Source organism: Candidatus Contubernalis alkalaceticus (genome assembly GCF_022558445.1).
In the GTDB taxonomy this organism is placed as follows: Bacteria; Bacillota; Dethiobacteria; order SKNC01; family SKNC01; genus Contubernalis; species Contubernalis alkaliaceticus.
This window is the reverse complement of the sequence record NZ_CP054699.1, coordinates 2,018,501-2,242,500: the sequence shown is the minus strand read 5'-3', so window position 1 is coordinate 2,242,500 and position 224,000 is coordinate 2,018,501. Positions and strand designations below refer to the sequence as shown.

Here is a 224,000-nt window from a genome sequence, read left to right as displayed (position 1 = left end):
GGAACTGAAACATCTTAGTACCCGGAGGAAAAGAAAACAATAGTGATTCCCTTAGTAGCGGCGAGCGAAGGGGGAAGAGCCCAAACCTGTACCGTGTTAAATCCTGCCGGAGTTGCGGTATAGGGGTTGTGGGGATTGCTTTTTGACTGGCGGCAGCCATTCAGAGGAGTCAAAAACCTTGAGTTTAGTCGAATCTACTGGAAAGTAGAGCCACAGAAGGTGAAAGCCCTGTAGACGAAAAGCCCAAGGCTCCTCAAGCGATTACCCGAGTAGCGCGGGACACGTGTTACCCCGTGTGAATCAGGGAGGCCCACCTCCCAAGGCTAAATACTACCTGGCAACCGATAGCGGAGCAGTACCGTGAGGGAAAGGTGAAAAGCACCCCGGAAGGGGAGTGAAATAGAACCTGAAACCGTATGCTTACAAGCGGTCAGAGCCCTATTGGAGTTTACTCCAAGGGTGATGGCGTACTTTTTGTAGAACGGGCCGGTGAGTTACGATCAGCAGCAAGGTTAAGGCACTAAGTGCCGAAGCCGCAGCGAAAGCGAGTCTTAATAGGGCGACTATTAGTTGCTGGTCGTAGACCCGAAACCGAGTGATCTACCCATGGCCAGGGTGAAGCTCGTTTAAACGCGAGTGGAGGCCCGCACCCACCAATGTTGAAAAATTGGGGGATGAGCTGTGGGTAGTGGTGAAATGCTAATCGAACTCGGAAATAGCTGGTTCTCCCCGAAATAGCTTTAGGGCTAGCCTCAAGATAAAAGAATCGCGGAGGTAGAGCACTGATTGGGCTAGGGGCCCTACAAGGTTACCGATCTCAGTCAAACTCCGAATGCCGCAGATTTGTTTCTTGGGAGTCAGACTATGTGAGATAAGTTTCATAGTCAAGAGGGAAACAGCCCAGACCGTCAGCTAAGGTCCCTAAATTCAGGCTAAGTGGAAAAGGATGTGGAATTGCCCAGACAACCAGGATGTTGGCTTAGAAGCAGCCACCATTCAAAGAGTGCGTAATAGCTCACTGGTCAAGTGATTCTGCGCCGAAAATGTAACGGGGCTAAGCCTGATACCGAAGCTACGGCTTATTGGAGGTTAGAAGTTAGAGGTTGGAAATTGGAAAAAGATTAGAGGTATGAGTTGAGCAGTCAAATTAGACGTTCAGCCGTCAGTATCCCATTAAATATCGCCAAGAATACGATATATTGGGAAAGCAGCTAAAGTGAGCTGATACAAACCTGGCGAAAGATCTAACCTCCAACATCTAACTTCTAACCTCCAGTAGGGGTAGGGGAGCGTTCCATACGCATAGAAGCTATACCGTAAGGAGTAGTGGAGTATATGGAAGTGAGAATGCCGGTATGAGTAACGAAAAGGCGAGTGAGAATCTCGCCCGCCGCAAGCCTAAGGTTTCCTGAGGAAGGTTCGTCCGCTCAGGGTAAGCCGGGACCTAAGCCGAGGCCGAAAGGCGTAGGCGATGGACAACTGGTGGATATTCCAGTGCCACCTTTATCCGTTAATAGCGAAGGGGTGACGCAGGAGGGTAGGTACAGCGCACCGTTGGTTGAGTGCGTCTAAGCGTGTAGGTAGCAGGGATAGGCAAATCCGTCCCTGTGTTGATCCGAGGCGCGATGGGGAGCGAAATTTAAGTAGCGAACTGGCTGAACCCACACTGCCGAGAAAAGCCTCTAGTCAGGATAAAAGGTGCCCGTACCGCAAACCGACACAGGTAGGCGAGGAGAGGATCCTAAGGCGCGCGGGAGAACCCTTGTTAAGGAACTCGGCAAACTAACCCCGTAACTTAGGGAGAAGGGGTGCCCCATTAGGGTGAGAGGACTTGCTCCTTTAGCCTGAAGGGGTCGCAGAGAATAGGCCCAAGCGACTGTTTACCAAAAACACAGGTCTCTGCTAAGTCGTAAGACGAAGTATAGGGGCTGACGCCTGCCCGGTGCTGGAAGGTTAAGGGGAAGGGTTAGTGAGTTTTTCGGAACTTGCGAAGCTCTGAACTCAAGCCCCAGTAAACGGCGGCCGTAACTATAACGGTCCTAAGGTAGCGAAATTCCTTGTCGGGTAAGTTCCGACCCGCACGAAAGGCGTAACGACTTGGGCGCTGTCTCAACAAGGGACCCGGTGAAATTGTAATACCTGTGAAGATACAGGTTACCCACGACAAGACGGAAAGACCCCGTGGAGCTTTACTGCAACCTGATATTGGATTTTGGTACTGGATGTACAGGATAGGTGGGAGGCATCGATATGTGGGCGCCAGCCTGCATGGAGCCACTGTTGGGATACCACCCTTTCAGTATTGGAATTCTAACCTTTGGCCGTGAATCCGGTCTAGGGACAGTGTCAGGCGGGCAGTTTGACTGGGGCGGTCGCCTCCCAAAATGTAACGGAGGCGTCCAAAGGTTCCCTCAGCGCGGTTGGGAATCGCGCGTAGAGTATAAAGGCATAAGGGAGCTTAACTGTGAGACCGACGGGTCGAACAGGGACGAAAGTCGGGCTTAGTGATCCGGTGGTTCTTAGTGGTAGGGCCATCGCTCAACGGATAAAAGCTACCCCGGGGATAACAGGCTTATCTCCCCCAAGAGTCCACATCGACGGGGAGGTTTGGCACCTCGATGTCGGCTCATCGCATCCTGGGGCTGTAGTAGGTCCCAAGGGTTGGGCTGTTCGCCCATTAAAGCGGTACGTGAGCTGGGTTCAGAACGTCGTGAGACAGTTCGGTCCCTATCTGTCGTGGGCGTAGGAAACTTGAGGAGGTCTGTCCCTAGTACGAGAGGACCGGGATGGACGGACCGCTGGTGTATCAGTTGTTCTGCCAAGGGCATAGCTGAGTAGCCAAGTCCGGGAGGGATAAGCGCTGAAAGCATCTAAGCGCGAAGCCTTCTCCAAGATAAGGTTTCCCATCCGTAAAAGGAATAAGACCCCAGGAAGAAGACCTGGTTGATAGGCCGGAAGTGTAAGAGCAGTAATGCTTTCAGCGGACCGGTACTAATAGGTCGAGGACTTGACCCACAAAAAATTCGTTTCCGCTGTACAGTTTTGAGAGAACAAACCTTCTCTATAATTTTACGTTTGTAGAAAGAATCTTAAGAGAACAGTTTAAAAATAAGACGTGAGCATCACTTTCAAAGTCATATTGTTTAAGCTGCAAGTCTGCGGAAGAATCAAGTGAACAGTTCGATTTAAAAATCAGAAGTAAGTACAGATTCTTATAAGCTGCAAGTCAGTGGAATGAATCTGTGTGAACAGTTCGATTGAAAATCGTGTGAACACGGATTCATTCCACTGACGAGCTCTCTATAAAAGTAAAACCAGTTCCATTACAAAATCGTGTGAACACAGATTCATTCAAAGATAACCTTTTCTGGTGAAGATAGCGGAGGGGCCACACCCGTTCCCATCTCGAACACGGAAGTTAAGCCCTCCAGCGCCGATGGTACTTGGGACGCGAGTCCCCGGGAGAGTAGGTCTTCGCCGGAATTAATTTTAAAAAGAGACCCTTTTAATGTTAAAGGGGTCTCTTTTTGTGTTTGAAAATAACATAAAAACGTTGTAATTAAGGATAATAGGAAAAAAAATTATTGGAAAAATAAGAATAAGTGTTGAAGGTTGAGGAAATACGTGATACTATATTAGTAAATTCTAATATAGTAATAAAGGAAGAATAGTTGAAAAAATTTATTGATTTGTTGACCTTTATAATAGGTTGAATAATTTAAAGTAAAATAAAATTATTTTGGAGGAAAATAAGATGGCATTGGAAGAACAAGCGAAAAAAGCCAAATCCTTGGGATTATTCGAAAAATATTTAACCCTATGGGTACTGATATGCATGGCGGTGGGAACATTACTGGGATTTGTATTTCCTGGATTTGCAGCGGCCTTAGATCGGTTGCAGGTATATAATGTTTCTATTCCCATTGGTATATTATTATTTTTCATGATTTATCCCATTATGGTTCAGATTGATTTTCAGACTGTTGTAGAGGCGTTTAAAGCTCCTAAGCCGGTGATTATTACTCTAATTATAAATTGGGCTATTAAACCATTTACCATGGCCTTTATTGCCTGGTTTTTTATGCGAATTGTATGGGCGCCTTTTATTCCCACTGATGCTGCAGATATGTACATTGCCGGTATGATTCTCTTGGGGATTGCTCCCTGCACGGCTATGGTGTTGGTATGGAGTTACTTGGCCAAAGGTAACATGGGGCATACTCTGGTTATGGTGGCCATAAACTCATTAACTATGCTATTTTTATATGCGCCCCTGGGAAGCCTGCTTTTGAGTGTGGCTGATGTCCCTGTTCCGTTTCTTACTATTATTTTATCGATTGCTTTCTATGTAGGGCTGCCCCTGGTGGCCGGTTATATTACCAGAACCAGGTTAATACAAAGCAGAGGGTTAGAATGGTATGATAGTGTTTTCTTGCGATCCATGGGAAGGATTTCGATTTTTGCGCTTTTGGTTACCCTAATTGTGCTGTTTATCCTGCAGGGTGAGGTAATTGTAATGTTCCCGCTGGTTATTTTAATGATTGCCATACCACTAATCATTCAGACTTTTTTGATCTTTGGAATTGGCTTTTTCACTTGTAAATTTACCAAAGTTTCTTATGAGGATATGGCTCCTACATCAATGATCGGAGCCAGCAACCATTTTGAAGTAGCTATAGCTGTTGCAGTAATGCTCTTTGGTTTAGGTTCCGGGGCCGCGCTGGCTACAGTAGTGGGAGTGCTTATAGAAGTACCAATCATGCTGCTGCTGGTGAGGATTTGTTTAAGATATAAACACCTGTTTGCCTCCCGGGAAGAACTATTGCTAAAGGAAGAATAGGTGAAAGATACGAAAAAAAGGAGGGGATGGATCTAGGTAGTAGTTTTAGTTTTGGGAGTATTTAAGGGTTTACAGCAATATTCATTTATTTAAAATGTAATAGTTAAATTACCAGTTTTTAACCGGAGGTGGAGAAAATGTATATAGAGATATTGTTAAGTGGTCTTTACGCGCTGCAGTATTATCTTTCTGCGCATGTGCTTACTTGTTTAATTCCGGCCTTTTTTATAGCCGGAGGTATTGCCGTTTTTATATCCAGTACTTCAATATTGAAATATTTTGGACCGCAGACCAAAAAATATTTATCTTACAGTGTAGGTTCAGTTTCCGGTGTAGTGCTGGCTGTCTGCTCCTGCACCATCTTACCTCTATTTGCAGGGATTTACCGCAAGGGGGCGGGACTGGGTCCAGCCATAACCTTTCTTTATGCGGGGCCGGCCATCAATCTGCTGGCCATTGTACTGACTGCCCGGGTACTGGGATTTGAACTGGGAGCCGGCAGAGCCATTGGGGCAATAATATTCGCAGTTGTTATTGGGGTAATTATGTCTCTGGTGTTCGGGAAAGAGGAAAAGGAAAAGAAAGATAAGTTTGTTGAACTTCCCCAGGAAGAAGGAGGTAAAACCGGGGGGCAGATGCTGGTGTTTTTTGGACTCCTGGTGGCCATTCTGCTTTTTGGTACTGCAGGGATTTCTAACCTGAGTAAAGTTCTAATTTTATCGGTGCTGATTTTGGTTCTGGTCTTTGTCCTTAAAAAGTGGTATACCCGGGAGGAAGTTACGGAATGGTTCGGGGAAACATTCAACCTGGTTAAGTTAATTTTTCCTATTTTGCTGGTGGGAGTATTTGTGACCGGTATGTTGGAACAAATTATTCCTCCAGATTGGATTTCGGGTTATGTGGGGCAGAATACTCTGCAGGCTAATTTTTTGGCTTCCATATTCGGATCACTGATGTATTTCTCAACTCTAACGGAAGTTCCTATTTTAGAAACATTGAGGAATTTAGGGATGGGTAATGGTCCTTCGTTAACTTTACTTCTGGCCGGTCCGGCCTTGAGTTTGCCTAATATGCTGGCTATTAGAAATATAATGGGAACGAAAAAGACGGCTGTTTATGTTGTTTTAGTGGTAGTTATGGCTACTATAACCGGAATGATTTTCGGGAATATCTATCCTTAAATATTTATTCATAGGGCGATAAATGCATGAAAAATGTAATATATGGGAGGTAGTAATATGGAAATTAAAGTATTAGGTCCAGGCTGTAAAAAGTGTGAGGCCCTGCAGAAAGCGGTTAAAGAGGCTGCCGACGAACTGCAGACAGATATATCTATTACTAAAATTACTGATATGGAAGAAATACTGGACCATGATGTAATGATGACCCCTGGATTGGTCATCAATGGAAAAGTTAAAGCTTTTGGGAAGGTGTATAAAAAAGATCAAATTAAAAAGTGGATTCAAGAAGAAATGTAATCGGGGAGAAGGGGAAATTATTATAGTTTCCCCTTCTCTTATTTAATCTCGTAAGAACTTTAACCCCGACTAATAAATATTTTAGTATAAGAAAATTTTAAAAAATATAGTGAATATTTTGATATAATATAAATAAATAAATTGTATGTTCTTAAGTGGAGGGGAATTAAATGCAAAATGACATTCTCCAAAAAAAAGCAGAATATTTTAAAGCTTTATCACATCCTACACGGTTAAGAATTTTAGAACTGTTGACCAAAGGGGAATACTGTGTGTGTGAAGAAATATGTGTATGTGATCTGCTTAGAGAGTTGCGGTTGGAGCAGTCAAATGTTTCGCAGCATTTGGCTGTATTGAGGAAGCAGGGCATTGTTACGGCGCGGAAACAGGGGATGAAGGTTCTTTATTCTATAAAAAACCCCAAGGTGTATGAAGTTATAGATTATGTGTCTAAAATAATTAAACAGGAAATAATGGATGACGTGACCCTTGTTGAGCAGTTGAAAACTACTGTAAAAAAAAGTGTTTAAAATTAATTTGATTTTTTTCTTCTACAGGTTTATTATAAAAATAGATAGAATAATTAATTATTCGTTTTACACACACTGCCTCAAGGGGGTACCAGTATGATAGGAAGACTTGGATCTACGGAGCTATTAATTATTTTTGGCGTTGTGCTAGTTGTTTTTGGCCCCAGCAAATTACCTGAATTGGGAAGGTCCCTGGGTAGAGGCATCCGAGAATTCAGACAAGCAACCCACGGACTAAAGGAAAGTATTGAGGTGGAGGTAGAGGATCCAGACAAAGAAGAATTATAGATTGATGTTTCATAACAAAAAGGATACAATGCTTTACAGGTTGTATCTTTTTTGTTACATTGACAAGGATTTGGGGGACTTGTCAGGGGGACGGTTCTTCTGACAACCCTGGTATAACTTGTGAGGAGTTGGCATTTTAAATTGATGGAAAAATATATAGCAAAATTGGTAGATTGGATAGAAGAACAGGTAAAAGAGGCTAACGCTCAGGGAACTGTCTTTGGATTAAGCGGAGGAGTGGATTCATCGGTGGTGGCAGCCATCTGTAAGAGGGCGCATCCTAAACAATCATTGGGAGTAATTATGCCTTGTTACAGTGAACCAATGGATGAGGAACATGCTCTGCTGGTGGCGGACAGTTTATGTCTGCAGTTTAAAACTATTCTTTTGGATGATGTTTTTGACCTGATGCTGCAAAAGTTTGGGAATGACAGCGAAGTGGAGCATAATGATCTGTCTGTTGCCAATATAAAACCACGGCTTCGGATGACCTGTTTGTATTTTTATGCGGCCCGACATAATTATCTGGTGGTAGGAAGCAGCAATCGCAGTGAACTGGAAGTAGGTTATTTTACCAAGCACGGTGATGGAGCGGTTGATATCATGCCTCTGGCCGGTTTAACCAAGGGTCAGGTGACGGAAATGGCCCATGTGCTGGATATACCCAGAGAAATATTAGAAAAGCCTCCCTCCGGTGGGCTTTGGCCGGGACAGACTGACGAGGCTGAGATGGGAGTAACCTATAAACAGCTGGATAAATTTCTTTTGACCGGGCAGGGTGAAGCAAAGGTTCGGGAGACAGTAAAAAAGATGAATAAGAAGAGCCAACATAAGAGAAAAATTCCCCCGGTTCCCCGCTTTACCTTTGAATAAAATAATAGTATATGCTAAAATGACTATTGTATTAATATTTGGTTATTTTTAAAGGAGCTGAACTTATGGCGGGTCATTCAAAGTGGGCAAACATTAAACATAGGAAGGCCAGGGTGGACGAACAGAAGGGTAAAATATTTACTAAACTATCCAAGGAGTTGATGGTGGCTGCCCGTGAAGGTGGAGGGGACATTGATACAAATTTTCGTTTACGCTTAGCGGTTCAAAAAGCTCGGGAAGAGAATATCCCCAATGATAATATAAATCGTGCTATCAAAAAAGCCCTGGGAGATAATGAAGGTATTAAATTGGAGGAAATTACTTACGAAGGATATGGACCCTCCGGTGTAGCCGTAATGCTGGATATAGTGACAGATAACCGCAATCGCACCGCCGGGGAAATTAGAAACATTTTATCCAGAAATGGTGGAAATTTAGGTGAGACCGGGTGTGTTGCCTGGATGTTTTCACGGCAGGGGTACATTTCAATAGAAAAGGGCCAAATCTCCATGGATGAGGATGAAATTATGCTGCTGGCTCTGGAGGCGGGGGCAGAGGATTTTAGGGTTGAAGAGGACATTTATGAAGTTATAACAGTACCTGAAAATATGGAAAAGGTAAAGGAAATCCTAACAGGTGAAGGGATTGAAATGAAAATATCTGAGCTCACTATGGTTCCACAGAGTGTAGTTGAAATTAATGACCAGGATGAGGCAGCTCAAATAATCAGCCTTATGGAAACCCTGGAGGACCATGATGATGTTCAAAATGTATATGCCAATTTTGAGATACCGGAGGAATTGATGAATTCTTTGTAAACATGGAGGTAACCTGTATAATTTCCTTTCGAATAGGGTAAATTGATAAAAAAAGAACCTTTTTCGGGGGTGGAGTTATATGGAAAATAGTAAAAATCAGACATATAAGCTGTATGGGATAGTCCTGGTAGTCATACTTTTGTTGTCCTTTGTTTTTTTAGTCGTTTTTTTAACCGGATCTTCACAAGAAAATGATCCAAACCAAAATGAAACGGTCCTGGAGCACAATGAGAATGAAGACCGGGAAGGAGTGGAGGAAGATTTTGTCGGAATTTATAATGATAAAATTGCTATTTTTCGAGGTGTTAGGCCAGAGGGTACATTAAAGGAAATAACTGATTATGAGGTAAAAGAAGTGTACCGAAGCGACCTGGAAAAGGGTATACCTTTTGAAGATGAGGAAGAAAAAATAAGGATACTGGAGAGTTATACCAGCTGACAGCATCACTTTATGGTGATGTTTTTCTTTTTGGTGCTTTTTTGGTGAAAACAGATGCGAATAAGTGTTTGCAATTATTAATGCAGATGATATAATGAGGATGACTAAATTAAAAAAAGGGCAGGTGAACTGTTTTGCTGTCCATGGGAATAGACCCCGGGATTGCCCTCACCGGGTACGGAATTGTGAAGGAACAAAAAGGAAATCTTATTTTAGTTACCTATGGTTGTATACGAACCACTAAGGATGAAGATACCTGCCGGCGGTTGGTTAAAATCTATCAAAATCTAAGAGAATTGATGGAGGAGTATTCGCCGGATTCCATTGCAGTGGAGGAGCTTTTTTTTAATAAAAACGTACGCTCCGCCTTTCGGGTGGGGGAAGCCAGGGGAGTTGCCCTGTTAGCAGCGGCCCATTTCGGCGTGGAGGCCTTTGAATATACCCCTTTACAGGTTAAACAGAGTGTTGTGGGATATGGACGAGCTGCTAAAAGCCAGATTCAGGAAATGGTTAAAATCATGTTAAAGATAAAAACCCCTGTAAAACCCGATGATGCAGCAGACGCTTTGGCTCTGGCCATCTGTCACTGTCATTCCCGGGTTTTAAAAATTAAGGGTATTCTCTAGGGAGGTAGGAAATACTTGCTGTCATATATATGCGGGAAACTCGTCCAGGCCGGAACTGATTATATTGTGGTGGAAAATAATAAATTGGGTTACAAAATACATATTGCTCCCGGAGGACATTCTCTTCTGCCGCAGAAGAATGATGAGGTTAAAATCTATACACATCTTTACTTAAAAGAGGATCAGATTATATTATACGGTTTTTTACAGCCTGATGATGTTGCCCTTTTTCAACTGCTCTTGACCGTCTCGGGGGTTGGGCCTAAACTGGCGGTGGCGGTAACCGGCACTATGTCTGCGGCTGCATTTTATCTGGCAGTAATCAATGAAGATGTGAATACTCTGACTGGGATTCCCGGGGTTGGCAAAAAATCATCGAAGCGTCTTATCTTAGAACTAAAAGAGAAAATAACTGCCCTGACCAAAGAATCGGGAATATTACTTCAGGAGCAGGCTGGAAGTGATAATTTCCAGGAACTGTTGGAGGCGTTATCCTCCCTGGGTTATGGTCAAAAGGAATCCCTGGAAGCCATTAGATATGTTCAGGGACAGGAAAATGCTGATAAATCCCTGGAGGAAATACTAAGGTTATCACTTAAATATTTGGCCGGTTAATAAGGAGAGGATACCGTGGAAGAAAGGTTGGTTTCTGCTGGAGCAGGAGAAGAGGAACAAAAAATAGACCGGGCCCTGCGTCCTGTAAATTTTAATAATTTTATAGGGCAGCAAAAGATTAAAAGCAACCTGAAGGTTTTTATCCAGGCAGCCCAGGAAAGAGAAGAATCCCTGGACCATGTTCTTTTATATGGACCTCCGGGGTTGGGGAAAACTACTTTGGCCTATATCATTGCCCGGCAGATGGGGGTGAACATTCGGGTTACCTCCGGCCCGGCCATAGAGAGGCCCGGAGACCTGGCGGCCATTGTAACCAATTTGGGGCAGGGGGATGTTTTGTTTATTGATGAGATTCACCGCCTTCACAGAAGCGTGGAGGAAATCCTTTATCCCGCTATGGAGGATTTTGCCCTGGATTTTATTATCGGCAAAGGTCCCAGCGCTCGATCCCTGAGACTGGACTTGGCCCCCTTCACATTGATTGGAGCTACCACCCGGGCAGGTCTTTTATCCTCACCCTTAAGGGATCGTTTTGGGGTGGTAAACCGTTTAGAGTATTATCAAAAGGAAGACTTGAAGAGAATTATCTTAAATTCTGCTGATTTCTTGAACATTTCAATATCTGCTGCCGGTGCTTTAAAAATAGCAGAGAGTTCCAGGGGTACCCCCCGGATTTCTAACAGACTGCTGAAAAGGGTTCGGGATTTTGCCCAGGTTCAAGGCAGCGGTGAGATTGATGAAGAAATTGCCGTTCGTGCTTTAGGCCTTCTAGAAGTGGACCACCTGGGGTTAGATCATACTGACCGTAAGATGCTTACGGTGATGATTGAAAAGTTCTCCGGTGGACCTGTGGGTCTGGATACCCTGGCCGCGGCCATCAGTGAGGAATCAGAGACTATAGAAGATGTTTATGAGCCTTATCTCATTCAAATAGGATTTATCAGCCGGACCCCCCGGGGCAGGGTAGTTACTCCTCAGGTATACCGGCACCTTAATATAGAAAGTAAAAATTATGTCCAAAAAAGTCTATTGGATTAATCCTTATTTGTGCCTGGGGATACTGTCATCAGATGCCCAATGTGCCCGGCACTATTAATAGTTGATAGAGTAGTATAGTTTTTTCGGGCGAAAAGCCCAAAATAATATGACCAGCAATTCAGGAGGGTAGAGGCTGTATCCTGGATAATAGAGGATATGGGCCAAAATAATATGAAAATGCTTGTGCATATGTGCTGTGCTCCTTGCAGTACTGCTTCTATTGCAAAATTTAAGGATTTAGGATATAGGGTGAAGGGCTTTTTTTATAATCCCAACATTCACCCCTATAGAGAGTTTAAAACAAGGTTGGAAACTCTGAAACAATACTGCCGGGAAGAAGATATCCCTATTATTGTAGAGGACCGATATCTGCTGGATTTGTTTCTAAGGGAGACGGTTTTCCATGAGGAGGCACGCTGTTCATACTGTTACCGTATGCGTCTCTTAGCGACAGCTAGAAAAGCCGAGGAGGAGGGTATTAACTATATCTCCTCTACACTGCTGATCAGCCCTTATCAGGATCACGAACAATTAATGAAGATTGGGTCAGAATCGGCCCAAAAATATGGGCGGACTTTTATTTATGAGGACTTAAGGCCTTTGTTTAAAGACAGTATTGCTCTTTCCCGGGAAAGGGGCATTTATCGTCAATCTTATTGCGGTTGCATTTACAGTGAAAAGGAACGATATTATAAGCATAAAAATTCTTTTTTTTAACATCGATAATAGTGTTTTTTTAAAAGCCATTAGTTAATAATAGTATTAAAAAGATTTGAGAAAGGACAGGGCAGAAATGTTTAATCTGGAGAGTTTGGGAAGAATTATTCTATCCATTGGGGGACTTCTGATTCTGATTGGACTGGTTGTAACACTGATGGGAAGGTTTACAGGGCTGGGCAGACTCCCTGGAGACATTTTTATTCAGAGGGATAATTTTACTTTTTATTTCCCTCTGGCAACCACTATCATTATTAGTATTGTTTTAACACTACTCTTAAATTTTTTCAGAAGGTTTTAATTTTTTTCATTATCTTGTTTTTCAGAGCAGGAAGATTAGGACTTTGGTAGAATAAAGCTTATTTAATTGGTATTTATAAACTCAGGAATTATAATATGATTTAGAAAATACCGGCGGGAATCCTTGGGGTCTATTGAGTGCGGCAGCCAACAGCAGATGCCACCAAACAAAGGATTAAAATATAAGAGAAAATTTTTTAATAGGGATAAAAAATGGATGTTTCAGAGTTTGAATATCTCCTTCCTTCTGAGCTAATTGCCCAACAACCCCTTCCATGCCGAGGGGATTCTCGGATGCTTTGCTTAGATCGGGCTGGGAAAAAAATTGAACACAAGTATTTTCGGGAACTGGACTATTATTTAAAACCGGGGGACACTCTTGTGTTGAACGACACAAGGGTAATTCCTGCTCGTTTAATTGGACATAGAAGCGGCACCGGTGGGAAAGTTGAAGTGTTTTTGGTAAAAAAAATAGAGCAAAAAAAGAGTCAATGTACCTGGGATGTACTGGTTAAACCAGGAAAAAGGGTCCGCCCGGGGAACCAGCTGGTTTTCGGTGAAGGGCAGTTGAGGGCAGAGGTTTTGAAGTGCACTGAAGGAGGGGGACGAGTCCTTACTTTTTACTATGATGGGATTTTCGAAGAGGTTTTGGCAAAATTAGGAATTTTACCCTTACCTCCTTATATCAAAAAACAACTGAAGGACTCAGAGCGCTACCAGACGGTTTATTCCCGTTTTGAAGGGTCAGTGGCGGCACCCACGGCGGGGCTTCATTTTACCCCTGAAAAACTAAAGGCACTTAAATTCAAGGGAGTCAGGACGGTTTTTATTACCCTGCATGTGGGGCTGGGTACTTTTCGACCGGTAAAAACAGAGGAAGTAGAAAAACACAAAATGCATGAAGAATATTATTCGGTTTCTCCTGAAGCGGCATTATTATTAAATCAGGCCCTGGGTGAAAAGGCCAGGATTATAGCTGTAGGGACTACATCCTGCCGTGTACTGGAAACCATTAAAGGGGAAGATAGTTTTTCTCCGGGAAACGGGTGCACAGATATATTTATTTACCCCGGCTATAAGTTTAAAGCTATTGACGGTCTTTTAACCAATTTCCATCTTCCCCGGTCTACACTAATTATGCTGGTTAGTGCCTTTGGGGGGAAGAAATTGGTTATGAAGGCTTACCGGGAGGCGGTAAAAATGCGGTATAGATTTTACAGCTTCGGGGATGCTATGTTAATATTATAACAGGGTCTGGATAAAGGGGAACATTATGTCAATAAAATTTGAACTGATAAAAGAGTGTCCGGATACTTCCGCCAGGGTTGGGATTTTACATACTCCTCATGGAGATATTAATACTCCGGTATTTATGCCGGTGGGTACCCAGGCCACTGTAAAGGCCATGACTCCGGAGGAGCTGGAGGAAATTGGCTCTCAGATAATCTTGAGCAATACCTATCATTTGTATCTTCGTCCCGGACATCAGCTTATCCGGGAAGCCGGGGGTCTGCACAAATTTATGAATTGGCAGCGGCCAATACTTACCGATAGTGGAGGTTTTCAAATTTTCAGCCTGGGGAATTTGAGAAAGCTGACGGAACAAGGGGCTCTTTTCCGATCCCATATTGACGGTTCGGAGCATTTTTTGACCCCTGAGTTGGTAACAGAGATTCAGAATGACCTGGGCTCCGATATTATGATGGTGCTGGATGAGTGTCCCCCTTACCCTTGTGAATATGATTACCTGAAAAATTCCCTGCGCCGAAATAATCTCTGGGCAAAGAGATGTAAAAAGGCTCACAATAATCAAAATCAGGCTATTTTTGCAATTATCCAGGGTGGTGTTTATGAAGACCTGCGCAGGGAAAGCGCCCAGTCTCTGGTGGAGATGGATTTTCCCGGATATGCTGTAGGTGGCTTGAGTGTGGGAGAACCTAAGGAGTTAATGTATGAGGTATTAGAGCACACCGTTCCTCTGATGCCCATCCATAAACCCAGGTATCTTATGGGAGTGGGTTCTGCAGACGCGTTGTTGGAGGGTATTAAGAGAGGTATAGATATGTTTGACTGTGTCCTTCCCACCCGAATTGCCCGTAATGGGACAGTGATGACTGGAAAGGGATACTTGACGGTTAGAAATGCGGAATTTGCCAGGGACCATATCCCCTTGGAACAAGGGTGTTCATGTTATGCCTGCCGGAATTATTCTCGAGCTTATATTCGTCACCTGATAAAGACCAAGGAGATATTGGGGTTAAGGCTTACCACCATTCATAATCTGCATTTTTTAACCCGTCTTCTGGGGGACGCCCGCCAGGCTATCATGGAAAACCGTTTTTCTGGTTTTATAAAAGAATTTATTGCTCAATTTGAGCAATAAATAATAAACCGTGCTGTAAAGTACAATAAAAAGGAGGAAAAAGTGATGGAATTTGATCTTATTGGTTTGCTTCCCATAGCTGTATTTTTTGGAATAATGTATTTCATGCTGATTCGACCTCAGCAGAAACAGCAAAAAGTAAGGCAGGAGATGCTTTCCAGCCTTAACAAAGGGGACAAAATTATTACTATCGGCGGGATGTACGGGACCATCAAAGAAATAAAGGAAGATGACCTTACAGTAACATTTTCCGATAACGTGGTTATTAAAATGGCCCGTTATGGGGTAGAAAGAATAAGGGAATAATAAACTTTATCTTCAGGATATTTGAAACTTTACTTGAAAATTGGTCTTAAATAAAGAAAAGGCACATAATAGTAAAGGAGAAATGTTATGGAGGTGATGATGGTGAAGAATATGCCTGCCGTCGATTTAAAGTCCGGTATCTCTTCTCTGCCGATTATCGGCAAGGGAGTTTTACTGGCCTTGGGGTTTTCTACGGCCGTGTTTTTATTGGCCAGTTTGGTGTTGAGTTTTACTGTGGTTTCAGAAAATATAATTCCTTACCTTTCATTTATTACCAGCATAATCAGTATATTCATAGGTTCTTTTTTTGTAACCAGAAAATTGAGCTTTAAAGGCTGGCTCAATGGAGGGGTTACCGGACTTTTTTATGTGTTAATTATACTCATATTGGGATTGTTTATTGCCGGAGAATTTCCTATACTAACCAGTTTTGTAACTAAATCTTTTTTGGGGTTTGCCTTTGGAGCCATCAGCGGTATAATTGGGATGAACCTGTAGGAGACTCAAGTTTATAAAAAAATAAAAAGTATTAGTTTTGTAAGCTAAAAAAATATTGCCCATTTGCCCATGCTGTGACATACGATTTGAGAGTTAGACCTTTTTTGGTAAAGGATTTTACTTTATCTAATAATAGGTCTAGCTTTTTTTTCTCATACTTTAAAGAGGATGATAAAAGAGAAAAAAGGAAACCGATTATATTGAGTTCAATAAAAGGATTTATAGGATGAGTTCAGAAATAATATGAAGTATTAATACTTTAGGTGAATGGATCCGGAGGTTTAAAATGATTGAAATAAAAAACATAATAAAGAAATATAACCGGGTGAAGGTGCTGGATAATTTAACTTTTTCTATTAAGCAGGGGGAGATATTTGGACTTTTAGGTCCAAATGGCGCTGGCAAAACTACAACCCTGCGAATTATGTCCTCCCTTATTAAACCAGATCATGGAGAAGTAATTGTCGATAAGATTCCCTTATCAGATAGAAAAGGGAGTATACAAGGGTTGTTAGGGGTTTGCCCCCAGGAGATTGCCCTGTACCCGGAGCTTACTGTGCAGGATAACCTTTTGTTTTTTGGAATGATGGGAGGTTTGAGCAGAAAAAGTGCATATAGAAGAGCGGAAGAACTGATTCAGGAAATGGACCTGAAGGAGAAAACAAAAGAGAAAGTATCCCTTTTGTCAGGCGGAATGAAGAGGCGTCTAAATATAGCTGTTTCTATTATCCACAGGCCCCGGGTTCTATTTATGGATGAGCCCACCGTGGGAGTGGATCCTAGAACCAGGGCAGCCATATTTACTCTGCTTCGTAGTTTTAAAAAAAATGGTATGACTATTATTTATACGACTCACTATATGGAGGAAGCTGATCGCCTTTGCGACCGGGTAGCGGTGATGGATAAAGGAAAAATTATAGCCCTGGATACTCCTAAAAATTTAAAAGAATCTTTAGAACCTCTGGGTGAAATTTCCCTGGAGGAGGTTTATCTTCGTCTGACCGATTGAGGGGAGACATATGAATGAGAGTTCTGATCTTAGGTTTAAAAGATGTTAAGTCACTAACCGCAAATAAAAAAGAAATACTACTGCATATATTTCTACCGGTACTGATCGTGGCAATGATAGCGGCACTTTTTGCAGGAGAACCTGCCCTGTACGGTGAGGCCCTCCTGGTGAACCATGACGGGGAGGGAATGGCAGATATATTTATTGAACGGCTGGAGGAGGAGCGGGGCATAAGAGTCCTTATTACAGATTTGAAGGAGGCTCAAAGGAGGTTAACCAGGAGCGAAGTCCTCATGTTTACGGAAATACCCTCTGGCTTTACTGATACCCTTTCCCGAGGGGAACCGGCAGAAATCAGTGTTTACCGGAGGGGAGTAGGAGGCAGTACCGGCCAAATGCTCTTGACTTTAATTAAAACGGTTTTGTCTGAAATGTCTGGAGAAGTGCAGATTACTCATTTAGTGCAGGATATTGCCGCTGAACAGGGGGAAGGTATTTTCCAGGAAGAAGACGTAATTTCAACTTTTATGGAGTCTTTCCTGTACTCTGCCCGTCTTAATCCAACGGTAAAAGTAGAGGAGGTTTCCTTGGGAAAACAGCAGGATATGACTGGTTTTTTTATTCCCGGAGTAATTACGTTGTTTATTATTTTTTCTTCCACCTATTATGCTCAAAACTTTGTGGAGGAAAAGAATAATAAGATTATGGAGAGATATTTTTTTGCAGGACTTTCCCGGGGACAAATCCTTTGCGGCAAATTTTTAGGCATTTTTTTTCGAGGTTTATTGCAGCTTTTAATAATAATGTTGGCCGCGGTAATTTTCACAAAAATGTTTTGCGGTAATAATTTTTTTGGCATTTTATTGTTCTCATTGTTTTTTATTGCTGCGGTGAGTTCCGTCAGTATTTTAATTGGTTGTGTTTTTCCTAAGCCAGGACAGGCTTTATGGGCAGCTATCATATTCAGCATGGTAAACTCTGCCCTGGGAAATACCTTTGCCTTACCCAGGGCAGATATTGAGCTGGTCAGATATATTAACTATTTAACCGTAAGTTATTACGCTAATGACGGCTTGAGGCAATTAACTACAGGGAACGGTTTGTTTTTCTCCCTTTGGGGTGAAATATTGGTTCTCATTTTTATGACTGTGTTTTTTTTGGCAGTAAGTCTCTGCATTTTTTCCCCGGCTGAAAAATAGTGATTATTGTATTATGAGCTTTATGAGTCCTGTTTTCAAGGTGAAGGTATAAAACTTTAGGCGGAGGATTATTATGAATAGAATGGTTTGTTATATATGGAAAGATGTTAAATATTTTGTGGTAGACCCCAAGGCACTTTTTTTGTCTTTGATATTCCCTCTAATTTTGATCCTGCTGGTGGTTTACGTCTATCCACCCCAAGGGGAGGAGGAATCCAGGGATTTTAATTTTGCTCTTGTTTCCGCAGAAGATCCAGAGGGCCTTAGCTGGGAGCTTATTTCTTACTGGGAAGAGGGTTTAGAAGAACCTCCTTTGTTAAATTTATCTTATGAAGAAGCTCTTGTTAAATTAAATTCAGAGGAGATACAGGGTTTTTTGTGGATTCCTTCTGAATTCAGCAGCAGAGTTTATGAGGGAAAGGATACATATATGCAGGTTTATACCAATCCTGCTAATATTTTAGGCCGTCTGGCCGCCTTACGGCTCAGCCGCGGCCTGGCCAACCAGATTAGTTACCTGCAAAACTTGGTCAAGGCCATTCAATATCAGAGGGATATATCGGTAGAAAACTTGCTCAATCAGTTGAGAGAAAACTATAACCTGGAGGGAATCCCGGCAGTGGTTCGTCCAGCTGAAATTACCCTTCATAATGTTGGGCCGGTGATACCGGTAAACCGTATTAACTGGGCACTGCCTGCATTTTTTACTATGTTTTCCTTTTTGGCAGTAGTTTTAAATGCTGTAGATTTTGTTAAGGAGAGAGAAAGCCATATCCTGGAAAGGCTTTTGATTGACGGGAATAATCCGGGAGTCTTAATAAGCGCTAAATTTATAAGCAATTTTTTTAAAGGAATGCTGCAGGCTTTTATTTTGTGGGGAGTGGGAATTGTTTTCTTTAATCTATACCCCGGTCCCTCCCTTATGAATCTTGCTTGGGTGTCCGCTGCTTTTATTGCTGCTGCCTCAGGTTTTTCACTGCTGATTGCCACTAAAACAAAGGGTGTTTCCCAGGCTTTTACCTGGGGTGTTCTTATTTCCCTGGTAATGGCTCCCCTGGGGGGATGCTGGTGGCCCCAGTATTATATGCCGCCGTGGATGAGTGTTTTGGGAAGGCTTACACCCCATTACTGGGCAAATGAAGCCTTTTATAACTTGTTTTATTCCGCTGCGGATTTTAGAACCATTATGCCGGCGGTGCTGGTGCTTACTATCTATACTGTAGTCTTGATTATTTATTCTGTTAAAAAATGCAAATTTGTGTGAAATGAATAGAGATGTAGGAAAAATAAAAAGAAGAAGAGCTTATGAAAAAAAATGAGACCAGGGGGTGAAACCGGCAGTCATAAATGCCGTTAAAATATGGTACCTGAAAGTTGGATGGATAGAGTATTTTTATTGATATGTTTAATGGGAATATTTGTTTTTTTATATATAGTAATAAGAAGGGCTATTGCAGGAATTGTTTATCCCTTTATTTTCTTCGAAGGTAAAGTAGTCAGCCGAAGTTATAAGACTAAAGTTGTAGAGGATGAGGAGGATATTCAAGATATTGAGGAAGAATATACTCTTGAAGTAAAGATGCCCAATGGAAAAAATAAAAATTATTCTGTGAACAGCAGACTTTATAATTCGGTTAAGGAAGGAGACTATGTCCGAAAGGATAAGGGAAGTAGAACTTTAAAAAAGGGGAGGAAAAAGAGTAAAAAGAAAAAGAATAAGAAAAAATAAGTATACTTTTGGTTAGATAAAGGGGCAGGGGGCTCTTTTTTTTTGTAATTAATTTGAACCTATTTAATATTTTTTTATGTACGGGACACAATAAAAAAAAGAAAAGGAGGTTGATATTTTTGGAACGTTTTAGGACGGGAGTTTTGGCCGGAGTAACGGCGGGGATTATCATGGGAATTGTTTCCATGCTTTTTTACCTGGTAGGTGTTTTTGATTTAAATCCTTTAGCTGTTTTATCCAGGTTGTTTTTAACCGAAGCTGTGTCAGTTACCATGACTGGACTGTTAGTGGGTTTAATCATGCATCTTTTGGCATCTGCAGTTTTGGGTGTTGTCTTTGTTTATCTGTTGAAGGATAAGGAAAATGTTTTTTACTGGGGATTAACCTTTGGTGTGGTTTTGTATTTTATTAATCCCGGGCTATTGGCACCGGCGACGGGATTGCTTCCTCCCCTGTGGCAGTCAGACTTACTGAACAATATCGGGGCACTTCTGGTTCGTGTTATTTTTGGAGGTTCCCTGGGTTATCTGGTGGGAATATGGCTGCCGGATAATGCTTTTCACATGGTAGGCGGACAGGGACTGGGCGAAGGTCATCAAGGTGGAAACGGTGGAAACGCAGGAGAACACCACCAAGAACATGAAGGAGAGCATCATCATGAAGGTGGTCACCAAGGGGAAAACCAGGGTGACCATCAGTAGAAAATCCTTTAGACTCTTTTCTGAGGATTTTCCTTTTTGAAATTATTTCTAAAAGGGCCGGCCGGAACGCCGGGTAGATAATTAAAATTTTCCGAATATAAGTAAAAATCCAATTAATATAAAGGCTACGCCTGCTCCCCCCTGCAGTAAATGAGGGGAAATATATTTGGTCAGGACTGCACCAAATAAAACCCCTAAAAATGCGGATAAAACTAAAGCCCCGGCAGATCCTAAAAAAACGCTTGCAAGGCTTTTGCTTTGGGTAGCGATCAGCATGGTGGCCAGCTGTGTTTTATCTCCCAATTCTGCCAGGAATACCAGGCCAAAGGTGGTTAAAAATGTTTTCCATTCCATCAAATTCACCTCCACCTAATAATACAGTTAAGTCACTGCAGAAAAAAAGTAAAGTTAATTTACTGGTTAATATTATGCGAATTTTGACGCGAATATTCTTGATAAAAGACGTGAGACATTTGAACACTGGAACAGTTATCATGTCTTACTATGGATATACCTGAGCGATTCAATTATATTTCTCTAAAGTGATTGTTATAACGATTAAAGCCCCTGCTTAGATGATAAAAATAAAATTTAGGGGAATAATAACTTTTCAAAATTAATGAGAGAAGGAAAACATTTATGTTTAAACGTAATACACTGCTGTTGGGTTTTTTGGTGATAATCTTAGTGGGAATGCTTACCTATCTGCTGGCCTGGAATATTACTAACCTTGGGAGTCAAGATATGGACATTCAGAATCCCCATATGTCAGAAGATAGAGAATTTCCTCCAGGCAAAATGATTCTGGAAGTGGGAGAGGAGATTTTAGAGAATGAACAGGAGGTAAGCCTTTTATTATTGGAACTGCCTGGGGTGGAAAGGGTGTTTATCATGTCGGAACAAAAAAATATGGTAGTGTTTTATGACCCGGAATTGATTCGCCTTGAGGCAATCATGAAGCCGCTGGTGGAGAAAGGTTATGAAGTCACACCTTTAATATATTAATTCCAAAATATTTTCTATTTCTACTGGACACTCCTTAAAAAGGGATGTCCTTTTTTGTTTAAATTGATTTCTGTAGAATTTCGGCCAGGTGGGGATTTCCAGGCGTCACATTAAGAACTATTTTTAAACACTTTCAATGGGAGTATGATTATATGTTTATCAGATTAAACAATAATGTTATAATTAACCTGTTGTTAATACAGATAGATCAGCTAATATTGTAAAAATTCTAGTGGGAGGAAATTAAAATGGTAGAGTATAATATAAATTTTTTATTCCAATTGATAAATATTTTTATTTTACTGGCAGTTATAGGAGTCCCAATTTACATTCTGGTAAAAGTGGTTAAATCATTAGCAGATATTCAACAAAGCAATCAAAGGATTGAGAATATTCTAAAGGAGATTAATGAAAAACTTATGGGAAAAGAATAAGAAATTGCCCCAATAAAATACTTGACACTCATCTTTATTCATGTTACATTTATTTTCAAGTAAAATATGTTTTAAAAGCTGTGACCGGGAAGAGTAAGTATGTAAGAGTTTTTCCAGAGAGCCGGCGTAGGTGAGAATCCGGCATTACTGCTGCATATCGAATGGGCCCGTTAGCTGTAAACCGAAAACAGTTTTTTGTGAGTAGGCTTTACCGGAGAGTTCCACCGTTAAAAGGAACAGGGTATCGGATACAACGCTTGATTTTAGGGGCTTAATTTATCCCGTACCTGATGTGAGATAATTTATGTTTTGGCTATTTTCCTAAGGCAATTACATAAGTTAAATAAGGTGGCACCGCGAAACAACCTTTCGTCCTTTTTATGACGAAGGGTTTTTTTATTTTTAATTTTATAGGAGGAAGAAAAACTATGATAAATCCTCAGAAGGAAATATTTTTAGAAAAAGCAAGATTTGCAAACCTGATTCCCGTTTATAAAGAAATTATGGCGGATTTGGAAACACCCATTACTATTTTTCAAAAAGTATGTAAGTCCGGCCCCTCTTATCTCTTGGAAAGCGGAGAAGTCGGGGAAAACTTCGGCCGTTATTCCTTTATCGGTTGTAGGCCTTTTATGGATTTTAAAAGCATAGATGGACTTACTATGTTAAATCTGTCTGAGGGGTCAAAAGAATCATTTACTGGGAATCCCCTGGAGGCACTGAGGGAAGTAATGAAAAAATTTACCCCGGCAAAAGACAAGGGATTACCTGGGTTTTATGGGGGAGCTGTAGGATATGCAGGCTATGATATTGTCCAGCACCTGGAGGAAATCCCCCTGCCCCAGGATGACCTGGGTCTGCCTCTGGTCAGCTTCATGTTCGCCGGGTTGGTGCTGATATATGACCACTGGCATCATTCACTGAAGGTGGTTAAAAATGTATGGGTCAGGGATAACCCCGAGATTGAATACATGAGGGCCTGTGAAGATATTAACTGTGTTTTGGAGGCACTTAAAAAACCCCTTCCCCCCATGATGGAAAAGGATATTTCTTTTGAGGAAATTTTTTTTAAATCAAATGTTTCCAGAAAGGAATATCAGGATCAGGTAATCCAGGCCAAGGATTATATTACTAAGGGGGATATTTTTCAAGTGGTGCTGTCCCAGCGTTTTGAGGCGCCATTAACGGTGCATCCCTTCACTCTCTACCGGGTGCTGAGGACGGTTAATCCTTCTCCCTACATGTACTATTTGAATTATGAAGATTTTAAAGTTGTAGGGTCCTCTCCGGAGCCCCTGGTTCGGCTGGAGGATGGGGTAGTGGAAACCCGGCCCATTGCCGGCACCCGTCCCCGGGGAAAAACAGTGGAGGAGGATAAAAGATTGGCGGAGGATCTTAAAGGGGATCACAAGGAAAAGGCGGAACACATTATGCTGGTTGATTTAGCCCGAAATGACCTGGGAAAAATCTGTGAATACGGCAGCATAGAGGTTAACAACCTTTTTTCTGTAGAAAAGTATTCCCACGTGATGCACATGGTAACGGAGGTTAAAGGAAAGCTGATGGAAAACCGGGATGCCTTTGATGTCCTGATGGCCTGTTTCCCTGCCGGGACAGTTTCCGGAGCCCCTAAAATCAGGGCTATGGAAATCATCAGTCAGCTGGAATCATGCCGGAGAGGGCCTTACGCCGGTGCTGTAGGTTATTTTGGATTTTCCGGAAGTATGGACACCTGCCTTACCATCAGGACGATGGTGATTAAAGATGACAAGGTTTATGTCCAGGCCGGAGCTGGAATTGTAGCAGATTCTCAGCCGGAAATGGAATTTCTGGAGACCCGGCACAAGGCGGCAGCCCTGTTAAGGGCCATCAATATGGCAGAGGAGGGAAATTATGATTTTAGTCATCGATAATTACGATTCCTTCACTTATAATCTGGTCCAATACCTGGGAGAGATGGGGGCGGAGCTGACCGTGGCTAGGAATGACAAAATAACCCTGGAGGAGATAAATGTAATGTCACCGGAAAAAATCGTCATCTCCCCCGGTCCGGGAATACCCCAACAGGCAGGCTTGACCATTGATATCATCAGGGATTTTTATCAAAAGGTGCCCATCTTGGGAGTTTGCCTGGGGCATCAGGCCATCGGGGCGGCTTTCGGGGGAGAGGTGGTGGGAGCCGCAACCCTTATGCATGGTAAGACCTCCTTAATTTATCATCAGGGGGGAACCCTTTACCGGGGAATTCCCAGTCCCTTTGAGGCTACCCGGTATCATTCCCTGATTATTGAGGAAAACAGTATGCCTTCCTGCCTGGAAATAACCTCTCGCACAGAAGAGGGTACGGTGATGGGAGTCAGGCACAGAGATTATCCCCTGGAGGGAATTCAATTTCATCCGGAATCCATACTTACGGCCCAGGGGAAAAGATTGCTGTCAAATTTTTTAAAGGAGGATGTAAAGGTTGCTTAATCAGCCATTGATGTTAAACCAGGTTATCGACGGAGTAGTCAGGGGCCGGAGTTTGAATATTGATGAGTCTGTTAAGGCCATGGACATAATTATGTCGGGAGAAGCAACTGATGCTCAGATTGCCAGCCTTCTGACAGCCCTGCGCATGAAGGGGGAGACCATAGAGGAGATAACGGGATTCGCCCGGGTGATGCGGGAAAAGGTAACCCCGGTAAAAGTGAATCGGCCGGGATTGGTGGATACCTGTGGTACCGGTGGAGACCAGGCAGGGACCTTTAATATATCTACCACCGCTGCCTTTGTAGCCGCCGGGGCGGGCCTGCCGGTAGCCAAGCACGGGAACCGTTCGGTATCCAGCCGCTGCGGTAGTGCTGATGTATTGGAAGCCCTGGGGGTTAATCTGGAGCTGTCTTCGCAGCAGGTGGCTCAGGCCATAGAACAGGTGGGAATAGGATTTTTATTTGCCCCCAAACTGCATCTGGCCATGAAATACGCTATCGGGCCCCGCAGAGAGATCGGAATACGGACGGTGTTCAATCTTTTAGGGCCTCTCACCAATCCGGCGGGGGCCAAAAGACAGGTTATGGGGGTTTATGACCCGGCACTTACAGAGATGCTGGCCAGGGTGCTGTTAAACCTGGGGGCAGAACATGCCCTGGTGGTACATGGGCTGGAAGGCCTGGATGAAATTTCCATATGCGGGCCAACCAGGGTCAGTGAAGTAAAAGAGGGTAAAGTGGCAACCTATTCTATAGACCCTGTGGATTTGGGTTTTCCCAAGGCAGAGTTTGCACAGATGGGGGGGGGGACTCCAAGGGAAAATGCCGAGATAACCCTCTCTATACTGCGGGGAGAAAAGGGGCCCCGTAGGGATGTGGTGGTATTAAATGCAGCGGCGGTTTTGATGTCCGGTGGATTGGCGGGAGATTTTCCCTCAAGCATTGAACTGGCCCAAAAAGTTTTAGACAGCGGCAGTGCTTATGAAAAGCTGGAGGAGTTGAGGAAATTCTGCGAAAAAATCTAATGCACTTAGAGAAGATTGTAAACCGTAAAAAGATATCTCTAGAGTTCAGCCGTAGGAGTAAACCCCTGGAGAAACTGCAGGAGGAAGCTGCCGGATGTTCCTCTCTTCCTATTGATTTCAAGGCAGCTCTGGGGGAAAAAACCGGCAGGCCCGCTGTAATTGCAGAGATTAAACGGGCTTCTCCCTCCAAAGGGATGATTTATGATGAGCAGGATCCGGGATTCAGGGGGCGGCTTTATGAGGAGGGTGGTGCAGCGGCAGTATCGGTCTTGACGGAGGAATACTATTTCAGGGGGAGCCTGGAGGATTTGAGAGAGGTAAAGGATTCTGTCAGCATTCCGGTGCTGCGGAAAGACTTTATAATTGATTCATACCAGATTTATGAATCCCGACTGGTGGGAGCCGATGCGGTGTTACTCATAGTTTCAATTCTGGAAGAGAAGGAACTTAAGGAATTTATAGAAACAGCCAAAAATTTAAATCTGTCTTCCCTGGTGGAGGTTCATACCCGGGAGGAATTAAAAATAGCCCTGGACTGCGGCGCTGATGTGGTGGGGATTAATAACCGGGATTTAAAGACTTTCAAAACTGATATTGGGGTTACCATGGAGTTGTCTAAAGAGGTCCCCGACAACGTTATGCTGGTAAGTGAGAGCGGAATCAAAAGCCCCCAGGACATAGAGCGGCTTGAGCAGTGCGGTGTGACGGCTGTTTTAATCGGAGAAGCCCTGATGGCCCACCCAACTCCTGGGGAAAAAGTCAGAGAACTGCTGGGTTATTTGGAGGATACAAATGGTAAAAATTAAGATTTGCGGAATCAGAAGCTTGAAAGAAGCACTGTGGGCGGTAGACGCCGGGGCAGATGCTGTTGGGTTTGTGATGGCGGAAAGCCGGCGGCGGGTTACTCCCCGGCAGGTGGAAATAATTTGTCGGGGTATCCCTCCCTTTGTCAGTAAAATCGGGGTATTCGTAGATGAAAATCCTGGTATCATGAAAGAAATCGCTGACCGCTGCGGTCTGGATGTACTGCAGTTTCATGGACAGGAACCTCCCTCTCACCTGCAGGGTTTCAAACAGAAGGTAATCAAGGCATTTTCCCTGAAAGATGAGATGAGCCTTCAGGAAGTAGAACCCTACCGGTTGTTGGCGGATGCCTTCCTGTTGGATACCTGCCTTCCGGGGATGCCCGGAGGCACTGGAATTTCCTTTGATTGGTCCCTGGCGGAAAAATTGACGGGCAGAAAATCGGTGATACTGGCCGGGGGTCTTAATGCCGAGAATATTGTGGAAGCCTTAGAGCAGGTGAAGCCTTACGGGGTAGATGTCAGCAGCGGAGTGGAGACCCACGGTCATGAGGGGAAAGACCCGGTGAAGATAAAAGAATTTATTCAAAGAGTAAGGAGTTGGGAATATGTATCCGGATAAATTAGGACACTTTGAGGAGTTTGGAGGCAGGTATGTCCCCGAGGCCCTGATGCCTGCCTTAGAGGAATTGACTACAAAATATGATGAGTTGAGCCGGGAGGAAGGTTTTAAAAAGGAACTGAATCATTACCTCCAGGATTATGCCGGCAGGCCCACACCTTTATACTTTGCAGAAGCTCTGACGGAAATGGTGGGAGGCCCAAAGATATATTTGAAAAGGGAAGACCTTCTGCACACCGGAGCCCATAAGATTAACAATACACTGGGCCAGGCTATGCTGGCCCGGCACATGGGAAAAAAGAAGGTGATAGCTGAGACAGGAGCCGGGCAGCACGGGGTGGCCACTGCAACAGCTGCGGCCATGTTCGGGTTGGACTGTGAGGTATACATGGGGGAAGAGGACATGGAGAGACAGTCATTAAACGTTTTTCGCATGAAACTTTTGGGAGCCAGGGTGGTTCCCGTCACTTCTGGAAGTATGACCTTAAAAGATGCCACCAACGAAGCTATCCGCAGTTGGGTGACCCATGTGGAGGATACCTACTATATTATCGGTTCCGTAGTGGGCCCTGACCCCTATCCCCGGATGGTAAGGGATTTCCAGTCGGTCATCGGAAAGGAAGCCCGGGAACAGTTCTTGCAGGCCGAAGGGGCACTACCCCAATGCCTGGTGGCCTGCATTGGTGGGGGCAGTAATGCCATGGGGCTTTTCTCTCCCTTTATGAAGGACACCGGGGTGGAAATGGTGGGAGTGGAGGCCGCAGGACTGGGGTTAGATACGGAGATGCACGCCGCCACCATGACCAAAGGCCGTCCTGGGGTGCTCCACGGTTTCAAAAGTTATTTGCTGCAGGATTCATATGGACAGATTTCACCGGTTCATTCCATATCTGCCGGTTTGGATTACCCGGGGGTAGGGCCGGAACACGCTTTTCTGAAAACAAAGGGCAGGGCACAGTATGAGTCGGTCACCGACGGGGAAGCCCTGGAGGCCTTCCAGCTGCTTTCCCGGTTGGAGGGAATCATTCCGGCTTTGGAGAGTGCCCACGCCATAGCCTATGTCTTAAAAAACAAAGAAAGCTTGAAGAAATATAACTCTATGATTATCTGCCTGTCGGGCCGTGGGGATAAAGATGTGAATACAGCGGCCAAGGCCATGGAATCCTTGGAAAAATCCGCGGGAAATGTGGAGGTGTCAAAATGAGGTTAAAGGATACTTTTGAGCAGCTGAAAAGCGGGGGGGAGAAAGCCTTGATTACCTTTATTACTGCCGGGGACCCCGACATTGAAACCACAGAGAAGCTGGTTTTGGAGATGGAAAAAAGAGGTGCGGACATCATCGAGCTGGGACTGCCCTTTTCAGACCCCCTGGCCGATGGCCCGGTGATTCAACAATCTTCCCAGCGGTCCCTGGAGAGGGGCATGAATACCTCATTATTTCTGGAGATTGTATCCCGGCTGAGGCAGAAAACAAAAATACCTCTGGTAGTCTTAACCTATTATAATCCTGTACTCAGCTTCGGGGAAGAAAAGTTTGTTAAAGAGGCGGCCCGGGCAGGCCTGGACGGCATGATTATCCCGGATCTGCCCCTGGAGGAGAGCCGGTCATTACATCAACTGGCTCAAACCCAGGGAGTTGACCTGATATATTTATTAACTCCCACCAGTCCAGAGGAAAGAATCATTCTGACGGTGGAAAGAGCAGGGGGATTCATATACTGCGTTGCTTTAACCGGTGTTACCGGGGTAAGGGAAAACCTTTCAAAAAAAGCAGAGGATATGGTAAGCAGGATTCGGAAATTTACTTCATTACCCCTGGCTCTGGGGTTTGGAATATCCACTCCAGAGCAGGCAGAGCAGGCTGCTGCCTTTTGTGACGGGGTTATCGTGGGGAGCGGTATTGTTAAGATGGTGGAACAGATGGAAAAGTACCCGGAGGATTTGGTAAAAGAAGTAGGAGACTTTGTTAGCAGTTTGAAGGAAGGTACCCGGAGATAGTTTCCGGGAGCACAAGGGGACGGTTCTGTTGTGTCCTTGGCAGGTTTGTCCATAGAGGGAGGTTTAAATATATGGAAGCTATTTGTTTAAAAAGCCTGGGGATAAAGAACGACCTGAGATTGGCCGCAAGGAATTTTAACCCTGGGGGTACCATTATCCCCCTGGGAGGGGTGGAGATCGGGGGGAAGGAAAAGGTGATTATTGCCGGCCCCTGCGCCGTGGAATCCAGAGAACAGCTTTTGGAGACGGCTGGTGAGGTAAAGAAGGCCGGAGCTAAAATCTTAAGAGGCGGGGCTTTTAAGCCCCGATCCTCACCTTATAGTTTTCAAGGCCTGGGGATAGATGGACTGAAAATTCTTCAGGAGACAGGAAGTGAAACTGGACTTTTAACGGTAACGGAGGTAATTGATACCCGGGATGTGGAACTGGTGAGCCGCTATGTGGATATCCTGCAGCTGGGCTCCCGGAGCATGCAGAATTTTCAGCTGCTGCTGGAGGTGGGGAAGCTGGATAAGCCTGTTCTTTTGAAAAGGGGTATCTCCTCCACCATTGAAGAATGGCTTCTGGCCGCGGAATATATTATGAGTGCCGGAAACCATAAAGTTATTCTATGTGAAAGGGGCATTAGAACCTTTGAGCCCCTGACCCGGAACACCCTGGATTTAAACGCCATTCCCCTGATTAAAAAGCTCAGCCATCTGCCGGTCTTTGTAGATCCCAGCCACGGTACCGGAATCCGGGATTTGGTTCCGTCTATGGGTAAAGCAGCCCTGGTAGCCGGTGCCGACGGCCTTATGGTAGAGGTACACGGAGAACCCTCCTGTGCCCTATCCGACGGCCACCAGTCCCTTCTACCCGAAGAGTTTGCAGAGTTTATGGAACAGCTGGAGCGGTTTCAAGATATTTTTATGATGTAGGGACCGAGAAGGGGCGGACAGGTTCCTTGTCCCATTTTCTTTCCCTTATCCCTGTCTGTCCCCGATATGCTGTCAACTGGGACAAGGAATCTGTCCACTCATCTCTCCCATTCCCTTTAAATTGAAAACTCTGCAGTCAAATAGTAAGTATCATAATCCCCTGAACTTTTAAAATCCATTATATTTTTTACTATGCGGTATTCACCTGTGTCCAGGCTTCCATAGAGCCAGTCCCAATCTACTGCCCATTCCCCATTGTCTTCAGACCGCAGATCATAGCCAATATCATTAAATCCATAATCGCCTTCTATAGCGACGGGAACCTGGTACCATCTTTCATTTATTTTCTTTTCCAACCAAAAGTAATCGCCATAGATGCACTGACTGTTAGAGTTATTCTTAAATGTTACTGTCAATCCGGTAGAGGACGCTGTTCCTTTCTTTATAGTCATAGTAACGCCGTCAAAGTTTTTTACAGTTTCATATGGTGTAGGTTCCCATTCAGTCGTATCAGCAGATTGGCTGGAAGTATTTTCTGTTATGTTGTTTTCTGTTTCTACGTTATTTTCATAATTATCGCATCCTGCCAAGAGAGCCAAACCAATAATTATAAAAGCCAATAGACATAGATATTTTTTCATATAGAATCACCTCCTTTACTTATAGACGTCAAAATACATATAAAAGTTTGCCAAATTATATAAATAAGCAGAAAAAAGAGGACATCGTGTTAATTATAAATTAAGGCTATGTGGGATGCATTATGGGAATACAAAAGAAAAGAATGAGATTAATTTTAAAAATTAGGGTAAGCTTAAATCGTCTAAGGGGTATACCTTGACTATTATATGTAAAAAAGTTAGAATAGAGGAAATAATCTTAGGGGGTTTAATTACATATGGCTATTACCAAGGATATGACTATTGCTGAAGTTTTACAGGCAAATCCAAACACTGCCAAAGTTTTGTTTGAGATGGGAATGCAGTGTCTGGGGTGTCCCACTGCAGCAGGGGAATCTGTAGCAGAAGCGGCACGAGCCCACGGTGTTGACCCTGATGAACTGGTCAAGAAGTTGAATGCTGCAACAGCATAAAAACCGCATACTGCGGTTTTTATTTTTTTGCCATTAAAAATACAAAGTAGTATAATAAGATGAGTAATATTTTTAAAAAAGAGGTATTCAGTGGCATTTTAATAATGTGAACATGTAATTAACATGTTTTACACAGAAAATAATTAAACGTGAGGTGAGTATAAGAGTGAAATTACTGGTTTTAGTATTGAATAAAACTGATGAGTTAAATGAATTATTGGAGGGTTTTATAGATATTGGCATTCGGGGCGCAACAGTTATTGACTCTACAGGAATGGGCAGGATACTTTCCAATCACGTGCCTTTGTTCGGGGGACTTAGTCATCTCTTCAGTGGAGAGAGGCCTGCCAACAAGGTTATTTTTTCTATTATACATGAATGTCATCTTCAAGAAGCTATCAACTTGGTCAAAAGGGTTGTAGGAGAATTCAAGGAACCGGGCACCGGTATCATTTTTACTCTAGATGTGGATAACGTTTTTGGATTGGCTGATAATATTAAGGACTGTACTCAAAGCCCTATTGAATGAAAAATTATCATGTTTTATTAGTAGATTTAAAAATTCGGTTTTTAAATAATTCGTCGTAGAAGGTGAATTAGGGTGTATGATGAAATGGAGGTACTTCTGTGGGCAGGATTAGTTATTATAATTGGTTATATGGGTGGTCAAATAGCCAAAAGAATTAAAATGCCCGCAGTAGCTGGATATTGTATTGCTGGTTTTTTAGTAGGTCCTTCTGTTTTTCATATTGTTTCAGATAGTTTAAGTACAAGCTTTGATCCGATAAAAACATTAGGGCTGGGGCTTATTGCACTGATTATCGGGGGAGAGCTTAAATACTCAAAAATTAAAAAGATCGGCAAAAGCATTGTAGTGATTACTCTGTTTCAGGTTGTATTAACCTTTTTGGTGGTCATGGCGGGAATGAGGTTGTTTATGGGTCAATCTCTGGTGTCTTCATTGCTGCTGGCTTCTTTAGCTACTGCTACAGCCCCGGCTGCAACCGTTGCTGTAATCAGGGAGTACAAGGCTAAAGGGCCGGTGACCAGCACTTTAATGGGAGTTATTGCTTTAGACGATGCTTTATGTATTATCATTGTAGGAATATCCGTAGCCCTGGTTAAAATTTTTATGTTAGATCAAGGTATATTAGATTTAGCGGCTATGATGATACCTTTGAGAGAGATTTTTCTATCCATTCTGTTGGGCAGTATTATAGGGTTAATAATGTCATTTTTATTAAATAAAATACGGGATGGAAATGAGGTTCTGGTTTTACTGTTGGCAGCAGTTCTTTTTAACAGTGGAGCGGCTCATTTGTTGGAGATATCTCCGCTTTTGACCAATATGCTCTGTGGTTTTACAGCGGTAAACTTAATAGATAGGCCCTTTCTTAATCAACTGGAAAGTATTGAGGCACCGATATTTATTGTTTTCTTTACTCTGGCGGGGGCCAGCCTGCATCTGGATTATCTTTTGTCAAATTGGCTGGCGGCAACCGTATATATTATTACTAGGGCAGGGGGGAAGATATTGGGCTGTTACTGGGGGGGTAGAGTCACCTCTGCTGGGGAAAATGTCGAGAAATATTTAGGCCTGGCCATGCTTCCCAAAGCCGGGGTTAGTATTGGATTAATACTTTTTTTGCAGGGTCGATTTCCGGGAATGGAACTGATAGCAGCTATTACGGCGGTTGAACTGGCGGCGGTTACATTTTATGAGGTAACCGGACCTCTATTAACCAAGTATGCTCTGTTGAAATCCGGTGAGATTAGGGGGGCAGAGAGAACGGAGACAGTTAATATATAGCATATTTACCTGGTAAAACAGGGTAATAAAACCCGTAGGAGATGCTTGCGGTGAGTTTTTATCACTGCTATAATGATACATATATTAAATAAGTTTTAAAAAGGAATATAAGAAATTTTATTTTAAGGGGGAAATATATAATGAAGCATGTAAAAACCATAAATTTATCGGATTTGAAATCATCTTTTAAGGAAGGCGGATGTGGGGAATGCCAGACCTCCTGTCAGTCGGCCTGTAAGACTTCCTGCACTGTTGGGAATCAAGCCTGCCAGAGGGAAAATAAAGACAAAGAAAAGTAGTCGCTGACTACTTTTTTCTTATTAGGGGGATTACACTTGGTTAATGGAATGATACATAAATACTGTTATGATGATTTGAAAATTGTTCTGGATGTCAACAGTGGAGCTGTTCATTTGGTGGATCCGTCGGGGTGGGAAATTATCAGCCTTTTGGAGCAGGGTTTTGATTTGGACCAGATTGCCGCTCAATTGGAGGGGAAATACCATCACCAGGTGATTGCCGAAACCCTGGAGGAGATAGGAAAACTTATTGAGAACGGACTGCTTTTCTCACCGGATTTTTTGGAGGGCTATAAAAGGCCTTCGGAGTATATTATAAAAGCCATGTGTTTTCATATGGCCCACGATTGCAACATGGAATGCAGTTACTGTTTTGCCGGGAAGGGTTCCTTTGGGGGAAAGAAAAGCCTGATGTCCCGGGAGGTGGCTTTCCGGGGAGTAGATTTTATAATTAAAAATTCCGGTTCTCGTAAAAATTGTGAGGTTGACTTTTTTGGCGGAGAACCCCTTTTAAATTTTCAAGTTATTAAAGATACTGTGGATTACGCCCGGAAAAAGGGAAGGGAGTCGGGAAAAGAGTTTAAGTTTACATTGACCACCAACGGCCTTTTGCTGAACCAGGAGGTTCAAGATTATGTAATTGGGCAGGGATTCAGTGTGGTTTTGAGTTTGGACGGTAGGAAAGAAGTAAATGACCGGGTTAGGGTTCTCAAAAAAAACGGTTCCAGCAGTTACGACCGGTTGGTGCCCAAATACCTAAAATTTGTGGAGGAGAGAAATCACCAGGAGTATTATCTTCGGGGGACTTTTACGGCTTATAATCAGGATTTCAGTGAAGATTTAAAGCATTTGGCAAGCCTTGGGTTTAAAGAAATATCTTTGGAACCGGTGGTGGCCCCGGCGGCGGCTCCATATGCTCTGAAGGAGGAGCACCTGCCCCAGCTATACTGTCAGTATGAGCAGATTTCCCGTTTTTATTTGGAATCTCATGGGACTGAAAGCTCTTTTTCTTTTTTCCATTTTAACCTGGACCTCAGCCGCGGGCCCTGTATTAAAAAGAGATTGGCCGGCTGCGGAGCGGGCACGGAGTATTTGGCCCTGTCCCCGGAGGGCCACATTTACCCCTGCCATCAGTTTGTGGGGGAAAAGGAGTTTTTGATGGGGGATGTGACCCGAAGTATGGAATTTGACAGGATAATATATGAAGGTTTTTTAAAGGTTAACGTCAACAGCAAGGAGGAATGTGGTTCCTGCTGGGCTAAATTTTACTGCGGGGGCGGCTGTCATGCTAATGCTCACCATTTCAATGGAGACGTTTACAAGCCTTATGCCCTGGGTTGCAAGTTGGAAAAGAAAAGGTTGGAATGTGCTTTGGCGGTACAGGCAGAAATATTTCTTGCTCAAAATTCTTGATAGTTAAGTTTGAAGTTTGCAGAGGATAAAATTTCAAACAAACACTTGTTCCGAGTACCGAAAAATGGTATAATATGTTTAATTACTCAGTTATTAAAAAAGTAAGACCAGGGGATGGTCAGATCGCTGTCTTTAACAAAGCGCGGATTGAAGGGAAGGCCAAGGAACTGTCCACTGGTTTCCAGGGTACCAGACCCTGGTGAAGGCGGGTGTATTTTATGGATATTATTCAGTACAGTTGGGAACAGGAGCTGGCTCAAAAGTCTCCCCTGGCTTTAAAGATGAGGCCGGAGAATCTGGATGATTTTTTTGGTCAGGAGGATATTTTAGGGGAAGGAAAGTTATTGCGGCGCCTTATCCAGGCGGACCGTTTTTCTTCCGCGGTTTTCTACGGACCCCCGGGCACGGGGAAAACCACTGCTGCCCGTATTATCGCCCAAACCTCCAAAGCCCGTTTCTTTCAGCTAAATGCGGTAATGTCCGGGGTAAAGGATATAAAAGAGGTTATTAAAAAGGCCAAAGAACTGTTAGGGATGGAAGGGCAGAGAACCATCCTGTTCATCGATGAAATTCACCGTTTTAATAAAGCACAGCAGGATGCCCTGCTGCCTTCGGTGGAGGAGGGGACGGTTATCCTCATCGGAGCTACTACGGAAAACCCATATTTCACGGTGATTTCTCCCCTGCTCTCCCGTTCAACGGTATTTCCCTTTAAGCCTTTGGAAAATCAAGATATCGAAAAAATACTGGAAAGGGCCCTGAAGGATAAAAACAGGGGAATGGCCTCTTATAATCCTCATTTGGAACCGGAGGCTTTGAAGCATATAGTAGAAAGATCCAACGGGGATGCCCGAGTAGCCTTGAACGCCTTGGAGCTGGCGGTTTTGACCACGGAACCTGGGAAGGATGGTATCCGTCTCATTACTTTGAGTGCTGCAGAGGAGTCTATTCAGGGAAAGGCGGTCAGGTACGACCGCCAGGGAGATAACCACTTTGATGTTATTTCGGCTTTCATTAAATCCATACGGGGTTCTGACCCCGATGCAGCCCTATACTGGTTGGCTTTTATGATAAATGCTGGAGAGGATCCTAATTTTATCGCCCGCCGCCTGGTAATCAGCGCCTCTGAGGATGTAGGAAACGCGGATCCAAGAGCTCTTTCTGTAGCCGTGTCGGCAGCCCAGGCGCTTCAGATGATTGGTATGCCCGAGGGCAGGATTATATTGGCTCAAGCGGCCACCTACCTGGCATCAGCCCCCAAGAGCAATGCTTCTTACCTGGGAATTAATCAGGCCTTGGAGGAGGTTAAGGTAAAAAGCAGCGGGGGAGTCCCTCCTTATCTGAAGGATGCCAGCTATCCGGGAGCCCGGAAAATGGGTCACGGAAAGGGGTATAAGTATCCCCATGACTATGCCGGAAACTTTGTGCTGCAGCATTATCTTCCCCAAGGGATTAGGGAAAAAATTTACTACCGGCCTTCAGAGAACGGAGAAGAGAAGATGATTAAGTGGCGTTTGGAAAAGCTTTGGCCCAAAAGGAAAGGTAGATAAGCTGTGGACTATTATCTCACCATAAAAAAAGAAGCCCGAATTAAAATAGCTGTGGGGGCCTGTCGATTTATTGCCTCTGTAGGTTTCTGCGGTAGTGAAAAGCAGGCCAGGGATTTTATTCAACGGGTGAAGGAAGAGTTTTCCAATGCCACCCATAACGCCTTTGCCTATAGGATTGGAACCGGGGAGGATACAATAGTGCGTACCTCTGATGCCGATGAACCGGTGGGGACGGCAGGGCCGCCTATTTTATCCTCCATAGATAAGGTGGGGCTGACCAACGTGGTGGTGGTAGGCACTCGATATTTCGGCGGCGTAAAGCTGGGGATAGGGGGACTTATTAGAGCCTACCGTGCCTGTAGTGAAGCGGGATTAAAAGAGGCCGGGGTGGAAAAAAAGGTTATCACCCGAAACTATACCATAATTATACCCTATGACTATATTGGACAGGTCATAAATGAGATATCTGGTTTTCAAGGGGAAGTAACGGCGGTGCGTTACGATACATTGGTTGAAATTGACAATGTGATGCCTCCAAAGAATTATGAAAGTTTTACAAATAAATTGAATGATATTACCCGGGGTCAGGCAAAAATAAGGCTTAAAGGGTAAGTAAAATTATAATTAGAAGAGCAGGTGACCATATGATTGGAAAAGGTAGCGTAGCGGTGGCCATGAGCGGAGGGGTGGATAGTTCGGTAACGGCGGCAGTTTTAAAAGAAGCCGGTTATCCCATATTTGGTGTTACTATGACTATTTGTCCTTCCGCAGGATACCACGACCAAGAAGGAAATACCGCCGCCGGTAAAATTAATAATGCAGTGGAGGATGCCCGAAAGGTTTGTCAGCAGCTGGGCATTGCTCATCATGTCCTGGACCTGTCCGGAGATTTTAGAGAAAGGGTGGTTGATTACTTTTTGAAAGAATATGAGCGGGGGAGGACACCTAACCCCTGTGTAGTTTGTAATCTTCATATTAAATTTGACCGCTTAATGAAAGAAGCTTTTTCTTTGGGAGCAGATTACCTGGCCACCGGACACTATGCCCGCATTATTTACAATGACCAACGGCAAAAATATTTTCTGCAGAAAGCCCGGGATCCCGGCAAGGACCAGACTTATTTTTTATTCAGCCTTACCCAAGATAAGCTCAAGAAAATTCTTTTCCCTCTGGGCGGTTACCTTAAAGAGGAGGTCCGGGAAAAGGCCCGAAGTTTGAATCTGGAGGTTATGGAAAAGCCGGAGAGTCAGGAGATATGTTTTATAGAAGATAATGACTATAAAGGTTTTATAAAAAGAGAAGGAAAGGTTACCTTCAGTCCTGGCCCTTTTCTACTTACTTCAGGGGAAAGAATAGGAACCCATCAGGGACTTCCTTTTTACACCGTGGGGCAGCGGAAAGGATTGGGCCTGGCGGTAGGATATCCTATTTATGTGGTAGATATAGATTATTCCACAAATGCCGTAGTGGTGGGAAAAAGAGAAGAGCTCTTTGCAGCCGATCTCTATGCCGGGGAAGTAAGTTGTGTTTCCGGTGAACCTTTGGAGCAGCAGGACCTTACGGTAAAAATTCGTTATCGGTCTCCGGAGGTGGAGGCACAATTAACTCCATTGGCCCCCGGTAGGGTGATAATCAGTTTTAAAGAACCTCAAAGGGCAGTTACTCCAGGACAGGCGGTAGTTTTTTACCGGGGAGAACAGGTCCTGGGAGGGGGAATTATTGAAGAGAGGCTGGCTTTTTAGAGGAAGTAGTGCCTTTGAGAAATTTTAAGCGGATTGCTAATACCATTAAATTAAGTATTTTAATGTATTTTTTTGCTTATTCCGGGTAAAATAACGGTTAGCAGGTTTAATTGCAATTATTGTAAAAAAAATATACTGCTGATGTATCCATAACTTACAAGAAGACAATGATGCCTTTAAAACGGAAGCGAAGATTGCAAATCAGACAGTAGAACCGTCATTTGTCTTACTTAAAAACAGAATAGGAGTGGGTAATATGTACTGCCCCCTTTGCGGGAGTGTTGATACCGGAAAGGTTGCGACGGACCAGTATTACTGCTGGCACTGTCTTATCGAGTTCAACGTTAATAAAAAAAAGGAGATAAACATCTACTACGTAGAAGACGATGGCTCTTTGGTGGATATGGGAATTAACCCCCAGGAAAAAATCTACTTTCAACCTGAAAAAGCAACATAAGTTGCTTACTTTTTTTTTGAATCAGTTATTTGTAGATTTTACCCCGTATACATATATATTTAAGGGGAGGGGTTTTGATGGATAGGCGAAAGATAAAAGATATTTTTTGTTATGGAATGACGCTGGCTGGTGTGTTCCTTATTTTTATTTTTGCCTTGTTAATTTTATATGGCCTTTATTCCTTAAGGAACACTCTTATTTCAGTTTTATTCCCTTTTTTGGCCTCTTTTATTATAGCCTATCTTTTAAATCCTTTATTAGAGTTTGTCTGTCAGAAAAATATATCCCGTTCTGTAGGGATTTTTATCATATATCTTGCTTTTTTTCTAACTTTGGTTTTACTCTCTATTAATGTTATTCCCTCTCTTATGGGTGAGATGCAGAAACTGTTGGTGAAGGTACCAATGTATTCTTCACAAATTCAACAGTTTATCGTAGAAATGCAGCAGGATTATCACCGTTTTAATTTGCCGGACAGTATCAGAAGTGTTATTGATACCAATATTGATCAGTTTCAAGGCCTGATTCTTGACCTGCTGGAGGGTTTCACGGAAACGGTGATTAACCTGTTCAGCCATATTATTTTACTGGTTTTAATTCCCCTGCTGGTTTTTTATATTTTGAAGGATTTAGAAAATATTAAGAGGTTTATTTACAAAATGATTCCCCACAAATATCGGGGCAGGGTAAGGGCAGCAGCAGAGGACATTGATAAAACCCTGGGGGCTTATGTGCGGGGACAAATTTTTATCAGTATTTTTGTGGCCGGTATGGTTTACGTGGGTTTGTTGGTTTTGGGGGTGGAGTTTGCCCTTCTTTTGGCTATTATTAATGGTGTAACCAATGTTATTCCGTATTTTGGACCTATTATTGGGGCTGTACCGGCTTTTTTCATAGCTCTATTGGAGTCCCCCTTATTGGCTTTGAAAGTAATCCTGATGATTACTATTGTGCAGCAGGTAGAAAGCCATGTGTTGACCCCCACCGTTTTTGGAAAAAACTTAGGTCTTCATCCGGTGATTGTAATTCTGTCTCTTTTAGCGGGAGGAAGTTTTTTTGGGTTGTTGGGTTTAATATTTGCTGTTCCAGTGGTGGCAGTTATTAAAGTGTTGTTCAAACATCTCAGGAAAAATAAATTTATTTAGAAAAAAGTTACAGCTTCTACGAAATATCTGCTTTTGTTGACACAGTGAAGCACTCTTATATATAATTGTCATGTAACCAATTAAGGAGGGATCTGACATTATGAAAACCAAAGAAATACGGGAGAAATTTTTAAATTTCTTTAAAAATAAAGACCATCTGGTACTTCCCAGCTATTCATTAATCCCCCAGGATGACCCCACCCTGTTGTTAATCGGAGCTGGGATGGCGCCTTTGAAACCCTATTTTACAGGTGAAAAAAAGCCCCCTCATCCCCGGGTAACCACCTGTCAAAAATGTGTAAGGACACCGGATATTGAAAGGGTAGGTAAAACTGCCAGGCATGCTACTTTTTTTGAAATGTTAGGAAATTTTTCTTTTGGGGATTATTTTAAAGAGGAGGCCATTCAATGGGCCTGGGAGCTGGTTACCGAGGTGTATCATCTTCCGGAAAAGAAGCTTTATGTGAGCGTTTACCAGGAGGATGATGAGGCCTATGATATTTGGCATAAAATCATGGGTCTTCCGGAAAGCAAAATCTTTCGCCTGGGTAAAGAGGATAATTTTTGGGAAATTGGTCAGGGCCCTTGCGGACCCTGCTCAGAAATATATTATGATCTGGGTTTTGAGTTTGGCTGTGGTCGGCCGGACTGTCAGGTAGGCTGTGATTGTGACCGTTTTGTAGAAATATGGAACCTGGTTTTTACTCAGTTTAATTGTGATTCCGGTGGCAGCTACCTGCCTCTAAGTCAAAAGAATATCGACACCGGCGCTGGGCTGGAAAGGATGGCCATGGCTCTGCAGAATGTGCCTACCTTTTACGAAATTGACATTATTAAGCCCATTTTAGACTATTTTGTCCGTCTCACCGGAGTTCGTTACGGTGAAAACTCAAGGGAGGATATATCCCTGCGCATACTTACCGAACATCTCCGCAGTCTGACCTTTATGGTGGTGGATGGTATCCAGCCTTCCAATGAGGGAAGGGGTTATGTCTTGCGAAGGATGATTAGAAGGGCCGTAAGACACGGCCGCCTTCTGGGTCTAGAAGACCTGTTTTTGTTTGAGGCGGTGCCAATGATTTGTGAAGTTATGGGAGATGTTTATCAGGAACTGAAGGAAAGAGAGGACTATATTGTTAAAGTGGTACAGCTGGAGGAGGAACGTTTTCGGGAAACTCTGGAACAGGGATTGACTATGCTCAGCACTTACCTGATAGACCTGCAGAGGGATGGGGAGAAAGAGCTGCCCGGAGATGTGGCCTTTAAGCTGTATGACACCTTCGGTTTTCCATTGGATTTAACCCGGGAAATTCTGGAGGAGAAAGGGCTGGGGGTAGACGAAAAGGGCTTTAAGGTTCAGCTGGAGCTGCAGCGGGAACGGGCCCGTTCGGCCCGAGAAAAGATGGACGCTGGAGAAGCTAAGGCCAATCTTGAACCCTTTAAAGACCAGAGGGTAGAATTTATAGGTTTTGATACCCTGGAGACAAAATCTCGAATTGCAGCCATATATAATGGGGATGTAATTGTGGACAAGGCAGAAGAGGGTCAAGAGGTAACTCTGATTTTGGATAAGACTCCCTTTTACGCGGAGAGTGGTGGACAGGTAGGAGACCAGGGAACTATCACTACGGAAAGTGCATTGGTAGAAATTCAGGATACCAAACTGGGTACTTATGACCTGTTTTTGCATAGGGCACGAGTAATTCGGGGAGAAATATATACAGGGGAGAAAGTGAAAGCATTGGTGGACTCCAACAAAAGGGGTTTAATCTGTAGAAACCATACAGTGACCCACCTGCTGCACCGGGCTTTAAAGGAAGTGTTGGGGGAACATGTAAACCAGGCGGGTTCACTGGTGGCGCCCCAAAGACTTCGTTTTGACTTTACCCACTTTGCATCTCTTTCCCAGGATGAGGTGAAAAAGATTGAGGAAATTGTAAATAAACATATTTGGAAAAACCTTAAAGTAGATACCCAGGAGACCACCCTCCAGGCAGCTAGGGAAAGTGGGGCCATGGCTCTATTTGAAGGAAAATATGAAGATAAAGTCCGCATGGTAAGTATTGATAATTACAGCCTGGAGTTATGCGGTGGCACCCATGTAAAACATACAGGTGATATTGGCCTATTTAAGATATTGTCTGAAAGTGGAATTGGCACGGGTTTGAGAAGAATAGAAGCTCTTTCCGGGCCAGGGGCCTACCATTACCTATCAGAAAAAGAAGAAATTTTAACCCGAGGATCGGTGGCACTAAAAACAAAAGAGGAAAATTTTTTACCAAGACTGGAGACATTAATTCAATCCTATAATGAAATGGTAAAGGAGAACCAGAACCTTCGCAGTAAGCTGGCTTCCCAGAAAGTGGATGAACTGTTGGACAAAGCAGTACAGGTAAAAGGGGTTCCGGTGCTGGCTGCACAGGTGAATGTGACGGAAATGGAGCAGCTGCGCAGTATGGCCGATCAGCTTAAGGATAAGATGGGTTCCGGTGTGGTGGTTCTGGGTTCTGTCAAAGGAGAGAAAGTCCTCTTGGTGGCAGCGGTGACGGCAGATCTGGTGAAAAAGGGATTGCATGCAGGAAAAATTGTAGGGGAAGCCGCCAAACAAACCGGCGGTGGTGGCGGCGGAAGGCCGGATATGGCTCAGGCGGGGGGAAAAGAAAAAGATAAGCTTCCCTCGGCCTTAAAGCAAGCAGCAGTAATGGTTGAAAAACTGATGGTTTAATTTCTTGATTTTTTTAGAGGATTATATTTCCTCTTGGCGAATATGTATGTTAATTCTACAAACCTAATCCTTTCTTGTGAAGGGGGGACAGCATGAAAAATTCTTTTGAGCATACCATGAAATTTAATGTAAAAGCAGACGAAGAAATAATCCAAGTTAATGATGTTATGAAGCAGGTATACGAATCTTTAAAAGAGAAAGGGTATAATCCCATAAATCAAATCGTGGGCTACCTGCTCTCGGGCGATCCTGCTTATATTACCAGTTTTAACAATGCCCGAAGCCTTATTCGAAAAATTGAACGGGATGAACTCTTAGAAGAACTGGTGAAAAGTTACCTGGAAGGATTATAAAAGGAGTATTTGTGTGAATTATTGTGACCTGGGTAAAACAGGAATAACCGTATCGAGGCTCTGTTTTGGAACTCTAACCATCGGCCCTCTTCAGGCCCGATTGAGTATAGAGAAAGGGGCCTCTCTTCTTGTTGATGCCTTTGAAAACGGCATTAACTTTTTTGATACGGCGGAAATATATAAAAACTATGATTATCTCTGTTCTGCTTTTAAAAACATGAATCCAAAACCGGTGGTGGCTACTAAGTCCTATGCTTATACAAAAGAAAACATGGAAAAAAGTCTATCAAAAGCGTTAAGGGAAATGGGTCTTGAGGCAGTAGACATTTTCCTTCTGCATGAGCAGGAGTCGGAGAATACCATAAAGGGTCATTTTGAAGCTCTGGAGTATTTGCTCAGAGCCAAAGAAAAGGGTTATGTCAGGGCTGTGGGAATTTCCTGTCATACTACTGCCGCTGTAGAGGCTGCTCTGAAATATCCGGAAATTGAAATTATCCATCCATTGGTCAATTTCAGGGGAATCGGTATCAGGGACGGTACTGTAGAACAAATGCTGAGTTTACTAAAAAAAGCTGCAGAGAAAAATATCGGGATATATGCCATGAAACCCCTAGGTGGGGGGCATCTAATTAAGCAGGCGGAAAAGGCCTTTAATTTTGTACTCTCCCACAGTTTTATTCATTCTGTAGCGGTGGGAATGCAATCTGGTGAGGAACTCCTGTTCAATCAGGCGGTTTTTTCAGATACTTTAGTGCCTGAGGATTTAAGAAACCAATTAATGGCTAAACCAAGGCGGATTGTGGTGGAATCATGGTGCAAGGGATGTGGAGAATGCATCAGTCATTGTCCTCAGGGGGCTTTGACTATAAAGGACAATAAAGCTCAGGTAAGAAAAAGTGACTGTATTTTCTGTGGTTACTGCGGAGTATATTGTGAGGATATCTGTATAAAAATTTATTAAGTAAGGGAGAAACCATGAGGATAATGGCACTGGATCTGGGGGAAAAGACCATTGGGGTAGCCCTTGGCGATCCAACAGGTTTAATAGCCCGGGGATTAGAGGTTATAAGACGCCGAACAATGGAGGAGGATTTAAAACGCCTGCTGGCCCTGGTGATTGAATATGAAGTGGAGAAGATTGTGATGGGACTCCCCTTGAATATGAATAATACTGAGGGTCCTGGAGCTCAGAAGGCCAGGGCATTTGGTGAAAAGCTTACCTCCCGGACAAGTATTCCCGTAGTATTTTGGGATGAACGGCTTACCACGGTGGCGGCAGAGAAGCTTTTACTGGAGGCAGACCTGAGTCGAGCCAAAAGAAAAAAAGTTATTGATAAGATGGCTGCGGTTTTTATCCTGCAAAATTTTCTGGATAAAGAAAGAATGTAAACTTTAGGATATTATTTATTCATTTGGATATAATTAGGATGATTAACAGCTATAAGTTTATAATTACTTTTCGTATAAAAATTTGCTGTTAAACCCGTAATGGTTAACTTTAGTATTAGACTAATAAAAGGGAGTTGATTTGAAAATGGAAGAAAGAAACGAAGTCCTTACTTTAGTAGACGAAGAGGGTAAAGAACATTTGTTTTCCATAGTTGACCTGATTGTGGTGGAAGAAAAGGAATATGCTATTCTTTTACCTTTTGAGAAAGTTGAAGAACCCGATGGAGGAGCTGCAGATGAGGCCGTTATTTTTAGAGTGCTTCAGGATGAACAGGGTCAGGTTCTAATGGTGGTTGAAGATGATCAGGAATGGGAAAATGTGGCCACTGCCTGGGAAGAACGGGGCAGTGATGAAGAGGAAGACATGGATGTGGAAGAAATGGATATTGAAGATTAATCCAATTAGTGGTACAATCTTTATAAGCAGCTCTGCTGTTTAAGGTCATTTCATCATAATTTTAGGGGATTTGAGGTGGATTCTATTGTCAAGAGCATATGCCGGCTGGCACAAGTTATTAATTGTATTCTGCCTGGGTCTCCTTATTTTTTTTGTGTCCTCTGATATGTTGATGCAGCAGGTTCTTCCGGTATCAGGGGCAGAAAGTAATTTGGTTTTAGTTGAAATTCCACAGGGAGCCTCATCAGGGAATATCGCCGAGACCTTAAAGCAAGCAGGGGTGGTTCGCAATAACCTGGCCTTTAGGGTTTATGCTAAGTTCAAGGGTTATGACGGCAGGCTTAAGGCCGGGGAGTATGAGTTTTATACCGCAATGAATATGGACGAAATTTTAGAGAAACTTTATCAGGGAGATGTGATTCAGAGTTATACCCGTATAACTCTTCCGGAAGGTTTTCGGGTAGAACAAGTTGCAGCCCGGTTAGAAGCTCAGGGAGTGGTGGAAGAGGAAGTTTTTTTGGAACTTCTATTGGAAAAACAATTTGATTATTGGTTTTTAAAGGATATTACACAGTCCACTTATCCTGTTGAGGGTTATCTTTTCCCCGATACCTATTACCTGGAAGATGATGACGCAGAAGAGGAAATTATTCATCGGATGCTGCGGCAGTTTGAAGGGGTTTTTAACGATACTTATCAACAGCGGGCAGAGGAATTGGGGATGACCGTTCATGAAGTGGTAACTTTGGCTTCCATCATTGAAAGAGAGGCCAGATTAAAGGAGGAAAGACCTATAATTTCCGGTGTTTTTCACAATCGGCTTCAAAGGAATATGCTTTTGCAGTCTTGTGCCACCGTTCAATATGCTCTGGGGGAGATAAAACCTAAACTTTCAACCAGAGACACGGAGATTGATTCGCCTTATAATACATATTTACATACCGGCCTTCCTCCCGGGCCTATCGCCAGTCCTGGCAGGGATGCTATTCATGCAGCTCTTTATCCGGAGGAAACCGATAATCTTTATTTTGTTTTAAGGGGAGATAATTCCGGTGGTCATTATTTCAGCAGAACTTTACAGGAGCATTTGGAAAACCAGCGTAAGGCCGTAAGGGAAAGAGACTCATGAGATACTATAGATTAGCTAAAGCTGGTAAGATTATCGAGATAAAATAAGCAGTAAATACAGGTGATTAATAATATGACACTGCCCGAACTACTGGCACCCGCCGGGGATTTGGAAAAATTAAAAATTGCTTTGCATTACGGGGCTGACGCTGTATATATTGGAGGGAAAGAGTTCAGCCTACGGTCGTTTGCAGGGAATTTCTCTTCCGAAGAGATGAAAGAGGGAATTGAATTTGCTCACCAAAAAGGGAAAAAGGTTTACGTTGCCTTAAATATACTTCCTCATAATGAACACCTTCCCAAAATAAATAAATACTTAAAAGAAATGAGCCCGCTGGGGCCCGACGGGTTCATTATTTCTGATCCGTCGGTGCTGGAAATTTGCAGACAGGTGGTTCCAGAAATTCCCCTTCATTTGAGTACTCAGGCTTCGGTTACCAACTGGCAGACCATAAAATTTTGGGAAAAGCAGGGTTTTTCCAGGGCAGTATTAGCCAGGGAAGTATCCTTAAGGGAGATTAAAGATATTCGTTCCCGGGTATCGCTGGGGATTGAATGTTTTGTGCATGGGGCCATGTGTATCAGTTATTCTGGTCGATGTCTGCTGAGTAAATATATGGTTCACAGGGATGCTAACCTGGGGGAGTGCGCTCACCCCTGCCGATGGCGTTATCACCTGGTGGAGGAAAAGCGTCCTGGTGAATTTCATCCGGTCTTTGAGGATGAATATGGGACCTATATTATGAATTCCAGGGACCTGTGTATGATTGAGCACATCCCTGCCCTGATAAATGCAGGGGTGGACTGCTTTAAAATTGAAGGAAGGATGAAAAGTGTACATTACGTCGCTACCGTAACTAAGGTTTATCGAAAAGCTCTGGAGGCGTACAAGTTAAATCCTAACGATTATAAACCGGGTGAAAAATTGCTGGCGGAACTGGAAAAAGTAAGCCATCGCCCTTATACTACCGGTTTTTATTTGGATAATCCAAAGGTTCAGGACCAGATATATGAAGAAAGCTCTTACCTTCAAGGATATGATTTTATCGGCATGGTAAAAGAATATGACCCGGGAAAAGGAATGGCCCTGGTAGAACAGAGAAACCACTTTGCTGTGGGAGAAACTGTAGAAGTACTAAGCCCTCACGGAGATCCTTTTTTAAAGAAAATTGAAGGGATTTATTCCCTGGAGGGCGAACCAATGAACAGAGCACCACACCCTCAGCAGCTTCTGTATTTGCCCTGTGCCGAAAAGCTAAAACCCTATGATATTTTAAGAAGGGCTAGATATTAAAGAGTTTAATAAGAAAAGCCTCACCCAGATTATGGGTGGGGCTTTTTATTGCTCAATTTGTAACGGTAATTATGAATGATGAAAAATGTATTTAAATAAAGTACAGTTTTATTACAGACAATCCGACATTATGGAATGAAGATATTGGAAAAATTTTATTATTGATTAAAGGACTTAACTGCATCATCTTGGTTGGAACAAATAGGGAAGATAGCAGTAAAACCAGCAATATCAAAGACTTCAATGACGTGCTCTTTAAGGCATGATAGTACTATTTTACCCCCCACAGCCTTTGTTTTCTTAGCAGCCATGAGGAGGATCCTTAGCCCGGCACTTGAGATATAGTCCAACTGGTTAAAATCAAAAATAAAGCAGGTTTCCCCTTTGTTTAGTATCTCCATGAACTTTTTCTCTAAAATTACTGAAGTGCTTGCATCCAACCTTCCCTCTAATGTCAGAATAATTAAAGCTCCATTTTTACTTTCATGAATTTTCATTGTTGTCCTCCTTTTAGTATAACAAGTGAATTTACTTTTGACTTATGATTTAAGACTCAAGAATCCAATATTTTTTTCAATACCAGTACATTTTTGTCCTGGAGTCTTTCATATTTAATTTTTTGAACCATATTTTTCACAAAATGAATTCCAAGACCTCCTATAGTTCTTTCTTCAAGAGGCAGATTCAGCTCCGGGTCAGGAACCTCCAGAGGATTAAAAGGAACACCAGAATCTTCTATCTTTATAGTAAGTTCCTTTCCAACCTTAGATATGTGGATGTTTATAAAGTGTTCATTATCATCTTCAAATCCATAAGATACAATATTAGTAAATATTTCGTCCAGGGCTAAGTTAATATCCATTATTGCTTTTAATGGAAGGTGATTAACCTCTCCAAATTTTTCCAGTAAATTTGCCAGTCTTTCAAGTTCGGAAAGATGGTTCCTAAGTTGAACATGCATTTCTTCTTTTAAAGACAAAATTAATTCCTCCCAATGATATCACTCCTAAATTTAAAGAGTTAGTTAGTTTTCATGTTCTCAGGTTTCTCGGGTTCATCGGCAGATTCAGTGGCCAAACACTCTGGATTCACATATTTAAGAGCCATAATGGTAATATCATCGGACTGTTCAGCCTTGCCGGCATAAGCCCGGACTTCATTATTTAATTCCATGGTCATTTTTTTAACAGAAGTTTCAATATTCTTTTTAATAACCGCCTCCATTCTATTATCTCCGAACTGTTCATTTGCTGAGTTCATGGCTTCATTTATCCCGTCGGTATACAAAAGGAGGGTATCTCCCTTTTGTAGGGTAAAATCATAAGAATTAAAGGGGAAATCTTCAAATACCCCCAGTGCAATGCCTTCTATTTTCGGCAGTTTTTCTAAGGTGCCGTCTTTTTTAAGGATATAGGGTAGATTATGTCCTGCATTACTGCATGTTACGCGGCCTGAGGGAATATGTAAAAATCCCAGAAACACTGTTACAAACATACCTGAGTCATTATCTATACATAACTCTTTATTGACGATGTTCAATATTTGTGCGGGTGTCTGTTCTTCGTGTGCCCTTGTTTTTAACAAGGTTTTAGTTACCGCCATAAACAAAGATGCCGGAACCCCTTTACCGGAAACATCCCCTATTAGAAAACAAAGGGTATTATCGTTTAATAGGAAATAATCATATAAATCCCCTCCCACTTCTTTGGCGGGTTCAAGTATCGCGTGGATATCAAACTCTGAACGGTTGGGGAAAGCCGGAAAAATCTTTGGTACGATGCTCAGTTGAATTTCCCGGGCAACCCGCAGTTCTCCTTCCATTAATCTTTTATCGGCTTCTGTTGCCCGCTCTTTAATCAGGTTTAAAACAATAAAAATGAATATGCCCATACCCAGTGAATTGGCAAGAAGCATGGGGAGAGATATCTGTTTCACCAGGTCCAGGGCTGCATTGTAAGGACGGACTAACAGCAGCACCAAGCCCATGTGAAAAATCTCCATCAAAGCTGCAAAAATCGAGGCTAAGGCCACCCCGGGCAGTTGACCCCGACGAAGTAAGAATATGACTCCACCGGCTAAACCGGCAATAATGGTGGAGATGGCACAGGGCAGGGCGGTAAGCCCGCCCAGAGAATAGCGGTGAGCTGCCCCTATTAATCCGGACCCCAAACCGATAACAGGGCCTCCCATGAGACCAGCTATCATCGGACCCAGGTCTCTTATATTAGCGATACCGCCTAATATTTCTGTTCCACTGAGAGTGCCGTAAATTGAAAACAAACCGAATATAACTATCAGATACAACTTATTTTTTAGGTCCAGGTTTCCATCTAATATGGAGATAAAAATACGGCTCCGGGTTAATACATAAGCTAGAACAATAATGACCGACATATTCTTGATTAAGGTTACAAGAAGTTCCAAAATGTTTTCTATATTATTCCCTACTTTCCATATATTTTATCAAAATAAACTTGTAAACTAATCCTTTCAACAAAAAATAAGGCAAATCCTGCTTTTCTTGTTGTCAAATTTTTTGCCAGAATCTTTATATGTCCAGAGAAAGCAAATTAGATTTTAGAAATTTTAATACCTAGAGGTATAAAGATGTATAAATCTCTCAGAACAGGTTGAAAATAACCTAAAAACGGGAGAATTATTTTATGGGCAGATTATATCGTCAAAAGAGAATTGCCCTTCTTTTATTGATGTTTCTGATAAGCTGTATGCTTTTAATTCTAAAACTTTTCAGCATACAAATATGGCAAGCCCAAAATCTCACCACAGAAGCCATAAGCCAGAGAATGGCGTCGTATCAATTGGATGACGGTAGGGGGAATATTTTGGATAGAGAAGGAGTTCCCCTGACGGGCCATACCCGGGAGATACTGATTGCCTTTCCCTTTTTAATTCAAGATACAAGTGAGGTCAAAGAGGCATTGGGCGGTATATTTAATAGTAGTGAATTAATTGAAATAGAAAATATTATTAAATCTACTTCGGATAAAAAGGCAGTTTGTGCTGCCCCCGGCAAAGGCATTCAATTAACCAGGGAGCAGGCAAGGAAAATTAAAGAATTAAATATTCCCGGGATTGTTTTAGCTCAGGAGAAGGAACGCTATGGTAAAGAGCCTCTGGCTGTTCATTTGATAGGCCAGCTGAGAAGTGAAGTAGGGGTAAGCGGAATAGAAGGAATTTTTGAAAATGAGCTGAAGGCCAGGAGCCCTGAAATGATAAGTGTGTTTTTGGATGGAAGGGACAGAATCTTACAGGGATTGGGTTACAGGTATATCCCTTCAGAAAAGAATCTAGCTCCCTTAGATGTGAAGCTGACCTTAGATTATTCAATCCAAAAATTAGTGGAAGAGAAAATGGACAAATATATCAATCGGGGAGCAGTTGTGGTAATGGACCCGAGGAATGGAGATATATTGGCCATGGCCAGCCGTCCTCAGCCGGACAGTAACATAGATGGAAGTTATTTGAATCATAACCTAGAGAATTATCATCCTGCTTCCGTTTTCAAATTAGTTGTTGCCGCGGCCGCCCTGGAAAAGGGATATTATCAAATTAATGATAAGTTTACCTGCGGCGGGCAGATTGAAGCCGGCGCCCATACTTTTAACTGTTTTCACGGACCCCATGGTGAGGTTAGCATGAGCCAAGCTTTGGCTCATTCCTGCAATTCAGCTTTTATAGAAATGGGTTTGGAGATAGGGGGAGACAGCATTATTGAATATGCCGTTAAAATGGGATTGGGGGAAAGGACGGGGTTGTATCCCTCACCCCATGAAAATTGGGAAAGCAATTATGGAAGTATGCCATCTTATGAAGAATTATTAAGTCCCGCAGGAATTGCTAATGCGGTATTAGGCCATTATCAAGTTAAAGCTACGCCCCTGCAGGTTGCGCAGTTATTAGCCATTATTGCCAATGACGGAAAATTAGTATCTCCCCGGGTAGTTATGGAGTTGACTACCTCCAAAGGGGTAACAGTGCAGAGATTTAATTGGGACAAGGGAAGGACTGTTTTACTTCCCTCTACGGTTAAACAAATAAAACTAATGATGGCTGGGGTGACCCGATTCGGAACCGGTCAGGCGGCTGCAGTAGAAGGATACGCTACTGCAGGCAAGACCGGGACGGTCCAGGCCGGGGGATCTTGGTTTGCCGGGTTTACACCGGTAGAGTTCCCCACGGCAGTAATAGTGGTTTTTATTGATGAGAGCAAGGGTCATGGTTACAATGCCGCCTATGTATACGGCAAAATTATGGGAGAAATATTAGGTAGGGGATAGGAAGAAAAAAGATGGAATGTCGTTTTAATTGTTGTTGGAAAAAGGCACCAAATAATCAATAAAGACAACTAAATAGTCAAACAATATTGACAAAATTTTCTTTTGAAGGTATTTTAAGTATGGTGACCAAAATATGAAGAGATTAACAGGAAAGATAACATCAAGTATATTTAAAGAATTGGACTTTAATTCTGTTGAGCAGGATAAAATTAATTATGCAATGGAGGTGGTCTTAACAGACTTAAGCAAAGCAGCTATATTACTGATTTTCTTTGCTTTTTTCGGGTTAGTTATTGATTTTTTATTTGTTTTAGCATACTCAGTTCCACTTCGATTTAATGTAGGCGGCTTTCACATGAACAAGTACTACAGCTGTTTGCTATTTACTTTAATGTACTGCAGTCTAACGATAATGCTTCAGAGGATGGTTTTAACTGATAATGGGTTGTTGTTTAGTGTGGCTGCTGTTTGCTGTTTTTTAATTTATTTCATATCTCCTGTTATACCGGCTAAAAAATTAAATGCTGTTCTGGTGAGAAAGTTAAAAATGAGAGGAGTAACTTTATCTTTATTATACCTGCTAATTTTTCCGCTATCAAACAGCTCCTATGTGCGATATGGTTTATGGGTTATTATCTTACAGGCTTTATTAATATTAATTGCCAAAGGAGTGAAAGAAAATGAAAAGCGAAAAAACAAAAACTATGCTGCAGGTAGTGTGTAGGTTATTGTTATTGACTGCCCCCCTAATCCTATCGGGCACGGCATGCCTTGGATTCTGGGGAGAGCCGGAGATTCCTGAGTCACTCAAGTAAATGCTGCCGATGACTTTTTTTCCGTGGTCAACTTTTTGTCTTTACGAGATTTAATTTATTGGTCAACCTATTGGTGTTGAATAGTAAATATTAGTTCCATCTTCATGGTATCATAATAGACGGTTATGGTACCATTTCTTTTTTTTAATAATTTCTGAATTTTAGAAAGTCCAATACCATGCTTAGAAGCATTATCTTTCGATGTGTAGTGGCGCTCAAACATATTCTTAATCTCCTCTGATGAAACAAAAGGGTGCTTGTTGCGGGATTGAAATATATTCATTTCGTTGTTGGAATCAATGATTATTACTATCTCTTTGATTGTTTCCTTTTCAGCCGCTTCCAAAGCATTATCTATCAATATACCGTACATTTCAACCAGTTCATAATCTTTATAGCTTGTTTTAATAAAACAGTTTTTTATTTTGAATTTTATTTCTATTCCTTTTTTTATAGCCAGGTTATACTTGCTGTATAAAAAAGCTACAAGAATTTTATTGTTTAGTGTTATTAATTTAGACCAAATATTTTCTTTCAAAAGGTCGTCCATATAATCTCGATAAGCTTTATTCTTTTCTATTTGGAGCAATTTCATCACTTGTATGTGATTGTGGTAATCATGTTGTTTAATTCTAATTTCCTCAATAAGCTGGTCGATAACCGGCAAGTAAGTTTCATAAATTTTCATCTGTTCTTCTCTGGATTGATTCTGCAGACCGTTTTTTAGAATAAGCCAGTTAATAATTAGTGTGACCGAAACAAGAATTAAAAAGCCCAGTGTTGTTTCTAAAAAGCCGCTTAAATTTGTATGCCACATCATTATAACCACATAATAAATAGTAAAGATGTTGATGATTATGGCCTGAAAGATAATATTACCATCAGTTATAAACAGGTAAATACTTTTAATTGGCGTAAAGACAACTACAGCTATAACTGCTAATGTTGTAACTATTTGAGATATTAAACCATATACAAAATGAAAGGTAAAATTTTCTATCAACAAGCTTAGAAAAACAATAGATGAAAGTTGAAGGCTATAAATAATTATTAGGGAAAAGATGTATATTAAAAGTATGTTTTTCAGCGGCAATTTGGTTAACAGCCTGATAAGTAAAAAGGTCATTAAAATGTTTAAGGTTATTAATAACGGTTCTGACGAAACAAGGTATCCTAAAGAACCGGTAATCACAGTACCCAGGAAAATAAATGCCAAAGAATTTTTGATAGAGTTGTTTTGTTCCGGTAATTGAAAAGATAAAATAATAAGTAATAGCATTAAAATATCAAAAAAAGACAAAATGAAAGATTCAAATATGCTCATTTAAATATTCACCTAACCTTTTTAAATAACTTCGGCCAATGGGTATATGCTTGTTTGCTGCTTTTAATTTAATTTGCTGGTTTTTCAATGAAATAGACTCAATATAGTTTTTATTAACAATAATTGATTGATGTACCTGCATAAATTGATTGGACAGGTTTTTTTTAAAGGTTTTTAATGGAATATGGATATATTTAATGTTTTGGTATAGGGTATAAATTACGATTTTTCTTTCTAAATATTCTATATATATTATTTCAGCTTCATCTATGAGTTGGGTATGATCCTTAAAAGTTAATGATAATTTTGGCTTGTCTACTTTAAAATCGTGAGAACAATAGTCAATTAAAATTTTTTTAAAAACTTCCTCCAGTTTTTTCTGTCCAAAGGGCTTGATAATAAAATCATAACAGTGAACATTTTTAAAAGCTTCCAATTCTTTGGTTACCATAGCGGTGATAAATACTATGGGGGTGAAATAATATCTTCTGATTTGTCTTAACTGTTTCGCTAATTCAATTCCGTTATAATCAATGAGCTTGATATCAATGAAAAAAGCTGATATTTGTTTTTTTTTGGCAATAGTTAATGCTTCTTCTGCAGAGCCGGTACTGATTATATCTATTTCTGGGTTAATCTTTTTTGCCCTGGATATTAAATGGGCTCTTGTAGTGTCTTCATCTTCTACAATCATTACTATATGCATTTAAACTAACCTCTTTTTTTAAGTTTTTTAAAAAAAGATATTATTAGTTAAATTATCTTATTGATTATCATTGTACCATTAATTCACATTTTACTCAATTTAACTTTTATCGAAATTATTGAGTTTGAAAGAAAAACATAACATTTATAAAACGTGTCGAAACATGCACCTTCCATCATCTTTATTCATATACATATAAAGGTGACTTTATTTTTGGAGGTGGATGAATGCTTCCTGTGATAGGTGCATTAAGTCTTGCCATTCGGGAGTTTATATTTTTAGTCTCCTATATTACTAATAATTCTTTCCCTAAACCCTTGTCTAAAGAGGATGAAAAGAAGTATCTTCAACTTATGGAAAAAGGGGATGAGTATGCCCGGCGTAAACTGATAGAACATAATTTGAGGTTAGTTGCCCACATTATTAAAAAGTTTGACTGTAAGGAAGAGAACGAAGACTTAATATCTATAGGGACCATTGGTTTAATAAAGGCCATTAATACTTTTAATCAGGGGAAGGGAACCCGGTTGGCTACTTATGCAGCCCGGTGTATCGAAAACGAAATATTGATGCATTTGAGGAGCACAAAAAAGAATAAAACCGAAGTTTCCCTTCAGGAGCCCATTGGGATAGATAAGGAGGGAAACGAAATCACGCTGCTTGATATTTTAGGTTCCGATTCAGACGTGGTTTTGGAAACCGTGGAATTTAAAATCGCCCAAAAGAAGCTTTATGAGATCATTAAGACTTTAAAAGCCCGAGAACAACAAGTATTAAAAATGAGATTTGGGCTGCCCACGGGAGAAAGAAAAACCCAAAAGGAGATTGCTAAAAAATTGGGAATTTCCCGTTCCTATGTATCCAGGATTGAAAAGAAAGTGATCCGAAAACTCTCTAAAGAGTTTGAAGCGGAGGAGTGTCCAAAATGCGGCATATAAAAGGGTTATTAAATGTGATATACTGAATATACTAGTACTGGTACTGGTAATAATACATTGATTTTGAGGTGGCCTATATGCTGCGTTTGTTATGTCCTGATATTTACCTGGACTCCATTTATGAACTGGATCTGAACAAGTTAAAAATAAAGGGAATTAAAGGTATTATCACTGATTTAGATAATACCCTAATCCCCTGGGGTGAGAGCACCGTAATGCCTGAGCTTGAGGAGTGGTTTCGTTATTTAAAGGAAAATGATTTTAAAGTCTGTATAGTTTCTAACAATTCTTTGGGAAGGGTAAAGGTTTTTGCAGACACCTTAGATATTCCGGCGATTCCCAAAGCTGTGAAGCCCAGGAGAGGGGCCTTTCGCCTGGCTCTGAGCAAAATGGGGATTACCCTTGATGAGGCTGCCGTGCTGGGAGATCAGATTTTTACTGATGTACTGGGTGGTAACCGCCTGGGATTGTTTACGGTTTTAGTAATTCCTGTCAGTGAACGGGAGTTTATCGGAACCCAGGTGGTCAGAAAAGTGGAGCGTTATATCTTAAAACGACTAAAGTGTAAGGGTATGCTTCGTTATTAACAGAATATATTTAACTTGTAAATAGCTGCTTAAATATTTACTCCTTGAAATATTTCAAGGAGTATTCTTTGTGTTTAAATTTTAATTATTAAGTATATATGGTATATTTGTCATATGGAGGTGGAAAAGATGGTGAGTGGTAAAACCAGTATATTTGGATTGATTGGGGATCCTATCCAGCATTCCCTTTCACCGAAGATGCATAACACTGCTTTTCAACATCTTAAGTTGGACAGTATTTATGTGGCGTTCAGGGTAAAAGCTGAGGATTTATCAGATGCGGTTCGAGGGTTGAGAGCTTTGAACGTAAAAGGTTTTAATGTTACGGCACCTCATAAGGAATCAGTAATTCCTCTGTTGGATCAACTGTCTGAAGAATCGGCAGTTATAGGTGCCGTAAATACGGTCAAAAATGAAGATGGCATTTTAACCGGATACAATACGGACGGAGGGGGTTTTACCCGATTTATAAAAGAGCAGCTGAAGGTGAGGCTTCAAGGAAAAAAAGTTGTAATGGTCGGCCTGGGGGGAGCTGCAAAGTCTATTGCTTATTATTTGTGTAAAGAAAACATAAAAAGTCTGATTATTTCTAATCGTAACCAAGATAAAGCCCAAAAATACTCAGAGCTTTTGAAAAAGAAATTTAATATAGCTGTTACAGGTATCCCTCTAGAGGGCCAGATTTTAAACGCTTTCATGAAAAAGTGTGACCTGTTAATTTACGGTCTTCCCATGGACGTGGTTTCCGGAGGAGAATTGATTATTGACCCCGATGTATTTCCATCAAATATGTTGTTGTTTGATTTGAGATATCATCCCAAAGAGACTCAAGTGATGAAATTAGCCAGGGAAAAGGGCCTTTCAAGTTATAACGGAGAAGGTATGTTATTGTACCAAGGGGTTCAGGCATTTCAGGTATTTACAGGTTTAGACCCTTCGGAAAAATTAATGAAAGCTTCCTTGGAAACATAGCTAGACATCCTCTCATGTTTTGCTAAACATGTTTATGACTGCAGGAATTTAACTATTTTTGTAGAAATAAGCATAAGCTTTCCCTCCAATGGATTTCTTTGACATAAATTCCGGTTTAGTCTTTAGAAATGGAAAAATGAAAATCTTAAGTTGGGAAGCTTTAAACTCTATTATTATAAGTAAAGCATAAATTTTCACAGCGATTATAAGGAGGCAAAAGTATTTGGAAGATTACAAATTACTTAAATTGATTAAGATGGCAGTAAATGAAGAAGCATCAGACCTTCATTTAACTGTAAATTTCCCACCCAGTTTAAGATTAGATGGAAAATTAGTGACTACTTCACTACCGCCCCTTCGTCCCCAGGAAACAGAAAGTATCGCCAGGGAAATAATCCCTCCCAGTCATCTGGATAACTTTATTAAATACGGCGAGTGTGATTTCTCATATAGTCTTCACGGCCTTGGAAGGTTCAGGGTGAATGTTTTTAGACAAAGAGGAACGGTAGCCCTGGTTATGAGAATTATAAAGCCGGGAATTCCACAACTAGAGAACCTGGGCCTTCCAGACGCAGTTAAAGATTTTACTCGTAAAAATAAGGGGTTGGTGCTGCTTTCAGGTCCCTCAGGAAGCGGTAAATCTACAACTACCGCTGCCTTACTGAACTTGATTAACGAGACCCGTACCGGACATATTTTAACCTTAGAGGATCCCATTGAATTTTTATTTATTCATAAAAAATGTATTGTAAATCAGAGAGAAATGGGTCAGGACAGCGAGTCCTATAACCGGGCACTAAAGGAATCTATCAGACAGGATCCAGATATAGTGTTTGTGGGAGAAGTTCGGGATGCCGAAACTGTTGATGTAATAATTTCGGCTGCAGAGGCAGGACGGCTGGTTTTCGCTTCCCTGCACACGTTAGATGCTATTACTACCATTGAAAGGTTTATAGATATTTTCCCCTATAACCTACAGCATCAAGTAAGATTTAGATTAGCCGGGGTATTGGAAGGAATTATATCTCAGCGGCTGCTTCTTCGGAAGAATGAAAAAGGTAGGGTTGCTGCAGCGGAAGTGCTGAGCGTAACACCGAAGGTGCGAAAATATATAAGAGAAGGTTGTATTGACAAAATTTATGAGGAAATAGCCGCAGGTGGACCAGGAATGCAGACAATGGATAGTCATATAAAAGCTCTTTATGAAAATGGCATTATCTCCAAAGAGGACATGCTGGCCAATGTGTTAGAGGAAGAATAATTTTACTGATTTTATTAACACAGCAAAAATATAAAAAAAATTTTAATTTCTAAAAGTTAAAAAAAGGTGAGAGGGTATACCCTCTCACCTTTTTTTTGTAAAGAGCTATTTTTTTCAAAAATTTTAAAAAGGAAAGTGTTTAGAGAAGTAGGTATTTCTAGAAGTGCAAATATAAAGAATTTAATACAAATTATGTATAAAATATCATAAAAAAAGAGGAAAAATATAGAAGAGGAGAGAATGCTAACCAAATATGGATGTTAAATAAGCTTATATTATAAAAAATAATGAAAAATCAATAAGAGAGTATTAAGATTATTGGGTGTGATGTTATGCACAAGAAGGAATTTTTTTCAATTAAAAATAATTCCAATCCCAATTTGGAAGAATCTGTTTTCACTTATATGAAGGAAAAAAACCAAGTCAATCTTTCAAGGGTGATGGAAGAGGGTAAAAGACTGGTGTATTATTTTGCCGGTCATTATTGTGTGAGTGTTTCCAGGGAGGATCTTATTCAGGCAGGCTATGAAGGTCTTCTTAAAGCTGTAAAACGGTTTAATCCTGAAATGGGAGTTTCTTTTTCTACTTATGCCTGTCATTATATCAAAGGAGAAATAAGGCATTATATTAGAAAAGAATCCTTATTTTACCGTCCAGGATTTATTGTTGAGTCTTTCAAACTTCCTGTAGAAGATAAATTATTGCTATCAGAGGCTTTTGGCAGTCTCAGTAGAATTCAAAAAGAAATTATATATCTCCTTTTTTTTGAGGAGTATACCCAAAAGCAGGTGGGGGAAAAATTGGGCATCAATCAGCGGAAAGTGTCAAGAATTCTCCATAAAGGGTTAAAACAATTGTGGATTTCCCTGACCGAATGAAAAAAGTGTTAATGAAAATAATAGAAAATTCTGTTTATAAGTGTCTAAATTTGCTTATTGCTGGTATAACTTAGTATGAGGAAAAGATATAAAGATTAGTAATTATTTTTAAAAAGAACAATAATCTGGAATTACAATTTTTCATAAGGTCTATTAATATCAATAATTTTTGAGGGAGGGTTAAAAAATGTTTAAAATAATCAACAGAGCAAGGGGTGAAAAAGGTTTCACGTTGGTGGAGTTGATGGTGGTTGTGGTTATTATTGGAGTTTTAGTCGCTATTGCCATACCGGTTTATTCTGCGGTGACTGAAAAAGCAGAAAAGGGAGCTTGTGAAGCTAATATAAGGATGTTAGATGGAGCAATTCAACAGTATTATATGTTTCATGATAACTGGCCAGTGGATATGGGTAGTATAAACGACTATTTCTCAGATCCCCCAACTTGCCCCAGCGGTGGAGATTATTCAATTAGTGGTGCTGAAACAAGCTCCCATCATGTTGTGTGTAGTCACAATCATTAATGTCTTGAGAAAAAAATTAACAATAATTTATCTTAAAAAGGGATAGTTGAGTGGGGACAATTTGAAAATTTGTTACAGAAAGGTTAATCATAACTAATATCGATAATACATAATACAACATGTAATAATAAAATGAGAAAAATGAGTTGATATCAATGGTGTTGTACAATAAAAAAAAGCTGGGAAATGTGCTTTTGGAAGCCGGGGTAGTTACTCAAGAACAGCTGGAATATGCTTTATCATTACAGAAAATTTCCCGAGATAAATTAGGAAAAATTCTTATTCAGTGTGGTTTCTTGTCTGAGCATGAGTTTATGGAGCTGATGGAAAAGCAGTTGGATATCCCTTACGTGAACCTCAATGAAATTGAGGTTATTCCGGAGGTTGCCACCTCGATACCCTTTGACCTGGCCCGGCGTCATCAAGTAATTCCTATTAAAAAAGAGGGGTCCCGGTTAATTTTGGCAATGGTGGACCCTCTAAATGTAGTTGCCCTGGACAGTGTTACCATGGTAACTGGTTTGGAAGTTCAGGCGGTGATTGCCGGGGAATCTGACATTTCCAACTTAATTGACCAGTTTTATGGGTTAAAGGAATCTATAGAAAAAGCTGTGGACCGGGAAAAGGTTTACAAGCATTTAAAAAAGGATGAGATGATCCTTAAAGAACGGGGAAAAGAAGAAGAGCCCATAATACGGGTGGTTGATTCGTTTATTAACAGGGCTCTTAAAGAGGGGGCCAGTGACATACATATTGAGCCCCAGGATGATGGTATGATTATCAGGCTTCGTGTGGATGGTTTACTTCACAATTTAATATCACCCCCTAAAATTTTACAGCATCAACTGATTTCCCGCATAAAAATCATGGCCAATTTAGATATTTCAGAAAAAAGGCTTCCCCAGGATGGCAGATTACTTTTTCAAAAGGGAGATAAAGTTCTGAACATAAGGGTATCCAGCCTTCCTACCATTTTTGGAGAAAAGCTGGTACTGAGGCTTCTAGATAGGGATAAAATTATTATTCCCTTGGACATGCTTGGATTCAGTGCAAAAAACTATTCCCTTTTTAAGAGATTTATTACATCTGCCAGGGGAATGATTTTGGTGACTGGCCCCACGGGATGCGGCAAAAGCACTACGCTGTATTCTACGTTAAACCAATTGAATGTCAAGGAGAAGAATATCATAACCGTAGAAGAACCTGTTGAATATAACATTAAGGGTATAAACCAGGTACAGGTTAATGGGAAAATAGGCCTTACCTTTGCCCGGGCTCTAAGGACTATACTGCGACAGGACCCAAACATTATTATGGTGGGGGAAATTCGTGACCTGGAAACTGCTCAGATTGCCACACGAGCAGCCTTAACCGGTCACCTGGTATTTTCTACCCTGCATACTAATGATGCTGTGGGTGCAGTAGTTCGCCTTTTGGATATGGGGGTAGAGGGCTTTTTAATTACTTCTTCTCTGGTGGGAGTGATAGCTCAGAGGCTGATTCGAAAGCTGTGTCCGTATTGTCAGATAGAATATAGGCCTTCCCTGGAAGAATGGGAACTTTTCTATAGTTTCTATGGAGAAACAGGAGAAGTAAAATTTTTTGAAGGTAGGGGCTGCCGCCGATGCAATCAAACGGGTTACCGGGGAAGAACTGGCATTCATGAGATAATGCCTTTTACAGAAGAGGTTAAAAGATTAGTGCTGGATAATCCTTCTTCTGAGGCAATAAGGCAATGGTTCCAGTCCAGTGGTTACGTCACGCTGCAGGAAGATGGACTGAAAAGGGCAGTTGAGGGTGTTACCAGTTTAAAAGAGATTGTAAAGGTTGCCTTTGGTCAGTTTTAATTATATTAATTAAAAAGGGAGAGGAAATGTGCCTTCTTTTCGCTATAGGGGTAAAGATGAAGAAGGGAAAAATATAGTTGGGAGAATCCAAGCCGGTTCCAGACAGCAGGCTTTGTCTGAGCTGTGGGGACAAGGTTACGTGGTGCTCAGCTTTGATGAATGCAGGGCATGGGCAGGTAATTCTGAGTTGTTGAAGGTTTTATATGGAAAAAAAGTTTCAGCCCGGGATTTGATGTTTTTCTGTCGTAAAATGAGTGCACTGCTTTCTGCAGGGTTTCCCATGGCAAAGGCACTAGAGACTTTGAGACAGAGCGGTGACAGCTATATATTGGATAATACTTTGGAGTTGGTTCAAAGGGATATTGAAGGAGGCAGTTATCTTTTTCGGGCTATGGCAGAACATCCCGGGGTGTTTCCTCCGGTAATGGTTCATATGGTGGAAGCGGGAGAGGCTGGTGGTTTTTTAGAAAAGGTTTTTATAAGATTGGCGGAGCATTTTGAAAAAGAATATGATTTGTGGGAAAAGGTACGATCCGCTACAGCATATCCTTGTGTTATTTTGGTAGTTGCCATTTTTGTAGTGAGTTTTCTGCTCATAAAAGTTCTTCCCACCTTTACAAATATTTTTGAGAATATGAATGTGGATTTACCGTTATTAACCCGTGCAGTCACTGGTATCGGAGTTTTTTTGGCCAGGTATTGGCTTTATATTATAGTATGTAGTTTGCTTGCGGGTATTATATTACGTTTCTTTGTAAGAAAGAATATGAGATATTTTGATTTGATGAAAATTCAACTACCTGTTTTGGGTCCGGTCTATCAAAAGGTCTTATTGGCCCGTTTTACCAGGAATATGGAAATGCTTTTGGAGAGCGGAGTGGGGATTATCACCTCCCTTGAACTGTTAAAAAATATCGTAAATAACGCTTGTTATGAGGATATGCTGCTGCAGTCTCAGGAGGAGATAAGGCAGGGGCAGAGTTTGGCGGCAGTATTAGAGGAAAGTGGACTATTCCCTGTAATGGTGGTCAAAATGATTAGTGTGGGAGAGGAAAGTAGTTCTTTGGATTTTATGTTAGGCAAAACGGCAGAAATTTTAGAATCTGATATTAAATATGCCCTAGAACGATTGAATAGTCTTATCGAGCCGTTGATAATCGTTTTAATGGCTTTCCTGGTAGGAATTATCGTATTGTCGGTATTGATTCCTATGTTTCAGGTTTTTCAGCATATTGGTTGAAGTTGGTAGGGGAAATAAAAGATGAGAGAGATAATTTCTTTTATCCGGGTTTTTAATTATTAGCAGAGGAGATTTATCAACTGTGGCTGTTTCTGCTGCTTTATTTGGTTTGATGATAGGTTCCTTTTTAAACGTATGCATATTTCGCTTACCCATACGTGAGTCAATAATTATTAATTCATCCCACTGTGCTCACTGTGATAGAGTTTTGGCCCCTGAGGATCTGGTGCCGGTATTAAGCTATTTTTTTCTAAAAGGGAAATGCCGTTATTGTAAAAATTATATCGGTTCCCGCTATCCTTTAGTAGAACTGCTGACGGCAATAGTTTTTTATATTACAGTTTTCAAAATTGGTTATGACTTATTTTTGGTAAAGTACTTGTTTTTATTTTCCCTTTTAATTGTTGTTTTTTTTATCGATTTGGATCATCAAATTATTCCTAACCGATTGGTAATGATATTGTTGTTATGGGGCTTGGGCTGGCAGGTTATAATTCCGGAAATTCTATGGTTACACGCACTATTTGGGTCTTTGCTGGGGGGCGGTTTTTTATTTATTTTAGCTATCGTGTATAACGGTGGCATGGGAGGCGGAGATATTAAGATGATGTTTGCCGCTGGTTTTTTTATGGGCCCACAGTTAACTGGTTTTGCTCTATATTTAGGGTTTTTGTGTGGAGCTGCTGTAGGCTTGATGCTATTATTGTTAAAAATTAAAAAGAGAAAAGACCCTATTCCCTTTGGACCCTTTTTGGCTTTTGGCATTTTTGTTTCAATTTTATGGGGTAACGATATTATCAATACATACTTAAGTTTTATGGGTTTATTATGATAGAAGAGTAGGTGATGCTTTTGAATATAGCCGGTAAATTTTCTTGTTTGGGTATTGATATAGGGGTAGATATGATTAAAGTTGTTCAGCTAAAGAAAAGGAAAGGTAATATTATATTAAGTCGGTATGATTGTGTAAAAACTCCGGGAGGAGCAGTCGGAGATGGAAAAGTGATAGACACCAGAAAAATTTCTATCTGTTTGAAGGGTATCAAGAAAAAGTATTTTCCAGTGAAAAAAGCCGTTATATCTCTTGGAAGCGAAAATGTCATGTTTAGTTTGTTGGCCCTTCCTCCCATGGGGAAAGGTGAACTCTTAAAGTGCATGAAATTTGAGGCTGAAAAACATATTTCCCTTCCTATAAAACAAGTGGTCTATGATTATTGTCTTCTACGATATTTACCTGAAGGACATCTGGAAATCTTGTTGGCAGCAGCGCCAAAGGAGGTGGTCAATGGATACATGGAAGCCCTTCAGGGGGCAGGGCTGTATCCAACTGCTTTGGAAGTAGAGCCTTTAGCAATGCTTCGTCTGTTTAATTACCTTATTGGGAGAAAAGCAGCTCAAAATAATAGAGAGGGTAAATACTGTCTTTTACTGGATTTGGGGGTAGAGACTTCTAAAGTTATTTTAGTAAAAGGAAGATATTATAAGTTTTTCCGCTGCTTACCGTTAGGTAAAAAGGTTTTAGAAGGGCATGGGAAAGTAAATACTGCAGCAGGTGAGCTGGTTAAGGTGCTGCAGCAGACAATCGGGTATTTTGTCTACCGAACTTCTCTGGAAGATTTAAAAATTGAAAAGCTCTATTTAACAGGCGGATTGTCGGAAATAGCTGGATTGCAAAATTATCTGGTAGATAATTTAAAGATTCAAACAGAACCACTGGAACTCCTGGGTTTTTTGCATCATGATTATCCTGGAAGTTCTTTTTATAAAATTAGAGAGGATAAAAAGTTAATGTATACTGCTGCAGGATTGGCTTTAAGGGGGTGGAGCCATGGGTGATATTGATCTGAGGCCCAGAGAATTTATCTTTAAAAATGAATTTTACTTTCCTCGGGTGATGATGGTTACTTTATTTGTTATATTTGTTTTTATCCTGATCGCTGCCGGGTTGTTTTTAGAACTTTTTATCCAAGAGGAAATATTGAAATCAAAGGAACTGAAGGAAGAATATCAAAGACTTAAACAGCAGATGATGCAGGAGCAGGAAGTCCAGGATTCGATACAGACAATGCAGGAAAGGATAGATCAATTGGAGATGCATATAGATATTGGAAAAGGCTGGTATCCTTATCTATATCTAATCTTAAATACTTGCGGTAATAATATTATAATACAGGATTTTCAAATGGATAAAGAAGGGAATGTAAATTTTACTGCTGGTTCAGAAAATTTAAAGGAATTGGTGCGATTTCTTTCGGAACTTAAGAAAAGTCAAATGATTTATACATATGCCTATGAACAAGTGGAGATGGAAGGCTCCTATGGGTTTTATTTCCAAGGAAAATTTATATGGATGGGATTTGATGAAAGTGTGGGATAAAAAAGAAAAGCTGGTAACTGTATTAAACCTAAAAATTTACTTGACTGTATTTATAATTATACTGCCTGTTTTCGCCTGGTTGTTCTATTATTATCCCTCATACAAAAGTTTGAAAAACGTAAAAGTAGAAAACCAACGGCTGAAGGAGGATATAATTCAATATAAGCAGTATCTGAATACTGTTAAGGGGAAAGAGAAACTGGTAGATTTGGAGGAGTCTTTCAACGAACTGGAGTACCTTACCTTTTGTGGCAGTCAGCTGGAGGAAGTATTTACAATGATGGAGGAAGCATTATTATTTTTAAATTTTAAACACCAGGAGATAGAACTTGGGGGTGTTGTGTTCCCCCAAGAGTCTAGTTACGGTTTCATGATACTGGATATAACTTTTGAAGGTACCCAAGAGGATTTATTGAGTTATATCAATAATATTGAAGCAAATTTTCCGGGATTGATGGTAGAAAAACTTAGTTTTCAAAAAGGAACCCCAATGTTATATTGTAACCTCAGGGTGAAGGGGACGCTGCGTTTTTAATATCACTGGCTTTGGTGTCTGGATTTTTTAGGATCATTTTCCAGATTATGAGCAGTAGAGGGAGAAGGTAAAGGTTTTAAACATAGAAAGGAAGATAAACTTTGATGGTGAGGCTAAAAAATAAAAACCGGGGATTTACCCTGATCGAAGTTCTTTTATCTGTAGCCGTATTGGCTGTTGTGTCAGGGCCCTTTTTGTCGCTTTTTTTGCAGGGTTTCCTTATTACTCAGTCTGCCGGTATGAAGACAATAGCAGTGTCCTATTCTCGAGAGGGTATGGAATTAATAAAGGCTCAAGGTTTTGATAAGTTGGTGGAGACTATAGAGGGTCAACATTCTCTGTATCCCAAGAGAGAAAGTTGGGTAGAAGAAGGTTACAACTGTTTCTATGAAGTTCAGCATGTTTTTAGGGAAGTGCAGAATGGGTTTAGCACCGAATCTGTTGAAGTATTGGAAATAACTGTATACGTTAATTATTTTGATAGAACTGATCAGGAAGTAGTGCTTACTTCCTTCCTGTCTGGTAGGTAATGGGATGCGTCTACACAGGCAGAATGGTTTTATTCTATTAGAATTAATTATCTGTATAGGGCTTTTAGGTATGGTGCTGGTCTCTGCCTATGGGTTTTATTACATGGGGGTAAATTCCTACTCCCGAGGTTCTCACCGCTGGGATCTACAGCAGAATGGCCGGGCAGCCATAGCACGAATGGATAAAGAATTAATAAAGGCAGAGGATTACCTTGTGTATTCCCAGGGAAACCAGATACATTTTAATCTTCCAGGAGATTCCAGGTTATACTTTTTTCGGGTAAGGAACCGGGATTTGGAATTATTGATTGGACCAGGGGTAACCAAGGTTGCAAGTTATGTAAAGAGCCTGGATATTTTCCAAGGGGAGGACGGCGTAATTCATTATCGTGTTACCGTAGAAAAAGAGGGACAGGAATACTCGTTGTCTTCAGCAGTAAAACCCAGAAATGTCGGGGGGTAGGAGGGTGTGGTTATAACAAATAGGCGGGGCGCTGTTCTAGTGGTAGTAATGATTTCGGTATCCGTATTACTGCTTTTGGGAGGTGTTTTTTTACATTGTGCCCTCATTGAGTTTACCATCGCTTCTAACCATCAAGAAAATACCATGGCGTATTATGCTGCTGAAGCAGGGGTTGAATTGGCATATGCCTTGTTATATAAAGACCCTTCTTTCCCTTCGGGAAATCTGGAATTGATCTTCTTGGAAGACGGTTTCATAGAAATTGTACTGGGGGAAATAGAGGGCAGTGGAAGAGTTATCGTTTCCAGCGGATACGTAGGGAAAGCAAAAGAAACGCTTACAGTTGTAATCCCCATAGATTTTACCAAGAATGGTTCAGAAGTCGATTTAAATCTAGATAATCTTGATTTAAGTTTTTAAAGTTAATGTGTTCATGAAAGATTCAATTTTTTTTAGGGAAGGATAAGGACATATGTTTTCTCCGCTTGAAAGGTTGTTTAATAACCAACAGAAAGGGTTTTCTCTGATTGAAGTATTGTTGGTTCTAACGATTTTAGGAATCCTGACGGCAGTGGTTATTCCTGTCTTAGATATGGTCCTAGATTACCATTCTTTAGATACCACTGCCGGTAAAATGGCAGCTAATATGCGTCTAGCCCAAAGTCATGCCATCACCACTAACCAGTTTACCCGTCTGGTATTTCACAGATTTTCAAACTTATATATGGTTGAACTGTCTTTGGTGAAGGAATGGATAGATATCCCTCAGGGGATAAGTATTTGTGCTATTAATTTTCCAAAGTCCGGAGGAAGGGAAACCTTAACTTTTAATAGCTTGGGAACACCTAACCAGGGAGGACATGTGGGCCTGGAAAACCGCCGGGGGGACAAGTTGTACGTTATTATTACACCCGTTACCGGAAGGGTTAGAATTAGCAAAAACCCTCCCTAGGCCTGGATGCGTCTTCGGGGTTTACTCGTTCTGTTTTTTCCTTTATCTCTTTTTTTTAAGGTATAAGACTCCTACCTCTATGCGTTAGCTTAGGGTGGGGCTTCTAATCAGGTGGAGACTCTACTCCACCTGATTTTCCATGTTTCAGCTTGCTGAAACCAGTTCACTTGGTGTAAAATAACTTTATCAGGTTTTTGGCTGATAACAGAGGTTAATAAGCAAATATTTAAGCTGACAGGCTTCTTTAAGGGGGGCATTTTTGTTATGAGAAATATTATAATTTCAGGTTTTATGGGAACAGGAAAGACGGTAACTGGAATTAAACTGTCTCAGTATTTGAAATGTCCCTTTATAGATATTGATGCAGTGGTAGAAGAGATGGAGATGAAAAGTATTTCTAATATTTTTAAAGAAAAAGGGGAAGATTATTTTCGTAAGTTGGAGACTCAGGCGATTAAAAGAGTTCTAAAGAGAGAGGGACAGGTCATATCTACCGGAGGAGGTTCCTTGTTAAAGCAGGAAAACAGGAAACTATTGAAGGACGGTGGGCTCTTATTCTGTCTTTCTGCCTCCCCTGAAGAAATTTATCGGAGGGTAGGTGGGGCTGGAGGCAGACCGCTTTTGGAGGGTAAGGATCCATTAAATAAAATTCGAATGATTCTATCAGAAAGACAATCAATTTATAATGAAGTTTCCCATTCTATTGAGACTGATGGTAAAAGTCCGGAGGAAGTGGCGAAAAGAATTTTTAAAATAGTTAAAGAATTAGAGGGAAAATAGGGTTGTTAGGGGAAAAATACTAAGGTTACTTAAAAGTTGCTAACATTTCTAATAAGTGGTTTATTTAAGGTAGACATTAAAACATAAATCCTATAAAATGAGATAAGTTCATATTTATACTAGATTACTATACATAGAGGGGGAAGGCCTTTTGAAACTAGCGCCTTTGAGACTAGGTGAAAAAATTGTTAAGCTGCCAATATTTCAAGGGGGCATGGCTGTTAGGGTTTCTCTGGCTCCACTGGCTGCTGCTGTGGCTAATTGTGGGGGTGTTGGTACCATCGCTGGATCTGGCATGCAGCCTGGGGAATTAGCAGTTGAAATAAAAAAAGCCAGGAGTCTTACATCAGGAATACTGGGGGTAAATGTGCTTTTTGCCGTCAGTAATTTTGCCGAACTAGTAAGAGCGGCAATTCATGAAAAAATTGATTTTATCGTCTCAGGAGCTGGGTTTTCTCGGGATATGTTCAGCTGGGGGAAAGAAGCTGATGTTCCCATTATTCCTATTGTATCTTCTGCTAAGCTTGCCAAGATATCTGAAAAAATGGGCGCAGCGGCAGTAGTAGTAGAGGGTAAGGAAGCGGGCGGACACCTGGGGACAGATCGTCCCTTAAAGGAGATTTTGCAAGAGGTTCGCAGTGTTGTTAAAATACCGGTGGTTGCCGCTGGGGGTATCGTAGATGCTAAAGGCATTGCGGAGGTTTTAAAGCTTGGGGCTGATGGAGTTCAAATGGCTACACGGTTTGTATTAAGTAAAGAATGTACAGTACACAATAATTTTAAAAATCACTATCTTCAGGCTAATAAGGAGGACGTAGTCCTGGTAAAAAGTCCGGTGGGTTTTCCGGGCAGGGCTATAAGAAACCCATTAACTGAGCAGCTTTTGAAAGAAGAGGTTGAGATTGATAGTTGTGATGGGTGCCTTAAGGTGTGCAGCCAGGAGTTTTGTATAATGGATGCTCTGGGAAGAGCAGAAAAAGGTGATACTAAAAAGGGATTGATTTTTTCCGGAGAAAACGTATTTAAAATCAAGGAGATTCTTTCGGTACCGGAAATCTTTAATCAGCTTATATCCGGATTGAATAAAATCAAATGATAAACTGCCCTTTTAGGGTTAGTTCATTTGATTAAAAAGAAATACTGCATAGTGAAGGGTATGAGGGGTGTTAGGAATGCAGGTATTGGTCATTCACGGTCCAAATTTGAATATGTTAGGTAACAGGGAGCCGGAAATTTATGGAGCATCAACCCTTGAAGATATTAATTTCTGGTTGAATGAACAGGCTGCAAAACACGGGATAGAATTAATCATTAAACAATCCAACCATGAGGGTAAGATTGTTGATTATCTCCAGGAATACGGAGTAGAGGTTTCTGGGGTTATTATCAATCCTGCAGCATATACTCATTACAGCATAGCCATCAGGGATGCTTTATCAGTACTTACTGTGCCTATCGTAGAAGTGCATCTTTCAAACATTTATGCAAGAGAAGAATTCCGCCATAACTCTGTGACTGCTCCTGTCTGTAAGGGACAAATTTCTGGATTTGGCTCTCTTAGCTATTTATTGGCATTGGAAGCTCTTATAGCGATTCTTTGCAAAAGGAAATCAGTAAATGAATGAAGATTATTTTATAAAGAGATTGAGTAAACTTAGGGAAAAGCTGATGGGGAAAAATCTGGAAGCTTTTATCATTGCCAACCCTGTTAATTGTAGATATCTAAGCGGTTTTTCCGGAAGCACTGTAACCCTTTTGATTGGCCTCAAGGAAGCTTTTTTAATAACTGATTTTCGTTATGCGCAGCAGGCTCAAGAAGAAGCACCGCTGTTTACATTAATAACCAGTGGGCCTACACGATCATCATTGGAGAAATTGTGTAAAGATTATTCTTTTAAAAATATTGCTTTTGAACAGAACTATTTGACTGTTTACGGATTGGAGTTATTGAAGGGAAGTCTCTCGGACGTTAATTTGATACCTTTATATCGAACTGTGGAGGAATTAAGGGTAATTAAGGATCCCCTGGAAATATCTTTAATCCGCAAAGCTGCACAAATCACGGAAGAAAGTTTTGAAAAGATTTTACCCTTTATTAAGGCAGGTAGGAAAGAAAGGGAAATATCCATAGAGTTGGAGTATTTATTGAAGAAAGAAGGAGGGGAGAAAACGGCTTTTGACTTTATTGCAGCATCGGGGAAAAGGTCATCCATGCCTCATGGTACTGCTTCCTCTAAGATAATAGAACCAGGTGACTTGCTAACTCTTGATTTTGGTATAAAGTACCAGGGCTATTGTTCTGATATGACCCGAACAGTAGCAGTTGGTTTTGTTGGTGAACGGGAAAAGGATCTTTATCAGCTTGTGCTCAAGGCCCAATTGGAAGCTCTTAAACACATTGGTCCCGGTATAACTGGGGAAACAGCTGATGATTTTGCCAGGAAGTTGATTGCTGGCAGAGGGTTGGGCAGTAATTTTGGTCACGGTTTGGGGCATGGCCTAGGATTGGAAGTCCATGAGGAACCCAGGCTGGCTCCTGGTATAAAAACTATTCTAAAGCCTAATGCTGTGGTAACCGTTGAGCCTGGAGTTTATCTGCCGGGCTTTGGGGGTGTCAGAATCGAAGATATGGTTTTAATCACTGATGAGGGTTTAGAAATGCTTACTCAAAAGCATAAGGAAGAGCTGTTGATATTATAGTTTTTTTGTAGGAGGGAATGTATATGATATCTACCAACGATTTTCGTACAGGTTTGACCATTGAGTTGGAAGGACAGGTATATACAGTGGTTGAATTCCAGCATGTAAAACCGGGGAAGGGAGCTGCTTTCGTCCGTACCAAATTAAAAAATTTACAAACAGGAGCTGTTACTGAAAAAACATTTCGAGCCGGTGAAAAGGTATCTAAAGCACATATAGAACGTAAAACAATGCAGTATCTATATAACACCGGAGAAGATTTTATATTTATGGACCTGGAATCCTACGAGCAGTTGACTGTAGATTCAGAGAAGTTGGGAGACACCGCATACTATTTAAAAGAAAATATGGAAGCAGATTTCATGATGTATCAGGGCCTAATTATGGGGGTAGAAGTGCCAAATTTTGTGGAATTAACAGTTACTGAAACAGATCCTGGTTACAAGGGAGACACTGCCTCCGGGGGTTCTAAACCGGCAACATTGGAAACCGGTCTTATTGTTCAAGTTCCCTTTTTTATTAACATAGGGGATGTGCTTAAGGTAAATACTAAAAACGGTGAGTATATGGAAAGAGTATAGTGTTATAATAAAAATTGCATGATACTAAAGGAGGTTTATTATGGAAGACTTACGAGGAAAATTAGCTTACTTAAAGGGGCTTTCTGAGGGACTGGATTTGGATAGTAATTCAAAGGAGGGAAAACTGTTTTCACAGATTATCTTTCTTTTGGAAGGGATTACTGATGTGGTAGATAATCTTCAAGCTGACTATGATGAAATGTTTGAATATGTTGAAGCTATTGATCAAGATTTAACAGATTTAGAAGACGACGTTTACGAGGAGCCATTTGATGACGAGGAAGAGGACGACTTAGAAGAATTTTCTTTGGAGTGTCCTGATTGCAATGAAATTGTATACATCGATGGTGATACCTTGGATGAAGCTGATATAGAAGTGCTCTGTCCTAACTGTCACAGAGTTGTGTTTGTTCAAGGGGAGTTGTGGGAGGAAGAAGATTTGGATGACGAAGTGGAAGTTCAGGAGTAATATTTAAGTAAAACTATAAACAATAGAAAATACTTATTTTTAATTTTTTAAAACTACCGGCAATTTTGCCGGTAGTTTTTTGGTTTAACACGCATAAATGAACTTTTCTACCATATATTTCATTTATAAAGCATAATGTTCTCCTGGTTTAAATAATTATTTAGTGAAGGGAGCATGACATGTCTACAAAAATCATTATGAAACAAATCACGCCTTTGTTGCCCCCTATTATTAAAAAAATTATTACAAGATGCTCCCCCTTATTGTTGGATAAAGTTCAGGAGATCCGCTTGCGGGAAGAAAGGCCGCTGATGTTGGTTTGGTCCCAGGGAGATGTAATGCTGAATATTCGGGGAGAAGCCGTAAAAAGAAAAGAGGATGCTTACAGGTTAAAAAAAGAGGAATTACAACAGCTGCTGCAGACTATCAGCAATCATTCTCTTTATGCTTTTGAAGAGGAGTTAAGAAACGGGTATTTAACCGTTCCCGGGGGACATCGCATCGGACTGGTGGGTAAAGCGGTAATGGTAGATGGCAGGATAAAGCTTCAGAAATATATTTCTGGAGTCAATATTAGAATATCCCGGGAGGTAATCGGTGCAGGGGAGAAAGTGGTTCACTACTTACTGGGAAAAAATAGTTATGTTTACAGTACTTTGATTGTTTCTCCACCTCAGTGTGGAAAAACTACTTTACTGAGAGATTTGGTCAGGCTTTTGAGCGGCGGCGTTGATTCTTATGGTTTTTCTGGAGTTAAAGTAGGACTGGTTGATGAGCGTTCTGAGATTGCTGCCTGCTATGAAGGGGTTCCACAGAATGATATTGGAATCAGGACAGATGTTATTGACGGCTGCCCCAAAGTTCAGGGAATGATGATTTTAATACGGTCTATGTCTCCTCAGGTTTTGGTCACCGATGAGATTGGTAAAATTGAAGATGCTGCAGCCGTGGAAGAAGCTCTGAATGCCGGAGTTTCTGTAATAACCACAGCTCACGGCAGTAGCATGAAAGATTATAGAGAAAGGCCCGGGCTAAAAAGGTTGTTTGAAAGCAAAGTTTTTCAAAGAGTTATTATTTTGGGAATGTCCAAAGGAGTAGGTACAGTAGAAAGGATCTGGGATGAGGAAAAGTCTCGAAACCTTTTATTATAGTAATGAGATGGTGAAATTATGTTAATTAATTTTATTGGAGCAGTAATGATATTGATGGCCGCAACAATCCTGGGTTTTATGAAGGCTGGTAAATATCGAGAACGAATAAGGGAGTTAAGGTGTCTGCAAACAGCTTTTAATATGCTCAGCTCAGAGATTAGTTACACGGCTACACCGGTCCCTGCTGCTTTTAAAAAAATCGGGAGCAGAATAGATGAGCCCATATCTTGCTTTTTCTTAAAAAGTTCACAACTGTTAGATGACCCGTCTCAAGATGACTTTTCCACTATTTGGCGGAGGGTGGTGAAGGAATATTTTCACCAAACTGTTTTGTTGAAAAGTGATGAAGACCTGCTTTTGTCTATTAGTTCTTTTATAGGAGTATCGGATCAACAGCATCAGGAAAAGCAAATTAAGCTGATTCTTCATCAGTTGGAGCAGTCTGAAGAAGATGCTTTGGAGGCCATGCACAAAAACGAAAGAATGTGGCGTTACCTGGGCGTTATGGGTGGATTAATGCTGGTCATTCTGCTTTATTAGTAAAGGGGAGTTGTAGATGGATATCGTAAATGTAGACATCCTATTTAAAATCGCTGGAATCGGCATTTTCATATCCGTTTTAAATATGGTTTTAAAACAGGCCAATAAGGAAGAACAGGCGCAAATGCTTACCCTGGTGGGGGTGGTGATCGTACTGATGGTGGTAATACAGCTGATTAATGAGCTTTTTATCAGCATAAGGACGATTTTTAACATTTATTAACCGGAGGTTTTCCTTATTTATGACCATTATACAGGTTGTAGCTCTTGGCCTTTTAGCCGCCGTCTTTATATTAATCTTAAGGGAAAGTAAACCGGAGCTGGCTATATTTTTATCTATTGCCGTAGGGGTTATTATCTTTTTATCGATGATGAACTATATATCCAGTGTGCTGTATATATTAGAAGAATTGACCATTAGGGCAGACATTAACCTTTTGTATTTAAATACCCTTTTAAAAATAATCGGTATTGCATACATTGCAGAGTTTGGAGCCCAGGTCTGCCGAGATGCAGGGGAGGGGACCACGGCCAGCAAGATAGAATTTGCAGGGAAAATCATAATATTATTTTTGGCAATACCTTTGGTGGTAGTAGTCCTGGAAACCATTATTTCTTTAATTCCCTGAATGGGGGGTAGTTGGATAGTTGGATAGATGGATAGTTAGATAGATAACAGACAAAAGATGACAGTTGGACAGGACAGTGGACAGATAACAGTTGGATAGATGATAGTTGGACAAATAATAAAAAAAGATCGTTCCTAACTGACCCACTATCCCACTATCCCACTATCCAACTATCCCACTATCCAACTATCCAACTATCCAACTGACCAACCGACCAACCGACCAACCGACCAACCGACCAACTGTCAGCTAAATTATAAAAATACAGGTGAGAACATGGATAAATTAATAAAAAACAGTGAAGTGCGGTGGCAAGTTTTGGTAATACCAAAACCTGGGGAGGCCAGGGGACAGTTGACAGATAACAAAAATCAGTTCGTTCCTAACTGTCAAACTGATCCATTGTCCAACTGTCAGCCTAAAAAAAGAATCGTCTCCTTTACTACGGTGGTAATATTTTTAGTTTTGTTTTTAAAGTCTTCAGTTTTGTTTGCCATGCCTTTGGAAGAAGAGTTGTGGGAAGACCAAAAAGATGTGGTGGATTTAAAGATTATTGAGCAGTACTGGCAGGAGATTACCGGAGAAATGGATGATTATCTGCCTCACATGGAGTTTAATGATATTTTTGATTGGATAAGGGGAAGAGGAGAAAGCCCGCTGGACCTGATGGGAATATTTAAGGGTCTTTGCAGTTATTTGTTCAAGGAAGTAACGGCCAATTTGTATTTTATGGGACGTCTGGTAATCCTGGCGGTGATTGCAGTCCTTCTAAAAAACCTGCAGCAGGCATTCAGCAGTTCTAAGCTTAGCAGTTTAGCTCAGGGAATCATATTTATATTGCTGATGAGTATTGCTCTGCAGAGTTTTTCCCTGGCCATCAGTATTGGACAATCAGTAATTGAGAGGATGTCAGATTTTATTATGGCTCTCATTCCTCTGCTGCTAACTTTGTTAGCTACCCTGGGAAGCCTGGGTTCTGCTGCTATATTTCAGCCGGTGATTATTTTTTCTGCAAGTTTTATAGTGATTTTAGTTAAAAATTTGGTTTTTCCTTTAATTTTTTTAGCTACGGTGCTGCTTTTATTGGATAGTTTTTCAGAAAATTTTAAGATATCCAGGTTAGGACAGTTATTTAAAGACGCCGCCATTTTTATTATGGGTTTATCTCTAACTATTTTTGTGGGTATACTTTCCATTAGTGGAGTAGCGGGAGCGGTAAGCGACGGAGTGACTCTTCGCACCGCGAAGTTCGTTACAGGAGTTTTTATCCCCGTGGTAGGTGGGATGGTGGCCGAAGCTCTGGAAGCAGTAATCGGAGCATCTTTGCTGTTAACAAATGGATTGGTCCTGGCGGGAATTATAATCCTTTTTTTGTCCCTGGTTTTTCCCCTTTTGAAAATTATATCAATAGTATTTATTTATAAGTTTTCCTCTGCTCTTATACAACCTCTGGGGGATAGTTCATTATGTGACTGCCTTAACACCATGGGCAACAGCCTGCTTTTAATTTTTGCAGCAGTTGTAGCGGTAAGTATGATTTTTTTTATCATCCTGGTGATAATTATGGGGGCAGGAAATGCAGCTGTTATGTTACGGACATGAGGGGTGAAAATTCTTGCTCCACACCATAAGTCAAGTGGTAAAAAGTTTAGTAATTATTATTATTTTAGCTTCTTTTATGGAATTAATCCTTCCGGAGAATAAGTATCAGCCCTATATTAAGCTGATAGTTGGTTTGGTTATTATAGTCAGCATTTTAAATCCTATGCTGCAGCTTTTCAGGATCGTTCCGGACTTGGAAATGGAAATTCTGAAGTCTCAAATACATATCTATGAAGGACAAAGTTATGTGGATAATTATGCAGTGCAGCAGTCCCAGAGCTTGATTGCCAAGGAGTATAAACGCCGTATAACAGGCGAAATTAAGAAATTGGCGGAAAGTTACGGGGGGGTAGAAATAGTCAACGTTACTGTTGAAATTGTTGAGGATATAGAAAGGGAAGATTTTGGAAATATTTTGGCTATGAGTATTGCTTTAAAACCGCGGAGAGCTGAAAAACAGGAGGAGGGTATTTTTATAGATTCAGTGGTAATTCAAGTGGGGGGTGAAGGGGTGACGGAAGAGGAATTGGAGGAGCTTACACAGGAGCATCTTTTTAAGTTAGATAATATTGCTGAAGATGTTTCCAGCCATTTTTCTCTGGAAAAGGATTCAATAGATTTATTTTTTGTGAAGTAAGGTTACAGTGTTTGGGGGTGAGGGTAAGTTGTCTGCTTTTTGGGAAAAGCTTAAAAATAATTTTATATTTGTGCAGTTCTGTTCTCCAGATAAAAAGAATGAACAGAAAATGACTAAACAAAAAAAAGATTTAAGATGGATTTTAATATTATTGGCAGGGGCTTTATTGATGATGTTCAGTTCATTTTTTACGAATAACACTGACAAAAGTCCCTCAGAGACTGTAAATTGGACTGAGGAAGAAGCTCTTTCAGTTTTTGCTAATAAACAGGATAGTCAGGAAGAGAAAATGGAAAAGGATCTGGAAAACATTCTTGGCGAGATTGAGGGGGTATCAGATGTTTCAGTCATGATTAGTTTTTATGCTGGATCTAAATATATTTATGCTGCCAATTATGAGGAAAATATCCGGCAGACGGAGGAAAGGGACAAGGATGGTGGGTCTAGGGATATAATGGAAGAAAACCACAAGGATAATATAGTGTTGAGAAGGGGAGAAAACGGAGAGGAAATACCTTTAATCATAGAAGAGATACATCCCGAAGTTCAGGGGGTTTTGGTGGTAGCCCGGGGGGTGGAGCAGCCCATAAAGAAGTCTCAAATCGTAGAGGCAGTAAAAACGATTTTAGACCTTCCCTATCATAAAGTAGTGGTACTGCCCAGGGGCAGATAATGCCTTTTAGCGGGGGGCTTAAAAGATTATAAAATGGAGGGATCTATATGAACAATAAAACTATTTGGGCGGTTGTTTTGTTAACTCTTTTTTCTGGTTTTATATGGTGGTTCAACGTTGAAAAAGAGCTTCAAGAAGTAACTCTTATTCCCCAGGATGATGGAATTAGGGGGATGCTTGAGGATACTGTAAATCTGGGGGACGTTGAAGTAGATGGGAGCACTTATTTTGTGGAGTATCGAATGCAGAGGGATCGGGTAAGAGGACAGGAAATTGAGCTGCTAAAGGATATTGTCAATAATACCTCTTCCAGCAGTGAAGCCAAGCAGGAGGCGGAGAACAAATTAATCTCTTTAGTTTCTAAAATGGAGCAGGAGCTGATGCTGGAGAATATGATTAAAGCCAAAGGTTTTGAAGATGTAGTGTTCTTTTTTAAAGATGGCGCAGCCAATGTAGTGGTAAAGGCGGAGGAAATTACCGATGCTGAGTTTTTTCAAATCGCGGAAACTACAGCTAAAATAACTGAAGAAAAGCTGGAAAACATATTGGTGATCGCTAACAATTAATATATTTGTCAAATTAAAGCCTCGTAAATTGAATTTTTCGGTGATAATTGGTATAATATAAGAAATCAAGCAGAAAAATTCAGGAGGTGAAATTATTGGCCGAGAATAACCAAACCAGCGAACTTGGGGCAATAAAAATAGCCGATGAGGTTGTTGCCATTATTGCAGGCCTGGCCACTGCTGAAGTCCAAGGCGTAGCAGAGATGAGCGGTGGATTTGCCGGTGATATAGTGGATATATTGAAAAAGAAAAATTTATCCAAAGGGGTAAAGGTTGTAGTAGGAGAGACAGAAGCTTTCATTAATATATTTATCACTGTAAAGTATGGAATTCCCATTCCCTCCGTAGCCATGGAGGTGCAGGAGAAGGTAATCAAGGCTGTGGAATATATGACTGGTTTAAAGGTTTCTGAGATAAATATTCAAGTACAAGGAGTAAGTTTTCAGAAGACAGAGGAATAGATTTAAAATAATAAAACCCCCTGAACCTGATTTCAGGGGGTTTTAGCTAGAAAAGGGGTTATGTCGATGAAACTTACGGAGAAATTTTTTTTAGTTTTTATGGCTTTACTTCTGCTTTTTATATCTATAGGATTATTTTTTTTAGCCCTGCCTTTGGTATCTCTGGAATATGTAAGGACAGGCCTGGGCTTATATTATGGTAATCTGTGGTTAGTTGTCCCCTCTTTGGTTTTGCTCTCGATAGCACTACCCCTTTTGCTAAAAGGGCTTAAGGTTTCTCAAATTCAAAAATATGTTTCTTTAAAGGTGGCTCTGGGGGATATTAATATCTCTGTCCCGGCAGTAGAGAATCTGGTTCAGAATGCTGTGTCTCAAAAGGACAATTCTAAAGTAAACAAAATTAAAGTAAGAAATTTCAAGGAAGGTATAGGGGTAAGTATAAATATCAGCAGCCCCCCTCAAAAAAATATACCTCAATTAGTGGAAGAACTTCAGATGTCTGTGAAAGAACATTTGGAGTTAATGACAGGGATTTTAGTGGTTGAAGTGAAAGTAGTTCTGGATAATTTGACAGGATGAGCATCTACAGTTAATTAAAAAAATGAGAAGCGAGGTGCTTTGATGAAAAACGTCCGGTGGAATGAATTATTAATTGAAAATATGGGAAAAATTTTGGGTGCGGTGGCCGGACTCATCTTGGGATTTATTTTCTTAAGATTTGGTTTTTTAAAAGGCTCATTTATAATGGTCTGTATGGTTTTAGGAATTTACTTAGGTGCTGTCATGGAGAAAAGCCATAACTGGGAAAATTTTTTAGAAAATTTGTGGCCTCCAAACAAACATGATTGGTAATTTAGCCACCAAGTTGGTGGTTTTTCATTTGAGGAGGGTATGGTGTGAGTCGTAGAGGGGTCAGAGAGACAGTTTTTAAAGTGCTTTTTCAAATCGATGTGGGTAATAACCTGCCTGATTTTTTAGGAGAAAACTGGCTGGAGGAAGAAACGTTAACTGCCTCAGAAAAAATCCAGGTAAAAGAGATCATTGAGAAATGTTTAGAACATATGGGGGTTATTGACGGCTTTATTCAGAAATACCTGCGTGGATGGAATATTCTTCGTATTTCAGGGATTGACCGTAGCCTTTTACGATTGGCGGTATACGAGATCAAGTTTGAGGAGGATATCCCACCGGTGGTTTCAGTTAATGAAGCTATTGAACTGGCGAAGGTCTATAATGGGGATGACTCAGCTAAATTTATAAACGGTATTCTTGACAGTGTGTTAAAAGACAAGGATAGCAAAAGTTAAACCAGGGTGTATGTTCAAAAAACAGAAGAAGCAGGAGGACTATTCTATTATAAAGGCTGGTGATATGAATGTACTCTATGGGTTTTGATACCAGCGGATATACTACTTCCCTGGCGGTTGTGAATCATAACGGGGAGTTGTTAATTGATGAAAGAATACTGCTGGAGGTGAAACCTGGGGATAAGGGTTTAAGACAGTCAAAAGCTGTTTTTCAGCACATGAAGAATGTCCCTCTTTTATTGGAAACAGCTGGAAATAATTTTGATTTTAAAAAAACCTCCTGTATTTCGGTCAGTGTAAAACCCAGGCCGGCTGAGAATTCATATATGCCGGTATTTAAGGTGGGGGAATCTTATGCTTTAAGTTTTTCCCGTCTGCTGGGAGTCCCTCTTTATCCCACCACCCATCAGGAGGGGCATATCTGGGCAGGCTTATTTTCTGTCCAGGAGCATCCGGCGGATTTTTTAGTCCTTCATATTTCCGGGGGCACCACGGAATTAATGAAAGTTAATAAAGAAAGTCAAGCTCTAACCTTGGATATGATAGGAGGAAGTTCTGACCTGCCTTTAGGGCAGTTCATTGACAGGGTCGGAGTTAAACTAGGCCTGTCCTTTCCCTGTGGGCCGTCCCTAGAGAAGCTGGCGCGTGAGAGCAGGAACCCTATTCCTATACCTGTTTCAATAAAGGGCTGCTGGACCAGTTTTTCCGGTCCCCTTTCCCATGTGGAGAGGTTGATGAGCAGCAGCATCATAGAACCATGGGATTTGGCCAGAGGAATTGAAATATGTGCCATTAATTCTCTGGTGGCTGTTTTAAAGCAGGGGATACGGGAAACGGGAATAAAAGAGGTGATGATAGTAGGGGGAGTAGGTTCTAATGTTTTTATCAGACAGCAGTTAGAGATAAGACTGCCGGAGTGTCGGTTTTATTTCGCCGGTTCAAAATTATCTTCAGACAATGCTGTAGGAATCTCATATTATGGCTTGATAAGAAATGTATTATATAAGTTGCAGTAATTTAAAATTTTAAAAAAGTCTAAAAATAATTGTTTGAAAAAAGGATTTTATTATGGTAATGGAGAAATTAACTAATTGGTACCGTGATATTGCTTTCACAAGTTAAAAGGAATTTCACATACATAAAATTTGTTTTAGAAGGGAATTTTTAATGACAGCCGAACTAATCAGGGGACCGGTTGTTGAAAAAGCAATCAAAGATGAAATCATTAAAGAGGTCCATAAAATCAGGGAGCAGACAGGAAAACGCCCCGGTTTGTCCATTATATTGGTGGGGGATAATCCTGTATCCAGGGCCAGTGCTTTAGACAAAGAGAAGATGGCAGAGGAGTTGGGTTTTTTTTCTGTAGTGAAGAGCTTCCCGGCAACCATCAACCAAGAAGAATTAATTGCCGTAATTCATAGGTTCAATAGTAATAATAATATCCATGCCATTCGTGTGCAGCTTCCGCTACCCGATTATCTCGATGAACACAGAGTGATAGAGGCAGTTCAACCCCATAAGGAGGTTGACGGCCTTCATCCGGCTAATATGGGAAACTTGATTTTAGGGGAGGAAGAAACTCATATTCCCATTGCTCCCCTGGCCTGCTTAAAAATGCTTACGAGTATCAATTACGATTTGAAGGGAAAACATGCCGTTGTAGTGGGCCGAAGCAACATTATGGGAAAGCCTATGTCGGCGATTCTTCTTCAACAAGACGCTACAGTGACAACATGTCATTCCCGTACAGCTAATCTTCCTGAAGTCTGTTATATGGCCGATGTATTAGTAGTGGCTATCGGTCGTCCTCAGCTGGTAAAAAAGGAATGGGTGAAACCTGGTGCGGTGGTAATTGATGTAGGCATAAACCGGGTGGGAGACAGGGTTCTGGGAGATGTGGATTTCTTAAAAGTTTCACAGGTAGCTGGTTTTATCACCCCTCCTGGAGAAGTGGGAGCCATGACGGATACCATGTTTATGCTTAACACATTGCAGTCTTTTAAAAGTATTCATCATGCAACATTTGTTCAATAAGACCAGGATTTTAATTTAAATCCTGGTGTATTTAAGAAAGATATATTTATTAAAGTAAAGGGAGGAACGTATTAATGACAAAAATGGTAGATAGAACTTGTGTTGACTTTCTTGACGTATTGTCTTCTAAAGCCCCTGTGCCGGGCGGTGGTGGAGCAGCAGCTTTAGGCGGTGCCATTGGGATGGCTTTGTCTAACATGGTGGGCAACTTGACCGTTGGTAAGAAAAAATATGCTGATGTTGAGGATGAAGTTAAGGAACTATTGGCTCAAGGTTATAAGGTCCTTGAAGAATTAATAGTGCTGGTAGATAAAGACGCCGAAGTATTTGAGCCTCTGTCCAAGGCTTACGGTTTGCCCACAGAAACTGACGAGCAGAAGAAATTCAAAGCAGATACTATGGAAGAATGTTCCAAGTTAGCCTGTACAGTTCCCATGGATATCATGCGGAAGTCTTATGAAGGGATTAAGATTCATGAGAGAATGGGCCAGATTGGATCTAAGTTGGCTATCTCCGACGTGGGATGCGGGGTTGTATTTTTAAAAGCAGCTTTAGTTTCCGGTATGCAGAACGTATTGATCAATGTAAATTCCATTAAAGATGAGGAGTACGTGAAGAACACCTCAGAAGAGATGAAAAGGCTTTTGGAAGATGGCAACAGGGTTGCTGATGAAACTCTGCAGTTGGTTATTGATAAGCTTACAAAATAATTAAGGAGGTATTATATAATATGGCCGAAAGATTAAAAGGTAAAGCCGTTGCTGATGCAATGAAGGAAGAACTGACCAAAAGGGTTGAAGATTTAAAAGCTAAGGGGCTTACTCCTAAGCTGGGCATCGTAAGAGCCGGTGGTCGCCCCGATGATCTGTACTATGAGAAGGGTGCTACAAAGACCTTAGGTGCCATTGGCGTTGAAGTTGAAGTTTTTGCATACCCTGAGGATGTTGATCAAGCCACTTTTGAAAAAGGTATGACTGATGTTGCCAACAACAAAGAAATTAACGGCATTCTTATGTTCTCCCCTCTGCCCAAGCAGTTGGATGAGGCGAAAATCCGTTCTTTAATTCCCGTAGAAAAAGATGTTGACTGCATGACCCAGGCAGGCGCCGGCAAGGTATTCTCTGATGACGTTTCCGGATTTCCTCCTTGCACACCTACCGCCTGCATGGATCTGTTAAAGTTTTATAACGTTCCTTTAAGTGGTAAAAAAGCTGTTGTCCTTGGTCGTTCCATGGTTGTTGGAAAGCCTGTAGCAATGCTTTTGCTTCGGGAAAATGCTACCGTTACCATCTGTCATTCGAGAACTGACAATCTGCCCGCCGTTTGTGCTGATGCGGATATTTTGATTGCTGCTGTGGGAAGAGCCAAGATGGTTGATGAAAAATACGTAAAACCCGGCCAAATCGTGGTTGATGTGGGTATCAACGAAGATCCTGATAACCCCGGCAAATACTGTGGAGACGTTAACACTGCTGCCGTAGAAGGTATTGTAGAGCAGATTTCTCCGGTTCCCGGTGGAGTTGGTTCCGTAACCACTATCGTTCTTTGCAAACATACTATTATGGGCTGTGAAGCACAAAACGCGTAAGAAGTTTATAATGTAGTTATTAAAGGTCTCCTGTATTATATGGGGGGCCTTTCCCTTTACAGGGGACAGTTGGTCACGGGGACAGATACATATATCGGCAGATCGATGATGTTTGACTATTTACTGTCCACTGTCCCCTGTCAAACTGATTACCGGTAAGTATGGAGGTTTTTATGGAGATAGAACTATACCTGAAGCAAAGAAAAGAGTTGGTGGATGACGCGTTGGACAGGTTTCTACCTCCAAAGAAAACCTATCCTGATATTATTCATGACAGTATTAGATACAGTATTTTTGCGGGAGGTAAAAGGTTAAGGCCTATTTTAACTCTGGCGGTGGGAGATGTTTACCATCAGGATTTGTCTCTGTTTTTACCGGCGGCCTGTGCATTGGAGATGATACACTGCTATTCCCTAATCCATGATGATCTTCCGGCTATGGATGATGATGAATATCGCCGGGGTAAGCTTACCAATCATAAGGTTTATGGTGAAGCCATGGCAGTCCTGGCTGGAGATGCTCTGCTTACTATGGCTTTTGATGTCTTGTCTTGGGATTCTGTTATTGATCCTCAAGTAACTTTAAAGGTAATTCAAGAAATTGCTTTTGCCTCGGGAACCAGAGGTATGATTGGAGGACAGGTGGTTGACCTGAAATCCGAAGGTAGACCTGTTGGAGCTGAAACGCTGGATTACATTCACAGAAAAAAAACCGGAGCACTGATTAATGCATCAGTCAGGGTGGGTGGAATAATCGCAGGTGCAGCAGAGGCTGAGTTGGAGAGGCTTACACGGTATGGTGAATGCTTGGGACTGGCCTTTCAAATCATTGATGATATTTTAGATATCGAGGGAGAAGAGGAAAAGCTTGGGAAGAAGACCGGGATGGATACTTGGAAAGAAAAGGCTACTTATCCGGGGATACACGGATTAAGTGCAGCCAAGGAAAAAGTTAAGGAATTATATAATGAATCCCTGAGAGCCGTGGAGGTTTTTGAAGCTAGAGGAGAAGTGCTTAAAATCCTGGCCCATTTTTTAGTTAACAGGGATTATTAGAGGAAAAAAAGGTTCACTAAGGGGTGTAGTTCAAGTTGTTACAGCTTGAAAAATATGCTATACTTTAGGAGTTAAATAAGCGTAGGTGGTGCAGTATTCTAGTTAATACCCCTATCTTTGAAGGCGGGGCTAAAAATCCGCTGAGGGCACAACGATGAAGTTCTTGGTGCTGGCTCTTGACGCCCAGTCAGGGGTTGGTGCTGAGGGTTAAGGAATCGGGGCGATCTACAATGGCATGTAGGCGTTGACCCTGGTTCCGTGGAGACCCAATTTGGTGGTGAATTACCTAATAAGTAAATGATTACTGGTTGGGATAGAACCTGTATGCGGTCCAAAGCTGTGTACAGTGTAGCCTGCCTTGAGTGGTGATGGAGGGAGAGAATCATCCTTCTCGAAACCATCCCTGCAAAAGAGGCTAGAGGATAGGGTGAATTATTGAGGAAAACTCCTAGACTGTTCTCATCTAGAGAGGTCCAAAGGGGATTAAAGTGCGGACTAAGTGGCAATCCAGTCCTATCGGTGGCGACACGGTAGAAGTAATTTTAAAGGGTAACCGCCAATACGGCAACGATTTGGTAATTACTGGGGAAAACCTGCTGGACCTAAGCCGCAACGTTTACTCTTTGGACTACTGTCTACGCATAACTTTGTATAAGCTTAAGTCTATTTTTTTTGTTTAAAAGGGTGATCTTTTGTCAGATAATGATTATAATTTTTTGCGTCCCCGTCTAAAATGGGTTTTAGTCGTTTCTTTAGGGACTTTTATTTTAGCAGTACTTATAGGTATAGCTTCTGAGTTTTTGTTAGAAAATATACAATCACTAATAATTTCTTTTATAATTTTGTTGCTGGTTGTGATTATTGGGATTATATTTGATACCATTGGAATTGCTGCGACAGCAGCCGACGAGACTCCTTTTCATGCTAAGGCTGCAAAAAAAGTTTCTGGTGCCAAAAGGGCCATATATTTGGTAAGAAATGCAGATCAGGTAGCTAATTTCTGTAACGATGTAGTAGGTGATATTAGTGGAATTGTCAGTGGTGTAATTGGAGCTGCTCTGGTGGTTCGTTTTGTGTCAGAACAACCGGGTATTGACAGAGCGCTGTTCAGTGTGGTTATGACCGGCTTTATCGCTTCCTTGACGGTGGGAGGTAAGGCGGTGGGAAAAATAATTGCCCTGGAAAGAGCAAATTCTATAATTTTTATGATCAGCTTGATTCTAACTCGCCTGGATCAATTTATTCCGGGAATTATCCCTTGGAATAATAAATCAAACAAAAAGAGAAAGTGAGAGCGTTAAATGTCCGGAGTTATTGAGGAAATTAAAAGTCCCTTAGATTTAAAAAAATTAACATCTGAAAGTTTAAGTCAACTTTCTAAAGAAATTAGGGAAACTCTAACTACTACGGTTTCGTTAAATGGAGGACATTTAGCAGCCAACTTGGGAGTCGTAGAATTAACTATAGCTTTACACAGTGTTTTTGAAAGCCCCCGGGACAAAATCATTTGGGATGTAGGGCATCAGTCTTACGTACATAAGCTTCTTACCGGAAGAAAAGATTGTTTTTCAACACTTCGGTGTCACGGCGGCTTAAGTGGATTTCCTAAGTGCTCAGAGAGTCCACACGACGTATTTCAAACCGGTCACAGCAGCACCTCAGTTTCTGCAGCTTTGGGGATGGCTATGGCCAGGGATTTAAAGAAAGAGGAACATCATGTAATTGCTGTAATTGGAGATGGGGCTCTTACTGGAGGAATGGCTTTTGAAGCTCTAAATCATGCCTCTCATACCAAAACTAATTTATTAGTAGTTTTAAATGATAATGAAATGTCCATTTCAAAAAATGTAGGTGGTTTATCTGCTTACTTAAGCAGGATCAGGACAGACCCCACTTATTCTAGAATCAAAGAAGACGTAGAAGTTTTGACGCGAAAAATACCAGCCATAGGGGATGCGGTTTACAAGTCTTTAGGCAGAGTGAAAGATACTTTGAAATACCTGCTGGTTCCAGGTATGTTGTTTGAAGAACTGGGATTTACTTATCTTGGGCCCATAGATGGACATAATATAAATCATCTCAGGCAGGTGTTTATGAGTGCAAAAAAATTAAAAGGGCCCGTTCTTATCCATGCTTTAACTAAAAAGGGAAAAGGATTTAAAATCGCTGAAAAGAATCCTGATAAATTTCACGGGATAGGTCCTTTCAATATAAAAAATGGAGATACGGTAAAAAATTCTAAAATCCCTACGTATACAGAAGTTTTCAGCCAAACTTTGATTAAATTGGCCGAAAAAGATAAACGCATAATAGGAGTAACGGCAGCTATGCCCTCAGGTACCGGCCTGGACAAATTTGGATTTAAATATTCTGACCGGTTTTTTGATGTAGGGATTGCCGAACAGCACGCCCTTACTTTCAGTGCTGGAATGGCCAAGGAGGGTTTTAAGCCTGTGGTTGCTATTTATTCAACCTTTCTACAGAGGGGCTATGATCAGGTTGTCCACGATATTTGTTTGCAAAAACTACCGGTGATTTTGGCTGTGGATAGAGCAGGAATTGTGGGGGAAGATGGGGAAACCCATCAGGGCACCTTTGATCTATGCTTTTTGCGGCATATCCCTAATATGGTAGTCATGGCTCCTAAAGACGAAAGAGAACTTCAGAACATGTTATTTACAGCCATCCAGTATGATGGCCCTGTGGCTATAAGGTTCCCCCGGGGTCATGGGGTGGGAGTCCCTATAGGCTTTGATTTTGATATAATTGAAATGGGTAAATCAGAAATTTTGGAAAAGGGTTCAGACCTGGCAATTTTTGCTCTGGGGGCGATGGTTCCAATTGCCCGTAAAGCTGTTGAAGAATTGAAAACGTACGGTTTAAAAACAACTCTGGTCAACGCCAGGTTTGTAAAACCCATAGATGATCATCTTCTACTAAGTATAGCTCATAAATGTAAAAAAATAATTACTATGGAAGATAACACGCTGCAGGGTGGATTTGGCAGTGCTGTGCTTGAATTATTGGACTCATCAGATATGGCTCATTTAGAGGTGAAAAGATTAGGTATTTGTGACCATTTTGTGGAACAAGGTAAACGGGATTATCTACTGGAAAAATGTGGGTTAAGCGTCGAAAATGTAGTTCAACAGGCATTGGCTATGGTTAGAACTACAGATATTAAAAAAATTAAACCAGTAAGAGGATGATAATTCACTAATGAAAGAGCGACTGGATAATCTGATGGTTGCCAAGGGTTACTGTTCCAGCCGTTCCCGGGCTAAAGCATTAATTATGATGGGAAAAGTATTTGTTGACGGGAAGCGGGTGGACAAGGCAGGATGCCCGGTGGATCCTTCGTCAAGAATAGAGGTCCAGCAAGATATTCCCTATGTGAGCCGGGGAGGGTTAAAACTTGAGAAAGCGTTGAAAGAGTTTCAGGTCTCCCTAACTGGAAAGATTGTTATAGATGTGGGTGCTTCTACCGGAGGTTTTACTCACTGTGCGCTGAAAGATGGTGCTGAAAAAGTATATGCCGTAGACGTTGGGTATGGGCAGTTAGCCTGGTCTCTTAGAAATGACCCCCGGGTGGTAAATATTGAAAGGACAAATATCCGTTACTTAAATCCTGATACTATTCAGGATATACCGGAAATAGCCACAGTGGATGTGGCTTTTATATCTTTGAAACACATATTTCCCATACTGCGCCGGACCGGCACAAAAAAAATAATTGCTTTAATCAAACCTCAGTTTGAAGCAGGAAAAGATAAAGTGGGGAGAAAGGGAGTAGTTAAGGATCCTAAAGTGCATCGGGAAGTGATTGGTACTGTGTTGAACCAGGCAAAACAACAGGGCTATACTCTAACAGCACTGACCTTCTCTCCCATTAAAGGTCCCCAGGGCAATATTGAATACCTGGCTCTATTTGAGATTGAAAACCACCCTATGGACAACCCTGACCTAATTTCTTTAATTGAAACCACGGTGAGCAGGGCTGTAGAAGAATTATAAATAAGGAAATAATGAGGGAAGAGATAGGAGGTTTAACTAATGAAGGCTGTTGGTATAATAACAAATCTTCAAAAAGAAGAGACACTGGCAACAGCAGAAAGAATTCTAACTCTCTGCCGGGAACATGATCTGCAGGTATTTTTTACAGTAGAATGTGCAAGCCTTCTGGGCCTTCCTGAACTGGGTTATCCGGTTCACCGGATTCCTGAAATGGTAGATCTGCTGTTGGTGCTGGGGGGAGATGGAACCATTTTAGCGGCAGCCAGAAAAGTTGTTGGAACCAATATACCAATTTTGGGAATTAATCTTGGACATGTGGGATTTTTAGCTGAAGTGGAAGTATCAGACCTGGAGTCTTCCATGGAGAAAATTGTAAGTAATCAGTTTGTAGTTCAGGATAGAATGATGCTGTATGCGGAAGTAATTCGAAACAGTCAGGTGGAAGCTTCTTTTTATGCTCTAAATGATATAGTTATATCTAAAGGGCCTTTTTCCCGAACTATAAAATTGAAGACTTATATCAATAATCATCTTTTGGAGGCTTATCCGGGAGATGGGGTAATTATTGCCAGCCCTACCGGTTCAACCGGTTATTCACTATCTGCGGGGGGCCCTATTGTTAATCCGGCGCTAAACCTTTTGGTGGTGACTCCCATATGTCCACACATGATGCATCATCGTTCGGTGATTATAGCCGAGAATGAAAAGGTCCGTATCAAAGCTTATACCCAGCAGGCAGAAGTAGTTCTGACTGTTGATGGTCAGCAGGGGTTTCAATTAAAAAATGATGATGAAATAATAGTAAAAAAAGCAGATTACTATACAAAACTGGTTAAACTCACCGACGTAAATTTTTATGCTCTTCTACATCGGAAGCTTAGAGAGAGATAAATAATAAAGGGTGGTTTTATGCTTACGGAATTGTATATTAAAAATATTGCGTTGATCGATTCTCTCAAAATGACCTTATGTACCGGTTTAAATATTTTGACCGGTGAAACTGGTGCTGGAAAATCTATAATTATGGGTGCAATAAAGCTGTTAATAGGAGCTCGAGCCAGCAGTGAATCCATAAGAACAGGAACAGAAAATGCACTGGTAGAAGGGATATTCCAGTTTAAATCTCCACCGGTTAAAGAGAAAATTAATAAAATATTAAGTGATTACGGTCTGAACTTAGAAGAAGGGGATATTCTTTTTTTAGGCAGGGAACTATCTCTAGCCGGAAAAAATATATGTAGAGTCAATGGACGTATGGTGCCTCTGAATGCTTTTAAAGAAATCGGACAATATTTAATTGAGTTTCACGGCCAGGGTCAGCAGCAGTTGTTAAGCAGATCAATAAATCATCAGGATTTATTAGATAACCTGGGAGGAAAAGAGATCTCACAGCAGAAGGAACGGGTAAGGAAACTGTTTTTCCAGTGGAAAAAATGTCGTCAGGAAATTGAAAATCTTTATCTGGATGAGACAGAAAAGGAGAGAAAACTGGATCTCCTGCAGTACCAGTACGAAGAAATCACTCAAGCAAATCTTTCAGAAGAGGAGGAGAAAACTCTTCTAGAAGAGAAAATGAGGATAAACAATCGAGAAAAATTGATTTCCAGCCTGTCTATCATATATGAAAGACTGTATGAAGGTACCAATAACCAATCCGTGGTGGAAAGCATGGGATTAATACAGAAGGAATTGGAGTCTGTTATAAAATATGATGAATCTTTAATTGAAAAAATTCCCGGAATAGATGAATCTTTAGCAGTCCTTACGGAAATCAGCCTGGAGATAAAAGAATACCTGGAAGACCTGCACTATCAACCGGAGGAGATTCAAAAGGTTGAAGAAAGACTGGAAATAATCAACAATTTAAAAAGAAAGTATGGACCAGGTATTGCAGATATATTGAAATTTGGAAGAAACGTAAAGGAACAAATAGAATTACTCTTGGGAAGTGAAAGGAAACATCAAGAATTACAAAACATGAAAACACAGTTAGAAAAAAACTTACTGAAGGAGTCTGGTAAACTAAGGGAATTACGGATAAAGGTCTCTCATTTTTTAGAAAAACAAATTTCAGATTTGTTAACAGAATTGGAAATACCCCAGGGAATTTTTAAGGTTTCCTTAGAAAAAACCGAAATACTAACCTCCCGGGGTTTCGATCGGATAGAGTTCTTATTTTCTGCAAATCCCGGAGAAGAAACTAAGCCATTATCTAAAATTGCCTCAGGAGGGGAAATATCCAGGATTATGTTGGCTCTAAGGACGGTATTAGTCGAGGCCGATGAAGTTCCCTCTGTGGTATTTGATGAGATCGATGTGGGGTTGGGAGGGGCTTCTCTGCAGGCAGTAGCAGAAAAGTTAAATTTTATTTCCAGGCATCGCCAGGTTATCTGTGTTACCCATGCACCGCAGGTTGCCAGTATGGGTGACCGGCATTTTAGAATTTCTAAAAAGGTAGAAGAAGATAGGACTTTTACGGTAGTTGAACTATTAAACAAAGATATTAGAAAAAAAGAAGTAGCCCGGATGATAGATGGAGCCGATTTGTCAGAAATCACTTTAACCCATGCCCAGGAAATGTTGGACCGGGTTAACTTATTTAAATTAAAATAATTTTTAAAAAAAAGAACCATATAAGGGAAAAATAGCTTTTTGCTATTTTTTTTTGTTTTTCTTTTATTCATGCCAAATAAAAGCGGAACTATTATGTAAACTAGTAAGCATAAAAAAAATTTTTAAGGTTAACTTAAAATTACGAGAAAAATTCGAAAATTAACAAGGAGGCGGTTTTTCCAAAGATAATAAGCAGGGAGCGTGAAAAACCTTGAAATTTCCCAGGATACTTCCCAAAATACTGCTTGGATTCTTAATAATTCTGCTTTTACAGCCGGTTTTTATTTGGTATAATTACTCGCAAAATGTACGGCTGTTGGAGGGAGAAGAATATTATGTAAACATTATGTATCCTTTTCAAGCTGAGCTTGTTTGCGATCAGCATGATGTTTTAAAAATTAACGGGAGTCTTCTACAAAACGAAAGTACTAATGTAAATCTGAGAGATCCTTTAATGGTGCAGGCTGTAAACCTCGGTAAAGCTAATTTGAAAATTACGCTTTTTGGGAAGATACCCATCAGACATCTATCTGTAAGAGTTCTTCCTGAAATGAAATTATATCCGGGAGGCCAATCAATTGGAATAAAGTTGAGGTCAGAAGGGGTTTTAGTGGTAGGTTATAATGAAGTAGATGGAAGATATCCTGCCAGGGAAAGTGGAATAAAAAAGGGTGACTCGATTATTGCCATAAATGATGTTAAGGTAGAAGGAATTAATCAAGCTGCAGAATTAATTAGTGAAAATGGAGAAACTGGCAGCACCATGACATTTAAGTTGAAACGAGATGAAAAGACCTTTATCAAAGAGGTAAACCCTTATTTTTGCCCAAATACCAACAGCTACCGAATTGGCCTTTTTATTAGAGATACGGCAGCAGGGGTAGGTACCTTAACCTTTTATGATCCAACAACAAAAAAATATGGTGCCTTGGGTCATGTGATTGTTGATATTGATACCAATACACCCATTGATATAAGCCAGGGAGAAATTGTAAAAGCCAGTATAATTAATATAAAGGAAGGGCGAAGAGGCCATCCTGGAGAAAAAACCGGGGTATTTATAGAACAAAAGGATATTATAGGTTCAATTTATAAAAATACTGATTTTGGTATTTTTGGAACCTTAGAAAAAATTGAGAACAAAAATGATTTTAACAGCAGTCCCATTCCCATCGCTACAGCTAATCAAGTTGAAATTGGTCCGGCAAAAATTCTCACGGTATTAAAAGGCGACAAAATCGAAGAATATGATGTAGAAATTCAAAAGATTGTCAATAAAAATACTCCCAGCAATAAAGGTTTTATTTTGAATATCATTGATGAAGAGCTTATAGATGCCACTGGAGGCATAATACAAGGGATGAGCGGAAGTCCGGTCATTCAAAACGGCAAAATTGTAGGCGCAATCACGCATGTGTTTGTCAATGAACCAACAAAAGGTTACGGGATTTTTATTGAATGGATGCTGTTAGAATCAGGTATTCTGGAAGAAAGTGATATAAATAAGGCTTCTTAAAAGTGTAAGAAAAAATTTCTTACACTTTTTTCTAATTTTTTAATTTTTTTTAAAGGAATTTGCTTCCAAAATGTCGAATAATTATTAACAAGAAATCTAAAGCATTTATAAGAAAATTATGAAATTAAAGAGGAGGTAAAAAATGATTAAAGTTTTAATTGCAGATGATAACCGAGAATTTAATGAGTTATTGTCTGATTACCTCGATGAGCAGCCTGACATTGAAGTTGTAGGAAGAGCTTACAACGGTAAAGAAACCTTAAAAACGGTGGAAGAAACGCAGCCTGACATTTTATTATTAGACATAATAATGCCCTATCTAGATGGGCTGGGAGTACTGGAGAAATTAACAGAATATCCTGCGGATTGTCGTCCAAAGGTGATTATGCTGACTGCTTTTGGACATGAAAATATAACACAAAGAGCCGTAGAATTGGGTGCTACATATTATATTTTGAAACCTTTTAAAATGGAGATTATCAGTGACCGGATAAGACAGCTGAGCAATATTTCCGGAGGCAATAAAACAAATGCTTTACCCTTACATGTTCCTAAGTTGAAAAAGAAAATTGGAAGTGAAAACCTTGAAAGAGAAATTACCAGTATTATACATGAAATCGGAATTCCAGCTCATATAAAAGGCTATCAATATTTACGGGAAGCCATTATGATGGTCACCAAAGAAATTGAAATTTTAGGAGCAATAACTAAGGTTCTTTATCCAAGGATTGCAGAAAAATTCAATACAACTCCCAGCCGGGTAGAAAGGGCTATAAGACATGCTATAGAGGTAGCCTGGTCCCGGAATAATGTGGAAACTATTAAAAAGTTTTTTGGGTATACTATTAATACAGAACGAGGGAAACCAACTAACTCAGAGTTTATTGCTATGGTTGCAGATAAATTAAGATTAATGACTAAGGTTAGTTAATATAAACAAAGAGTCCTCGTAGAAATACAAATAATTAACTTAATAAAAATGATATGCAGTTTTTGCATATCATTTTTTTTGTGTTAATTAAAGAACTCTTTTTTTTAGGGTAGAAGACCCCCACCTCTAAGCGTTAGCGTAGGTGGGGCTTATAATCAAGTGGAGTAGAGTTTCCACCTGATTCCCCGATTGTTTCAGCTTGCTGAAACGAGTTCACTAAAAGAACTATTTTTTTGTGTTAGAAAAGTAACTAATTGAGAATAATAAAGACAGAAAAAAAGAAAGGTCATTTTACATGTCAGGGATAAAAAAAGAAAATTATTTTAAAGGTAAAGTAAAACTGGACAAAAGAACAAAAAATCTGTCAAAGAGAATTCAAGCGGGAGACATTGCTTTGATTGACCACGTGGACATTGATGAGATGGCCGGTTATTCCCTGGCTAGAAATAATATCAAAGCGGTACTAAACATTAACTCCTCCATCAGTGGCAAATATCCTAATCTGGGTCCAAAGATTTTGATTGACCATGGGATTTATGTTCTAGATGAGGTGGATAAGGAAATCTGGGAAATGGTGTCAGATGGGGTTGAGTTAGAAATACATGGAGATCAAGTTTTAATGAATGGTAAAACTATTGCGTCCGGCAGTGTTCTGACACGAGATAAAATAAAAGAAAAAATTGAAGAAGCCAGTTTAAATCTAGATCAGGAAATTGAAAATTTTGTACAGAATACCCTGGAAATTGCCCAAAAGGAAAAAGACTTAATTACCGGAGAAGTCAAAGTGCCGGAGGTAGGAACTACCATAAGAGGGCGGCACTCTCTGGTGGTAGTAAGGGGACATTGTTACCGAGAGGATCTGAAGACTATTCTTTCTTACGTCAAGGAAGTTAAACCGGTAATCATCGCTGTGGATGGAGGTGCCGATGCGGTAAGAGAGTTTGGATTGAAGCCCGATATCATCATAGGAGATATGGACAGTGTATCCGATGAAACCTTGATGATGGGAGCTGAGATTATTGTTCATGCTTATTCTAACGGCGATGCACCTGGGTTGGAAAGAATAGAAAAATTAGGGTTAAATGCAAAAGTGTTTCCTTCCCCGGGAACCAGTGAAGATATTGCTATGCTGTTGGCTTATGAAAAAGGTTCCGAGATTATTGTTGCCGTAGGCACACATTCTAATGTTATTGATTTTTTCGAAAAGGGTAGGAAGGGGATGGCCAGCACTTTATTAGTCCGGTTAAGGGTAGGAAACAGGTTAATCGATGCCCGGGGTGTCAGCCAGCTGTACAGGGGAAAAGTTAAAATCTCGTTGATGCTCAGTTTACTTGCTGCTGCGTTTATTCCTGTTTTTGTTCTAGCTAGTTATTCACCTAAAATACAGCATATTATTTATTTGATTTTTTTAAAAATACGATTGGTGACAGGTGGTGGGTAGATGAACCATAAAAGGGATTATTTAATTACAGTGATTTCTGTATTTCTGGCGCTGGGCATAGGAATTCTTATTGGTGCTTCTTTGAGCGATAATGTCATTGTAAAACAGCAGAAAGAAATAGTGGAGAGAATGGATGAAAGGTTAGGCAATTTAAATGAAAATATAACAGCCCTGCAGGAGGACAAAAACCGACTCAATGAAGAACTTTCAGCCTGGGTGATGTTTCAGGAAAAATTTTTAACGGAATATGTAGGAAGGCCACTGGAGGGTTTTAATATAGCGGTAATTTATGAGGTTGAAGATCATAAAGTTATCGCCCCTGTAATTAATTTTTTAGAGAATACCGGAATTCAAGTTAACGGACATGCAGCATTGAATGCTTTATTTATGACAAATTTGGAAACAGTTTCACTCCAAGGCAAATCATATCAACTTGGTCAGGAAAATCAAAGAAAGGATTATTTTGATAAATACTCTATCCTTATGACTGATTATTTAATAGGCAAAAGTTTAGAACCTCAGGTTTTCTATACTGATGAGTTCTTATCTGTAGAAATAGCCCAAACAGGTTTACCGGATAAAGTTTTATACTTTCCCGGGAACCTGGAAAAAAAATGTACAGAACTGCACAATTCTATTATTTCATCACTGAAAAGTAACAATGTTTCTTTTGTATCGGTTTATTTATCTCCTGAGGAAGCAAATCTTTCTCGGAACTATGAAGTAATTGCTCTGGAAAATATAGAAAATATTCTTGGCAGATTAGAACTTTTGCATATGTTAGAATCCAACCTGCAGGAGGTTATTAATCATGATTAGGAGCGTCAAAACATGACAGCTATTTCCGTTATCATACCGGCGTATAATGAGGAAGACAAAATAGGTGAAACCTTACGAGCAATTTTTAAAATACCCGAAATAAAAGAAGTGATTGTGGTTGACGATGGCTCTAACGATATGACTTCTGAAATTGCATCAAAACAAGGTGCCAGGGTAATTAATATGCATAAAAACACCGGGAAAAGCAATGCTGTATACCAGGGAATGCTTCAGGCTAAATATGACTTGATTGCTTTGGTAGATGCGGACCTGGAGGAATCTGCTTTTGAAGTGAGAAAACTTATTTATCCTCTTTTACGTAATGAAGCGGATATGACCGTGGCTCATTTTAAAGACAAACATGCCGGGGGAGGTTTTGGAATCGCCAAAAAAATTACCGCTTTTTTTTTGGTAAAGATGACCGGAAAAGCGGTACAGTCTCCCCTATCAGGGCAGAGAGTATTAAAGAAAACACTCTTAGAAGAAGTGAGTAATTTTTCTCGGGGTTTTGGACTGGAATTTGGGCTGACCGCCATAAGCCTGGGGAGAGGTTTGAGGGTGATAGAAATTGAAACAGATATGGTTCATAGAATACATGGAAAAAGTTTAAAAGGATTTATTCACCGGGGTCGGCAGATGATCGATATTTTCAAGGTATTATTCATCATTCTTATCTATAAAAAAGAGGTAGTAAAATGATTCTTGTTGTTTTCATAATTTCGCTGTTGGTCACTTACTTGATTTTACCACCCCTTTTAGCTTTGCTAAGGTCAAATTTTTTACGGCAAAATTTTAAAGGAAAGAAAATCCCTTCAGGACTAGGCCTGCTATTTATAGTGACTTATTTAATGCTTTTTCCTTTACTATTTTTTTATCCAAGGGTTGATCCTTTAATGATCTTATTAAAAGGGTTTTTACTGGGAGTGATTGCTTTAGTTGGGATAGCAGATGATTTTATGGGAGACATGAGCAGGGGATTTAAAGGCCATGTGAAAGTCTTTTTGAAGGAAAAAAGATTTACCTCCGGCGGGTTAAAGGCTGTAGTAGGGTTATTATCAGGGATTATATTGGGATTATATATCGGCAGCAGTGTAATAGAGTTGGCAATCAATGCACTAATCTTTGCTTTTTCAGTAAACCTGTTTAATTTAATGGATGTTCGTCCCGGCAGGTCTTTAAAACTTTATATCATATTTAGTTTGTTATTTATATGGGGAAGCGAGCAAATAGTTCTGCTTAGTGTTCCAATTTTAGGTGCCGCGGTTAGAATACTTCCCTTGGATTTGAATGAAGAGGGAATGTTAGGAGACATAGGTTCTAATTTATTGGGTGCTTCTGTTGGATTCTTTCTGGTTTTCTTAGGAGAACTGCCTATAAAGATTTTCCTTTTGAGTGCTTTAATTTTATTTCAGTGGGTTGGGGACCAGATTTCCTTTTCCAGAGTGATTGAAGGAAATAGAACTTTGAGATATTTAGATAATTTAGGTAGAAAACAAATATAGTTCAGTTAAAAATAAATTGTGCAAGGAAAGCTATAAAAAGTTAGCGAAGTAGACTATTTAAAAAAATAGGTAATATGGGTTTTAGTGGAAGATTTATTTTAAACAAGGGGGAAATATAAGGTGTTTCGTTTGCGTCCGGGAAATGTAAAAAAGATCATCAGGAACAGAAAGGGAATACAGGAGGCGTGGGTTGAGGTTGAGGGTAATGAAGAAAAAACCATAAATTACACGGATTTAACCGGTGTATTGAAAACGGGAGATGAGGTTATTGTTAATACTACAGCCCTTCATTTGAACCTGGGTACTGGCGGGAAAAATTTTGTGTTTCTTAATTCCCGTTACTCTTCCTTTGATATTTCCGATACAGGACATATCATGAAATTAAGGTATACTCCTTACCAAATAAAGGTTTTGAGTTGTGAAGAACAGGAAAGCCCGCATCGAAATAGTTTCAAAAGCTTTTCAAGCTTAAATGGCCTTCCGGTTTTAATGGGTGAACTTCATAGTATGCTGGCTCCTGCTGCTGCAGTCCTTAAATATAAAAGTCCCGGAGCCAGAATAGTATATATAATGACGGATGGGGCAGCGCTGCCAATAGAATTCAGCGACACGGTGAGCGCTTTAAAAGCCAAGCAGATCATAACAGGTAGCATTACTACAGGGCATGCCTTTGGTGGAGACCTGGAAGCGGTGAATGTTTATACTGCTTTGATCGCAGCCAGTGAGGTTTTTCAGGCCGATGTGGCTATTGTGACCATGGGTCCGGGAAACGTAGGGACCGATTCAGAATACGGTTTTTCAGGGATGGAACAGGGAGAAATAATAAATGCTGTAACTATACTGGGTGGGCAGCCGGTCTACATCTTGAGGGTTAGTTTTGCGGATCCCAGGGAACGTCATAAGGGAATTAGCCATCACTCCCTTAAAGTATTGAAAGATATAGCTATGACGCCGGCAGCGGTATGTCTTCCTGAGACCGATGATGCCACTTTTCTTTATATAACCAGGCAGTTGGAGTCTGCGGGCATATATAATAAGCATAGAGTTATAAACAGAAAAGGAGGAATCGCTGCTGAAGCCTTAAAAAGCTTTGGACTGAGAGTAAAGACTATGGGCCGGGCATTAGAACAGGACAGAATCTTTTTTGAGTCAGCAGGGGCATCTGCTGTTTTTACAACAGAGCTGATGGACAAGAGGAGTGCTATATTGGCTGTCGAGACTTTCAGCAGGGTCAAATAACAGATGCTAAAACGGCTGCCGGTAAATTGCTGGCAAAAGGCCGACGTAACGTAAAGAAAGAATAATGAGTTCTATCCCCGCATAAAAATAAACAGATGCCGATAGGTTTATTTGTGGGGGTAAAAAAATGTACTATAGACTAAAAGATTTATTTTATCAATACATAAAAGAAAACCTTGTTTATTATATTTTGGTTGTATTTTTGTTTTTTGTAGGAATAATTGTCGGGGCACTGGTGGTAAAAACAATTCCTTCGGCACAGATAGAGGAATTAAATCGGCACCTGTCTTATTATTTTGTTGGTTTTAACAAAGATAATTTTTTAGAAAATCAGTATATATTAAGAGAGTCTTTGGGTCAAAATTTCAAAAATTTATTAATGATTTGGCTTTTAGGATCCTCTATAGTGGGTTTTCCAATTATTTTTTTTCTTCTTTTTTTAAGAGGGTTTGTTTTAGGTTTTACGGTGGGGTTTTTAGTGGATCAGATTGCTGTAAAAGGAATGTTTTTTGCAGTGGTGGCCATACTTCCTCATAATATCTTTATCATTCCCGCCATGATTATTGCAGGTGTTACCAGTGTTTCTTTTGCTTTTAAGATTATAAAACTTCGCCTCGGCGGCAGAAAATTTAATTTTGGTCAATTATTTATGAGTTACAGTTTCACAATTTTACTGATGGGTTTTCTTATTATAACGGCAGGGTTAATTGAAGCATATATTACACCGGTTTTTATCCAATTTGTGATTCCCTTAATTAACATGTAAGGTTTCCAAAGACTTCCTAATTTGTGGTTCTAAAAAAAGTTATTTCTTAATATGTTTAAAAGAAAATACTAATTTATTATGGATGGAAATTAGGAGGTGTAAGGTAGAAATGAGAATGGTTTCATTTGTTAAGTTTAACCCAAGATATATTATGCTATTTAAAATTTTGGTTATATTATTAGTAATGACTTTAATTGTACCCAAAGTACTATTTATTGTGAAAGAAATTATATCTCCCGGGGCTGAGTTGGAGGGGCCTGCTGATACCCGTCAGGTTGACCAAAAAACCTTTCAGGAGGGATTTGCTTCTTTTTGGGATGTATTTTGGTATAATTTGCAAAATTTTTACCGGCAGGGTATAAATATTTAAATATTTTCCTACTTTAACAGGATTTTATTTTCCTTATGTTGAATAAATAAAACACATTTACCAAAATATTCGAGAATTACCAAAGTGACGTCGGGTAAACAGGTTTAATAAAGGGGATTATTGGATGAATGATAAGTGGTTTAAAGAATACCAGTATTTTTTAGAAGTGGAAAAGGGATTGGCAAAAAATACATTGGAATCTTATGGTAGAGACTTGAAAAGTTTTTTTTCTTTTTTAAATAGTAATAACTGCAGCAATCCTGTCAACGTATGCAGGAACGACATTGTGTCATATTTACTGCATCTCCAAAAAAAAGGCAGGGCGGTTTCTACCATTTCCAGAAATCTGGCTTCTATCCGTTCTTTTTATCATTTTTTGATTGAAGAGCAGGTGGTAAAACAAGATCCTTCTTCAAACCTGGAGTCACCCCGTCAAGAAAAAAAATTACCGGAAATTTTAAGTATCAGTGAAGTGGACCTGCTTTTGAGCCAGCCCAATCAACTGGAAGTTACAGGTATACGGGATAAGGCTATGTTGGAAGTAATTTATGCTACGGGAATCAGGGTTTCTGAGATGGTATCATTGAATAAGACGGACATAAATATTGATTCTGGCTATCTGAGGTGCATTGGGAAGGGAAATAAAGAAAGAATTGTTCCCCTGGGGAAAGTTGCTATAAAAAATATTTTTTATTATTTGGAAAAGTCCCGGCCAAAACTGGTTAAAACAGATGGTGAAGAGGCTTTTTTTGTGAATCATCACGGTAAGCGGCTGACTCGGCAGGGTTTTTGGAAGATTATTAAAAAATATGCCCAACTGGCAGATATAAAGAGAAAGATTACTCCTCATACCTTAAGACATTCCTTTGCTACTCATCTTTTGGAAAATGGTGCTGATTTACGCTCAGTGCAGGAGATGTTGGGACATGCAGATATTTCTACCACTCAGATTTATACACATATTACCCGCAAAAGGCTGCGAGGGGTGTATGAAAAGTCACATCCCAGGGCCTAAAACATGAAGCGGGATTTCAACATAAGATAAAGGAGTTAATAAACAAGATGATTAGCCGTGTGTTAGTTATTGTGTTGGATGGATTAGGCGTAGGGGAGCTTCCTGATGCCGGTGAATATGGAGATGAAGGAAGTTTTACTCTAGGCAATATTTCTAAAGCATTGAAGGGAATTGATCTTCCTAATTTGGAGGCTTTCGGATTAGGGAACATAGCACCTGTTCAAGGCATAAGGCTGATGGATAAACCTCTGGCCTGTTTTGGTAAAATGAATGAAAAGTCTGCGGGGAAAGATACTATTACCGGCCATTGGGAGATGGCTGGTTTAATTTTAAATCAGCCTTTTCCATTATTCTGCCAGGGTTTTCCTGAGGAAATAATTAATTCCTTTGAAAAAGCCATTGGCAGGAAAGTTATTGGAAACAAAGCGGCTTCCGGAACTATTGTGATTGAGGAATTGGGTGAAAAACACCTGGTTACCGGCAGGCCTATTGTGTATACTTCAGCGGACAGCGTGTTCCAGATTGCAGCTCATGAGGAAGTGGTCGGAGTGGAAATTCTGTACAAATGGTGTGAAAAAGCCCGGGAAATCTTAAAGGAGGATTATGCCGTAGGGAGAGTTATTGCCCGTCCCTTTAAAGGAGTTCCGGGAGCTTTTACCCGGACTACCGGGCGAAAGGATTATCCCCTTAAACCCTTTGAAAAAACCATCCTGGATTACATAAAAGAAAAAGGACATCAGGTAATTTCCATTGGGAAAATATATGATATATTTGCCGGTTTTGGTATTACTCAATCATTTCCCACCAAAGGAAATAAAGAAGGCCTGGAAGTAATTAAGAAGGTTTTGAAATCTTCTTCAGAGGGATTGGTATTTGCTAACCTGGTGGACTTTGATATGCTTTACGGACACCGCAATGACCCTGAAGGCTATTATATGGCTTTGAGGGAATTTGATGATGCCCTTCCTGATTTATGTAACCTTTTAAGTCCTACGGATATGATAATTATAACTGCAGACCACGGGTGTGATCCTACCATGGAGAGTACAGATCATACTCGGGAATATGTACCTTTATTAGTTTATGGAAAAAACATATTACAGGGGGTAAACTTGGGAGTTAGGGAAACCTTTGCCGATGTGGCGGCAACGTTATCTGAGATATTTAAAATTGAAGGAATAAAAAATGGTACTAGTTTTGCAAAGGAAGTTGTAGAAAAGGCGGGCAGCAGATGAATGCATACCAAATAATTTTAAAAAAAAGAGAAGGAAAAAAAATTAACAAGCAGGAGATAGAGTTTTTACTGGGGGGATATGTAAAAGGATGGATTGCCGATTACCAGATGGCAGCTTTCTTGATGGCTGTTTATTTTCAAGGCATGAGTGATGAAGAATTGACAGAATTCACTGAAGTGATGGCTCATTCTGGTGAAATTATTAATCTATCCTCCATTGCCGGTGTAAAGGTGGATAAACACAGTACCGGGGGAGTAGGGGATAAAACTACACTGGTTCTGGCTCCTCTGGCGGCTGCGGCAGGCATTCCTGTGGCCAAGATGTCCGGCAGGGGGTTAGGCCACACCGGGGGCACCATAGATAAGCTGAGGGCCTTGGAGGGTTTTGAGGTGCATCTTTCCCGGGAGGAGTTCATAGACAGAGTGCTGGATAATGGTTTATGTATTGTCGGTCAGACGGACAACCTGGTTCCTGCCGACAAACAGTTATATGCCCTGCGGGATGTAACGGCCACGGTGGACAGCATCCCTTTGATTGCCAGTTCCATCATGAGTAAAAAATATGCTTCCGGAACTGATGCCCTGGTGTTAGATGTAAAAATGGGTGCCGGAGCTTTTATGAAAACTTTATCTGAAGCTCAAGACCTGGCGGAAAGTATGGTAAGAATCGGAACCAGGCTGGGAGTGAAAACGGCAGCCTTTATTACGGATATGAACCAACCCTTGGGAAGAACCGTGGGAAATGCTCTGGAGATGAAAGAAGTGTTGCTGACTTTACGGGGAGAGGGGCCCTTGGATCTGACAAATTTATGTTTAAAATTAGGATCCTGTATGCTGGTGCTGGGCGGAAAAGAAGATCACCTGGAATTGGCGGAGGCAAGGTTGAAGGAGATTCTCTATTCAGGTAGAGCCCTGGAAAAGTTTATATCCTTTGTTAAAAAGCAGGGAGGAAGTATACAGGGAATAGAGGATGTGGAACTTTTGCCCAGGGCGGGTATGATTCAAGATTTTAAGGCTCAGACCGAGGGTTTTGTGCAGGAGGTTGATGCTTTTAAGGTAGGCATGGCGGCCATGACACTGGGGGCCGGCAGGGAAAAGAAAGAAGATAAGATAGATTTAGCTGTAGGGGTTGAACTGTTTAAAAAAATAGGGGAAAGAGTAAAAAAAGGGGAAACACTATTTAGAATTCATAGCAATTCTGAGAAGAAATTTGAGGCTGCTATAGAGTTACTGAAAGAGGCTTTGGTTATATCTGTAGATGAACCCTTAATTCCTCCTCTAATATATGATTATATAACTGGGGAGTAGTAGGGAAGGCGGACGAGATTGGTTTTAATACGAAAAAACGGGGTTATTCCCCGTTTTTTTCTTCCGTACAGAGTATTATATTTGCTTTGGCAATCACCGATTGCACCGAAGGGCCGCATCATTTTCCAGTGGGATTTTTAACCAGGCATTCATCACCGCTGTTGGCCCCGGTATGTTTTTTGATATCCCCCATGTCTTTGCAGCACTTGTGTTTTACAATGTGGGTTAGAATATCCTCATCGGTAACTTCTGTACAATAACAGACAGTCACCGGTGAACTCTCTTTAAACCATACCTTAACTTGTAAATCATGCTTTTTATATTGGACTTCTTCAGAATAATAAATGGTATCACAGTTAGGGTTCAAGCAAATATGGTAATCCTTACCTTTTACAATTAGTGTATTAAGGACTAAATTTTTCACTGTAACTGTTTCCACTGGTTGGCCGGTAGTTTTACATGTAGGACACTTTCCACCGGAAAGGTTTTCTTTTGAATTACCTCATAATTTTATCTGGTTCATCTTGCTGCCTCCCTGAATTATATATTTAAGATTTTAGCAGGTTATATTTTCTTTTTCAACATAGTTTGGCTATATTAAAACATTTTTTAGGGTGATTGTATTATTTTGTTATAGACGGATAAAATAATGCTTAAACAGGAGTGTTTAACTGTTATAAAAACTAACTGAACTCTTTAGGGGGATAAGATGATTAAAAGAAAACATTTATCTATGGTTCTGATTATGCTGTTACTGGTTGGATTTATTGGCCGGGTATCATCCCAGGAGGCGGATTTTGATTTTAAAGCAGAATCTGCATTGCTGGTGGATGCCACCACAGGAGAAGTTATATTTGAGAAGAATATGCATGAGATTGTATATCCGGCCAGCATAACCAAAATTATGACCCTGCTGCTTTGCATGGAGGCATTGGAAAGCGGTAAAATAAGTATGGAGGATGAGGTTGTCATAAGCGATCGGGCCGCTGCTATGGGAGGGTCCCAAATATTTTTAAGTCCGGGAAATGTGGTAACGGTGGAAGACCTTTTAATTGGCATTTCCGTAGGTTCTGGAAACGATGCTTCAGTAGCCATTGCTGAACATTTAGCGGGATCTTTAGAAGGATTTGTAGATATGATGAACCAAAGGGCTTCTCAATTAGGAATGAATAATACCTGGTTTGAAAATGCCTGTGGGCTTCATGTGGAGGGGCATCATTCCACAGCCTATGATATTATGCTCATGTCCAGGGCTTTGTTAGAATATCCTCAGGTGCATGAATGGTTTACTATCTGGATGGATGAGGAGTTTTTAAAGGGCAAAATAAGTGAAGAAGGGGTATTCTTAAGCAATACCAACCGTATGGTTCGCTATTATTCCGGTTGTGATGGTTTAAAAACAGGATATACCAGCCCGGCGGGTCATTGTGTATCAGCTACAGCCCAAAGGGATAATACAAGGTTTATCTCAATCATCATGAATGCTCCGGACAGCAAGACCCGTTTTGCTGAAGCACAAACACTATTAGATTATGCTTTTGCCAATTATAAAACAGTACACATAGCTGAAAAGAACGATGTCATGGCAAAAGTCCAACTGGAAAAAGGCACAGATACTCACGTTAACCTGGTGCTGGCGGAGAAAGTAGGAATACTGCTAAAAAAGACAGATGAACAGGACTTTAAAACGGAGATTAAAATAACCCATTCGCTGGAAGCTCCCATTGAGATAGGAGAAAAGCTGGGAAAGTTGGTTGTCTTAGGGAATGGAAAAGAAGCTGTCAAGGAAGACCTGCTGGCAGAAAAAGAAGTGCCTCGAGCTTCCATCTTTCAAATATATAAAAGAATTCTGTCAAAGTGGGTTCAGTTTGGACGATAAAAAAGAGAACCTTTTGCCCTGTTAGGGCATTTTTTTTTGCAGGTAAAATTACCTCCCATGTAGAATTTCCATAATAAGGATTACTTTGCCTTTGACAGGCATTGGGAGGGGAACGCATGAAAATTGAATTAAGAGCTTCAGGAGAGGTGCTGATAACCTCTTTACAGGGAGAATTGGACCATCATACTGCACAAATATTTAAGGACATGGTTAAGGAAGAATTACATAAAAGAAAGGTAAAATATTTGGTGGTAGATATGTCTGGTTTAACTTTTATGGACAGTTCAGGGATTGGAGCTTTACTGGGCCGATTAAATCAACTGAAAAATAAGGGTGGAAAGGTAGTGGTTTTTGGAATGCAGTCTCAGGTAAAAAAGGTATTTTATGCTGGAGGTATGGATAAGGTGATTCCTTGTTATGAAAGGGAAGAGGAAGCCATAGTAAATTTATTAAGGGGGTAGAGGAAATGAAAAATATTATGAAATTAGAAATTTTAAGCAAGTCTCAAAATGAATCCTTTGCCAGAATAGTGGTGGCTGCGTTTGCCTCTCAACTGGATCCTACCTTAGAAGAGATAAACGAAATAAAAACTGCCGTATCTGAAGCTGTCACCAATGCGGTGATTCATGCTTATCCGAATAAAACCGGCTTAATTGTCATTAAGGGAGTACTGTTTGAAGAGGGGTTAGAAGTGGAAATAACAGACAGTGGAATAGGTATAGAAAATGTGGAAAAAGCCCGTGAACCCCTGTATACTACCATCCCAGATCAGGAGCGTTCCGGGATGGGATTTACATTGATGGAAAAATTTATGGATGGATTAGAAGTGCTGTCAGAAAAAAACAAAGGCACTACTATTAAGATGACTAAGAGGATTTTAAATAAGATGAATAATTATTCCAATTAGATGGGTGTGATTATGGACTTTGAAAAGGAAGTTATGCATAACGAAGATTTATTTAGGAAAGCCCAAGGGGGAGATGTCCCCTCCCGGGAAAAAATAGTTGAAATGAATATGCCTTTGATTAAAAACCTGGTAAAAAGGTTTAATTTTTCTCGGGAAGAGTCGGAGGATCTTTTCCAGGTAGGTTGTATTGGACTGCTTAAAGCAGTAGACAGGTTTGATATTGGTAAAAAGGTTAAATTTTCAACCTATGCTGTTCCGGTAATTCTGGGGGAAATTAAGATGTACCTTCGGAAAAATAGTATGATTAAAGCCAGTAGAGCGCTGATTGTTTTATCTGAGCAGATTAAAATGAAAAAGGAAGAGTTTTTAAGAATATCAGGGAGGGAACCTTCTCTACGGGAACTTTCTGAAGAATTAAAGATATCCCGGGAAGACATTGTTATGGCCATGGAAGTTGGGTTGAAGCCTTTATCTTATGATTCTTGTTTAGTTAATGGCAGTACATATCAGAATGATAATTTGGCAGCCACAGAGATTAAGGAGGAATTGATGATTAATAGAATCACTTTAAAATCTCTCCTGGCTGGGTTACCTTCTGTTGAACGAAATATTATCTTTTTACGTTTTTTTGAAGAGAAAACTCAACAGGAGGCTGCTCAAAAATTAGGAATATCTCAAGAGCAGGTTTCCCGTTTGGAAAGGAAAATATTAAAAAAATTAAGAGAAGCTATGAATTCTTAAAAAAGGATTATATTATAATTATCATTTAAATAACGCATACTAATCTTAAAATTAATATCATTACAGTAAAACAAAAGTAAACCAGTTATGGATTTTTATTTAAATTTAGTAGGGGAAGCCCGGCTGTAATGTTAGGATTAGGTGGTTATATGTCAAAGATAATAAAGGAACAGTTGTTAACTGTGATATCATTAGTAGTGATGATTCTCCTGATTTTACTAATTTGGCAGTTTATTCTGCGTCCCTCGGATGATCAAGAACCCAGTCGTTCCAGAATGGTTTGGCAGGGCAATTCAATACACTATTATTATCCAACATATCCGTTGGAGTTAATTACTAATTATTATGCCTGATCAGACGATTTATCTTTATCTTTCTTCCATGGTTGAAATTTCAGCGGAAGAACAGGTGTTGTTAGGGACATTGGCGGAAATAGAAGGGAATCCATACTACAAAGATAAAATAAGTAAAATACCTGTAAAAATAGACTTTGATAAACAGGATGGTAAAAAGGTGCTGTCCTCTCTGTTTTTCATAAAGTTAATTCATATGTATTACCCTGAACTGAGCATACAGATTACAGGAAGTTCAGATTTAGTGATAAAAAAGGCGGAGAGATCTTTGTTTCCTTTTCATTATTTTAAATTGTTATATCTGCCTTTAGTATGTATTCTGCTATTTATTGGTTCAGGGATGGCCATAATTAATTTTCATGCGGATGTCAGTATGCCAACGGTACATCAACAGATTTTCAAAATGTTGACCGGTGAAGAAAATGCAAATCCATTAATTCTCCAAATTCCTTATTCCCTGGGTATAGGTCTGGGTATGACTTTGTTTTTTAATCATTTTTTAAAAAAGCGATTTAATCGGGAACCCAGTCCCCTGGAAATGGAAATCTTTCTTTATGAGGAAAACATAAATAAATACGTTAGGGCAAAAGAAAAAAATAAAAATTATCATATTGACCAAGACAAAAATAATGGGAAAGAATAAGGAAGTTAGATATGGACAGAATAATATTAATGATGATTATTGGCCTGGCGGAGGGAATCGTGGTGGGAACAGCATTGGTAGCTTTTCTTACAATTCTGGACATCGTTCCTCGGCTGGCCCAGTTGACGGGGACAGGAGATAGGTGCCTTTTTTTTGAGTATTCCATAACTTTGGGAGCAGTGCTTGGTACTCTTGCCACATTTTTAGAATGGAATATTGTTACACCCATTTTCTTGGTCGTGATTGTAGGCTTGTTAATGGGAGTTTTCGTGGGAATGTTGGCCGCAGCGTTAACAGAAGTTCTGAATGTTCTCCCTATACTATCTAAAAGATTGGGTCTTCAAGGAGAATTATCCAGGCTTGTGACCGCTATGGTATTCGGGAAAGTTATGGGCTCTTTGTTTTATTGGTTAGTCCCCGGGCTGTGGTAAGGAAATTAAAATGAAAACATAAAGGGGGTTACATTATGCGAGTAGCAAAAGTTATAGAATTGGTGGGAGAATCTAGTAACGGTTGGGAAGATGCCGTAAAGGACGCAGTAGAAAGGGCGTCCACTACTTTAGATGATATTACTGGAGTAGAAGTTTATAATTTGACGGCAGGTATTAAAGATGGAAAATTGGTGGATTATAAAGCTAACATTAAGTTGGCTTTCGGTTTACACGATCCAAAATAACATTTTGGGCCTCTCATGCTTTTTTATGGGAGGGCCCAAGTTAAAAATATTAATATTTAATAAAATATGCTGATTCTATAAAATAAATGGTATATAATTCTAAAAAGGAAAACTCATGAGCTTAAAATTAACAGAAGGTAAAAGAATAAGTAAAAAACTAGACGAAAATTTGGCTTTTATTACGGAAAAGCTGGGTGTTGGGGTAAGTTTTGACGTTCTCATTCGTCAGTTTAAGGTGGGCGGCAAGGATGTTGCTCTGGTTTTTGTTGATGGTTTTGGCAATGGAGAGCTGATCACTTTAATTATGCAGACATTGATCGCTACTCGACGGGAAGAATTATGTACCCGGCCTTATAAGAAACTATTTGAAGAACGAATTCCTTACATGGAACTAAGTGAAGTTCAGCAGTTAGATGATCTGGTAAAAGAAGTCCTGGCTGGACCTTCGGCGCTGTTGATAGACGGTGAGGACAGTGCCATTATTTTAGACACCCGGGAATATCCCGTTCGGCAGCCTGAGGAGCCGGACATTGAAAAACTGACCAGGGGTTCCCGAGATGGATTTGTGGAGACGCTTTTGTTCAATGTAACCCTGGTGAGGAGAAGGCTGAGGGACCCCGGCTTCAGGGCTGAGGTTATGCAGGTGGGGCAGAGGTCAAAGACTGATATTGCAATTCTTTATATTAACGATGTAGTGGACCCAGGCTTACTTAAAACGGTAAAAAGCCGCATTGAGAATATAAAAGTAGACGGGCTGCCCATGGCTGAAAAATCTGTAGAGGAATTTATTGTAGAAGGAAAGTATAATATTTTCCCTCAGGTGAGGTATACGGAAAGGCCGGATGTGGCAGCTATTCATATCTTGGAGGGACATGTGGTCATTATTGTGGATACTTCTCCCTCGGCCATGATTGCCCCGGCTACATTTTTTCACCATGTTCAGCATGCGGAAGAATATCGGCAGAGCATACCCAGTGGTGTCTATGTACGCTGGATCCGTTTTATGGGCCTGTTTCTATCTTTATTTATTAGTCCTATATGGCTTTTATTTTCTTTAGAACCCCAGCTTTTACCTCAAAGCCTTGCTTTCATAGGACCGGAGGATCCCGGGCTCATTCCATTAACCCTGCAGTTTATTATAGCTCACCTGGGGATAGATTTAATACGAATGGCCACAATCCATACCCCTTCACCAATTACTGTGGCTTTGGGATTTATTGGAGCCATACTGGTAGGAGATATCGCAGTTCAGGTGGGCATTTTTGCCCCTGAGATAATTTTGTATAGTGCCATAGTGGCTATTGGGATGTTCTCAACCCCCAGTTGGGAACTGAGTCTGGCCTTTAGGCTGATACATCTTTTTCTGCTTTTGTCTACCGGATTTTTAAAGCTTCCCGGCTTGATTGGGGGAACTCTAATCGTATTTGTTTTAATGGCCCTTACTAAATCTTTTAAAACTCCTTATATGTGGCCTTTAGTTCCCTTTAATGGCAGTGCTATGCTGGATATCCTCTTCAGAAGACCGGTTTCTCTTGCCGGGCTCAGGCCCGAGATTCTAAAGACTGGTGATTCCGATAGACTTCCGTCAGACTCTAAAGAGGATGAACCCAAATAATGACGTTAAATTATATACATTAATAAAGGAGGCAGTAAATGACAGTCATCGGAATACCGCGCTCTCTGCTCTATTACAATTATTATCCTGCTTGGAAATGTTTTTTTGAAGAACTGGGAGCAGAAATAATTCTCTCTGATAAAACCACAAAAAATATACTGGACTCAGGGGTCAAGGTTGCGGTAGATGAAACCTGTCTGCCGGTAAAGTTATTTTTCGGACATGTTCAGAACTTAAAAGAAAAAAAAATTGATTATATGTTTATTCCTAGGGTTGTTAGTGTAGAAAAGAAAAGGTATCTGTGTCCAAAATTTTTGGGATTACCTAATATGGTTACTAATTTAATCAAAGATCTTCCACCGATATTACATTTGGATATTGACCTTTCTAAAAAAAGTAAAGGTTATTACCGGGAGATTTATGATGTTGGGAAACTTTTTTCTTCTAATCCGGTAAAAATTGCTCTGGCTTATAAAAAGTCCATTAAGAAACTTCAGGAATATCAAAAACAGCTGCTTTTTGGTGTTACTCCCATGGAATGTCTTCAGTCCCTGGAGGAAATGGGAGAATATCCACAGGATGGAAAAATAGTTGAAGACGGGGAAAAATCAGGCTTCGGGAGAGTTACGAATACATTAAAAATAGCAGTTTTGGGACATTCTTATAATTTAAATGATTCATACATCAGCATGGATATCTTCAAAAAGCTTCAGGGCATGGGGGTTGAAATCCTTACCACTGAAATGCTGTCACATTCAGCCCAGTCCAGTGGAGCCAGTAAACTCAGGAAGGATATGTTTTGGACCTTCGGAAAAGAAATAATTGGCTCAGCTTATTATTTGTTAAATAAAGGAATTGTTGATGGGGTGGTGTTGGTGGTATCCTTTGGATGCGGGCCAGACTCTCTGGTAGGGGAACTAATTGAAAGGATTTATAAAAGAGAAAGAACGCTTCCTCTGCTTTTTTTGACCTTGGATGAACACAGCGGAGAAGCAGGAGTTCTTACCCGACTAGAAGCCTTTATAGATATGATTAGACTGAATAAAAAATCTGCGGTTGGATAAATGGATGGTGAATGCAAAAATGAAAATTACTTTTCCTCACATGGGTAATCTGTGGATACCTTTGAAAACATTATTTGAAGAACTTGGCACCGAAGTGGTGGTGCCGTCTCCTATTACAAAGAAAACAATTTCTTTGGGAGTTCGCCACTCTCCGGAATTTGCCTGTTTCCCTTTAAAAGTGAATGTAGGGAACTTTATTGAAGCTCTGGAAAGGGGAGCAGATACTATTATTATGGCGGGGGGTACAGGCCCCTGTCGTTTTGGTTATTACGCCGAAGTACAGAGAGAAATACTTAAGGATCTGGGTTATGATTTTGAAATTATAATACTTGAACCGCCTCAGGGAAGCCTGCTGGGTTTGGCCTCCAATATAAAAAGAATAGCAAATCATAAAACCTGGAACGAAATTTATCAGGTGGTAAAAATTGCCTGGCAGCAAATTCTTGCGCTGGATGTATTGCATGAAACTTCTTTAAAGGTTCGGCCCTTTGAAGAACACAAAGGTTCTACCTCCCGGGCTTATGAACGAGCGGTTTCCTTGATGGTTGAAGCTCGAACTGAAATCAGCATTGCAGATGCACTGTCATATGGGTTAAAGATGCTGAAATCGGTAAAACAAACTAGTTCCCTTAGAAAGCCTTTAAAAATAGGCATTGTAGGCGAAATATACATGGTCATAGAACCTTTTGCCAATATGGAAATTGAAAAAACCATGGGGGAGATGGGTGTTGAGGTTCACCGGAGTATTTACCTGGGTCATTGGATTAAAGAGCATCTTTTACCAAAGGTTTTTAGCCCCAGTGATGTAGAGGAAATAAAGAGAGCCGCTTCAAAATATCTTAATCATTTTGTAGGGGGACACGGTTTGGAATCTGTAGGAAGAACTATACTCTATGCCAGGGATAATTATGATGGGGTTATACATATTCTTCCCTTTACCTGCACCCCGGAGATTGTTGCCCAGAGCATTCTACCGGAGGTCAGTAAAGATTTTCAAATTCCACTGCTATCCTTCTCTATGGATGAACATTCAGGAAAGGCGGGAATTCAGACCCGCTTGGAGGCATTTTTAGACCTGCTGGAACAAAAGAGGGAGAAAGAAACATTGCAGGGAGCCGTATAAAAAATTTTTTTAGTTCTCAACAGGCTTTTTTTTAAAATTCCAAATAAAACAAGTTCAGGCGGAGATACACTGGTGGCTGGAGATACACTCAACCTGAACTTGTTTTAACTATATTTTTAATTTTGCATATATATGGTATAATGAAGGGTGTGAAAAACACAAGAAAAGAGGCGCTGGATTTGCGGGTAATTACTACCCACACCAACACAGACTTTGATGGGTTCGCCAGTATGGTGGCGGCCAGCAAACTATATCCCGGTTCCACCATGGTTTTCCCCGGCCGGGTTAATGATAATGTTAAGGAATTTACCTCACTTTATAAAGATGTTTTTGAAGTAAAAAAAATATCCAGGATAAACCTGGATAAAATTGATGAATTGATTATTGTAGATACGCAGCAGTCCTCCAGGTTGGGAGCTTTGGCTGCCTGCATTGAGAGGATTCCACGGATCATTATATTTGACCATCACTCGGTTTCTTCGGAGGAGGCAATCGAATCTTCAGAACAATTTGTTGACAGCACCGCTTCAACTGTAACTCTGTTGATGGAAATAATAATCAGGGGAGATATAGAGATTAATCCTTTTGAAGCGACTCTTTTTGCTTTAGGGTTATACGAGGATACCGGATGCTTTACTTTTTCAAGCACCAGTGTAAGGGAAATAAAGGTGTTAAAATACCTGGCTGAAAGGGGTCTGGATTTTAACGTTATTCGGGAATTTATTGGCAGGTCATTTTCTGAAAAACAAAAATATTTGTTGGAAATGCTGCTGAATAATACTGAAGTTTATGAGTTAAAAGGAATCCGGGCGGCTCTGTCTACCGGGGAAACTAAAGATGATATCCGTGGACTTTCTGTGGTTGTGTCCCAACTAATGGATATTCAAGATGCAGATTTAATGGTAGCAGCGGTGAAAATGGGGGATAAGTTTCATCTGGTAGCCAGAAATATTTCAGATCGAATCAATTTAAAAGAAATTTTGAAGGCATATGGCGGCAGGGGCCATGAAAACGCAGCCTCTGCAGTAATAAAAGAGTTTGATCTAAAAGGATTTAAGGGTAGGCTTTTAAAGGATATAAACAGGCTGATAAAGCCCTCAATAACTGCTATGGACATCATGTCTTTTCCAGTCCGCAGCGTATCACTTAAAGATACTGTGGATGATGCCTGGTGGATGCTGGTGAAATATGGACACAGCGGCCTTCCGGTAGTACAACAGGGAAGACTGGAAGGTATCATCTCCAGGAGGGATTTGGAAAAAGCAAAGCATCACGGATTGGGCCATGCCCCGGTAAAGGGATTTATGTCTAAAAAAGTACAAACAGTTAGGACGGACACCCCTTTTAAGGAAATTGAAGAGATTATGGTAGAATATGATATTGGCAGACTTCCGGTTGCAGACGATCGTGGTAAACTGCTGGGGATTGTTACCCGCACCGATGTATTAAAAACCCGTCATAATAAAAAGAATCATAGGGGGCAATTGGGAGGAGGACGGGGGAAACAATTGAAAAATTTTGATGATTTAAACAAACTAATTAACACCAGGCTTCCAAAAAAGATTCAGGGACTTCTTTTTTTATTAGGGCAAAAAGCGGACAGTCACGGATGCCGGTTATATGTTGTAGGTGGTTTTGTCCGGGATTTAATATTGGGTAAAAATAATTTTGACATTGACCTGGTGGTGGAACCCAATGCCATTGATTTTGCCCGGGAGCTAAACAGATTTTTAGACGGTCGAATTATTATTTACGAACAGTTTGGCACAGCTAAAATTATTTTAAAGGACGGGTTGAGGCTGGATTTTGCAGCAGCCAGGACGGAATTTTACCTACAGCCCGGAGCGGTACCTCAGGTTGAGTTGAGCAATATAAGACAGGATCTTTACCGCCGGGATTTTACAATAAATACGCTGGCTTTTCAGCTGAACATTGAACAATTTGGATTGCTGCTGGATTTTTTTGGCGGAGTTTCCGACCTGGAACAAAAAATCATAAGGGTGCTTTATAACTTGAGTTTTGTGGAAGACCCTTTGAGAATTATAAGGGCGGCTCGTTTTGAACAGAGGCTGGACTTTAACATTGAAGAGGAGACACTCTCCTTTATCGAAAATTCAATAAAAACTAAAGTTATAAATAAGGTGAGCCGAGATCGGTTGGCGGAGGAAATTAGTTTAATTTTTAAAGAAAAAGAACCCCACAGGGTAATAATGAGGCTTCAGGAATTTAAACTTATTCCCTATTTGTTTCCTAAACTAAATTTTGAGCCGAAACATTTTAGACTGTTGATGGTAGTTCAAAAAGTTTTGGAGTATTTTATAAATGAAATAAAAATAGTAAAAATTAATCGGTCTATTCCGTACCTTTGCGCCCTTTATTATTATAATGATAGTAAGGATTTGACTTCTATTTTATATCAGATGAAACTTAAGAAAGAAGTCAGGGAAAACGTACATTTTACCTTGGAGAAAACGCCTGAACTGTTAGAAATTCTTTCTAAGCCGAATATTAAGCCCAGCCGGGTGTATAAGCTGCTGGAACCGCTTCCCTTAGAAAGTATGATTTTTCTAAGTGCCTGTTCTGATAATATGAGGACCTGGGGATATATAAAAGCATATCTGGAAAAATTCAGCAGCGTTACTCCCTATATAACGGGAGAGGACTTAAAAGAACTGGGGTATTCTCCGGGCCCCCTGTTTAAAGAGGTGCTGGAAGAATTGAAAATGGCCAGGCTGGATGGCCTGGTAAAGAGTAGAGATGAAGAAGTTAGGTTGGTTATTCAATATATGGCCCGAGGGAAAGGGGGAGACTAATGTTTCAATTAGATATGGGAAGTATGCTGGTTAGAATTCCAGCACTTTTAATAGCTATTACTTTTCATGAGTATTGGCACGGCAGGATGGCGGATAATTTGGGTGATCCTACCCCACGATACCAGGGTAGGCTATCATTAAATCCCTTGGTACACTTAGACCCCATAGGAACCTTAATGCTCTTTTTTGTGGGATTTGGCTGGGCAAAACCGGTCAATGTCAATCCCAATAACTTCAGGGGTGATAAAAAAACAGCTATGCTGAAAGTGGCTGCGGCGGGACCAGGTGCAAATTTCTTTCTGGCTTTTGTAACTATGCTGGTGCAGGGGCTACTTTTTATTACCATAAGGAACCAACCATTTTTTATGGCTGCTAACCAATTCGCAAATTCCTTGGTTACCTATAATATCTTTCTGGGGGTCTTTAACCTTATTCCTATTCCACCCCTGGACGGGTCAAAGATACTGGCAGGGATTCTTCCATACCGTTACCAATATTATTATCGGTTATTGGAGCAGTACGGTTTCCTGATTTTAATGCTGTTAATTATTACCAGAACTTTGACAGCCATAGTCATACCCGTGGCATTTTATATCCAATATTTTATGGCATCCATCATTACTCCTGTTTTACAAATGTTTTTATAAATTAATAACTTAACTAAAACCCACAATTATTCTGAAATTTATGATACGGAGGAAATCAAATGCAAAAAAAAGGTGTTATATTAAGCGGAATGCGTCCGACCGGACGGCTTCAGTTGGGAAACCTGTTGGGGGCTCTGGATAACTGGGTAAAGCTTCAGGAGGAATATCAGTGTTATTTTTCCGTGGTGGACTGGCATGCTTTGACTACTGATTATGAAGACCCTAAAAGGATACGCAGTAATGTACAGGAGATGGTGGTGGACTGGCTCAGTGCAGGGCTGGATCCAGAAAAATGTATTATTTTTAAGCAGTCTGAAGTCAAAGAACACGCAGAGCTTCATCTTCTTCTTTCCATGCTTACCCCACTGTCCTGGCTGGAAAGGTGCCCTACGTATAAGGACCAGTTGATTCAGTTGAAAGAAAAAAATATTGCCACCTACGGTTTTTTAGGGTATCCGCTGCTGCAGGCGGCAGATATTTTAATATATAAGGCTAATGCAGTCCCTGTGGGGGAAGACCAGGCACCTCATATAGAATTGACCCGGGAAATAGCCAGGAGATTTAATCACTTGTACCAGGAGGTTTTTCCCGAACCCAAAACTCTGTTAAATGTGGTAAAGCTGCTTCCGGGAATTGATGGCCGTAAGATGAGTAAAAGTTATGGAAACACCATCCATATGTCTGCCAGCCCAGAAGAGATCAAGAATAAGGTAAAGCTTATGGTCACGGACCCCCAAAGAATTCGAAAAGATGACCCGGGAGATCCTGAAGTTTGTACTGTTTATGCTTTCCATAAGATATTTAACTTGGAAGAAATCGAAGATATCGGGGAAGTGTGTAGAAAAGGAGCTATTGGCTGTGTGCAGTGCAAAAAGATGCTGGCTGAGAAAAAGGCTGAACAACTGCTGCCTATCTATGAGAAACGACAGGAGCTTTTGAAAAAACCGGAGTATATACAGGAAATATTAGATCAGGGTCGGGTTAAAGCAGGACAAAAAGCCAAAGAGACCATGCAGGAAGTAAGAGAGGCCATGATGCTTTAAGGGAGGATTTCATGACTTACAGGGTAAAAACGTCTTTTTTTGAAGGTCCTTTTGATCTGCTTCTTCACCTGGTGAAAAAAGCGGAATTGGATATCTATGAAATATCCGTAAAAGAAATAGTCCAGCAGTACTTGGAATATGTAAAAAGAATACAGGAATTTAATACAGAACTAGCTGGAGATTTTCTGGTGATGGCGGCAACCCTGTTAAAATTAAAATCTCAAAAGATACTACCTGAGGCTGAAGAAGAGGATGAGCTGATGGATGAAGAAATATTGTATTCCTCAGAACAAGAACTATTCCAGAGGCTGGCAGAATATAGAGTCTTTAAAGAAAAAGCAGAACAGTTTAAAATATTGGAGGAACAGGAACAAAAGCATTATTCACGGTATCTAGAAGATTCACCTCAGGAAGAGTCATTTCAAGTTGAAGAGTTTGAAAATATGTTGAGTAAAGTAACCCTGGGGGATTTGAGAGATGTTCTGGAAGCTGTTTTGAACAAGATGGAAGAGGAAGACCCGGAAGTTATTTTGCCGCAAGAAATATCTTTAACAGAAAAGATGGCGGAAATACTAAATTATCTTTCCCTAAATCATGGGAAAGCAAAAATACAGGATCTCTTTGAAAGCCAAAGACGACGCCCGGCATTGATTGTTACCTTTTTAGCGGTTTTAGTTCTCATGAAACTTAGAAAAATCTCTGTGCATCAGCAGTATACTTTCGGTCCCATATTGTTGGAATATCGTGGTGAAGCAATTGATGGGGGAGAAGAAGAAAGGTGGGAGGAGAGTGGTTAGACAAAAAGCTCTTTTAGAAGCTCTTCTTTTTGCAGCGGGGAAGCCGCTGACCATAAAAAAAATAAAAAAAGTAACCGGGTGGAAGAATCAAGAAATCAGATATATATTTGAAGAGCTTCGGTCCGATTATGTAAAGAGGGAAAGCGGACTGGAGCTGAGAGAAGTGGCGGGTGCACTTTATATGAGTACCGGTGAATATTATGCACCCTTTATAAAGAAACTCTTTGCGGGACGGGAACGGCCGGGGCTATCTCAGGCGGCTTTGGAGAGCCTGGCTATAATCGCTTACAAGCAGCCCATAACCCGTTTGGAGATAGAGGCCATCCGGGGAGTTAAAGTGGAAAAAATCTTAGATAGGCTTCTGGGGAAGAACCTGATTCGAGAAGTGGGTAGAAAAGATTCTATTGGGAGGCCTATTCTTTATGGCACCACCCGGGAATTTTTACAGCATTTTGGTTTAAAAAGTATATCACAATTACATTCGATGCAGGAAAATAATTAAAACAGGGGATAGTTTTTTAAAAATATTAAAAAATATAATTAAATACAAGAAAAGGGAGGCCGGTAATATGATACTCTATTTTACTTTGTTCTCTCTTTTTTTATTTTCTTTATTATTTATTATCATGGCTCCAGTACGTATAAACATAAAATATCTGCGGGAAAATAATAAAGAAAAAATAAGGATAAAACTTATATTGTTTTGGGGATTGGTAAAGTTTAATTTACCTTCTTTAAGACGGCCAAAGGGCAGTCAAAAAAACAATAAAAAAACAAAAGCTCAGGCATTTTCTTTAAAAGCCCTTACAGATTTAATATTTTTGTTGAGGGAGATGAGAAATATAGTTATATGTGATAAATTTTATTGGACTACTGCCTTTGGCCTGCCTGATGCTGCACAGACCGGAGTCTTATCCGGTATAATTTGGGGCATAAAGGGCAATATATTGGCTGTAATAAAATGGTTTTTTATATTTGAAGACCGGGATCCGGAGATAGAAGTAAGACCTGATTTTAAAAACGCTCATCTTTTGGTAGAAATAAAAAGTTCATTTAGATTTTATCCTTACAGGCTGTTGAAAGCAGGAATAAAGATTGTATACCAAAAAGTAAGGGGAGGTGCATTTAATTGGAAGATCATCCAATCCAGGGTTTGATGAAGACAGCCATGGAAAGTTTAAAGGATATGGTTGAGGTAAATACTATTGTGGGAGATCCCGTTGAGACTCCCGATGGGAATGTAATAATACCCATTTCCAGGGTTTCATTTGGTTTTGCTGCCGGAGGCAGTGAATTTGAAAATACTGAACAAAATGATTCTGGGGGAGGAAATGGAAATAAAAATAAGCTTCCCTTTGGTGGGGGCAGCGGCGGAGGGGTAACGGTACAACCGGTAGCATTTTTAGTAGTTGGACAGGGGCAGATCCGTCTGCTTCCAGTGGATAACAATGTTCTTTTAGACCGATTGATAGATATGGCTCCTCAGCTTATGAGCCAGCTGCAGAACGTAATTCATAAAGATAACCAGAATCAAAATTATAAAATCTAAAATTATCATGTAGTGAATATAATAGGTTTTATAGGATTTAAAATGCCGGCCTTTTATCTAATAAAGGGCTTTTTTTTATTGTACAACATTCTTCATAAAATATGGGCTGCTTGAATAAGTATTACCCAAAAAGAATAAGGAGGTAGCTGTTTGTTTAAAAAGAAAGGGATTATAATATTTTTTTTAATTATCTGTATAAACCTTTCGGTTTGTCCTGCGCAGGCCTTGACCAATGATCAAGTAACGGCACAATCTGCTGTTTTGTTAGATCAATCTTCCGGCAGGGTTCTTTTTGCTAAAAATGAGGGGGAAAGGCTTCCCATGGCCAGTACAACCAAGGTCATGACTGCGCTTTTAGCTCTGGAAAAAGGTGATTTAAACAGTCGGGTGGTGGTAAGTAAGAGAGCGGCGGAGACTGAGGGTTCCTCCATATGGCTGGAGGAAAAAGAGGTAAAAACCCTGGAGGAACTGGTGTATGGCTTGATGCTCAGGTCAGGAAACGATGCTGCTGTGGCCATTGCAGAGCACCTGGCAGGCTCTGTGGAAGATTTTTCGGTAATGATGACCGAAAGAGCTCAGGAGCTTGGAGCTTACAATACACAGTTTAAAAATCCCCATGGTCTTGATGATGAGGAACATTTTACTACAGCTTACGATTTGGGGTTGATTACTTGCAGAGCTTTAGAAATACCAAAATTTAAAGAAATTCTTATCACCAAGGAGAAAAAGATAACCTGGCCCGGTCATGAATGGGACCGTTATTTAAGAAATCAAAATAAGCTTTTGGAATTGTATCCCGGGGCAGACGGTGTGAAAACCGGATGGACCACTCCTGCCGGTCCATGTTTTGTGGGCTCAGCCACCCGGGATAAATGGCAGCTGGTTGCAGTAGTTCTCAATTCCAATAATATCTGGGAGGATACCAAAAATCTGCTGGACTATGGGTTTGAAAACTGGTCTCCCAGTGAACTGATGGAATATCAGCAGTTTATTAAAACCGTGGAGGTAGAGGGGGGGGATCAGGATAAAGTAAGGTTGGTGACCGCTGCCAGTTTTACCCTCCCTTTGGAAGAAGAAGAGGAAGAGCTGGTTGAATACAGGGTACTGGTAGATAAATCTGCTTTAAAAGCCCCTATCAAAGAAGGGCAGGTTTTAGGTGAAATAACAGTGATCCTTCAGGGGGAAGAGCTTAAGAGTGTCAATTTGTTAGCGGGTGAATCCATTAATAAAAAAAATGTCTTCATTACTCTTTTTAATTCATTTAAAAAATGGCTGGTTCATGCTATTTAGATTGGAGTGTTTTGATTGATCAACCGCCTGTGGTTTTATTTAATGCTTATAGGTATTGTAACTGCCGGTTTTTTTGGAAGAATAAGCATCGTACCTGAAGTAATTTTTTCTGCAGCGGAGCAGGCTGTAAGCATATGCATTGGGTTAATCAGTATAATGGCATTTTGGCTGGGGATAATGCGAATTATTGAGGAATCCGGTCTAATCAATGTGATTATTAAAATCTTGAGGCCTGTGGCAGCCTTCTTGTTTCCGGGAATTCCCAAAAACCATCCGGCTATGAGCGCAATTTTAATGAATATGAGTGCTAACCTTTTGGGTATGGGTAATGCGGCTACTCCCTTTGGATTGAAAGCGATGGAAAAAATGCAGCAGCTGAACCCTAAAAAAGATACGGCTTCCTTAGATATGTGCACTTTTTTGGCCATCAATACCTCCAGCTTAACCCTGGTTCCGGCTACAGTGATTGCCCTGCGTTCTGCCACAGGTTCTATGAATCCTACGGAAATTATCGGCACTACTCTGATTGCCACAGCTACCTCCACTACCGTTGCCATATTATTTGACCGGGGTTATCGCTTTCTTGAAAGAAAGAAAGGTGGAATGTCTTAGATGTTGGGAAAAATGATAAGTATCATATCTGTATGGACGATCCCGGCAATTATATTGATAACCCTGGTATATGCCAATATTAAGGGGGTTAAAGTTTTTGACGTTTTTGTAGAGGGAGCTAAGGAGGGGTTTGATACCGCAGTAAAACTGATTCCCTTTTTGATTGCAATGCTGGTGGCTATTACTCTCTTGCGAGAGTCCGGTGCCATGGATGTTATCACCCATTTTTTAATGCCACTTTTTAATCTTTTAAGTATTCCATCTGATATTCTTCCCCTGGCTATTATGAGGCCTGTCTCCGGCAGCAGTGCCCTGGCTATTACTACAGAAATTTTGCAGAATAAAGGCCCCGATTCTTTAGTGGGAAGGATTGCTTCTACCATGATGGGCAGCACCGACACAACCTTTTTTGTATTAACAGTTTATTTTGGCAGCGTAGGCATAAAAAAAATCAGACATTCATTGACGGTGGGACTCTTGGCAGACATGGCCGGCTTTTTAGCGGCTGTATTAATATGCAATAAAGTTTTTGGGGGGTGATCTTACCTAACGCTACCTTAAAGATTTAAAGGATTTATACTAAATTTCGTGGTAAAATATATAAATAGGTTTAGATATGATGCTGGAATTGAATTTCAACATACTAATTGAGGATGTAACGGAGGGAGAAAGATTGAGGCTGCAAAAATACCTGGCCCTGGCGGGAGTCGCTTCCCGAAGAGCCAGTGAAGAGTTGATAAAGAAAGGGCAGGTGAAGGTAAATAATAGGGTGATCACAACTTTAGGGATAAAAATTAACCCTGAAGTGGATGTTGTTAAGGTTGATGACACCCCTGTTCTTTATAAGGAGAAAAAGGTTTACCTCTTATTGAATAAGCCTAAGGGGTATATTACTTCGGTAAATGACCCTCATAATCGGCCTACCGTCATGGATTTAATTCCAGGAATCAAAGAAAGGCTTTATCCTGTAGGCCGGTTGGATTTGGATACTGAAGGACTGCTTCTGTTAACAAATGACGGCCAGTTAGCTTATCGGATTACTCATCCCAAATACAAGATAGATAAGAAATATCTGGTAAAAACTGTGGGGATACCTTCTCCAGAAAAGATAAAAAGTCTTGAGAAAGGTGTTCTATTAACAGAGGGTAAGACTTCACCTGCCAGAGTTAGAATTATTAAGGTGGAATCTTCCAGAAGGTGGGCTTGGGTAGAGATTATAATACATGAAGGGAGAAAGAGGCAGGTCCGAAGAATGTTTGAGTTGGTGGGCAATCCGGTAACCAGGTTAGAAAGGATACAGCTTTCTTTTCTTACTTTAGAGGGCTTAAAAACCGGGCAATATCGTCACTTGACTTTGGAAGAAATCAGACTTTTAAAGAGAGAATTGGGGATTTTAGGGTAAAGAATAATGGGCGGGATTAACAACTAAACTACTAAGTGGCAAGTAAAGTGTTTGATATATTTTTTTGTTTTAGGGGTTGTTGTATTGGAAACTGACTGATATAATAAATTCAGTTGTTTAAAACTAAATAATAAAATAATCAGGTGCCTATAACGGATAAAAGGGAATCGAGTTCAATGCTCGAGCGGTCCCGCCACTGTAACCCGGAGCGACTTACCATAACCACTCTCTTGTGTTTGGGGAAGGGGTAAGGAGCGGTGAAAGGAAGCCAGGAAACCTGCCTGATTATGGAACGTACTGTTTGCTTTCGAGGGAAAAGGAGGTGCGTAAATAAGATTCTTTTATTTCTCGGCGCTGAAGGCTGAGTTTTTTTGTTTTATGGAAGGGTTTAGGTGTTTAATAATTAATTGAATATAAAATTTAAGGGGGTTTACTGTTTTGTTTAATAAATTATGGTTTAAAACTGCATTTGTCGTTATTCTGGGGATTTTTGTTTTAGGCAGCTGTTTTGGTTGTGCAGCTGAAGGTGAAGATCCTGTTACCGATGATAAGGATATTGTCACTGAGGAGAAGGAAAACCAAGAGGCCCTAACATTCCCTATAACTATAATAGATATGGCCGGCAATGAAGTTGTGATAGAAAAGGAACCCGAAACCATTGTTTCTCTCCGGCCCAGTGCAACGGAAACTCTTTTTGCCTTGGGGTTAGGTGATAAGGTCATCGGTGTAACAGAATTCTGTTATTATCCCGAGGAGGCTAAAGGGAAAGAAAAGGTGGGGGATTTCATAGTTAATGTAGAAAAGGTAGTCTCCTTAGACCCTGATATTATTTTTACCTTTGAACATTATGATGAAGCCGTAGATACTTTAAGAGAACAGGGATATGCTGTTATAGATTTAGATTCTAAGACCTTAGATGAGGTGCTGCATTCCTTTGAACTGGTGGGCAAAATTACCAACACATCTGATAAGGCAGAAGATTTGATTGCAGAAATTTCTGCCGACATTGATGAGATAAAAGAATTTACTTCAAATCTGGAAAATGATGCTAAGCCTAAAGTATTTGTTATGTTGGATACGGAATCCCTCTACTCTGTAGGCAGTGATACATATCTAAATAATTTAATTGAAACAGCTGGGGGCATCAACATAGCTGCAGATGTAGGTGCAGGCTGGCCGGTCTTGAGTGAAGAAAAAATATTTGAGGATGATCCAGATGTGATCATTTGCACTCATCCCATGAAGGAAATAGTTATGGCTCGGGATAATTGGCAGGATTTAAAAGCCGTGCAAAATGAACAAGTTTATGACGCAGATGGTGACCTGGTCTCCAGGCCTGGCCCAAGGGTTGCTTTAGGACTTAAGCATATTTTAGATATAATACATCCCAACAGATAACAGAAGAAAGGGTGCTAACACCTTGAACTTTCGTCCCTTAATAATTGTCTTTCTGGTAATCTTGGCCGTCTTTTCAATTGTGGTGACTACTACTATTGGGGTAGCGGAAATATCCTTTATGAATGTAGTCAGGATGGTCATAAATAAAATCACATACTTCGGTCAATTTATTCAGGAGGACTGGCCTTCAACCTGGGAAACTATTATATTTAATATGAGGCTTCCTCGGGTGGTACTGGGATTTATCGTTGGAGCCTCTCTTTCTATTGCTGGGGCAGCATTTCAGGGGTTGCTTCGCAACCCCCTGGCTGACCCTTACACCATTGGAGTTTCCAGCGGTGCAGCCCTGGGGGCTACTCTGGCCATGTTCATACAAAACAGTTATGGATTGAGTTTTTTTGGCGGGATACCTTTTTTTGCTTTTTTAGGAGCTTTAGTGGCTTTATTTTTTGTATACAACCTTTCCCGGGTGGGGAACAGCATACCTGTGGTGACCCTGCTTCTGGCCGGTGTAGTGGTCAGTTCCTTTCTTTCGGCGGTAATATCACTGCTGATGCTCTCCTCAGGGGAACAGATTCGGGGGATTTACTTTTGGCTGGTGGGGGGATTAAGCATGAAGACCTGGTCCCATGTGATTATGGTACTACCCTACGTGATTATTGGATCTTCAGTAATATTTTATTGGTCCCGGGACTTGAATGTAATTTTGCTGGGGGAAGAGGCAGCCTCAAATTTAGGGATTGAGGTGGACCGAGTTAAAAAAATAATTTTGGTAGCCGCTTCTTTAATTACCGGTGCGGTGGTTTCCGTCAGCGGAATGATTGGATTCGTGGGGCTGATTATTCCCCATGCGGTCAGGATGATTGTTGGCCCTGATCATCGAATATTAATACCTACATCAGCATTGGTGGGAGGCATCTATTTAATTTGGGTGGATTCCCTGGCCAGAACCATGATGGCGCCTATTGAAATGCCTGTGGGAATTATAACTGCTTTCTTAGGAGCTCCGTTCTTCATTTATTTACTTAGAAGTAAGCGGAAAGAATTTCGCTTTTAGTAGGAGGAAGACACATGTCTGTAAATTTAAAAGTGCATAATTTAACTTTTTCCTACCAGTCCTCCCCGGTTCTAGAAGGTATTAATACGGAGATAAAAAAGGGTGATTTTGTTGGAATTATCGGGCCAAATGGTTCGGGAAAGTCAACCTTGATTAAAAATGTCAATGCTTTGTTAAAACCGGTGGAGGGAGCCGTATTATTGGAGGATGAAGATATTTCAAAAATGTCCCGGCAGAGAGTTGCCCGGTCCATGGCGGTAGTTCCTCAGGACACTTCTGTAGGGTTTGATTTTTCGGCTTTTGAAATCGTGATGATGGGGAGGGTTCCTCACTTAAGTAGGTTTGAAAAGGAGGGCCCAAAGGACGAAAAAATTGTGCGGGAAGCAATGGAGGTTACTAACAGCTGGTCCTTAAAGGATCGTTCTATTACGGAGCTCAGTGGTGGGGAGCGTCAGAGGGTAATTATGGCCCGGGCCCTGGCCCAGGAACCCCAGATTATTTTACTGGATGAGCCTACAGCTTTTTTGGATATTTCCTATCAGACGGAAATTTTTGATTTAATGAGGGAGCTGAACCGGAAGAAAAACATGACGGTTATTGCTGTCCTGCATGATTTGAATCTGGCTTCTCAGTACTGTGATTATCTTATACTTTTAAAGGCAGGGAAAATATTTAACATTGGGACGCCTTCCAATGTTATGACTGTAGAAAATATTCAGGAAGTATACGGCACCAAAGTTATTATAAGTGAGCATCCTATAAATGGCACCCCTTATATTTCGCTGCTCCCAAAACGCAGCAGTGCAGATAATAATGTGCCTCCAAAAAAGATTCATATAATAGGGGGCGGGGGCAGTGCCAATCCTCTGACCAAACTTTTCTATTATCTGGGTCATCACATTTCTTTGGGGGTGTTAAATGGTAGGGATACGGACTGTGAGACCGCCAGAAATCTGGGGCTGAAAATAGTAGAGGAACTTCCATTCTCACCGGTGAGCCAAGAAAAACATCGGGAGAACCTGGAGGTAATCAAGGGAAGCGACCTGGTGATTTTGGCCAATGTTCCCTTTGGGAAGGGAAATGTAAGGAACCTGGAAGCCGCTTTGTTTGCCCTGGAGGAGGGAATTCCGGTGTTGATTTATGATGGAGTGGATATATCTCGTAGAGATTTTACCGGCGGTGAGGCTGCCCAAATTTTTCATCAGATGAAGGAAAAAGGCGCCAGGGAGATTAACCTTGAAAAAGAACTATTAGAACAATTGGAAAAAATCTAAATGATTTCTTTGAATACGGAGAAGCCCTTTGACAAAGGGTTCCTTTTTATCTACAGATTTAAGGCTAGATCATCTTTTTTGCCAGCTTCATCCTTCGAGGAAAAGGGTGTGCTTTATCACCTGTTTTTTTCCTGAGAACAGGTTTTTTGTTTTTAACAAAAGGAAAAGGAAATGAGGGGTTTTACTTGACAGGTGGAATTATGCTGCAGGGAACTGCGTCCAATGTGGGCAAAAGTGCGGTAGCTACAGCTCTATGCCGTATATTTAAACAGGATGGAATCAAGGTTGCTCCCTTTAAGGGCTGGAATATGGCTTTGAATTCATATGTAACCGCAAATGGTGGGGAAATTGGCAGGGCCCAGGGGGAACAGGCCATGGCCTGTGGGATTGAAGCCACAGTGGACATGAACCCGGTTTTGGTGAAGCCTAAGGGGAATGGAGAAGCCCAGGTAATAATCCGGGGGAAACCCTGGAGAGATAGAAAGGTCGGGGAAAAGGAAGAGGAATATCAACGGGTCTGTAAAGGAGCTATCGAAACTTCATTAAAGGAACTAAGAAGCCATTATGATTATTTGGTAATTGAGGGGGCCGGCAGCTCTGCGGAAATTAATTTACGTCAAAATGATCTTGCAAATATGCTGGTGGCCAGGATGGCGGATGTTCCGGTGATTTTAATAGCAGATATAGACCGGGGAGGTGCCCTGGCATCGGTAGTAGGGACCATGATGCTGCTTCTGCCTGAAGACAGGAAAAGGGTGGCCGGTTTTATTTTCAACATGTTCAGGGGGGATTTGAGCATTTTGGAACCAGGCCTTCGCATGGTAGAAGAGAGGACTGGAATCCCGGTAGTGGGGGTAATACCATATATGCGGGGGTTGAATCTGGCTGCTGAGGACGGTGTTTCCCTGGATGACACCAGGCATTCCCAGGGACTTGGCGGAGACAAGGATATTGAAATAACCGTTATCAATCTTCCCCGAATATCAAACTTTACCGACTTTGATGCATTAAAAGGAGAACCCGGGATTCACCTGAAGTTTATCAAGCCCGGGGAAGAGATTAGACAAACCGATGCGGTGATTATTCCCGGTTCAAAGAACAGTGTGGCAGACATGATTCATTTGACAAAAACCGGTTGTGCCGGTCAAATTGTAAACGCTTTTGATAGAGGTGTGCCCGTGGTAGGGATATGCGGCGGGTACCAGATGCTGGGGTTAGAACTTCGGGATCCTTTTAATACGGAATCTTCCTATGGTACGGTAACCGGGTTGGGACTTTTAAATACCATCACATCCTTTAACCCTGAAAAACAGACCTATCAGGTAAAGGCTGAAGTGAAGGCCTTAGCACAACTGCTGCCGGATCTGGAGGGGGAAGAACTTTCAGGATATGAGATACATATGGGCTCCACCCGGCTTTTTGAAGAAAACTGGTCAGCGCTGCTGATTAAAGAGCGTTCCGGCCGGGGAATTTCTATTAATGATGGAGCTGTAGGGAAAAAAGGCTTTGTTTTCGGCACCTATCTCCATGGAATTTTTGATAATGAAAACTTCCGTCATTCTTTTCTTAAACACTTGTATAAAAATAAGGGTTTAGTTTCTTCTGTTCAGGGGGGAATTTCTTTTTCCCAGCGGATCAATCAAACCTATGATTTTCTGGCTGATACCGTCAGGGAAAATATTGACCTGGACTATATAAAGAAATTAGCCGGAATTACTAATAAATAAGAAATGGGGATAAGGCATGAGGAAGGGTAGGGAATATTAAACATATCGTAAATTTATCAACAATGGAGGCATGTCATGACAGGCAGGGCATTGATGGTTCAAGGTACCGGATCTGACGTGGGGAAAAGTGTAATAACCGCAGCGCTGTGTAGAATATTTGTTAGAAAGGGATATCGGGTTGCCCCCTTTAAGGCACAAAATATGGCTTTAAATTCCTTTGTTACCCTGGAGGGGGGAGAAATAGGCCGGGCTCAGGCTGTTCAAGCGGCAGCAGCCCGGGTAGAGCCCTCAGTTCATATGAATCCGATACTGATGAAGCCCCGGGAGGATACCTCAGCTCAGATTATGGTACACGGTCATTCCATAGGAAACTACAGCGCTCAGGAATATATTGAATTAAAAAAAAGCCTGATACCAAAGGTGAGAGAATCCCTGGATTTTTTAAAACAAAATTACGACATAGTGGTTATTGAGGGTGCAGGAAGCCCGGCGGAAATTAACTTAAGAGAACATGACCTGGTAAATATGACCACAGCTATAGAAGCGGAGGCTTCGGTACTGCTGGTGGCAGATATTGACCGGGGTGGGGTTTTTGCCTCTATTGTAGGGACCTTTGCCCTTTTGGAAGAATATGAAAGGGATATGATCAAAGGTGTAATTATTAATCGGTTTAGGGGACAGGTTAAACGGCTTAAACCCGGATTGGATGAAATGGAAAGATTGATAAAAAAACCGGTAATAGGAGTTATCCCATACTATACAGATTTTCATATTCCTGAAGAGGACCGATATCTTCCCCGGGAGAAACAGAAGAATAAAAAGAAAGACATAGAAATAGCTGTTTTGCATCTAGCTCATATCTCTAACTTTACTGATTTTGATCCCCTGGAGGAAACGGAAGGTGTAATTGTAAGATACGTTACTAACCCCCATGAACTGGGAAGCCCGGATGCCATCATCATTCCCGGCAGCAAGAACACCATTGAAGACCTGGCCTCATTATGGGAGCAGTGTTGGGTGGAACGAATTATATCCTTTTCCCGGGAAGGGAAAATGGTGGTAGGGATTTGTGGAGGCTATCAGATGCTGGGACAGAGAATTACTGATCTCGGTTCTGCGGAATCTAAGATACAGACCATTAAAGGAATGGGGCTTTTAAATATTACCACTGATTTTTATGATGAAAAGATTACCTGTCAGGCCTGGGGTGAGGTAAAAGAAACTGGTGAGAAAGTGACCGGGTATGAAATCCATATGGGGAAAACCAGCTTGATGGAGGGGGTAGAACCTCTGCTGCTTGTGAGACGAAGGGGAAAGCAGGAAGTTATGGACTACGATGGTGCAGTGAGTGAAGATGGCAATGTATTTGGCACTTATCTTCACGGTCTTTTTGACCAGGTTTCCTTTCGTTTAAGATTTGTTAATAAACTACGCATAAAAAAAGGGCTTCATCCTTTGAAACTGGAAGGGGAACTGAACCAGTTTGAAGTATGGGAAAGAAGTTATGAAATGCTGGCAGATTTGGTCAGCAGCAGTCTTGATCTAAAATTTATTGAAGACTTGGTATTTTAACTCTAGAAAATATTAACTTGATATTACTTATTGTAATTTAATAAAAGCTGTGTTACAATTTGTCTTAATTAAATATGAAAACTGTTAGGTGCCAGAAAAGGTTAAAAGGGAATCAGGTGAAAAACCTGAACGGTCGCGCCACTGTAACCGGTTATAAGTTTTATCATAACCACTAAAGCTAAAAATGCTTTGGGAAGGGATAAAACTTAAAAGCCGTAAGTCAGGAAACCTGCCTGTCAGTTAAGTACTTGTTCATCCTTCGCGGATTGGGGGTGAGTACATCTATACTATTTTACTAGTAAACCCCTGGTTTCGATTTTTATAACCTGGGGTTTTTTAATCTCTTTTTCTAGGGTATATGACCCCCACCTCTAAGCGTTAGCGTAGGTGGGGCGTTTAATCAAATGGAGTAGAGTGTTTACCTGATTTCCCGATGTTTCAGCTGGCTGAAACGAGTTCACTATAAGTTGTCCAGTTGTATCGGAAAAAAAATAGTTTAAAATAGGGAGTGGGAAAGGGATGCCCTTCCTCTGAAAATTATGATTATCAAACTTTTCTTTTCTGTTCCCCTCCCTTTTTTATTTTTATTTCTCTAGTAATTGACTTATAAATTATTAGTATTATATAACTCGTGGCAAAGATTTTATAAAACTGTGCTCAGAAGGTTGTTTAATTTCAGAGTACATCTATCCACCGGTGCGTAGGGACAGTATAAATAATGAGATAGTGTTTTGGGAGAGGAGTTTTGCAGGGTGAAATCACTGGGGAGTTATCAGCTGCCTGATGGCAGACTGCTGAGAAGAGGATATACCACGGGGACATGTGCCGCAGCGGCAGCTAAGGCTGCTTTATGGATGCTGATGCATAATCAGCAGCTTAAGCAGGTTATGGTAAATACCCCTGCAGGAATTCCTTTAACCTTGGAGGTTTTAGATTCCAGGGTAACATCAACAGAGGCTTCTTGTGCGGTGAAAAAGGATTCCGGCGATGACCCTGATATCACCCATGGAGTTCTGGTCTATGCTGGTGTGGAATATGTGACCAAGCCGGGAATCATGCTAGAAGGGGGTGAGGGTATAGGAAAAGTTACTAAAAGAGGCTTGTCTCTGCCGGTAGGGGCAAGCGCTATTAACCCTGCACCCCGGGAGCAGATTAAATCTGCACTGCAGGAACTACTGCCTCCGGATCACGGAGTTAAAGTGGTAATCAGTATCCCGGGAGGGGAAGAGTTGGCTAAAAAAACCTTAAATTCTACCCTGGGCATCCTGGGGGGGCTCTCGATATTGGGAAGTTCCGGTATTGTAGAACCTATGTCTGAGGAATCCTTTAAGGAGTCCTTATCCTTGCAGATTCCTGTAGCTTTAGAGGAGGGAAGTCCTATTTTGGTGCTCACCCCGGGAAGAAGGGGCTGGCGGCAGGCGGTAGAAAACTTGGGGTTTCCCCGGGCTCAGGTGCTGCAGATGAGCAATTTTGTAGGATATATGCTGTTAACCTGTACCCGCTTTGAGGTTCAAGAGGTTTTGCTGTGTGGAAGTATAGGGAAACTGGTTAAGGTGGCCGGGGGGATTTTTGATACTCACAGTAAAACAGCCGACGGACGCAGAGAGATTATGGCCGCTTATGCCGCTCTGGAAGGAGCTTCCCAGGAAACCCTCACAGACATTATGGAAGGTGTGACGGCGGAGGGGGCAGCGGAAATATTGATTGATAAAGGAATGAAAAAGGTTTTTAACCGTCTGGCGGAAAAGGCCAGCAGCCGGAGTCAAGCTTACGTGAAGGATAAGCTTAAAGTTGGAACCATTTTAATGAACTATGAAGGAGAAATTCTGGGGATGGATCAAAATGCTTTAGAGATTGGAGGGAACCTGGGATGTCAACTTACATATCTGTCATAGGCATTGGCCCAGGGGGGATGGATTATGTTCTGCCCTTGGCTCTTAAGGAAATTAGAACATCAGATGTTTTAATCGGCGGTAAAAAGGCGCTGAACATGTTTGATTTTTTAAATAAGGAGAGCTTACAGATTACTGGAGATTTGAAGAGTGTGATATCTTATCTGGAGAATCTTTCTCCTGATAGGAAGGCAGCGGTGTTGGTTTCCGGTGACCCGGGTTTTTACAGCTTTTTAAATTATCTAAAAGAAAATCTTCCATCCAAAGATATCAGGGTAATACCGGGCATCAGTTCCTTTCAGGTGGCTTTTGCACATTTACAGGCCTCCTGGCATGATGCCTATTTGTTCAGCCTGCATGGCCGCCGCAGGAAGGATCTGGCCCTTTTTATAAAAGAAAAACTGAGGGAATTTTCAAAGGTGGCCTTCTTAACTGATTCTGAGATGACTCCCAATGAGGTGGCCAGGGTGCTGCTGCAGGAGGGATTTGAAGACCGTAAGGTGTTTGTGTTAAGTGATTTAACTTTACCCGCAGAACAAGTAAAGGATGTTACTTTGTCTTTGCTGGCTCAAAGCCGGGAAAGTGGAAACAGTGTGGTGGTGTTTGCAGATGAATAAAAATGAATGGCCCTATGTAACTCCAGGAATTCCCGATGATAATTTTATTCAGGGGAAAACTCCTCTGACCCGGGAAGAAGTAAGGGTGGTGATTTTAACTAAATCCCGTTTGAAGAGAAATCAAGTGATCTATGACATCGGGGCAGGGACCGGTACCATTAGTATAGAGGCTTCCCTTTTAGTAGCGGAAGGGACGGTTTATGCCGTGGAAAAGGATCCCGAGGCTTTGACTCTTTTACATAAGAATAAAGAGAAGTTTGGGGTAGATAACCTGATTATTGTTGAGGGCAATGCTGCCGAAGTCATGGAAGGCCTCCCGGCTGCAGATCGTATCATTATAGGGGGAAGTGGCGGTAAACTAAAAGAAATTTTGGAACTGTCCAAAGATAAATTAAAAAAAGGGGACTATGTTACGGTATCGGCTGTAACCCTGGATACCCTGGGGGAGTCCCAGATATTATTAGGACAGCAGCCATGGGAGTCCTTTCAAACGGTACAGATTTCCGTAACCAGGGTAGTAGAGATAGCTGAATATAAAATGTTAAGGGCTTTAAATCCTATATATGTAATGAGTGCGAAAAGGGGCGGTTAGATAATGAATGGCAAGCTTTGTGCAGTGGGAGTAGGGCCGGGAGAACCGGAATTATTGACATTAAAAGCCGTAAAAGCGTTAAATGAGGCGCAGGTAATTGCAGTTCCCAAGGGATATGCGGAAAAGGAAAGTGTGGCGCTGTTGATAATTAGCCCATTTATTCAGGGTAAGAAAATTCTAGAATTGGTATTTCCCATGACCGACGATAAAGAAGTGTTAACCAATTCCTGGCAGGAAGCTGCAGAGAAAATCAGCAGTTTACTGAAAAAAGGAGAAAATGTGGTTTTCGCCACCCTGGGGGACCCTTCCCTTTACAGCACCTTTAACTATCTTAAAGCAACATTAGAGCAGTATGATACCGAAGATTTTATCGTTGAGATAATTCCGGGTATAAACTCATTCTCAGCGGCGGCGTCTCTACTGCAGGAGCCCCTGGTGGAGGGCTCTGAAAACATGGCGGTAGTCTCAACCCCACAGAACACCTCCCGCCTAAAAGAAATAATAGAATTGTTTGATACTGTAGTGCTGTTAAAAGTTCACCGTTATTTTGAACAGGTGCTGGATTGTTTAAAGGAGTTAGGACTGGAAAATAACGGTTATTATGTCAGCCGCTGCGGCAGCAGCAAGGAATTTTTTTCTCAAGACCTGGAGACGTTAGCCGGAGAAAAATTAGATTATTTGTCAATGCTTATTATTAAAAAGTGAACTCGTTTCAGCCAGCTGAAACAATCGGGGAATCAGGTGGAGACTCTACTGAACCAGATTTTAAGCCCCCCTACGCTAACGCTTAGAGGTATGGGCCTTATACCCTAAAAAAAGAGATGAAGTGGGTGAAATTATATGAGCGTATTTTTTGTTGGTGCCGGTCCTGGGGATCCGGAATTGATTACTTTAAAAGGTAAAAGGCTTCTAGAAGAAGCAGATATTATTATTTATGCAGGGTCACTGGTAAACCCGAAAGTTTTGGGTTTCGCTAAAAGCAGTGCAGAAATTTTTGACAGTGCCTCCATGAACCTGGAGGAAATTATTTCTGTAATTGAGAAAGCAGCGGCTCAGGCTAAAAAGGTAGTAAGGCTGCATACTGGGGATCCCGGTATTTATGGCGCCATTCAAGAACAGATTAACCTGCTGGAACAAAAAAAGATTCCCTATGAAGTGATCCCCGGAGTCAGTTCAATGTCTGCTGCGGCGGCAGCACTAAAAAGGGAATTTACTCAGCCGGGAATAACCCAGAGTGTCATTGTTACCCGTATTGAAGGCAGGACTCCAGTACCATCGAAAGAAGACTTATCCCTTTTAGCCAAGCACAGGGGTAGCATGTGCATATTTTTAAGCGTGCAGAAGATGGAGGATGTGGTCAGCCGGCTGCTGGAGGGATATACCCCTGAAACTCCCGTGGCCGTAGTTTATAAGGCTTCCTGGCCTCAGGAGAAAATTATTCTGGGGAATCTTTCAAATATTACTCAGAAGGTAAAAGAAGAGGGCATTGAAAAAACTGCCATGATCCTGGTGGGAGATTTTATCAGCGGGGGTGGGGAACCCTCAAAGCTGTATGATTCCGGCTTTACCCATGGTTATCGGGAGGCCAAAAGTTGAAAATAGCAGTCCTTGCCCTTACCCGGGGGGGAGAGTTAACCGCTGTTAGAATTCAAAGGTCTTATACTGAAGGTGAGGTTGATTTATTTCTCCCGGAGAAATTAAAGTCTGAGAACAGTGGGACAAAAACTCAAAAGGGCAGGACTTATTATAAGGGTTCCTTCAAAGAAACATTTTGTTTTTTGTTTAAAAAATACCGGGCACTGGTATGTATTATGGCTGCAGGGATTGTAGTACGGACGTTGGCTTCACTTTTAAAGGATAAATATGAAGACCCGGCGGTGGTGGTACTGGATGAGCAAGGCGAATTTGCTGTTAGTCTGCTTTCGGGGCACTTGGGGGGAGCTAATGCCTTGGCCGGGGAAATAGCCCAAAAAATTGGGGCTCAGGCGGTCGTGACCACGGCCACTGATGTTTGTAACAAGCCGGCAGTAGAAATGCTGGCCCGGGATTGGAAGTTGGTGCTGGAGCCTAGAGAGAATATTAAAAGAATTAACTGGGCTCTGGCAGATGGCCTTCGGATAAAAGTTTTTGTTGATGGAGATATTCAGGTCCCTCCCATATTTACTGAGGATGATGAAACCTTTGAAGGTCCTTATCCCTATGAAGTTCCAGTTTGTCAAGGAGAAAAGGGAACCAGGGAGAAAGTTTCGGGTTCTCCCTGCCTGATTATCTCAAATACCTTATTTTTAGAACCTGTTACAGACAATAATACTATCCTGGCCCGGCCCCAAAATATTGTTTTAGGAGTGGGATGTAAAAGGGGCACCAGCCAAGAGGACCTGATCTCCTTTATCCAAAGGTGTTTTCAGGAGGAAGGCATCAGTCCTCTTTGTTTAAAGAAAATTGTTTCCATAGATATTAAAAACAATGAAGAGGGGCTGCTGGAAGCTGCCCGTAGATTGAAAGTTCATACAGAATTTTTGACTGAAGAACAGATAAAAAATGTAAAAGTCGAAGTCAGTCGGTCCAAATTTGTTGAAAAAATTACGGGTGTTGGTTGTGTCTGCGAGCCGGCGGCATTATTTGGAGCAGGAAGGGAGGAACTATTGTGGAAGAAGAAAAAAAATCAGGGCATGACCACAGCGGCGGCCCGGGTACTATACAGGTGGTGGGAATAGGACCGGGAGATTTGTCTCAGCTTACCTTTAAGGCTCACCAGGCCCTAACCGAAGCTCAAGTGATAATAGGCTACTCCACCTACTTGGAATTGATACCTGCCTATTTGGAGGGGAAAGAGGCCATTTCTTCGGGGATGATGAAAGAGGTGGATCGGTGCCAAAAGGCGGTAGAAATGGCCCTGCAGGGGAAAAAGGTAGTGGTGGTAAGCAGCGGTGACCCTGGTGTATATGGTATGGCGGGACTGGTATTAGAGCTTTCATCGCCCCATGGAATTCAGGTGGAGGTAGTCCCTGGAGTTACAGCGGCCAATGCTGCTGCGGCAGTCCTGGGGGCCCCCCTAATGCATGATTTTACCGTCATCAGTTTGAGCGACCTTTTGACCCCCTGGGAGGTTATAGAAAAGCGGTTGGAGGCTGCAGCGGCCGGGGACTTCATTGTAATTTTATATAATCCTGCCAGTAAAAAACGGAAAAAACAAATAATCAAAGCTAGAGAAATATTTCTTTTGCATAAAGACCCAAAAACACCGGTAGGCATTGTGAAAAATCTATATAGAGATGGCCAAGAGGTTACAATTAGCAATTTGGATAATATGTTGAAGCAGGACATTGACATGTTTACCACGGTGGTAGTAGGAAATTCTAAGACTTACCAACAGGGCAATCAGATGATTACCCCACGGGGTTACAACCTCCCATAACACATTGAGTTCATTTTAGATTATAACAGATTCTAACAGGCTGTATAAAAAGGAGGGGAGCCTACTAAATTGTTACTGTTAATAGCAGGGACTACTGAGGGAAGAGTGCTTTTTCACCGTTTGAAAGGGACCGGACTAAAACTGATTGCTACCTCTCTAACGGATTATGGAATAAATCTGTTAAATGGTGAGGGAGACTCAAACTTTGAAGCCGTAAAAGGCTCTTTGGACAAAACAGGGCTAAGCCAATTGATAGAGGAAAAATCCATAACCAAAATTATAGATGCAAGCCATCCCTTTGCGTTGGAAATTAGCAAACATGCTATGGATGCAGCCCGGGAACAGGGTGTGGTTTATTTAAGGTATGAACGTTCTCCTTTGATTCTTCCTGAAAATAATTTGATTAAAAGAACAGATGGTTTTCAGCAGGCAGCGGAGGAAGCGGTTGGTTTTGGCAGAGTAATCTTTTTAACCATTGGGGTTAGAAACCTTCAACCTTTTGTTTCTACAGCCGAAAAGCAAGAAAAGAATATTGTAGCCAGGGTTTTGCCTCTGGAATCATCTTTGAAAGCCTGTCGGGAAAATGGACTGCAGCCTTCACAGATTGTTGCGTTACAGGGAACCGGTAGTAAGGATTTGAATAAGGAGTTATTTAAATTTTACCAGGCCAGTGTATTGGTTACTAAAGACGGCGGCACCACCGGGGGAACATTAACTAAGATTGAAGCTGCTTTGGAATTAAATATTCCGGTTATTTTTATTCAGAGACCGAATCTGGATTACGGAAAAAATGTTTACCATCAAATGAATAAATTAATAGAGCAGATTATTAATAATGAAAAATAATTAGGAGGTTTAACTAAAATGAATTCAGGGATAATACTATTAGCACACGGCAGTCGAAAGAATGGTGCCAACGAAGTAATTGAACAGTTAATGGAAATGGTTAAGGGGGATTTCGGAACTGATAAAGTAAACTACGCTTTTTTACAGTTTAGTAATCCCACTCTTCAAGAGGCCATTAAGGAACAGGTGGAAGCAGGGGTTCAAGAGGTTACCATAGTTCCGGTATTCTTATTTAACGGCATACATATCAGTGAAGATATTCCTGAAATTATAGAGCAGGAAAAGAAAAACTATCCTTCTCTAAAATTACTTGCCGCTGAGGCTTTGGGGATGGATCGGAGAATCGCAGAAATCGTAAAAGAGCGTGTCCAAGAAGTTAGGAAAGGATAATGTGACTATGGACATCATTAATGAACCTTTAAAAATTGAAGAAAAAAGTATGGCTATTATTGAAGAGCACCTTCAGGGAATGAATATTCCCTTTGGAGAGAAGCAGGTGACAAAAAGGGTTATCCATGCTACCGGGGACCCCACCTATGCAGGAATTATGGCTTTTAGCCCTCAGGCAGTGAAAACAGCGGTGAACATCTTAAAAGAAGGAAAAAATATAATTACCGATGTGGAAATGGTCAGGGTAGGAATCAACAAGAAAATTACGGGCCGTCTGGGGGGATTGGTGGAATGTTTTATGCATCATCCGGAGGTTATAAAGGGTGCTGAAGAAGAAAAAATTACCAGGGCTTCTTTTTCTATGCATTGGGCTAAAGAAAAAATAAACGGGAATATTGTTGTCATAGGGAATGCTCCCACGGCTTTATTTACCCTGCTGGACATCATCGAAAAAAAGGAAGTAAAACCAGCTTTTATTATAGGCGTACCCGTGGGTTTTGTTGGTTCTGCTGAAGCAAAAGAAGCCCTGGAAATGCAGCAGGAAATCCCCTATATTACCCTGAAAGGGGTAAAAGGGGGAAGTCCGGTGGCTGTATCTATAACTAACGCTTTATTAAAGTTGGCTGACGGGTAGACATTGATAGGAGCAGCGGTGTGATGAGAAGCAGATGGCTTTAAGACATTTATTTTTAAATTGATGCTTATAAGGGGGTGCCTGCCAGATAAAGGCAGCACTTAACTAAGGAGGCTTTTTAAGCATGAGGTTTATTGTAGCCGGAACCCACAGTGGGGTCGGGAAAACAACCATTACAGCCGGTATTATAAAAGCTCTTAAAGTGAGAGGGTTAGAGGTTCAGCCCTTTAAGGTGGGGCCCGATTATATTGATCCGGGTTATCATACTCATGCCTCTGATAGGCAGACCCGAAATCTGGATGGCTGGATGCTGACCCCTGGGCAGGTACAGGAAGTATTATCCCGCAACATACCTCGGGGAGGAGTTGGCGTAATAGAAGGGGTCATGGGTCTTTACGATGGATATGCTGCTGATCGAGAGGAGGGAAGCACAGCCCATATCGCTAAGATTACTAATTCACCGGTCTTTTTAATCATAGATGGGGCAAAGATGGCCCGTAGTGCGGCGGCAGTGGCTTTGGGTTTTAAAACTTTGGACCAGAAGGTTCCCATAGCCGGTTTAATATTTAACCGTTTGGGTGGGAACAGGCATTATGATTTATTGAAAAAATCGGTGGAGCCTTTAAATATACCGGTTTTGGGTTATTTTCCCCGGGAATTGGAGATGCTTCTACCGGAAAGGCACCTGGGTTTAGTGCCAACGTCGGAGATGAGCTCATTAGACGAATTTTTAAATTACTGGGCAGCCATGGTAGAAAGATGTTTAAATCTCGAGGAAATAATTAAAATTTGCGACAGCTTCCCTAAAGCTCCCATTCCGCAAAATACCACTCTTCCCAAAACGTTTCAAAGTGCCCGCTGTAACTTGGCTGTGGCCAGGGACGATTCATTCACCTTTTATTATCCAGAGAATTTGGAATTGTTGGGATCCCAGGGAGCATCCATTATGGAAGTAAATCTATTGAAAGACAAAAAGCTTCCTCATAATTGTCACGGATTATATATTGGAGGAGGTTTCCCTGAAGTCTTTGCAAAGCAGCTTTCAGAAAATGAATCTATGGTTAAAAGTGTTAAGCAAGCTGCTCAGAGGGGAATGCCTGTTTATGGTGAATGCGGTGGTTTTATGTATTTAACCCGGGGAATAAAAGATTTTCAGGGCAGGTTCTATCCATTAACTGCAATATTTGACTGTGATGCAGTAATGACTGAAAAAAGGCAGGCCCTGGGATATGTGCTGGCAAAAACTCAGGTGGATAATTTTTTAACCCATCAAGGAGAAGAAACCCGGGGACATGAGTTTCACTGGTCTGATATCACCCGGGAGGGTTTGACGGATTATGTTTACAGTTTCCCTAACAAAGGGAACCGGAAAGATGGCCTCCTCTACAAAAACGTCCTGGGTTCTTATGCACATCTACATTTTTACAGCAATCCTCTAATTGCACAAAGGTTTGTTGAAGCCTGTACCGAATATTATAGGAATAAATATCATGTTAAGTAGTGAGGGTGAGCATGTGGTTTGTCAAGATTGCCCTTGACAGGCTTGACAGGCTCCAACTTTAAAGGGGTGTGGGAAAATGAAGGCTCAAAACAAATTGGTACTGGTTACCGGAGGTGCCAGAAGTGGAAAAAGCATATATGCAGAGAAACTGGCTAAAGAACTCAGTGAAAAGGTGGTTTATTTGGCTACTGCCGAGGCAAAAGACTTAGAAATGGTGGAAAGAATAAAGGATCACCAGGCGGCCAGGCCTGCTAGCTGGCAAACTTTGGAGGAGAGCAGAGAAGTTGCTGCTGCTTTAGACCGTATTCCCCAAGGAACTGAGGTAGTTCTCTTGGACTGTCTTACTTTTTGGACTACCAATCTTTTAATGGAAAGACTGGGAGAAGAAGAGCCTGGTGGAGAAGAGGTTAAGAGATTGGAGCGGGAACTACTTGAAGAAGCCAGGATTTTGGCTCTAAAACTGGAGCAAAAAAAACAGGAATTCAGTATTATCGTGGTATCCAATGAATTGGGCATGGGACTGGTTCCCGAATACCCCTTAGGGCGCATTTTCAGAGATGTGGTGGGAAAAGCAAATCAGATGGTAGCAGCAGCTGCAGATGAGGTTTACTTCCTGGTTAGTGGGATTTCTCAAAAAATTAAAGGAAATACTTAAAGCCCATCATAACCATACTAATGACGGCGGAGGATTTGCTAATATGGAACTGCTTATAATCGCATATTGTGTTGACCTGGTGGTTGGAGACCCCAGGTGGATTCCTCATCCGGTGGTAATTATAGGTAAATTTATTATTTTTCTTGAGAATAAACTTTATAATGAAAATTTATCTCCCCGAATATTATACTATCGGGGTTTTCTGCTGGCACTCGTAGTAATGATTTTTACCCTGGGAAGTATTGGAGTAATTTTGTGCACTTCTCGATTTATAGATCCTTATCTTTATTCTTTAGTATACATATGGTTTCTGGCTTCAACTTTAGCGGTGAAAGGATTGGGACAGGCAGGATTGGATATATTGAAGAGTTTGGAAAAAAACAGCATTCAAAATGCCCGAAAAAAAACCGGTGAGATTGTTGGTAGAGATACGGAAAACCTTTCTGAAATAGAAGTTGCCCGGGCGGCGGTGGAAACTGTTGCTGAAAATACTGTGGATGGGGTTACAGCGCCTTTATTTTATGCTCTTTTAGGCGGGCTGCCTTTGGCTTTGCTTTATAAAGCCATCAATACTATGGATTCTATGATAGGGTATAACAATCAACGGTATGCATATTTTGGAAGATTTGCGGCAAAATTAGATGACTTGGTGAATTATATACCGGCCAGGTTGACTGCGATGTTCATGCTTTTTTGCTCCCTGCTTTTAAGATATAATTGGAAAAGGGGATGGAAGGTTCTGCTGACGGATTCCCGGAATCATCCCAGTCCTAATAGCGGATATTCCGAGGCGGTTACCGCAGGAGTCCTGGGAATTCAGCTGGGAGGAACCAACTTTTATCTGGGGGTTCCCTCCAAAAGACCTGTTATAGGTATTAAGACCCGGGATATTGAACCCCGGGATATTCTTTATTCCGTAAGACTTATGTATCTCACTTCATTCATAACGTTGGCCGTAGGAATAATCATAAAAATATTAATTAATTAAAGACATGTGGAACCTTTTGGTCCTAAGCTTTACAGATAATATTTAAGTAATGTACTTGAAAAAGGAAAGAGGCGATTCCATGAAAGCATTTTTGATTGCTATGCAGTTTTTAACCCGTATACCAGTTACCGTGAAAGGCAGCATAGAGGAGGATGAACTTTTAAAATCTATTTATTTTTATCCTCTTATCGGGTTGATTATCGGTATAATTTTGTTTTTTATAAACCAACTGGTAAGCGGGGTAATGCCTTCAGGGGTTATACCCACAGTGATATTGGCCTCCCTGGTTTTTCTTACGGGAGGCCTGCACATGGATGGTTTTATGGATACTATGGATGCCCTGGGAAGTGGTGCGGAAAAGGAAAGAGCCCTGGAAATCATGAAGGACAGCAGGGTAGGTGCTTTTGGGGTTTTAGGTGCAATTATTTTATTAATTGTTAAGTTGAGTTTTTTACAAAATCTTAGTATACACGTTTTCCCAGATGTTTTACTGGTAATGCCTATTTTATCCCGGTTGGCTGTTGTAGTTTCTATGCCTATGGGGGATTATGCTCGGGAGGGCTACGGTCTGGGGAAGGTAATGATAGACGGAGTGGGTTGGAAACAAGTTTTAGTAACTACGGCTTTCAGCTTGCTTTTAGTGTTTCCAGTTATTGGGTTTAGGGTTTTTAGTATTTCTGCAGTTTTAATTCTCTTTCTTTTTTTATGGAATGGTTATCTTAAAAGAAAGATTGGGGGAATCACAGGGGATACTTTGGGAGCCACTATAGAAATGGCAGACGTGCTGGTTTTAACAGTTATGCTGCTTTTCTAAAAAATAACATTAAAGGATGAAGGGTATGACCAATAGAATTCATGGTGGAGACGTAGAAAAAATGGGGAAAAAGTTGGGCTTGAGTAAAGAGGAACTGATTGATTTTAGTGCGAACATTAATCCCCTGGGGCCTTCCTCTAAAGCAGTGGGGAAGATAAAAGAAAGTTTATGGCAAATAATCAATTATCCGGATCCGGAATGCTGGGAATTACGGGAGGCTTTAAAAAAATTTTACCCCCTTAATAATGAAAACCTCATTTTTGGAAATGGAGCCAGTGAACTCATTTTTATTTTAATGAAAGTACTCCAACCCTGTAATGTATTAATTCCGGCACCTACCTTTATTGAATACCAGTTTGCAGCCATGAGTGTGGGCAGTGAAGTGCATTTTTTGAAATTGAATAAAGAAGATGAGTTTTCCTTTCCCCTTGAGCAGTTGAAAAAGCAAGCTGTTAAAAACGATGTGCTTTTTTTATGTAATCCCAACAATCCTACTGGAACTTTGTGGGATAGGGAACAGGTAAGGGAGATTGTTGACATTGCTCAAAGGAATAACCTTTTTATGGTGCTGGATGAAGCTTTTATGGATTTCTTGAAGGATGAAAAGAAATATTCCTTTCTTTTTGAAAAGGAGTATTTAGATAACGTGTTTATATTACGGTCTATGACTAAATTTTTTGCTATACCGGGGCTGCGGTTGGGGTGGGGTGTGGGACCGGGAGAGATCATAAAAAAAATGCATTTGGCTAAAGACCCTTGGAATGTAAATAGCCTGGCACAGACAGCAGGAAAAGAAAGTTTGTTGGATGAAGAATATATTCAGAAAAGTCGGAAGTATGTAGACATAGAAAAGGAATATTTGTACCAAGAACTGAAGAAAATTAAGGGGCTAAAACCTTATTGCCCTTCGGTAAACTATATTTTTGTCCAGCTAACCCAAAAAAACCTTACTTCAGGAGGACTTAGGGAGACTCTAGCTCAAAAGGGGGTATTGATCCGGGACTGCTCAAATTATCCCAACTTAGATTCCCATTTTATACGGGTAGCCGTAAGAAAAAGGGAAGAGAATCGGAATTTAGTCAGGGCTCTGCAGGAGGTTATCAGTCAGGGATAGAAACAAATACCCCGAGGGAAAACTCTTGTGGGCGTTAATTCTTTCAAAGAGAGTGGTGGGATCAATGCTTAAGACTATTTATCTGCTGAGACATGGTCAAACCCTGTGGAATGACCAGTGGCGCCTTCAGGGGCAGAAAGACATAGATTTGAGCCCAAAGGGTATGCTGCAGGCCAAAAGGGCGGCGGAAAGTTTGATAAAGGTTGATTTTGATTCTATTTACTGCAGTGATTTAAGCCGGGCGGTGAAAACTGCAGAAATTGTTGCTGAAGGAAGGGAAAATGAAGTCATTAGGACTGAAAAACTTAGGGAGGTCAGCTTTGGCAGCTGGGAAGGAAAGAACTTGCAAGAAATCACCGGCCAGGAAAGGGAATATTATAAATCCTGGCTCCGGGATCCGGTAAATTATCCTGTTCCCGGGGGGGAATCTATGGTTGACGTAAAAAATAGAGTTATTAATTTTTTAGATACTGTCCTGGTAAAGAAAGATGAAAAAATTCTGCTGGTTTCCCATGGCGGCCCCATAAAAATCATTATTGCCAAGGCCCTACATATGAACCTTTCCCATCTATCCAGCCTGGTTATTTCTCCCGTCTCTTTGAGTATTCTCCAATACTACGAAAAACAGCCTTATGTTATTCTTTTTAACGATACATGTCACCTAAAAGGCCTGTAAAATATGAATAAGATATATGATTCGACATGTTTTGGGCAGGAGTTTTTAACTGCATTGACGAATTAACATATAAATAATAGGAAATAATAGGATTTATATTATTATTTTACTGTAACTACCTCTTTTAGGAGGACATAATATGGTTTGTGAAAAAAATGAAGAACTAATCATGAAAAAAAACATAAAATTCAAAGTTAGATTTGACTATATGGGCAGGCCTAAATCAGCTAAATTTTTTTTTGGACGGAAAAATTCAGAAAATATTGCAGAGGACATGCGAGAACAGCAGGTTGCTATGTGGAGGAATATCCCGATTCAGGGGGTAAAGGTGGAAAACATAGACCTGGGAGAAATATACAGGGTATATGATGAAGAACTGGAGGAGGAAATTGCTTATGCTCCTATGGAACTTCTGGTGATGGTATACAATGTCGAGGATATTGTAAGATTTATTGTGAAGGATGAATTTAGAAAAATTGAAATTCTGGAACCAAACAATATAGATTTGTCTAAACATCAGGTGGAAAGACTGTTGTTTAAGTTTAACGAAGAAATGAAGAATATGATTTTTTTAAAAGCGAAGAAGTATAAAGAATGATTTCCGCCATTGAGACATAATATAATGTAAGATTGTTATTATATTTAGTTTATAGGATGAGCGGGGGATTTTTATGAGTTTTGAAAGATGGTTTGCCCGGGTAACGGAAAAGTTTGAGTTTTATTTGTTTAGAGCGGCTCTCAGTTTATTAGTTCTGCTTATTGTAACTCAGGTAGTAATGAGCAATGAAAATGTTCGTTCATTTTTATCTTTGGTTGACCAGAGGGAGGGGATTCCCTTGGAAGACTATGAAGAAGATCAGCCGGTGGTTTCACCTTCTAATACTATTGGATCCGATGTAGAATATTTTATGCTGTTGGCAGCTGAGGCTGAGTCAGAGGCATCATTAGAAGACTTGAAAGTAATTATTAACAATGAAAAAGAATATAGTTTTCAGGACAACCAGGTTGAAATAAAAGTATATTCCGGGGATGTTATTGAAATAGATGGAAGCAGTTATAGTTTTCCCGTCAGAGTCATGGTAAGTGATGCTTCAGAGGATTTGACTTCTACCTTGTCACAGGCTTTTGTGATTACTTACGGAACCATTGAACTTCTGGGATGGGTGATAACAGAATAAAGGACTTGCCAATGTTACAAAAATATTGTATTATTTGTAAAAGAGGCGCAGTAATTAGGGGATGACATTGGTGAACAGATTAGTTAGAGGCATAAGAGGAGCAACATTTATCGAAAAGAATGAAGTTGAGTCTATTATTCGAGGGACAAAAGAATTATTAGTGGAAATGGTAGAAAGAAATAACATTTGTACTGAAGATATCTGCAGTGTTTTATTTACCAGCACCCTGGATTTGAACGCTGCTTTTCCAGCGTTGGCTGCCAGAAAACTGGGATGGAAGTATGTGCCCATGCTTTGTTCTGTGGAAATAGATGTTCCTGATTCATTACGTCAGTGTGTAAGGGTACTTATGCAGGTTAATACTTGTTTAGAACAGCATCAGATTAAGCATGTTTATCTAAAAGAAGCTAAAAAATTACGGGATGATCTGTAAACATCAACAACACTAACTGTGTTGTTTTTTGCGTTTTTTTAAATTTTAAGAGGAAATAGCTAATTTTTAGAGAATCAACATATGGTATGGATAGTTTTGGGGGTGAAAAATTGGTTCATGTAAATATAGCTATAGATGGACCAGCAGGAGCAGGGAAAAGTACTGCTGCTAAGGGTGTTGCTAAAAGGCTGGGGTTAAAGTATATAGATACCGGGGCCATGTACAGAGCAATCACCTGGAAAGGTATATTAAAAGGAATAGATTTTGAAAAATCCAGGGAAATAGAACTGCTAACTTCAAATACTGTAATTAACATTAAAAAAGGTTCCGATGATAGTAATAGAATTTACCTTGATGGTGTTGATGTTACCACGGAAATAAGAGACCCGTCCGTCAACCGGAAAGTCTCGCTGGTGGCCAAAAACCAACAGGTAAGAGACATGATGGTTGCCCAACAGCGGGAGATTGCTTCCGGCGGTGGAATAGTCATGGATGGAAGAGACATTGGCACCCATGTTTTACCCGGTGCACATTTTAAATTTTTTATCAATGCTACTTTGGAAGAAAGGGCCCATAGACGTTATCTTGAATTAACTAAACAGGGTCATGAAATAAGTGAAGAAGATGTTCAAAAAGAAATCAGTATGAGGGATAAGATTGATACAGAGAGAGAATTTTCTCCGTTAGTGGCAGCAAAGGACGCTATTTTTGTCGATACAACTAATCTTACTGCCAGGGAAGTTGAAGAAAAAATAGTAATACACGTAAAAGAATGTATCCAGGCTGGCACAGCCTGATAATGAGGTATTTATATGTTTTATATGATAGTCAGAGGATTATTCCGCATAATTTTTAAAATAATTTTTCCCTTAGAATTAACTGGGGTTGATAACATTCCTGCCAATGGCCCGGCGATTATTTGCTCCAATCATATCAGTTGGTGGGATCCACCACTGATGGCTGCAATGAATTTCAGACCCAGTACTTTCATGGCTAAAGAAGAATTGTTTAAAAATTATATATCAAGAAAAGTTATTTATGCTTTGGGAGGTTTTCCTGTAAAAAGGGGAGTGCCTGATAGAAAAGCCATTAAGACAGCGTTAGAAAATCTTAATCAGGGAAAGGTTCTTACTTTATTTCCCGAGGGAACCCGAAGCAAAACCGGTCAATTATTAAACCCCCTGCCCGGAGCAGGATACATAGCGTTAAAGAGCAAGGCTCCTATCATTCCAGTAGCTATTAAGGGTCCGTATAAGGTTTTTAGGAAAGTTCAAGTTAAAATAGGGCCTCCCATTTATGCAGATGATGTTAAAATCGAAGGAAAAGGAAAAGCTATAGAATATGTAAGCAGATTTCTAATGCAAAATATAAAAGATATGCTTTAAATAAGAACTAAATTCAATCAATTGTTGATAATTCCAGCAGGAGAGATGGCTTTTGAAAATAAAATTTGCTGAACATGCAGGTTTTTGTATTGGGGTAGAGAGAGCTCTTAAAATGGCTCTTGAAAAAGCAGATGAAGGTGATATAATTTTTACCTTGGGTCCGTTAGTACACAATCAGCAGGTGGTGGATTTTTTAAAACAGAGAAATATTAATTATGTAGATACGTTGGGGGAAATTGAAGAGGGGACAGTAATTTTTAGAAGTCATGGGGTTCCGCCGGAAGTTGTAAAGGAGGCGGAGGACAAGAGTTTAAGGATTATTGATGCTACTTGTCCCTTTGTTAAAAAAGTACAAGATAAAGTTTCACATTTGGCTGATCAGGGGTATCAAATCATCATTGTAGGGGATCCTGAGCATCCGGAGGTGAAAGGGCTGATTGGTTGGTCAAAAGGACAGGCAGTTGTAATAGACGACATAAATAAAGTAAAGGAACTCTCCCATAGAGAAAAAATTGCCGTAGTTTCTCAAACTACGCTGGGAGAGGAATATTTTAACCGGGTAGTGGAAGAAATAAAAAAATACAGCCCCGGATTACATATTTTTAAAACTATATGCAGAGCCACAGGTTTACGTCAAAAGGCTGCTGTGAAGTTGGCAGAGCAGGTGAACCTCATGATTGTGATTGGCGGGTACACCAGCTCAAATACCAGCAAACTGGCTGCCGCATGTAATATGACCGGTACACCGACCTATCATATCGAAAAAGCGATAGATTTACAAAAAGATTGGTTGGATAATATAAATGTTGTGGGTGTGACTGCCGGTGCTTCCACACCCATCTGTAGTCTAAAGGAGGTATACAGTAGAATGTCAGAATTTATGAAGGAAAACGATGAAAAAGAAGTTCAAGAGGAAGAAATCCTAAAGGAAGATAAGATAGAAGGAGAGGCAGAGGAAGCAGTGACTGAAGAAGAACAAGTAGTTGAAAATATCCAGATAGAACAGGATGAAACTGAGGTAAATGCAGCAGAAAAAGAAGATGTGTCTTTTAAGAAAGATGGGGAGGAATTGTCTGCTGATGATTATTCCAGCAGTATTCCTAAGAAGGGCAGTACTATTCAAGGAAAAGTAATTCAGGTGACTGAAAGTGAGGTTAATATTGACCTTAATTTAAAAAACGATGGTGTTATTCCGAGAAACGAGGTTAGTTTAAACGAGGGAGAGTCTTTACAGGAGTTATTTCAGGTGGGAGATGAGCTTGAGCTTTATGTGCTGAAAGTGCCTATGGCAGACGAAGATCGGGTGATACTATCCAAGAAGAGATTTGACCGGGAAAAGTTATGGAATGATTTGGAGAAGGCCCATGAAGAGGGAAATGATATGACCGCCCGGGTTTCTGAGGTTGTAAAAGGAGGATTAATCCTTGATTTAGGCATAAGAGCTTTTTTGCCAGCCTCATTGGTTGATTTAAGATATGTTCCTGACCTTCAGCAGTTCGTAGGGGAAGAAATGAAGGTAAGAGTCATTGAACTGAACCGGTCAAAAAATAAAGTTGTGGTTTCCCGTAAAAAGGTATTGGAACAGGAATTGGAAGAAACGAAAAAAGAAACACTGGGTCAAATTAGCCAGGGAGAAGTCATAAAAGGTGAAGTAAGAAGGCTGACAGACTTTGGTGCCTTTGTAGATGTTGGCGGTATTGACGGTTTGGTGCATATATCTGAGATATCTTGGCAAAGAATCGAGCATCCTTCAGTAGAACTAGAAGTTGGACAATTTGTGGATGTTAAGGTACTTTCTATTAATCCTGAGGAGGAAAGGATTTCCCTCAGTATTAAGCAGGCCAAGCCGGATCCCTGGACGGTAGTTAACAATAACTTTACAAAGGGAGAGTTGGTTACCGGACCCATAAAATGCGTTGTTGATTTTGGGGTATTTGTAGAGATCATGCCTGGGGTAGAGGGACTGGTTCACATTTCACAGTTGTCGGAAGAACATGTCACTCATCCCAATGAAGTGGTAAGTGAGGGCCAGGAACTCACGGTTAGAATATTAGATATTAATCCCAGTGATAAAAGAATTAGTTTGAGTCTCCGGGAAGCCAAGAAGGAAAAGGTACAAAAAGAAAAGCCCCGGGTAACCCAGCCAAAAGAAGAAGAAGATCCCAAAGGAACAGGTTTTACCATGGGTGAGGTTATGGATTTAGGAGACTTCTTTGACAATGCTAAAACAGAAGAAGAATAAATGGAGATAATAGAATGACCAGAATTTCTCGAAAGGACGACCATATTAATTTTAGTATGGAGCTTCCAACACATTCTGCAGATTTTAAAGATTGCGCTTTCGTACACATGAGTTTACCAGGCGTTGATTTTGATAATATTGATTTAAAAACAACTATTGCAGGCTTATCTTTAAGCCTGCCTATTTTTATTAACGCCATTACCGGAGGAACCCTTCTAAGCAAAGAAATCAATAGTAAGCTGGCCTCGGCAGCCAGGAAAGCCGGAATTGCTATGGCGGTGGGTTCACAGATGGCAGCTATAGAAAACAAAGAGATGGAGAGAACCTTCAAAGTCGTCCGGGAAATATATCCTGAGGGTATTGTTTTTGCCAATATTGGAGCCTATGCTAAACCGAAGGATGCGGAGAAAGCGGTGAAGATGCTAGAGGCTAGTGCTTTACAGCTGCATTTAAATGTCCCGCAGGAGTTGTTAATGTCGGAGGGGGATCGACATTTTAAAGGTTATCTGGATAATATAAAAAGAATTAAAGAAAACATAAGTGTTCCACTGATTGTAAAAGAAGTGGGCTTTGGTATGAGCCGGGAAACTGCACTTAAGTTGACAGGTATTGGAGTAAAAATACTGGACATAGGAGGGCGGGGAGGTACTAATTTCATGCAAATTGAAGCGAGTCGAAGGGGAATACAGCCGGATAAGGAACTGCTTAACTGGGGTATTCCTACCCTGACCAGTCTGCTGGAGGTAATGGACGTAGTTAAAAATAATGGAGATGTGATTGCCTCCGGGGGAATAAATAATGCAATGACAGCAGCCAAGTCCCTGTGCTTGGGTGCAAAAGCAGTTGGAATTGCTGGTTTGCCCATTAAGATTATACTAGAGCAGGGGGAAGATTTTTTTCTAAAATGGCTGGAAAACTTGATGTATAACTTAAAAATAATTATGGCTATGGTGGGAGCTGCTAATATAGAGGACTTTAGAAACAAGCCCTTGGTGATTACAGGTGAAACTGCTTGCTGGATGGATAAAAGGGGAGTAGATCTAAGCTGGCTGGCTCGCCGATAAGCAATAATTGATAAATTCAAGCCTCAGGTGACTATCCAAAACTTTTGATAAGTTTTGGATAGTTTTTTAATGCCTTAAAGCTGGAATAAAAAAATGGGTTTTGGTTACTATAACAAATAGTTCTTAAGAAAATTTGAAGGAAGTGAAAATTATGGCATCAGGTATGGTTCTTTTGGTAGTAATAGGAGTTTTAATTTATCTGGGATTTGCTCAAAGGATACTGGATAAGATGAGATTGACGGATCGACAGGCACTTCTATTTATCGGGGCCGTCTTAATAGGTACTTTTATTCCGGATATTCCAATCACTGATAACTTGGGCATAAATATTGGGGGAGGGGTTCTTCCTATTTTATTAATTGGCTATCTGCTGATGAAAGCAGATACAGTCAAAGAAAAGAGGAGGGCGGTTACTGCTTTAATCGTTGCCACAGTGGTTGTTTATGGGGCTGCTAAAATCATTCCGGTGGAACCAACCTATAATTTTTTTTTAGACCCCATGTATATTTTTGCATTACTGGCTGGTATTGTAGGTTATCTGGCCGGAAGATCCCGCAGGTCTGCTTTTATCGCAGGGTCTGGTGCAATGATTTTAACTGATGTGGTCTCCCGAATTGAAGTTGTATTGATCGGGGGAGAGGGTTCTTTAGTTATTGGGGGAGCGGGAATGTTTGATGGAATTATTATTGCCGGTTTAATCGCTGTATCTCTGGCGGAAATAGTTGGCGAAACCAGAGAACATATACAAAGACCTGCAACTTTTAGCAGGGAAAATGAACATCAAGAACATCATGAAAATCAAGGTGAACAGGAAGAAAATCAAAATCCCGACCATAATCCTGACCGCCAGGGGGGTGAATAGGGTGAAAAAATTACTTAGGAGAATAACCCTTGCTGTAGTTGTATCTTTAATCATTATAGTTTGTGTATTCCAGCTGTTGTCCTTAGATAGTACCTCAGAGATGGATACTGTAACTTCCCAAACCCAAACAGTTGAAAGCCAGGAATTTTTTGAACTTTTGAATCTGGACGAGGCCACTGAGGGAAATTATTATTCTATGGTTGATGAAAATGATCATAGGATTATGAGAACTGCAAGGCATATTCACGTAGGAGACCAATATATCTGTGGCAAAAATAAATTATATGAGGTGCACAGTGTAGTTGATTATACCGCCCATGCCAGAGAAATTGAAAGGACACAGGCCGGCAGCAGTTTCTTCAGTGATTTTATAAGTAGTGTTGGAGAAAGGTTAAATTTTAACATTCCAGTCCTATTACAGAGTCAAGAAGCTCAGCAGGAAAACCGATTATTGGGAGTATATCACAGCCATGGTGCCGAGGCATATGTGCCTGGTGACGGGGAGGAGAGCATAGACGAAGGTGGAGGAATACTTGATGTGGGGAGATCATTGGCTCAAGCTTTGGAGGATAAAGGAATAGAAGTTATTCATTCAGAAGAGACTCATGTTCCCCATGATTCCGGAGCCTATGTCCGCTCTCGCAGGACAGCAGAAGAAATGCTTCAAGAGGATCCTGATGCCTTGTTTGATGTTCACCGGGATGCAGTACCTCCCGATGAATACCTGGCGGAGGTGGAAGGGGAAGAAAGGGTTCAGATTCAATTAATAGTAGGACGTCAAAACCAGAATGCTTCCAACATCCAGCAGTTTGCCGAAGGTCTCAAGGAAAAAGGGGATGAGCTTTATCCCAACCTGGTGAAGGGTATTTTTATGGCCCAGGGAAACTATAATCAGGATATGTCCCCCAATGCCATGCTGTTGGAGGTGGGAGCCCATGAAAATGAAAAGGCCGGGGCCCAAGAGTCCGTTGTTCTATTTGCAGATGTAATAAGTAAATATTTGTATGGAACTGATGAAGGCGGGGAGCAGATTGGTTTGACTCAGGATTCCCCCGGCGGACCGGGAGGTACAGCCATTACCCAGGTCTTTAGTCTGTTGGCTTTAGTGGTTGCGGCTTTAGCTGCATATCTTTTAATCAGCACCGAAAACTTAGAGGAAGCAAAGGCAAAACTTAAACATTTTACCAGTAAGGAGTTTAGGGATATAGCAGGAGGCAAAATTAAACAAAAATTCAATAATCAAGAAAATACCGAATTTGCTGAAGAAATTAGTCCTGAAGATAGCAGCAGCTCTGAAGAGAATGACCCTGAAGAGGGAGAAAAAGATTCCCAAGAGTAAGAAGATAATTAACAATAAGATTTTCCAGAGGTGAATTGAATGCCTTTTAATATATTCCCTATTGCATTTGGGGTTCTGTTGGGTACTTTGACTAGATTTGCTATTTTAAAAACGGACTACCGTTTTTATCCCAGCTATCCTCATGGGGTGATGAATCATATTTCTTTAGGATTTATTGCAGCCGTTCTGGGTTCGGTAGCCATTCCGGCACTGATAGCTCAGGAGTTTACCGCGGTGAGCTTTTTGGCCCTGGCAGCTCAACAGTTCCGGGATGTAAGGGCTGCCGAAAGAGAAATGCTTTTGAACTTAGATAAGACTGAACTGGTACAGAGGGGCCCTGATTATATAGAAGGGATTGCTAAGGTTTTTGAGTCAAGGAATTATTTGGTGATCTTTACGGCATTAATCGTAAGCTCTGTGACGCTGTATTCACACTGGATCATAGGATTTGGGGCCGGGGCCCTGGTAGTTATGATGAGTATTCGGTTGATGTCCGGGAAGGTAATTGGCGATATTGCCCGGGTGAGGATAGGAGAAGTCAAATTTGAAGGGCCCAATGTATTCGTAGAAAATATTCATATTATGAATTTAGCCGGGGATGAAACGAAAGATATTGTTCTAACTAGGGGAATAGGGGTTATCATAGAACCCATTAATGACAATGAGCGGGAAACCCTGGCTAATACTGGTCAGCGTATGGCCATCGCCCATGACGCCGCATCCCAGCTGGGTATTTACAAGGATGTGGACACTCCGGAGTTTATGCCGTTGGTTAGAAGAGATTTAGATACCGGCAGAACCGCCATGTTAATTGTACCCATTGAGAAGGATCCGGAATTTTTAATTATGGCTGTAAAAGGGGTGCCTGTACTGGAGAGTGCCACAGGGAAACCTTTAAAATCCAGGGCTGGAAAGATGGCAGAGGATTAAATAATCTTACTTGTCAGTTATGCTTTATAGAAAGGTGAGTTTTACATGCAGGTTTCCATCAGTAAAATAATTCTGGCGGCTGTAACTTTGGAACCGGATAAGGTTGCCGGGAGTATCCCTACTTTTATTGTTAGTGAAAGAGAAGAACAACAAAAAATTTCACAATACTTGGGAAGAATTCTGGAGGGTGTGGTTCATGACCTGGAAAACGGAGTATTTATCATAGTTAAACATTAGGAGCGATAATAAATGCAGGTGATTTATCACAGCTGCGGGGGAAGTTTTACTCCGGCTCTGGCAGCAGGAATTCACTGCGGCATGCTTCCCCGAGAAAAATACCCAGGGAAAAAGGAGCTTTTGTCCTGCAGTCTATTTCATCGGGGGACACCAAAAAATCATGGGGTGATTCATTATGCAGGGTCTGATGGAAAGGGAAACGAGATTTATTTTATGGGCAGCAGGAAGGCTTTTCAGATCTTAGAAAATACATTACGGGGTGTACTGGAAATAGTGAGGGAAGATCCCCGAAAGCTTTACTTTGTAGACACTTTTCCCTTGACCAATCTGGAGATGAGAGCGGGAATGTTTCTGTACAGTCGAAAAGTAGTAACTCAAATGGCTTTTAGACTGCTCTTGAAAGGCTCCCAAAAGGCTTTTTCTGATTTTACCGAGCTTATTGAAAAAGTTGAAAAGGATTTATTATTAAAACAATTAAATTAGAAGGAAAAAAATGTACATTATATATCACTGCTATGGTTCCGCCCATTCATCAGTAATTGCTTCAGCCATTCATGTGGGTATGCTGCCGAAAAATCGTATTCCCAGTACCGAAGAGATTATTACCATTCCTCATTTTGACCAGACCCGGCGAGAAGAAATTGGCAACCCCTTTTATATCGGAAGAGATGAATACGGTATTGAAGTATACATTATAGGTATGGCTAACAATAAAGAGGTTTTGATCAGGTCCATTGACAGTCTCTTAAAAATATATAATATTCCAGAAAACCAGCTGGTTTTAGTAAACAGTCTCTCCCAAATTAATATGATAACCAGGGTGGGAGGTTATTTATCCAGGAGGTTAGGAATGGTGAAGGTAGGAAGGCCCTTAACCATCAAGGGGGTAAAAAAGGCGTATTATCAATTTGTTGATTTGGTTGATTCAGTTAAGGAAAGAATACGAGAATCTTTGGGACAAAACCCAGACTCCACTGAGTAACTCCTTGACAGAGGTGAGATGAATGTAGGATAATTAATGAAACGTTAGGATTTTTACCTCATCTGTTTAGAAAGGTGCTTGCTGAATGGAAAAACAGGGTTGGAAGATTAAAGATGTTAAAAAAGGTTCTATTGCGGATCAAATTGGGTTAGAAAAGGGTGACCGGGTAAGCTGTATCAATTGTGAGAAATTTAAGGATGTCCTGGATTATCGATATCTTTGTGCTGATGAGGAACTGGAGTTGGAGGCTTTTAAAGAGAATGGAGACCAATGGTTGATTGACATCGAGAAAGATTATGATGAGGATTTAGGTATTATGTTTGAAAGCCCTACCATCAGTCCAGAAAAAAGATGCAGCAACCGCTGTATTTTCTGTTTTATTGACCAGATGCCCAAAGGAATGCGCAGCAGCTTATATGTTAAAGATGATGATTATCGTCTTTCTTTTCTCCATGGAAATTTTATTACTCTTACTAACCTTACGGAAAGGGAAATAGAAAGGATAGAAAAACAGCACCTTTCTCCTCTGTATGTATCTGTTCATACAACTGACCCGGTTTTAAGAGAAAAAATGGTAAGATGTAATCAAGGAAGAAATATTTTAGAAACCTTAAAAAGGCTTGCATCAGTGGACATTGAAATGCATGGACAGGTGGTATTATGTCCTGGAATAAACGATGGAACAGTTTTGAATCAGACCATAAAGGATTTAGCTGAACTGTGGCCTTCATTCAAATCTTTAGCTGTTGTCCCGGTGGGTATTACCCGGTACCGGGAGAATCAATTCCCTTTGACTGCAGTAACATCCCAAGGAGCTCAGGATATTATTGAGAGTGTTGGCAGGTGGCAGGCAAAATTTTTAAAAGATTTAGGGACCAGGTTTGTTTTCCCCGCAGATGAATTCTTCCTTAAAGCAGGAATTGACATACCCCTGGATTACTCTTATGAAGAATATCCACAAACGGAAAATGGAGTAGGACTTATAAGAATCTTATTAAATAATTTAGAAAAGTGGACAAATACAGACCTTCCCCTGAAGTTATCTTCTCCCGTTACAGTCTCTTTGGTTACCGGTAATCTGGCCAAGCCATATATTGAAAAATTAGCCCATTTTTTTAATACAGTAGAAAACCTAAAGGTTAAGGTTTGGGATATAGAGAATATATTTTTTGGAAAGGAAGTGACTGTTTCCGGGTTAATCTGTGGAAAGGATATGATTGATTCCTTAAGTGACAAGGAATTAGGAGATCTGCTGATTATTCCCGATGTTATGGTTAGAGATGGCAAAGATTTATTTTTAGATGATTATACCCGGGAGGAGATTGAAGATATCCTTCAGGTAAAAACTAAGGTGATTAACAGTCTGCTGGAGGGTGTGACGCCCTTTGATCTGTTCAGTTTATAGGAGGGAAAAATAATTGGATCCTTTAGTAGCTATTGTAGGAAGACCAAACGTAGGAAAATCTACATTATTTAACCGCTTGGCGCAGACCCGCTCAGCTATCGTGGAAGAGCAATCCGGTGTGACCCGGGACAGGCTCTACAGCAGAGCATATTGGAACAGTCGAGAATTTGTTCTCATTGATACCGGTGGTATAGTGCCGGGTTCTTTAGATAAAATAGAGGAAAATATTAAGCTGCAGGCAGAAGCGGCTATTGACGAAGCAGATTTAATTCTTTTAGTAATGGATGTCAGGGCCGGGGTGAGCAATATCGATATGGAAATAGCACATCTTTTGCGCAAAACTAAAAAACCGGTAATCCTGGTGGCTAACAAAGCTGAAACCTTGGATTTACATATTCAGGCAGGAGAATTTTATCAGCTGGGGTTGGGTGAACCCATCGCCATTTCAGCGGCCCATGGTATGAATACGGGGGATTTGTTAGATGCAGTTATAGAGCAGCTGCCTCCTTTGGGAGAAGAGGAGGGACTGCTGGAGGATGAATTTTTGATAAAAGTTGCTTTTGCCGGCAGGCCAAATGTTGGGAAGTCTTCATTAATTAATTACCTGTTGGATCAAAAAAGAATGATTGTTACCGATATTCCCGGCACCACCCGGGATGCTGTGGATTCTTTTAGAACGATTGGAGAAGATAAGTTTGTTTTCATAGATACTGCGGGAATAAGAAGAAAGAGCAGGGTTTTTGAATCTGTAGAGTATTACAGTATCTTAAGGTCTTTCAGAGCTATAGAAAGGTCGGACGTTGTGGTAGTAGTCATAGATTCGAAGGAAGGGGTAACGGAACAGGACAAAAGAATCGCCGGTTATGCCCATGAAAAGGGAAAGGGAATGGTGATTGCTGTAAACAAGTGGGATTTGATTGAAAAAGATGACCATACCCATAAAATTTTTTTAGAAAATGTTCGTAAAGAATTATCCTTTTTAACTTATGTGCCGGTGATATTTGTTTCAGCGTTATCGGGACAAAGGGTCTTCGCCATTATAGACCGAGTAAAAGAAGTAAATGAAAACTGTAAAACAAAAATAACCACCGGTATTTTGAACAATTTAATCAGAGATGCGGTGGCGGTAAATCCGCCCCCCACCGCCAAGGGGAAATCGCTAAAACTATATTATGCTACTCAAGTGGGAGAAAAACCCCCTGCTTTTATCATATTTGTAAATGACCCTAAGCTGCTTCACTTTTCCTATAAAAGGTACCTGGAGAATCAATTAAGGGAAGCCTTTGATTTCACCGGGACACCCATCAGGATTTTTTTTAGAGAACGGGAACGATAATCTTTAATGTTCAGTAGAGTTTAGCCATCGGGTAATTTATCCCCGTTTAGCGAAATTAAAAACCCTAAAATCATCAAATATCCCTTTAAGTATTAAAAGTGCTAATATTATCAGATTAGAATAAAAGCAGATAATCATTTATCACTTAAAACATGTTATAATGTTTAAGTTGAGGGTAAACAGGAGGGGATGTATATGGGATTATTAATTATTGCTTTTTCATATCTTTTGGGTTCGATTTCCTTTGGATATCTTTTTGTTAAATATTTAAAGGGAGTAGATATCCGAGAACACGGCAGCGGTAGTACCGGAGCCACCAATATTATGCGGATTTTAGGGGTGGGTCCTGGGGTGACGGTATTTTTGTTGGATGCTTTGAAAGGGTTTTTTTCAGTATATGCAGCTAAAACTTTGACTGGAAACCCTTACATAGAAATTGCTTCAGCAGTAGCAGTGGTAGCAGGACATAACTGGCCGTTATTTTTTGGTTTCAAGGGGGGACGGGGGATTGCTACCAGCCTGGGGGCTTTAACCGGGCTTTTTCCCAAAGTAACACTTATCCTTGCTATTATCGGCTTTTCGGTGGTTGGTTTAAGTAAATTTGTATCCTTGGGTTCTGTGGTGGGTGCAGTATCTCTGCCCTTTTTAATCTGGTTTTTCGTAGAAGGCCATAATATTCCTTATCTGGTTTTTGGAACTTTCCTCAGCCTGCTGGCGGTAGCAAGACATATTCCTAATTTGAAAAGAATACGAGCAGGCACGGAAAGTAAAATCGGTCAGAGAATAAAGGTGGATTCACGTAAGTAAAAGATAGTAATATTTCTGATTATTAAATGGATAGGAGGGAAAGCTATGGAGGAAATATTTTCTGTAATAGGAGCCGGTGGATGGGGGACAACCCTTGCTTTGGTAATGTGCCGGAAAGGGTATAAGGTTAAACTGTGGACTAGAACTGAAAATCAATGTAAAGATATAAAAGAAAAAAAAATGAATGAAAAATATCTTCCCGGAGTTTATATCCCTCCAGAACTGGAAGTCTCCCATAATCTTCAGGAGGTCGTGAAATACAGTAGGTTGATAGTAATGGCAGTTCCCTCCCATGGATTTAGAACAATTATCAGCAGAGCAAAAGAATTTATATCCAAGGATACTATTCTGGTCAGTGCCACCAAGGGAATTGAAACGGATACCCTTCTTCGAATGTCTGAAGTATTGCAGGAGGAAATGGGTCCCGGCCATAATCCAAATATTGCAGTAATATCAGGGCCTAATCATGCTGAGGAGGTCAGCAGGGAGATCCCCTCTGCTACGGTAGTGGCATCTAAAAGGCGCAGTACCGCTGAATTTGTGCAGGAGACTTTTATGTGTCCGTATTTCAGGGTTTATACTAATCCTGATATGGTAGGGGTGGAACTGGGGGGAGCCTTAAAAAATATTATAGCTCTGGCTTCAGGTGCATCCGACGGACTGGGTTTTGGAGATAACACTAAGGCTGCTTTGATGACCCGGGGACTAACGGAAATAAGCCGATTGGGCATAGAAATGGGCGCCAATCCCTTAACCTTTGCCGGACTGGCCGGTGTGGGGGACCTGATTGTCACCTGCACCAGTAGACACAGCAGAAACAGAAAAGCGGGAATGCTGTTAGGAGAAGGTTACGGGTTGGAACAGGTCATGGAACAGATGCAGATGGCCGTGGAGGGAGTTAAAACCACGAAAGCTGCCTGTAAGTTGGCAGAAAAATACGGTATAGAGATGCCTATTACCCGCCAGCTATACGATGTGCTTTTTCAGGGGAAAAGTCCTCACCAGGGTGTTTCTGAACTTATGCTCAGGGGGAAAAAGCATGAAATGGAGGAAATTGCTAACCAGGGTGTCTCCGGTTGGTAGAATAGGATACATTTGATTATTTATTTTTAATTATTTTTTTAAATCTAACAGAAATATACCGCTTTCGTATATAAATAATTGTGAAAGCGGTATATTTTTTTTATTGCATATGTAATATTCACCAATTATTTTCATATATATATAACGTTAAAAGAACTAACTCCTGATCTCCTCGAAAAAACCTAAAGGAGGGAAGAAGATTGGAGAGAGAAAAAGTAAACATTTTTCAGGATATAATTGAAAGAACTGGCGGAGACATATACCTTGGGGTTGTTGGGCCTGTAAGGACCGGTAAATCGACTTTCATAAAAAAATTTATGGAAATAGTTGTCCTTCCCAACATCAGTGAGAAAAACAGGGAACGAGCAAAGGATGAGCTTCCCCAGAGCAGTGGTGGTAGGACTATTATGACTACTGAACCGAAATTTATTCCTGAAGAAGCTGTAGAGGTAACAATCAGAGAAAATATCAGCATGCGTGTTAGACTGGTGGATTGTGTGGGATATATGGTCCCTGGCGCAGTAGGTTACGAAGATGAGAATGGGCCTAGAATGGTTACCACTCCCTGGTTCGATTATGATATACCCTTTGAAGAGGCAGCCGAAGTTGGTACAAGAAAAGTAATCAGCGACCATTCTACCATAGGCCTGGTGGTCACCACAGATGGTACAATTACCGATATTGCCAGAGAGAGCTACCTGAACGCCGAAGAGAGGGTCATTGAAGAATTAAAAGCCATTGATAAACCCTTTGTCATTATTCTAAATTCTACACAACCGACTGCTGCTGAAACCCTTACTCTTCAGGGAGAGCTTGAGGAAAAATATAATGTCCCGGTAATTACTTTAAGCTGTCTGGACCTGGAAGAAATCGATATTGACACCATATTGCAAGAAGTACTTCTGGAGTTCCCTGTCAGGCAGGTGAGTATAAACCTGCCCAAGTGGGTAGAGGTATTGTCCGATGAACACTGGTTACGGGACAGTTTTAATCAGGCGATTAGGGAAAACGTAGCAGACATAAAACGTCTCAGGGAAGTAGAGGGCCTGGTAGAGAGATTAAAAGAATACGACTTTGTAGAAATTGCAAAACTAACGGATATGGAACTGGGAACCGGGCAGGCTTTTGTTGAAATAGAATCACCACAAGCCTTATATGACCAGATCTTATCAGAAACCTGTGGAGAAGAAATTAAGGATAAGGCTGATCTTTTGCGGGTTATGAGAGATTATTCCAAAGCAAAAAGAGAGTTTGATAAACTAGAGGAAGCTCTGGAAGATGTAAAAGAAATTGGTTACGGTATTGTTCCCCCTGTTCTAGAGGAAATGGAGTTAGAGGAGCCGGAAATTTTTAAACAGGGAAATCGTTTTGGAGTAAGACTTAAAGCCAGTGCACCTTCTTTACACATGATTAAAGTGGACGTTATTTCAGAGTTTGCTCCCATCGTGGGTAGTGAAAAGCAGAGTGAAGACCTGGTAAACTTTCTTATGGAGGAATATGAAGAAAATCCAGAAAAAATTTGGGAATCCAATATCTTTGGAAAATCCCTGCATGCTTTAGTAAAAGACGGCATTAGTTCCAAACTGTCCAATATGCCTCCCAATGCCCAGGAGAAATTGCAGCAGACCCTATCAAAAATCATAAATGAGGGCAGCGGTGGACTCATAGCTATCATACTGTAGGAACGTTAAAATGCGTGCTGAAAACACGCATTTTTTATTGTACAAAATTTTAAATTGCCCTTTATTAAGGGTTAATATACAATGAAATTAAGTCGATAGTAAATAAATTATAGCAAAAGTTCGGTTTTTAGAGAAAGGGTAATCAAACAACATGAAACTGGATACTTTCTTCTTTATAGCTCTAATCAGTTATTTGATCGGCTCTTTTCCCACTCAATTGTTTTTAAACCGGATTTGGAGAGGTTTTTTTAAGCAGAAAGACCTCAAGCTGCTGTATCCTTTTATTTACTTGTTTGATTTTTTTAAAGGGATAGCGGCGGTTTTTTTGGCGATGTATCTGATCGACACCCATATAGCTATGGCTATTGCCGCACTGGCGTTGACTCTCGGCCATTTCTGGTCTCTTTTTTATCGCTTCCGCAGAGGGCCAGGGCTTGCTCCTTTGTTGGGGGTTCTAGCTGCATTAACTCCTCATGTAATACTGCCCCTGGTTGTAATCTGGGTTTTATTTTTAATATTCACCCGTTATATGGCATATGCCACTATTGTTTCAACGTTGTTTTTACCCCTAATAATTTGGAAATTATATGGATACGACCTTTATATTGTGTTGGGGGTAATTACGGCAGCTGTGGTAGTTTATAACCAGATTACTGAATTAGAAAAGATTGCCTGGGGGTTGGAACCTAAATTATACGAAGAATCTCCCCGGGTTAGGTTTGCGGAATACCGGAAAAAAGTCCGGTCACCTGGCCGGATTGTCCGAAGACTGCTGTTTTTAATTACAGCTTTTATTGTGGTGAGCTTTCTTTTTTTAAATATGTATGTTTACCGAGGGTTTGAGCTGCAGACGGATATTGTGAGAGCCGGGAACCTAAAAAAGGATTATATTGCCATAACCTTTGATGATGGTCCCGACCCTGTTTATACTCCCCAGATATTAGATATATTAAAAGAACAGGACGTAAAAGCAACTTTTTTTATGGTGGGCAAACATGTAGAGATGTATCCGGAGGTTGCCCGAAGAATTGTGGAGGAAGGGCATGAAATAGGAAACCACACCTACTCCCATAAGAATCTGCTATTTCTATCAAAAGATAAGGCGGAATGCGAAATATTTAAATCCAACCGGGTTATTGAAGAGGTGACCGGTATAAAAACGGAATTATTTAGGCCTCCCCGGGGGTTATACAGCCATGCTGTTAGAGAAATCATAGATGAACATAATTATAAACTGGTGCTGTGGTCTTTGAGTTCCAGGGATTGGACGGAAATCAGCGCCAGGCAGATAAAGGAACAGATTGTTTTCAACGTTTCCGGAGGAGATATTATTCTTTTTCATGACAGCGGAAGCATCATCACTAGGAGCGGAGGTGACAGGAAAAATACGGTAAAGGCTCTGCCGCAAATTATTGGCATATTACAGGAGGAAGGTTATGAGTTTTTAACGGTTACTGAACTGATGACAGAAACTGATTGAACAGGGCCAGACAGGGGAGCCAGACAGAGGGACGGGGACTTGTTTGGTCTCCCTGCCGAATGCTCTTTTAGCCAAATAGCCCTGTCCCTCTGTCTATCCATGCTGATTGTAACGCTCTTATTCATTCATTCCAGTATAAATAAGGATTGCATCCCTTAAAAACACAGCTGTACCGGGCTGCTGCTGATCATAAAAGGCAGTAAATCTCTCATCATCCACATACATCTGAGCAAGGCCGGCATGGGCTTCTTTGTTGTAATGACCCCAGGCGCAGCTTAACCATTGGTGATGTAGATATGCAGTTTTTTGGGCAAGCTCCCCTGCGGGGTCCCCGGTTTTAAATGCCTCCTTAAGAGTGGACATAAGGCTGGAACTTAGTTTTTCCCACTCAGCATGTTGTTCTTTCGTCATCCCTTTGATTTTTTTATTTGATAGATTAATTGCTTCATCGCCGTATTTTTCTCTGATTTCACTGCCAAATTTTTTTTCATTGTCATCAATCATTTTTTTCTTAAAACCTTCGAACTTTTCTTTATCCGTCATCTTAACTCTCCCTTCTGTTAAAGCAATAGTCTTGTCGACATTATCTATTAACAAGTCTAATTGCTTTTTCTTATCAAGAAGCTTGTCACGATGTTCCTTCAGTGCTCTTAATCCATCAAAAGACGGCGCCGTCACAATATCCTTAATACATTCCAAACTTACTCCAAGCTCTCTATAAAAAAGAATTTGCTGTAACCTATTTACCTCAGTTTGACCATAGATACGATATCCTGACGAGTTAATTCTGGCCGGCTTAAGGATCCCAATCTCATCGTAATATCGAAGTGTTCTGGTGCTGACGCCTGCTATCTTAGCTAATTTATGCACGGTGTATTCCACGCACTTACCTCCTGACAGTATTAACTATACACCTTGACGTAACGTTAATGTCAATAGGGTTTGTAAAATATTTTAACGGTAGCCAAGGGGATAGCCAAGGGGACGCTTTGATTGCCACGTTAAAGGTGATGATAGGATAAAAATAATGATATATTAATATGGCTAGAATAGTAAGAGAAAAAAGTAAAATGGGCATATATGATATTATGCTTAGAGTAATAGATAAAAGAATTATATTTTTAAAGAAACAGACTACATTAATTTCGGATTATTGAGTATATAAAAAAATTAAAGCAAAAAAAGAATTTAATGTATTTGACATATTGTTTAATGAGGCTAGAAATGATACTTGGATAACTAGAAGCAATGCCTGCATCCATTTATACTCTATTAAACCTTCATCCGAGTATCTTTTTTAAATTTTTTCCTCGAAGGGTTTCCTTCAACTCGCCAAATTTGTTTTCGCTTCAAGTCATAAATAACTGACCAAACAGTATCTGCATTTTTCTTTCGGTCATATTGACACATGAATCCATACCTTCCGGCCAATATTGATTGGGCAAAATCAACTGAATAGTGTTCTTTACTGTTTTTTAGTGCCTTGTATGCTGTCTGGTAACGCTCATCAGAGCGCCAATCATCAATTTCCGGGTTGCGATATTGATGCATCTTGGCAGAATTAAAATTATTAGCTGTTGCAACAAACTGTTGCCTTTGTTCCGGCCTGATAACTACAACATTTTCCGGATTATTAGTAATATCTGAATTGTTGTGCTTATATCATTGTTTTTAACAATCGGCAGCCATACTTCTGAGCGGTAATCAGAGGACTGAGGTTTTCCCGTTAAACCGGACACTATTAAGTTAGCTATTCTCCTAAATTTAGTCAATTGCTAATTATTTCGAAAACCCCCTTCTTGTAGTCATGCCGCCAATGCCAAATTGCGGCATTGTCAGCCCTCTGATAGGGTGATAAAACGTCTTGGCTGTAAAGGGTCTCCGGCTGCGCCTCCGATGAACTCGCTGGAAAACGCTCGCCCTTGACAGCCTGAGTTAGTTTGAGTTTTTAAGCAGCTAATTTCTCTGTGAAAGATTCACTATATACGGCCGGTCTCATATAGTCCAACAGCAATCATACGCTAAACAACCTTTCATCTTATTTTGAGTTAAATGGAATGTATCGTACAACGAAAATTAGGCATAAGATTTTTGCACGGCTTGCCCGCTTCTTTATCATCTTAGCGAGAAGACCCCTTCCTCTAAGCAAAGGGAAAGGTAGGGGATAAATCGCTTTTCTCTACTCTTAGGCAGAAGTATTTCATCCTCTACAGGTGGGAAAAGGATGCCGAAAATACGGAAAAATTTTACGAACTAACTATTGTTCTCCTTTCTCCTTAATTGTGATATAATGGAAATTTATAAAAAGCAATTGCTGAAGATAGAATTTGTATTTTGTGGATGAAAGACTCGTGGTAAAAAAACAGGGATACAAAAAGGTGGACAAAAGCGGTATTAAGGTTCTTTTATGGAAACCTTTTATTGCTGATGCTGTCCCGCCCAATTGGGTCAGGCAAGTGAAAAAGCCTCCGGCAAGAGCGAATCCCGGGAAAATAACGGTTACCGCCTTTACTAACGGATACTGCCCTGTGCAAAATGTGGTGTTGGAAAGGGCAAAAAGGGCGGCGGCGGAGCTTGGCAACAAGGTGGTGTTTCAAGAGATCAATACGTTTGACAGAGATGTTTTTTTGAAGTGGGGAATTTTTGAAGGGTTCTATATCGAGGACAAGGAAATAGGTTCGGGACCTCCCCTTACATACGAGAAAATTTAAAAACTAATGGCTAATAAAAGAGTTAAAAGATTAAAGGGCAGTTAGCCGGACAGGAGAAACGTCTCCCGTTCTGATGTGACACAACTAGCATAGGGTCGCCATCGTTAGCGGAAACATATCAACTGGCTGAACTCCTAAAATATGGTACAGATTATCTTTAGTCATAGGGGGTCTTACCTTTTCGCAGAAACAAAATTACGCAGAATTCCTTTTCGTAAAGGTAAACCCCTATGTATGGAAAGGGTATAACAAAATTGGCAGAAGCAGACACTAATAGTGGCTGCCTTGTGTTGTGTTAGTATAGAAAGTTATTAACTAAAAATATCATAATGTCTTTTGTTTGATTTATTTATTTAAAAAAAAAGAAAATTAAAATACAAAAGATATAATAAGGAGATATGATGACAAAGGAAAAAGCAATAATAGAAACAGGATGGAACTTAGACAACAGTTATGCCCGGCTGCCAAAATCATTTTTTACCCGCCTCAACCCAACTCCTGTACGCTCACCGGAGTTGATTATTCTCAATTACCCACTGGCAGCATCCCTGGGGTTAAACGGCCAGGCGCTGCAAAGCAAAGATGGCGTAGCGGTGCTTGCTGGCAACCAGATTCCTGAAGGTGCTTTGCCTCTTGCTCAAGCTTACGCGGGGCATCAATTCGGGCATTTTACTATGTTAGGGGACGGCCGGGCTCATCTGCTGGGGGAGCAGATCACTCCCCTGGGTGAACGGGTTGATATTCAGCTCAAGGGTTCAGGTAAAACGCCATACTCCCGTCAGGGCGATGGTCGAGCGTCTCTTGGTCCGATGCTGCGGGAATACATTATCAGCGAAGCAATGCATGCTCTGGGTATTGCTACCACCCGCAGCCTGGCGGTGGTGACAACCGGTGAATCAGTAATCCGGGAAACCCACCTGCCTGGTGCGATTCTGACCCGCGTAGCTGCCAGTCATCTGCGGGTCGGCACCTTTCAATACGTTTCAAAATGGGGCACAGTTGAGGATCTCCAGACCCTGGCAGATTATACTTTGCAAAGACATTTTCCAGACATTAACACTGGAGAGAACCCCTATCTTTTCCTACTTCAAGAAGTAATCAAGCGTCAGGCCGTGCTGATATCCAAATGGCAGTTGGTTGGCTTTATTCACGGGGTGATGAACACCGACAACATGGCACTTAGAGGAGAAACCATTGATTATGGTCCCTGCGCTTTCATGGATACCTATGACCCGGCGACGGTATTCAGTTCCATTGACATTCATGGCCGCTATGCCTATGGCAATCAGCCGGATATTGCCGGGTGGGATCTAGCGCGATTTGCTGAAACCCTATTGCCACTTTTACATGACAATGAGGCTCAGGCTGTCAAACTAGCCCAGGATGCTATTTCAGAGTTTGCTGAGTTGTATCACTGTAATTGGCTGGCGGGAATGAGAGCAAAACTAGGAATATTTAACGAAGAACTACAGGATGAATCCCTTATTGAAGACCTCCTCAGTATGATGCAGAAGTATCGTGCAGACTATACCAATACTTTCCTGGCATTAACTTTTGATAAGCCGGAAGATACAGCCCTGTTTGGCACCACAGCGTTTGCTCAGTGGTATAAGCTGTGGCAGGCGAGAGTAGAAAGGCAGCAGGAACCCAAAGACTCCTGGCATCAGTTGATGAGAAACTCCAATCCTGCGCTAATCCCTCGCAATCACCGGGTAGAAGCCGCGCTAGAAGCCGCAGTGAAACAAGGAGACTACAGCGTGATGGAACGGCTTCTTGATGTTCTTTCAAACCCCTACGGGCACTCCCCCCAACAGGCTGATTACTCCACACTGCCTGAGCTTTCAACCCGTCCTTACCGAACCTTTTGCGGTACCTGATGCCTGGAGATTCAGGCCCTTGCCTTCGGCAATTTCCAGAATCTCCTGTTTGGGATGTATCCTCTTCTTACCTAAGCTTTTGCATCACAAAGTGGAAAAAAACGCATAAAAATACCAACTCCATGGCTCATTTTTATATTGAAACATTATCGAAAATATTTTGTTTTTTCTTATTATCCCTATTATTATTTACCTTTAGGAATAATACTGTTAAAACAAGTAAAGTAACGCCAATTATTAAAAAGCTCTTCTTGATACCAAAAATTATGGCAAAGGCGAATATGTAGGACTGACCAAACTGTGCTATACTGGTAACAATATTGCTAAATGCAAGGGTACTGCCTTGCCCGTATTTGATTGATTCAGGTAGTTGAGTGAGATAGATATTCCGCACTGCATCGAAAAAACTATCGACAAAAGCAAAAGCAACACTGGAAAGCACAAGCCCCAAAACCGATTGATTGAATCCATAAAATATTATTGTAGCAGATATAACGACAGAGTATTTTGCATAAATAATAATTAATCCAAATCCTAAGATAAGCAAGATAAGTCCACAAACCCAAGCGAAAATAATTCGAGCATGCTCCATGGTAGAAAATGTAATATCTGTGTTTATTGGGGTTAGTATTTCTGTGTCAACATTAAGCAGATAAGCATCATAACCCGTTGTTAGAGTCACTTCATTTTGGGAGGCGCTTGTAATAGAATAGTAAAGTGCAGGATCAGTGAAAAAGTCATGGCCTTTCTTCATTGTTACAATGTTCATAAAGCTTTGTCCATCATAAACATTTACAGTTCGTGAACCAATATCCGAAACAACAAGATTACCACCGACAAGCGTCATGGAAAATGGAATGTTAAAACCATCCTCTTTTGGATAAAAAAGCAGTTTAGCATCATTTTCAATAGTTGCTATTTCATAAATATTGCCCATAGCAGTAATAACATAAAAAATTTCTTTGTCATGATCATAGCAGTATTTTATCGCATGTTCTTTTTTGTTGTCCCAAGAAACTGAGGCTTTGAGCTGTAATTTATTGTTTTCGTTCAAATTTATTGAATATAGATGAAGTTTTTCATCTGTTCTTGTCACAAATGTAAGCATATCATCAACAAACTGCAAGTCCATTATTTGACTTGTTTTATCAAAAAGTTGTTTAACAGGGTAGGAAACAGAATAAATACTACCCAAGAATTTACCTGAATTAGAAAACTCATCAATTGAAATAGTGGAAATAACCGTATCATGAATATATCTATAATTTGTTACAAATATTCTGCCATTAGGAGCTTGTACAAGTTCTTTATAGCTTGTATCAGTATTAATATATGTCCATTTGCTTTTGCCTTCTTCATCTATAGCAATAATGCGTTGATTTCCTTGATCAATAAAGTACTGGTCTTTGTTATCTACAATTTTGTAAAACAAAGGCGAAGATAATTCCGGACCATTTGCAAATGGTTTATAAGAAAAACAATCCCTGTTAAAATAAACATTAACAAGAGCAAATGCAGCCAATAAAGCTATTATATAATTAAAGAATAATGTACTTTTTTAGAAAAATTAAGTTTCATATACCCTCACATAATTAATTAATAGTAAGTTTGCTGTTGTTTATGTTAATCTAAAAATGCACTCACCGGCAGTCAAAAATACAAAAAGCAATTTTTACTGCAACCCTTTATAATGCCCTATTAAGTGACTAATCTTATCTATCACCTTGAAAATTATGGCCTAGACGATCGTTAGATATATCACTACCAAATATTAACGCGTCGAGCCTTTTTAACATACATATCATCACCCTCTTTTATATCGTAAGCTTTATAAAATTCTTCGAAATTGCTAAGCACTCTGTTCACCCTTATTTTTTCATTCGAATGAACACCCACCTTGCTGTAATATTCTGTTGTTTCACGAGACGCAATTGACTTCCAGATCCGTGCATAGCTTTCAAAGAATTTTGTAAGGTCAGCATTTTCATCCTGCATACATACAGCAAGAGCACACTTCACACCGCCTAGATCTGCAATATTTTCACTGAGTGTAAGAGTCCCATTGCTAAAAATTCCCGGGATAATCTCAATGCCATCAAATTCAGTGATAACATTACGGCATAACTCTTCAAACTTAGCTGTATCCTCCTTTGTCCACCACTCGTTTGCATTACCGTATTTATCATATTTTGCACCGTTGTTATCAAAGGAGTGGGTAATTTCGTGGGCAATCACCATGCCAATTCCACCCAAATTTTCCTCTCTCGAGTGATTTATGTCGTAGAAATCACCCTGTAGAATGCCTGCAGGGAATACGATTTCATTGGCCATAGGATTGTAATATGCGTTTACCTCATAAACTGACATATACCATTTGTCTTCGTTCACAGGCTGATATAGTTCGCTTTTAGCTTTTCTGTTCTTAGCGTTGAAAACTGCGGCGCAGTTTTCAAAAACCTTATCTTCTATAACAACATCATCTAATGCTGTATCCCATTGATCAGGATAGCCAATTTTTACATTGATTGCTGCAAGTTTTTCTATTGCTTTTTCTTTAGTTTGCGAGGATAGCCAAGTGATTTCTTGAAGCATTGTTTGATACTGGGTGATAAACTCCTCTACCATGGTTTCTACATCAGCCTTCGCTTCTTTTGAAAAATAGTTCTCAACATACAGCTTGCCAATATAATCCGGAAAAAGCAACTTCTCTTTATCAATACCCTTTTGCTCAAGTGTTTTTTCACCCTCAATGCCGTATGCCTCTTGATTAAATTTTTCTATAAGCATAACTTGCTCTTCTCCAAGCACATGGCTAAATGCTTCGAATAGATTAACCTTTGACAAATCTTTAAGTACTGCTAAATTGTCTTGTGTCATAAGCTCTGCTGAACGCTTTACCGCACCATCATCATAGGCAATGACGGTACGCGATTGTTCAAAGCCGAACATCTTTAAAGCCTTTTCAAAATCAAACCCAGTAAAAAACTCTGCCAGGCTGGACGTTTTGTATGGATTATAATACTTATCAACATTGTAATAGTCCTGTGGTTCAAGGGACGCTGTGGCAATCTCTTTTTCTAGATCATATAGTGCCTGCGCATCATTACTATTACCCCCAAAAAAACCAAGAACAGTTGTTAAATATTCGAGATAAGCTTCTGTAAAACCATGGGCAGGCTCTAAATATTCGGGCTTTGCATTTTTATATGGAAGCCCAAAAAAGTAAAGTGAATTTTTCGTACTATCCATGCTATCGCTCATTATGTAAAAATAAAACAATGTTTCAACGCCGAGGTTATTGCTAAAATAGGCGTCTATACTAACTAATTCATCTACTGTATTAGCACCATTAATCATATCAACATATTTTTGAAGGGGCTCAATCCCTTTTCTGTTACGTTCCTCTACATTGATAAATGATTTATAAAAATCACCGAGTTTTTGAGATACCGTTCCGGTTTCAGATTGTGAATTTACAGCCGCAAAAATGATTTCCTTAATTTTCTCGTCGTTTTGCAGTTTAATTTCCGTAAAAGTATCAAAATAAAACTCTCCCGCTGGAATTTCAGCCGTCTCAAACCATTCTTTGTTTACAGCCGTATAAAAATCATCCTTTTTGTTTGTTCCTATATATGTATAAATCTTACTCAAAATTCGCTTTAGTTCTGTTGTAGTCATGGTATTTCTGTTAACCACTTCGTCAGCTGTAACAATACCCAAGTCACAAAATTGTTGTATATATTTATCCTCGTCTCTGGCAGCACTTAGCGAGGTTGCATCAAATATGCCAATTCGCCGATTGTTCCCTGTAGGTACATCGGATAAATCAAAGGCATGTGCCAACATAGCATAGCATTCGGGCTTGGTGGCGAACTCACTTTTGGCTGTTTCCTCTTGGACAAGAGTGTAAGCAGCTTCTATCTCTGCTTTTGTAATCGAATTACTATACTTTTTTGCAGCATTATAAATAATTTCAACTGCTTGAGTATGCTTGAGCGGAGTATCTGCATCGAAGACTGTTTTTGATGCACAACCGACGATAAGGGAAGATAGTAGTACCATTACTACTAACAATGCGGTAATCTTTTTCATAATATCTTCCTCCTTGTATACTATGAGCAGCAGACGATTTGGACGTAAATTTCCAGTTCGTATGGTGCTCATTTGTTCTTTGAAAACTTTATACAGAATCAAATTTATTGTTATCTAAAGTACTTATGATCTTTTTAAAAAGGATTAAAAAAATTAGTAGTAGGGGTTGTGAATATGTGGTCAACGCGAAGTGTTGTCCAAGCAGTTCGTGGGGTCTGTGGGTAACTCGAAGAGTTATCCATCAGAATCCACAACTGCGGCATATTCACAAGCCTATCAAACAATACGTTTCCGCTTATCATATCAAAATAATTTGAAAATAGGGTTTACAGTCCTGGGATGTCTTTGGGAAAATATAGCCATAGGTGTCTACCAAGGGAATGTTCAATCTCCTCCCGTTGCCCCGTTATCGGGTGTCTTCCTTTTTTAGAGTGTTCCCCTGGCCCCATGTTATAGACCAACACGCTGACTGTTTCCCGGTTGCCCCTCTCTCCTGCCAGCAGAGGGAGACCAGTGCACCGAGGGGAACCGGTGTATTCCAATAGCTCGCAAGGCTGTCGTTCATGGGTTTCCCAGGGACATCCCAGGACTGTAGACATCACATCCTTTTTCTAAGGAGGTGAAAACGACGATGACTATACCTTTGTTTGTCGGTATTGATGTAAGCAGCAAGGAAAATGTAGTATGCTGTTTAACCGATGAAGAAGAGAAACGAGCTTTATGCCGCTTTACTGTTCTAAATAACCGACCCGGTATCATGGAGCTGCAGAAACGGATTAATCAGCTGGTAGATAAGCATAGTTTTGATGAAATTCGTTTTGGACTGGAACATACCGGCTGCTACTCGACTCACGCCGCCATATACTTACATCGGCATTTAGATTTTGGGTGCTCTAATGTTAAAGTCTATATGTTTAACCCCAGTCTAATTAAGGAGTATAAAAAGTCTCATTTCCTTTCCGCCCCTAAAAATGACCGGTTGGATGCCTGGTATATTGCCGCCAAGGTTCGGTCCGGCCACTTACCTCATCCCTTCACCTGGAGTGAACCGATGATGGCACTGCAGCGGCTGACCCGGACCAGGTACCATCTCATGAAGGCACTGGTAAGAGAAAGTAATTTCCTTATGACCAACCTGTATTTAAAATGCAGCGATTACACGCTTGTTTTTGAAAACAAGCTGTCGGCAACTTCTTTGGCCGTCATGGAGGAGTTTGAATCCTCAGAAACTTTAGCAGAAATCTCTGTGGACCAGCTGGTGGAATTTTTAATCCAGCATGGTAAAAATCGATTTGATGATCCTCAATCTGTGGCTAAGGAATTACAGAAAGCAGCTCGTTCTTCTTACCGATTATCTAAGGCTATGGCTGATTCTGTTAACCTGGCTATGGCCTCCAGTATTCGGGTCATTCGGACAATTCAGGAACAGATTAAGTCTATAAAAAAGGCTATCGAAGACCATTTAAAAACGATTCCTCAAACTCTAGATTCTGTCCCGGGGATCGGTCCTATCTTTTCTTCTGGTATCTTGGCTGAAATTGGTGACATCCACCAGTTTGCCAGCCATAAGCAGTTGGCTAAGCATGCTGGCATTGCCTGGACTGAGAATCAATCGGGAAACTTTACGGCCAGCCAAACACGGCTAATTCACTCTGGTAACCGCTATTTGCGATATTACTTAATGGAGGCGGCTAACAGTGTTCGGGTGCACGACCCTGTTTTTGCAGAGTATTATGCCAAGAAAAAGGCAGAGCCGAAACAGTTCGCCCATAAACGGGCCCTTGCTCTTACAGCACGTAAACTGGTACGGTTGGTCTTTCATCTGCTAAAGACGAACCAACTCTACCAACCGAGAGGAGGAAACCAACAAGAAATATTATAAAGATTAGCTGCGATTCCATCCACCCATAATTTACCGTTAATGTAATTTTAGTACTGTTAATTTGGGTGGCTTAGTTAAGTGATGCCTTTTTTGAGCAAGCACCCCCTTAACAACAGTGAATTTCTTAAATAATTTCCAGTTAACTACTTGACATCACACCGCTGCTCTATTGCTGTCTGTTATTTGTATTAGTATTTCAACGCTGTAATTGTCTTACTTTTTCGACATTAAGACCAAGGTTTCCACGTGATAAGTGTGGGGAAACATGTCAATAGGCTGGACTTCAGCAATACGGTATATGTTTTTCTCAGTAAGGATTGCAAGATCACGGGCCAGGGTGGATGGGTTGCAAGAAACATAGATAATTTTTCTGGGCTCTGCTTCCAGGATTGACTGCAGTAAATCCCTGTGGCATCCCTTCCGAGGTGGATCAACCACAACTGTATCTGGAATAACCCCCTTTTTCATCAGTTTAGGCATATATTCCTCAGCTTTTCCCACAAAAAACTCAGAATTTTGTACCTGATTGAGCTGAGCATTTTCCTGGGCATCTTGTGCCGCCTGGGGAACCATTTCAATACCATAGACCCAGGCAGAGTTGGGCGCCAGATAAAGGGCTATGGATCCGGTACCACAGTAAAGGTCAAAGATCACTTCTATACCGGTTAAACCGGCATATTCAAGTACTGTATCGTATAACACTTTAGCCTGCTTAGGATTTACCTGAAAAAAGGAACCCGGGGAAATCTTAAATTTAAAGTTTCCAACTGACTCTATTATATGGTCTTTTCCAAAAATAACTTTTTCCTTTTTTCCTAAAATAATATTGTCTCGGCGGGTGTTAATGTTTTGTACTATAGATACCAGATTAGGGACTCGCTGTTTAAGCGCTTTTACCAGCTCCTTTTCTTGTGGGATGGTTTCACCGTTGGTCACCAGCACAACCATAACTTCTCCATTATAAAAGGATTCCCGGACCAGGACGTGACGAATAAGTCCCCGTCCGGTTTTTTCATTATAAGCAGAAATATTTTTTTGATTCATTATTCCTATTATGGTTTCCGTTATTATTTCAGTGGAATTGCATTGAATTTTACAGCGGTCAATTGCTATAAGATTGTGGCTTCTGGGGGCAAAAAATCCTGTAACCGCCATGCTTTTTTGTAATCTTACGGGATACTGGGCCTTATTGCGATAGTTCCAGGGGTTTTTCATACCTTTTGTTTCTTTGACAATATCGGGGTCTATGGAACCAATCCGAGATAAAGTTTCTTTTACCAATTGTGTTTTTAGTTTTAATTGTGCGGGGTAACTGATATGCTGCAGCTGACAGCCACCGCATTCCGGATAAAATGTGCAGGTAGGGTTAATCCTAAAGGGAGAGGAATTTATCACTGATTGCAAAAGGGCTCGGGCGTAATTTTTTTGTATGGATATTATTTCTACCAACAGGCGGTCTCCCGGAATTCCTCCAGGAATAAATAGGGTAAAGCCCTGGTATCGGCCCACTCCTTCTCCAAAATGATTTAAACCGGTAATATCTATTTCCAACTGTTGGGCAATGGTTACAGGTACACTTCGTTTCACTATTGTTTCCTCCAAGTTGGATAACTGTTTATATTAATCGAATGCTTGTTATTGCTGTTCTTATATATTATAACCTTTTTCCAGTGGAATTTGTTCAGTACTTTATTTCTTTTTCCTTTATTGGTAAAATTAACACAAAGCATTTATTTTTGTGATACAATATTTGGGTAGTTATGTAATTCTTTAAAACTGTAGGTGACATTTCTCTTTGTGATAATTAAACAAGATTTGTTGGAGAAATAATTAGTTTCTCTAATGTATAATTACATAGTTTGTCTGTATAAATCATACGGCATTTCAGGTAGTTTGAACGAAGGGTTGGATAAAATTGAAGCGAGAACAAGAAGAAAGGCATTATCCCAGTTTATTTTTAGATTATCGGGACGAAGCAGATGGAATCAAAGAGCTTTATTTAAGTCATTATAAACATTTTGATGACATTGAGGACAAGTATTCCTGGTTGACAGATAATTTTCCTGAGGAAAATCGGCAGGCACTGGTCCAGGATTTAATTAAATACAACATTTCTTTGGAAGCTTCCGCTGAGACTTTAGAAAACATTGAAAAACTCAAAGACCCCCAAACTGTAGTTGTAGCCACAGGACAGCAGGCCGGTATTTTTACCGGTCCTTTGTATACTGTTTATAAGGCAATTACAGCGGTAAAATTGGTGGAACGACTAAATGAAAAGGGCCTTTCTACGGTACCGGTTTTTTGGATTGCCTCTGAAGATCATGATTTTCGAGAAGTGAATCACATTCATCTACAGGGATTGGACGGAGGAGTTGAAGAAATAACTCTGCCCGGAGGGGAAAACGGATATCTTCCTGTTGAATATCTACCAATAGAATTTACCCGTTTTTTACAATTGATAGTTCAGTTGGAGGAACATATTTCTCCTACAGAATTCAGGGATTCAGTTTTAATGCTGCTTCAAAATAGCGCTCGAAAAAGCGATAGTCTTACCCGTTGGTTTGGTCGTCTTATGGCCTGGCTTTTTGCAAAACAGGGACTGATTCTTTTTAACCCACTGTTGAAAGGGATAAGAGATAGAACTGGTTCATTGCTTTCCTCTTTCTGCGTTCACAGGGGAAAAGTGGCAGATGTTTTAGATAAGCAGGAAAAGATAATTCAAGCATTGGGATATCATCTTCAGGTAAAAAGAGAAGGAAGTCAGATTAACCTTTTTGGTTTGAGAGAAAAAGGTAGAGTCGCTCTTTTTGAGAAGAACGGACGGGTGGTCACTCGACAGGGAGCAGATCTAGGCACGGTTCAAGAAACGACGGAAAGTATAATTAAGCATCCAGAGAAGTACAGTCCTAATGTAATTACGCGGCCGCTGCTTCAGGAAATGCTTCTGCCAACGGTAATGCAGGTTTGTGGTCCTGGGGAGATATCTTATTTTGGCCAGTTGATGCCCCTTTACTCGCTATTTAAATTAAAGCCTCCGGTTCTTTACCCAAGACCCTCAGTTACTCTGATAGAACCACGCATGGTGCGGTATCTAAAAAAGTACTCTTTAACAGAAAAGGAGCTTTTTAATATTAATAAGGCCCGGTTAAGCTATTTGGAAGAAAAAGAGGAGATAAGTATTTCTGGACTGTTTGAATCCCTGGAAAAAACAGTGGAAAGGGAGTACGAGACAATTAAAGAACAACTTAAGCATATAAACAGTCAACTTGGAAGCTTGACGGATACTAACCGGAATATTGTATTAAAAGATATTGCTTACCTTCGGGGAAAGGCTCAGGAGGAATTGAAGGAAAAGCATGAAGTTGCGCTGGGTCATTTCTATAAACTGGAGAATGCCTGTTATCCGGTAAACGAGCTTCAGGAAAGGATTTATAATATTTTTCCCTATATTATCAAATACGGTCCGGCTTTTTGGGATAAACTTGTAAAGGAATTTCCTTTAAAAGAAGGTCATCATTTCTATCGCTTAACTTAAAATATATTTTATGAGGTGAATATATGTTAGATATACTGGCTTTTGGAGCTCACCCTGATGATGTGGAAATTGGAATTGGGGGGACTATTGCCGTTCATACCGCAAAGGGTTTCCGCTGTGGAATTGTGGACCTTACTCAAGGGGAGAGAGCCAGTCATGGAACTCCGGAGGAGAGGGCTCGGGAGGGGAAAGAGGCAGCCCGGGTATTGGGAGCAGAGGTGAGAGAATGTGCAAATCTTCCCGATGCTTTTATAAAAAGCGATGATAAATCTAAAAAAATAGTGATTGAACTAATAAGAAAATTTAGGCCAAGAATCGTCCTATGTCCATATTATGAAGACAATCATCCTGATCATATAAATGGTTCTCTGCTGGTAAAAGAAGCCTGTCACCTTTCTGGCCTATTAAAATACCCGGCTGAGGGAAAGGCGTATCGTCCTTCTAAAATATTCTATTATTTTTTAGGTAAAACTGCAAATCCAACGCTGTTAATTGATATCAGCAGTCAGGTGGATAAAAAATGGCAGGCAATTGCCTGCCATTATAGTCAGTTTGCTCTTCCTTCAGAATTCAGGGTGGAAACTGAGGTTAATTCCCCGTTATTTATTCAATATCTAAAAAGCAGAGACCAGTTTTTTGGGTCTTTTATTAAAGCTCCTTATGCGGAAGGCCTGGTTCCTGAAGGCAAGGTATCTTTACCGGATTTATTTTTAGGGGAGGGAAAGTAAGTGAAAATAGGAATGCTCTGTTACCCCACCCACGGTGGAAGTGGTGTGGTGGCTACGGAACTTGGAAAATCTTTAGCAGAAAAGGGGCATGAAATTCATTTTATCAGTTACCAGAAACCCTTCCGACTTCAGGGATATCATCCCCAAATTTTTTTTCATGAAGTAGGAGCTTTAGATTATCCTCTTTTTCAGCACAACCCTTATGTCTTAGCCCTGGTTAACAAAATTGTGTCCATAAGCAGAGAGGTAGGTCTGGATATACTTCATGCCCATTATGCCATTCCTCACTCTCTATGTGCCTATCTGGCCCGCCAGATCGTAGCAAATATTACATTAAAGGTTGTAACTACCCTGCACGGCACAGATATTACCCTGGTGGGGAGCGATTCTTCTTTTCGAGAGATCACCGCCTTCAGCATTAATCAGAGCGATGCGGTGACTGCAGTTTCTCACAGCCTGAAAGAAGAAACTGTTAAATTTTTTCCAGAGTGTGGTGAACCACAGGTTATTTATAATTTTGTAGATACTGCTCTGTATAAACCAGGAGACAAAAACCGGTGCCTCTTACATTATCGAAAAGGGAAAGAAAAGATCCTTCTTCATATTTCCAACTTTCGATCTGTTAAAAGGGTTTTTGATGTCATTAAAATATTTTATAAGGTTCATCAGGAATTACCTGCCCGGTTGTTTATGGTAGGAGATGGCCCGGATCGGGATGAGGCTTCCATGTTGACAGAAGAGCTAGGGATAAAAGACAAGGTTCATTTCTTAGGAAATCACGATGAAATCTTGGAAGTACTTCAGGGAGCTGATGTTTTATTGATGCCGTCTGAAAAAGAAAGCTTCGGGTTGGCAATTCTGGAGGCCATGTCCTGCGGGGTGCCTGTGGTGGCTTCCCGGGTTGGAGGAATCCCTGAAGTGATTAATCACGGAGAAACAGGACTGCTTTATCCGGTTGGAGATGTTGAGGGAATGGCCGAGGGCTGTCTTGAAATTTTTACCCGGTCTGAAGTCTGCCATAGATTTTCATATCAGGCCAGAAAAAGAGCCGTAGCGATGTTTGATTCATCTGTAATAATTGAACAGTACGAAGAATTGTACAGAACAGTACTGTAAACTATGTTAAGAATGGAATACTTACTTTATGCTGCTGAATTTTCTTAACCTCTTAGGGAACTGGTTTTAGCAAGCTTTAAAATCGGGGAATCAGGTGAAGACTTTACTCCACCTGATTAAGATCCCCACTTACGTTAACGCTTAGAGGTGGGGGTCTTATACCCTAAAAAAAGAGAAAAAGCGAAAAAAAAATAATATTTTTGTATTCATTCTTTAAAATCAATTATTGTAAGGAGTAAAGCAGATGAGGGAAATTGACTTTGCTGTTCAAGAGCTTGAGAATGGAAACTACATAGAAGGAGAGAAAATTCTACTTTTTATTTTAGAAAATGACCCCGAGAATATAGAAGCATTATATAATTTAGGTATCTGTTATAGTGAAATGGGTAATTACAAAGAATCAATTTTGATACTTGAAAAATGTGTAGACTTAAATCCTTTTATAACAAATGCAGTTGTTGCATTAGGTTTTTCATATTATAAAAAGGACTTATATGAAAAAGCGATTAATGTTTTGCTTCAAGCCTTAGCATTAGAACCAGATAATTTTTTTGCTTTAAAAAATTTAGGCGCGGTTTATAGAAAAACAGGTGATAACAAGAGGGCAATATTTTATCTAGAACAGGCAAAGGCAATAACACCTGGATCACACCAAGTAATTTTGGCTCTGATGCAAGCATATGAGGATAGTTATTTATTTGAAGAAGCAAAACATATTTGCTTAGAAATAATAGAATCTTCCGCTGATGAGAGAGTGAAGAACTATGCATTAGCAGCTTTAACTAGAATAAGTCTAAAAGAAAAAAATGGATAAATACCTATATAAAATACCTTTTTGAAAGAGGTTGATTTTATAAGCTAAATATGTTATATTACCTATTGTAGCAAATATATCGGGGCGTGGCGCAGCTTGGTAGCGCGCTTGACTGGGGGTCAAGAGGTCGGAGGTTCAAATCCTCTCGCTCCGACCATAATATTATTGATTATTAAAGGGTTTCTGTTATATGCCAAGTATAACAGAAACCCTTTTGTTGGTGCTGCTTATTAGTTTGTCCTGCTATCATTTAATAATTAAGGTGGCAAAAATTTATATCTAAGCGAGAAGATCTCTTCATTGCATGAGTCCAAATATTTTACTTCAATCGGTAATTTAGGATAGATAAAATAGGTAATAACTGATATGATAATTTTGTGTAATAATTTATTAACAAAAATATATTTAGGGGGTTCATTTTATGAAAAGAACATTATGTACAGGCCTTATGTTGATGCTGTTACTCGTTTTGCTTGCAGGTTGTGGTGAGAAAGAAGTAATTACAGATCTTTCGCAATTGGAAAGTAAAATATTTGCGGTTCCAACAGGTACGGTAGCCGATGAATTGGTACTATCAAAATTTCCAAATGCTGAATTTCAGTATTATAACACCGTTCTTGATTGTGCTTTAGCCGTAAAATCGGAAAAAGCGGATGCAGCTGCTTACGATGAGCCTATTTTAAAAAATATAGCTGCAAAAAATTCTGGGCTTAAAGTTTTGCCAGATATGATTACATATGATAATTATGGTTTTGCAGTAGAGCTTACCAATGAAGAACTGAAAAAAGTGATTGATGAGGTTGTTTCAGAACTCAAAGCAGATGGGACTTATGATGATATGATGAGCCGCTGGCTGCCTGAAACAGGTGACCCTGCCCCTATGCCGGAAATTGAGTTGACCGGCACAAAAGGAACTTTAAAGTATGGAACAGCTGCCATAACCGAACCTTTTTCTTTTATTGACGGTTCACAAAAAGAAGTGGGTTTTGATATTGAGCTTGCCATGTATATTGCACAACGACTTGAAATGGATTTAGAAATTATGAATCTGGATTTTGGTGGTTTAATACCAGCACTTACGTCTGGAAAAGTTGATATGATTGGTGCTTGTATTACAATTACCGAAGAAAGAGCTAAAAGTGTATTGTTCAGCGAACCCTATTACGTCGGTGGTATTGCTGCATTAGTTAGGGAATAGGTAACTGATTTAATGAAAAAAATAATAATTCTCTTATTGACTATAATTTTATTCACGTTATTTTTTACTCCTAAAGTCTGGCATTCACCTGAACAATTGGCTTATGGGGATACAGCTATTGCAGTCAATAAAGGCAACGAACAATTACTTATGGCTATGGGTGAAATTATTCTTGAGCCGAAAATTTCATATCCTATGGTTACCCTTTTGTTTTTTTCAGGTATTAAAGACGGAATTTATAAAAATATTATTTTTGAGAACAGATATTTACTTATTATCAATGGTCTAAAAACTACGATTATCATTTCCGTCTTAGCATGTCTTTTTGGAACTCTCCTTGGTGGACTTATTTGTTTAATGCGCATGTCAAAGCAGAAGGTTCTTATTATTTTGGCCAGGATATACATATCCATTTTGCGAGGAATGCCGGTGCTGGTTCTTCTGATGTTGATATTTTATGTAGTATTTGCATCCGTAAATATTAGTGCTGTTTTGGTGTCAATTATCGCCTTTGGCATGAACTTTGCCGCTTACGTATCGGAAATGTTTAGAACGTCTATTGAAGGCATAGATAAAGGACAATATGAGGCAGGAATTGCCGGAGGGTTTAATAAGTTTCAGACTTTTTTATATATTATTATGCCCCAGGCGATTCAACAGGTGCTTCCCGTTTACAAAGGGGAGTTTATCTCCATGGTCAAAATGACCTCAGTTGTGGGTTATATTGCAGTGCAGGATTTAACCAAAGCAAGTGATATTATCCGCAGCCGGACCTATGATGCATTCTTTCCGCTGGTTATGGTAGCGATACTATACTTTGTAGTGTCTTGGTTATTAACTCTTTCGCTGGACTATATCTCCTTACAAACTGATCCAAAATCTAAAAGAAGGAAGGTGAGCAAAAGTGATAAAAGTTACCCATCTTTCAAAAAAGTTTGGAGAGCTTGAGGTCTTAAAGGATATAAATTGCGAAATAGAAAAGGGTGAGGTAATTTCCATAATCGGTCCATCAGGAACAGGTAAAAGCACACTTTTGCGCTGCCTTAACCTTTTAGAGGTACCTGATAGCGGCAGTATTGAAATTGATGGTGAAGATATTTTAGCAAAAGGTGCTAATGCGCCAAAATTACGTCAAAAAATGGGGATGGTATTCCAATCTTTTAATTTATTCGCTCATCTTTCAGTGCTGGAAAACTTGACCATCGGCCCTGTTAAGTTGCTTGGAAAAAGTAAGGAAGAAGCGGGTGAAAATGCTTGCGAACTTCTAAAAAAGGTAGGTCTCTCAGAAAAAGTAGATAGTTTTCCTGATGAGCTTTCCGGTGGACAAAAGCAGAGAGTGGCCATTGCCAGGGGTCTGGCAATGGATCCGGAAATAATGCTGTTTGATGAGCCTACATCAGCCCTTGACCCCACTATGGTAAGTGAAGTATTAGGGGTTGTCCGCCGTTTAGCTAAAGACGGAATGACAATGGCTATTGTAACACATGAGATGGAATTTGCCCGTAATGTTTCCAGCAGAATCTTCTATATGGATGAAGGTCTTATATATGAAGATGGACCATCACAGGAAATATTTAATAATCCCAAAAAAGAAAAAACAAAAATATTTATAAACAGAATTAGAAAATTCGAGTATGAGATTAAAAATAAGGATTTTGATTTTTATGGAATGAATGGGGAGATAAAACAATTTTGCGAGAAATATTTGCTTCCTAAAATTGTACACAATACTATGCTGCTTACGGAAGAGCTAATTTTTCTTTTTGAGCCCCCTTTAACCCTAATGCTTGATTATTCGGAGATATCAGATAAAATTATGCTTACACTAAGGAGCTCTGGCGAGTTAATAAATCCATTAACAGCTAGATCAAAAGCCGATGATATAAGCCGGGCAATTATTAATAACCTGGCAAAAAACATAGAAGAGCAAAGGTTAGCTGAACAAAACCTTTTAACTATGGAAGTAAAAATGATTCCACATAACTCAAGAACTTATCTTTAATAATGTAGGACAAACATAGTATCTGTTGGTAATCTTGAATTATGTCTAATAGAGGTTAAGAAAGAAGAATTACAATTGAGCAAAGTCTTAGTAATTTTCCATTAAAGCTTGACAATAAAATGTTACCGTGTTATTATAACTCTTGTCCGAAAAAAAGGACGTGTTCTTTGAAAACTAAACAGGACTCACTAGACTCTGGTTTTTTTATAAATCATGAGTCAAAAAGTTTTTAAGCCAAGAAGGCGATTTATTGATGAATCATTAATAAATCCCTTTCAATTCCTAATAACGACCGATTCAAAATTGGTAGGGATAAATAGTTCTTATCACGGACAAAAGGTCAGCGTTACGAAGCAAAGGCAGACGAACTGGTTAAAATCCTCTAAGACCTTCGGGTAAGAGGTTCAATAATAACTGGAGAGTTTGATCCTGGCTCAGGACGAACGCTGGCGGCGTGCCTAACACATGCAAGTCGAACGGGGTGCAGCATCTGGCTTGCCAGAAGCTGTTACCTAGTGGCGAACGGGTGAGTAACACGTGGGCAACCTGCCCAAGAGACTGGGATAACAGTTCGAAAGGACTGCTAATACCGGATACCCTATAAAGGAGGCATCTCCATTATAGGAAAGGATTTATCGCTCTTGGATGGGCCCGCGTCCCATTAGCTAGTTGGTGAGGTAACGGCTCACCAAGGCTCCGATGGGTAGCCGGCCTGAGAGGGTGTACGGCCACACTGGGACTGAGACACGGCCCAGACTCCTACGGGAGGCAGCAGTGGGGAATATTGCGCAATGGGGGCAACCCTGACGCAGCGACGCCGCGTGAGCGATGACGGCCTTCGGGTTGTAAAGCTCTGTCAAGGGGGAAGACCAAAAGACGGTACCCCTGGAGGAAGCCCCGGCTAACTACGTGCCAGCAGCCGCGGTAAAACGTAGGGGGCGAGCGTTGTCCGGAATTACTGGGCGTAAAGGGCGTGTAGGCGGTTAAGAAAGTCAGCTGTGAAAACCCAGGGCTTAACCCTGGACCTGCAGTTGAAACTTCTTAACTTGAGTGCAGGAGAGGAGAGTGGAATTCCCGGTGTAGCGGTGACATGCGTAGATATCGGGAGGAACACCAGTGGCGAAGGCGACTCTCTGGCCTGTAACTGACGCTGAGGCGCGAAAGCGTGGGGAGCAAACAGGATTAGATACCCTGGTAGTCCACGCCGTAAACGATGGGTACTAGGTGTAGGGGGTTTAGATACCTTCTGTGCCGCAGTTAACACATTAAGTACCCCGCCTGGGGAGTACGGCCGCAAGGTTGAAACTCAAAGGAATTGACGGGGGCCCGCACAAGCGGTGGAGCATGTGGTTTAATTCGAAGCAACGCGAAGAACCTTACCAGGACTTGACATATACCTGACGCAGCTAGGAAACTAATTGTTTCCCTTCGGGGACGGGTATACAGGTGGTGCATGGTTGTCGTCAGCTCGTGTCGTGAGATGTTGGGTTAAGTCCCGCAACGAGCGCAACCCTTGTCCTTAGTTGCCAGCATGTAAAGATGGGCACTCTAGGGAGACTGCCGGTGACAAACCGGAGGAAGGTGGGGATGACGTCAAATCATTATGCCCTTTATGTCCTGGGCTACACACGTGCTACAATGGCCTGTACAACGGGTTGCGAAGGGGTGACCTGGAGCTAATCCTATAAAGCAGGTCTCAGTTCGGATTGCAGGCTGCAATTCGCCTGCATGAAGTCGGAATCGCTAGTAATCGTGGATCAGCATGCCGCGGTGAATACGTTCCCGGGCCTTGTACACACCGCCCGTCACACCACGAAAGTCTGCAACACCCGAAGCCGGTGGAGCTAACCGTTTACGGAAGCAGCCGTCGAAGGTGGGGTAGGTGATTGGGGTGAAGTCGTAACAAGGTAGCCGTATCGGAAGGTGCGGCTGGATCACCTCCTTTCTAAGGATAATCAAACCCTGGCACAGCCAATAAACGGTTACACCGTTTATGATACTACCGTGAAAACGGGCCAGAGTTTAAAGAACTAAACCTGACAACGACGTTTAGGGTATAGTTAAAGGGAGATATGAGTAAAAACATTACTCTCTCTCCAAAATCCTTAGCGTTCCGGTAACCCCGGAATCAGCTAGGTGTGTGTAACAAAATAGTGAGTCCTGCTTAGTTTTCAGGGAACAACAGAACCCTGAAATGAAAAAGTTTTATAGTAAGTAAATAGCATTATTGTTCTTTGAAAACTGAACAGCGGAAACGAAGATTTAAGTAAAGTCAAGTTAGAAAGAGCGTACGGTGGATGCCTAGGTGCCAGGAGACGAAGAAGGGCGCAGCGAGCTGCGATAACCTTCGGGTAGCCGCAAGCAGGCGATAATCCGAAGGTTCCCGAATGGGGCAACCTAATGCGGTAAAGCCGCATTAAGCTGGGGCCAAAACCATTAACCCCAGCTGGTGAGACCCGGGGAACTGAAACATCTTAGTACCCGGAGGAAAAGAAAACAATAGTGATTCCCTTAGTAGCGGCGAGCGAAGGGGGAAGAGCCCAAACCTGTACCGTGTTAAATCCTGCCGGAGTTGCGGTATAGGGGTTGTGGGGATTGCTTTTTGACTGGCGGCAGCCATTCAGAGGAGTCAAAAACCTTGAGTTTAGTCGAATCTACTGGAAAGTAGAGCCACAGAAGGTGAAAGCCCTGTAGACGAAAAGCTCAAGGCTCCTCAAGCGATTACCCGAGTAGCGCGGGACACGTGTTACCCCGTGTGAATCAGGGAGGCCCACCTCCCAAGGCTAAATACTACCTGGCAACCGATAGCGGAGCAGTACCGTGAGGGAAAGGTGAAAAGCACCCCGGAAGGGGAGTGAAATAGAACCTGAAACCGTATGCTTACAAGCGGTCAGAGCCCTATTGGAGTTTACTCCAAGGGTGATGGCGTACTTTTTGTAGAACGGGCCGGTGAGTTACGATCAGCAGCAAGGTTAAGGCACTCAGTGCCGAAGCCGCAGCGAAAGCGAGTCTTAATAGGGCGACTATTAGTTGCTGGTCGTAGACCCGAAACCGAGTGATCTACCCATGGCCAGGGTGAAGCTCGTTTAAACGCGAGTGGAGGCCCGCACCCACCAATGTTGAAAAATTGGGGGATGAGCTGTGGGTAGTGGTGAAATGCTAATCGAACTCGGAAATAGCTGGTTCTCCCCGAAATAGCTTTAGGGCTAGCCTCAAGATAAAAGAATCGCGGAGGTAGAGCACTGATTGGGCTAGGGGCCCTACAAGGTTACCGATCTCAGTCAAACTCCGAATGCCGCAGATTTGTTTCTTGGGAGTCAGACTATGTGAGATAAGTTTCATAGTCAAGAGGGAAACAGCCCAGACCGTCAGCTAAGGTCCCTAAATTCAGGCTAAGTGGAAAAGGATGTGGAATTGCCCAGACAACCAGGATGTTGGCTTAGAAGCAGCCACCATTCAAAGAGTGCGTAATAGCTCACTGGTCAAGTGATTCTGCGCCGAAAATGTAACGGGGCTAAGCCTGATACCGAAGCTACGGCTTATTGGAGGTTAGAAGTTAGAGGTTGGAAATTGGAAAAAGATTAGAGGTATGAGTTGAGCAGTCAAATTAGACGTTCAGCCGTCAGTATCCCATTAAATATCGCCAAGAATACGATATATTGGGAAAGCAGCTAAAGTGAGCTGATACAAACCTGGCGAAAGATCTAACCTCCAACATCTAACTTCTAACCTCCAGTAGGGGTAGGGGAGCGTTCCATACGCATAGAAGCTATACCGTAAGGAGTAGTGGAGTATATGGAAGTGAGAATGCCGGTATGAGTAACGAAAAGGCGAGTGAGAATCTCGCCCGCCGCAAGCCTAAGGTTTCCTGAGGAAGGTTCGTCCGCTCAGGGTAAGCCGGGACCTAAGCCGAGGCCGAAAGGCGTAGGCGATGGACAACTGGTGGATATTCCAGTGCCACCTTTATCCGTTAATAGCGAAGGGGTGACGCAGGAGGGTAGGTACAGCGCACCGTTGGTTGAGTGCGTCTAAGCGTGTAGGTAGCAGGGATAGGCAAATCCGTCCCTGTGTTGATCCGAGGCGCGATGGGGAGCGAAATTTAAGTAGCGAACTGGCTGAACCCACACTGCCGAGAAAAGCCTCTAGTCAGGATAAAAGGTGCCCGTACCGCAAACCGACACAGGTAGGCGAGGAGAGGATCCTAAGGCGCGCGGGAGAACCCTTGTTAAGGAACTCGGCAAACTAACCCCGTAACTTAGGGAGAAGGGGTGCCCCATTAGGGTGAGAGGACTTGCTCCTTTAGCCTGAAGGGGTCGCAGAGAATAGGCCCAAGCGACTGTTTACCAAAAACACAGGTCTCTGCTAAGTCGTAAGACGAAGTATAGGGGCTGACGCCTGCCCGGTGCTGGAAGGTTAAGGGGAAGGGTTAGTGAGTTTTTCGGAACTTGCGAAGCTCTGAACTCAAGCCCCAGTAAACGGCGGCCGTAACTATAACGGTCCTAAGGTAGCGAAATTCCTTGTCGGGTAAGTTCCGACCCGCACGAAAGGCGTAACGACTTGGGCGCTGTCTCAACAAGGGACCCGGTGAAATTGTAATACCTGTGAAGATACAGGTTACCCACGACAAGACGGAAAGACCCCGTGGAGCTTTACTGCAACCTGATATTGGATTTTGGTACTGGATGTACAGGATAGGTGGGAGGCATCGATATGTGGGCGCCAGCCTGCATGGAGCCACTGTTGGGATACCACCCTTTCAGTATTGGAATTCTAACCTTTGGCCGTGAATCCGGTCTAGGGACAGTGTCAGGCGGGCAGTTTGACTGGGGCGGTCGCCTCCCAAAATGTAACGGAGGCGTCCAAAGGTTCCCTCAGCGCGGTTGGGAATCGCGCGTAGAGTATAAAGGCATAAGGGAGCTTAACTGTGAGACCGACGGGTCGAACAGGGACGAAAGTCGGGCTTAGTGATCCGGTGGTTCTTAGTGGTAGGGCCATCGCTCAACGGATAAAAGCTACCCCGGGGATAACAGGCTTATCTCCCCCAAGAGTCCACATCGACGGGGAGGTTTGGCACCTCGATGTCGGCTCATCGCATCCTGGGGCTGTAGTAGGTCCCAAGGGTTGGGCTGTTCGCCCATTAAAGCGGTACGTGAGCTGGGTTCAGAACGTCGTGAGACAGTTCGGTCCCTATCTGTCGTGGGCGTAGGAAACTTGAGGAGGTCTGTCCCTAGTACGAGAGGACCGGGATGGACGGACCGCTGGTGTATCAGTTGTTCTGCCAAGGGCATAGCTGAGTAGCCAAGTCCGGGAGGGATAAGCGCTGAAAGCATCTAAGCGCGAAGCCTTCTCCAAGATAAGGTTTCCCATCCGTAAAAGGAATAAGACCCCAGGAAGAAGACCTGGTTGATAGGCCGGAAGTGTAAGAGCAGTAATGCTTTCAGCGGACCGGTACTAATAGGTCGAGGACTTGACCTTTAAAAAATTTGTTTCCGCTGTACAGTTTTGAGAGAACAACTCTTTCAATATATTAAGTCTGCAGAATAAATTATCGTGAACAATTCGATTGAAAATCGTGTGAACGGAATTTATTCAAAGACAACCTTTTCTGGTGAAGATAGCGGAGGGGCCACACCCGTTCCCATCTCGAACACGGAAGTTAAGCCCTCCAGCGCCGATGGTACTTGGGACGCGAGTCCCCGGGAGAGTAGGTCTTCGCCGGAATTAATTTTAAAAAGAGGATCCTTACAATTACGTAAGGGTTCTTTTTTTATTTTCGCTGTTTACGTTTCAGCCAGAGCTCTTACTATAAAAACTTGTTTGCCTTATGGAAGGAATTCTGGGCTTTTCACTTCTGTAATCGTAAGCTGTCCCCGAAATTTCTCCGAAATTCCCAAATAATTAAGTAAACTGTCCCCGAAATTCAGTAATTAAGTAAACTGTCCCCGAAATTCAGACATGAGCATTACTATCAAAGTCATATTGTTTAAGCTGCAAGTCTGCGGAAGAATCAAGTGAACAGTTCGATTTAAAAATCAGAAGTAAGTACAGATTCCTTATAAGCTGCAAGTCAGTGGAATGAATCTGTGTGAACAGTTCGATTGAAAATCGTGTGAACACGGATTCATTCCACTGACGAGCTCTCTATAAGGTAAACATTAGTTCCATTACAAAATCGTGTGAACGAAATTTATTCAAAGACAACCTTTTCTGGTGAAGATAGCGGAGGGGCCACACCCGTTCCCATCTCGAACACGGAAGTTAAGCCCTCCAGCGCCGATGGTACTTGGGACGCGAGTCCCCGAGAGAGTAGGTCTTCGCCGGAATTAATTTTAATAAAGGACCCTTTACATAATGTAAAAAGGGTCCTTTATTTTTTTCTTTAGTTGACGTGCCTAAAAAGGAAAAATCCATAACCGCAAAGGTAAGGGGAACAAAAATTTGTTCCCCTTACTTATTGAGGATCGTACATTCCATTGTTTATCATGTAATTAGAAATACCCTCCCCATGCTGTTGTTCTTCCTTTTGAATATGATTAAGAGCCTGACGCATCTTGGTGTCTTGAAACTCAAAGATAGCAGTATTGTAAGTATCTGATACATATTTTTCGGTCATAAGTAAGTCGTTACAAAGGGCAGCATCTTTCTGTCTATCAGATTTGTTCATAGTGGGGTCTATTTGATGTTCTTGCGGCTGGTTTTGCTGCTGCCCTTCTATTTGGTTCTGCTGCTGATTCACGTCAGGAACCTGTCCCTTGAGCATTTGGTTTACTGTGTCTAAGTGCTGCTGTTCTTGCTGAGCATAAGAGTTAAATAGTTGTTTTAATTGAGGGTCTGAAGCCTGGTTGGCATAACTTTTATACTTTTGTATACATATTTCTTCGTGGGTTTTTTGGTCTTGTAAAAGTAGTTTCTCCTTTTGCGTAAGTTGTACTGTCAAAGTTAACACATCCTATCCCTTGTTATTTGCATTTAGTTTTTTCAGTAAGGGCAGTTTTATACAATAATGAAATAGGATTTGTGAAAAAAAAATATGAAATGTCGGTAGATACAAACCAATAGTTTTGCATTTTTTGTCGCTATTACTGTTTTGGGGGGAGTTTTGGGAGAAATTTGGGAGAACAATCTGATAAACTTTTGTTTTACAAACGATTGTTTTTATCCAGAGAGGGTAATTCTTAAAAGCTAAGTGGAGGTAAATAATTATTAGGTGGTGAAAGAAATGGCGCTTAAAATTATGGAAAAGATTAAAAACATTGGAAGAAATATTGGTGTTTTAGATGAAGTTAATATTTCGAACCCAATATCAATGGAATCAAAAGAGGAAGATGTAGTCTCGGTCTCATCCGATCAAGATCATGAGGAGGAAAATGAAAAGAAAGAAGACTCTCTTAACTGCTTTCCCTTAAATGATAATATGGATAAAGCAAATTTAGACCTGGTTAATGCCGTAAACCAAATATTACGTGCACGGCAGTTTACCCAGCAAAACTTAGAGGAAATCCAGGTTCGGCTTTCGCATTCTCAGAATCAAAATTTAGTAATTAATAAAGAAATCACCTTAGTTAAGGGAATTTTAGCACAAAAAGGCAAAGAGATTAACTTATTAGAATCAAAAATATCTGATAAAAATATTAAAATAGATAGTTTAATGGAAGAAATTAGAGAAAACCAATCAAATATGTCTAATGAAATCAAGGAACTACATAAAACTATTGATATTGAACAGCAAAAATATTTAAAGTACAAAGAACAATATGAAAAAGAAAGTTTAAATCTAATAATGAAACTGAAGAAACGAGATGAAACAATTATCCAACTTGAGTCGGAAAACAATAATCTGTCAAAAGCATTTGAAAATATTCGCAAAGAAAATAAATATTTGTTAAGTATGATAAATGATTTTACAGACCGAATGTCAATGTCCTTTGAGAAAATACCAGGTCAAAAAAGCAATTATGAAAACTGAACAGCTTTCAATAGAGGAAAATAAGTTTTTTTTTGAAAAACTGTTAGAGATACGGGCTTTAAGCAATAGTAGTTTTTCTTTGTCAATCATTGGATGTATAATCTTTCAACAAGATTGTTATCCTATTGAGCTCAGTATAGATGAGCAAACTTATACACAACTAAATGAGGTTGTTAAATTTCAGCAGAATTGTAGATATAGACTTTCTTTATACAGTAGATGGGATCCATTTCGGCAGCAGCATTTTATTACAATTACTAAGATAATGGGAGAAAAAAGAGAGTCCAATTATCTTAGATGTTCCCCTGAATTTCATGATATACTTTATAAACTCCAAGGAATACAAAATATTCAACAAATTGTTTCTATAAATGAAATCAAGATTCCAGAAAATGTACCTCAAGAAACTAAAGATGTTCCAGTCAATAACAACATATCTAAGGTAAAAAGAAATGGCACCAGTCACATTATGGTTTCCAAATCTCTTCAAATATTGATGCAGGCGGGAGTATTAGCAATTTTCTTTTTCATACACTCAGTTAATGCTAGTGATGGTTTACATTATTTTAACAGCTCCTCTGTCAGTGGAGAGGAAATCATTTCAACTGCGGAAAGAGTATCTGTGGACTATGAGTTAGAAGAGTACCAACCAGAAAATCCAAAAACAGATGTAGTTGGTGATAATAAGGCATCAACTAGAGAAAAAAAGAATGATTTCGTATATCTGGAAATGGAAAAGCGATTTGAATATTGTGTTCCGGAAGGATATGTTGCGCTAACCTTTGATGATGGGCCATCTAAGTACACACGAGATATTGTTGATATCCTGGTAGAACAGGGGGTAGGTGCAACATTTTTCTTTTTGGGAAAGAATTCTGCAATGTATCCTGAAAATGTTAAGTATGCTGTATCAAATGGTATGTCCGTGGGAAATCATTCCTGGAGCCATAGTAATCTTACAAGTTTATTGCCTGTTGATAAAATAAAAGAAATAGTTGAAACTAATACATTATTATCGAGTCTTACAGAAGTTCCTATAACACTTTTTAGGCCTCCATACGGATTGTTGGATGATATCTTATTGGAAGAGATTGCAAATCAACAAATGAAGGTAATGATGTGGAACCGTGACCCAAAAGACTGGAAATTAAACGGTAAGGATAATATGATTCAATATTTTCTAGAATCAGAACCTTCTGGGGGAGTTTATGTATTACACGAAAACAGTTTAATGGTACAATCACTACCAGATATTATAGAAATCCTGAAACAAAGTAACCTGGAATTTGCAGTATTAAAGTAATTTATTGGATTTTTTAATTATAATGTTAGTTTATACATCCTTTTTCAGCTTTGTTCACATAATGTGGAACAAAGTTTTTTATTTGATTTAATTTGAAGAAAAGAAAAGGATTATGTTAGAAATTGTAGAATATTTTATCAAAATTAAATAATTCATGAAGAGGAACATAAAGGAACATAAAAATTTTCAAAATGAGCATGGACATACAATATAGACCCCAAGACATAATTGTAAATAACTATATACCTTTGGAAAGTAGTAAAGAGGTGAATCAAAAAAACGTGATAAAAGTAATCTTAATATATGACGAAAAGCCTGCTCTGAGAAAGCTTGAATATTTGCTTCAGAAGTATCCTTTAATTGAAATAGTAGGTATTTATAAAAATTCGCCAAAAGTAATAAAAAATATACAATTATTGAAGCCGCAGGCGGTTTTTATGGATATCAATGTACCAATATGTAAAGTGGTTATTGCTTCAAAAATAGTTGAATTGTGTCCTTTGACGGATATTATTTTTGTTACTGCTTATGACCAGTATGCAGTAGAGGCTTTTGAGCTTCATGCCTTGGATTATATAATGAAGCCTTTTTCAAAAGAACGACTTGACAAAACCATACAAAGGATTATTCGTAAGAATTGCAGGGAAAAACTGCAGTGTACTGAAAAAAAATTTAAGATTATAACCTTTGGAAGGTTTGAGGCAGGATGGGAGGGACAGGAGCCAATAAAGTTTCGCTCACGAAAGACCAAAGAGCTTTTTGCTTTTCTGCTTCAACATGCAGACCTGGAAATAACAAAAGATGAGATTTTAGAGGCACTATGGACAGATATCGTTATTAACAGAGCTGTACATCAACTTCACAACTGTATTTATTATATCAGAAAAACACTCCAGGACTATGGAGTTGAAAGAAAACGCATTACTATTGAAGGAAAATATAAACTTAAATTAGGTGAAATAGAGATAGACAGAACGCAGTTCATTCAAAGCATACGGAATGAGAACAGGGATTTGGAAATGTTGGAGCAAACAGAAGCACTATATAGAGGTGATTATTTAGAGGGGGATTACTGGGGAGTATGGGTTGAGGCGGAGCGGGAAAGATTATCGAAGTATTATTTTAATATTGTTTTAGAGCTGGCAGAGATTTATATACGCAGCGAAAGATTTATTCCAGCGGAGGAGCTTTTATTAAAGGCATTTAAGAAAAACCCATACAATGAAAAAGTATCAAAATCACTCATTAACCTGTATATACTGACCAATAGAAGGGCCAGTGTATTGAAGCATTACCGGGAGTATGAAAGAATTCTGAGGAAGGATTTGGGCCTTAGGCCAGACGATCAATTAAAAAAAATAATGGAAAAAATATAAATTTAGGAGGAATAAAAAATGAAACCAAAACTTATTGCTATTTTTATATTTGTCTTATTGTTTATAATTGTTTTAGTACAGAACAACTACGTTACAATAATAAATCTGCTGTTCTGGAAGATAAGCATGCCTCAGGTAATAATAATCTTACTCTCCATGATGATTGGTTTTGCTGCAGGTTATCTTACTGTTGTTTTACCTCAGAAAATAAAAAGTAAATCGATTAAAAAATAACTTGTTTAAGGATTACTCCTTAGGGGATTAATTACCTTTCATTTTGTATAAGCTTTGGGTTTGTTTTTTCCAATAATTTCGGAAAAAAACCCCTCCTTGGTTTTTGTCTGGTTGATTGGAGGCAGAGCATAAAACTTTATCTATAAGCGCCTCTTCTTTTGTCAGGGCGAAATCCATAATTTTTAACAGCTGGTCTTCATTTATTTTGTTTAAGTCTAGGGAAACAATCATGGCATTTATATTATTTTCTAAAAGATCTCTTTCAGTTAAATAAGATAAAAGATTGGATACTCTGTTCTCAAGAACTGACCTGTGAAGCAGTTCTCTTTTTCTCCAGAAGTCTATGGCGGCTTCTTCTTCTTTTTCATTGAAAGAGAATATATCTTCCTGGATCATCCAGAAGGGTTTAAAGACAGCCAGGCAGGGAGTAGAGCTGCCGGTTATCAGATAGGTGCATAATTTTTCATTCAATGAAGCAATATAGCTGCCTGTGGTGTGGTCACCTATCAGGAAACCTCCATGCATGCAAATACTTTTCAGAGAGTGTTTTGAAAATTGTTTTCCTTCAGTCCCGGCATCGTGGGACCGAAGAATTTTTTTCATGGTGTCAGCATTTATGCTGCCTTTTTCTTTTTCAAGGATGTTTTTACTGGCACTTAACCTCTGCTTAGATCCACTAAAACGAGTAATTAAGGGATTTCCGTAACACGCAGCGAAGTGAAAATCTTTTTCATTCTTGCACCATCCTTTGTCCACCGCATGTTCTACCAGGTGGGGATGGCACCGGTCATATTCTCTACCGATGGTCAGGCAGTTGGAAATGCTTTTAACATTTTTAACTTTCTCTGCGGCCCAGTATTCCCCGGCGGTTTCCAGGACCCACGCGGAATTTATATCTGCTATCAGGAAAGAGTTATGATAGGTAAAATGCTTTTCATAGCCGCAGTTTCCCCCCTGGCCATACTTACTTAACAGATCAATGATCAGGGTTAGGGCTTCTTCACTGGTTCTGCATCTCTCCAGGGCGATACGCACCATATCCATACCCAAGAGACTATCCTTCCCATATTTTTCTTTGGTGAAGACTGCTTCATTTCCAATATTTAGGCCGAATTCGTTGCATCCCATCTCACAGCCCCACATCCATGAGGGTTTTAAAAGCATGACCTCATAGGTTTCTTCGGCTTGATCTATTTCAATATAAGTACACCGGACTTTTGCACCTTGATTATAATGTTTTCGAGGAATTCTTATCATTATTAAGGGTTCATTCGGTTGGCGGTCGCTGTTTTTTGCAAAGATGACGGACCCGTCTGTTGTAGAGTTTCCCAAAGCTACCATGGTATCACACATAAAAAATTCTCCTCAGTATTAAATTTACTGTTACTCATATAAGAATTCCACACGCTGTATAAAAAGTCCTTTACTGTCATCAAGAGGATTATGATCAGGCTCTGGTGACGAATTGATGAAGTTAACTAATTTCAGGTTTTACAGTATAAGGTTATATATAATTAGAGATAATAAGAGGAAATGATTGTTTTTTTAAGCTATTGCCCTTTAAACAATAGCTATTTTTATTTAATGAAATAAATATATTAAAATCATTGACATTTTATGTACATCTGTTAAAATTTAATTTGACGTTCAAAAGGAAACTGTTTGGAACAATAATAAACACAAAGGAGGCACGTAAATGAACGCTTTAGGCCGTCATGTTTTAGCGGAGTTGTATGGTTGTACCCCAGAGGTGTTAAACGACCTAAAAAAAATAGAAGATATTATGGTAGCCGCTGCGTTAGAAGCTGGAGCTGAAATAAGAGAAGTAGCCTTTCATAAATTTAGTCCTCAGGGGGTTAGTGGGGTTGTGGTGATATCAGAATCTCATTTGGCAATTCATACATGGCCGGAACTAGGTTATGCAGCAGTGGATATATTCACCTGCGGCGATACTGTCGACCCGTGGGTTTCATGCGACTACATTAAAGTTAAATTCTGCGCTCAGAATATGGCTGCCAATGAAGTTAAGCGTGGAATTTTTGATTTTGAAGTGTCTCATAAACAGGTGGTAAACCAGTAAAGGGAGGAGAGTTTATGACTGTACCAACCTGGAAATGGTTTATTGAATATACAACCGAGACCCAGGCTCATATGCATGGAATATCAAAATACATTTATAGTGGAAAAACCCGTTATCAAACAATTGAAATTGTCGAAACAGACTTTTTTGGCCGCTGTTTAATACTGGATGGTAAAATTCAATCTGCCCAAAAAGATGAATATATATACCACGAAACCTTAATACATCCCGCTATGGTTCTGCATTCAAACCCACAGAATGTAATGATTGTGGGCGGTGGAGAAGGAGCTGTTATAAGGGAAATTTTAAAGCATCCATCGGTAAAAAAAGTAATTATGGTAGATATTGACAAGGAAGTAGTAGTTCTTTGTGAGAAATATTTACCGGAATTGAATGACGGTTCTTTCCAAGATCCCAGGGTAAATCTTTTTTTCATGGATGCCCGAAAGTATTTGGAGGAGACCGAAGAAACATTTGATGTAATATTTAGTGATTTAACTGAACCTCTTGATGATGGGCCCTCTTACATGCTTTTTACACAGCAGTTTTATGAAATTATTAATAATAGGCTTGGTGAAGATGGAATAATGGCTTTACAGTCTGGTTCTTTTAACATAAATCTAATTGACTGTCACACTGCAATTTGTAACACAATGTCTTTGGTTTTTCCTTATGTTAGTTCTTATGCCGCTTTTATACCTTCTTATGATGCACAGTGGGGTTTCACCTTGGCTTCTAAAAAAATAAATCCTGACCATTTAACGGAGAAAAGAATTGATGAGATTTTACAGGAGAGAAATATTAAAGGTTTAAAATACTATGATGGTGAGACTCACAGGCATTTGTTTTCCATTACTAAAGATGTAAGGAGCAGAAAAGAGAGAGAGAAGCGAATTATTCAGGACGACAGCCCCCTGTTTACTTTCTAGTTGATTTAATCAAGGAGGTCGCGATAATGGAAAAAACTTTTGTAATGATTAAACCTGATGGTGTTCAAAGAAACCTGGTTGGAGAAGTAATTAAAAGGTTTGAGAAAAAAGGTCTCAAGCTGGTGGCCATGAAAATGCTGATTATATCCAGGTCTTTGGCAGAGGAGCATTACAAAGAACATGTTGAGAAGCCTTTTTTTGAAGAACTTGTTTCTTTTATTATTTCTGGTCCTGCGGTGGCTATGATCTGGGAAGGTCGGGAGGCCATAAATCTGGCGAGAAATATGTTGGGGAAAACTAACCCCTCAGAGGCGGCTCCCGGCACAATTAGAGGAGACTTTGGCATTTATACTGGCAATAATGTGATACATGGTTCTGATGCACTCCAGAGTGCGGAGAGAGAAATTAATCTTTTTTTTAAAACAGAAGAGATACTAAGTTACACAAAAGATCTGAATTGCTGGGTGTATGGTCAGTAGATTATCGAGAAAACAAAATATTACATAAGAATAAGCGGCAGATTTGCCGCTTATTTGTTTGCTATGATATTTTGAACTTAAGAATCAGGTTTTTTAAAAATCATGATATATTCATGCACTTTATTTACTCTGAAGACATATGGGAACCCCAAAGGCTTTAAATTGTTGTATTCTTTCTTTCTATCCCAGATAATAATATCATCCAGCAGGAAACCAAGTTCTGTCAATTTATGAGTGAGATCCATGTGTAGAGGAAAAAAAACACTTCTTTTTCGGATATCCATTACTACTACGATACAATAAGCTGCAGGCTTTAAGACTTCTTTAACACCACAAAAAATATCCGTAAGATTGTTTAAATACTGCTGATAATTTTCTATGTTTCCAAGGTCTTCTCCCAGTTCGCCATAATTTCTAATATTTTTTTTATCTGCGCTTCTTTTTTCCCTTAACACATTCCAGTAAGGAGGAGAAGTAACACATAGATCAACAGAGTTTAGGGCCAGGTGGGTTAAAAGGTTTCTGGCGTCCTCCTGGATGATTCTATAATGATCGGAATCAAAAGACTTTAGTCTTTTCTCAGCAATTTGTATAAATTCTTTAGAGATATCAAACCCAACTGATTTTCTATTGTTTTCTGCGGAAGCCACCAGGGTGCTTCCACTTCCCATAAAAGGGTCTATAACCGTATTACCCCTGCGGGAAAAAGTTTTTAGAAGCTTTTCCACCAGGGAAACAGGAAACATGGCAGGGTGTTTTAGCTTGCTCTCTTCTGAAGTTTTACTTATATCATCCCAAACGCTTATACTGTTACGAATCCAGGTTTTACCATCTAGTTCGTTACATCGGTTTTTTGTCAGTTTGATTTTATCTTTTCCCATAATATTAATAACCCTTTTTTTGATTTTATAATATATCGGTATTAATTTACATATTGTTTCATAAATTATAAAATATTGGAAGGGAAAAGTCAATTTGCACTAAATTCATTTTACATTAATTGGACTTAATTTGTCCCGTAACCAGAAGTCTTGGGTCCAGGAAAAACAACACTATGGTACAGCAGGGAAGAATACCTCTATAACAGTAGTATGTTTGAATAACTAATATTTAAGAAAAAAATAATATTATTGCATATTAATGTATCTTATGCTATGTTTTTCTTATTATGTCCATCAAAAAATTTTTTTAAAAAAAGAGGGAGGTTTTTTTTATGGGTAAAAAGGGTTTTGGTATTTCAGTTTTCATGATTTGTATGGTGTTGCTATTATTTCTTATTGGTTGTGAATTTAGTGCAAGCACTGCAAATTTCAAAAATATTCAGGTTGCGTCAGACATAAACAAAGAAACTAATGAACCGACGGTTGTTACAAATACTTTTTCAACAGATGCTCCTATGATTTATGTTTCAGGGGATGTAGTTAACGCTCCGGATGGAACAAAAATAAAATCAAGTTGGGTTTACCTTGAAATGGATCCTGTTTTTGTTATTGATGAGGTAGAAATGACTACAAAAGATATAGATACAGGATTTGTTTTTGGTTTATCTAAACCGGATAATGATTGGCCTGAAGGAAAATATGAGGTAGAACTCTACATAGATAACAATCATGAAGAAACTGTCAAATTTGAAGTGAAATAAAAGCTGCATTGGATGTGTTAACTAATAAAATACAACAGGATTTAGGAGAATCTTAAATGAAAAGGACATTAATAACTGTAATCATATTTTTATTGATTTGTTTTCTAACTGGATGCGGTCATATTGAGGACACAAATGGAGAAAGTACTGAACTAACAACAATTTCATTAGAAAAATTATCAGGAAAAACTATAAGCGCCAGAACCAGTGGAGTTAGTACAGCTACAACCCGGAATAATATTACAATAGTCACTCAGTTTGAGGATATTGATCTGGACAGCCTTGTTATGAAGGGTGGTTTAACATCTGGAGTTAGTAGTATAATGGCAACAGAAATAAAGCAAGGGAATAGATTGAGGATTGACAGTTTTACAAGTGTTGAATCAGGAAACTTAGGTTTACTTTTAATTTCTCCAAATAATGAAGTTTTATATAACTTTGCAATCGGGGAGGAAGATTCGTGTGAAATAACTGGCCAGGAAGCAGGTATATATATGGTTAGGATGGGAGCCGAGAGTTTCACCGGAGAAATTAATCTTGCTAGAACTATTAACTTCGAATAACAGTAGTAAGATAGATTAATTCGATAGCAAGTATTAATGTAACCATTAATAGGTATTAGACTATGAAAAAGAAAAATCTCCTTAATTATCAGAAGGAGAAAGTAAGTAATTTGTGTTAAATCAACCGGGAGTGGGGGCTCTCGGTTTTTATTTATAAGATTTAAATGTTTTTAACTAAAATATCTTTTTAAAAATAATGGTGCGAGAGGAGGGACTTGAACCCTCACACCCGTACGGGCACTAGACCCTGAACCTAGCGCGTCTGCCGTTCCGCCACTCTCGCATAAATGGTGAGCCATGAAGGGCTCGAACCTTCGACACCCTGATTAAAAGTCAGGTGCTCTGCCAACTGAGCTAATGGCTCTCCTAAAACATTATAACACATTTTATAAATAATTCAATGGCTGGGGTGGGAGGATTCGAACCTCCGCGTGCAGGATCCAAAGTCCCGTGCCTTACCGCTTGGCTACACCCCAAAACAACAATTTATAGTATAACTTATTTTTCTTAACACGTCAAATCAAAAATAAAAATAATTAAACAAATTTCTACAAATCCACTACAAATCCCTACACAGACTGGGTATAAAAGATTTCATATTTTAATTTACACCCATTTATGTTAAGGTATACATTCTATCATTTTTGCAAATAACAGTACAAAGAATTTTTTTATTTGGAGGGTAAACAATATGATTGACCAGTTTTTTGACAAAATATTTTCAAAACTTGAGGATATTGATAGACAGTTGTCATCAGTTCCCAGTGACCAGGAAACAGAAATTTTAACAGAACAACTTTTACAGCTTCGCAGACAGATGGATCAAATGGTGAATTATTGGCTTAAATTTGAGGAAAAAGTGAATAATATGCAGTTAAAATATAAATTAGATATACCGGAAGAACTATTTGATATTATACCCGATGGGTTATTGGAAAAATTAGATTTAATTGATGATGATTTAACTTTTGAAAATGAGGAGGATAAAATTAGTAATCCTGGCACCACAACCAGAAATGTCTTTCAAAATATGGATGAGAATGTTTTTATGAGTATAGATGATTTGGAAACTACACGTTTCTTTCGAAGGGGTATAGGCTATTTTGACTTATCTATGATGAATGAGGCAGTAGAAGAATTTAAAAATGTAATAATAAGAGAGCCAAATTTTATGGCCGGTCATTTTTATTTAGGCATGGCTTATAGTGAATTAGGCAATCATGAGGAAGCTTTAAAAGAATTTAACTTGATTTTGGCTTTGAATCAGAACCCTAAGTTTAAGGCAGTTACTCATAACTGCAGAGGAAACATTTATGCGGAACAGGGAAGATATGAAGAGGCTTTACAAGAATTTGAAAATACTCTAAAACTGGATAATAATTTTGTGGATGTCTACTTTAATTTGGGGGCCACCTGTTATAATATGAACAAATTTGAAGAAAGTATTGAGCATTTCAAAAATGCTTTGAAATATTTTGATGACGATTGGGAAATTTTTTATTACTTGGGAAAATCATATGGTAATTTAGGCTTTTTAAAAGAGGCTATTTACTATGTTGAAAAAGCCTCACAATTGAAGGGTGGCATAACTGCTATTCATTTGGAATTAGGAGTACTTTACGAATTAAGTGGAGAAAAAAATAAAGCAAAAAATCAATATTCAAAAATTAAAAACAAATAAAAAATGGCATATTTTCATAAATTGCTAAAATTATACTGCCTAAACAATAATTATTAGTTATAATAAGCTATGAGTCTTATTTTGCCAAACCTTATTAATTGCCGTTATTTAGTTAGGGAGAAAAGTAATTTAGGTTAATAATTAAGTTCAGGAAAGTTCAGGCAGGGCTTCCAGTGCTTTTAGGCTGACGCTTCATCTGGAAAAATAGTTTTTTAGGTATAAACAATATTAGAGGGAGGTAACTAATGGAAATAAGGGTAGGGGTAATTGGAGGAACAGGGGTTTATGATCCGAAAATATTAGAAGATTTAAGGGAGATAGATGTGGATACTCCTTATGGGAAAGCTTTAATATACCAGGGCTCTTTTCAGGGAAAAGAGGTTTGTTTCCTTCCACGGCATGGAATGACTCACGGGGTGCCGCCTCATAAAATAAATTACCGGGCTAATATTTGGGCATTGAAAAAGGTTGGAGTAAACCGTATCATTTCTACTGCTGCAGTGGGTTCCTTAAATGAGGAAATGCCACCTGGATCAGCCGTATTAATAGATCAGTTTATCGATTTTACCAAACAAAGGGCTTTAACTTTTTTTGAAGATGGTCAAGAGGGGGTTGTGCACACTGATTTTACCGAACCCTACTGTCCGGAGGTAAGAAAGCACTTGTTGGAAAATTCTGCCCCTTCAGGTTTGAAAGTATTGGATTATGGAACTTATGTGTGCACTGAAGGGCCCCGATTTGAAACACCTGCGGAAATAAAGATGTTTAGGTCCTGGGGTGGAGATGTAGTAGGAATGACCAACGTACCTGAGGTAGTTTTAGCCCGGGAAGTGGGCTTGTGTTATGCCACAGTTACACTGGTTACCAACTATGCAGCCGGAATATCCAAGAGTATTTTAACTCATGAGGAAGTTCTGCAGATGATGGCAGAAAATATTGATAAAGTAAAGCAATTAATAATGGGAACTATTGCTAAGATGCCCAAGGAAGTCCAATGTAATTGTGAGAAAACCCCCGGGAAAATGGTGGTATAAGGATTGGAAAAAATATGATTAGTCCCATGATTTGGCAGGGAAATAAATTAAAGATACTGGACCAGAGGAATATTCCTCTTTCTATGGATTATATTTTTTGTACAACCTGCCGTGAGGTAGAAGAACATATTTACAATTTGGCCATCCGTGGAGCTCCAGCTATTGGGGCTGCGGCTGCCTTTGGTATGGTTCTGGGGGCTCGGGAACTTCGGGATTTTTCCGGAAATAAATTTGAAACTTTATTTAGAAAAAAAGCATTGGCTATGCTCAAGGCAAGGCCAACAGCAGTAAATTTATCCTGGGCAGTAAGTCGTATGTTAAAAGAATTTGAAAGTTTAAAAGAGAAAAATACAGGGGATATAATTAAAGGTCTGGAGGAAGAAGCCCTTACTATTTACCATGAAGATATTGAAATTAACAAAAAAATTGGACAATTCGGTGCTTCCCTGGTTTCAAAAGGTGCTTTTATCTTAACCCATTGTAATGCCGGGGCTCTGGCCACAGCAGGATATGGAACCGCTCTGGGAATTGTGCGGAAGGCAGTGGAGCAGGAGAAAGAAATTCACGTCTATGTGGATGAGACCCGGCCTGTTTTACAAGGAGCCCGATTAACCGCCTGGGAATTGGAACAGGAAGAAATACCTTATACTCTGATTACAGATAATATGGCCGGAATGCTCATGCAAAAGGGTAATATTGATCTGGTGGTGGTAGGGGCAGACAGGATTGCTCTTAATGGAGACACAGCTAATAAAATCGGCACCTATAGTCTGGCGGTGTTGGCCAAATACCATGGGGTACCTTTTTATGTTGCTGCACCTTTCTCCACCTTTGATTTAAATATAAAAACAGGGGAAGAGATTCCTATAGAAGAGAGAGACTGCCGGGAGGTAACTCATATTTTTAATCAAAGGATTTCCCCTGATGGATGCCATGTTTTTAATCCCTCCTTTGATGTAACTCCAGCTGGTTTAATCAGTGCCATTATTACGGAAAAGGGGGTTATTGAAAATCCCCGGGAGAACAATATAAGTACTTTTTTTAATAAAATGAAAAGTTAGGAGTCGGGTTTAATGCTGGAAACGGAAAAAAATAAGGAACAAGTTGCCAGAATCGCAAAAAAAATGCTGGAAGAAAATCTGGTGGTAGAAACCTGGGGAAACGTCAGTGCCCGTTCTAAAGAAGGGATGGTCATAACTCCCAGCGGCCTGGATTATAAAAAGCTTAATTTCACGGATATGGTAGTAATGGACCTTCATGGAAATGTAAAGGAGGGTAAATGGAAGCCTTCTTCAGAACATCCCATGCACCGATTAATATACCAGCGGAGACATGATGTCAATGCGGTCATGCATACACACAGTATTTATGCTACTGCTTTTGCTGTAGCCAGAAAAGAAATCAATACCGTAGTAGAAGATTTTTCCCAGGTGTTGGGGGGTAGTGTGAAGGTTGCAGATTATGCTATGCCTGGTTCTGATGTATTGGCTTTAAATTGTGTTGACGCTTTAGAAGACAGGTCTGCAGTTTTGATAGCCAATCATGGTCTGGTGGCCGTGGGTAAAACCCTGGAAGAGGTGCTGTTAATCTGTAAAGTCATTGAGAAAACCGCACTTATCAGCCTTTATGCCAATATGTTAGGTGGACCGGTGGTAATTGATGAACAGCATGTCGTAAGACTGCACAAATATTTTAAGGAACAATATGGTCAAAAATAATAAAATATAATGAGACCCATTTTTCTACAAGCAGAGAAAAGCGTTGAGACCTAAGTCTTCTAAATGATGGTAAAATATTATTAATGAACCAGTGGGATTATTTTGCATGCATTTTTAAAAAAAGAGGTGGAAAATACTGTGGTTAAAATAAAAATCACCAATTGCCATATACATACTTTTAATGAGGAAAACCAAGTTATTGATTCTGGTGAGATTGTAATTGAAGGGGATGTTATTAGTTATGTTGGAGAGGTTCGGGATGGCGAAAATGACAAAAAGGATTTCAGCCGGGTGATTGATGCCCGGGGGAAGGTTTGTCTTCCGGGATTCATTAATTCCCATACCCATGCTCCTATGACTCTGTTTCGAGGATTTGCCGATGATCTGCCGCTGATGACTTGGCTTGAAGATAAAATTTGGCCGGCGGAGGATAAATTACAGGGTGAGGATGTATATTGGGGTACTCTTCTATCCTGTTTGGAAATGATTAAGTCCGGAACAACGACTTTTAATGACATGTATTTTTTCTTAGATGATATGGCAAAGGCTGTGGGCGAAAGCGGTATGCGGGCAGTGCTTTCCCGAGGGCTTATAGGATTGGAGGAAAGAAAAGCAGCCGTAGGATTGGAAGAAACAGAAAAACTGATTGGCTCCTGGCATAATGCCTTTGACGGACGAATAAAAATGATGCTGGGCCCTCATGCTCCCTACACCTGTCCCCCGGAATTTCTTATAAAAATTATAGAAAAAGCGGAACAGCACAAACTCCCCCTGCATATACATTTAGCCGAAACTAAATTTGAAGTGGAACAGTCAAAACAATTATATGGAATGACTCCCATAGAACATATGGAAAAATTAGGTTTATTTAACTATCCAGTGACAGCTGCTCACTGCGTGCATCTCAGTCCCGGTGATATAGAAATATTGTCCCGTAATAAAGTTACTGTAGTCCATAACCCGGGAAGCAATTTGAAGCTGGGAAGCGGGATAGCTCCTGTTATTCAGCTCCTGGAAGCCGGAGTGACTGTTTCCTTGGGTACCGACAGCGCAGCCAGCAATAATAACCTGGATATGCTGGAGGAGGTCAGGCTGGCAGCTTTGATTCATAAAGGAGTTACTGGTGACCCTACAGTATTACCGGCTTGTAAAGCTCTGGAAATGGCAACCCGAGAAGGAGCCAAAAGCATATTCTGTGAGGGTGAGATTGGAATGTTAAAAACCGGTTACAAGGCTGACTTAATTCTTTTAAACCTTGAAAAGCCTCATCTTTGTCCATTCCATGACCTTACAGCCCATATTGTTTATGCGGCACAAAGTTCAGATATTGAAACGGTAATTATTGATGGTAAAGTAGTGATGGAAAACAGAGAGATAAAAAATTTAGATCAAGAAAAAATTATGTACCATGCACAGAAAATGGCTTCTATATTGACTGGAGGGATTCCATGTGAGGGTGCTTCTAACTAATGATGACGGTATTTTTGCCGATGGAATACAAGAGTTAAGCAAAGCTATGCAAAAGATTGCTGCTGTATATATTGTTGCCCCGGACAGAGAGCGGAGTGCGGTGGGACACGCCATTACCATGCACAACCCTCTAAGGGCCGACAAGGTAAAGCTATACCATAACCCTAATCTTTCGGCCTGGGCAGTGAACGGTACTCCTTCAGATTGTGTTAAATTGGCAGTAGAGGCTATATTGCCGGAAAGACCGGATATAGTAATTTCCGGTGTAAACCGGGGCGCCAACCTGGGTACAGATGTATTATATTCAGGGACTGTTTCTGCAGCAGTGGAGGGAGTCATCAGTGGCCTGCCTTCTATTGCTGTATCTTTAACGGCGGTAGAAAATCCTGATTATACCCTGGCAGCGGAGTTTGCGGCCCAACTATCAAAAATAGTGCTAAAAAAAGCCCTGCCTAAGGGTACTCTTTTAAATGTAAACGTTCCAGGAATTCCCCGGGAGGAAATAGCCGGTGTTGTAGTTACCCGTCTGGGGGTAACCCGCTACCATAACGAGTTTGAAGAGAGAGTAGATCCCAGAGGACGCTCCTATTACTGGATGGCCGGGGAAGTGATTGAGGAAACCGAATGCAATGATACGGACCTGTCTGCCATAAGATGCAACAATATTTCTGTTTCTCCCATTCATTTTGATTTTACTAATTATGAAGTAATGGGTGCTTTGAAAGACTGGGATTTTAAATTATAGGTTGGTATTTTTCAAATACAAGAACAAAGTTAACTTCACCAGGGGTTTAAAGGGTAAAAAAAAGAGTTTTTTCTAAAAGGGGGATATTAGATGGATTTCAGAATAGCTTCATTTATTGACCATACCTTATTGAAACCCCAGGCCACCCAAGGAGATATCCTGACGCTCTGTGACCAGGCCGTAAAATATGGGTTTGCTGCTGTTTGTATAAACTCTAAACATGTGGAACTGGCTGTTAACCGGTTAAAGGGAACCCCGGTAAGGATAGCGGTGGTGGTTGGTTTTCCCCTGGGGGCTGGATTTTCGGAAGTAAAAGCGTTTGAGGCAAAAATGGCGGTAGAAAAAGGAGCACAGGAAATTGATATGGTGGCAGACATTGGAGCTCTTAAAGAGGGAAATTTCAGTCGGGTTGGAAAAGACATTGGAGAAGTAGTAATGGCTGCGTTTCCCGCCGAAGTAAAGGTAATTGTGGAAACAGCACTTCTAACTAAAAAAGAAAAAGAAAAGATATGCAGGATTGTCATGGACAGTGGGGCTGCTTACATAAAGACCTCAACTGGTTTTGTCCCAGAGGGGGGGGCTCTATTAGAAGATGTTCTAACTTTTAAAAAAATAGTTAAAGACAAAATTAAAATCAAAGCTTCAGGGGGAATAAAGAGCCTGGCTTTTGCGCAAAAGTTGTTGGATTCCGGAGCTGAAAGGCTGGGGACAAGTTCTTCTATAAGTATAATTGAGGAAGAAAATGAGAAAATTTCTAAATAATTGTCGATTTTTAGGAATATCATGGTAAATATATGTATTTCCTGGGAAATTTAATAACCACTTTAAAAGGTGGTTATATTTATTTACTTACTGGAATATACATAATTTGAAATAAAAAAAAGCTGATGGAGTAAAAAAATGAATTGGACAAGATTAAGAGTAAATGGAAACAGGGTTTTTTTAAAAAAGGAATTTGTTTTTTTAATTTTTTTATTTACGGTATTGACTCTGGTTACCGGTGGCCTGTTGTATGAAGTTTACTTAAATGATTCTTCTAAAGATACCCGAGGAATTTTTGCAGATACGGTATTAAATATGACCAATACATATAATTATACTTATATGATAAAAGAAGAAACCGATGAATACAACCTGGAGTTTGCTGGATTGGTGGTAAATCCTGATAAAATTATCGGAAACTTTAGGGAATATAACCTGGATGTGTATAAAGTTGCCGATAATTTATTTATCAAGAATCCGCTTCAAGGGGAATGGGAGATGGTTAATGAAATTGAATTGGAGGATTTAATAAATTTCATACAGAGTCCCTCAGATATATTAGAGCAGGTAATCATGGAGTGGACAGAACCGGCAAAGATCACCAGTAAAATAGTGAATGAGAAAGAATACCTGCTCATTATTTACAGCCCTTCACCACAAGAGAAAGAAGAGTTTATCCTAAATTATTATCCTCATTTGGCCTTATATGAGGAAGTTCTGTTAAACTGTAATGTTTGGGTTACAGCAGAAGAACCTTTTCTACATAAGATGGAATTTATAATTTCCCTGGAGGACTCTGATGGTAAGACAGAAATCATCCGCAGGGAACTGTTGATCAATCAAGAACAAGAGGAACAAGACACCTCCGAAATTCTCACCGAAGAAGTGTAATTTCTACTGCAGGATTTCACTTCTGGTCAAGGGGCCGCTTTTGGCTAGTTCTGGAGAAAGATCTTGAAAATGTCGGAAGTTTTTTATAAAGCTTCTGGCCAAATTTTCTGCCTGCTCATCGTAATCTTCTTTGTTATCCCAAGTATTTCGGGGGTTTAAAATTTCTGAAGGTATTCCAGGACAAGCTTCCGGCACCTGAAAATTAAATATAGGGTCAACTCGGAATTCCGACTGTTCAATGCTGCCATTTAGAACGGCCTTAATCAGAGCTCTAGTATCTTGAATGCTGATTCTGTGCCCTCTTCCATAGGGGCCTCCAATCCAACCGGTATTAACTAGATATACCTTGGACTTGTGCCTTTGAATTTTTTCTCCCAACAAGTCTGCATATATTTTTGGGGGAAGAGGTAAGAAAGGGGCAGCAAAGCAGGTAGAAAAGGTTGCCTGAGGTTCCTTAATGCCTCTCTCTGTGCCTGCCAGTTTACTGGTATAGCCTGAGAGGAAATGGTACATAGCTTGTTCAGCACTTAATTTGGCAGCGGGTGGAAGTACTCCAAAGGCATCCGCCGTTAAAAATATAATTACCTCTGGATGACGTCCAATCCCAGGGATAACTGCACCGGGAATAAAGTCAACAGGAAAGCCCCCCCGGGTATTTTCTGTCAGTTCATCGTTATCAAAGTCAACAGTTCGGTTTAAGGCGTTCACTACTACATTTTCTATAACACTTCCAAAGCGTATGGCTTCCCAGATTTGGGGTTCTGTTTCTTTGGAAAGATTTATACACTTGGCATAGCAGCCACCCTCAATGTTAAAGATTCCACCGTCATGCCATCCATGCTGATCATCTCCGATTAACTTTCTGTCAGGGTCTGCGGATAAGGTAGTTTTTCCAGTACCTGAAAGGCCAAAGAACAAAGCTGTATCGCCGTTTTTACCCATGTTAGCTGAACAGTGCATGGAAAGCACATTTTTTTGAGGGAGCATGTAGTTCATGACGGAAAAAATGGATTTTTTCATTTCACCAGCATAATGGGTCCCTCCAATAATTCCAATCTTTTTATTAAAGTTTAAAATGATGAAGGCTTCTGAATTTGTGCCATGTTTTTCAGGATCTGCTTGAAAACCTGGGGCCGAAAGAATAGTAAACTCAGGGGTTTGTTCCTTATGGCCGTCTTTTAAAAATAACTGCTGCACAAAGATGTTGTGCCAACTGTGCTCATTAATAAACCGTATTGGAGTGCTGTATTTTTCTTCAACACAGGCGGAGCCGTCAAAGACAAAAATTTCTTTATCTTTTAGATATTGAAGCATTTCTTTTAGAAGTATATCAAATTTTTCTTCAGAAATGGGTCGGTTTACCGGCCCCCACCATATTTTTTCCCGGGTATTGGGTTCTTCTACGGTAAATTTATCATGGGGTGACCTTCCAGTATATTTGCCGGTGGATACACTTAAGGCTCCTTTGGAGGTTAAAATTCCTTCCCCTCGACAGACAGATTCCTCCAACAGTTTAGGTATGGAAAGATTTTGGTGTACTGTGAGAGCGTCTATATGATTTAATTGGTCTGCTAGTTTATTTGACATATGATCCTCCTATCAATAGTTTATAAATATCTCTATTGTTTATTATGATAATAATTGGACTTTTACTTACTGTAAACATTTTGGAAACTGATACAATTATTAGATTACTATTTTTTAGAAATTTTTAAAAAATCGTGGACGAATGTGTTAAAAGAATAACACATTTTAAGAGAAGGAATTATTTTTACAGCCATCGAATACAGAAAGTAAACGTACTTTAATACATAATATAAAACCTTATATAACCATATCTAACCCTCTTAATATGCTGCTGTTAAATATGCTGCCCAAAACAAAGTATATTTTTTTATGAAAGGGGTGTGAAAATGAAAGGATTAATCGTGGTTGATGTAAAAAAATGTGTGGGATGCAGAAGCTGTGAGATTGGCTGTGCGGTAGAACATTCAAAAACAAAACAGCTTTTCTCCGCAATTTCTGAAAAACCTCTTCCCCAAAGCCGAATAATTGTTGAATCCTATGACGGTAGAAACCTTCCCCTGCAGTGTCGTCACTGCCAAGAGCCTCCCTGTTTAAATGTTTGTCCCACCAAAGCCATTACTAAAGCAGATGCAGATGAAGCAGTATTAATTGATTCTGAGTTATGTATTGGCTGTAAATCTTGTATTTTGGTTTGTCCTTTTGGAGCCGTTACCTTATCCTTAGACCATAAAGCCATTTTAAAATGCGATCTTTGTATGGAACGAACCTCCAAAGGACAGATTCCCGCCTGTGTTTACAGCTGTCCTACTTTTGCCTTGCAGTATACTTCGGTGGAACAGCTGACCAAAGAGAAAAGGAGGGAATTTATGGTAGAATTTTTAAAGGGCAGTTAACTTTAAAAATTTTACCATTGGCATTATGACGGTAGATTTGTTTGCAATTGATAAAATTATCAATAAATATAGGAAGGATCGGGAAGGATTAATTGCCCTTCTTCAGGATATCAGTACTGAATATAGATATTTATCGGAAGAAGCCTTAAAACGTGTATCGGAAGAAATGGAAGTTCCTTTGAGTAAACTTTTCAGTCTGGCTACTTTTTATAAGTCTTTTAGGCTGACACCCAGAGGAGAGCATGAAATTCAGGTCTGTATGGGAACTGCCTGCCATGTAAGGGGAGCCCCCAGAATGTTGGAAAATGTTACTCAAAAACTGAATATAAAACCCGGGGACACCACGGAGGATGGAAAATATACCGTAGAAACTGTAAACTGTTTGGGTACCTGTGCCCTGGGCCCACTTTTAGTTTATGATGGGAAGTATTTTGGCAAGCTCAACAGAAGAAAAATAGAAAAGCTGCTGGAGGGATCCAATGATGAAGTTGAATAGTCCAGCCGAACTAGAAAAATATAGAAGTTCTGTCCTGGAGAAAAACAACTCCGGGGAAACATCTGTTTCCGTCTGCTGCGGCACAGGGTGTTCAGCCTCTGGTGCATTGGATGTGGTTTCTGCCTTTCAAAGGCTTCTGGAGGAAAAAGGAATTCAGGCTGATGTAGGCACAAAGATTACGGGATGTCATGGTTTTTGTGAGCAGGGTCCGCTGGTGTTGGTGTCACCTGGAAATATACTATACTGCCAGGTGAGGACAGAAGATGTAGAAGAAATTGTCCAGGAGACTTTGACAGCAGGTCGGATTGTAGACAGGCTTTTATATGTGGATCCGATAACTGGAGAAAAAATTGAAAAAGAAGAACAGGTGCCTTTTTATAATAAGCAGCTGCGGCTGATATTTGAAAACAACGGCAAGATGGTGCCTACGGAAATTAATGATTATCTATCTCTGGGGGGTTATTGTGCCCTGGAGAAAGTTTTGAAGGGGATGGATCCTCGGGAGGTTATAGAGGAAATCAAAAATTCCCGGTTGAGAGGCCGGGGAGGGGGCGGTTTTCCAACCGGGCAGAAATGGGAATCCTGTTACACGGCCTCTGGAGATATTAAATACGTAATATGCAATGCCGACGAGGGAGACCCGGGATGTTTTCAGGATCGGAGTATCCTGGAGGGCAATCCTCACCTGGTGTTAGAGGGTATGCTTATTGGGGCTTTTGCTGTGGGTTCAACCCAAGGTTATATCTATGTGCGAAACGAGTATCCCCTGGCGGTAAAAAACTTTAGTATAGCTCTTAGACAGGCTCGGGAGCTAGGACTGTTGGGGGAGAATATCCTGGGAAGCGATTTTTCTTATGACCTAAAAGTAATCCGTGGGGGAGGCGCTTTTGTCTGTGGAGAATCCAGCGCTTTGATTTCATCTATTGAGGGGAAAATAGGAGAACCCCGTTACAAATTTGTCCATGCCACGGAAAAAGGACTGTGGGATCGACCCACAGTGTTAAACAATGTGAAGACCTGGGCCACTGTACCTTTGATTATTAACCGTGGGTCTGGGTGGTTCAATGAAATTGGAACCCAACAGAGCAAGGGGACCATGATCTTTTCCCTGACGGGAAAGGTAAATAATACCGGTCTGGTGGAGGTTCCCATGGGGATTTCCTTGAGAGAGCTTATTTTTGAAATAGGGGGAGGAATCCTGGGGGGCAAAAAGTTTAAGGCCGTTCAGACGGGAGGCCCCTCGGGAGGCTGTATCCCGGAGGAACTAATAGACCTGCCCCTGGACTATGAAAAACTAACTGAAGTGGGTTCCATGGTAGGCTCCGGGGGCATGATTGTGATGGACGATACAACTTGTATGGTTGACGTGGCCAAGTACTTTTTATCATTTACCCAGGAGGAATCCTGTGGAAAATGTGTCCCCTGTCGGGAGGGTGGGGAGCATATGCTCAAAATCCTGGAAGGTATTACCCGGGGGGAAGGGGAAGAGAGGGACCTGGATCTATTGAAGGAAATTGCCGATACTATGCAGTGTGCCTCCCTGTGTGCCCTGGGGAAATTGGCTCCCAACCCGGTACTGACCACACTTAAGTATTTTCCAGAGGAATATATGGCTCATATTAAGGATAAAAAGTGTCCTGCTGGTGTCTGTCGGGAATTAATTAAGTATTTGATTGATCCTGATTCCTGTACCGGATGCGGCCGTTGTATAAAGGCCTGTCCCACAGAGGCTATCACCGGAGAAAAGGAAGCACCTCATATCTTGAACCAGGATCAATGTATTAAGTGCGGAAACTGTATGGATATTTGCAGGTTTAATGCTATTACAGTGGAGTAGAGGTGAAAAAATGGTTTCTATAACAATTAACGGACGGGAATTAAAAACTGAAAAAGATATAACTCTGCTTCAGCTGGCCAAGAGTGAGGGAATCGGGATTCCTACTCTCTGTTCTCACAAGGCCTTAATTCCTTACGGGGCCTGCCGTCTTTGTGTGGTAGAAGTCAGCAAAGGCCAAAAGACTAAGATTGTAAATTCCTGTGCTTATCCCCTTAGAGAAGATGGTATTTCTGTTCAGACTAACACTCCCAGGTTAAAAAAGATTCGAAAGAATATCCTGGAGTTTCTTTTGGCTAGATGTCCGGAAGTAGAGATTATTAAGAAAATGGCCGGCGCAGTGGGAGTAAAGGAAAAACGACTCCCCAAAAAGAAAGTTTCCAATGGACAAAAAGAAGAATGTATCCTTTGCGGTTTGTGTGTCAGAGTTTGTAATGAGGTGATTGGAAAAGAGGCTATCAGCTTTGTGCATCGGGGAGCGGATAGAGAAGTAGCGGCTCCGTTTTACTCTCAATCAAAAGACTGTGTGGGATGTACAGCCTGTGCTTTTGTCTGTCCCACCGGCGCAATTAAGGTAAAGGAATCTGGGAATAAAAGAAATATAATCCCCTGGAATACAGAAATAACATTGGTTACCTGTGAGATGTGCGGTATTTCTTTTGCACCGGAAAATTCCGGTGAATATCTTAAGACTAAATTAAACCTGCCGGCAGAATGGCTGAAGCTTTGCCCCCAGTGCCGCCGAAAAGTGGCAGCAGAAACCATGGGTAAATATGATTTTGCCAGCAGGAAAGTATTTTTAAAAAGGTAGAAATTGAGAAAGGAGAGGTGAAATATGGATAAAGAAAAGCTTTCTCGGATGAGCGCAGACCCGGCCGTTCAGGCTATGATCCCTAAAGCCAAGGAAGAGGGGGTTGAAACCATCTGGGACCGTCTGGAAAAACAACAGCCAACCTGCGGCTTTGGTGATTTAGGAGTTTGCTGTCGGAACTGCATGCAGGGCCCCTGTCGGATTGACCCCTTTAAACAGGGAGCCCAAAGAGGGGTTTGTGGGGCGGATGCTGATACCATTGTAGCCCGAAACCTGATAAGGGCCATTGCCGGAGGAACTGCTGCCCACTCGGGACACGCCAAGCACCTGGCTCATATTCTTTATAAATCTGCCAAAGGTGAGCTGAAGGATTACCCTGTGAAGGATGTGGATAAGTTAAATGCCGTGGCTTCCCGCCTGGGAGTTGACTTGGAAGGAAAGAGTGTGCAGGAAATTGCTTTGGAGGTAGGAAGGTTGGCCCTGGAGGAATTTTCTGAAAAGGATGGACCCAATCTCTGGGCAGCCACCAATGTTACCCAGGGAAGAGTTGACACATACCTGAAGCTTGGGGTTGTTCCCGGGGGAATCGACAGTGCTATCTCAGATATTATGCACCGGACCCACTACGGTTGCGATGCTGACCCCATCAATCTGATGTTGGCCGGAGTAAAATGTGCCCTGGCTGATTTTGCCGGATGTCATATGGGAACTGACCTGTCGGATATTCTCTTTGGAACTCCCCAGCCAGTAGTCAGTGAAGCTAATATGGGCGTATTAAAAGAAAAAGCTGTAAATATTGCCCTGCACGGACATAATCCGGCTCTATCGGATATTATCGTTCAAGTCAGCAGGGAAATGCAGGAGGAAGCCAAAGCCGCCGGGGCTGAGAAAGGAATTAACCTGGTGGGAATCTGCTGTACTGGAAATGAAGTGCTGATGAGGCATGGAGTTCCTTCAGCAACCCATTCCATATCCCAGGAAATGGCCGTGCTTACAGGAGTTTTGGATGCCATTGTGGTGGACTATCAGTGTATTTTACCTAGTTTGGCTAACCTGCAGGAATGTTATCATACCCGTTTGATAACCACCATGCCCAACACAAAAATAAGCGGGGCGGAACATATGGAGATTTCCGAGGAAAATGCTAAAGATTGTGCCAAAGATATAATCAGGGCCGGCATTGAAGCCTATGGCAAGAGGAATCCCAATAAGATTAGTATTCCTGAAGAAAAGTCGGAGGTGGTAGCGGGCTTCTCCACAGAAGCTATCATAGGAGCTCTCAAAGCGGTGGACAGTGAGGATCCCTTAAAACCTTTGATTGATAACATTGTAAATGGCAATATCCAGGGGGTCTGCCTGTTTGCCGGCTGTAACAATGCCAGGGTGCCCCAGGATTTCAACTTTGTAACAGTGGCTAAGGAGCTGGCCAAGAATAATGTATTAATCCTGGCTACCGGATGCGGAGCCGGTTCTCTGGCCCGGCATGGACTGATGACATCCCAGGCCACCTTGGACTATGCCGGTGACGGCCTTAAGGCGGTGCTGACGGCTGTAGGTGAAGCTGCCGGATTAAAGGGTCCTCTGCCCCTGATTCTACACATGGGTTCTTGTGTGGACAATTCCAGGGCTGTGGATGTAGCTGTAGCCGTAGCCAATAAACTGGGAGTTGATCTGGATAAACTTCCGGTGGTGGCCAGTGCTCCGGAAGCTACTGCAGAAAAAGCCATCTCCATCGGTACATGGTCTGTAGCCGGCGGTCTCCCCACCCACGTGGGAGTGATTCCCCCGGTGATGGGCAGTGCATTGGTAGTGGATGTGCTCACCGATAAAATAAAAGGACTGTTGGGCGGATATTTTATTGTAGAAACTGATCCTTATAAAGCGGCAGAAAAACTGCTGGAGGCAATTAAAGAACGCCGAAAGGGATTAGGACTGTAATATCATTTTGAAGCATAGTTATACTTGAGCAGGTGCATATTATTTTGCACCTGCTTAAATTTGTATAAATATGAAATAAATAATTCTTGTTAAATGGCTTACAAATACTTTTATTATAATCTATAATAATAAAGTAATGAAAAGAATTGAAGCTTGGATATTCAGGAGGTGTAAGGATATTTGTGCGGCATATGTGGAATATTTAATAAATCCGGAGAACCGGTAAGCCATGAAAAGATAGAAAATATGAAAAAAGTAATAGTGCATCGGGGTCCGGATGAAGAGGGAAGTTACATAAATCATAATATAGGATTAGGTTTTCGCCGGTTAAAAATTATTGACCTTTTTACTGGAAATCAGCCTATGAAAAATGAAACGGGAGATATCGTTTTAATCTGCAACGGTGAAATTTACAATTACTTGACCCTTAGGGAAGAGTTAATAAAGAAGGGGCATAAATTTAGAAGCACTAATGATGTGGAGGTAATTGTTCATCTATACGAAGAAGAAGGAACCCAATGCGTTAAGAAATTAAGAGGGATGTACGGTTTTGTACTGTGGGACAAAAAAAAGCAAATTCTTTTTGGAGCCAGGGACCGTTTTGGAATAAAACCCTTATATTATTACGACAGCCCAGATCAATTTGTTTTGGCTTCTGAAATGAAGTCAATCCTTGCTTTAGATGAAATCAAGAGAGAGGTAAACCAGGAATCCCTGGTGCATTATTTAACTTTCCAGTATGTTCCCGAGCCCCAGACCATTTTAAAAGGGATAAAGAAACTGCCCCCGGCCAGCTTCTTTGTTTTAAAAAACAATGAATTAAAAATTCAAAAATACTGGGAATTAGAGTTTAATCCCCAAAATAAGCCTCTATCTCATTTTGTAGAGGGGATCCGGGAAACATTAAGGGAATCTGTTCATCTGCACACCCAGAGTGATGTGCCTTGGGGGGCATTTTTAAGCAGTGGCATTGATTCTTCATTAATCACAGCACTTTTGAGCGAAATCAAACAGATATCCACTTTTAGTGTAGGATATGAAGAAAAGGATTATAGTGAACTGGAGGATGCCAGGCAAACAGCTAAGATTTTAAATACAGTTCACCATGAATATAAAATTACGCCGGAGGATTTTATTGAAAATCTCCGTAAATTAATCTGGCATTTTGATGAACCTGTGGCTGACCCTTCGGCCATTTCCCTGTTCTTTGTGGCTAGAATGGCCAGTGAAAAAATTACGGTTACTCTGTCCGGAGAGGGAGCGGATGAAGTTTTCGGAGGCTATGGCATTTATCGAGGAGCTCAGTCTTTAGACTATTTTAGAAATCTCCCTGAAGCTGCACAAAAAATATTCAGCTTTTTTACCGAACTTCTCCCTGAGGGAACCCCCGGGCAGAATTATGTTCGGAGAGCCAGAACCAAACTAGAAGATCGTTACGTAGGGAACGCTTTTATTTTTGACGATCATTTGAAAAAGAAGGTATTACAAGAAGATATTCCCTTTCATTCTTATAAAGAGGTGACAAAACGCTACTTTAACCAGGTTTTAACCCAGGACGAAGTGGTACAGATGCAGTATGTTGACTTTCATACCTGGATGACCGGGGACATTCTTTCCAAAGCGGATAAAATGACCATGGCAAATTCTATTGAACTGAGGGTACCTTTTTTGGATCACAAAGTTTTTGAATTTGCCGCTACCATCCCTACAGAATTTAAGATTAAAGGAAAAATGACCAAACATGCTCTTCGGCAGTCCTTCAAAGATATTTTACCTCCGGAGATAACTAACCGTCCCAAAAGAGGATTTCCGGTACCTACACGAAAGTGGCTGTGTAACCAGCTGAAAGAACCGGTCATAAACATATTGAAGAATAGCTTTACTCCGGAATACTTTAATTACCCGGTAGTAGAGAAAATGTTTAAGGACCATCTAGAGGGAAAGGCAGATAACAGTCGAAAACTATGGACCATAATTATCTTCCTGCTGTGGCATGATATTTATATAAAAAGGAAGGGTTTTTAAGCAGTTACTTTTTTTAGAGGATGGTCAAATAAGTGGCAGTTCCCCCAGCCATTACTTGTAGAAGTAATGGCTATATTCATTTATGATAATACTTAAATTAAGTTAAATTTTCTTAATAAAGGGAGGAGCAAGCCATTATGAAAAGATATTTTCAATTATTGGTAATAATATTTTTATTTTCGCTGTTTCTTATGCCTCAAATATCTCATGCTAACCAGGTGCAGCAGTTACACCAGGTTGCACAGGACGAAAGTTTATACATAATAGCACAAAGGTATCAAGTTACTATGGAGGAAATCATCAATCTAAATAATTTACAAAATCCAGATATTATTTATGTTGGACAGGCTCTTACAATTCCTCAGGTGTCATTATCTCTCCAACCGCCGGACTACACCGTTTCTCAATTGGCCAGAATGTTTCAAGGGACATTTTATTTTAGAGGAGCATCCCATACCAATAGAATAGCTTTGACTTTTGATGACGGACCCGATGAAAAATATACTGCGCAGGTATTGGATGTGCTGGAGGATTTTCAGGTTCCTGCAACATTTTTCTTAATTGGAAACAGAGCAGAAAGATATCCTGAAGTCGTAGAGAGAATTATCGAAGAAGGACATGTGGTGGGGAACCACTCCTGGTCTCATCCTGATTTACGAAAGATATCTACAGAGCGTTTAATTACCGAAATTTTAAGGACAGAGGAAGTGCTTCATAAAATCACCGGTCTGAGAACGGCTTTAATCCGTCCTCCATACGGCTTGATAAGCTTACCTGTTTTAGAAGAGGTGAAAGAAATGAATTATAAGGTAATTAACTGGTCTGTTGACTCTGTGGATTGGCGGGACCGAAATGTAGAGCAAATATTAAAAAATACTCTGCCTGACGTTAGAGCTGAATCCATTCTACTTTTCCATTCTGCAGGAGGAGAAGGTCAAAGTATGGCTGCAACCGTTGAAGCTCTACCGGAGCTGATTGAAACTCTTAGAATGTTAGGATATTCTTTTGTTACTGTAGATGAACTATTGGGCGTTCCTGCCTATAAAAATTATTAGTTTTAGTAAAGCCAGAAAAATTAGGATCTATGGACTTTTTTTAGAAAATACCGGCGGGAATCCTTGGGGTCTATTGACCCCGAGATGAAAGCCGGAAAAGCTACTATATGTCGCAAAATGAATGGATACAACACTTGCATTTGCATCATGAGCATGCTATACTATTTGTAGGGAGAACATACGTTCCAGGACATGCGTTTACAACATCTGGTATCATATTGTTTGGTCAACTAAATACCGTAAAAAGATCTTAACCGGTAAATAGCCGATTACTGTCATCAGCTATTTTATGAAATCGCTGATGAGTTTGAGTTTCAAATAGCCAACATGGAAATATGCCGGATCATGTACATCTTTTTGTGACTGCACATCCCAAAAAAGCGCCTGGAGATATTGTAAAAAAACTAAAAGGAATTTCTGGCAGGAAGCTTTTCATACAGTTCCCTTGAGTTAAGGAAAGTATATTGGAAAAATCAAATATGGAACCCATCAACGTATTATGGAACTGCAGGATGTATTACACAGGAAACTATCCAAAGATATATTGAAAATCAAAAAAGCAGGTGAAATAGTGAGTGCCTTTTACCTATCTGACAAAATACGCATTACCCCGAACAAAAAAGCTATAGACAAACTTTGGGCGGTTTCTTATGCTTGCAAAGACGTCTGGAACCGATTGAACGGAGTGCGTTATGATAGGGATAAGAAAACCAACTACTATCATCAGAAAAAACAGCTTCCACTGCTAAAACAACAACACCCTGCATTGAAAGTGCCCTCTTCCCAGGTTTTACAGGAAGTAGTCAAATCCCTCAATGCCAGCTGGCAGATGTATTTCACCAAGCATAAAAAAGGTGATCCATGTGTTAAGCCTCCGAGGTTCAAATCATACAAATATTTCTTCACCCAGAAATACCCACAGCAGGGTGTTTCCTTTGAAATCCACTGCGGCATCTTGCGCCTGGCCTACGGTAAGAATAAATCCAGTTGGATCGAGATTAAATTACCACAACCGGAGTATGATTTCCAGGCGGTCAAGAATGTTGTTGTTTCTTATGACCAGCGGGACAAGAAATGGTACGTATCGCTGAATCGTCATGTCCAGCTGCCCGAAAAACGGGTCAATGCCCATACTATCTATTTTGACCCAGGTTGCAAGATGACATTGACCGGTATAAAGACAGATTATTCAGTTGTAGAGTATGACATCAACCCCTTAAGAGAGCTAAACTTAAAGCATTACCTGCTAATCGATCACCTAAAGTCTCTAAGAGATAAAAAACAGAAACACTCCGGGCGTTGGCGCAGGCTGAACAAGAAAATCAGCGGCTTGTACCGCAAAATACGCACCCAGACCAAACACTACCTGCACAAACTGGCTAACCAGATATTAAAAGACCACCCGGATACAAACTTTAAGATAGGTAACTGGAACAAAGGGCAGACCCTTGCTGCTACGGGCATCGTTATCGTAGACAAGCGCATCAACTGTCAGGTTTAAAATAACAACCCTGTCAAGAAACTCATCGGATACCTGTGTTACAAAGCCATTATGAACGCTCAGCAGGTCGAAGAATTCGATGAGAGGGGTACAACCAGGACCTGTTCCGGTTGCGGCAGCCAACAGCAGATGCCACCAAACAAAAGGGTTTACCTTTGTCCAAAGTGTGGCTTTAAGGTGGAACGTGATATTAACTCGGTGCTTAATTTTTTAAAAAACGATAATTATGCCATGTGGCATGGCCTGGGCGAAGTGCTCAGTATCGTCAGTTATCGTTTTAACCCTGTAACTGGCGCAAACCAAAGGATCGAAAGTCGATCTGTCATCCTGAACTACCAGGATGCACGGGGTCTATTGACCCCGTGAGGATGTCACTGAAGGTCTAAAAATAAGTGAAATAGAATATAATTAATATGGCCTGTTTTCATTGAATTCAGGCCTTTTTATTTAAGAAGAGTAAGCTAATTTCTACAAAAAACACAAAGGAAATGATTCATTCTTCAGAGAAGTTATAACTTATACCATCTGTGAGGAGCTAATTAATGGTGAAAAAAAAGTTTAAAAATGCTGCTGTTTTTGAGGGAAATCCCAAGTGGGAAAATTCTATAATCAGGAAAAATAAGCTGTATCATCGGGAAGATGATATTAGAAATGACTTTATCCGGGATTATAATAGAATCCTGCATTGTACTGCATACAGAAGGTTAAAACATAAGACTCAAGTTTTTTTTGCCACTGAAAATGACCATATTTGTACAAGAATTGAACATGTAAACCATGTAGCTTCAGTGAGTTATTCACTAGCCAACTATCTGGGCTTAAATTCACAGCTTACCAATGCTATTGCTCTGGGGCATGATTTGGGACACGCACCCTTTGGACATGCTGGGGAAGAAATAATAGATAAAATAGCAGAAGAAGAGATGAATGTAAAGTTCTGGCATGAGAAAAATAGCTTACGGTTTGTAGATTTGCTGGAAACGCTGCAGGATGATAGGGCCAGGGAATATAATTTAAACCTTACTTATGGGGTTCGAGATGGTATCATTCTTCATTGTGGAGAGGTAGACGATAACGTTATTTTTCCTCGGGAGGAAGTTTTAAATCTAGAAAGGCTGGAGGAACCCAGTCAGCTTCCCCCCTATACCTGGGAAGGATGTATCGTAAAAATTGCCGATAAAATTGCCTTTCTGGGGAGAGATATTGAAGATGCTTTGGAATTGAACATCTTAAATATTAATGAAATACGGGAATTAAAAAGCATTTTGAAGGAATCTCTAGATGTGCATATTAAATCTATTAATAATACTGTGCTGATGCATAACTTTATGATCAATTTATGCAGTTACAGCAATCCCCAAGAGGGTATCAGGTTTTCCCATGAATATTTAGAATTAATGAAGCATTTAAAACAATTTAGCTTTAAAAATATTTATTATCATCAAAGGCTCTCCTATTTTCGTGATTATGCCGAATTAATATTACAATCTATTTTTGAAGCTTTAAAGGGTTTTTATAATCAGAAAAAAACATTAACTATAATAGATGAATATCAGCTTATTTATCCAAGTTTGGTAAAAGAGTTTAAAAAATGGATTGTTAAATATTCACGGATTGAAGGTTGTCCCAGGCCAAGTAAATACCAAAATATTGTAATTTATGATTTGGGAGAGGAAAAAGATTACTTATTATGTATTATTGATTTTATTTCAGGAATGACCGATCACTTTGCAATAAAAATATTTAAAGAGCTTACCAGATTTTAGTTTACCTTCTGTAAATAATTAATCTTCCATAGAAGAAGATTGCTGTTCTGAGTTGAAAGGAGAGATTATGCAGGAAATATTAGAGGTACTTGAAATAAACCAATGGGTAGAAACGGTTTTTTCTACCCTCTCCCATCAGAGGTTTTGGTGGGATATGGGAAAATATGGAGGAACAGCCCTGCTGGTTTTCCTTTTATTTCTGCTGTTGCGAAAAACCTTTACTCTGTATGTGTTCCGGGGAATCACGAAATTATTACAAAGAAGAGGACTGGATCCCAAGGTAAACATCCTCAATTGTATTGAGCAGCCACTCAGAAATTGGTTTGTCGTATTAGGTTTGTATTTTGCTCTGCTGGTACTGCCCCTGGGCGAATTTTTTCAAGATTTAGTGACCCAAACCTTTCGAGCTTCCATTATTGTGCTCATTGCCTGGGGCCTTTACAATATTGCCGGCCCCTGCTTGTTTGAAGTTATTAACAGTAAAATAGATGATAAGATGGATGATATACTCATTCCTTTCATCAGCAAGATATTAAGATTCTTAATCATCTTCCTGGCTTTCAGCCTGGTGGCCAGTGAATGGGGTTATGACGTGACTGGAATTATTGCAGGCCTGGGGTTGGGAGGCCTGGCCTTTGCCCTGGCGGCTCAGGATACTGCCGCCAATATATTTGGAGGAATTGTTATTATAACCGACAAGCCCTTTGACATAGGGGACTGGATTCTCAGCCCCAGTGTGGAGGGAACGGTAGAAGATATTAGCTTTCGAAGTACTCGAATTCGAACTTTCGCCAACTCACTGGTTTCTGTTCCCAACTCTACTCTGGCTAAAGAACCCATAACTAACTGGTCAAAGATGGGAAAACGCAGGGTTTCCTTTAATTTGGGAGTTACATATGATACTTCTCGGGATCAGTTGAAAAAGTGTGTGGAGGAAATCAGGAAGATGTTGGAGAACCATCCTGATGTCCATAAGGAGGTTATATTTGTTAAGTTCGATTCGTTTAATGACAGCAGTCTGGATATATTCATTTATTATTTTACCATTACTATCCAGTGGGGAGCTCATATGAAGGTTAAAGAAGAAATAAACTTAAATATTATGAAAATATTGGAGGACCAACGAGTGTCTATAGCCTTTCCCAGCAGAAGCTTATACCTTGAGAACCTACCTGAGTATCATCAACAGGAAAAACAAGGACAGGGAGAATAGCTATAATTATAATGAAATTCAACAATTAATAAGAGACTTTCAGTGATTTTGTGTGCAGGTTAATTTTAAATCGTTAGGAGGAAGTATGGTAAAAATAAGCAGACGAAGGTTTATTGAAATTGGTTTTATTTCCACTGTAGGTTTTAGTTTTTTTGGATGTTCTCCTTTTTATGAATTTGTTCAGGAGGAAGAACAGAGGATGCCGGAAAAACCCTCGGTGGAGGGAACAGGGAATGATGTTATTTTAAGTACAGATCTGTATTATCCTAGGTACTGTACCCGCAGGCAGGCAATCAGCGGAGATTTTGACGATTTTTTTGATTTATTGTGTATGTTCGGACTGCATTGTAAGAATGAGATAACTTTGAGAATGGTTGTGCTGGATAGAACGGAAGAACAGGAACATAGACCGGGCAAAGTGTTAGTGGAACGTTTGAACCAGATTACCGGAGCCGGTGTTCCATCAGGCGTTAGCCATACTGCTCTTTTAGAGGGACTTTACAATTCCCCCGGTCCAGCTACTGTTGTTATGGTGGGCAGTTTAACAGATCTGTGGCAGGCATATTTGCAGGATCCGGAACTCTGCCGGTCTAAAATCAAAGAGGTTTGGGTATTTGCCGGGGATGCTCAGGAGAATCCTGAGAGAGGACACAGGGATGGCAGGGACTATCATCCTCAAGGGTTAGAATATAACGTTGCTATGGATCCATATGCTTTTGCCGGTATTATGGCCTCAGAACTTCCCATTGTTTGGATCCCTTGTTATGATGGAGGGCTGGTAGGAAGTCATTCAGATGGTAAGAACATGGTACACGGCAGTTATCATTTATCGCAATATGGGGAACTTCTCAGTGAGGCCAGCCAGCAGGTAGGGGAGTTGTTTGTGGAAGCAAAAAGTTCAGAGCTTTCAGATGGCAGCTTATATGATTGGAATACGCTTCAAAAAAATAAAAGGTCGTTGTTTGGAGTAGGAATTTTTCGGGCCATTCATCGGCCTCAGTTAGATTATCCCTTCCACTTTATTGATACCGGTATTACTGTCAATGATAATGGAACTATTACCATGGGTGGCAGTAAACAGGTTAAATTGTTTGAACGCTCCGATATGCCAGGATTCTACGAAAGAATGACGCAATTGTCAGCTGAGACCATAGGATTTTTCGGTGCAGTTCAATCAAATCCCATTGAATCTCCTGTTAACCGTCTGCCTTGAGCATTATTAATCCCTCAATTTATAGATTGAAAATGGTTCTTTAGTCATATTTAGGCAATATTCGGTAAAATTCTTGACAGTAGATTAAAATTATAGTTATAATAATTTAGTGATAAGGAGGGGAATAATGAAGAAGAAATGGTTAATGATAATCTGTGTTTTAATGGTTACTGTAGTATTGACGGGCTGTGGGGCCAATGATATCAATACTGATGAAGAATTTCACGCATCAGTGGATAAGGCTATTGAACAGTCTTGGAGGGGTGGAGACGTTGATGCTATTTTTGAGGAGCTTTATAATCAGTATTCCAGCCGTTACTCTGTAAATCAGATGGATGATTATTTACAGCAGAGGGTCGAAGAGATAGAAGAAGAATTATTTTCAAAGTTATATGAACTGGATAATAAATCTGAAGCCCTTAAGGTAGAAAGTGAAGATTTACTGGCTCAACTAGAAAATAAAGCTGATTATGATACATACATGACCATTTATGAAACGTTTGAGAAAAAAGCTGAGCGAATGAGTGTTCTTGATGATGAATACCAAAAAACTACAGACCTTTATCGCATGATAGAAATCTTGGAAGAAATAGTAGAACTTCTGCAGGAGATAGTAACCACATTAGAAGAAGCTCTTAAATAAAATCCAGTGGGACAATAACCTTGTCCCACTGGATTTTGATTTTTTATCTGCACCCTTTAGGTGACAGCAATAAATATTCTGTTAAAAAAATGATTTCGGCAAACAACTATCACCAATTTTTCTCAATTCTACTAATTTATAAAATTTTAGAAAAACAAAAAACCACGGAATCTCCGTGGTTACTTTAATCTTATGGCAGGGGTGACAGGGCTCGAACCTGCAACCAACGGTTTTGGAGTTAGATAAGAGGGTATTTGTTAATTATAGTAATGTGCTGAAAAGCCCGGAAGATAGGTCTTTTTTATTTTTAGTGTTGTAAATAATTAGGTTATTTTGTGCATTTTTTAGTTTCTTGTATCCCCAATTTATCCCCAATTATGTTGCCGCCTCTTTTGAGAAAAATACTTCCATTTTGTCAGCCGCTTCTTTATCTGTTCGTTTCAAAGCGTGGGTGTAAATATTAATTGTGGTTGACCTGTCAGAGTGTCCCAGGCGGCTACTTAATGCTACAATGTCCAGGCCTTGTCCAATTAAAAGGGTTGCAGCTGTATGTCTTAAACCGTGGAAATTTAGGTGGGGCAGGTTATGACGTTTTAAGAACTTTGGAAACCAATTTGAAAGGGTGTCGGGGTGCATAGCTTGTCCATTCCAGGTAGTAAAAAGCCTCTCTGAACCCTGCCATATGTCCCCAAGTTTCATTCTTTCTTCGTTTTGGTGGACCTTATATTTCTTCAAGAGGGCCATAACAGAAGCGGGAATTGATATAACTCGTTCAGAAGATTCATTTTTGGGGGACTTTGTAAAACTCCCTTGACCGGGTATATATTGTGCGGCTTGTTTTATGGTGATGGTATTTTCCTCAAAATTAACGTCCTGCCATTCAAGGCCCATTATTTCCCCTCTCCTGCAACCGGAAGCCAAGGCCAGTAATACGGCGCCCCGGTATTTAAAAGGTTCTTCCTCTAGGGTCTTTAATACTTTCGCAGTTGCTTCTTCGTCAAAGTGTCCGGCTTCTTTTTTCTTAACCCTGGGGGCCTTTACCCTTGCCGCAGGGTTTGTCATTACGATCTGCCATTGTACAGCAGTTGTAAGGATAGAGGATATTAAACGGTGATGATGAAGAATAGTTCTCTCTGATAACCCTCCGTTTTCACCTTTTGGCGCAAACAATTTATCTTTCTCCACCCCC

The 224,000-nt window shown here is 40.6% G+C and carries 229 protein-coding genes, 4 tRNA genes, 6 rRNA genes, 2 pseudogenes, 2 riboswitches and 1 other annotated feature (2 of these 244 running past the window's edge); of the genes and pseudogenes, 219 read left to right on the top strand and 22 right to left on the bottom strand.

All coding sequences use genetic code 11. The features are described 5' to 3' along the window. The 24 genes from HUE98_RS11275 to HUE98_RS11160 all read left to right on the top strand — a co-directional run. A 23S ribosomal RNA gene (locus HUE98_RS11275) occupies positions 1-3,015 on the top strand; it begins 190 nt to the left of the window's first position. Between the two features lie 351 nt (positions 3,016-3,366). Beyond that, a 5S ribosomal RNA gene (gene rrf / locus HUE98_RS11270) occupies positions 3,367-3,483 on the top strand. 271 nt (positions 3,484-3,754) lie between these two features. After that, a complete protein-coding gene (arsB, locus tag HUE98_RS11265) occupies positions 3,755-4,840 on the top strand; it encodes an ACR3 family arsenite efflux transporter (protein ID WP_241420747.1) in 1,086 nt (361 codons plus the stop codon). Positions 4,841-4,977: 137 nt separating this feature from the next. Further along, a complete protein-coding gene (locus tag HUE98_RS11260) occupies positions 4,978-6,021 on the top strand; it encodes a permease (protein WP_241420746.1) in 1,044 nt (347 codons plus the stop codon). Positions 6,022-6,078: 57 nt separating this feature from the next. Then, complete coding sequence (locus tag HUE98_RS11255) at positions 6,079-6,318, top strand: thioredoxin family protein (protein ID WP_241420745.1); 240 nt, start codon at positions 6,079-6,081, stop codon at positions 6,316-6,318. Between the two features lie 170 nt (positions 6,319-6,488). After that, a complete protein-coding gene (locus HUE98_RS11250; protein WP_241420744.1) occupies positions 6,489-6,848 on the top strand; it encodes an ArsR/SmtB family transcription factor in 360 nt (119 codons plus the stop codon). A gap of 96 nt (positions 6,849-6,944) precedes the next feature. After that, on the top strand, positions 6,945-7,136 hold the full coding sequence (locus tag HUE98_RS11245) for a twin-arginine translocase TatA/TatE family subunit (protein WP_241420743.1): 192 nt from the start codon (positions 6,945-6,947) through the stop codon (positions 7,134-7,136). A 144-nt stretch (positions 7,137-7,280) separates the two neighbouring features. After that, positions 7,281-8,009 carry an NAD(+) synthase gene (gene nadE / locus HUE98_RS11240; protein ID WP_241423544.1) on the top strand — a complete coding sequence of 243 codons (729 nt, stop codon included), beginning with the start codon at positions 7,281-7,283 and terminating at the stop codon, positions 8,007-8,009. Between the two features lie 65 nt (positions 8,010-8,074). Then, on the top strand, positions 8,075-8,827 hold the full coding sequence (locus HUE98_RS11235) for a YebC/PmpR family DNA-binding transcriptional regulator (RefSeq protein ID WP_241420742.1): 753 nt from the start codon (positions 8,075-8,077) through the stop codon (positions 8,825-8,827). Between the two features lie 79 nt (positions 8,828-8,906). After that, on the top strand, positions 8,907-9,266 hold the full coding sequence (locus HUE98_RS11230; RefSeq protein ID WP_241420741.1) for a hypothetical protein: 360 nt from the start codon (positions 8,907-8,909) through the stop codon (positions 9,264-9,266). Positions 9,267-9,400: 134 nt separating this feature from the next. After that, the gene (ruvC, locus tag HUE98_RS11225; RefSeq protein ID WP_241420740.1) at positions 9,401-9,892 is read left to right on the top strand and encodes a crossover junction endodeoxyribonuclease RuvC; all 492 of its coding nucleotides are present in this window, start codon (positions 9,401-9,403) and stop codon (positions 9,890-9,892) included. A 15-nt stretch (positions 9,893-9,907) separates the two neighbouring features. Next, on the top strand, positions 9,908-10,507 hold the full coding sequence (gene ruvA, locus HUE98_RS11220; protein WP_241420739.1) for a Holliday junction branch migration protein RuvA: 600 nt from the start codon (positions 9,908-9,910) through the stop codon (positions 10,505-10,507). A 15-nt stretch (positions 10,508-10,522) separates the two neighbouring features. After that, a complete protein-coding gene (gene ruvB / locus HUE98_RS11215) occupies positions 10,523-11,545 on the top strand; it encodes a Holliday junction branch migration DNA helicase RuvB (protein WP_241420738.1) in 1,023 nt (340 codons plus the stop codon). A gap of 171 nt (positions 11,546-11,716) precedes the next feature. Further along, the gene (locus HUE98_RS11210) at positions 11,717-12,262 is read left to right on the top strand and encodes an epoxyqueuosine reductase QueH (RefSeq protein ID WP_241420737.1); all 546 of its coding nucleotides are present in this window, start codon (positions 11,717-11,719) and stop codon (positions 12,260-12,262) included. A gap of 76 nt (positions 12,263-12,338) precedes the next feature. Then, complete coding sequence (locus tag HUE98_RS11205; protein ID WP_241420736.1) at positions 12,339-12,563, top strand: DUF2905 domain-containing protein; 225 nt, start codon at positions 12,339-12,341, stop codon at positions 12,561-12,563. A 212-nt stretch (positions 12,564-12,775) separates the two neighbouring features. Further along, entirely contained in the window at positions 12,776-13,810 is a 1,035-nt protein-coding gene (gene queA / locus HUE98_RS11200; protein ID WP_241420735.1) for a tRNA preQ1(34) S-adenosylmethionine ribosyltransferase-isomerase QueA, read from the top strand. Between the two features lie 25 nt (positions 13,811-13,835). After that, positions 13,836-14,945, top strand: a complete 1,110-nt coding sequence (tgt, locus tag HUE98_RS11195; protein ID WP_241420734.1) for a tRNA guanosine(34) transglycosylase Tgt — start codon at positions 13,836-13,838, stop codon at positions 14,943-14,945. Positions 14,946-14,990: 45 nt separating this feature from the next. Continuing rightward, positions 14,991-15,251, top strand: coding sequence for a preprotein translocase subunit YajC (gene yajC / locus HUE98_RS11190; protein ID WP_241420733.1), 261 nt, complete (start codon positions 14,991-14,993; stop codon positions 15,249-15,251). Positions 15,252-15,338: 87 nt separating this feature from the next. Next, complete coding sequence (locus HUE98_RS11185) at positions 15,339-15,749, top strand: TIGR04086 family membrane protein (protein WP_241420732.1); 411 nt, start codon at positions 15,339-15,341, stop codon at positions 15,747-15,749. Between the two features lie 286 nt (positions 15,750-16,035). After that, a complete protein-coding gene (locus HUE98_RS11180) occupies positions 16,036-16,758 on the top strand; it encodes an ABC transporter ATP-binding protein (RefSeq protein WP_241420731.1) in 723 nt (240 codons plus the stop codon). A 14-nt stretch (positions 16,759-16,772) separates the two neighbouring features. Further along, positions 16,773-17,957 carry an ABC transporter permease gene (locus tag HUE98_RS11175; protein WP_241420730.1) on the top strand — a complete coding sequence of 395 codons (1,185 nt, stop codon included), beginning with the start codon at positions 16,773-16,775 and terminating at the stop codon, positions 17,955-17,957. 73 nt (positions 17,958-18,030) lie between these two features. After that, positions 18,031-19,221: an ABC transporter permease gene (locus HUE98_RS11170; RefSeq protein WP_241420729.1), complete on the top strand. Its 1,191-nt coding sequence runs from the start codon at positions 18,031-18,033 to the stop codon at positions 19,219-19,221. Between the two features lie 114 nt (positions 19,222-19,335). Continuing rightward, the gene (locus HUE98_RS11165) at positions 19,336-19,686 is read left to right on the top strand and encodes a DUF7489 domain-containing protein (RefSeq protein WP_241420728.1); all 351 of its coding nucleotides are present in this window, start codon (positions 19,336-19,338) and stop codon (positions 19,684-19,686) included. A gap of 53 nt (positions 19,687-19,739) precedes the next feature. Then, the gene (locus HUE98_RS11160; RefSeq protein WP_407080261.1) at positions 19,740-20,387 is read left to right on the top strand and encodes a YqhR family membrane protein; all 648 of its coding nucleotides are present in this window, start codon (positions 19,740-19,742) and stop codon (positions 20,385-20,387) included. Positions 20,388-20,468: 81 nt separating this feature from the next. Here HUE98_RS11160 and HUE98_RS11155 read toward each other — a convergent pair whose 3' ends face one another. Further along, entirely contained in the window at positions 20,469-20,741 is a 273-nt protein-coding gene (locus HUE98_RS11155; RefSeq protein ID WP_241420726.1) for a TMEM165/GDT1 family protein, read from the bottom strand. 285 nt (positions 20,742-21,026) lie between these two features. On the opposite strand from HUE98_RS11155, the gene HUE98_RS11150 reads away from it, so the two are divergent. The 10 genes from HUE98_RS11150 to aroF all read left to right on the top strand — a co-directional run bounded on the left by HUE98_RS11150 (position 21,027) and on the right by aroF (position 29,662). After that, entirely contained in the window at positions 21,027-21,392 is a 366-nt protein-coding gene (locus HUE98_RS11150) for a hypothetical protein (RefSeq protein ID WP_241420725.1), read from the top strand. A gap of 248 nt (positions 21,393-21,640) precedes the next feature. Beyond that, complete coding sequence (locus HUE98_RS11145) at positions 21,641-21,826, top strand: hypothetical protein (RefSeq protein ID WP_241420724.1); 186 nt, start codon at positions 21,641-21,643, stop codon at positions 21,824-21,826. Positions 21,827-21,897: 71 nt separating this feature from the next. Next, positions 21,898-22,206, top strand: a binding site (T-box leader). 48 nt (positions 22,207-22,254) lie between these two features. After that, positions 22,255-23,739 carry an anthranilate synthase component I gene (gene trpE, locus HUE98_RS11140; RefSeq protein ID WP_241420723.1) on the top strand — a complete coding sequence of 495 codons (1,485 nt, stop codon included), beginning with the start codon at positions 22,255-22,257 and terminating at the stop codon, positions 23,737-23,739. Next, positions 23,720-24,298 carry an anthranilate synthase component II gene (locus tag HUE98_RS11135; RefSeq protein WP_241420722.1) on the top strand — a complete coding sequence of 193 codons (579 nt, stop codon included), beginning with the start codon at positions 23,720-23,722 and terminating at the stop codon, positions 24,296-24,298. Before trpE ends, HUE98_RS11135 begins: the two co-directional genes overlap by 20 nt. Continuing rightward, on the top strand, positions 24,291-25,322 hold the full coding sequence (gene trpD / locus HUE98_RS11130; RefSeq protein ID WP_320415604.1) for an anthranilate phosphoribosyltransferase: 1,032 nt from the start codon (positions 24,291-24,293) through the stop codon (positions 25,320-25,322). The genes HUE98_RS11135 and trpD overlap by 8 nt, the downstream gene beginning before the upstream one ends. After that, positions 25,322-26,128, top strand: a complete 807-nt coding sequence (trpC, locus tag HUE98_RS11125) for an indole-3-glycerol phosphate synthase TrpC (protein WP_241420721.1) — start codon at positions 25,322-25,324, stop codon at positions 26,126-26,128. The genes trpD and trpC overlap by 1 nt, the downstream gene beginning before the upstream one ends. Beyond that, positions 26,115-26,747 (top strand): phosphoribosylanthranilate isomerase, encoded by a 633-nt coding sequence (locus HUE98_RS11120; RefSeq protein WP_241420720.1) that lies wholly within the window; start codon positions 26,115-26,117, stop codon positions 26,745-26,747. The genes trpC and HUE98_RS11120 overlap by 14 nt, the downstream gene beginning before the upstream one ends. After that, a complete protein-coding gene (trpB, locus tag HUE98_RS11115; RefSeq protein WP_241420719.1) occupies positions 26,734-27,951 on the top strand; it encodes a tryptophan synthase subunit beta in 1,218 nt (405 codons plus the stop codon). Before HUE98_RS11120 ends, trpB begins: the two co-directional genes overlap by 14 nt. Continuing rightward, positions 27,948-28,745, top strand: coding sequence for a tryptophan synthase subunit alpha (gene trpA, locus HUE98_RS11110; protein WP_241420718.1), 798 nt, complete (start codon positions 27,948-27,950; stop codon positions 28,743-28,745). Before trpB ends, trpA begins: the two co-directional genes overlap by 4 nt. A gap of 71 nt (positions 28,746-28,816) precedes the next feature. Beyond that, positions 28,817-29,662 carry a 3-deoxy-7-phosphoheptulonate synthase gene (gene aroF / locus HUE98_RS11105; protein WP_241420717.1) on the top strand — a complete coding sequence of 282 codons (846 nt, stop codon included), beginning with the start codon at positions 28,817-28,819 and terminating at the stop codon, positions 29,660-29,662. 116 nt (positions 29,663-29,778) lie between these two features. On the opposite strand, the gene HUE98_RS11100 is transcribed toward aroF, so the two are convergent. After that, the gene (locus HUE98_RS11100; protein WP_241420716.1) at positions 29,779-30,303 is read right to left on the bottom strand and encodes an immunoglobulin-like domain-containing protein; all 525 of its coding nucleotides are present in this window, start codon (positions 30,301-30,303) and stop codon (positions 29,779-29,781) included. Positions 30,304-30,560: 257 nt separating this feature from the next. Here HUE98_RS11100 and HUE98_RS11095 point away from each other — a divergent pair, with 257 nt between their 5' ends. The 17 genes from HUE98_RS11095 to HUE98_RS11015 all read left to right on the top strand — a co-directional run bounded on the left by HUE98_RS11095 (position 30,561) and on the right by HUE98_RS11015 (position 46,517). Then, positions 30,561-30,755, top strand: coding sequence for a DUF1858 domain-containing protein (locus HUE98_RS11095; RefSeq protein ID WP_241420715.1), 195 nt, complete (start codon positions 30,561-30,563; stop codon positions 30,753-30,755). A gap of 166 nt (positions 30,756-30,921) precedes the next feature. Beyond that, positions 30,922-31,284 carry a P-II family nitrogen regulator gene (locus HUE98_RS11090; protein ID WP_241420714.1) on the top strand — a complete coding sequence of 121 codons (363 nt, stop codon included), beginning with the start codon at positions 30,922-30,924 and terminating at the stop codon, positions 31,282-31,284. A 72-nt stretch (positions 31,285-31,356) separates the two neighbouring features. Beyond that, positions 31,357-32,565 carry a cation:proton antiporter gene (locus tag HUE98_RS11085; protein WP_241420713.1) on the top strand — a complete coding sequence of 403 codons (1,209 nt, stop codon included), beginning with the start codon at positions 31,357-31,359 and terminating at the stop codon, positions 32,563-32,565. A gap of 140 nt (positions 32,566-32,705) precedes the next feature. Beyond that, positions 32,706-32,864, top strand: a complete 159-nt coding sequence (gene scfA / locus HUE98_RS11080) for a six-cysteine ranthipeptide SCIFF (RefSeq protein WP_241420712.1) — start codon at positions 32,706-32,708, stop codon at positions 32,862-32,864. Positions 32,865-32,900: 36 nt separating this feature from the next. Continuing rightward, positions 32,901-34,277, top strand: coding sequence for a thioether cross-link-forming SCIFF peptide maturase (gene scfB / locus HUE98_RS11075; protein ID WP_318036493.1), 1,377 nt, complete (start codon positions 32,901-32,903; stop codon positions 34,275-34,277). 218 nt (positions 34,278-34,495) lie between these two features. Beyond that, positions 34,496-35,827 carry a replication-associated recombination protein A gene (locus HUE98_RS11070; protein ID WP_241420711.1) on the top strand — a complete coding sequence of 444 codons (1,332 nt, stop codon included), beginning with the start codon at positions 34,496-34,498 and terminating at the stop codon, positions 35,825-35,827. Between the two features lie 3 nt (positions 35,828-35,830). Then, entirely contained in the window at positions 35,831-36,439 is a 609-nt protein-coding gene (locus HUE98_RS11065) for an IMPACT family protein (RefSeq protein ID WP_241420710.1), read from the top strand. A 32-nt stretch (positions 36,440-36,471) separates the two neighbouring features. Continuing rightward, positions 36,472-37,569 carry a tRNA 2-thiouridine(34) synthase MnmA gene (gene mnmA / locus HUE98_RS11060; RefSeq protein ID WP_241420709.1) on the top strand — a complete coding sequence of 366 codons (1,098 nt, stop codon included), beginning with the start codon at positions 36,472-36,474 and terminating at the stop codon, positions 37,567-37,569. 256 nt (positions 37,570-37,825) lie between these two features. Then, entirely contained in the window at positions 37,826-38,026 is a 201-nt protein-coding gene (locus HUE98_RS11055) for a hypothetical protein (RefSeq protein WP_241420708.1), read from the top strand. Between the two features lie 77 nt (positions 38,027-38,103). Then, positions 38,104-39,171, top strand: a complete 1,068-nt coding sequence (locus tag HUE98_RS11050) for an AI-2E family transporter (protein WP_241420707.1) — start codon at positions 38,104-38,106, stop codon at positions 39,169-39,171. A 100-nt stretch (positions 39,172-39,271) separates the two neighbouring features. Next, on the top strand, positions 39,272-41,896 hold the full coding sequence (alaS, locus tag HUE98_RS11045) for an alanine--tRNA ligase (protein ID WP_241420706.1): 2,625 nt from the start codon (positions 39,272-39,274) through the stop codon (positions 41,894-41,896). Between the two features lie 92 nt (positions 41,897-41,988). Continuing rightward, entirely contained in the window at positions 41,989-42,249 is a 261-nt protein-coding gene (locus HUE98_RS11040) for an IreB family regulatory phosphoprotein (RefSeq protein ID WP_241420705.1), read from the top strand. A gap of 13 nt (positions 42,250-42,262) precedes the next feature. Beyond that, positions 42,263-43,210, top strand: coding sequence for an aldo/keto reductase (locus tag HUE98_RS11035; RefSeq protein WP_241420704.1), 948 nt, complete (start codon positions 42,263-42,265; stop codon positions 43,208-43,210). A 14-nt stretch (positions 43,211-43,224) separates the two neighbouring features. After that, the gene (ruvX, locus tag HUE98_RS11030) at positions 43,225-43,638 is read left to right on the top strand and encodes a Holliday junction resolvase RuvX (protein ID WP_241420703.1); all 414 of its coding nucleotides are present in this window, start codon (positions 43,225-43,227) and stop codon (positions 43,636-43,638) included. A 145-nt stretch (positions 43,639-43,783) separates the two neighbouring features. After that, on the top strand, positions 43,784-44,095 hold the full coding sequence (locus HUE98_RS11025; RefSeq protein ID WP_241420702.1) for a DUF1292 domain-containing protein: 312 nt from the start codon (positions 43,784-43,786) through the stop codon (positions 44,093-44,095). 85 nt (positions 44,096-44,180) lie between these two features. Then, complete coding sequence (mltG, locus tag HUE98_RS11020) at positions 44,181-45,224, top strand: endolytic transglycosylase MltG (protein WP_241420701.1); 1,044 nt, start codon at positions 44,181-44,183, stop codon at positions 45,222-45,224. Positions 45,225-45,296: 72 nt separating this feature from the next. Then, positions 45,297-46,517 (top strand): peptidase U32 family protein, encoded by a 1,221-nt coding sequence (locus HUE98_RS11015; RefSeq protein WP_241420700.1) that lies wholly within the window; start codon positions 45,297-45,299, stop codon positions 46,515-46,517. Positions 46,518-46,675: 158 nt separating this feature from the next. On the opposite strand, the gene HUE98_RS11010 is transcribed toward HUE98_RS11015, so the two are convergent. Genes HUE98_RS11010 through HUE98_RS11000 form a run of 3 tightly spaced genes read right to left on the bottom strand, consistent with a single transcriptional unit; the run spans position 46,676 to position 48,941 of the window. Then, entirely contained in the window at positions 46,676-47,014 is a 339-nt protein-coding gene (locus HUE98_RS11010; protein WP_241420699.1) for an STAS domain-containing protein, read from the bottom strand. A 56-nt stretch (positions 47,015-47,070) separates the two neighbouring features. After that, positions 47,071-47,496, bottom strand: a complete 426-nt coding sequence (locus HUE98_RS11005; protein ID WP_241420698.1) for an ATP-binding protein — start codon at positions 47,494-47,496, stop codon at positions 47,071-47,073. A gap of 41 nt (positions 47,497-47,537) precedes the next feature. Next, positions 47,538-48,941, bottom strand: coding sequence for a PP2C family protein-serine/threonine phosphatase (locus tag HUE98_RS11000; RefSeq protein ID WP_241420697.1), 1,404 nt, complete (start codon positions 48,939-48,941; stop codon positions 47,538-47,540). Between the two features lie 239 nt (positions 48,942-49,180). Here HUE98_RS11000 and HUE98_RS10995 point away from each other — a divergent pair, with 239 nt between their 5' ends. From HUE98_RS10995 to HUE98_RS18120, 3 genes are all read left to right on the top strand, one after another. After that, positions 49,181-50,815, top strand: coding sequence for a peptidoglycan D,D-transpeptidase FtsI family protein (locus HUE98_RS10995; RefSeq protein WP_241420696.1), 1,635 nt, complete (start codon positions 49,181-49,183; stop codon positions 50,813-50,815). 133 nt (positions 50,816-50,948) lie between these two features. Continuing rightward, a complete protein-coding gene (locus HUE98_RS10990; protein ID WP_241420695.1) occupies positions 50,949-51,539 on the top strand; it encodes an accessory gene regulator B family protein in 591 nt (196 codons plus the stop codon). Next, positions 51,496-51,630, top strand: a complete 135-nt coding sequence (locus HUE98_RS18120; RefSeq protein WP_407080260.1) for a cyclic lactone autoinducer peptide — start codon at positions 51,496-51,498, stop codon at positions 51,628-51,630. The genes HUE98_RS10990 and HUE98_RS18120 overlap by 44 nt, the downstream gene beginning before the upstream one ends. A gap of 67 nt (positions 51,631-51,697) precedes the next feature. Here HUE98_RS18120 and HUE98_RS10985 read toward each other — a convergent pair whose 3' ends face one another. Beyond that, positions 51,698-52,954 carry a sensor histidine kinase gene (locus HUE98_RS10985; RefSeq protein WP_241420694.1) on the bottom strand — a complete coding sequence of 419 codons (1,257 nt, stop codon included), beginning with the start codon at positions 52,952-52,954 and terminating at the stop codon, positions 51,698-51,700. Beyond that, positions 52,941-53,648, bottom strand: a complete 708-nt coding sequence (locus HUE98_RS10980) for a LytR/AlgR family response regulator transcription factor (RefSeq protein WP_241420693.1) — start codon at positions 53,646-53,648, stop codon at positions 52,941-52,943. Before HUE98_RS10980 ends, HUE98_RS10985 begins: the two co-directional genes overlap by 14 nt. A gap of 239 nt (positions 53,649-53,887) precedes the next feature. Between HUE98_RS10980 and sigK the strand changes: the two genes are divergently transcribed. From sigK to HUE98_RS10695, 57 genes are all read left to right on the top strand, one after another. Next, positions 53,888-54,598, top strand: a complete 711-nt coding sequence (gene sigK / locus HUE98_RS10975; RefSeq protein ID WP_241420692.1) for an RNA polymerase sporulation sigma factor SigK — start codon at positions 53,888-53,890, stop codon at positions 54,596-54,598. Positions 54,599-54,675: 77 nt separating this feature from the next. Then, complete coding sequence (locus HUE98_RS10970) at positions 54,676-55,185, top strand: YqeG family HAD IIIA-type phosphatase (RefSeq protein WP_241420691.1); 510 nt, start codon at positions 54,676-54,678, stop codon at positions 55,183-55,185. A 129-nt stretch (positions 55,186-55,314) separates the two neighbouring features. Then, positions 55,315-56,157 carry a shikimate dehydrogenase gene (aroE, locus tag HUE98_RS10965; protein WP_241420690.1) on the top strand — a complete coding sequence of 281 codons (843 nt, stop codon included), beginning with the start codon at positions 55,315-55,317 and terminating at the stop codon, positions 56,155-56,157. Between the two features lie 223 nt (positions 56,158-56,380). Further along, positions 56,381-57,418 carry a type IV pilus twitching motility protein PilT gene (locus HUE98_RS10960; protein ID WP_241420689.1) on the top strand — a complete coding sequence of 346 codons (1,038 nt, stop codon included), beginning with the start codon at positions 56,381-56,383 and terminating at the stop codon, positions 57,416-57,418. Between the two features lie 332 nt (positions 57,419-57,750). Then, positions 57,751-58,296: a sigma-70 family RNA polymerase sigma factor gene (locus tag HUE98_RS10955; protein WP_241420688.1), complete on the top strand. Its 546-nt coding sequence runs from the start codon at positions 57,751-57,753 to the stop codon at positions 58,294-58,296. Positions 58,297-58,483: 187 nt separating this feature from the next. After that, the gene (locus HUE98_RS17665) at positions 58,484-58,819 is read left to right on the top strand and encodes a competence type IV pilus major pilin ComGC (protein ID WP_277623667.1); all 336 of its coding nucleotides are present in this window, start codon (positions 58,484-58,486) and stop codon (positions 58,817-58,819) included. A 155-nt stretch (positions 58,820-58,974) separates the two neighbouring features. Then, positions 58,975-60,666, top strand: a complete 1,692-nt coding sequence (locus HUE98_RS10945) for a GspE/PulE family protein (protein WP_241420687.1) — start codon at positions 58,975-58,977, stop codon at positions 60,664-60,666. Positions 60,667-60,694: 28 nt separating this feature from the next. After that, positions 60,695-61,906 carry a type II secretion system F family protein gene (locus tag HUE98_RS10940; protein WP_241420686.1) on the top strand — a complete coding sequence of 404 codons (1,212 nt, stop codon included), beginning with the start codon at positions 60,695-60,697 and terminating at the stop codon, positions 61,904-61,906. An 82-nt stretch (positions 61,907-61,988) separates the two neighbouring features. Then, a complete protein-coding gene (locus HUE98_RS10935) occupies positions 61,989-62,738 on the top strand; it encodes a prepilin peptidase (RefSeq protein ID WP_241420685.1) in 750 nt (249 codons plus the stop codon). Between the two features lie 14 nt (positions 62,739-62,752). Next, positions 62,753-63,742: a type IV pilus biogenesis protein PilM gene (pilM, locus tag HUE98_RS10930; RefSeq protein ID WP_241420684.1), complete on the top strand. Its 990-nt coding sequence runs from the start codon at positions 62,753-62,755 to the stop codon at positions 63,740-63,742. Then, complete coding sequence (locus HUE98_RS10925; protein WP_241420683.1) at positions 63,735-64,283, top strand: hypothetical protein; 549 nt, start codon at positions 63,735-63,737, stop codon at positions 64,281-64,283. The genes pilM and HUE98_RS10925 overlap by 8 nt, the downstream gene beginning before the upstream one ends. Beyond that, a complete protein-coding gene (locus HUE98_RS10920) occupies positions 64,267-64,818 on the top strand; it encodes a hypothetical protein (RefSeq protein WP_241420682.1) in 552 nt (183 codons plus the stop codon). The genes HUE98_RS10925 and HUE98_RS10920 overlap by 17 nt, the downstream gene beginning before the upstream one ends. Positions 64,819-64,922: 104 nt before the next feature. Further along, a complete protein-coding gene (locus tag HUE98_RS10915; protein ID WP_241420681.1) occupies positions 64,923-65,348 on the top strand; it encodes a type IV pilus modification PilV family protein in 426 nt (141 codons plus the stop codon). Positions 65,349-65,352: 4 nt separating this feature from the next. After that, positions 65,353-65,811: a PilW family protein gene (locus HUE98_RS10910; protein ID WP_241420680.1), complete on the top strand. Its 459-nt coding sequence runs from the start codon at positions 65,353-65,355 to the stop codon at positions 65,809-65,811. Between the two features lie 6 nt (positions 65,812-65,817). Next, positions 65,818-66,231: a hypothetical protein gene (locus tag HUE98_RS10905; RefSeq protein WP_241420679.1), complete on the top strand. Its 414-nt coding sequence runs from the start codon at positions 65,818-65,820 to the stop codon at positions 66,229-66,231. Positions 66,232-66,283: 52 nt separating this feature from the next. Further along, complete coding sequence (locus HUE98_RS17660; protein ID WP_277623666.1) at positions 66,284-66,763, top strand: GspH/FimT family pseudopilin; 480 nt, start codon at positions 66,284-66,286, stop codon at positions 66,761-66,763. 264 nt (positions 66,764-67,027) lie between these two features. Further along, positions 67,028-67,543 carry a shikimate kinase gene (locus HUE98_RS10895; protein WP_241420678.1) on the top strand — a complete coding sequence of 172 codons (516 nt, stop codon included), beginning with the start codon at positions 67,028-67,030 and terminating at the stop codon, positions 67,541-67,543. A 151-nt stretch (positions 67,544-67,694) separates the two neighbouring features. Beyond that, entirely contained in the window at positions 67,695-68,639 is a 945-nt protein-coding gene (locus HUE98_RS10890; protein WP_241420677.1) for an NAD(P)H-dependent flavin oxidoreductase, read from the top strand. 76 nt (positions 68,640-68,715) lie between these two features. Beyond that, positions 68,716-69,168, top strand: a complete 453-nt coding sequence (gene aroQ, locus HUE98_RS10885) for a type II 3-dehydroquinate dehydratase (protein ID WP_241420676.1) — start codon at positions 68,716-68,718, stop codon at positions 69,166-69,168. Beyond that, positions 69,161-70,243, top strand: a complete 1,083-nt coding sequence (locus HUE98_RS10880) for a M24 family metallopeptidase (protein WP_241420675.1) — start codon at positions 69,161-69,163, stop codon at positions 70,241-70,243. Before aroQ ends, HUE98_RS10880 begins: the two co-directional genes overlap by 8 nt. A 23-nt stretch (positions 70,244-70,266) precedes the next feature. Next, positions 70,267-70,824: an elongation factor P gene (gene efp, locus HUE98_RS10875; RefSeq protein WP_241420674.1), complete on the top strand. Its 558-nt coding sequence runs from the start codon at positions 70,267-70,269 to the stop codon at positions 70,822-70,824. Between the two features lie 40 nt (positions 70,825-70,864). After that, positions 70,865-71,293 carry a CD1247 N-terminal domain-containing protein gene (locus tag HUE98_RS10870; protein WP_241420673.1) on the top strand — a complete coding sequence of 143 codons (429 nt, stop codon included), beginning with the start codon at positions 70,865-70,867 and terminating at the stop codon, positions 71,291-71,293. A gap of 179 nt (positions 71,294-71,472) precedes the next feature. Beyond that, a complete protein-coding gene (spoIIIAA, locus tag HUE98_RS10865) occupies positions 71,473-72,444 on the top strand; it encodes a stage III sporulation protein AA (protein ID WP_241420672.1) in 972 nt (323 codons plus the stop codon). 18 nt (positions 72,445-72,462) lie between these two features. Next, positions 72,463-72,984 carry a stage III sporulation protein SpoIIIAB gene (spoIIIAB, locus tag HUE98_RS10860; RefSeq protein WP_241420671.1) on the top strand — a complete coding sequence of 174 codons (522 nt, stop codon included), beginning with the start codon at positions 72,463-72,465 and terminating at the stop codon, positions 72,982-72,984. 16 nt (positions 72,985-73,000) lie between these two features. Next, on the top strand, positions 73,001-73,207 hold the full coding sequence (gene spoIIIAC / locus HUE98_RS10855) for a stage III sporulation protein AC (protein ID WP_241420670.1): 207 nt from the start codon (positions 73,001-73,003) through the stop codon (positions 73,205-73,207). A 19-nt stretch (positions 73,208-73,226) separates the two neighbouring features. Beyond that, positions 73,227-73,613: a stage III sporulation protein AD gene (gene spoIIIAD / locus HUE98_RS10850; protein ID WP_241420669.1), complete on the top strand. Its 387-nt coding sequence runs from the start codon at positions 73,227-73,229 to the stop codon at positions 73,611-73,613. Between the two features lie 276 nt (positions 73,614-73,889). Further along, on the top strand, positions 73,890-75,215 hold the full coding sequence (gene spoIIIAE, locus HUE98_RS10845; protein ID WP_241420668.1) for a stage III sporulation protein AE: 1,326 nt from the start codon (positions 73,890-73,892) through the stop codon (positions 75,213-75,215). A gap of 13 nt (positions 75,216-75,228) precedes the next feature. Next, positions 75,229-75,852 carry a stage III sporulation protein AF gene (locus HUE98_RS10840; RefSeq protein WP_241420667.1) on the top strand — a complete coding sequence of 208 codons (624 nt, stop codon included), beginning with the start codon at positions 75,229-75,231 and terminating at the stop codon, positions 75,850-75,852. 28 nt (positions 75,853-75,880) lie between these two features. Next, positions 75,881-76,525, top strand: coding sequence for a stage III sporulation protein AG (gene spoIIIAG, locus HUE98_RS10835; RefSeq protein WP_241420666.1), 645 nt, complete (start codon positions 75,881-75,883; stop codon positions 76,523-76,525). A 47-nt stretch (positions 76,526-76,572) separates the two neighbouring features. Continuing rightward, complete coding sequence (locus HUE98_RS10830) at positions 76,573-77,091, top strand: SpoIIIAH-like family protein (protein WP_241420665.1); 519 nt, start codon at positions 76,573-76,575, stop codon at positions 77,089-77,091. Positions 77,092-77,186: 95 nt separating this feature from the next. Next, on the top strand, positions 77,187-77,552 hold the full coding sequence (locus tag HUE98_RS10825) for an Asp23/Gls24 family envelope stress response protein (RefSeq protein ID WP_241420664.1): 366 nt from the start codon (positions 77,187-77,189) through the stop codon (positions 77,550-77,552). Positions 77,553-77,618: 66 nt separating this feature from the next. Further along, positions 77,619-78,131, top strand: coding sequence for an alkaline shock response membrane anchor protein AmaP (gene amaP, locus HUE98_RS10820; RefSeq protein ID WP_241420663.1), 513 nt, complete (start codon positions 77,619-77,621; stop codon positions 78,129-78,131). A gap of 42 nt (positions 78,132-78,173) precedes the next feature. Then, positions 78,174-78,404, top strand: a complete 231-nt coding sequence (locus tag HUE98_RS10815; protein ID WP_241420662.1) for a DUF2273 domain-containing protein — start codon at positions 78,174-78,176, stop codon at positions 78,402-78,404. Between the two features lie 44 nt (positions 78,405-78,448). Next, positions 78,449-78,859 carry a transcription antitermination factor NusB gene (gene nusB / locus HUE98_RS10810; RefSeq protein ID WP_241420661.1) on the top strand — a complete coding sequence of 137 codons (411 nt, stop codon included), beginning with the start codon at positions 78,449-78,451 and terminating at the stop codon, positions 78,857-78,859. A gap of 68 nt (positions 78,860-78,927) precedes the next feature. Then, positions 78,928-79,875: a tRNA (adenosine(37)-N6)-threonylcarbamoyltransferase complex transferase subunit TsaD gene (locus HUE98_RS10805; protein WP_241420660.1), complete on the top strand. Its 948-nt coding sequence runs from the start codon at positions 78,928-78,930 to the stop codon at positions 79,873-79,875. Between the two features lie 151 nt (positions 79,876-80,026). Further along, positions 80,027-80,893 carry a bifunctional 5,10-methylenetetrahydrofolate dehydrogenase/5,10-methenyltetrahydrofolate cyclohydrolase gene (locus HUE98_RS10800; protein ID WP_241420659.1) on the top strand — a complete coding sequence of 289 codons (867 nt, stop codon included), beginning with the start codon at positions 80,027-80,029 and terminating at the stop codon, positions 80,891-80,893. Positions 80,894-80,967: 74 nt separating this feature from the next. Further along, complete coding sequence (locus HUE98_RS10795) at positions 80,968-81,603, top strand: cyclodeaminase/cyclohydrolase family protein (protein WP_241420658.1); 636 nt, start codon at positions 80,968-80,970, stop codon at positions 81,601-81,603. 20 nt (positions 81,604-81,623) lie between these two features. Next, positions 81,624-82,481: a bifunctional 5,10-methylenetetrahydrofolate dehydrogenase/5,10-methenyltetrahydrofolate cyclohydrolase gene (locus HUE98_RS10790; protein WP_241420657.1), complete on the top strand. Its 858-nt coding sequence runs from the start codon at positions 81,624-81,626 to the stop codon at positions 82,479-82,481. Between the two features lie 173 nt (positions 82,482-82,654). Continuing rightward, entirely contained in the window at positions 82,655-83,536 is an 882-nt protein-coding gene (locus HUE98_RS10785) for a polyprenyl synthetase family protein (RefSeq protein ID WP_241420656.1), read from the top strand. 488 nt (positions 83,537-84,024) lie between these two features. Beyond that, positions 84,025-84,216, top strand: coding sequence for a hypothetical protein (locus tag HUE98_RS10780; RefSeq protein ID WP_241420655.1), 192 nt, complete (start codon positions 84,025-84,027; stop codon positions 84,214-84,216). A 12-nt stretch (positions 84,217-84,228) separates the two neighbouring features. Then, entirely contained in the window at positions 84,229-84,828 is a 600-nt protein-coding gene (locus HUE98_RS10775) for a hypothetical protein (RefSeq protein ID WP_241420654.1), read from the top strand. A gap of 9 nt (positions 84,829-84,837) precedes the next feature. Continuing rightward, a complete protein-coding gene (dxs, locus tag HUE98_RS10770) occupies positions 84,838-86,745 on the top strand; it encodes a 1-deoxy-D-xylulose-5-phosphate synthase (RefSeq protein ID WP_241420653.1) in 1,908 nt (635 codons plus the stop codon). 10 nt (positions 86,746-86,755) lie between these two features. Beyond that, the gene (locus HUE98_RS10765; protein ID WP_241420652.1) at positions 86,756-87,550 is read left to right on the top strand and encodes a TlyA family RNA methyltransferase; all 795 of its coding nucleotides are present in this window, start codon (positions 86,756-86,758) and stop codon (positions 87,548-87,550) included. Positions 87,551-87,589: 39 nt separating this feature from the next. After that, positions 87,590-88,441 carry an NAD(+)/NADH kinase gene (locus tag HUE98_RS10760; RefSeq protein WP_241420651.1) on the top strand — a complete coding sequence of 284 codons (852 nt, stop codon included), beginning with the start codon at positions 87,590-87,592 and terminating at the stop codon, positions 88,439-88,441. Between the two features lie 18 nt (positions 88,442-88,459). Next, a complete protein-coding gene (gene recN / locus HUE98_RS10755; RefSeq protein ID WP_241420650.1) occupies positions 88,460-90,163 on the top strand; it encodes a DNA repair protein RecN in 1,704 nt (567 codons plus the stop codon). 211 nt (positions 90,164-90,374) lie between these two features. After that, positions 90,375-91,679, top strand: coding sequence for a SpoIVB peptidase (gene spoIVB / locus HUE98_RS10750; protein WP_241420649.1), 1,305 nt, complete (start codon positions 90,375-90,377; stop codon positions 91,677-91,679). Between the two features lie 142 nt (positions 91,680-91,821). Continuing rightward, positions 91,822-92,610 (top strand): sporulation transcription factor Spo0A, encoded by a 789-nt coding sequence (spo0A, locus tag HUE98_RS10745; protein WP_241420648.1) that lies wholly within the window; start codon positions 91,822-91,824, stop codon positions 92,608-92,610. A gap of 295 nt (positions 92,611-92,905) precedes the next feature. After that, positions 92,906-94,051, top strand: a complete 1,146-nt coding sequence (gene steA, locus HUE98_RS10740; RefSeq protein ID WP_241420647.1) for a putative cytokinetic ring protein SteA — start codon at positions 92,906-92,908, stop codon at positions 94,049-94,051. Further along, positions 94,052-94,870, top strand: coding sequence for a copper transporter (locus tag HUE98_RS10735; RefSeq protein ID WP_241420646.1), 819 nt, complete (start codon positions 94,052-94,054; stop codon positions 94,868-94,870). Between the two features lie 12 nt (positions 94,871-94,882). Beyond that, positions 94,883-95,569, top strand: coding sequence for a glycosyltransferase family 2 protein (locus HUE98_RS10730; protein WP_241420645.1), 687 nt, complete (start codon positions 94,883-94,885; stop codon positions 95,567-95,569). A 194-nt stretch (positions 95,570-95,763) separates the two neighbouring features. After that, positions 95,764-96,372 carry a hypothetical protein gene (locus HUE98_RS10725; protein WP_241420644.1) on the top strand — a complete coding sequence of 203 codons (609 nt, stop codon included), beginning with the start codon at positions 95,764-95,766 and terminating at the stop codon, positions 96,370-96,372. Positions 96,373-96,492: 120 nt separating this feature from the next. After that, entirely contained in the window at positions 96,493-97,611 is a 1,119-nt protein-coding gene (locus HUE98_RS10720; protein ID WP_241420643.1) for a DUF3866 family protein, read from the top strand. Positions 97,612-97,738: 127 nt separating this feature from the next. Continuing rightward, complete coding sequence (gene spoIIM / locus HUE98_RS10715; RefSeq protein WP_241420642.1) at positions 97,739-98,377, top strand: stage II sporulation protein M; 639 nt, start codon at positions 97,739-97,741, stop codon at positions 98,375-98,377. A gap of 109 nt (positions 98,378-98,486) precedes the next feature. Continuing rightward, complete coding sequence (locus HUE98_RS10710) at positions 98,487-98,747, top strand: hypothetical protein (protein WP_241420641.1); 261 nt, start codon at positions 98,487-98,489, stop codon at positions 98,745-98,747. A 124-nt stretch (positions 98,748-98,871) separates the two neighbouring features. Further along, a complete protein-coding gene (gene xerD / locus HUE98_RS10705) occupies positions 98,872-99,762 on the top strand; it encodes a site-specific tyrosine recombinase XerD (RefSeq protein ID WP_241420640.1) in 891 nt (296 codons plus the stop codon). A gap of 47 nt (positions 99,763-99,809) precedes the next feature. Next, complete coding sequence (locus tag HUE98_RS10700) at positions 99,810-100,997, top strand: phosphopentomutase (protein WP_241420639.1); 1,188 nt, start codon at positions 99,810-99,812, stop codon at positions 100,995-100,997. Continuing rightward, complete coding sequence (locus HUE98_RS10695; RefSeq protein ID WP_241420638.1) at positions 100,994-102,304, top strand: pyrimidine-nucleoside phosphorylase; 1,311 nt, start codon at positions 100,994-100,996, stop codon at positions 102,302-102,304. The genes HUE98_RS10700 and HUE98_RS10695 overlap by 4 nt, the downstream gene beginning before the upstream one ends. A 118-nt stretch (positions 102,305-102,422) precedes the next feature. Here HUE98_RS10695 and HUE98_RS10690 read toward each other — a convergent pair. Continuing rightward, a pseudogene (locus HUE98_RS10690) lies at positions 102,423-102,764 on the bottom strand ((2Fe-2S)-binding protein); the annotation flags it as partial. A gap of 249 nt (positions 102,765-103,013) precedes the next feature. Between HUE98_RS10690 and HUE98_RS10685 the strand changes: the two are divergent. From HUE98_RS10685 to HUE98_RS10380, 62 genes are all read left to right on the top strand, one after another. Then, positions 103,014-104,183: a D-alanyl-D-alanine carboxypeptidase family protein gene (locus tag HUE98_RS10685; protein WP_241420636.1), complete on the top strand. Its 1,170-nt coding sequence runs from the start codon at positions 103,014-103,016 to the stop codon at positions 104,181-104,183. A 116-nt stretch (positions 104,184-104,299) separates the two neighbouring features. After that, positions 104,300-104,644, top strand: a complete 345-nt coding sequence (locus HUE98_RS10680; RefSeq protein ID WP_241420635.1) for an STAS domain-containing protein — start codon at positions 104,300-104,302, stop codon at positions 104,642-104,644. Positions 104,645-104,649: 5 nt separating this feature from the next. After that, positions 104,650-105,090 (top strand): anti-sigma F factor, encoded by a 441-nt coding sequence (spoIIAB, locus tag HUE98_RS10675; protein WP_241420634.1) that lies wholly within the window; start codon positions 104,650-104,652, stop codon positions 105,088-105,090. A gap of 12 nt (positions 105,091-105,102) precedes the next feature. Then, the gene (locus HUE98_RS10670) at positions 105,103-105,831 is read left to right on the top strand and encodes a sigma-70 family RNA polymerase sigma factor (protein ID WP_241420633.1); all 729 of its coding nucleotides are present in this window, start codon (positions 105,103-105,105) and stop codon (positions 105,829-105,831) included. A 149-nt stretch (positions 105,832-105,980) separates the two neighbouring features. Continuing rightward, the gene (locus HUE98_RS10665) at positions 105,981-106,184 is read left to right on the top strand and encodes a hypothetical protein (RefSeq protein WP_241420632.1); all 204 of its coding nucleotides are present in this window, start codon (positions 105,981-105,983) and stop codon (positions 106,182-106,184) included. Further along, positions 106,177-106,827: a stage V sporulation protein AA gene (locus HUE98_RS10660; protein ID WP_241420631.1), complete on the top strand. Its 651-nt coding sequence runs from the start codon at positions 106,177-106,179 to the stop codon at positions 106,825-106,827. The genes HUE98_RS10665 and HUE98_RS10660 overlap by 8 nt, the downstream gene beginning before the upstream one ends. 11 nt (positions 106,828-106,838) lie before the next feature. After that, positions 106,839-107,258: a stage V sporulation protein AB gene (locus HUE98_RS10655; protein WP_241420630.1), complete on the top strand. Its 420-nt coding sequence runs from the start codon at positions 106,839-106,841 to the stop codon at positions 107,256-107,258. Between the two features lie 35 nt (positions 107,259-107,293). Next, positions 107,294-107,503, top strand: coding sequence for a dodecin family protein (locus tag HUE98_RS10650; RefSeq protein ID WP_241420629.1), 210 nt, complete (start codon positions 107,294-107,296; stop codon positions 107,501-107,503). Positions 107,504-107,618: 115 nt separating this feature from the next. Next, the gene (locus HUE98_RS10645) at positions 107,619-109,118 is read left to right on the top strand and encodes a spore germination protein (protein ID WP_241420628.1); all 1,500 of its coding nucleotides are present in this window, start codon (positions 107,619-107,621) and stop codon (positions 109,116-109,118) included. A gap of 38 nt (positions 109,119-109,156) precedes the next feature. Continuing rightward, positions 109,157-110,182, top strand: coding sequence for an acyl-CoA dehydratase activase-related protein (locus HUE98_RS10640; protein ID WP_241420627.1), 1,026 nt, complete (start codon positions 109,157-109,159; stop codon positions 110,180-110,182). Between the two features lie 19 nt (positions 110,183-110,201). After that, on the top strand, positions 110,202-111,305 hold the full coding sequence (locus HUE98_RS10635) for an acyl-CoA dehydratase activase-related protein (RefSeq protein ID WP_241420626.1): 1,104 nt from the start codon (positions 110,202-110,204) through the stop codon (positions 111,303-111,305). 179 nt (positions 111,306-111,484) lie between these two features. Further along, positions 111,485-114,118 carry a CBS domain-containing protein gene (locus HUE98_RS10630; protein ID WP_241420625.1) on the top strand — a complete coding sequence of 878 codons (2,634 nt, stop codon included), beginning with the start codon at positions 111,485-111,487 and terminating at the stop codon, positions 114,116-114,118. After that, entirely contained in the window at positions 114,118-114,765 is a 648-nt protein-coding gene (locus HUE98_RS10625) for a site-2 protease family protein (protein ID WP_241420624.1), read from the top strand. Before HUE98_RS10630 ends, HUE98_RS10625 begins: the two co-directional genes overlap by 1 nt. A gap of 59 nt (positions 114,766-114,824) precedes the next feature. Beyond that, a complete protein-coding gene (gene trpS, locus HUE98_RS10620; protein WP_241420623.1) occupies positions 114,825-115,808 on the top strand; it encodes a tryptophan--tRNA ligase in 984 nt (327 codons plus the stop codon). 11 nt (positions 115,809-115,819) lie between these two features. Beyond that, on the top strand, positions 115,820-116,605 hold the full coding sequence (locus tag HUE98_RS10615; RefSeq protein WP_241420622.1) for a segregation and condensation protein A: 786 nt from the start codon (positions 115,820-115,822) through the stop codon (positions 116,603-116,605). Next, positions 116,598-117,107 (top strand): SMC-Scp complex subunit ScpB, encoded by a 510-nt coding sequence (gene scpB / locus HUE98_RS10610; RefSeq protein WP_241420621.1) that lies wholly within the window; start codon positions 116,598-116,600, stop codon positions 117,105-117,107. The genes HUE98_RS10615 and scpB overlap by 8 nt, the downstream gene beginning before the upstream one ends. Positions 117,108-117,174: 67 nt before the next feature. Beyond that, a complete protein-coding gene (locus HUE98_RS10605) occupies positions 117,175-117,762 on the top strand; it encodes a DUF2953 domain-containing protein (protein WP_241420620.1) in 588 nt (195 codons plus the stop codon). Then, the gene (gene ytfJ / locus HUE98_RS10600) at positions 117,735-118,154 is read left to right on the top strand and encodes a GerW family sporulation protein (RefSeq protein ID WP_241420619.1); all 420 of its coding nucleotides are present in this window, start codon (positions 117,735-117,737) and stop codon (positions 118,152-118,154) included. Before HUE98_RS10605 ends, ytfJ begins: the two co-directional genes overlap by 28 nt. A 150-nt stretch (positions 118,155-118,304) precedes the next feature. Beyond that, a complete protein-coding gene (locus HUE98_RS10595; RefSeq protein WP_241420618.1) occupies positions 118,305-119,444 on the top strand; it encodes a D-alanyl-D-alanine carboxypeptidase family protein in 1,140 nt (379 codons plus the stop codon). Between the two features lie 15 nt (positions 119,445-119,459). Beyond that, positions 119,460-120,056 (top strand): nucleoside recognition domain-containing protein, encoded by a 597-nt coding sequence (locus HUE98_RS10590; RefSeq protein WP_241420617.1) that lies wholly within the window; start codon positions 119,460-119,462, stop codon positions 120,054-120,056. After that, positions 120,057-120,596: a spore maturation protein gene (locus HUE98_RS10585; RefSeq protein ID WP_241420616.1), complete on the top strand. Its 540-nt coding sequence runs from the start codon at positions 120,057-120,059 to the stop codon at positions 120,594-120,596. A gap of 133 nt (positions 120,597-120,729) precedes the next feature. Further along, entirely contained in the window at positions 120,730-121,458 is a 729-nt protein-coding gene (locus tag HUE98_RS10580) for a pseudouridine synthase (protein ID WP_277623665.1), read from the top strand. A 124-nt stretch (positions 121,459-121,582) separates the two neighbouring features. Then, a riboswitch (cobalamin riboswitch) is annotated at positions 121,583-121,757 on the top strand. 139 nt (positions 121,758-121,896) lie between these two features. Beyond that, positions 121,897-122,856: an ABC transporter substrate-binding protein gene (locus HUE98_RS10575; protein WP_241420615.1), complete on the top strand. Its 960-nt coding sequence runs from the start codon at positions 121,897-121,899 to the stop codon at positions 122,854-122,856. A gap of 22 nt (positions 122,857-122,878) precedes the next feature. Continuing rightward, entirely contained in the window at positions 122,879-123,913 is a 1,035-nt protein-coding gene (locus tag HUE98_RS10570) for a FecCD family ABC transporter permease (protein WP_241420614.1), read from the top strand. A 14-nt stretch (positions 123,914-123,927) separates the two neighbouring features. Continuing rightward, positions 123,928-125,187, top strand: coding sequence for a heme ABC transporter ATP-binding protein (locus HUE98_RS10565; RefSeq protein WP_241420613.1), 1,260 nt, complete (start codon positions 123,928-123,930; stop codon positions 125,185-125,187). Positions 125,188-125,372: 185 nt separating this feature from the next. Continuing rightward, positions 125,373-126,914, top strand: a complete 1,542-nt coding sequence (locus tag HUE98_RS10560; protein ID WP_241420612.1) for a cobyric acid synthase — start codon at positions 125,373-125,375, stop codon at positions 126,912-126,914. Positions 126,915-126,989: 75 nt separating this feature from the next. Then, the gene (locus HUE98_RS10555) at positions 126,990-128,486 is read left to right on the top strand and encodes a cobyric acid synthase (RefSeq protein WP_241420611.1); all 1,497 of its coding nucleotides are present in this window, start codon (positions 126,990-126,992) and stop codon (positions 128,484-128,486) included. A 69-nt stretch (positions 128,487-128,555) separates the two neighbouring features. Then, a riboswitch (cobalamin riboswitch) is annotated at positions 128,556-128,737 on the top strand. Positions 128,738-129,238: 501 nt separating this feature from the next. After that, the gene (gene cbiD, locus HUE98_RS10550) at positions 129,239-130,381 is read left to right on the top strand and encodes a cobalt-precorrin-5B (C(1))-methyltransferase CbiD (RefSeq protein WP_241420610.1); all 1,143 of its coding nucleotides are present in this window, start codon (positions 129,239-129,241) and stop codon (positions 130,379-130,381) included. After that, positions 130,357-130,995 (top strand): precorrin-6y C5,15-methyltransferase (decarboxylating) subunit CbiE, encoded by a 639-nt coding sequence (gene cbiE, locus HUE98_RS10545; protein ID WP_241420609.1) that lies wholly within the window; start codon positions 130,357-130,359, stop codon positions 130,993-130,995. Before cbiD ends, cbiE begins: the two co-directional genes overlap by 25 nt. Continuing rightward, positions 130,988-131,587, top strand: coding sequence for a precorrin-6Y C5,15-methyltransferase (decarboxylating) subunit CbiT (gene cbiT, locus HUE98_RS10540; protein WP_241420608.1), 600 nt, complete (start codon positions 130,988-130,990; stop codon positions 131,585-131,587). The genes cbiE and cbiT overlap by 8 nt, the downstream gene beginning before the upstream one ends. A 3-nt stretch (positions 131,588-131,590) precedes the next feature. Then, a complete protein-coding gene (gene cobI / locus HUE98_RS10535) occupies positions 131,591-132,292 on the top strand; it encodes a precorrin-2 C(20)-methyltransferase (RefSeq protein ID WP_241420607.1) in 702 nt (233 codons plus the stop codon). A gap of 135 nt (positions 132,293-132,427) precedes the next feature. Continuing rightward, entirely contained in the window at positions 132,428-133,183 is a 756-nt protein-coding gene (gene cobM, locus HUE98_RS10530) for a precorrin-4 C(11)-methyltransferase (RefSeq protein ID WP_241420606.1), read from the top strand. Further along, positions 133,180-134,304 (top strand): cobalt-precorrin 5A hydrolase, encoded by a 1,125-nt coding sequence (locus tag HUE98_RS10525; protein ID WP_241420605.1) that lies wholly within the window; start codon positions 133,180-133,182, stop codon positions 134,302-134,304. The genes cobM and HUE98_RS10525 overlap by 4 nt, the downstream gene beginning before the upstream one ends. Next, positions 134,235-135,005: a precorrin-3B C(17)-methyltransferase gene (gene cobJ / locus HUE98_RS10520; RefSeq protein ID WP_241420604.1), complete on the top strand. Its 771-nt coding sequence runs from the start codon at positions 134,235-134,237 to the stop codon at positions 135,003-135,005. The genes HUE98_RS10525 and cobJ overlap by 70 nt, the downstream gene beginning before the upstream one ends. Before the next feature lie 69 nt (positions 135,006-135,074). After that, positions 135,075-135,851, top strand: a complete 777-nt coding sequence (gene cobK / locus HUE98_RS10515; protein ID WP_241420603.1) for a precorrin-6A reductase — start codon at positions 135,075-135,077, stop codon at positions 135,849-135,851. A gap of 18 nt (positions 135,852-135,869) precedes the next feature. Continuing rightward, entirely contained in the window at positions 135,870-136,241 is a 372-nt protein-coding gene (locus tag HUE98_RS10510; protein WP_241420602.1) for a sirohydrochlorin chelatase, read from the top strand. 7 nt (positions 136,242-136,248) lie between these two features. Further along, on the top strand, positions 136,249-136,875 hold the full coding sequence (locus HUE98_RS10505; protein ID WP_241420601.1) for a precorrin-8X methylmutase: 627 nt from the start codon (positions 136,249-136,251) through the stop codon (positions 136,873-136,875). A 124-nt stretch (positions 136,876-136,999) separates the two neighbouring features. Next, positions 137,000-138,376 (top strand): cobyrinate a,c-diamide synthase, encoded by a 1,377-nt coding sequence (locus tag HUE98_RS10500; RefSeq protein ID WP_241420600.1) that lies wholly within the window; start codon positions 137,000-137,002, stop codon positions 138,374-138,376. A 76-nt stretch (positions 138,377-138,452) separates the two neighbouring features. Beyond that, positions 138,453-139,031, top strand: coding sequence for a bifunctional adenosylcobinamide kinase/adenosylcobinamide-phosphate guanylyltransferase (cobU, locus tag HUE98_RS10495; RefSeq protein ID WP_241420599.1), 579 nt, complete (start codon positions 138,453-138,455; stop codon positions 139,029-139,031). A gap of 43 nt (positions 139,032-139,074) precedes the next feature. Next, the gene (gene cbiB, locus HUE98_RS10490) at positions 139,075-140,019 is read left to right on the top strand and encodes an adenosylcobinamide-phosphate synthase CbiB (protein WP_241420598.1); all 945 of its coding nucleotides are present in this window, start codon (positions 139,075-139,077) and stop codon (positions 140,017-140,019) included. Positions 140,020-140,098: 79 nt separating this feature from the next. Next, positions 140,099-140,833, top strand: a complete 735-nt coding sequence (cobS, locus tag HUE98_RS10485) for an adenosylcobinamide-GDP ribazoletransferase (protein ID WP_241420597.1) — start codon at positions 140,099-140,101, stop codon at positions 140,831-140,833. Between the two features lie 25 nt (positions 140,834-140,858). Beyond that, a complete protein-coding gene (gene cobD / locus HUE98_RS10480) occupies positions 140,859-141,947 on the top strand; it encodes a threonine-phosphate decarboxylase CobD (RefSeq protein WP_241420596.1) in 1,089 nt (362 codons plus the stop codon). A gap of 64 nt (positions 141,948-142,011) precedes the next feature. Beyond that, positions 142,012-142,623, top strand: coding sequence for a histidine phosphatase family protein (locus tag HUE98_RS10475; protein ID WP_241420595.1), 612 nt, complete (start codon positions 142,012-142,014; stop codon positions 142,621-142,623). A gap of 139 nt (positions 142,624-142,762) precedes the next feature. Then, the gene (locus tag HUE98_RS10470; protein WP_241420594.1) at positions 142,763-143,221 is read left to right on the top strand and encodes a hypothetical protein; all 459 of its coding nucleotides are present in this window, start codon (positions 142,763-142,765) and stop codon (positions 143,219-143,221) included. Between the two features lie 73 nt (positions 143,222-143,294). Then, positions 143,295-143,801: a hypothetical protein gene (locus tag HUE98_RS10465; protein WP_241420593.1), complete on the top strand. Its 507-nt coding sequence runs from the start codon at positions 143,295-143,297 to the stop codon at positions 143,799-143,801. Positions 143,802-143,862: 61 nt separating this feature from the next. After that, complete coding sequence (aroH, locus tag HUE98_RS10460) at positions 143,863-144,234, top strand: chorismate mutase (RefSeq protein ID WP_241420592.1); 372 nt, start codon at positions 143,863-143,865, stop codon at positions 144,232-144,234. Positions 144,235-144,344: 110 nt separating this feature from the next. After that, positions 144,345-145,031: a (d)CMP kinase gene (cmk, locus tag HUE98_RS10455; protein ID WP_241420591.1), complete on the top strand. Its 687-nt coding sequence runs from the start codon at positions 144,345-144,347 to the stop codon at positions 145,029-145,031. Positions 145,032-145,046: 15 nt separating this feature from the next. Next, positions 145,047-145,619 (top strand): lysophospholipid acyltransferase family protein, encoded by a 573-nt coding sequence (locus HUE98_RS10450; protein ID WP_241420590.1) that lies wholly within the window; start codon positions 145,047-145,049, stop codon positions 145,617-145,619. Between the two features lie 52 nt (positions 145,620-145,671). After that, complete coding sequence (locus HUE98_RS10445) at positions 145,672-147,861, top strand: bifunctional 4-hydroxy-3-methylbut-2-enyl diphosphate reductase/30S ribosomal protein S1 (RefSeq protein ID WP_241420589.1); 2,190 nt, start codon at positions 145,672-145,674, stop codon at positions 147,859-147,861. A gap of 14 nt (positions 147,862-147,875) precedes the next feature. After that, a complete protein-coding gene (fni, locus tag HUE98_RS10440; protein WP_241420588.1) occupies positions 147,876-148,925 on the top strand; it encodes a type 2 isopentenyl-diphosphate Delta-isomerase in 1,050 nt (349 codons plus the stop codon). 151 nt (positions 148,926-149,076) lie between these two features. After that, a complete protein-coding gene (locus tag HUE98_RS10435) occupies positions 149,077-149,787 on the top strand; it encodes a DUF1614 domain-containing protein (protein ID WP_241420587.1) in 711 nt (236 codons plus the stop codon). Between the two features lies 1 nt (position 149,788). Then, entirely contained in the window at positions 149,789-151,126 is a 1,338-nt protein-coding gene (spoIIP, locus tag HUE98_RS10430; protein WP_241420586.1) for a stage II sporulation protein P, read from the top strand. Positions 151,127-151,165: 39 nt separating this feature from the next. Continuing rightward, positions 151,166-152,056, top strand: a complete 891-nt coding sequence (locus HUE98_RS10425) for a YIEGIA family protein (protein ID WP_241420585.1) — start codon at positions 151,166-151,168, stop codon at positions 152,054-152,056. A 45-nt stretch (positions 152,057-152,101) separates the two neighbouring features. Then, entirely contained in the window at positions 152,102-152,293 is a 192-nt protein-coding gene (locus tag HUE98_RS10420; RefSeq protein ID WP_241420584.1) for a capping complex subunit for YIEGIA, read from the top strand. Between the two features lie 12 nt (positions 152,294-152,305). Then, a complete protein-coding gene (locus HUE98_RS10415) occupies positions 152,306-152,776 on the top strand; it encodes a DUF3189 family protein (protein WP_241420583.1) in 471 nt (156 codons plus the stop codon). 10 nt (positions 152,777-152,786) lie between these two features. Beyond that, positions 152,787-153,275, top strand: coding sequence for a DUF3189 family protein (locus HUE98_RS10410; protein WP_241420582.1), 489 nt, complete (start codon positions 152,787-152,789; stop codon positions 153,273-153,275). An 85-nt stretch (positions 153,276-153,360) separates the two neighbouring features. Beyond that, positions 153,361-154,680 carry a DUF512 domain-containing protein gene (locus tag HUE98_RS10405; RefSeq protein ID WP_241420581.1) on the top strand — a complete coding sequence of 440 codons (1,320 nt, stop codon included), beginning with the start codon at positions 153,361-153,363 and terminating at the stop codon, positions 154,678-154,680. 13 nt (positions 154,681-154,693) lie between these two features. Next, complete coding sequence (gene der, locus HUE98_RS10400) at positions 154,694-156,016, top strand: ribosome biogenesis GTPase Der (protein WP_241420580.1); 1,323 nt, start codon at positions 154,694-154,696, stop codon at positions 156,014-156,016. Positions 156,017-156,211: 195 nt separating this feature from the next. Continuing rightward, positions 156,212-156,823: a glycerol-3-phosphate 1-O-acyltransferase PlsY gene (plsY, locus tag HUE98_RS10395; protein WP_241420579.1), complete on the top strand. Its 612-nt coding sequence runs from the start codon at positions 156,212-156,214 to the stop codon at positions 156,821-156,823. Between the two features lie 45 nt (positions 156,824-156,868). Then, the gene (locus tag HUE98_RS10390) at positions 156,869-157,906 is read left to right on the top strand and encodes an NAD(P)H-dependent glycerol-3-phosphate dehydrogenase (protein WP_241420578.1); all 1,038 of its coding nucleotides are present in this window, start codon (positions 156,869-156,871) and stop codon (positions 157,904-157,906) included. Positions 157,907-158,106: 200 nt separating this feature from the next. Then, positions 158,107-159,588 (top strand): stage IV sporulation protein A, encoded by a 1,482-nt coding sequence (spoIVA, locus tag HUE98_RS10385; RefSeq protein ID WP_241420577.1) that lies wholly within the window; start codon positions 158,107-158,109, stop codon positions 159,586-159,588. 151 nt (positions 159,589-159,739) lie between these two features. Next, positions 159,740-161,068: a glycerol-3-phosphate acyltransferase gene (locus tag HUE98_RS10380; RefSeq protein ID WP_241420576.1), complete on the top strand. Its 1,329-nt coding sequence runs from the start codon at positions 159,740-159,742 to the stop codon at positions 161,066-161,068. 117 nt (positions 161,069-161,185) lie between these two features. On the opposite strand, the gene HUE98_RS10375 is transcribed toward HUE98_RS10380, so the two are convergent. Both HUE98_RS10375 and HUE98_RS10370 read right to left on the bottom strand, forming a co-directional pair. Then, positions 161,186-161,950, bottom strand: coding sequence for a MerR family transcriptional regulator (locus tag HUE98_RS10375; protein ID WP_241420575.1), 765 nt, complete (start codon positions 161,948-161,950; stop codon positions 161,186-161,188). 390 nt (positions 161,951-162,340) lie between these two features. Beyond that, positions 162,341-162,679: a carcinine hydrolase/isopenicillin-N N-acyltransferase family protein gene (locus tag HUE98_RS10370; RefSeq protein WP_241423540.1), complete on the bottom strand. Its 339-nt coding sequence runs from the start codon at positions 162,677-162,679 to the stop codon at positions 162,341-162,343. Between the two features lie 740 nt (positions 162,680-163,419). On the opposite strand from HUE98_RS10370, the gene HUE98_RS10365 reads away from it, so the two are divergent. Next, the gene (locus HUE98_RS10365) at positions 163,420-163,779 is read left to right on the top strand and encodes a hypothetical protein (RefSeq protein ID WP_241420574.1); all 360 of its coding nucleotides are present in this window, start codon (positions 163,420-163,422) and stop codon (positions 163,777-163,779) included. A gap of 401 nt (positions 163,780-164,180) precedes the next feature. Further along, entirely contained in the window at positions 164,181-165,656 is a 1,476-nt protein-coding gene (locus HUE98_RS10360; RefSeq protein ID WP_241420573.1) for a protein adenylyltransferase SelO, read from the top strand. A 133-nt stretch (positions 165,657-165,789) separates the two neighbouring features. On the opposite strand, the gene HUE98_RS10355 is transcribed toward HUE98_RS10360, so the two are convergent. The 3 genes from HUE98_RS10355 to HUE98_RS10345 all read right to left on the bottom strand — a co-directional run bounded on the left by HUE98_RS10355 (position 165,790) and on the right by HUE98_RS10345 (position 170,347). Beyond that, positions 165,790-167,178 carry a hypothetical protein gene (locus tag HUE98_RS10355; protein WP_241420572.1) on the bottom strand — a complete coding sequence of 463 codons (1,389 nt, stop codon included), beginning with the start codon at positions 167,176-167,178 and terminating at the stop codon, positions 165,790-165,792. A gap of 239 nt (positions 167,179-167,417) precedes the next feature. Next, positions 167,418-169,748 (bottom strand): M13-type metalloendopeptidase, encoded by a 2,331-nt coding sequence (locus HUE98_RS10350; protein WP_241420571.1) that lies wholly within the window; start codon positions 169,746-169,748, stop codon positions 167,418-167,420. A 326-nt stretch (positions 169,749-170,074) separates the two neighbouring features. Then, positions 170,075-170,347, bottom strand: coding sequence for a hypothetical protein (locus HUE98_RS10345; RefSeq protein ID WP_241420570.1), 273 nt, complete (start codon positions 170,345-170,347; stop codon positions 170,075-170,077). A 32-nt stretch (positions 170,348-170,379) separates the two neighbouring features. On the opposite strand from HUE98_RS10345, the gene HUE98_RS10340 reads away from it, so the two are divergent. Then, positions 170,380-171,630: an IS110 family RNA-guided transposase gene (locus HUE98_RS10340; RefSeq protein ID WP_241420569.1), complete on the top strand. Its 1,251-nt coding sequence runs from the start codon at positions 170,380-170,382 to the stop codon at positions 171,628-171,630. Between the two features lie 213 nt (positions 171,631-171,843). Here HUE98_RS10340 and rlmD read toward each other — a convergent pair whose 3' ends face one another. Then, positions 171,844-173,217, bottom strand: a complete 1,374-nt coding sequence (rlmD, locus tag HUE98_RS10335; RefSeq protein WP_241420568.1) for a 23S rRNA (uracil(1939)-C(5))-methyltransferase RlmD — start codon at positions 173,215-173,217, stop codon at positions 171,844-171,846. A gap of 328 nt (positions 173,218-173,545) precedes the next feature. Here rlmD and bshC point away from each other — a divergent pair, with 328 nt between their 5' ends. The 12 genes from bshC (at position 173,546) to rrf (HUE98_RS10275) (ending at position 187,346) form a co-directional block, all read left to right on the top strand. Beyond that, the gene (gene bshC / locus HUE98_RS10330; RefSeq protein ID WP_241420567.1) at positions 173,546-175,165 is read left to right on the top strand and encodes a bacillithiol biosynthesis cysteine-adding enzyme BshC; all 1,620 of its coding nucleotides are present in this window, start codon (positions 173,546-173,548) and stop codon (positions 175,163-175,165) included. Between the two features lie 23 nt (positions 175,166-175,188). After that, positions 175,189-175,893 (top strand): bacillithiol biosynthesis deacetylase BshB1, encoded by a 705-nt coding sequence (gene bshB1, locus HUE98_RS10325; RefSeq protein ID WP_241420566.1) that lies wholly within the window; start codon positions 175,189-175,191, stop codon positions 175,891-175,893. After that, positions 175,894-177,009: an N-acetyl-alpha-D-glucosaminyl L-malate synthase BshA gene (bshA, locus tag HUE98_RS10320; RefSeq protein WP_241420565.1), complete on the top strand. Its 1,116-nt coding sequence runs from the start codon at positions 175,894-175,896 to the stop codon at positions 177,007-177,009. It begins immediately after the preceding gene. A gap of 244 nt (positions 177,010-177,253) precedes the next feature. Continuing rightward, complete coding sequence (locus tag HUE98_RS10315) at positions 177,254-177,823, top strand: tetratricopeptide repeat protein (RefSeq protein WP_241420564.1); 570 nt, start codon at positions 177,254-177,256, stop codon at positions 177,821-177,823. A gap of 80 nt (positions 177,824-177,903) precedes the next feature. Further along, positions 177,904-177,980: transfer RNA gene (locus tag HUE98_RS10310), tRNA-Pro, on the top strand. 264 nt (positions 177,981-178,244) lie between these two features. Continuing rightward, entirely contained in the window at positions 178,245-179,021 is a 777-nt protein-coding gene (locus HUE98_RS10305) for a transporter substrate-binding domain-containing protein (RefSeq protein ID WP_241420563.1), read from the top strand. Between the two features lie 12 nt (positions 179,022-179,033). Continuing rightward, positions 179,034-179,969 carry an amino acid ABC transporter permease gene (locus HUE98_RS10300; protein ID WP_241420562.1) on the top strand — a complete coding sequence of 312 codons (936 nt, stop codon included), beginning with the start codon at positions 179,034-179,036 and terminating at the stop codon, positions 179,967-179,969. Beyond that, on the top strand, positions 179,926-181,023 hold the full coding sequence (locus HUE98_RS10295) for an amino acid ABC transporter ATP-binding protein (RefSeq protein ID WP_277623664.1): 1,098 nt from the start codon (positions 179,926-179,928) through the stop codon (positions 181,021-181,023). Before HUE98_RS10300 ends, HUE98_RS10295 begins: the two co-directional genes overlap by 44 nt. Positions 181,024-181,434: 411 nt before the next feature. Next, a 16S ribosomal RNA gene (locus tag HUE98_RS10290) occupies positions 181,435-182,968 on the top strand. Between the two features lie 325 nt (positions 182,969-183,293). Then, positions 183,294-186,498 (top strand): 23S ribosomal RNA (locus HUE98_RS10285). A 129-nt stretch (positions 186,499-186,627) separates the two neighbouring features. After that, positions 186,628-186,744: ribosomal RNA gene (rrf, locus tag HUE98_RS10280) — 5S ribosomal RNA — on the top strand. Between the two features lie 485 nt (positions 186,745-187,229). Further along, positions 187,230-187,346: ribosomal RNA gene (rrf, locus tag HUE98_RS10275) — 5S ribosomal RNA — on the top strand. Together the 16S, 23S and 5S rRNA genes form the textbook arrangement of a ribosomal RNA operon. Before the next feature lie 128 nt (positions 187,347-187,474). On the opposite strand, the gene HUE98_RS10270 is transcribed toward rrf (HUE98_RS10275), so the two are convergent. Then, complete coding sequence (locus HUE98_RS10270; RefSeq protein ID WP_241420561.1) at positions 187,475-187,960, bottom strand: spore coat protein; 486 nt, start codon at positions 187,958-187,960, stop codon at positions 187,475-187,477. A gap of 270 nt (positions 187,961-188,230) precedes the next feature. Here HUE98_RS10270 and HUE98_RS10265 point away from each other — a divergent pair, with 270 nt between their 5' ends. The 4 genes from HUE98_RS10265 to HUE98_RS10250 all read left to right on the top strand — a co-directional run bounded on the left by HUE98_RS10265 (position 188,231) and on the right by HUE98_RS10250 (position 191,902). Continuing rightward, positions 188,231-188,989: a coiled-coil domain-containing protein gene (locus HUE98_RS10265; protein ID WP_241420560.1), complete on the top strand. Its 759-nt coding sequence runs from the start codon at positions 188,231-188,233 to the stop codon at positions 188,987-188,989. Further along, entirely contained in the window at positions 188,979-190,292 is a 1,314-nt protein-coding gene (locus HUE98_RS10260) for a polysaccharide deacetylase family protein (RefSeq protein ID WP_241420559.1), read from the top strand. Before HUE98_RS10265 ends, HUE98_RS10260 begins: the two co-directional genes overlap by 11 nt. Positions 190,293-190,573: 281 nt before the next feature. Beyond that, entirely contained in the window at positions 190,574-191,668 is a 1,095-nt protein-coding gene (locus HUE98_RS10255; protein WP_241420558.1) for a BTAD domain-containing putative transcriptional regulator, read from the top strand. A gap of 18 nt (positions 191,669-191,686) precedes the next feature. Next, on the top strand, positions 191,687-191,902 hold the full coding sequence (locus HUE98_RS10250; protein ID WP_241420557.1) for a lipopolysaccharide assembly protein LapA domain-containing protein: 216 nt from the start codon (positions 191,687-191,689) through the stop codon (positions 191,900-191,902). A 27-nt stretch (positions 191,903-191,929) separates the two neighbouring features. Here HUE98_RS10250 and HUE98_RS10245 read toward each other — a convergent pair whose 3' ends face one another. After that, the gene (locus tag HUE98_RS10245; protein ID WP_241420556.1) at positions 191,930-193,255 is read right to left on the bottom strand and encodes a C69 family dipeptidase; all 1,326 of its coding nucleotides are present in this window, start codon (positions 193,253-193,255) and stop codon (positions 191,930-191,932) included. Positions 193,256-193,598: 343 nt separating this feature from the next. On the opposite strand from HUE98_RS10245, the gene speD reads away from it, so the two are divergent. From speD to ndk, 3 genes are read left to right on the top strand one after another with little or no spacing between them, the layout of a single operon-like run. Next, entirely contained in the window at positions 193,599-193,982 is a 384-nt protein-coding gene (gene speD, locus HUE98_RS10240; RefSeq protein WP_241420555.1) for an adenosylmethionine decarboxylase, read from the top strand. 14 nt (positions 193,983-193,996) lie between these two features. Continuing rightward, a complete protein-coding gene (speE, locus tag HUE98_RS10235; protein ID WP_241420554.1) occupies positions 193,997-194,911 on the top strand; it encodes a polyamine aminopropyltransferase in 915 nt (304 codons plus the stop codon). A 26-nt stretch (positions 194,912-194,937) separates the two neighbouring features. Next, complete coding sequence (gene ndk, locus HUE98_RS10230; RefSeq protein WP_241420553.1) at positions 194,938-195,390, top strand: nucleoside-diphosphate kinase; 453 nt, start codon at positions 194,938-194,940, stop codon at positions 195,388-195,390. Between the two features lie 77 nt (positions 195,391-195,467). Here the strand turns inward: ndk and HUE98_RS10225 are convergent, their stop codons facing one another. Further along, positions 195,468-196,364, bottom strand: a complete 897-nt coding sequence (locus tag HUE98_RS10225) for a DNA methyltransferase (RefSeq protein WP_407080259.1) — start codon at positions 196,362-196,364, stop codon at positions 195,468-195,470. A 239-nt stretch (positions 196,365-196,603) separates the two neighbouring features. Here HUE98_RS10225 and HUE98_RS10220 point away from each other — a divergent pair, with 239 nt between their 5' ends. Both HUE98_RS10220 and HUE98_RS10215 read left to right on the top strand, forming a co-directional pair. Then, complete coding sequence (locus HUE98_RS10220; RefSeq protein ID WP_241420551.1) at positions 196,604-197,032, top strand: hypothetical protein; 429 nt, start codon at positions 196,604-196,606, stop codon at positions 197,030-197,032. A gap of 56 nt (positions 197,033-197,088) precedes the next feature. Continuing rightward, entirely contained in the window at positions 197,089-197,595 is a 507-nt protein-coding gene (locus HUE98_RS10215) for a hypothetical protein (protein ID WP_241420550.1), read from the top strand. Between the two features lie 197 nt (positions 197,596-197,792). On the opposite strand, the gene HUE98_RS10210 is transcribed toward HUE98_RS10215, so the two are convergent. The 3 genes from HUE98_RS10210 to HUE98_RS10200 form a co-directional block, all read right to left on the bottom strand. Next, positions 197,793-197,878 (bottom strand) — tRNA-Leu (locus tag HUE98_RS10210). Positions 197,879-197,883: 5 nt separating this feature from the next. Beyond that, positions 197,884-197,959 (bottom strand) — tRNA-Lys (locus tag HUE98_RS10205). Positions 197,960-197,996: 37 nt separating this feature from the next. Further along, positions 197,997-198,071 (bottom strand) — tRNA-Gln (locus HUE98_RS10200). Positions 198,072-198,286: 215 nt separating this feature from the next. Here HUE98_RS10200 and HUE98_RS10195 point away from each other — a divergent pair. The 8 genes from HUE98_RS10195 (at position 198,287) to HUE98_RS10160 (ending at position 205,896) form a co-directional block, all read left to right on the top strand. Beyond that, on the top strand, positions 198,287-199,276 hold the full coding sequence (locus HUE98_RS10195; protein ID WP_241420549.1) for a tetratricopeptide repeat protein: 990 nt from the start codon (positions 198,287-198,289) through the stop codon (positions 199,274-199,276). A 245-nt stretch (positions 199,277-199,521) separates the two neighbouring features. After that, on the top strand, positions 199,522-200,310 hold the full coding sequence (mtnP, locus tag HUE98_RS10190) for an S-methyl-5'-thioadenosine phosphorylase (RefSeq protein ID WP_241420548.1): 789 nt from the start codon (positions 199,522-199,524) through the stop codon (positions 200,308-200,310). 14 nt (positions 200,311-200,324) lie between these two features. Beyond that, positions 200,325-201,371, top strand: a complete 1,047-nt coding sequence (gene mtnA / locus HUE98_RS10185; protein WP_318036492.1) for an S-methyl-5-thioribose-1-phosphate isomerase — start codon at positions 200,325-200,327, stop codon at positions 201,369-201,371. A 12-nt stretch (positions 201,372-201,383) separates the two neighbouring features. Beyond that, positions 201,384-202,028 carry a class II aldolase/adducin family protein gene (locus HUE98_RS10180; RefSeq protein WP_241420547.1) on the top strand — a complete coding sequence of 215 codons (645 nt, stop codon included), beginning with the start codon at positions 201,384-201,386 and terminating at the stop codon, positions 202,026-202,028. A 138-nt stretch (positions 202,029-202,166) separates the two neighbouring features. Next, positions 202,167-203,498, top strand: coding sequence for an amidohydrolase (locus tag HUE98_RS10175; RefSeq protein ID WP_241420546.1), 1,332 nt, complete (start codon positions 202,167-202,169; stop codon positions 203,496-203,498). Further along, complete coding sequence (surE, locus tag HUE98_RS10170) at positions 203,479-204,243, top strand: 5'/3'-nucleotidase SurE (RefSeq protein ID WP_241420545.1); 765 nt, start codon at positions 203,479-203,481, stop codon at positions 204,241-204,243. The genes HUE98_RS10175 and surE overlap by 20 nt, the downstream gene beginning before the upstream one ends. Positions 204,244-204,333: 90 nt before the next feature. Then, a complete protein-coding gene (gene deoC, locus HUE98_RS10165; protein WP_241420544.1) occupies positions 204,334-205,005 on the top strand; it encodes a deoxyribose-phosphate aldolase in 672 nt (223 codons plus the stop codon). Positions 205,006-205,143: 138 nt separating this feature from the next. Next, positions 205,144-205,896, top strand: a complete 753-nt coding sequence (locus HUE98_RS10160; protein WP_241420543.1) for a hypothetical protein — start codon at positions 205,144-205,146, stop codon at positions 205,894-205,896. Between the two features lie 3 nt (positions 205,897-205,899). Here the strand turns inward: HUE98_RS10160 and pckA are convergent, their stop codons facing one another. Continuing rightward, complete coding sequence (pckA, locus tag HUE98_RS10155) at positions 205,900-207,483, bottom strand: phosphoenolpyruvate carboxykinase (ATP) (RefSeq protein WP_241420542.1); 1,584 nt, start codon at positions 207,481-207,483, stop codon at positions 205,900-205,902. Between the two features lie 326 nt (positions 207,484-207,809). On the opposite strand from pckA, the gene HUE98_RS10150 reads away from it, so the two are divergent. The 14 genes and pseudogenes from HUE98_RS10150 to HUE98_RS10085 all read left to right on the top strand — a co-directional run bounded on the left by HUE98_RS10150 (position 207,810) and on the right by HUE98_RS10085 (position 222,811). Continuing rightward, positions 207,810-208,316: a 4Fe-4S dicluster domain-containing protein gene (locus tag HUE98_RS10150; protein WP_241420541.1), complete on the top strand. Its 507-nt coding sequence runs from the start codon at positions 207,810-207,812 to the stop codon at positions 208,314-208,316. 37 nt (positions 208,317-208,353) lie between these two features. Beyond that, on the top strand, positions 208,354-208,812 hold the full coding sequence (locus HUE98_RS10145) for an NADH-quinone oxidoreductase subunit NuoE family protein (protein ID WP_241420540.1): 459 nt from the start codon (positions 208,354-208,356) through the stop codon (positions 208,810-208,812). After that, a complete protein-coding gene (locus tag HUE98_RS10140; RefSeq protein WP_241420539.1) occupies positions 208,796-210,649 on the top strand; it encodes an NADH-ubiquinone oxidoreductase-F iron-sulfur binding region domain-containing protein in 1,854 nt (617 codons plus the stop codon). Before HUE98_RS10145 ends, HUE98_RS10140 begins: the two co-directional genes overlap by 17 nt. 10 nt (positions 210,650-210,659) lie before the next feature. Next, a complete protein-coding gene (locus HUE98_RS10135) occupies positions 210,660-211,457 on the top strand; it encodes a 4Fe-4S dicluster domain-containing protein (RefSeq protein ID WP_241420538.1) in 798 nt (265 codons plus the stop codon). A gap of 24 nt (positions 211,458-211,481) precedes the next feature. Further along, positions 211,482-213,395 carry an anaerobic carbon-monoxide dehydrogenase catalytic subunit gene (cooS, locus tag HUE98_RS10130; RefSeq protein WP_241420537.1) on the top strand — a complete coding sequence of 638 codons (1,914 nt, stop codon included), beginning with the start codon at positions 211,482-211,484 and terminating at the stop codon, positions 213,393-213,395. Between the two features lie 180 nt (positions 213,396-213,575). Continuing rightward, complete coding sequence (asnB, locus tag HUE98_RS10125) at positions 213,576-215,420, top strand: asparagine synthase (glutamine-hydrolyzing) (RefSeq protein ID WP_241420536.1); 1,845 nt, start codon at positions 213,576-213,578, stop codon at positions 215,418-215,420. A 137-nt stretch (positions 215,421-215,557) separates the two neighbouring features. After that, on the top strand, positions 215,558-216,475 hold the full coding sequence (locus tag HUE98_RS10120; protein ID WP_241420535.1) for a polysaccharide deacetylase family protein: 918 nt from the start codon (positions 215,558-215,560) through the stop codon (positions 216,473-216,475). Between the two features lie 163 nt (positions 216,476-216,638). Continuing rightward, positions 216,639-217,042 (top strand): annotated as a pseudogene (tnpA, locus tag HUE98_RS10115) (IS200/IS605 family transposase). 4 nt (positions 217,043-217,046) lie between these two features. Continuing rightward, positions 217,047-217,976 carry an RNA-guided endonuclease InsQ/TnpB family protein gene (locus HUE98_RS10110; protein WP_241420534.1) on the top strand — a complete coding sequence of 310 codons (930 nt, stop codon included), beginning with the start codon at positions 217,047-217,049 and terminating at the stop codon, positions 217,974-217,976. A gap of 24 nt (positions 217,977-218,000) precedes the next feature. After that, positions 218,001-218,342: a zinc ribbon domain-containing protein gene (locus tag HUE98_RS10105; protein ID WP_407080287.1), complete on the top strand. Its 342-nt coding sequence runs from the start codon at positions 218,001-218,003 to the stop codon at positions 218,340-218,342. A 176-nt stretch (positions 218,343-218,518) separates the two neighbouring features. Then, positions 218,519-219,742, top strand: a complete 1,224-nt coding sequence (locus HUE98_RS10100) for a deoxyguanosinetriphosphate triphosphohydrolase family protein (RefSeq protein ID WP_241420532.1) — start codon at positions 218,519-218,521, stop codon at positions 219,740-219,742. A 67-nt stretch (positions 219,743-219,809) separates the two neighbouring features. After that, positions 219,810-220,955 (top strand): mechanosensitive ion channel family protein, encoded by a 1,146-nt coding sequence (locus tag HUE98_RS10095; RefSeq protein WP_241420531.1) that lies wholly within the window; start codon positions 219,810-219,812, stop codon positions 220,953-220,955. Positions 220,956-221,040: 85 nt separating this feature from the next. Then, positions 221,041-222,168, top strand: a complete 1,128-nt coding sequence (locus HUE98_RS10090; RefSeq protein WP_241420530.1) for a hypothetical protein — start codon at positions 221,041-221,043, stop codon at positions 222,166-222,168. Positions 222,169-222,295: 127 nt separating this feature from the next. Continuing rightward, positions 222,296-222,811, top strand: coding sequence for a hypothetical protein (locus tag HUE98_RS10085; RefSeq protein WP_241420529.1), 516 nt, complete (start codon positions 222,296-222,298; stop codon positions 222,809-222,811). A gap of 375 nt (positions 222,812-223,186) precedes the next feature. Here the strand turns inward: HUE98_RS10085 and HUE98_RS10080 are convergent, their stop codons facing one another. Further along, positions 223,187-224,000 carry the 3' portion of a tyrosine-type recombinase/integrase gene (locus tag HUE98_RS10080; protein WP_241420528.1) on the bottom strand. The gene runs 569 nt beyond the window's last position, so 814 of the gene's 1,383 nt are visible here — the last part of the coding sequence; the start codon falls outside the window, past its right edge — the gene reads right to left on this strand; it ends in the stop codon at positions 223,187-223,189.

Excerpts from the sequence above, each read along its gene's own strand:
- arsB (WP_241420747.1), top strand. The coding sequence starts at position 3,755 with ATGGCATTGGAAGAACAAGCGAAAAAAGCCAAATCCTTGGGATTATTC.
- HUE98_RS11260 (WP_241420746.1), top strand. The coding sequence starts at position 4,978 with ATGTATATAGAGATATTGTTAAGTGGTCTTTACGCGCTGCAGTATTAT.
- HUE98_RS11255 (WP_241420745.1), top strand. The coding sequence starts at position 6,079 with ATGGAAATTAAAGTATTAGGTCCAGGCTGTAAAAAGTGTGAGGCCCTG.
- HUE98_RS11250 (WP_241420744.1), top strand. The coding sequence starts at position 6,489 with ATGCAAAATGACATTCTCCAAAAAAAAGCAGAATATTTTAAAGCTTTA.
- HUE98_RS11245 (WP_241420743.1), top strand. The coding sequence starts at position 6,945 with ATGATAGGAAGACTTGGATCTACGGAGCTATTAATTATTTTTGGCGTT.
- nadE (WP_241423544.1), top strand. The coding sequence starts at position 7,281 with ATGGAAAAATATATAGCAAAATTGGTAGATTGGATAGAAGAACAGGTA.
- HUE98_RS11235 (WP_241420742.1), top strand. The coding sequence starts at position 8,075 with ATGGCGGGTCATTCAAAGTGGGCAAACATTAAACATAGGAAGGCCAGG.
- HUE98_RS11230 (WP_241420741.1), top strand. The coding sequence starts at position 8,907 with ATGGAAAATAGTAAAAATCAGACATATAAGCTGTATGGGATAGTCCTG.
- HUE98_RS11210 (WP_241420737.1), top strand. The coding sequence starts at position 11,717 with ATGAAAATGCTTGTGCATATGTGCTGTGCTCCTTGCAGTACTGCTTCT.
- HUE98_RS11205 (WP_241420736.1), top strand. The coding sequence starts at position 12,339 with ATGTTTAATCTGGAGAGTTTGGGAAGAATTATTCTATCCATTGGGGGA.
- queA (WP_241420735.1), top strand. The coding sequence starts at position 12,776 with ATGGATGTTTCAGAGTTTGAATATCTCCTTCCTTCTGAGCTAATTGCC.
- tgt (WP_241420734.1), top strand. The coding sequence starts at position 13,836 with ATGTCAATAAAATTTGAACTGATAAAAGAGTGTCCGGATACTTCCGCC.
- yajC (WP_241420733.1), top strand. The coding sequence starts at position 14,991 with ATGGAATTTGATCTTATTGGTTTGCTTCCCATAGCTGTATTTTTTGGA.
- HUE98_RS11185 (WP_241420732.1), top strand. The coding sequence starts at position 15,339 with ATGGAGGTGATGATGGTGAAGAATATGCCTGCCGTCGATTTAAAGTCC.
- HUE98_RS11180 (WP_241420731.1), top strand. The coding sequence starts at position 16,036 with ATGATTGAAATAAAAAACATAATAAAGAAATATAACCGGGTGAAGGTG.
- HUE98_RS11175 (WP_241420730.1), top strand. The coding sequence starts at position 16,773 with ATGAGAGTTCTGATCTTAGGTTTAAAAGATGTTAAGTCACTAACCGCA.
- HUE98_RS11170 (WP_241420729.1), top strand. The coding sequence starts at position 18,031 with ATGAATAGAATGGTTTGTTATATATGGAAAGATGTTAAATATTTTGTG.
- HUE98_RS11165 (WP_241420728.1), top strand. The coding sequence starts at position 19,336 with ATGGATAGAGTATTTTTATTGATATGTTTAATGGGAATATTTGTTTTT.
- HUE98_RS11155 (WP_241420726.1), bottom strand. The coding sequence starts at position 20,741 with ATGGAATGGAAAACATTTTTAACCACCTTTGGCCTGGTATTCCTGGCA.
- HUE98_RS11150 (WP_241420725.1), top strand. The coding sequence starts at position 21,027 with ATGTTTAAACGTAATACACTGCTGTTGGGTTTTTTGGTGATAATCTTA.
- HUE98_RS11145 (WP_241420724.1), top strand. The coding sequence starts at position 21,641 with ATGGTAGAGTATAATATAAATTTTTTATTCCAATTGATAAATATTTTT.
- trpE (WP_241420723.1), top strand. The coding sequence starts at position 22,255 with ATGATAAATCCTCAGAAGGAAATATTTTTAGAAAAAGCAAGATTTGCA.
- HUE98_RS11135 (WP_241420722.1), top strand. The coding sequence starts at position 23,720 with ATGATTTTAGTCATCGATAATTACGATTCCTTCACTTATAATCTGGTC.
- trpC (WP_241420721.1), top strand. The coding sequence starts at position 25,322 with ATGCACTTAGAGAAGATTGTAAACCGTAAAAAGATATCTCTAGAGTTC.
- HUE98_RS11120 (WP_241420720.1), top strand. The coding sequence starts at position 26,115 with ATGGTAAAAATTAAGATTTGCGGAATCAGAAGCTTGAAAGAAGCACTG.
- trpB (WP_241420719.1), top strand. The coding sequence starts at position 26,734 with ATGTATCCGGATAAATTAGGACACTTTGAGGAGTTTGGAGGCAGGTAT.
- trpA (WP_241420718.1), top strand. The coding sequence starts at position 27,948 with ATGAGGTTAAAGGATACTTTTGAGCAGCTGAAAAGCGGGGGGGAGAAA.
- aroF (WP_241420717.1), top strand. The coding sequence starts at position 28,817 with ATGGAAGCTATTTGTTTAAAAAGCCTGGGGATAAAGAACGACCTGAGA.
- HUE98_RS11100 (WP_241420716.1), bottom strand. The coding sequence starts at position 30,303 with ATGAAAAAATATCTATGTCTATTGGCTTTTATAATTATTGGTTTGGCT.
- HUE98_RS11095 (WP_241420715.1), top strand. The coding sequence starts at position 30,561 with ATGGCTATTACCAAGGATATGACTATTGCTGAAGTTTTACAGGCAAAT.
- scfA (WP_241420712.1), top strand. The coding sequence starts at position 32,706 with ATGAAGCATGTAAAAACCATAAATTTATCGGATTTGAAATCATCTTTT.
- HUE98_RS11070 (WP_241420711.1), top strand. The coding sequence starts at position 34,496 with ATGGATATTATTCAGTACAGTTGGGAACAGGAGCTGGCTCAAAAGTCT.
- mnmA (WP_241420709.1), top strand. The coding sequence starts at position 36,472 with ATGATTGGAAAAGGTAGCGTAGCGGTGGCCATGAGCGGAGGGGTGGAT.
- HUE98_RS11055 (WP_241420708.1), top strand. The coding sequence starts at position 37,826 with ATGTACTGCCCCCTTTGCGGGAGTGTTGATACCGGAAAGGTTGCGACG.
- HUE98_RS11050 (WP_241420707.1), top strand. The coding sequence starts at position 38,104 with ATGGATAGGCGAAAGATAAAAGATATTTTTTGTTATGGAATGACGCTG.
- alaS (WP_241420706.1), top strand. The coding sequence starts at position 39,272 with ATGAAAACCAAAGAAATACGGGAGAAATTTTTAAATTTCTTTAAAAAT.
- HUE98_RS11040 (WP_241420705.1), top strand. The coding sequence starts at position 41,989 with ATGAAAAATTCTTTTGAGCATACCATGAAATTTAATGTAAAAGCAGAC.
- ruvX (WP_241420703.1), top strand. The coding sequence starts at position 43,225 with ATGAGGATAATGGCACTGGATCTGGGGGAAAAGACCATTGGGGTAGCC.
- HUE98_RS11025 (WP_241420702.1), top strand. The coding sequence starts at position 43,784 with ATGGAAGAAAGAAACGAAGTCCTTACTTTAGTAGACGAAGAGGGTAAA.
- HUE98_RS11015 (WP_241420700.1), top strand. The coding sequence starts at position 45,297 with ATGACACTGCCCGAACTACTGGCACCCGCCGGGGATTTGGAAAAATTA.
- HUE98_RS11010 (WP_241420699.1), bottom strand. The coding sequence starts at position 47,014 with ATGAAAATTCATGAAAGTAAAAATGGAGCTTTAATTATTCTGACATTA.
- HUE98_RS10995 (WP_241420696.1), top strand. The coding sequence starts at position 49,181 with ATGGGCAGATTATATCGTCAAAAGAGAATTGCCCTTCTTTTATTGATG.
- HUE98_RS10990 (WP_241420695.1), top strand. The coding sequence starts at position 50,949 with ATGAAGAGATTAACAGGAAAGATAACATCAAGTATATTTAAAGAATTG.
- HUE98_RS18120 (WP_407080260.1), top strand. The coding sequence starts at position 51,496 with ATGAAAAGCGAAAAAACAAAAACTATGCTGCAGGTAGTGTGTAGGTTA.
- HUE98_RS10985 (WP_241420694.1), bottom strand. The coding sequence starts at position 52,954 with ATGAGCATATTTGAATCTTTCATTTTGTCTTTTTTTGATATTTTAATG.
- HUE98_RS10980 (WP_241420693.1), bottom strand. The coding sequence starts at position 53,648 with ATGATTGTAGAAGATGAAGACACTACAAGAGCCCATTTAATATCCAGG.
- sigK (WP_241420692.1), top strand. The coding sequence starts at position 53,888 with ATGCTTCCTGTGATAGGTGCATTAAGTCTTGCCATTCGGGAGTTTATA.
- HUE98_RS10970 (WP_241420691.1), top strand. The coding sequence starts at position 54,676 with ATGCTGCGTTTGTTATGTCCTGATATTTACCTGGACTCCATTTATGAA.
- aroE (WP_241420690.1), top strand. The coding sequence starts at position 55,315 with ATGGTGAGTGGTAAAACCAGTATATTTGGATTGATTGGGGATCCTATC.
- HUE98_RS10955 (WP_241420688.1), top strand. The coding sequence starts at position 57,751 with ATGCACAAGAAGGAATTTTTTTCAATTAAAAATAATTCCAATCCCAAT.
- HUE98_RS17665 (WP_277623667.1), top strand. The coding sequence starts at position 58,484 with ATGTTTAAAATAATCAACAGAGCAAGGGGTGAAAAAGGTTTCACGTTG.
- HUE98_RS10945 (WP_241420687.1), top strand. The coding sequence starts at position 58,975 with ATGGTGTTGTACAATAAAAAAAAGCTGGGAAATGTGCTTTTGGAAGCC.
- pilM (WP_241420684.1), top strand. The coding sequence starts at position 62,753 with ATGCTTTTGAATATAGCCGGTAAATTTTCTTGTTTGGGTATTGATATA.
- HUE98_RS10925 (WP_241420683.1), top strand. The coding sequence starts at position 63,735 with ATGGGTGATATTGATCTGAGGCCCAGAGAATTTATCTTTAAAAATGAA.
- HUE98_RS10920 (WP_241420682.1), top strand. The coding sequence starts at position 64,267 with ATGAAAGTGTGGGATAAAAAAGAAAAGCTGGTAACTGTATTAAACCTA.
- HUE98_RS10915 (WP_241420681.1), top strand. The coding sequence starts at position 64,923 with ATGGTGAGGCTAAAAAATAAAAACCGGGGATTTACCCTGATCGAAGTT.
- HUE98_RS10910 (WP_241420680.1), top strand. The coding sequence starts at position 65,353 with ATGCGTCTACACAGGCAGAATGGTTTTATTCTATTAGAATTAATTATC.
- HUE98_RS17660 (WP_277623666.1), top strand. The coding sequence starts at position 66,284 with ATGTTTTCTCCGCTTGAAAGGTTGTTTAATAACCAACAGAAAGGGTTT.
- HUE98_RS10895 (WP_241420678.1), top strand. The coding sequence starts at position 67,028 with ATGAGAAATATTATAATTTCAGGTTTTATGGGAACAGGAAAGACGGTA.
- aroQ (WP_241420676.1), top strand. The coding sequence starts at position 68,716 with ATGCAGGTATTGGTCATTCACGGTCCAAATTTGAATATGTTAGGTAAC.
- HUE98_RS10880 (WP_241420675.1), top strand. The coding sequence starts at position 69,161 with ATGAATGAAGATTATTTTATAAAGAGATTGAGTAAACTTAGGGAAAAG.
- efp (WP_241420674.1), top strand. The coding sequence starts at position 70,267 with ATGATATCTACCAACGATTTTCGTACAGGTTTGACCATTGAGTTGGAA.
- HUE98_RS10870 (WP_241420673.1), top strand. The coding sequence starts at position 70,865 with ATGGAAGACTTACGAGGAAAATTAGCTTACTTAAAGGGGCTTTCTGAG.
- spoIIIAA (WP_241420672.1), top strand. The coding sequence starts at position 71,473 with ATGTCTACAAAAATCATTATGAAACAAATCACGCCTTTGTTGCCCCCT.
- spoIIIAB (WP_241420671.1), top strand. The coding sequence starts at position 72,463 with ATGTTAATTAATTTTATTGGAGCAGTAATGATATTGATGGCCGCAACA.
- spoIIIAC (WP_241420670.1), top strand. The coding sequence starts at position 73,001 with ATGGATATCGTAAATGTAGACATCCTATTTAAAATCGCTGGAATCGGC.
- spoIIIAD (WP_241420669.1), top strand. The coding sequence starts at position 73,227 with ATGACCATTATACAGGTTGTAGCTCTTGGCCTTTTAGCCGCCGTCTTT.
- spoIIIAE (WP_241420668.1), top strand. The coding sequence starts at position 73,890 with ATGGATAAATTAATAAAAAACAGTGAAGTGCGGTGGCAAGTTTTGGTA.
- HUE98_RS10830 (WP_241420665.1), top strand. The coding sequence starts at position 76,573 with ATGAACAATAAAACTATTTGGGCGGTTGTTTTGTTAACTCTTTTTTCT.
- amaP (WP_241420663.1), top strand. The coding sequence starts at position 77,619 with ATGAAACTTACGGAGAAATTTTTTTTAGTTTTTATGGCTTTACTTCTG.
- HUE98_RS10815 (WP_241420662.1), top strand. The coding sequence starts at position 78,174 with ATGAAAAACGTCCGGTGGAATGAATTATTAATTGAAAATATGGGAAAA.
- HUE98_RS10805 (WP_241420660.1), top strand. The coding sequence starts at position 78,928 with ATGTACTCTATGGGTTTTGATACCAGCGGATATACTACTTCCCTGGCG.
- HUE98_RS10800 (WP_241420659.1), top strand. The coding sequence starts at position 80,027 with ATGACAGCCGAACTAATCAGGGGACCGGTTGTTGAAAAAGCAATCAAA.
- HUE98_RS10795 (WP_241420658.1), top strand. The coding sequence starts at position 80,968 with ATGACAAAAATGGTAGATAGAACTTGTGTTGACTTTCTTGACGTATTG.
- HUE98_RS10790 (WP_241420657.1), top strand. The coding sequence starts at position 81,624 with ATGGCCGAAAGATTAAAAGGTAAAGCCGTTGCTGATGCAATGAAGGAA.
- HUE98_RS10785 (WP_241420656.1), top strand. The coding sequence starts at position 82,655 with ATGGAGATAGAACTATACCTGAAGCAAAGAAAAGAGTTGGTGGATGAC.
- dxs (WP_241420653.1), top strand. The coding sequence starts at position 84,838 with ATGTCCGGAGTTATTGAGGAAATTAAAAGTCCCTTAGATTTAAAAAAA.
- HUE98_RS10765 (WP_241420652.1), top strand. The coding sequence starts at position 86,756 with ATGAAAGAGCGACTGGATAATCTGATGGTTGCCAAGGGTTACTGTTCC.
- HUE98_RS10760 (WP_241420651.1), top strand. The coding sequence starts at position 87,590 with ATGAAGGCTGTTGGTATAATAACAAATCTTCAAAAAGAAGAGACACTG.
- recN (WP_241420650.1), top strand. The coding sequence starts at position 88,460 with ATGCTTACGGAATTGTATATTAAAAATATTGCGTTGATCGATTCTCTC.
- spo0A (WP_241420648.1), top strand. The coding sequence starts at position 91,822 with ATGATTAAAGTTTTAATTGCAGATGATAACCGAGAATTTAATGAGTTA.
- steA (WP_241420647.1), top strand. The coding sequence starts at position 92,906 with ATGTCAGGGATAAAAAAAGAAAATTATTTTAAAGGTAAAGTAAAACTG.
- HUE98_RS10735 (WP_241420646.1), top strand. The coding sequence starts at position 94,052 with ATGAACCATAAAAGGGATTATTTAATTACAGTGATTTCTGTATTTCTG.
- HUE98_RS10730 (WP_241420645.1), top strand. The coding sequence starts at position 94,883 with ATGACAGCTATTTCCGTTATCATACCGGCGTATAATGAGGAAGACAAA.
- HUE98_RS10725 (WP_241420644.1), top strand. The coding sequence starts at position 95,764 with ATGATCTTATTAAAAGGGTTTTTACTGGGAGTGATTGCTTTAGTTGGG.
- spoIIM (WP_241420642.1), top strand. The coding sequence starts at position 97,739 with ATGTACTATAGACTAAAAGATTTATTTTATCAATACATAAAAGAAAAC.
- HUE98_RS10710 (WP_241420641.1), top strand. The coding sequence starts at position 98,487 with ATGAGAATGGTTTCATTTGTTAAGTTTAACCCAAGATATATTATGCTA.
- xerD (WP_241420640.1), top strand. The coding sequence starts at position 98,872 with ATGAATGATAAGTGGTTTAAAGAATACCAGTATTTTTTAGAAGTGGAA.
- HUE98_RS10700 (WP_241420639.1), top strand. The coding sequence starts at position 99,810 with ATGATTAGCCGTGTGTTAGTTATTGTGTTGGATGGATTAGGCGTAGGG.
- HUE98_RS10695 (WP_241420638.1), top strand. The coding sequence starts at position 100,994 with ATGAATGCATACCAAATAATTTTAAAAAAAAGAGAAGGAAAAAAAATT.
- HUE98_RS10685 (WP_241420636.1), top strand. The coding sequence starts at position 103,014 with ATGATTAAAAGAAAACATTTATCTATGGTTCTGATTATGCTGTTACTG.
- HUE98_RS10680 (WP_241420635.1), top strand. The coding sequence starts at position 104,300 with ATGAAAATTGAATTAAGAGCTTCAGGAGAGGTGCTGATAACCTCTTTA.
- spoIIAB (WP_241420634.1), top strand. The coding sequence starts at position 104,650 with ATGAAAAATATTATGAAATTAGAAATTTTAAGCAAGTCTCAAAATGAA.
- HUE98_RS10670 (WP_241420633.1), top strand. The coding sequence starts at position 105,103 with ATGGACTTTGAAAAGGAAGTTATGCATAACGAAGATTTATTTAGGAAA.
- HUE98_RS10665 (WP_241420632.1), top strand. The coding sequence starts at position 105,981 with ATGTCAAAGATAATAAAGGAACAGTTGTTAACTGTGATATCATTAGTA.
- HUE98_RS10660 (WP_241420631.1), top strand. The coding sequence starts at position 106,177 with ATGCCTGATCAGACGATTTATCTTTATCTTTCTTCCATGGTTGAAATT.
- HUE98_RS10655 (WP_241420630.1), top strand. The coding sequence starts at position 106,839 with ATGGACAGAATAATATTAATGATGATTATTGGCCTGGCGGAGGGAATC.
- HUE98_RS10650 (WP_241420629.1), top strand. The coding sequence starts at position 107,294 with ATGCGAGTAGCAAAAGTTATAGAATTGGTGGGAGAATCTAGTAACGGT.
- HUE98_RS10645 (WP_241420628.1), top strand. The coding sequence starts at position 107,619 with ATGAGCTTAAAATTAACAGAAGGTAAAAGAATAAGTAAAAAACTAGAC.
- HUE98_RS10640 (WP_241420627.1), top strand. The coding sequence starts at position 109,157 with ATGACAGTCATCGGAATACCGCGCTCTCTGCTCTATTACAATTATTAT.
- HUE98_RS10635 (WP_241420626.1), top strand. The coding sequence starts at position 110,202 with ATGAAAATTACTTTTCCTCACATGGGTAATCTGTGGATACCTTTGAAA.
- HUE98_RS10625 (WP_241420624.1), top strand. The coding sequence starts at position 114,118 with ATGTTTCAATTAGATATGGGAAGTATGCTGGTTAGAATTCCAGCACTT.
- trpS (WP_241420623.1), top strand. The coding sequence starts at position 114,825 with ATGCAAAAAAAAGGTGTTATATTAAGCGGAATGCGTCCGACCGGACGG.
- HUE98_RS10615 (WP_241420622.1), top strand. The coding sequence starts at position 115,820 with ATGACTTACAGGGTAAAAACGTCTTTTTTTGAAGGTCCTTTTGATCTG.
- HUE98_RS10605 (WP_241420620.1), top strand. The coding sequence starts at position 117,175 with ATGATACTCTATTTTACTTTGTTCTCTCTTTTTTTATTTTCTTTATTA.
- HUE98_RS10585 (WP_241420616.1), top strand. The coding sequence starts at position 120,057 with ATGTTGGGAAAAATGATAAGTATCATATCTGTATGGACGATCCCGGCA.
- HUE98_RS10565 (WP_241420613.1), top strand. The coding sequence starts at position 123,928 with ATGTCTGTAAATTTAAAAGTGCATAATTTAACTTTTTCCTACCAGTCC.
- HUE98_RS10555 (WP_241420611.1), top strand. The coding sequence starts at position 126,990 with ATGACAGGCAGGGCATTGATGGTTCAAGGTACCGGATCTGACGTGGGG.
- cbiE (WP_241420609.1), top strand. The coding sequence starts at position 130,357 with ATGTCAACTTACATATCTGTCATAGGCATTGGCCCAGGGGGGATGGAT.
- cbiT (WP_241420608.1), top strand. The coding sequence starts at position 130,988 with ATGAATAAAAATGAATGGCCCTATGTAACTCCAGGAATTCCCGATGAT.
- cobI (WP_241420607.1), top strand. The coding sequence starts at position 131,591 with ATGAATGGCAAGCTTTGTGCAGTGGGAGTAGGGCCGGGAGAACCGGAA.
- cobM (WP_241420606.1), top strand. The coding sequence starts at position 132,428 with ATGAGCGTATTTTTTGTTGGTGCCGGTCCTGGGGATCCGGAATTGATT.
- HUE98_RS10510 (WP_241420602.1), top strand. The coding sequence starts at position 135,870 with ATGAATTCAGGGATAATACTATTAGCACACGGCAGTCGAAAGAATGGT.
- HUE98_RS10505 (WP_241420601.1), top strand. The coding sequence starts at position 136,249 with ATGGACATCATTAATGAACCTTTAAAAATTGAAGAAAAAAGTATGGCT.
- HUE98_RS10500 (WP_241420600.1), top strand. The coding sequence starts at position 137,000 with ATGAGGTTTATTGTAGCCGGAACCCACAGTGGGGTCGGGAAAACAACC.
- cobU (WP_241420599.1), top strand. The coding sequence starts at position 138,453 with ATGAAGGCTCAAAACAAATTGGTACTGGTTACCGGAGGTGCCAGAAGT.
- cbiB (WP_241420598.1), top strand. The coding sequence starts at position 139,075 with ATGGAACTGCTTATAATCGCATATTGTGTTGACCTGGTGGTTGGAGAC.
- cobS (WP_241420597.1), top strand. The coding sequence starts at position 140,099 with ATGAAAGCATTTTTGATTGCTATGCAGTTTTTAACCCGTATACCAGTT.
- cobD (WP_241420596.1), top strand. The coding sequence starts at position 140,859 with ATGACCAATAGAATTCATGGTGGAGACGTAGAAAAAATGGGGAAAAAG.
- HUE98_RS10475 (WP_241420595.1), top strand. The coding sequence starts at position 142,012 with ATGCTTAAGACTATTTATCTGCTGAGACATGGTCAAACCCTGTGGAAT.
- HUE98_RS10470 (WP_241420594.1), top strand. The coding sequence starts at position 142,763 with ATGGTTTGTGAAAAAAATGAAGAACTAATCATGAAAAAAAACATAAAA.
- HUE98_RS10465 (WP_241420593.1), top strand. The coding sequence starts at position 143,295 with ATGAGTTTTGAAAGATGGTTTGCCCGGGTAACGGAAAAGTTTGAGTTT.
- aroH (WP_241420592.1), top strand. The coding sequence starts at position 143,863 with ATGACATTGGTGAACAGATTAGTTAGAGGCATAAGAGGAGCAACATTT.
- HUE98_RS10450 (WP_241420590.1), top strand. The coding sequence starts at position 145,047 with ATGTTTTATATGATAGTCAGAGGATTATTCCGCATAATTTTTAAAATA.
- fni (WP_241420588.1), top strand. The coding sequence starts at position 147,876 with ATGACCAGAATTTCTCGAAAGGACGACCATATTAATTTTAGTATGGAG.
- HUE98_RS10435 (WP_241420587.1), top strand. The coding sequence starts at position 149,077 with ATGGCATCAGGTATGGTTCTTTTGGTAGTAATAGGAGTTTTAATTTAT.
- HUE98_RS10425 (WP_241420585.1), top strand. The coding sequence starts at position 151,166 with ATGCCTTTTAATATATTCCCTATTGCATTTGGGGTTCTGTTGGGTACT.
- HUE98_RS10420 (WP_241420584.1), top strand. The coding sequence starts at position 152,102 with ATGCAGGTTTCCATCAGTAAAATAATTCTGGCGGCTGTAACTTTGGAA.
- HUE98_RS10415 (WP_241420583.1), top strand. The coding sequence starts at position 152,306 with ATGCAGGTGATTTATCACAGCTGCGGGGGAAGTTTTACTCCGGCTCTG.
- HUE98_RS10410 (WP_241420582.1), top strand. The coding sequence starts at position 152,787 with ATGTACATTATATATCACTGCTATGGTTCCGCCCATTCATCAGTAATT.
- HUE98_RS10405 (WP_241420581.1), top strand. The coding sequence starts at position 153,361 with ATGGAAAAACAGGGTTGGAAGATTAAAGATGTTAAAAAAGGTTCTATT.
- plsY (WP_241420579.1), top strand. The coding sequence starts at position 156,212 with ATGGGATTATTAATTATTGCTTTTTCATATCTTTTGGGTTCGATTTCC.
- HUE98_RS10390 (WP_241420578.1), top strand. The coding sequence starts at position 156,869 with ATGGAGGAAATATTTTCTGTAATAGGAGCCGGTGGATGGGGGACAACC.
- HUE98_RS10380 (WP_241420576.1), top strand. The coding sequence starts at position 159,740 with ATGAAACTGGATACTTTCTTCTTTATAGCTCTAATCAGTTATTTGATC.
- HUE98_RS10360 (WP_241420573.1), top strand. The coding sequence starts at position 164,181 with ATGACAAAGGAAAAAGCAATAATAGAAACAGGATGGAACTTAGACAAC.
- HUE98_RS10350 (WP_241420571.1), bottom strand. The coding sequence starts at position 169,748 with ATGAAAAAGATTACCGCATTGTTAGTAGTAATGGTACTACTATCTTCC.
- HUE98_RS10345 (WP_241420570.1), bottom strand. The coding sequence starts at position 170,347 with ATGTCTACAGTCCTGGGATGTCCCTGGGAAACCCATGAACGACAGCCT.
- HUE98_RS10340 (WP_241420569.1), top strand. The coding sequence starts at position 170,380 with ATGACTATACCTTTGTTTGTCGGTATTGATGTAAGCAGCAAGGAAAAT.
- bshB1 (WP_241420566.1), top strand. The coding sequence starts at position 175,189 with ATGTTAGATATACTGGCTTTTGGAGCTCACCCTGATGATGTGGAAATT.
- HUE98_RS10315 (WP_241420564.1), top strand. The coding sequence starts at position 177,254 with ATGAGGGAAATTGACTTTGCTGTTCAAGAGCTTGAGAATGGAAACTAC.
- HUE98_RS10305 (WP_241420563.1), top strand. The coding sequence starts at position 178,245 with ATGAAAAGAACATTATGTACAGGCCTTATGTTGATGCTGTTACTCGTT.
- HUE98_RS10300 (WP_241420562.1), top strand. The coding sequence starts at position 179,034 with ATGAAAAAAATAATAATTCTCTTATTGACTATAATTTTATTCACGTTA.
- HUE98_RS10260 (WP_241420559.1), top strand. The coding sequence starts at position 188,979 with ATGAAAACTGAACAGCTTTCAATAGAGGAAAATAAGTTTTTTTTTGAA.
- HUE98_RS10250 (WP_241420557.1), top strand. The coding sequence starts at position 191,687 with ATGAAACCAAAACTTATTGCTATTTTTATATTTGTCTTATTGTTTATA.
- HUE98_RS10245 (WP_241420556.1), bottom strand. The coding sequence starts at position 193,255 with ATGTGTGATACCATGGTAGCTTTGGGAAACTCTACAACAGACGGGTCC.
- speD (WP_241420555.1), top strand. The coding sequence starts at position 193,599 with ATGAACGCTTTAGGCCGTCATGTTTTAGCGGAGTTGTATGGTTGTACC.
- speE (WP_241420554.1), top strand. The coding sequence starts at position 193,997 with ATGACTGTACCAACCTGGAAATGGTTTATTGAATATACAACCGAGACC.
- ndk (WP_241420553.1), top strand. The coding sequence starts at position 194,938 with ATGGAAAAAACTTTTGTAATGATTAAACCTGATGGTGTTCAAAGAAAC.
- HUE98_RS10220 (WP_241420551.1), top strand. The coding sequence starts at position 196,604 with ATGGGTAAAAAGGGTTTTGGTATTTCAGTTTTCATGATTTGTATGGTG.
- HUE98_RS10215 (WP_241420550.1), top strand. The coding sequence starts at position 197,089 with ATGAAAAGGACATTAATAACTGTAATCATATTTTTATTGATTTGTTTT.
- HUE98_RS10195 (WP_241420549.1), top strand. The coding sequence starts at position 198,287 with ATGATTGACCAGTTTTTTGACAAAATATTTTCAAAACTTGAGGATATT.
- mtnP (WP_241420548.1), top strand. The coding sequence starts at position 199,522 with ATGGAAATAAGGGTAGGGGTAATTGGAGGAACAGGGGTTTATGATCCG.
- mtnA (WP_318036492.1), top strand. The coding sequence starts at position 200,325 with ATGATTAGTCCCATGATTTGGCAGGGAAATAAATTAAAGATACTGGAC.
- HUE98_RS10180 (WP_241420547.1), top strand. The coding sequence starts at position 201,384 with ATGCTGGAAACGGAAAAAAATAAGGAACAAGTTGCCAGAATCGCAAAA.
- deoC (WP_241420544.1), top strand. The coding sequence starts at position 204,334 with ATGGATTTCAGAATAGCTTCATTTATTGACCATACCTTATTGAAACCC.
- HUE98_RS10160 (WP_241420543.1), top strand. The coding sequence starts at position 205,144 with ATGAATTGGACAAGATTAAGAGTAAATGGAAACAGGGTTTTTTTAAAA.
- pckA (WP_241420542.1), bottom strand. The coding sequence starts at position 207,483 with ATGTCAAATAAACTAGCAGACCAATTAAATCATATAGACGCTCTCACA.
- HUE98_RS10150 (WP_241420541.1), top strand. The coding sequence starts at position 207,810 with ATGAAAGGATTAATCGTGGTTGATGTAAAAAAATGTGTGGGATGCAGA.
- HUE98_RS10140 (WP_241420539.1), top strand. The coding sequence starts at position 208,796 with ATGATGAAGTTGAATAGTCCAGCCGAACTAGAAAAATATAGAAGTTCT.
- HUE98_RS10135 (WP_241420538.1), top strand. The coding sequence starts at position 210,660 with ATGGTTTCTATAACAATTAACGGACGGGAATTAAAAACTGAAAAAGAT.
- cooS (WP_241420537.1), top strand. The coding sequence starts at position 211,482 with ATGGATAAAGAAAAGCTTTCTCGGATGAGCGCAGACCCGGCCGTTCAG.
- HUE98_RS10120 (WP_241420535.1), top strand. The coding sequence starts at position 215,558 with ATGAAAAGATATTTTCAATTATTGGTAATAATATTTTTATTTTCGCTG.
- HUE98_RS10100 (WP_241420532.1), top strand. The coding sequence starts at position 218,519 with ATGGTGAAAAAAAAGTTTAAAAATGCTGCTGTTTTTGAGGGAAATCCC.
- HUE98_RS10095 (WP_241420531.1), top strand. The coding sequence starts at position 219,810 with ATGCAGGAAATATTAGAGGTACTTGAAATAAACCAATGGGTAGAAACG.
- HUE98_RS10090 (WP_241420530.1), top strand. The coding sequence starts at position 221,041 with ATGGTAAAAATAAGCAGACGAAGGTTTATTGAAATTGGTTTTATTTCC.
- HUE98_RS10085 (WP_241420529.1), top strand. The coding sequence starts at position 222,296 with ATGAAGAAGAAATGGTTAATGATAATCTGTGTTTTAATGGTTACTGTA.